The sequence below is a fragment of the Sphingobium phenoxybenzoativorans genome, assembly GCF_018286635.1.
Lineage (GTDB): Bacteria > Pseudomonadota > Alphaproteobacteria > Sphingomonadales > Sphingomonadaceae > Sphingobium > Sphingobium phenoxybenzoativorans.
In genome coordinates this window covers 1,068,515-1,299,200 of the sequence record NZ_CP073910.1, presented here as the reverse complement: position 1 = coordinate 1,299,200, position 230,686 = coordinate 1,068,515, and the positions used below count along the sequence as shown (strand labels likewise).

Genomic DNA, 230,686 nt, shown 5'->3' with positions numbered 1-230,686 from the left:
CGCCTCGATCAGCACGACATTGCGAATGGAAAGGTTGGTCAACATGACCTTAGCCCGCGAACGTCATCCCAGCGAAAGCTGGGGTCTCTTGCCGATACAGAAGGACTGAAGGCCTGAGGCCCCAGCCTTTGCTGGGGTGACGGGATTGGGCAATCACGCCGTCGGCGCATGGTCCCTGATCAGCTTGTATGACCGCTCATACCATTTGGAGCCGCGATAATTGGCGCCCAGCACAGCCGCCGCCTTGCGCGCTTCCTCCGGCACGCCAAGCGCCAGATAGCTTTCGACCAGCCGCTCCAGCGCCTCCGGCGTGTGGGTCGTGGTCTGATATTTGTCGATGACGGTGCGGAACCGCAGCGTCGCCGCCAGCCACTGGCCGCGCCGCTGATGGAAACGCCCAATCTCCATTTCCTTGCCCGCCAGGTGATCATTGACCAGATCGACCTTCAAACGCGCGTCGGACGCATAGCGGGTGTCGGGATAGCGGCGGATCAGTTCGCCCAGCGAATCGAGGGCCTGCTGCGTGATCTTCTGGTCGCGGGTCACGTCGGCGATCTGCTCATAATAGCAGAGCGAGATCAGATAATAAGCGTAGGGCGCATCCCTGTTGCCCGGATGGATCGACAGGAAGCGCTGCGCCGCCGCGATCGCCTGGTTGTAATCGCGGTTCATATAATAGCTGAACGCGGACATAAGCTGCGCCCGGCGCGCCCAGGGCGAATAGGGGTGCTGCCGCTCCACCTCGTCGAACAATGCCGCAGCCAGCTTATATTGACGCCGATCAAGCCGGTATTTGCCTGCATTATACAGCGTGCTGACATCGCGCGCGACATATTGCGTGTCCGCCTTGTTCTTGTTGGTGGCGCAGCCGGCAAGCAGGGCAAGGGCGGCGGCCGCGCAACCAAGGGAGACAAACGGTTTCATCGGAATCTTGTGCATCGGGGGGTCATAGCGGAGCCTGCACCCGCCGCCAAGCGGGATTGGACGTCATGACGGCATAGGGCGAAAACGGGGTCAGGCGGGGATTTCCAGCATCGCCCGCGCCCCTCCACGAGCGCCGGGCGTCATGGAAAAAGCACCGCCCAATTGCTGGGCCAGCGCCGTTGCGATGCGCAGGCCCAGATTGCCGCCGCGTTCCGGCTGGAAATCGGCTGGAAGTCCCTTCCCGTCGTCCGCGACCTCAAGGACCAGCTTGCCCGCATCGGACCTGTGAAGATCGACGGCGATGGTGCCGCGATCGCTGCCCGGAAAACCATGCTCGATCGCGTTGCTGATCGCCTCCGCCACGATCAATGCCAGCGGCACGGCCGTATCGGGATGGAAAGTGATTTCCTCATCGACGTTCAGATGAACGGCCAGATCACGGCGGCCGCTGGCCTCCAATATGTCCTCCGTCAACGTCTCCATGAAGCTTCTGACGCCCAGCCTCTGGCCGTTCGGGTCGTACAAGGCCCTGCCGATCTTTCCGATCAGGTTGAGGCGCGCATAAGCCTCATCCAACGCCTTGCGCGCCGCTTCGTCCGTGACATTGCGGCGCTGGAGGGAGATGAGCGCGGCGACCACCTGAATGTTGTTCGACACACGATGCTGCAACTCGCGGAACAGCATCTCCCGGTTTTCGGCCAGTGCGCGACTTTTTTCCCGCTCAACCGCCAGGCCGTAATTGGCGCGCTGCATCCAGTTGACCAGGGCGATATCCGTTGCACACACGACCGCGTAGAAAATCAGCGCAACGATGGTGTTGGCCTGCAGAGAGAATGTCATCGTTGGCGGAATGAAGAAGTACCAGGATATCAGACCGCATATGACCGACGCATAAATTCCCGGCCCGACGCCGAACAGAAATGAGGACAGGATGACGGCGGGAAAGAAGCTGACGAACGGGAAACCCGTCGGCAACACATTTTCCACCACAAGTCGCGCGAACAGCGCCGCCATGCACAATAGGGTCGTTACGGCATAAGCCAATCCCGGCCTTTCCGGAATCAGCGGCAGCCGCTCAACGAACCGCTCATTCTTCCTGTGCATGCCACCGCCTTGTTAGAGAGGCGGCTATACCACATCGTTACGCGCCCGCCATAAACATGGATCAAACCGCCATATTTTACGGCAAGGGGATGAAAGCGACGATCCGGGGCGCATGTTGTGGGGGTAACATGCGCCCCGAAAGGCCCTCAAGCAGAGAGTGCGACCCGCTGCAGGAACTGGTTCATCTGGGCCGCGCCGCGTGGCGTCAGCGCGACAGGGCTGTTGGGTTCGCCCTCCCGCCAGGCGACGAGTGAGAGGGCGTGAAGCGCCTTGACCGCCGCAGCGCCCATATCGGACGATAGCCGGTTGGCGACGCAGAGCGTCGCGAAAGGCGCGTCGAGCTTTTCCATCTGCGCTACATAGAGGGAGAGGAGAATGTCCCAGGCAGGATTGCGCAGGGCATCGGATTGAAACTGCGCATCGCGATCCAGGCTGAAACGATGCATCCGCAGGGCAAGCGCATGATTGTCCGCTGCCATGCCATCGCCGCGCGCCGCCGGGGAAGCGGGAGATTCCGGGGCGTCCTGACCGGGCAGGCGCACCACGTTATCGCTGGTCATTACATTCGTTCCATTGCGACCCGAAAAGCCCGTCATCCCTGACGAACACCGGCGAAAAACAACCGGCACGGCGGTCTTCGCCGCATGCCCCATCATTTTCCGTCGATTATCCGGATATGTGTTTTTATGCGGCCTCTTGGGGAAGGCCTTTTCATTACGGGACCGCCTAGAAGGTAATGACAACGATGACATGTCCCGCGATTGGGTGACATACGGCTGTCATACACTTTTTGTCAGGGTAGGTTGACCAGTCCATGGCCAAGGCCGGCCAGCGCCGCGGACACCCGGTCGGTCACATTCAGCTTCGCGTAAATCCGTCGCAGATGCGTATCCACGGTATTGCTGGAAACACCGATGATCTCTGCGATCACTGAATTGCTCTTGCCCCGCGCAACCCAGCCAAGCACCTCCAGTTCACGCGGTGAAAGCGGCTGGTGGACATCCAGGTCTGGCGCCACGATCTCGCAATAGCGCTGATGGGCATATTGGGCGACAAGCTTGCACAGTCTCATCATGTCCGGCGGCATCGCCTTCAGGCCCGCAGGCAGTGACAGGCCGATGAACCCGTTCCGCCCATAGGGTCCGAATACCGGGATGGCAACGCCGTCCCCCTTCTGCACTTTTCCGAAATCCCGAAGGAACTGGTCCTCCTCTGGCGTGATCGTGCGGAGGGACCGGATGTCCGACCAGCGGAACGCCACCGGGTGGATTTTCGCATGCGCCCTGACCGGATCGTGAAAATGACGGCCGGCTCTGTAATCCTCCATCCAGGCTTCGGGAAACCCGAAGGCGAGTATGCGGACCCTGTCCTGATCCGCGGAACCCACCGGCGGAAAGTGGACGGCGACTATGCGCGTTATTCCTTGCCGCTGGAAAAAGCCGACAAGCAAATCCCAGAGAGCGGGCACATCGGACACAGCATCGAGCGAGGAGAATATCTTCTCCATCCCGTCCTCCACCCTTATGGCCATCGGATCGTATCGCTCTGCCCGAAGGCCACCGCATAACTTATCATGTCGACGGTATCGGCGGAAGGAGTCCACAAAAAGAGAAAGGGGCCGGAAACCGGCCCCTTAACCTTGATCAAGAGATTGACGGCTATACGCCGGATCAATCTTCCTGCGTGATGAAGCTCGGCAGACCGGCGTCGCCACCGTCATCCTTGCCTTCGGAACGCTCGCGGCGGGGACCACGGTCGCGACCGCCGTCACGTCCACGGTCGCGGCGGGGGCCACGATCGCCACGGTCGCCACCCTCACGGCGCGGACCGCGATCACCACGGGGTTCGCGGGGTTCGCGCGGCGGACGGGTGTCCTCCAGCTCCTCGCCGGTTTCCTGATCGACAACGCGCATCGACAGACGCACCTTGCCGCGCGGATCGATCTCCAGCACCTTGACCTTCACTTCCTGGCCTTCCGACAAGACGTCGGTCGGCTTCTCGACGCGCTCGTTGCGCATCTCGGAAACGTGGACGAGGCCGTCCTTGCCGCCCATGAAGTTCACGAAGGCGCCGAAGTCGACGATGTTGACGACCTTGCCGTTGTAGATCTTGCCGACTTCCGCTTCCTCGACGATGCCGAGAATCCACTTCTTGGCGGCTTCGATCTGGTTGATGTCGGACGAGCTGATCTTGATCAGACCTTCATCGTCGATATCCACCTTCGCGCCGGTTTCCGCGACGATCTCCCGGATGACCTTGCCGCCGGTGCCGATGACTTCGCGGATCTTCGACTTGTCGATCTGCAGCGTCTCGATGCGCGGGGCATGGGCCGACAGTTCGGTGCGGGTGTGATCCAGCGCCTTGGCCATCTCGCCCAGAATATGCGCACGGCCTTCCTTCGCCTGGTTCAGGGCGACGCGCATGATCTCCTCGGTGATGCCGGCGACCTTGATGTCCATCTGCATCGTGGTGATGCCCTCGGACGTACCGGCGACCTTGAAGTCCATGTCGCCCAGATGATCTTCATCACCCAGAATATCGGACAGGATCGCGAATTCCTTGCCTTCCAGGATCAGGCCCATGGCGATGCCGGAGACCGGACGCTTCAGGGGCACACCGGCATCCATCATCGACAGCGAACCGCCGCAGACGGTCGCCATGGAGGAAGATCCGTTGGACTCCGTGATGTCGGACAGGACGCGGATCGTGTAAGGGAACTCGTCCTTGGTCGGCAGCACCGGATGCAGCGCGCGCCACGCCAGCTTGCCATGACCGACTTCGCGGCGGCCCGGCGCGCCGAAGCGGCCGACTTCACCGACCGAATAGGGCGGGAAGTTGTAGTGCAGCATGAAGTTTTCATAGTGCAGGCCCGTCAGGCCGTCGATCATCTGCTCGGCGTCCTTGGTGCCCAGCGTGGTGGTGCAGATCGACTGCGTCTCGCCACGGGTGAACAGCGCCGAACCATGGGTGCGCGGCAGGAAGCCAACCATCGCCTCGATCGGACGGATCTGCGTGGTCGTGCGGCCGTCGATGCGGCTGCCGTCCTTCAGGATCGCGCCACGGACAATTTCGGCTTCCAGCTTCTTGCCGAGCTTCTGCGCGGCCATCTGGTCCTGCGGCGTCGCATCGGCAAAGGCTTCCTTCGCCTTGGCGCGGGCGGCGTTCAGGGCGTTCGAACGGGCGGACTTGTCGGTCAGCTTGTAAGCGGCGGCAATGTCCTTGCCGATCAGCTTCTTCAGCTTGTCCTTGGCGGCCGACAGATCAGCCTGAGCGGCCATTTCCCAAGGCTCCTTGGCGGCCTTCTCAGCCAGCTTGATGATCGCCTCGACGACCTTCTTGCATGCGTCATGCGCGAAGCCGACAGCGCCCAGCATGACTTCCTCCGAAAGCTCCTTGGCTTCGGATTCAACCATCATCACGGCGTCATGGGTGGCTGCGACAACCAGGTCGAGTTCGCCTTCCTTCACCTCATCCAGCGACGGGTTCAGGCTATACTCGCCATCCTTGTAACCGATGCGCGCCGCGCCGATCGGACCCATGAAGGGCACGCCGGAGATGGTCAGCGCAGCGGAAGCGGCGATCATCGCAACGATGTCCGGCTCGGACTCGCCGTCGAACGACAGGACCTGCGCGATCACGTTGATCTCGTTGTAGAAGCCTTCCGGGAACAGCGGGCGAACCGGACGGTCGATCAGGCGGGAGACCAGCGTCTCCTTCTCGGTCGCGCCGCGCTCACGCTTGAAGAAGCCGCCCGGAATGCGTCCGGCGGCCGAATATTTTTCCTGATAGTGGACGGTCAGCGGGAAGAAGTCCTGCCCTTCCTTCACTGACTTGGCGGCGGTCACGGCGCACAGCACCACGGTCTCGCCATAGGTGGCCAGCACAGCACCGTCGGCCTGACGGGCAATACGACCGGTTTCGAGCGTGAGGGTCTTTCCGCCCAGCTCGATGGAGACTTTCTTTACATCAAACATATGGTTTCCTTACGCCCGCCGGGCCCTATTGCCGGGCGGGGCCTTTAGTGGACCAATGGCCCATGAATGGAGAGCGTCTAACTCTCCTCCGTTCGCCCTGAGCTTGTCGAAGGGCTCGTCTGAGCGAAGCGAAGACAGGGCCTCACTTCGTTCGGCCGCGGGCTTCGACTTCGCTCAGCCCGAACGGTGATGGGGAACATCCCCAGATCATGAACGCCGTGCCGGATTGCCCAGCGCCATGTTTCAGAATCAGAAACGGCCCCGCGCGGGGGCCGTCCCTTCGTCCGGGTCTTACTTGCGAAGTCCCAGCTTTGCGATCAGGTCGCTGTAGCGGCCCGCATCCTTCGCCTTCAGATAGTCCAGCAGGCTGCGGCGCTTGTTGACCAGCATCAGCAGGCCGCGACGGCTGTGGTTATCCTTGTGGTGGCCCTTGAAGTGCTCGGTCAGGTTGGAAATGCGCTCCGACAGGATCGCAACCTGGACTTCGGGGGAACCGGTGTCGCCCTCGGCGCGGGCATGTTCCTTGATCAGCGCTTCCTTGCGCTCAGCAGTAATCGACATCGTCATCCTTTCTGAAAACTAGAGATTAAAGCCCCGCACCACCCGGATTTCCGGGCCGGAAGCCTCGACCAGCGCGACCGGCGTTTCGCCTTCCGTCGCCAGCAGGAGGCCCTGCGTGCAGGGTTTCCCCACGAGAGTACGTCCCTGACGGAGCGCCTGTGCCTCTTGGGGAGTGACGGAGAGAGCCGGGATGTCGTCCAGCCCCGCCGTCAACGGCAGCATAAGCTGCGCGATGGCGCGCTCCCTAGCAGCATCGCGCAAATTGTCCAGAGAAATCGCCTGATCCAGCGTGAACGGCCCCGCCTTCACGCGGCGAAGCATGGTCACATGCCCGACGGTGCCGAGCGCCGATGCGATGTCGCGCGCAAGAGAGCGGATATAGGTTCCCTTGGACACATGGGCGGTCAGGGTGACCGACGACAGCGTTTCATCCTTGGCAGGCTCGAACCGAACGGGAGTGAGTGCGTGAATGGTCACGGCCCGCAATTTCATCTCCACATCCTGCCCGGCGCGCGCCAGATCATAGGCGCGCTGGCCATCGACCTTGATAGCGGAATAGGCGGGAGGAGCCTGCTCTATCGCGCCAGTAAAGCGAGGCAATATAGCCTCCACCTCCGCCAGCGTGGGCCGCACATCGCTCTCCGCAATCACGGCCCCTTCCAGGTCGAGCGTGTCCGTCTGCGTACCGAAGGCGATGGTGAAATCATATATCTTGTCGCTGTCCAGCATCCGCCCGGCGAGCTTCGTCGCCTCGCCGATCGCGACCGGCAGCACGCCTGTCGCCAGCGGGTCCAGCGTCCCGCCATGTCCGACCTTCGCCTTACCCGCGCCCGCCTCCCGCAAAGCGCGCTTCACCGCGCCGACGGCCTGTGTCGAACCAAGGCCATGGGGTTTGTCGAGGATGATCCAGCCGTGCATCGGCGCGCCCTAAAGCATTTTACGGCTGCTGGAAACGTGGGAGGATCGTAACTCTTAGACTTATGGTTGCCGGTCTGGCAGTGACCAGGAACTAGGTTTTGATGTGATCGATGATATTTTCCGTCATGAAGTTACCGTCCACAGGGCGCCTGATCGCATCGACTTCACGCGGCATGGGTACGCGCAATCTTGAGGAGCGGACATGATGGGTTTGAATGTCAGGAACGCGGCTCTGGGTCTGGCTTTAACGACGCTGACAATGGCGGGGTGCTTGGCCCCGGTAGAAGCATCAGCGGCGAACGAGGCCCCTACGCCCGTCATGGGACAGGCGTCGGCGGTAACGCAAGAAGCCAAGCCCGCTTCACCTTTGGTCCCTGAAGATTTCACCGTTCCCATTCTGGTGGAAACCAAAAAATTCAAGATCGTGCCGCTCGGCCCCGATTTGGCGAAGGTGGATTTCAAGGCCTACATGTCGTCGATCGAACATCTGCAAAAGACGTTCACGCGCAGCACCGATTGGCCGCACAAGGACATCTCCGATGCCGACGCCATGCGGGACATGGAAACCGAACAGGCGAGATTCAGGAACCGTACGTCCTTCGCCTATGCCATACTCACGCCGGATGGCAGCCGCGAGCGAGGTTGCGTTTATGTCTATCCCAGCACCGTTGAAGGCTATGACGCCGTGGTCAGACTGTGGGTGACCAAGGACGAATATGACGCGGGCTTCGATGCCGAGCTTTATCATTGGGTCGTCGGGTGGATGAGAAAAGATTGGCCCTTCGCAAAAGTCGCCTATCCCGGACGCGCAATCGATTGGGCCACATGGGATTCAGCCGTAACAGCCAACAAGGCCAGAAAGGACGCGTCAGAAAGGCAGAAAAACTGAATGCGTGATCGACTAGAGGGATAATTGCCCTCTTTCATGCATGTGCCGAGCGTGGCCGGTTGTTCTCAGAAGATGCCTCACCGGAAACGGCCATTTCTGGACGTCGAAAACCTTCTCCCGCAGGCGGGAGAAGGATACGGAGCCTTGGGAGCGCAGCGAACTAGGCGTAGTTGGATGAGGGCAAGCGAGCCGAAGGCTCGCGCCTCTTCTGGCGAATACGCAAAACCCTCACCCAACCCTCTCCCGTAAACGGGAGAGGGCTAAAAGCAGAAAGTCCCTTCTCCACCCCGCACCCCATGGACTCCTCGCCCTAATATCCGCCGCGCCAATCTTCTTTCAGCAGGCCGAATATCGCCGTGTCCCGCACATAGCCGGTCCAGGTCACGCGATTACGGCGTAGGGTGCCCTCATGCATCGCCCCCAGCTTCAGCACCGCCGCCATGGACCGCTTGTTGCGCGTGTCCACCCGTATCTCGATACGGGTAAAACCGCAGGCGAAGGCATGCTCGATCATCAGCCGCTTCATGACGCCGTTGAAACCGCTGCCCCGCACAGAAGGCTCTATATAGGTGCCGCCAATCTCCAGGGTCCTGCTGACGCTATCGGGATCGATATAGTTGGTCATGCCCACCACAACGCCCCGGTGCAGTACGGCGAAACGCACCCATCCCCGGCTGCCATGGAACCGTTCCGTCTGCGCCAGCGCGCCGTCGAAATGGTCGCCCGCCCACGACATTGGATAGATATGCCATATATCCGCGTCCCGCGCGCAGGCCGCCCGCAACGGTTCGACATGACGCTCCGCTAGCAGTTCGAGGCGAACGTCGCCCGCCTCCAGCGGCGCGGCAAGCGCCGCGAGATCAGCGATAGCCATCGACCCGCTCCATGAAATGCCGACGGCACAGGGCGATATAACGGTCATTGCCGCCAATCTCCGTCTGATCGCCGAAACGGATGGCCCGCCCCTCCCCATCCACGCGTAGGTTCATCGTCGCCTTGCGCCCGCAATCGCACACTGTCTTGATCTCGCTCAGCGTGTCGGCGATGCCCAGCAACTGCGCGCTCCCCTCAAACAGGTCGCCGCGGAAATCCGTGCGCAACCCATAGCAGAGCACGGGAATATTGAGCTGGTCGCAAATGGACGCAAGCTGCAGCACCTGCGCCCGCGTCAGGAACTGCGCTTCATCCACCAGCACGCAGGCGATCGGCATTCGCGCATGCTCGGCCTCCACCGCCGCCCGGATATCCGTATCGGCGCCAAAACTATTGGCTTGCGTGTCCAGGCCGATGCGGGAGGTGATATGTCCGGCCTGATAGCGGTGATCAATCTCGGCGGTCCACAGCATCGTGTGCATGCCCCGCTCCCGGTAATTGAAGCTGGACTGCAACAGGGTGGTCGATTTCCCCGCATTCATCGAGGAATAATAGAAATAGAGCTTGGCCATCAGGGGATTGGCGGCGCTACTTGGTCGAGCCAGCGGATCAGCAGATCGGCCAGCGCTATGCGCTTGTCGGAAAAGCTGTGATCGGTCGGCCAGATTGACAGTTGGGCCGCCGCGCCAGCGGACTGCGCTTCCCCAGCCACCGCCCGCGACATCGCGCCGATGCCACGCTCGGCGCCGACCAGTACCAGTGGCCGGTTGCCATAGGACAGCACGCGCCTACCCAAGTCAAAACGCTCCGCATTGCCGCTGATCTCGGCGGTCAGCGCATCATAGCTCGTTCCCACGAGCGGCGGCAGGTCGCCCGCGACTTCCTCCTTCCATGCCGCAACACCGGCGGGCGTCGAAAGCGCTTCGACCGTGGCGGAAGGGTCCCAGGCGTCGATGAGGAATAGGCCCGCCACCTGCGGATCATCCGCAGCCGCATCGGCCGCCATGAACCCGCCCATGCTATGGCCCGCCACGGCGATATATTTGGTGTCGATCCGATATTTCGAAACGGTCGCGGGGTCCCGCAGGAAAGCGAGCGCGCTATGCGCATCCTCCGCCGCTCCGCCGAAGCTGAAGCGTCCGGGGCTGCCCCAGGACCCCCGGTAATGCAGCGTCAGCACATTCCATCCGGCCCGCCGCGCAGCCTGCGCCAGATCCAGATTCTGCTCGTTCCCCGGAAAACCGTGCAGCAGGAGCAATGTCGGATGCGGCCCGCGCCCCGCCGCCGTATACATGACCGCATTCATCGCGCCGTCCTTCGCCGGAATGACGAATGCGCTCATGCCCGCCGGAATTGCCGCATCAACAGCGGGATCGGCGATGACGGCGCGGTGGACGGTTTCCTTGGCTTGCAGAGACGAATGGACTGGCGAGAGGGAAAGCAATGCAACCGCCGCAACCATTATCCTGCGCATGCCCGATACTCCCGTTATTCAGTCGCCGCCGTCCAGATCGCGCGCCACCTTCGGATCGCGCAGCAACTTGTCGATATGGCTTCCTTCATCGAAACTTTCGTCCGCGATGAACTTCAGCTTCGCCGCATATTTCAGCTTGATGCGTTTCGCCACCTCGCGCTGCAGATAGGCGGTATTGGTGCGCAGCGCCTTCAGCACCGCTTCCTCATCCTTGCCCAGCAGCGGCTTGATGAAGGCGGTCGCATGGCGCAGGTCCGGGGACATGCGCACCTCGGTAATGCTCACCACATGATTGGCAAGCACATCGTCATGCACGTCTCCGCGCATCAGGATTTCCGACAGCACGTGGCGCACCTGCTCGCCCACGCGCAGAACGCGGACGGACGGACCTTCGGATGAGGGAATTGCCATAACCAATCCTCGTCATCCCGGCGAGCGCCGGAATCTCAGGAGCAAGTAACCGCCAGCAGGCGCACCCCCCCGGTATTTGCCAGGGCGATGCGCCTCCCGTTACAGCGTGCGCTGGCGTTCCTCGACCTCGAACAGTTCGAGCGTATCGCCCACCTTGATGTCGTTCGTGTCCTGCAGCATCGCGCCGCATTCCATGCCCGCGCGGACTTCGGACACATCGTCCTTGAAACGGCGGAGGGATGCGATGGTCGTGCGCGAAACGATAACATCGTCGCGGGTGAGACGCGCGTTGAGGCCCTTGCGAATGATGCCGTCCATGACGAGCAGACCAGCCGCCTTGTCCTTCTTGCCAGCCGGGAAGACTTGCAGAACCTCGGCGCGGCCGACGATCGTCTCGATGCGTTCGGGCGCGAGCTGGCCAGCCATCTCGCCCTTCACTTCTTCGATCAGGTCGTAGATCACGTCATAATAGCGCAGCGACACCTTGTCCCGCTCCGCCAGGACGCGCGCCTTGGCGTTCGGGCGGACGTTGAAGCCGATCAGCGGCGCGCGCGACGCGGCGGCGAGCGTCACGTCGGACTCAGTGATCGCACCGACGCCCGAATGCAGGACACGCACCTTGATCTCGTCGGTGGACGCCCGGTTGAGCGCGCCGACAATCGCTTCGACCGAACCCTGCACATCCGCCTTCACCACGATCGGATATTCGATGACCGTCGCATTGAGGGCGGAGAACATATGCTCCACACTGGTCGGCGCAGCAGTGGTGCGCTTCTTGGTGGCGAGTTCCGAACGATAGGCGGCGACCTCGCGGGCGCGCGCCTCATTCTCGACGACGGAGAGCTGATCGCCCGCCATCGGCACGCCGGACAGACCAAGCACCTCGACCGGCGCTGACGGACCGGCGACCTTCACATTCTCGCCCTTGTCGTTGACCATGGCGCGCACCTTGCCGCTCTCCGCGCCGACGACGAAATTATCGCCGACCTTCAGCGTGCCGCGACGGACCAATACGGTCGCGACTGGGCCACGGCCCTTGTCCAGCTTCGCCTCGATCACATTGCCTTCGGCTGCGCGATCGGGATTGGCGGTCAGTTCAAGCAGTTCGGCCTGGAGCAGAATCTTCTCGATCAGTTCGTCGAGGCCGGTCTTCTTGAGCGCCGACACCTGCACATCCTGAACGTCGCCGCCCAGATCCTCGACGACGATCTCATGCTCCAGCAGACGCTCGCGAATGCGTTGTGGATTGGCTTCCGGCTTGTCGACCTTGTTGATCGCCACGATCATCGGCACGCCGGCCGCCTTGGTGTGGTTGATCGCCTCGATCGTCTGCGGCATCAGGCCGTCATCGGCCGCCACCACCAGGATGACGATATCCGTGACGTTCGCGCCGCGGGCGCGCATTTCCGTGAACGCCTCATGGCCCGGCGTATCGAGGAAAGTGATGATGTCGCCGCCCTTGGTCTTTACCTGATAGGCGCCGATATGCTGGGTGATGCCGCCGGCTTCGCCACGCACCACATCTGTACCGCGCAGGGCGTCCAGCAGCGACGTCTTGCCATGATCGACATGGCCCATGATCGTTACGACGGGCGCACGCGGCTTCAGCGTCTCAGGCGCATCCTGATCGCCTTCGATACCGATTTCGATGTCGGACTCCGACACGCGCTGGATGCGGTGGCCGAATTCCTCGACCAGCAGTTCCGCCGTATCCTGATCAATAACATCGTTGATCGTGACGGGCGTACCCATCTTGAACAGCGCCTTGACCAGATCGGCGCCCTTTTCCGCCATACGATTGGCGAGTTCCTGAATGGTGATCGCCTCTGGCACCACCACGTCGCGGCTCTGCTTCTCGCGCGGCTGCTGACGGCCGCCGGAATGGGCGCGGCGTTCCTTTTCACGGGCGCGCTTGAGCGCCGCAAGGCTGCGCGCGCGGGCGCTGTCGTCATCGGCGAGGGCGCGCGTGACGGTCAACTTGCCGGACTGACGGCGATCATGTTCGCTGCGCTTCGTGCGATCCGGCTTGACCGGTTCCGGGCGCTTGACCGGAGCAACGGGCGTAAAGCGGCGCGGCGGCGGATGATCGCCGGTGTGCGCGGTTTCCGCCGCCTCGGTCGCGGCGGGCGCTTCCACCTCGGCCACGGCTTCCACTGCTGAAGCGGCTTCCGGTTCGGGAGCGGCAACGGCTGGCGCTTCCGCTTCGGCCCGGCGGTTTTCTTCCGCGCGGCGCTTTTCTTCTTCGCTGGCGGCCTGACGCTGGGCGTCATCGCGGCGGCGCGCATCTTCCAGCGCAGCCATGCGGGCTTCTTCCGCCTCGCGCAGCAGCTTCGCCTGCATTTCCTGCCGCGAAAGCAGGCTCGGCTGCGGAGCAGGACGGGCGGGCGGCGGCGGAGGCGCAGCCGGGCGCGGAGCAGGCGCAGCGACAACCGGCTCAGGCGCAGGGGCGGGAGCCGCCTCCACGCCCGCTTCGCCGGGCTTGCCCAGGATACGGCGCCGCTTCACCTCGACCACGACCGTATTCTTGCGGCCATGGCTGAAGCTTTGCTGCACCTGGCCGGATTCCACGGTCCGCTTGATGCCCAGCGGCTTGCGGCCCAGAACCGGCTTGTCTTCCTTGCTGTCACTCATCGACTAAACTGAACCCTTCACTTCACATATGCAGGCGCGCGGCACATTGGCCACGGCCGATAGTTTCAAACCTGATCGGCTGCCACGCCCCCGCCGGCATCGACTCCGTCCATTCCGGTCGAAATCGCGCGCGAAGGCGCCCCATTAGCGCATCCGAGATAGCTTTGCCAGCGGCCAAGGACGGCCGCCAGGCGGTCGGCTGCCCGCTGATCGGTCACCGCGACATGGACGACATTCTCGCGGCCCATCGCCATAGATAGGGCGTCCCGCTCCAGAGGCAAGACGATGCCGGCCAGATCGCTGCCCTCGGCCTCCTGGCCGACGCGCAAAGCCTGGTCGAGTTTCCGGCTGCCGTCCGGGCGCGCATCGGCTGCATGGAGCAGCATGACGACCTGCCCCCGCCGCGCCGCGACGTCGATCTTTTCCGATCCCGTCACCAGCATCGAAGCCCGCGCCTCCAGCCCCAGCCGGTCCAGAACCGCCTGCCGCAATGCCGCGTCGATCCGCTCTGGCAGATCGGCATCCAGCGTGAAATCGCCGGTCTTGAACGCGCGGGCGAGCCCACCCTTAAGCTTGCCGTTCACCAGCGCCTTTTCCAGTTCGGCGCGGGACACGCCAATCCACGCCCCCCGCCCTGGCGCCTTGGCGCGGACGTCGGGCGCAACCTGTCCATCCGGGCCAAGCGCGAGGCGCACCAGCCCTTCGGGATCAGCGCGATCACCGGATAATATGCAGCGGCGCTCGGTCACAGGCCCCTCCCTGCATGGGGGAGGCGTGTGGTCGCGCCCTGGCCTTCGCTAAACCCTAGCGTGTCATTGGGAGGTTTCCGCAACATCGGCGTCCTCCCCTGCTTCCGCTTCCTCGTCCGCAAACCAGTGCGCGCGAGCGGCCATGATAATCTCATTGCCCTGCTCGTCGCTGAGGCCATATTCGGCGAGAACGCCGCCCTTGTCCTCTTGCGCCTCGCGGCGGCGGCGCTGGTCGACGCGCTTCTTCTGCACCAGTTCGTCGGTGGCGAGATCAGCGAGATCGTCGAGCGTCTTGATGCCCGCCTTGCCCAGCGTGACGAGCATCGCTTCGGTCAGGTGCGGCATGTCGGCCAGCGCATCCTCGACGCCCAGACCGCGGCGTTCCTCGCGGGCGGCGGCTTCGCGACGCTCCAGCGCTTCCTGCGCGCGACTCTGCAGTTCCTCGGCCAGCTCGTCGTCGAAACCTTCGATCGAGGCCAGTTCGTCCAGACCGACATAGGCGACTTCTTCCAGCTCGCCGAAGCCCTCGGCGACCAGAAGCTGCGACAGCGTCTCGTCGACATCCAGCTCGTTCTGGAACATTTCGGACCGCTGGACGAATTCCTTCTGGCGCTTCTCGCTGGCGTCGGCCTCGGTCATGATGTCGATGGCCGAACCGGTAAGCTGGCTGGCGAGACGGACATTCTGGCCACGACGGCCGATGGCGAGCGAGAGCTGATCGTCGGGAACGACGACTTCGATCCGGCTCTCATCCTCGTCGATGACGACGCGGCTGACGGTCGCGGGCTGGAGGGCGTTGACGACGAAGGTCGCCGTATCTTCCGACCAGGGGATGATGTCGATCTTCTCGCCCTGCATTTCCTGCACGACGGCCTGCACGCGGCTGCCCTTCATGCCGACGCACGCGCCGACCGGATCGATGCCGGAATCGCGGCTGATGACGCCGATCTTCGCGCGGCTGCCCGGATCGCGAGCCGCAGCCTTGATCTCGATGATGCCGTCGTAGATTTCCGGCACTTCCTGCGCGAACAGCTTCTTCATGAAGTCGGGATGCGCGCGGCTGAGGAAAATCTGCGGCCCACGGTTTTCGCGGCGGACGTTGAGGATGATCGACCGGATGCGGTCGCCGACGCGCACGACTTCGCGCGGGATCTGCTGATCGCGGCGGATGACGCCCTCGGCCCGGCCAAGATTGACGACGACATGGCCGAACTCGACCGACTTGACGACGCCGGTGATGATCTCACCCACGCGGTCCTTGAACTCCTCATGCTGGCGCTCGCGCTCGGCGTCGCGGACCTTCTGGAAAATCACCTGCTTGGCCGACTGGGCGTCGATGCGGCCAAGGTCGATCGGGGGCAGCGGATCGACGATGAAGTCGCCGATGGCGGCGCCTTTCTGCAGCTTCTGGCCCTGCTTCAGGTCCACCTGCTTGAAATAGTCCTCAACCAGCTCAACCACTTCGACCACGCGCCACAGGCGCAGGTCGCCGGTGTCCGGGTCCAGCTTCGCGCGGATGTCGTTCTCTGCGCCGTAGCGGGCGCGGGCCGCGCGCTGGATCGCGTCTTCCATCGCCTCGATGACGATGGACTTGTCGATCATCTTCTCGCTGGCGACGCTGTTTGCGATCGCGATCAGTTCGGCCCTGTTGGCGGAAATGGCGTTGGCCATCGTTGGAACCCTTATCCTTCCGTTTCGATTTCGTCCGCGCCCTGCGAGGAAAGCGGCATGGTAGCAGAAATGAGCGCGTCGGTCAGCACCAGCTTCGCGCTGTTGATATTGGCGAAGGCGATGACGACCTCGCCCACCTTGGCATCGTGCAGTTCGACGTCCTCACCCGTCAGTCCGACAAGCAATCCCTTGAACGTCTTGCGCCCCTCGACCGCGTCATGCGTGGTGATCCGCGCCTCATGCCCGGCCCAGTCGGCAAAGTCGTGCAGACGCGTCAGCGGCCGGTCGATGCCGGGCGAACTGACCTCCAGCCGGTAGGCTTCCTCGATGGGGTCCGTCTCATCCAGCAGGTCCGACAGGCGGCGCGAAATCGTCGCGCAATCCTCTATCACCAACTGCCGCGTATCCGGGCGCTCCGCCATGATCTGCAGCGTGCGCTCGTCGCCGGACCCAAACAGCTTCACGCGCACGAGATCGAAACCCAGGGCCTTCACCTCTGGTTCGATCATCTGCGTCAACGCGGCGATATCCGCCATCGGGTCTCCGTAAGACAGGTAGGTTCGTTGCCACCGGTCCCTTTCGGAGCCGGCCCTGACATGTTTAACGATGTAGGTAAGCAGGGGCGATATAGGCAGATATGCAATGTTACGCAACTGATTTGCGCGACAGTCATTATCTCCGTCACGGAATCCCCAACTCCGTTCGGGCTGAGCTTGTCGAAGCCCTGACTTTTCTTAAGAAGTACGGCCCTTCGACATGCTCAGGGCGAACGGAGTCGAGACAATGCGAAAAATATCGGCAACCGCCCTCCCCCTGATCCTTCTCGCCTGTTCGGCCGACAATGCGACCGGTCAGAATGCGCCCGCCGCCGACAAGCCGTTCAGGACATCTATCATAGCCGATTTCGACTCTCCCTGGGCGATGACCTTCATACCCGACGGCCGCATGCTGGTGACGGAAAAGGCTGGCGAGATGCTGCTGTTTGATCCCCGGAATGGTACGAAAATTCCCGTCTCCGGCATTCCGGAGGTCGACAGCGCCGGCCAAGGCGCACTTATGGACGTCGTCCTGTCGCCCCAGTTCGACAGCAATCACATGGTCTATTTCAGCTTCTCCGAGGCGGGCGAAGGCGGAAAAGGCGTGGCCCTCGCGACGGGCAGATTCGATCAAGCGAGCGACGGCGCGACGAAGCTGGACGGCGTGAAGGTCATTTTCCGCGGCGACCCCAAGGTGGAGGGCAACGGCCATTATTCCGGCCGCATCGCCTTTTCGCCCGACGGCCGCTACTTGTTCTTCACCAATGGAGACCGGCAGAAATTCGATCCCGCGCAAGACCCCAAATCGACACTGGGCAAGGTATTGCGCCTCAATCTTGACGGCACCGCCGCACGCGGCAATCCACTATCGTCGAAAGGGTTCAACCCGGCCATCTGGTCCTACGGCCACCGCAATCTGCTCGGCATCGCCTTCGACGGCGACGGACGGCTGTGGGAACAGGAGATGGGTCCGCAGGGCGGCGACGAGATCAACCTGATCAAGCCCGGCCTCAACTATGGCTGGCCCAGGGCGTCGAACGGCAGCCATTATGACGGCCGCGACATCCCCGACCACAAGGCCGGGGACGGTTTCGAAGCCCCGAAGGTCTGGTGGAACCCGGCCATCTCGCCCGGCGGCCTCCTCTATTATAGCGGCGCGATGTTCCCGCAGTGGAAGGGATCGCTATTCCTTGGCGGCCTGTCGAGCGAGGCGCTGATCCGCGTAAAGATAAACGGCGAAACCGCGTCGAAGGCCGACCAGTGGGACATGGGCGCCCGCATCCGTGAGGTAGAGCAGGGACCGGACGGTGCGCTATGGTTGTTGGAGGACGGCAATAGAGGATCGCAGGGGCGGCTGCTGAAACTGACGCCTGCGGAATAGGCGCGCGCCCTTCCCCGTTCGCCCTGAGCTTGTCGAAGGGCTGCACTGCCTTCAGGTAAGGGCAGGGCTTCGACAAGCTCAGCCCGAACGGTTTAGTTATCTAGAGTTGTTGCACCCATCCTTATGGCGCAACCCCTCCCAACCGGCTAAAGGCGGCCGCCATGCTCCGCCTTTCCGATATCAAACTGCCGCTCGGGCATCCGCCCGAAGCCCTGCGCGCCGCCGTGCTGGAGCGGCTTGGCATTGCCGACGAGGCGCTGATCGATCTCGCCGTCGCACGGCGCGCCAACGATGCGCGCAAGAAATCTGCGATCCTGATGGTCTATTCCATTGACGTGACCGTCGCGGACGAGGCGGCGATCCTGAAAAAATTCGCCAACGACCCGCATGTCAGGCAAACGCCGGACACGGCCTATCGCCCGGTCGCAAACTTCGACGGGATCGAACGCGACAAACGGCCTGTGGTGATCGGCGCTGGGCCGTGCGGCCTGTTTGCGGGCCTGATCCTCGCGCAGATGGGCCTTCGCCCGATCATTCTGGAACGCGGCAAGGTGGTGCGGGAGCGGACCAAGGATACATGGGGCCTGTGGCGGCGCAGCGAGCTGAATCCGGAATCCAACGTGCAGTTCGGCGAGGGCGGCGCGGGCACCTTCTCCGACGGCAAGCTCTACAGCCAGATCAAGGATCCCCGCTTCCTGGGCCGCAAGGTCCTGACTGAGTTCGTAAAGGCGGGCGCTCCGCCGGAAATCCTGACCGAAGCGCATCCGCACATCGGCACCTTCCGCCTCGTCACCATGGTGGAGAGCATGCGCCGGACGATCGAGGAACTGGGCGGCGAATACCGGTTCGAGCGGCGGGTCGAGGATTTCGATATCGAGACCGCTCCGGACGGGACCAGGAGGCTGCGCGGTCTGCATCTTCATACCGGCGACTATCTGGCGGCCGATCATGTCGTGCTCGCGGTCGGCCACAGCGCGCGCGAGACGTTCCGCACGCTGTATGATCGCGGTGTCGATATCGAGGCCAAGCCTTTCTCCATCGGCGTCCGCATCGAGCATCCGCAATCCTGGATCGACAAGGCGCGCTTTGGCCCCTGCGCCGGACACCCGGACCTCGGCGCAGCGGCGTACAGCCTGTCTCATCACTGCAGCAACGGCCGCACCGTCTACAGCTTCTGCATGTGTCCAGGTGGCCGTGTGGTGGCCGCGACATCGGAACCCGGCCGCGTCGTCACCAACGGCATGAGCCAATATTCCCGCAAGGAGTTCAACGCCAATTCCGGCATCGTCGTCGGCATCGACCCGCAGCGCGACTATCCCGGCCACCCGCTCGCAGGCATCGACCTGCAACGCCACTGGGAGTCCCTCGCTTTCGTCGCGGGCGGGTCCAATTATCAGGCGCCGGGGCAGAAGGTCGGCGACTTCCTCGCCCGGCGCCCGTCGAGCGAATTTGGCGAGGTGCTGCCATCCTACCGGCCGGGCGTACACCTGACCGACCTGCGCGAATGCCTGCCTGATTTCGTGACCGATGCGATCCGCGAAGCCCTGCCCGCCTTCGGCCGCCAAATCCCCCGCTACGACCATCCCGACGCAGTGATGACCGGGGTCGAGACCCGCACCTCCTCCCCCATACGCATCAACCGCGGCAAGGATTTGCAGAGCGTCAACACGGCCGGCCTCTTCCCGGCGGGCGAAGGCGCGGGCTTTGCGGGCGGCATCCTGTCCGCTGGCGTGGACGGCATCAAGGTAGCCGAGGCTGTCGCCGCGCGGATTTTGGCTGAGGGGTGAGGGCTGGAATCCAGCGTGTTCCTGCGAACGCAGGAACCCAGTTCAGACGGCGGGCCTCGACTCCTGCCTGCGCAAGAGCACGCTTACGGTAGGGAAAATCCTGCACTCCGTTCGCTTCGAGCGCAGTCGAGAAGCCTGCGCGCCTGTTCCTGGACAAGCTCGAAACGAACGGAAGCGAGAGAGAAACAGCCCTTATTCGTGCGGGCGGATCGTGCGGTTCAGGGTTTCGACGACCTCCGCAATCGGCTCCGTCACCGTTACGCTGCGCCCCTCGCCAAAGCGGATGCGGGTGCCGTCCGTAACGGATGAGATGAAAGTGACCTGTGAGGCATTCACTGCCGTTTCGACCCGATCGACGCCGACGAACATCACGATCATATCGCTCTCCTATTATATTGGGAGAGCATCCTAGGGCCTTGGACGGCAATTACAAACGGTTCGGGGAGGGTTTTACAGCTACCAAGAGGATCGTGCTCCTGCGCAGGCAGGAGTCCAGTTCGAACCGAGGGCCTGGGCTCCTGCTTTCGCAGGAGCACCCTACACGCCCCGTTCGCCCTGCTGATACGAGGCACGTGACTCGTGTCAGTGTCGAAGGGCACGCCCGAACGAAGTGAAGGCACGTCGCTGCGCGCAGTAGAAGGCTTCGACAGGCTCAGCCCGAACGGTTTTGCAAAGACTTTACTTCCCGGCCTTCTTCGCCGCCATCGTCGCCCGGAATTTCGCCGCCCAGCCAGCGATCACCGCCTGCTTCCCCCGCGCCACCGCGAGCGCGTCGCCCTCGACATCCTTGGTCAGCACCGATCCTGCGCCGACGATCGCCCCGTCACCCACCTTCACCGGCGCGACCAGCGCGCTGTTGGAGCCGATGAACGCTCCCGCGCCAATTTCCGTCCTATATTTCAGGAAGCCATCATAATTGCAGGTGATCGTGCCCGCGCCGATATTGGCGTTCGCGCCGACGCTGGCGTCGCCGATATAGGAGAGGTGATTGGCTTTCGCGCCTTCGCCCAGCACTGCCTTTTTGATCTCGACAAAATTGCCGACCTTTGCCTTTTGGCCGATGTCCGCGCCGGGCCGCAACCGCGCATAGGGGCCGATTTCCGCGCCGGTGCGCACTGTCGCCCCCTCGATATGGGAAAAGGCGTGGATGACGACATCATCCTCCACCGTCACGCCCGGACCGAAAACGACATTGGGCTCCACCACGACATCGCGGCCAAGCACCGTGTCATGGCTGAAGAAAACCGTATCGGGCGCGACCAGCGTCGCCCCGTCGCGCATCGCCGCCAGCCGCCGCTGCGCCTGCCACGCCGCCTCTACCCCCGCCAGTTCGATGCGGCTGTTGACGCCCGCAACCTCTATCGCGTCCGTCTCGATCACCGCGCTCTGTCCGCCCGGCAGCATGACGATATCGGGCAGATAATATTCGCCCGCCGCATTCTCATTGCCGATGCTGTCGAGCAGCACGAACAGATCGGTCGAGCGAACCGCCATCAGGCCCGAATTGCAGAGCGTCACGGTGCGCTCGGCCTCGCTCGCATCCTTAAATTCCACCATCTTCTGAATGACGCCCTGCCCGTCCGCGATGATCCGGCCATAGGCGGCCGCATCGGCGGGGCGGAAGCCCAGCACCACGGCGCGCGGTTCATCACCCCGGTTCAGGCGGTCGACCATCGCCTTCATCGTCGCGGCGCTGACCAGCGGCACGTCGCCATAGAGGATCAGCACATCGCCCGCGAACCCGGCCAAAGCGTCATGCGCCTGCGCGACGGCATGCCCGGTGCCGAGCTGCTGCTCCTGCACGGCCACAGCGACGCCCATCCCCGCAACGGCAGCCTCAACCTGCTCACGGCCCGCACCCACCACCACGACCTGCCGTTCCGGCGCAAGCTCCGCGGCGCTCGCCAACAGGTGCAACAGCATCGGTCGTCCGGCGACCGGGTGCAGCACTTTGTGCAGCGCCGATTTCATCCGCGTGCCCTGCCCGGCGGCAAGGATGACGATGGCAAGGGGACGATTGGGGGTAGAGGTCACTTATGCATTCCTGTTCTGCCCGCCTCTCGGATATAAGCCCCGAAGGCGGGAAAAAGATGCCGCCCCTCTGCCATGTTTGGCTTGCCTTTGCCACAGGGCTGAAGGCATGGGCGGCGGCATGGCGCAAATCCCTTTCGACCCGATCCCGTTCGATATTGTGGGCTTCGACCTGGATGGAACATTGTTCGACACCAGCGGAGACCTGGCGGCGGCCGTGAACTATGCCATCGGCAAGCTGGACCGGCCGCCCTTCCCCGTGACGGAGATCAAACCCTTTGTCGGCAAGGGCGCCAAGGTGATGCTGGAGCGCGCTTTGACGGCATCGGGCGGATGCACGGCCGAGATGCTGGCGGATTCGCTTCCGGTGCTGCTCGACTATTATGAGCAGAACCTCGCCATCCACACCCTCCCCTATCCTGGCCTGCTGGACGCGATGGACGCTCTGGAGTCGGCTGGAGTGAAGCTCGCCATCTGCACCAACAAGGCGGAGCGGTTCACCGTGCCGCTGATGAAGCAGATCGGCCTTGCCGACCGGTTCGCGTCGATCGTGGGCGGCGACACGGTGGGCGTGTCGAAGCCCGATCCCGCCCCCATCCACGCCATGATTGAACGGGCGGGCGGCGGACGTTGCATCTTCCTGGGCGACACGATCAACGACATTGCGGGCGCGCGCAACGCAGGCATTCCCAGCATCGCGGTCAGCTTCGGCTTCGTCGACGGCGCGATAGAGGATCTGGGCGCGGACGCAGTGATCGACCATTTCGATGAGTTGGTGCCCCTGCTCGAAAGCTGGCCCCGGCCGTGACGCTGCGGCTGGAGCGGGAGGGTGCGATCGCCCGGCTGCTGATCGACCGGCCGGAACGGCGCAACGCCATGAATCAGGCGATGTGGGAATTGCTGCCCGTTCTGGTGCGGGAGGCGATGGAGGACGATGCGGTGCGCGTTCTCATTCTCGCTTCGGCCACACCCCGCATGTTCTGCGCGGGCGCGGACATCGGGGAGTTTGCGGAAAAGAGCGGCGGGGAAGACTGGCGCGTCGCCAATCAGGCGGCGATCCGCGCCAGCCAATATGCCCTCGCCCATGCACCGAAACCGGTGATTGCTGCGATAGACGGCGATTGTGTGGGTGGCGGATGCGGCCTTGCCATCGCCTGCGACCTGCGGATCGCATCGCCAGACGCCCGGCTGGGCATCACGCCAGCGAAACTGGGCATCGTCTATTCGCTGTTCGATACCAAGCTGCTGGTCGATCTCGTCGGCCCGGCGCGCGCCAAGCGCATCCTGTTTACCGGGGCGCTGGCATCGGCGGAGGAAGCACTGACGATCGGGCTGGTGGATGAGCTGGCGGTCGATCCGATGACTGCGGCGATGGCGCTGGCAGAGACAATCGCCGGGAATGCGCAGCATGCAGTGCGCTCGTCCAAGGCAATCATCCGCCGCATCCTTGACGGGCAGACAGACGACGACGCCGAAACGCTGGCGATGTTCCGGGACGCCCTCACCAAGCCGGACTTCGCCGAGGGTGTCGCCGCCTTCCGGGAAAAGCGCCGTCCTTCATTCTGAAACAGCGCCTCAGTCGCGGCCCGCCAGCGGTTCGCTCAGGCATTGCTGCACCCTCTCGACCGGCAGATCGCTTTCCAGCGCCCCCCGGATGACGCCGGCCACCCGCCTATATCCCTCCGGGTTGAGGTGCACCCCGTCAGCCACATAGAAATTGCCGGGCCGGCCCCTTGTCAGCAGCATCGGGACGATATTGACGTAAGCCGCATCCTTGCGGGCGGTAATCAATGCGCGCGCGGCGCTATTATAGCGGGTCTGTTCCGCAAAACTCGCCCAGCGCGTCGGGCTGGGCTTGGTGGATATGAAGAAAAGCGGCGTATGGGGAAATTTCCGGTCCTTGACGGCCAGAAACGCTTTCAGATTGGCGATTTCCCTGTCCGCATTGCTGCCCTTGGCGATGTCGTTCTCGCCCGCATAGAGCATGATCGCCTCTGGCGGCTGCACCTTCTCATCCGCCTCGAAATGCCTGATGATCTGGGGGAATACTGCGCCGGCGATCCCGCGATTATGCGTCGTCCACGGGGCCATATCCTGCGCCAGCGAGGTCCAGTAATTGATGGTGGAGCTGCCCACAAACCATAGCACGCACCGGCCCTGCCGTCCGCCGCCATCCGGCAAAGGAGCCGAAGCGAGTTTCTGCATAGCGTAATAGCGATAGCCCGCCCAACCGCCGATGATGATCAGAAAGACGCATATCGCGGTCAATGCCTTCCCGGCCTGCGAATTTCCTTGCCGCACCCACGCTTCCCCGTCTCATCGGCTCGCGCCGGACATTCGGCGGCTCCCTTTCCGCTTTAGTGGCCGGAATAAGCTTACCGAACAATGAGAAGTGGCAGGTGAATGCGCGCTCTGCGCTATACTTTCGTCTATGCCGCGCAGGAATCAGGCCGGATTGTCCACCGTTCGGGGCGCGATCGGCGCCTGCGCCCGTTTCCATCGCGGCATGGTGAACAACCATCCGCACCGCATGCGCAACAGGCCGATATGAATAACGAGGCACAGGGCGACGGTTATGGCCGCAAGCGCCGGCGTGTATACAATCGCCAGCGGGTGGCCAGTGCTCAACGACCCTAGCGCGCGGACGGACGCCCCGCCCAGAATCGCAACGATCGGGAAATGCATCACATAGACGGGCAGCGTCCGCCGCCCCAGCCACCCGATCGCGGCGCTCAGGCGCGGGCTTATCTTTGCGGCCCACGCCGCGGTCATCAGGCCGATCACCAGCCCAAGCAGATCGCGGGCATAATCCGCCCAGATCGACGTGAAGTAGCGATGCAGCATGATATAGGCGAACAGCACGACGATGATCGCCCTGGACTTGCGGCGGCGGACGATCGTCAGGACCATCTCCGGGCAGCGAATGCCGATCATGTAGAAGGGCAGCAGCCTTCCCAGCGTGGGAAAGCGTCCACCCAGCACATGGTCATGCGTTTCCAGGAACACGCCCAGAAGGATCGACAGGACAAGCGCGACGGGAACGGGCAGCCGGCGCATAAGCCAGGCCAGCAGGAAGGACAGGACGATAGCCCAAAGATACCAGGCCAACGTGCTCCCCATCGCAATGTCGGCAATCGGCCGCCAGCCAATCGCCTGCCCAATTCCTTCATCGGGCCAGTTGGGCGCGATCTGCATCAGGATCAAAGACCAAAGGAGATAGGCGTAAGTCAGGGGCAGCGCGGAACGCAGCTTAAGCTGATCCTTTCCGCGCGATGCGATACCGGAAGCAAGAAATCCCGAAATCAGGAAGAATAGCGGCATTCTTATATTGTAGAATACAAGCTCAACCTTTGACCAAATGAGGTCATTCTCCATTCCCAGAGAAAATATCGATCTTTCATAAATGCTGGAATGGTGCATGACTACCAGAAATACAGCCATGCCTTTGGCAAGATCTACCCATGACAGGCGATCATACTTCTGCAACATTATCCGAACCCCGCCCGACTGTCCTTGCGAGATGCCAGTACGCGGTAAACGGAATATGAAAAAATACCCTCCAGATCAGTTACTTGACCCATAATGGGTTAAGTTCTTCGGAGGCTCCCCGTGCGCCAGGTCAGGCGGGGCGATGGCCCTTTCGCCATTTCGTCCAAAGATGCCGCGCAAGCATCATCGGCGGCATCCGCAGCCAGTGCGACCGCACGAAAAAGGCGAAACGCAGAAGTTTCCGGCTTTCCCGTCCCCATCCATCCCGCGCCAGCAAGCGTGCGATGAAAAACCGGTCGCTTCTGCGGAGGCTGTAGTCCACCGAAATGGGCGACCGGTAGGCCGTCACCGGCGTTGCGTAGAGGCGATGCGCAAGGCGCAGCGCGCGCCAGACCGGATCGGTCAGGCCGTGCGCAGCGGCCCTTTCAAAGAGCGACAGAAAGAAATCCGCATCCACGGCGGCGGCTTCCCCGCAAAGGCAATGAATATCCCAGAGATTGCGCAATCCTCCGGCCAGGTCGCCATCCGCGATCAAATGGGCGGCGGCGTGGCATATCCGGTCTTCGGACGAAAGTATGTGGAGGCCGTGACCGATGGCTATGGCATTGGCGATCATCGCCGCGGCGTCCGGCGTCTGCCGCGCGGTCAGCGGGAGGACGGTATGATGGATATCGATCATCCGGTCCCGCTCCTTGTGGATCATCGGCGGCAACTCATGCATCCAGCGGCGGTAATAATCATCGTCATACGGGTCCGGCTTCACCCATTCCCAACCCGCGCCCAGAATGGCGGCCTCCACATCCGCCAGCCGGTCGCGCGGCACCAGAATATCGAGATCGCCGATGAAGCGCCCTTCCCCCGCGCGCAGTCCGGCGGCGGCATAGGCCGTCCCCTTCAGCAAGATGACAGGCACGCCACATGACGCCATCGCTGCGGCGGCGCGATCGGCCTCCCAAAGCGCCTGCCGCTTCTCGCGCTCGACCTCGCCCCGCGCATCGGTCAGGATCGGCGAGACGGATGCGGGCACGGCGATATCTTGGAACAGCACCGCCAGGGTGCCGATCAGTCTTTCCGCCCGCGCGGCCGCGATCAGCGCATTCCACTCAGCCGGAACAAGATCGCCAGCCTCGGCAGGATTGCGGAGAACCGCGACCAGCAATGCGCCACTCATGCCAGTTCCGCCCAGAGCCGGTCGATCATGCCAATGGCCGTCTCACCGCTGTCGAAATCGATGGCGCGCGCGGGAACGCCGGTTACGAAACGGGTCAACGCCGAAAATCCAGCCTCGCCCAGCGTGACATAATTTGTGGAAGCCTGGGTAAGCCGCATGAAGGCTTCGCCCTGCCCGACCTCCCTTATGTCAGGCGCGAATCCGAACCGGGGAAACAGCAGCAGGGCCGGCATCGCGCCCTCATCCATGCGCGCTACCGCCTCTGCTCCGGGCGCCAGATGCCGGATATCCCCCTTCGGCGTGTCACGCATCAACGGGCCGAACCGGCCTTCCGGCGCCTCCCGCTGCATGACGCCGATGGCCTGATTCTTCAGGCTGACCAGCCGGGGAAAAGCGAACACGCCGCCGGTCTCCGGCTCCAGCAGCGCGAATTCGTCGCCCATCAACCGCCAGCCGCGTTCTCCGAGCTGGGCCGCCAATGTCGACTTACCCGACCCGGACTCGCCGGTCATCACCAGCGCCCTGCCGTCCTTTTCGACGCATGAGGCATGGAGCAGCACATGCCTGCGCCATCCGAGCGCCATTTGCATGTTCATGCCCATTTCCGCCGCCAGCAGGCCGTGCGCCAGCGCCATGGGGGCTGCATCCGTAAGCATATGATCGCCGCCGATAAAGACGGAAGGCCGGACGAACCGCCGCCATGGCCGGGTAGGCTCCAGCCGCACGGTAAAATCGGCGACGCCGTCCGCCGGCTGCGGATAGGCCGCATAGAGCCGGGCGAGATCGGCTATGGGCTGCCGCCATGCAGATCCTATGCGGAAGGACGCAGGGCCGATCCGCAGCATGATCCGGTGCTTCATATCCTCGTCACCAGACCGAGCGAAACAAGCTCGTCCAGATGCGCCGCTATCCCTGCGCGCGCTTCGCCCGGATCGTCCAGGTCATAGTCGCGCGCCAGACGGGTTAGAATGGCGGGTACATCCGCTTCGCCTTCCGCCAATGCCGCCAGTATCTCCGGCACGGGACTGACCACGATATGCGTCTGGCCGGACCGGCGATGGTAGATGAGGGTTACATCGTCGAGCGGTTGGACGATGATTTCGGCACCCTGTTCGGCGCGATACCGGCTTTCCGCCATCCCTGCCTGGCCCGCGACGATCCTCAGCGCGGCATCTGCAGGGATGCGTAGCAGGTGAAGCCGCTCGTCCCCGACTGCAACCGGCGGATATAGTTCAGATAGGCCTGATTTTGTTCATAGCTGGTGCCGGGAAGATGACGGCCGCGCAGCGCCGCCTTCACTTCCTCCCCCGTGAACGGACGTCCGGCGCCGGGCACGGCGCCCTGGGTTCCGGCGGGGACCAGCGATCCGTCAGGCGCGATATGCTGCCCGGAATGCGGCGGGTCGGGCACCGGGATGCGGCAATTAAGTACGGATGCGGCCGTGCTCGCAAGCGCCGGACGAATAGATATGACGGCCGACGCGGCCACCGCGCCACCCATCAACAGACGGCGGCGGGTCGGCGTGGCGAGGCTTTCACCCTCGGCGGAGGCGTTGTTCGCACCGCCTGACTTTCCGTCGATTTCGTCACTCATCCGATCACTATCCGCATATTCCCTTGCATGACGGTAAATTCACACAGGCCCTGCGCCATTGCCATCGCAGCAATAGCCTGAATAATCTACGACGATAACCATGAATCGCCTTTCCTCCACTCAGATCGCCGTCGCATTGGTCATCGTCCTGTCGGGCGCGGCCGCCACCATGCTGCTGGCTGGCGGCGGATGGGAGGGCGCGCTGGTGTCGGCCGCCGCCGGGCTGCTGGCGATGGTCGTGCTGGCGGACAAAGCGCCGCCGCCGACCGCCGCCGTGATAGGCGAACCTGCGCCGGTCCATGACGACATATTGCGCAACCCGGACTTTGACGGGCTGCTGGAAGCGGTGTCGGAACCGATGCTGGTGTCCTCAAGGGGCAAGGTGGTGCGCGCCAACCGCGCCGCCCTCCGCCTGCTCGGCGCGCATATCGTCGGGGAGGATGTGCGCATCGCCATCCGCCATCCCGCTGCGGCGGAACGGCTGGCCAGCACTGCGCCGATGGCCGAACCCGTGGCGATCAATCTGGTCGGGCTGGGCACCCGCGAGCAGCATTGGGAAATGCGTATAGCTCCCCTCGCCAGCGACCCTGGCGAGGCGCGCAGGCTTGTCCACCTGAGCGACCGGTCGGGCACGCATGCAGCGGAAAAAATGCGCGTCGATTTCGTCGCCAACGCCAGCCACGAACTGCGCACGCCCCTTGCCGCGATCCTGGGTTTCGTCGAAACGCTGTCCGATCCCGCAACCGGCGCGGACGAGGAAACGCGCGGGCGATTCCTGAAGATCATGGAGGGCGAGGCGCGGCGGATGCAGCGTCTCGTCGATGACCTAATGTCCCTGTCCCGCATCGAGGCGGAGAAATATCGCCCGCCTGATTCTGCGGTGGACCTTGGCGGGCTGATCGCCGAAGTCGCCGACGTCTATCGTCAGAGCCATGGCGAACGCGGGCAGGATGTCGTTGCCGTCATCGACCCCAATGTCCGCGCGATCCTTGGCGACCGGGCGCAGATTTCGCAGCTCCTGCACAATCTGGTGGGCAATGCCGTAAAATATGGCCGCCCCGGCACGCCGATCACGGTCGGACTGTCGCAGGGCAGCGCGCATATGGTGCGCCTGACTGTTGCGGATGAGGGGGAAGGCATCGCGCCCGATCATCTGCCGCGCCTTACCGAACGCTTCTATCGCGTCGATTCGGGCCGCAGCCGGGCGATGGGCGGCACCGGCCTTGGACTCGCCATCGTCAAACATGTCGTGGAGCGGCACCGCGGCCGCCTCGACATTGCCAGCGTCATGGGAAAAGGCACGACTGTGACGATCCTGCTGCCAGTCGCAGACAGCGAGGACTGAATTTTGTGATCGCAATGGCTTCCTTGGCCATTGTCATGAAAATGAAACCGAACTGTCACACTGGCGCGATGAAGCGCCGCTAGGGCCGCGCCAAGCCAGGCACCATATGGGCCAACGCAAGGAGAATTCCGGTGAAATATTCGCTTCTGATCGGCGTCGCCGCCCTTTCGCTTTCCGCCTGTGGAGATCAGGCCGGCGGCGGCGGTTCCGGCAGCGCCCGCGATCAGATTCGCGCGGTTGGATCGTCCACCGTCTATCCGTTCGCGACCGCCGTTGCGGAGCAGTTCGTGAACGCCAATCCGGGCATGAAGTCGCCGATCATCGAATCGACCGGCACGGGCGGCGGCATGAAGCTGTTCTGCGCTGGCGTCGGCGCGCAATATCCCGACATTGAGGACGCCTCGCGCCGCATCAAGAAAAGCGAGTTCGAGCTGTGCCAGAAGAATGGCGTCAAGGAGATCATCGAGATCCAGGTCGGCGTTGACGGCCTCGCTTTCGCCGAATCGAAAAAAGGCCCCGGCATGAAGCTGACGCCGGTGATGATCTACAAGGCGCTGGCCGCCAATCCGTTCGGCAAGGGCGCGAACAAGACCGAGACGTGGAAGGATGTTGATCCGTCGCTTCCTGCGATCCCCATCTCCGTATTCGGCCCGCCATCCACCAGCGGCACGCGCGATTCGCTTGCCGAGCTGGTCCTGACCAAGGGCTGCGAGAGCGACCCGGCGATGGAAGAACTGAAAAAGAAGAATGAGGATGAGTTCAAGGCGACCTGCACCCGCGTCCGCGAGGACGGCAAATATGTCGACTCCGGCGAGAATGACAATCTGATCGTGCAGAAGCTGGGCGCCAACCCCAATGCCGTCGGCATCTTCGGCTACAGCTTCCTTGAGGAAAACAAGGACACGCTGAACGACATTCCGCTGAACGGCGTGCAGGCGACGTACGAAACCGTATCAACCGGCCAGTATCCGGGTGCGCGTCCGCTCTACATCTATGTGAAGAAGGCGCATATCGCCGCCATTCCGGGCCTGAAAGCCTATCTCGAAGCCTTCGCGGCGGGATGGGAGCCGGGCGGTTACCTGACCAAGCGCGGCATGGTCGCCTCGCCGGACGATGTGCGCAAGGCGAGCGCCGAGGCCGTGAAGAACCTGACCGTGCTGGACGGCGCAAGCCTGAAATAAGCCGCGTGCCTACCGGAAAACAGAACAGGGTCGCCGCGTGACAGGTCCAGCCATTTTCATGCTCCTGCTGGGGTTAGCCGTCGTGGCGTGGGTCGTTGCCCGCGCACGGGCGACCCGCCTGCAGACGGCGGCCCCGAAGGGCGCGATGCACAGCCTGCCATCCTATCATGGCTGGTATGTCGCCCTGTGGGCGCTGCTCCCCGCCTGCCTGTTCCTGGCGGTATGGACCAATGTGATGCCGGGTCTGGTGACTGGCAGCGTCCTGGAAAATCCGGCGGCGAGCGCGCTGCCTGAAGACTCCTTCTCGCGCGGCGCGATCCTGGCCGAGGCGCGCGCCATCGCACAAGGCAAGCAGGCGGCTGCCTTCAATCCCCTCGCCCAGCCGTTGGTCCAGCCCTATCGTGACGCGCAGTCGCGTTTCGCCACCGGCGGCGTGATCCTCTCGCTGATCCTGGCCTTCGCCGGGGCCGCCTACGCCTTTACACGCATGCGGACGGACTTCCGCGCCCGCACCCGTGTCGAGCGGCTGGTCATGGGCACGCTGCTGCTCGCTTCGCTGATCGCCATCATTACCACGGTCGGTATCGTCGCTTCGCTGCTATGGGAATCGCTGCGCTTCTTCTCGATGGTGAACCCGATCGACTTCCTGTTCGGTACCAAATGGAGCCCGCAATCGGCGGCGCTCGGCTACGGCAATGACGATGCGTTCGGCGCGGTGCCGCTGTTCTGGGGCACGATCTTCATCGGCGCGATCATTGCCATGGCCGTTGCGATCCCGCTGGGCCTAATGAGCGCGATCTACCTCACCCAATATGCCAGTTCCACCACCCGCAAATGGATGAAGCCGATCCTTGAGGTGCTGGCCGGTGTCCCGACCGTGGTCTACGGCTATTTCGCCGCGCTCACCATTGCCCCGGCCCTGCGCGATCTGGCCGTCAGCGTCGGCATCCACGGCGCATCATCGGAGAGCGCGCTGGCGGCGGGCCTCGTCATGGGGGTGATGATCATTCCCTTCGTCTCTTCGATGGCGGATGACAGCATCGCCGCCGTGCCGCAGGCGATGCGCGACGGCAGCCTGGCGATGGGCGCGACCACCAGCGAGACGATCAAGCGCGTGCTGATCCCCGCCGCGCTCCCCGGCGTTGTCGGCGGCGTGCTGCTGGCCGTCAGCCGCGCGATCGGCGAAACCATGATCGTGGTGATGGCCGCGGGCCTTGCCGCCAACCTGACGCTCAACCCTTTCTCCAGCGTGACGACGGTTACGACCCAGATCGTCCAGCTCCTCACCGGCGATCAGGAGTTTGACAGCGCCAAGACGCTCGCCGCCTTCGCGCTTGGCCTGGTGCTTTTCATCGTCACCCTGCTGCTCAACATTGTCGCGCTGCGGGTCGTGAAGAAATATCGGGAGGCCTACGAATGACCGACACCGCCCCCCGCAACCCGACCGATTGGAAGTCGGACGTCATGCGCCGCCGCATTGCGCGCCGCTATGGCGCGGAACGGCGCTTCCGCCTGCTTGGCCTTGCCGCAGTGCTGGTGTCCGCCGGCTTCCTGGCTTTCCTGCTGATCAGCATGGTCGGCAACGGCATTCGCGGTTTCACCCGCACTGAAATCCTCGTGCCCATCGACTTCAGCACCGCGCCCATGGTTGTCGACCCGGCAACGCTGAAGGGCGCGAATGCGGACCAGGCGCTCGCCAATGCCGGTTTGCCCAACGTCACGAACCTTGCGGCCATCGCCGCATTCGGACCGAAGGGAGACGAGTTGCTTTCGCCCAACGCCTGGCTGACCGTGCGCGACGCGATCAAGGCGGACCCGTCGATCCTGGGCAAAAAGGAAACGCTTGCTCTCCCCTCCTCCACCGCCATCGACCTCGCCGCCAAGAGCAAGGGTTCGCCGGAGGCGGAGGCCGCTTATGCCAAACTCGCACAGGCAAACGCCGTATCGACCGGCTTCAACGCATCGTTCCTGACCGCCAGCGACGCCACCGACCCGACGCAGGTCGGCATTTGGGGCGCGTTCAAAGGATCGCTGCTCACCATGCTGGTGACATTGGCGCTCAGCTTCCCCGTGGGCGTCGCGACGGCGCTCTACCTTGAAGAATATGCCCCAAAGACCTGGTGGACCGACATTATCGAGGTGTCGATCAACAACCTGGCGGCGGTGCCTTCGATCATCTTCGGCCTGCTCGGCCTGTCCATCTTCCTCAATCTGCTCGACTTCCCCCGCTCGGCGGCCTTGGTCGGCGGCATGACGCTGGCGCTGATGACCATGCCGGTCATCGTTATCGCCGGGCGCAACGCCATCAAGGCGGTGCCACCCAGCATCCGCGACGCCGCGCTCGGCGTCGGCGCAAGCCCCGTGCAGGTGGTGTTCCACCATGTGCTGCCGCTCGCCCTGCCCGGTATCCTGACCGGCACGATCATCGGCATGGCCCGCGCGCTCGGCGAAACGGCGCCGCTGCTGATGATCGGCATGCGCGCCTTCATCGCGACGCCGCCGGGCGGCGTGACCGATCCCGCCACCGTGCTGCCGGTGCAGATCTTCCTCTGGTCCGATGAAGTCTCGAAGGGCTTTGTCGAAAAAACCTCGGCGGCGATCATCGTCCTTCTGGCTTTCCTGCTCGCGATGAACGGGTTGGCCATCTATCTTCGCAACAAATTCGAAAAGCGCTGGTGACACCCCTATGCTGACCCCGGAACAAGAGGCGCTCAAGCCAAACAACCCGAAGATGACGGCGCGCGACGTCAACGTCTTCTACGGGCAGAAGCAGGCGATCAAGCAGGTGTCGATCGATGTCGACATGGACAATGTGACTGCCTTCATCGGTCCGTCGGGCTGCGGCAAGTCCACTTTCCTGCGGACCATGAACCGCATGAACGACACGGTCGCCAGCGCCCGCGTAGAGGGTGAGATCACGCTGGACGGCGACAATATCTACTCGCCGTCGATGGACGTGGTGCAGCTTCGCGCCCGCGTCGGCATGGTGTTCCAGAAGCCGAATCCATTCCCGAAGTCGATCTACGAGAATATCGCCTACGGCCCGCGCATCCACGGCCTCGCCAGCGCCAAGGCCGATATGGACGTGATCGTCGAAAAATCGCTGCGTCGCGCAGGCCTGTGGGACGAGGTGAAGGACCGCCTGCATGACAGCGGCACCGCACTGTCCGGCGGCCAGCAGCAGCGCCTGTGCATCGGCCGCGCCATCGCGGTCGAGCCGGAGGTCATCCTGATGGACGAACCTTGCTCGGCGCTCGACCCCATCGCCACGGCCAAGATCGAGGAGCTGATCCACGAACTGCGCGGCCGCTACGCGATCGTCATCGTCACCCATAATATGCAGCAGGCCGCGCGCGTGTCGCAACGCACCGCCTTTTTCCACCTCGGCACTCTGGTCGAATATGGGGTGACTTCCGATATCTTCACCAATCCGCGTCAGGAACGGACGAAGGATTACATCACTGGACGTTACGGCTGACGCTGGCGCGCTCAGGCGAGAGGAACGATTATGGCTGAACATACCGTCAAGGCATTCGACGAGGATATTGACAAGCTCCGCGGCCTGATCGCCGAAATGGGCGGCCGCGCGGAGTCCGCGCTGGAGGATGCGATGACCGCGCTGGTGCGCGAGGACAAGAAGCTGGCGGCGCAGGTCGTCGCCGGTGATGCGCGCATCGACGAACTGGAATCCGAAGTCGAAAAGCTCGCTATCCAGACCATCGCTCTGCGCGCCCCGATGGCGAACGACCTGCGCGAAGTGATCGCCGCGCTGAAGATCGTCGGCGTAGTCGAGCGCATTGGCGACTATGCCAAGAACATCGCCAAGCGCGTGCCGCTCGTCGCCGTCAACAAGCGCACGCTGGAGCCGGTGTCCCTGCTTCCCTCCATGGCGCAGATCGCAGGGGAGATGGTGCATGACGCGCTCAACGCCTTTTCCGCGCGCGATGCTGATCTGGCGCTGGCCGTCGTCAACCGCGATACGGTGGTCGACGATTTCTACAACAGCATCTTCCGTACGCTGGTGACGTTCATGGTGGAAAATCCCAAGACGATCACTGAATGCGCGCACCTGCTGTTCATCGCCAAGAATATCGAACGTATCGGCGACCATGCGACCAATGTCGCGGAGATGGTCTACTATGCCGCCACGGGCCAGTATCTGCCCGATCGTGAGCGCGGCGAAACCACTGAGACAAGCTGAGGAATATCGCATGGCACGCGCCAAGATGTTGCTGGTGGAAGACGATGCTGCGCTCGCAGAGCTTCTGATCTGGCATTTCAAGCGGGAGGACTTCGATGTCGCCCATACCGTCGACGGTGAGGAAGCGCTGATCCTGGCGCAGGAGGATACGCCCGACATCGTCCTGCTCGACTGGATGGTCGAAAGCCTGTCCGGCATTGAGGTATGCCGCCGCCTGCGCCGCATGAACGGCACGGCGAACGTCCCCATCATCATGCTCACCGCGCGCGGCGAGGAGGAGGACCGGGTGCGTGGGCTGGAAACCGGCGCCGACGATTATGTGACGAAGCCCTTCTCACCCCGCGAACTGGTCGCCCGCGTCGGCGCGGTGCTGCGCCGCGTGCGTCCTGCGCTTGCCGGCGAAACCCTGTCCTTCGCCGATGTCGAGATGGATACGGTCGGCCACAAGGTGCGCCGCGCCGGTCAGACCATCTCGCTCGGCCCCACGGAATTCCGCCTGCTCAAGCATTTCCTGGAGCATCCCGGTTGGGTCTTTTCGCGCGAGCGGCTGCTCGACAGCGTATGGGGTCAGGACAGCGACATCGAACTGCGTACCGTCGACGTCCATATCCGCCGCCTGCGCAAGGCGATCAACGCGCAGGGCGGCCAGGACATCATCCGCACCGTCCGCTCGGCAGGCTATGCGCTGGACACCGACATCGCGGGCTGAGCGGGTCGGATTAAGGCCCGATATCACCGTTCGCCCTGAGCTTGTCGAAGGGCTGCGCTTCTCCCTAAGAAAAGGCAGTGCTTCGACAGGCTCAGCACGAACGGTTTGCAGATAAGCGGCCCCGCCCTACTTCAGCAAAATCCCGCTGACCGACCCGTTCCGCACCGAACATACAAAGGGCACATGCCCGTCACCCGTGTCGACATGGCCCTCGACTTCCCAGCCCGTCGCCATGGTGCGCGCAAGCGGCTTGCCGATCAGTTTCGATCCCCGGCCAGCCTCGCTCACCGCGTCCGCGCCGCAGGCGTCCGCCGCCTGCTTGGCCGTGCGGATGGAGCCATAGCCCGGCGAGGCATAGGGCGTGCGCTTGGCCTCCCGCTCCGCCTGTCGGTCGCTGGACACGTCGCTCAGGATCGCTGCGTTCACCGCGTCGCGCGTGCGAATGCCGCTGCCGCCATTGGGACCGGCCCCGCCATATTGCGCCATCGCCGGAGTGCCGGCGACCAGCACGGCCGCCACGGCGCCAAGGGCCTTCATCCGAATCGTGATCCGCATCGCATCATCCTCCCTGATTGCGGCCTAGATAGACCGATTTGCGCGATTGCGCCATCAGTCGCCGTTACCTGCCCAGCATCTCCAATTTCCTTTCGCTTCGAGCGCAGTCGAGAAGTGGATGCGCAAGGCTTCTCGACTACGCTCGAAGCGAACGGGGGAAGTATTCTGATAACCGAAAATCCTACCCCCGCTTCTGCTCCGCCGCGTAAAGCGTGAAGGTGCCGTGCAGGCCATTGGCCGACGACTGCCCCAGCCAGACGTCGAAATCGCCCGGCTCTGCAATCGTCTTGCTGCCCCGCCCCACAAATTCCAGATTCTTGCGGGACAGGGAGAAGCGCACCTCCGCGCTCTCGCCCGGCGCCAGCGTATAGCGGCGCACGCCCTTCAGCTCCCGGATCGGGCGGGTGCGGCTCGCCACCTTGTCGCGGATGTAGAGTTGCACCACTTCGCTGCCGGTCACGGACCCCTCGTTGGTCAAACGCGCGCGCACTTCGATGGCGCCATCCCAGCGCAGCGCCGTATCGCTCAGCTTCAGGTCGGAAAGCGTCATCTGTGCATAGCTGAGGCCATGACCGAAGGGAAAACGTGCGCTGTTGTCGGTAGTCCGGAAGCGCGCCTTATATTCGGCATTGCCGCCGCTCACCATCGGCCGGCCGGTGCTCTTGCGGTCGTAGAAGAAGGGTTCCTGTCCCGATTCCCAGGGGAAGCTGACCGGCAGCTTGGCCGATGGGTTGACCGCGCCGAACAGCACGTCGGCAATGCCGTTGCCCGTCTCGCTGCCCAGAAACCATGTCGCCAGGATCGCCGAGGCGTTGGCGACCGTGTCATGCAGAGCCAGCGCCCGTCCGTGGCGCAGCAGGACGATCGTCGGCTTGCCGGTGGCGGCGATCGCATCGGCCAGCGCCTGTTGCACTGGCGGAATCTCAATCGTCGTGCGCGACTGCGCTTCGCCGGACATGTCCTGTCCTTCGCCCAGCGTCAGGATGACGACATCGGCCGCCTTCGCCGCCTCCACCGCCTTGGCGACGCCGTCGGGCAGGATGGTCTCCACCTCGCACCCGCGCGCTATGGACAGGCGCGACGGGTCGGCCAACGCCGCGCGGATGCCCGAGGCGATATCCACCACCTGCTCCTTGTCGCCATAGAAGGCCCAGGGGCCGAGCAGATTGTCCTTATCCTCCGCAAACGGTCCGATCAGCGCGATCCGGCTCGCGCCATCGCGCGCCAGCGGCAGGATACCGTCATTCTGGAGCAGCACGATGGACCGCGCCGCCGCCTCCCGCGCCAGCGCCCTTTTGTCGCTGGTGCCGATGCGTGCGGCGGCGGCCTTCGGGTCGAGCGAGCGATAGGGATTCTCGAGCAGGCCGATCGCCGTCTTTACATAGAGGATGCGCCGCACGGCCACGTCCAGCGTCTCCACGGGCACCGCGCCGGACTGCACCAGTTCGGGCAGGTAGCGGATGTAGAGGCCGCTCTGCATGCTCATATCGACCCCGGCCAGCACGGCGAGGCGCGTCGCCTCCCGGTCGTCGGCGGCGTAGCCGTGCGCCACCAGTTCCTCGTCGGCGGTATAGTCGGAGAAAACGAAACCCCGGAAACCCATCTCCGTGCGCAGCATGTCGGTCAGCAACGTCCCGTCGGCCGTCGCGGGCACGCCGTTGATCTCGTTGAACGCCGCCATCACGGACATCACCCCGGCGTCGATGGACGCGGTAAAGGGCGGCAGATGCGTCTCGCGCAGGCTTTCGTCGGAAATATCGACATTGCCATATTCCAGCCCCGCAGCGACCGCGCCATAGGCCAGGAAATGCTTGGCGCAGGCGAGCAGGCTGTCGTCCCGCCGCAGATTCCGCCCCTGAAAGCCGCGCACCCGCGCCGCGGCGAACAACTGGCCCAGATACACGTCCTCGCCCGATCCCTCGACCACCCGTCCCCATCGCTGGTCGCGCGCGACATCGACCATCGGGGCGAAGGTCAGGTGAAGCCCGGCGGCGGTCGCTTCCTCGGCGGCGGCGCGCGCCGTCTTTTCCGCCAGAGAGGGATCGAAACTCGCCGCCTCGGCCAGCGGCACAGGAAATATGGTGCGCAGGCCATGGATCACATCGCCCGCGAACAGGATGGGTATGCCCATCCGGGTTTCCTTGACGGCGATGTCCTGCGCCCGGCGCGCGCCCTCCACGCCAATGCCGTTGAACAGACAGCCGACATGCCCCTTGCGGATTTCCGCCGCCAGCCGCCGCTCATCCTGAATGCCGACCTGCGGGTTGGGCTGGTTGAAGGGACGGAAACTGTCCGCGAAGCAGCTCATCTGCCCCGCCTTCTCCTCCACCGTCATGCGGGCGATCAGGGCGTCGACGCGCGCAACATCATCGGCCGCCAGCGCACGGCCGGCATGCCCCAACAAAAAGGCGCCGGAAGCGGCGCCGACCAGGATTTCGCGGCGATTGAAAGGCATGGGACGCGGATATAGGGCATCGGCCGATGAATGGAACCTGATCGGGGTATAAGATAGGGAGCAGCAAGGCAGGGGAAAGACCGGGCAACAGAGCGGACGCGAAAAGCGGATATGCGGCCCGCAATCCTGCCCAACCCCGGTAACAAATCGCCCGGGCGACAAAGCGATTGAGTTTCCCTTATCCTGCCTTTACTGCCCTGACCCCATCTATCCTTGGCGCAATGGCGCCTTCGCCCTACGGAGTTTCACGATGGCCAGTGCGCCCAGCAATTCGCTGCCGATTTTCTACAACGACCTGATTCCGCTCAACAGCCAGGATCATGCCGATTACCGCACCCGCGCCGCCGACAGCGCGCCCTTCCTGGCGTCCCAGCATGCCGTGCCGCTGACCGTCGATGAATTTGTTGTGGCGCAGCGCTTCCTGCCGATCATCTTTTCGTCCGGCCCGGACCCTGTGCCTCTGGCGCTGATGGGTCTGAACGAAGGCGTGAATATCTTCCTGGAGGATGACGGCCGTCTGCGCGGCCGCGCCTATGTTCCCGCCTATGTCCGCCGCTACCCCTGGCTGCTGGCGAAGCTGCGTCCGGACAGCGATGAAATGTCGCTCTGCTTCGATCCCACCAGCGAGCTGATCGGCGACTATCCCGATGGCGACAGGCTGATCGAGGACGGCCAGCCCTCCGAAGTCACCAAAAACATCCTCAGCTTCTGCGAGGAGTTCGAGCAGGCGGCCCAGCGCACCGGCCAGTTCGTCAAGGATCTGAAGGAACTGGACCTGCTGATGGAAGGCGAGGTCAGCATTCAGGCGCCTGACCGTGAACAGCCCTTCGTCTATCGCGGTTTCCAGATGGTCAACGAGGAAAAGCTGCGCGACATGCGCGGCGATCAGCTTCGCAAGATCATGCAGAATGGCATGCTGCCGCTGCTTCACGCCCACCTGTTTTCGCTGCAACTGATGCGCGAATTGTTCCAGCAGCAGATCGAACAGGGAAAAATGCCTGACGTTACGATCCTGTCACAACCGGTAGAAGCCTAGGCTTTCAGGGGGTTTGTGCGATTAATTCGCACAAACCCAACCGGAATAGTCCTTTCGGTGCTTGAAACCGGAGGGACTCTATCTTAAATCCTGAATTGCAACGCACCTGCCCCCCTTTCGGGTGTGTTGCATGGGCGTCTCCCCCTTTGGAGACGTCTCCTCCCTGAACCTTGGCCACCCCATGCTTGCATGGGGTGGTTTTTTATGGGTGGGGACCCGGCGGCTCTTTGCCTACCCCTTACTCCGCCGCCTGGGCAAAGGCGCCGGGCAACTCGATGCCCAGCGCCTCGGCAAGCTCCACCATTACGCCCTGCATGCGCGCAAGGCCATGTCCCGGCCGGTCAAGGGCGGTGTCCAGGTACAGGCTCCGGTCGACCTCCACCTGCAGGGCATGAAACCCGCTTTCCGGCCGCCCATGCCGCTCCAGCAGGTAATTTCCGGGATAGGGATGGTTCTGCGCGCTCGCCATCCCATGCCCTTCACAAAGGTCGGCGGCCAACGCCACCAGGCGAGTCGATGCGCTGCGCCCGAACCGGTCGCCCAGAACGATGCCCGGTGGCCTGACCCCGGCGGTGAGCGGCGGCATCGAATGGATATCCAGCAATATGGCGTGGCCATGCGCGTCGCGGGCGCGGCGCATCATACCCGCCAGCGCCTCATGATAGGGCCGGTGGAGAAACGCGATCCGCCCGGAAAGCTCCCCCCAATCGACAGGCAACGTCCACAGGTCACCAATACCCTGCAGCCGCCGGGGCACGAGGCCCAGCCCGCCACGCATCTTGGCGCTGGTCATCAGCGGCTGATTCCGGGGCAGGCCGCGCACCATCGCCGGGTCAATCTCCCGCTCGTCGCGGTTAAGGTCGATAACGGCGCGCGGCGTCCGGGCGATCATCACGCTATACCCCAGTGCGATCAACCGGTGGGCAAGCAGGTCCGCATAACGATCCTCCAGCCGCCGCAGGCCCGCGACGCCGCATCGCGCATTGGCCAGTAATGTCGGCGTATAGTTGCGCCCGGCATGGGGCACGGAGATGACCACCGGGCTGCGCGGCATATCGGGACCATAACGGTCATAGGCGGGCGTGCGCTCGACCGGCGGACTGGAAGGCTGCATGTCCGGTGTGGGCGCGGCGGGCATTTTTGTGCGGAAAGCCTTTCGAATGGCTGGAAAATATTAAAGCCTTGTCGCATAAGGTTGCCGGAATTGTCACCCCCATGCTTGGAGAGTCGTGGTGCGGTGGCATTTTTGGTGATTAAGGCGGCGCAAACTGGCGCCACAGGCCGGGATCATTTGGGAAGGTGGCAGCCGGCGGATTCTCGGAAATCCGCCATCATGGGCGTGAACAAGGGGTAGCGACGCGATGGTCCGGATTTTGCTGGCGGAAGACGATGACGCGATGCGCCAATATCTTTCGCGCGCTCTGGAAAAGTCCGGTTATGAGGTTGTCGCCGTGGATCGCGGCACCGCCGCTGTTCCGCTGATCGAATCGGACCGTTTCGACCTGCTGCTGACCGATATCGTCATGCCGGAGATGGACGGGATTGAGCTTGCCCAGCACGCCGCCAGCGTCGCGCCGGAAATGCGCGTCATGTTCATCACGGGATTCGCCGCCGTCACGCTGAAGGCCGGCAAGGCCGTTCCGCAGGCCAAGGTGCTGTCAAAGCCCTTCCATCTGCGCGACCTGGTGTTTGAGGTCGACCGGATGTTCGACACCACCGCCGCCAGCGAACTGAGCTGAGCTGAGCGGAAGCCCGCGCCCCAATACCTTCATTCCAGTTTGCCCTGAATAACCGACTCCGCGTGCTCCTGCGAAAGCAGGAGTCCAGTCCCACGGCCCAAACTGGGTTCCTGCTTTCGCAGGAACACGCCTCCAGAACAGAATGGCCTATCCTAGATCACCCGCTGCATATCCGGCGTAGCAGGCAGCGGTTTCCCGGCCATCGCGGCGTTCAACCGGTCTCGGTCCAGGCCGCCCTCCCATGCCGACACGACGACCGTGGCCACCGCATTGCCGATGAAGTTGGTCAGGCTGCGGCATTCGCTCATGAACCGGTCGACGCCCAATATCAGCGCCATGCCCGCGACCGGCACGGACGGCACGATGGACAGGGTCGCCGCCAGGGTGATGAAGCCTGCGCCTGTGACGCCCGCCGCGCCCTTCGAACTGATCATCGCCACCAGCAGCAGCAGCAATTGCTCCTCGAAGGACAGATGCACATTGGTCGCCTGCGCGATGAACAGCGCGGCCAGCGTCATATAGATATTGGTCCCGTCCAGGTTGAAGGAATAGCCCGTCGGCACCACCAGCCCGACGATCGACTTGCGGCACCCGGCCCGCTCCATCTTCTCGATCAGGCTGGGCAGCGCCGCCTCCGACGAGGACGTGCCAAGCACCAGCAGCAGCTCCGCCTTCAGATAGCGGATGAGTTTCAGGATATTGAAGCCCGCAAACCACGCCACCGCGCCCAGCACGACCAGTATGAAGATCAGGGAGGTCAGATAGAATGTCGCGACCAGCCCCGCCAGATTGGCCAGCGTCCCGACCCCATATTTGCCGATGGTGAAGGCCATCGCGCCAAAAGCGCCGATCGGCGCCGCTTTCATCAGGATGGAAACCAGCCGGAAGATCGCATGGCTGGCCGCCTGCAGCACGTCCATCAGCGGCTTGCCCCTGTCCCCGATCAGGGTCATCGCAATGCCGAACAGGATGGCGACGAACAGCGTCTGCAGGATATTATCCTCCGCCACCGCCGATACCAGCGTGTCGGGAATGATGTTCAGCAGGAAATCGATCAGCGTCCGGTCATGCGCCTTGGTCGCGAAATCGGCCACCTTGCTGCCATCGAGCGTGTTGGGATCGATGTTCAGCCCCTCCCCCGGCCGCACCACATTGGCGACGACCAGGCCGACGAACAGCGCCAGCGTGGAGAAGGTCAGGAAATAGGCGAAGGCTTTCGCCGCCACCCGGCCGATCGTCCCCAGCCCCTGCATCCCGGCAATGCCGGTCACGATCGTCAGGAAGATGACAGGCGCGATGATCATCTTCACCAGTTTGATAAAGGCGTCGCCCAGCGGCTTGAGCGCCGCCCCGGTTTCCGGCCAGAAATGCCCCACAGCCACGCCCAGAGCGATCGCCGTGAGCACCTGAACATAGAGATGCCGGTAGAATGGCGCAGGCGAAGGCGGCGGCTGGTCGGTCAGACTTGGCTGCATGAAAGATTTCCCCTTTGAAGAAGCAGCTTATGAGGGTTGGCGGCGCTGTCCAGCGTCTTGCGCCAAATTATCGCGATTCCCGCTTGCGCGCCCTGCGGACCCCCGCTAATGGCTCCCTTCCCGTGGGCGTGTAGCTCAGTGGTAGAGCACTGTGTTGACATCGCAGGGGTCGCAAGTTCAATCCTTGCCACGCCCACCATGAAAAGCCCGCTGAGCCGCATGGTTCAGCGGGCTTTTTGCTTGCCCGCGCGCCGCAAAATGGCATCCCGGCATATCTTTCCAATCATGTTGATCCACATCAAGGCCTGTCGTTTCGCATATGCTATAGTCGCGCTTTCCGCCTTCGACCGGAGCGAGAGTCATGAACAGGAACGATGACGCAGCATTTTACCGCAACCGGGAGATGCAGGAAATGCGCTCGTCCGAACTCGCGGCCGATCCGCATATATGCCGGCTGCATTGGGAGATGGCGCAGCGCTATGGGTTCCTGGCGCGGCAGGCGGAGGCCTTGGCGCAGGACTGACGCCTGGATTGGCCTAGAACGGAATGTCGATCAGCCCTACCCCCTGAACGCGGTTTCCAGCGCTTCATGGGTTACGGGATAGCCCATGCCTTCAGGAATGCAGAGGCTGGGGCGTCCGTCCCGATCCTCTATCCAGGGCGTTACTTTCTCCACCGGATAGCGGCTGGCGTGTGACACCGCCTGATCGAAGGACTGGAACGGAGCCAGCCGCTCCAGATTGCGCCGCGTGGGAAAAATGATCTTCACTTCGCCGCCTATATGGCGATCCAGCACATCCTGCGCGGTCGCCCAGAACAGATGGACATTCTCCGTGCTGTCCGGCGTCGGTTCCGGGCTGCCTTCCATCCAGCGGGCCAGGTAAAAACGGGTATCGAACACGCGCGGCGCGCCCTCTTTCACATTGGGATGCCATCGCGCGAACGGCACCAGCCTGTCCAGATCCAGCGCCAGCCCCGCCCCCGCAAGCAACGCGGCGAAGGGTTCGCCAGCCAGCATGGCCTCACGGATTTTCCCTGCGACGCCATGATCGGGCGCATCCCGGAACCCGATGGCCAGCCCGCTTTCCTCCAGCGTCTCGCGGATTGCGCCGATCCGGGCGGCGGCTTCGTCCACCGCCAGCGCCGTATCCATGGACGCTGCGAACGCAAAATCCTCCGCATCCACCGCACCGCCCGGAAAGACCAGCGCACCGGCGGCAAAGGCCATGCCGCTTGAGCGCTCCATGAACAGCAGCTCTGGAGCGGAGCCTGGCCTGTCGCGGAAAATGATCGTGGTTGCTGCCGGGCGTTCCTGGGGCGCGGGTTCGTTCATGGACAATCCTTAGAAGAAAAGAGGTCCGCTTGGAAATCCCCGAAACGGTCCCGCGAATCGGCGCATCGCGCGCGCCCGCCGGCCCCGGCAAAATCATCCTTCTGCGGCCCAGAGCAGCGCATTATGCGACATTAGTCTAAGTCCGCATGCTCCGGTTTCGGAGGGTAACCTTTTGTTAACCCGCCTGGCCGCCTTGTTCCCGGCAGCAACGGAAGGTCGAATTATGTTCGTCGAGAACGGGACATCGCTGGCGCTGCCAACCGGGTTTGAAGCGAATGATGCTGCGCGTCTGGATCAGGCCGGGCTTGATGATGCGCACGCCGTTCGCCCGACCCGCGTCACCATCTCCGAACCGGCGCGGGTACGCATCGCCACATCGCTGATCCGGGTCCGCACGATCGACATTTCCTCCGCCGGCGCCAAGCTTGACCTGTGCGCCGAAGTGGATTGCAGCAGCATTCTCAATCTGTTCACGCCCGGCACCATCATATTGCTGACCATCACCGGCATGGTCGAGCCTCGTCTCTGCCAGGTCCGCTGGCGCAGCGGGAGCAGGATCGGCGTGCAATTCGACACGCCCATTTTGCCCAAGGTGCTCGACTGCATCACCGACAATGCGGACAGCGACGACCGGACGAGCTGTATCCTGGAAGTCGGTTCGCCACAGGCTCCGCGCTGAACGCTTAGCCGCAAATCCGTCCATTATCGTTTCGCGCCGGGCTGGTCTTTTCTCCGGTTGCGCCAAAGCGGTGCGCCGTCACGAGCGCTTCACCTTATGGGGATTAACCACAAAGCGTTTTTCGCGTATCGTTGCGCAATGACAACGCCTACCTTGCGGCAACTTGAAATCTTCGCGCAGATGGTCGCATCGGGCAATATTGCCGACTGCGCGCTGGCGCTCGGTATGGCGGAAGCGGCGGTAAAGAGCGAGTTGCGCGCGCTCCAGCATCGGCTGGGCCACCAATTGTTCGTCATTGAGGGCACGGATTTCACGCTGACCCCGATCGGCCAGAAGACGGTCGACGCCATGGCGCTTCTCACTGCAGGCGCGTCTCCCCAGGAGGAGGCGGAAGCGTCCGCCCCCCAGGTGGAGGAGGCGGACAGCGACGAGGCTGGCGTCGAGGAGATCGCAGCCGAGGAGACGGAGACCGCAGAGGCTGCGGCCGAGGAGACTGGGGCCGAGGATATTCCTGATCCAGCGCCCACCGTGGCTGCGGAAGCCGAACAGGAAATCCCCTCACAAGACGAAACCGCCGCGCCGGAGGTCATCACGGAGGATGAGGCGGACATCCCATATGCCGCAGATTCCGCTCCAACGCCGGAGATAGTATCGGCGGAAAATGCCGACGCCCCTCAGGACCTTGAAGATGATCCGGCGGAGGAGGCGATATCCGCCCCTGTTCCCGACGAACAGCTTGAGACGGAACAGCCTGCGCTCCTGGATGAAGCATCGGACATTCTGGAGCTTGCCGGCTTTGCCGAACCGGAAGCTGCGCCCCTGCCGGCGCCAGCGGCGCTCGATGACATGCCCTCGCCTTCGACGCTGATCAAGGCCGCGCCGGCACTCGACGACATCGAATGGCCGCCGCCCGTAAAGCGCATGTCGTGGGTGACGGACGAGCCGCTCGAACTCACTGAACTTGCTCCGGAGCCAGTGCTAGAACTGTCGCCCGAACCGTTGGACGCCAGCGGCGGCATAGCGGAACCCATCGAGGAACCGGCATTGACGGAGGAGGCTCCGGTCCTTGCGGAAGATGCGCTGGACGATTCGTCTCCGGCGCAGGATTCGGAAAAGGTCGTCCCGCTTCCCATCGTCAACACGCTCGCCGTGCGCGTCGTCTTTGCCGCGCCCGCCCCGGCGACGGTGCCGCCGCCGACGGTCATCTCCCTGTTCGCTGCCGTGCCCCTGCCTGTCCCGGCGAACGATCCCGAACCGGCCCCGCCCCTCGCCCCGGCGCCCGTCGTCGAGCTGAAACATGCCCAGCAGCAAGTGACGCTTGCCGCACACCCCTCCGTATTCGGGCATTTTCAGGAAGCGCTGACCGCCTTCGAGCAGGCCAACCCGGATGTGGCGATCGCGCTGGAACTGGATGCCTTCACGGCCATGCGGGCTGAGCCACTGCTGGCGTCTGGAGAGGTCGATATCGTCTATTATTACGCGATGGGCGAACGCGAACGCTTCGAATCCCGCTATGTCTGGAGCGAGAGCCTTTCCATCTTCATCGGTGCAGCTCATCCCCTGGCGCAGCAGGAAACGATCACGGTGGAGGATCTGGTCGGGGTGCGGCCGGTGCTGCTCGGTTCGCGCAATCCCCTGCGGCCCATTCTCGACAACGCCATGATCCGTGGCGGCGTCGATCTGTGGCATCCCGCGCTGGAAACCGACAATCTCTACGACATCATGACGGCGGTGCGCGATGGCGCCGGCTATTTCGCCGCCTTCGGGCCGCTGGCGCGCGATTTCGGCAAAATGCCCGGCATCCGCCGTCTGCCGCTCGTCGATCCGCTCCCCCCGGTGGAAGTGCGCCAGGCGGTGCGGGAAGATATGCGCGACGATCCCGTCATATCGTCATTGGCGGAATATCTGTTCCGCTGATCGTCTGAGCGGGCAACGAAGCTTTCTCCGTTAGCTGCAGCGTGCTCCTGCGAAGGCGGAGACCAGACTTTCCGGGCCGTGCTCCTGCGAAAGCAGGAGCACACCATACCGCAAACCACCCAGACCACATATTCCCCCTTTCTGCCCCCTAACCACCCAAACCCACATCTCATCGCCAAATCATACCGCATCGCACAACAGGGATTGATATGTTGTATCATCCTATTTAGGAGAAGCCATCCCCACCGAATCAGGATGTTATCCCCTATGCTTCGTTCGACAGTTCTTGCCGGTTCCGCCCTCTTCGCGCTTGCACTGTCACAACCCGCCCTTGCCGACGATGATACGGGCCAGGGGCGTGACGCCCATCATGATCAGCAATCCACCGACATTGTGATCACCGGCGTCATCCCGCGCAGTCAGAACGACATCCTGTCCGGCACCTCGGTCGTCACCGGCGCGGAACTGGCCCGTGAGATGCGCCCGACCATCGGCGACACGCTCTCGCGGCAGGCCGGCGTTTCCTCCACCTCCTTCGGCCCCAATGCCTCACGTCCCATCCTGCGCGGCTTTCAGGGCGAGCGCGTCCGCATCCTGACGGACGGCATCGGCAGCTTTGACGTCTCCAACACCTCGGTCGACCATGCCGTCGCGATCAACCCGCTGACGGCAGAGCGGATCGAGGTGCTGCGCGGGCCTGCCGCCCTGCTCTACGGCTCCTCCGCCATCGGCGGCGTGGTCAACGTCATCGACAGCCGCATCCCCCGTCACATCCCAGATGAACCGATCCATATCGATGGCATGGCGACCTACGGCTCCGCCGCCAACGAGCGCACCGGCATGGGCAAGATCGAAGTGCCGATCGGCGACAAGATCGTCATCCATGCCGACGGGAGCTGGACCAGGACCGGCAATCTCGACACCGGCAGCTACATCCTCTCCCCCAGCGCCCGCGCGGAAGCGGCGGCGAATGGCGACCCGGAAATATCGGAACTGGCAAACCTGCGCGGCAAGCTGCCCAACAGCGCGGCCAAGAGCTGGGAAGTGGCGGGTGGCATGGCCCTTATCACCGACACCGGCAATCTTGGTTTCTCGGTCAATCATATCGACAATTTCTACGGCGTGCCGGGCCGCTGGGATCTGGAGGATCACAGCGATCATGATCATGGCGATGAGGAGGAAGGCGACAGCCACGGCCATGAGGATGTCCGCCTCCACATGAAGCAGACCCGCGCGGACCTGCGCGGGGAAATCCACACTGGCGGCGGCTTCCTTGACGCCATCCGCTTCCGCACCGGCTGGGCCGATTATCAGCATGAGGAAATCGAGAGCAGCGGCGAAGTCGGCACGACTTTCTACAACCAGTCCGTCGAATCCCGGCTGGAGCTGATCCAGTCGAAGGTCGGTGGCTGGGAGGGCGCGATTGGCGGCCAGTTCATGATCCGCGACTTCCACGTCATCGGCGAGGAGAAATTCCTGCCGAAGAATGAGACCCAGCAATTCGGCATCTTCACCCTGCAGTCGCTCGACCTTGGCGCGACCCGGCTGGAGGCTGGCGGCCGGTTCGAGCACAGCATCCTGTCGGCGGACGCCGATGAAGATCTGGGGAATGACGCCTTCCACCGCACGTTCAATACGGTGTCGCTGTCGGCGGGTGCCAGTCATGAGGTCGTCCCCGGCTGGCGCGTCGGCCTCAACCTCTCCCGCACGGAACGCGCGCCGTCCGCCGAGGAACTGTTCGCGCGGGGCAATCACGCCGGTACGCAGGCGTTCGAACTGGGCAATCCCGATTTCGACAAGGAACGCAGCCTTGGCATAGAAGCGACGCTGCGCGGCAAGGGCGAAGGCTATACCTTCTCGCTCTCCGCCTATCATAACCGGTTCAAAAACTATATTTACGAGACGATGGTCGACGATGCCGCCTGCGAGGCCGTCAACGGCGGCGAGCATCTGGAATTTCCCTGCTTCCAGAATTTCCAGGCCAAGGCGAAATATTACGGCTTTGAGGCGGAGGGCTCGGTCAAGCTCGCCCAGCTTGGCGAATTTGCGCTCAACGCGGACGGCCTTGCCGATTATGTCCGCGCGACCGTTACCGGCTCCGGCCCCGCCCCCCGCATCCCCCCGCTCCGCCTGCTTGGCGGCCTGGAACTGCAGGGCGACCGGCTGAGCGCCCGCGCCGAGGTGGAGCACACATTCAACCAGAACCGCATCAACGCCAGCGAAACCCCCACCGACGGCTTCACGCTGGTCAACGCCAGCCTGTCCGTGAAGCCCTTCGCGAACAACAGCCAGACCAGCATCATCCTGTCGGCCAACAACATCTTCGACGTGGAGGCCCGCCGCCACGCCAGCTTCCTGAAGGACTTCGCCCCCCTCGCCGGCCGCGACATCCGCATCACCGCGCGGTTCGGGATTTAGGGGGAGATTTCCCTCTCTGCCTAAGGAGAGCTTTGGCGGGCGTCGGGACAACTTGGCGCCCCATCTCGTCACCCCGGACTTGATCCGGGGTCCCGCTGTCCTTTCTGTTCGAGGCCAGAACATATCCGCCTACAGGATCGGGTCCTGTTCCACCCTTACGCCTGCCCCTAATCAATCTTAAAAGCGGGACCCCGGATCAAGTCCGGGGTGACGAAGGGCGGAACGGCAGCCGCTGGCTCGCCGCCGACTTCCTGTCCTACACGCCCCGGCCGCTGTTATGCCCGCGCGCTCATCATGTTCGCGGAAAGCCCGGACCATGCCCTCCCCATCCATCACTCCCGCGCAGGTCGAAGCAAGACACGTCACTCGCCGCGCTCCTGAGAAATCAGGAATCCATATCCAGGCTTTGAACTGGGTTCCTGCCTCCGCAGGAGCACGTCTGTCTCCGGCCAGAATGCAGCCACGATGCGACTTTATTGCGACCCAACCGCGACTCACACGCGACGCAGGTGAGACGTACCTGCGACGTGGGTGCGACGCATATGAGACTCAGATGAGACTCACCTGCGACCTGCATGGGACGCACATGAGACCAACATGCGACCTTTCTGCGACTTTACCCGCAAAAACACCTCACAACCCGCAACTTCCGCAACTTCGGCAGATCGGGCAGATCGGGCAGACCCGAAAACCCCGCTCAGCCGCCCCGGCCACGGTCGATCCGCACCAGCATGTCCATCACCGCGCGCGTCGCTTCCGCTATCGTCGCATCGGCCTTGGCGTCCGGCACAGTCGGGCGGTCGAGATAGATGGCCAGCACATAATCATTGCCGCGCGGCGACCGCAGCACGGCGACATCGTTGAACGCCGTGCCGCACGATCCCGTCTTGTCCCCCGCTTTCCATCCGGCGGGTAACCCCGCCCGGATGCGCTTGCCGCCGGTCGTGCTGCCCTCCAGCCAGCCGCGCAACTGGCCTGCCGCAGGCGCTGGCATGTCCTGGAACAGAAGGCGCGCCATCACCGTCGCCATCGCCGCCGGGCTGGTGGTGTCCCGCTCATCCCCCTGCGCATTTTCGTTGAGCGTCGGCTCATTGCGGTCGAGGCGTGTCACTTCGTCGCCATGCTTGCGGAAAAAGGCGGTCAGCCCCTGCGGCCCGCCGACCAGCGGCAGCAACAGGTTCGCGGCGCTGTTGTCGCTCACCTGCACCGCCGCCTTGGCAAGATCGGCGATCGGCATCCTGCCCTTCGCCAGATTGGCCTTCACCACCGGCGCATAGTCGAGCAGGTCCGATTGCTTGATGGGCAGGGTGCCCTCCATGCCATACCTGTTCTGCTCCGCGCCCATCAGCACGGCGGCGGCCAGCGGCGCCTTGAAGGTCGAACACATGGCGAACCGCTCCTCACGGTTGAAGCCCAGCAGCATCGCCCCCTTGCTGTCGACCAGCGCGATGCCCAGCCGCCCGCCCGACGCTTCCTCGATCGCCGCGGGATCGCCGCCGGGCGCGGGTTGGGCCGGTTCCGGCGCAGTCGTCGGCTCCGCCCCGGTGGACGGCTCTGCTTCAGTGGATGGCTCCGATCCAGGCTTCAACCCTTCCAGATATTCCAGCCTGAACGGCACATTTTGCGGTTCCGGGTCGGCGTGGACCGGCGCTGTCATCAGGACCAGCGATATCGAAAGAAGCGGACGAATATAACGCATCCCCGGCTTATGGCGGGACGGAGGGGGAAAAGTCCATCGCTCTTGCATGGCTTTTCCTGTCCCACCGTCCCTGCGCCGCGCTATGCCGTTGCCATGGACCTGACCCGAATCATCGAGACCATCGTTGGGCAGATGCGCGACGCCGATGATCGCGGCGTGGTCGCATCCTATATTCCCGAGCTGGCCAAGATAGATCCGGCGCGTTTCGGCATAGCCATCGCCACCGCCGACGGACGCATGGTGAAGGGCGGAGACGCGGACACCGGCTTTTCCATCCAGTCCATCTCGAAAGTGTTCGCCCTCACCCTGGCTCTCGGCAAGGTCGGCGATCAGCTATGGAAACGGGTCGGCCGCGAACCCTCCGGCAGCGCATTCAACTCGATCGTACAGCTCGAACGGGAGGCGGGCATTCCCCGTAACCCCTTCATAAATGCAGGGGCCATAGTTATTGCCGACATCAATCTGGCCGGTCATCGTCCGCGCGAGGCCATTGGCGAGCAGCTCCGTTTCCTCCACTATCTGACGGAAGATGACAGCATCGCGGTCGACAATGCCGTGGCCCGCTCGGAAACCGAAACCGGCTTCCGCAATATCGCCCTCGCCAATTATATGCGCGCCTTCGGCAATATCGCCCAGCCGGTCGACCTCGTGCTCGGCACCTATTTCCACCAGTGCGCGATTGAAATGAGCTGCAGCCAGCTCGCCCTCGCCGGCCGATTCCTGATGCTGGGCGGCGCGCATCCCGCCGGTGGCCGCGTTGTGTCGGAACGGCGGGCGCGGCGCATTTGCGCGCTGATGCTGACCTGCGGCCATTATGACGCATCGGGCGACTTCGCCTATCGCATCGGCATGCCCGGCAAGTCGGGCGTGGGCGGCGGCATCCTCGCCATCGTGCCCGGCGTCGCATCCATTGCCGTCTGGTCGCCGGGCCTCAACGAAACGGGCAATTCGCATCTGGGCACCGTCGCGCTGGAGCGCCTTGCCGACGCCACCGGCTGGTCGGTATTCAGCGCCCGCGCCTTTTCCTGATGCGTGAACGTCCAGAGGTAAGGCCAGAGGTCAGGAACGCCCCTCTCAGTCCGCGAACGGATCGGGCGGGATGGCGTCTGACAGGTCCACCACGACCGTCTTGGTCTCGGTGAAGGCGCGGATCGCATCAAAGCCGTTTTCCCGCCCGATCCCGCTCATCTTATACCCGCCATAGGGCAGCATGAAGTGCACGGGACGGAAGGTGTTGACGGAAACCAGCCCGCTCTCGATTTGCGCCGCGACACGGTGCGCCCGCGACACATCCTTGGTCCACAGCCCCCCTACGAGACCGTATCGCGTGTCATTGGCCAAGGCGATCGCTTCGTCCTCCGTGTCAAACGGCATGACCGAAGTGACCGGACCGAAAATCTCCTCCTGGGCAATTCTGGACCGGTTGTCGGCGTCTGCAAACACGGTCGGCTCGACAAAATAGCCCTTGGGAAGCCCCGCCGGTCTCCCGCCGCCCGCCAGCACCCTCGCCCCGCTTTCTCGCCCAAGCGCGATATAGCTTTCGGTCTTATCGCGCTGTTCGGCGGACGTCTGCGGCCCGATATGCGTCCGGGGGTCGAACGGCGCGCCGGGGCGTATCCGCGCCGCACGACCGGCCAGTTCCGCCGCGAAGCGCTCATAGAGCGGGCGCTGCACAAAGATGCGGGAGGCCATAGAGCAGGATTGCCCCGTCGACCGGAACGCGCTGTGCGTCGCAACCGACAAAGCCTTGTCGAAATCGGCATCCTCAAACACGATGAAGGGCGATTTCCCGCCGCATTCGAACGAACAGCGCTTCAGGTTGACGCTGCCGCTCTGCATGATGCGGATGGCCGTGTCATGCGACCCGGTAAAGCTGACCTTGGCCACGCCGGGATGCGCGGACAAGGCAGCGCCAACCGCGCCGTCGCCGGGCAGCACATTGATGACGCCCGCAGGAAAGCCCGCCTCCAGCGCAAGCGCGGCAAGCGCGACCATGCTCGCCGGGGTCTGCTCGGCCGGCTTCAGGATCATGGCGTTACCGGCTGCCAAACCCGGCCCCAGCTTCCACGAAGCCAGCGAGATGGGGGAATTCCACGGGAGGATCGCAACGACCACGCCCACCGGCTCCAGCCGGGTATAGGCCAGCGCATCGGGCCGATAGGGTATCTGGTCGCCATTCACCTTGTCGGCGGCCCCGGCGAAGAAGGTCAGCCAGTCGGCCGCGCGCTGAACCTCCCCCAGCGTGTCGCGCAGCGGCTTGCCATTGTCCCGGCTTTCAATCTCCGCCAGTCTGGCCGCATCCCGGCGCACCAGATCGGCGAATTTGGCGATCAGCGCGCCTCGTTGCGTCGGCGCGGTGCGGCCCCACGGTCCACGCATTGCGGCTCTGGCGGCGGCGACCGCATTCTCGACATCGGTCTCATCGGCCGAAGCAACCTCGGCCCAGACATCCTCTGTCGACGGGTCGATGGTGGCGATATGGGTGCCCGCATGCGGCGCAACCCATTCGCCGCCAATGAACAGGCGGTCGAAACGCTCGATGGCGCTCATGACGCCTGCCGCAGCGCCCCTGCCCGGCGGCTGTGACGCAACATGTCCAGGATCGATCCCGTCTCCGACGCCTCGCCCATCGCCTCGGCGACGGATACGGCCTCACCGCCGAAATACCAGCGCGTGTTGCGCTCGAACTTCGCCAGCACATCGGCGCGCGACAACGCCGCCTCCGGCGATCCGGGGTGATAGGGAACATGCTTGAAATAGGTCCGCCCAGCAGCTTCGACGGTAAGCCGCGCAGGGCAATGCGCCGGATAGTCGGACTCAGGATCAACCGACGCCTCGATCTTCTGGGCCAGCGCCACGATTCGGCTATCCTCCAGCCGTTCGGGCAGGAACGTCTCCAGCCCGACATCGCCATCGACCAGCGCCGCCGCAACGCCGAAGAACAGGCTGAACCGCCCCTCATGCGGCGTCTGCGGCGCTTTCTTCCGGTCGCGCGGCTCCGTCACCAATGTCAGGCCCGGCTCCGCAAGCTGGCAATGCACGCTGCTGATGTCGTTCACCGTCACACCGTCACGGGCGAAATCGGCCAGCACCTGCTTCGACGCCTCGATGAAGGCATGGAGAAGCTGACAGCAGGGATAGGGCTTGTAGGCCGTTTCCGGCAGATACCAGCGGCTGCCCAGCCCCTCCGCCGCGCGGGCGAAGTCAAGTTGGCCGGTGATCGGCGTCAGATGTGTTTCGAAAAAGCCGAACTTGCCCTCAAAAACCGTATCCGGTCCGGTAATCCCGGCCATCGCCAGATCGATGGCCAGCATTCCGGCATGCGCGCCCCAGCCGCCGTGCAGGATCTTGGAGGTCGATCCCGTACGGGTCGATTCCTGAATGCCGGAGGCGAAGGTGCCCGCAATGCCCATTGCATCGGCGATCTGTTCCGGCGTCGCTCCTCGCAGCCTGCCAATGGCCGCGGCAACGCCGAAGGACCCGATCAACGAACTGGTATGGTAGCCGCGCTCAAGGAAGCGGTCGCCCGCGACGAAACCAAGCCGGATCATCACTTCATAGCCGACCACGGCCGCATCGATCGCCGCCGAAAGGGACAGGCCGTCCGCCTCCGCCGCCGCCAGCACAGCCGGCACAACCGTCGAACCCGGCCGCGCCAGGGAGGAGCCATGCTTGTCGTCCATCTCCAGCGCCTGCGCCAGCGATCCGTTGACCAGCGCGGCCAGCTCGGCGCGCGCCTGCGTGTCCAGGCCGAACAGCGAAGCCCCCTTCGCCGCCCCCCAGTCCGCCGTAAGCTGCCCGAAGGCCTTGCCGCTTTCCTCCTTGGGATTGGCGCCCGCAATGGAAACCCCGATCGAATCGATCATGTGCCAGCGGGCCGCTTCCCGCACGGCGGCGGGCATATCGGCCGAAGGATAATGTGCGGCGAACGCGCCGAATGTCTGTGAAAGCGTCATGTCAGCGCACCTGCTGCAGCGCGGCGCCTAGAGCGGCGGCGGGCGCTTCCTCATTTTCGAGATTGTCGATGATGCGCTCGATCTCGGCGACCGCTTCTTTGGTCAACTGACGGCTGGCCAGGTCACGGAACTTCTCTTTCAGCACTTCCTCCGACATCGGGTTACGCCAATGGCCGCTGCGATAGGTCTGCTCGTGGAAATGTTCGGAACCGTCCTTCATGGTCACGGTGACGCGCACCGCGCGCATCTGATGCTTCTCGCGCGCGTCAAGCTCGGGGTCGACATAGACCTCGATGCGATTGGCGAGATCAATGATCGTCGGATCGGTAAGCTTGTCATCCGTATACTGGTCGATGAAGGCGTTGCCCTCCAGCAGGGTCACCGCGCCGGTGTAAGGCAGGTTCATCTGCGCGCTGATCGTCTCGCCATTGGGCACATAGGGCCAGCCGCAATGGACAAAGACCATCTCGGTCGTGCCGATGCGCACCTTGGCGACATCCTCGCCCTTGATCCCGGCCTTCTCGCGGATCGCGCGCAGGGCATCGACCGAGGTCTGGCTGCTGGCGAGCGAGGAATAGCGCTTGAAGCCGTTGCGCCGCATCTCCCAGTCGCTGCCGAGGCCGTTGGTGGCGAAGCTCAGATCATATTCGGATGAGTAGGTGGAACAGAAGCCGCCATAGGGAGCCTCCAGCACGTCGCGGACGCCAGTCAATCCTTCGCGGGCGCAAAGCGCGGCGATGATGCCGTTCTGCGATGCCTTACCGGAATGGAACCGCTTGGCCATCGCACCGAATTGCGCAGCCATCAGACCGGCCGCCTGACTGCCAGCGAGGCCAAGCGCGCTCACATATTGGTCAGTGTCCAGATCGAGAAGCTTGGCGATCGCCGCCGCCGAACCGAATGTGCTGGTCAGGCCGCAGGGATGGAAACCGCGATGGAAGGCGGAGGGGCTGACTGTGTTGCCGATGCGCGTACCAAGCTCATAGCCCGCCACGGTCGCGCGGATCATGTCCTTGCCGTCGAACGCGCCAAACGCGCCTTCGGAGCTGGCGATCACCGCCGGGACAACACCCGCGCCATAATGCGACATCGACTGATCGTGACAGTCGTCAAGCTCATAGCCCTGCGCGGCCGTGCCGTTGATGAAGGCGGCGCCAAGCGGATCAACCTTGACCTTCATGCCCCAGGCGCTGGCCGTCGGCTTCTGGCCGAGCAGGTTCACCGTGCGGACCACCGACTGCACCCACGGCGTCGGCGCGCCGAACACGCCGCAGCCAAGGCTGTCCCGGATGCACTGCTTGGCGTTAAGGATCAGATCGTCGGGAATATCCTGATATTGCAGGTTCGCGGCGAAGTCGGCGATGTCACGGGTGGCGCCCGGCACGACAAAGGTTGTTGGAGCGTTCATGGAAGGTCTTTCTTCGAAAAATGATCAGGCGACGGAAAGCGCGGGTTTCCGCGAAATGGTCTTGGCGTAGGCAGCGGCGCTGCCGCCCGCGAGGCGGCCGAACACCGCCCCGCTGGTAAGGCCGCTGGCGCCCGGATAGTTGAAGTAGAATATGCCGCCGACCATCTCGCCGGCCGCAAACAGGCCGGGGATCGCGCCGCCATTGGTGTCCAGCACCTCGCCCTCGGTCGAAATCTTCACGCCGCCGAAGGTGAAGGTCACGCCGCAGGTCACGGCATAAGCCTCGAACGGCCCGGTATCGATGGTGTTGGCCCAGTTGCTGCGGACAACGCCATTGCTGCTTGCACCGCGCCCGTCCTTGATATTGGGATCGAACGGGACATCGGTCTTTACCGACGCATTGAACTCGCTGACCGTCGCAAGGAACTGCTCCTTGTCGATCTCGCCGATCTGATCGGCCAGTTCCTCGATCGTCGGCGCGGCAACCTTGGTGACGTAGCGCGTGCGATATTCGTCGCGCAGCAGGTGATTCACTTTGGAATCATAAACTTGCCACGCGACCTGGCCGGGCTGTTGCAACACTGCCTGACCATATTTGGCGTAGGTGTAATTGCGGAAGTCAGCGCCCTCATCGACGAACCGCTTTCCGTCACGATTGACCATGATGCAGAGCGGATAGGAATGCCGCTGATATTGCGGCGTAAGCGCCAGATCGCCAAAATCCTGCGCATAGCGTTCCCACGACACGGCATGGCAGCCCGACCAGTGGCCATAGGGCTGCGCCCCGGCCGCCAGCGCCATCGAAAGTCCGTCGCCAGTGTTGAAACGGGATCCGCGAACCTTGGCCAGATCCCAACCCGGACCCAGATAGCGCGCGCGCCATTCGGCATTGGCTTCGAAGCCGCCACAGGCCAGCACGACCGCGCGTGCGCCGATGGTTTCGGTGTTTCCCTGCTCGTTGATGAGCGTCACGCCAGCGATACCGCTTTCGTCGCGCACCAGATCGCGCACCCATGCGTTATAGCGTATCTCGACGCCACGCTTCTCGGCCGCGTTGAACAAAGCCTCCACCAGACCGGGACCGCCGCTCGCCACCGCGATTGTCGCCCCGCCCCAGAATTTGAAGCGGCCATTCACGCGATAGGCCTGACGGCCGAAATTGGGGAAGAAGCGAACGCCCTGGTCGCGCATCCACAGGATCGTCTCGCGGCTGCCCTTGACCAGTATCTCGCACAGGTCGGGATCGGTGCGATATTGGGTGATCTCGCCCATATCGTCGAAGAATTTCTCCTCGGTATAGGTGCCGAAATCGCTGATCGCGACTTCCTCGTCGGTCAGATCGGGACAGAAAGCGCGGATGTCGTCTGCGCTGTCATAGACTGTGCGCATCAGGCCATCGGTATAGGCCGAGTTCCCTCCCCGCTCCTCGATCGGCGAACGCTCCAGTACGAGCACGCTGCAGCCGGCGTTTACCGCGCTGATGGCGGCGCAAAGCGCGGCGTTGCCGCCGCCGACCACCAGAACGTCATAGTCGGATTGTTGCTGTTCCGGCATTCCTACCCCTTTGATCCAGGAAAGCGCGATCGCTCTCTCTTGAAGACGGCCAGCGGCAGAGCCTGGGCAAGCCCGGTGGAACCGGTCATTTGCCTTTGCCTGCCTCTGGTACCGGGAACAGATTAGGGGATTGCTTTATACGCGCACGTAATATTATAGCATTCTGCCATACCGAAATCTTATGGTGAGGATTTCCGATTGAAACTCCAGCAGCTCCGTTATGTTGTTGAAATCGTGCGACAGAATAATCATCTGTCGGCTGCGGCAGACGCTCTTAATACGTCCCAACCCGGCGTGAGCCGCCAGATACAGTTGCTAGAGCAGGAACTGGGCTTCGAGATATTCCTGCGCACCCGCAACCGCATCATCGGCCTGACCGAACCGGGCAATGTCGTCTTTTCCATCGCACAACGGATCGCGACGGATGTCGCGGCGCTGAAATCGCTGAAGGAGGACATGCATTCCGGTAATCACGGCGTATTCACCATCGCGACGACGCATACCCAGGCCCGCTATGTGCTGCCAAAGGTGGTCGAGAAATTCGTGGCGCGCTATCCCGACGTCAAGCTGGTGCTGAAGCAGGGAGACCCGGAAGAAATCTGCGCATTGGTCGAGGCGGGCGACGCCGACCTGTCGATCGGCACCGAAACGACGCGTGACTTCCCCAATCTTGTGAAACTCGATTGCTTCGACCTGCATCGCTGCATCGTCGCTCCGGCCGATCACCCTATCCTCGCCGTCCCCGAACTGACGCTGGAGGAAATCGCGCGCTACCCGATCATCACCTATGACACGCGATATAGCGGCCGCTGGAAGGTGATGAAGGCCTTCTCAGACGCCAATCTGGAGCCGAAGATCGTGATGAGCGGTATCGATGCCGACGTGTGTAAGACGTATGTGGGCATGGGGCTTGGCATCGGCATCCTTGCGGCGATGACCTATGATCCCGAACGCGATGTGGGCATTCGCGCCCGCGACGCATCCCACCTGCTGCCATCAAGCACGATCAAGATCGTGCTACGCCGGAACACCTATCTGCGGTCCTTCCTGCTCGATTTCGTCCATTCGGTCGCCCCCAATCTGACGCCGCTCCGGGTTCGCCGGGCAGTGCATGAATTTTAGGGACCTGCCGGCCTTGCCGGCCTAGGCCGTCACATCAAGCTTCTGGAGCGTCATGCGTTCCAGCGCTGCTTCATCGACCGTCAGGCCAAGTCCGGGACCTGTCGGCACAGCTACGGCTCCGTCGACAATGCGCATGGCCCCGTCCGCGATGAGCGGATCATCACCCATGACGCCCACGCCAAAGACGAACTCCGCCGCGCCGAAAGTGCGCGCCGCCGGAACCGAAGCGCAGAAATGCGCGGCCGCGGCCGCCTCAAGCTGCGAAGCAACGGCCAGGCCGCCGCAATTGATGCCGATCCCATGGGCTTCACCAACAGCGGCGATCTTGCGGGCAGGCGTAAGACCGCCAACCTTGTAGAGCTTGATGCAAAAGACGTCGGCCGCTTCCGCATCGACGATGCGCGCCGCATCCTGCAGCGTGAACAGGCTCTCATCCGCCATGATCGGCACACCGCCCGCCTTCGCCCGGATCGCGGACATGGCCTTCAGGTTGGCGCGCTCGACCGGCTGTTCGCAATAGCCCACATCCATATCGCGCAGCGCATGCAGCGCCGAAACGGTATCCGCTGCGGTCCATCCTGTGTTGGGATCGACGCCGATCATGATGTCAGGCCCAATGGCCTTGCGGACCAGTTCAAAATTGGCGACGTCAGCGCGCCAGCCGCCCTTGCCCGCGGCCTTCAGGCACAGCACCCGAATGCCGAATTCCTCGACGGCGCGCCGCGCATCGGCAACCATCTGCGCCGGATCGTCATACAGGCTGACGGACCATTCCAGCGGGATCACCGCATTCGCCCGCCCACCGATCAGGTCATGGACGGGCACGCCCAGCGCCTTGCCCAACGCATCGTGCAAGGCAATGTCGATCAGCGCCCGCGCCGCCGGATTTCCGGCGAGGCGCGATGTCAGCAGCCCATCGATCGCCTCCAGATCGCAGATCCTGCGGCCGATTAGCAGCGGTCCATAAATATCCTTGATGGCGCCGATCACGCTATGCACGGTATCGGCGACGAAGTGCCCTGGACTGATCGGCCGGATCTGGGCGATCCCCGTCACGCCCTCGGCATGGATCTTGAGCACCACCGGTTTGCCCAGGAGCTGATCCGCCGGTCCCGTATCATAACTGCCGCTGGAAAAGGTGCGCTTCAGGCGCACGGGCAGTTCGGTGACGCGAAGCTCTATCCGCTCGATACGCATCAGGCGGCCGCCTTCCGGTCATTGCGCGACTGCGCGAGAACGATGTCTGCGCCCCGTTCCCCCAACGCTATGGTCGGCGCGTTGGTGTTGGACGAAGGGATGGTCGGGAAGATCGAGGAATCGATCACGCGGAGATTGCCGACGCCGCGCACCCGCAATTGCGGATCAACCACCGCCTCTGCATCGGTTCCCGCCTTGCAACTGCCGACAATATGCCAGGTCGTCTGCGTCGTTTCCCGGATATAGTCGATAATTTCCTCATCGGTGCTGGTGCTGGCGCCGGGGCGCGTTTCGCGGACAATCATCTCCTGCATGGCGGGGAAAGAGGCGACGTTCCTGACCGCCTTGATGCCCGCGAGCAGGACGCCGACATCATGCGGATCATCGCAATATTTCGGATCGATCTTGGGATATGCCACCGGATCAGGCGACTGGATATGGGTCCAGCCGCGCGAATGCGGATGCAGCCCCATGACCCCGATGGTGAAGCCGGAATGGGCGTCCAGCCCATCCTGCGGCCGCCGCGCATAGCGGTCCTTGCCGGAAAATGGCTGAAGCTGCAGCTTCAGGTCGGCGCGATGTTCGTCGGGCGAACTGCGCATGACGATATGCGCAACCGCGGAACAGATCGATAAAAGCCCCTTGCCGAACAGTGCGAATTTCAGCCCCTCCTTCACCTTGACGGTCGGGCGCTGCAGCGCATCGTTGATCGTGATCGGCTTGGTGCATTCGAACGTCAGGCGCGTATTGGGATGATCGAGCAGATTTTCGCCCACCGCTGGCATATCCCGCAGCACCTCTATGCCATATTCGCGCAACAGCGATGCGCGCCCGATCCCGGACAGTTCCAGCAGCTTGGGCGATTGCACCGGCCCCGCCGACAGGATCACTTCCTTCCGTGCATCGATGCGCGTCAGGTCGTTCCCGCGCCGCACCTCGACGCCCGTCGCCACCCCATTCTCGATGATCACGCGCGTCACCAGCGCATCAACCATCACGTCAAGGTTGGCGCGGCCGCGCGCGGGCTTCAGATATCCGACCGCCGAGGACGAGCGGAACCCGCGCTTCGTTGAATATTGCAGATAGGACGCGCCCTCATAATGGCCGTCATTATAATCCTCGACATAATCGAAGCCCGCCTGACATCCGGCCTCAACAAAGGCGTCGGCCAGCTTGTCGAAATGCTTGAGGCTGGTCACGCCGATCGGCCCATCATGGCCGCGAACCGCCGGATCGCCCTGCCGATAGCTTTCCATCCGCTTGAAATAGGGCAGCATGTCGGACCAGCCCCAGCCGGGCAGGCCCATCGCTTCCCAACTATCAAATTCCGCCGGATCGCCGCGAACATAGACATTGCCGTTGATCGAACTGGACCCGCCAAGCACCCGGCCGCGCGTCCACAACTGCGTGCGGTTCTTCAGCGCGGTCTGCGGTTCGGTGATGAACGGCCAGGTGTGATTGGGGTCCTTGAGCAGGTTCACCACCATCAACGGGATGTGGATGTTGATGCTGCTGTCTTTCCTGCCCGCCTCGATCAGCAGGACACGTTCACGGCCATCTTCCGACAGGCGGTTGGCGACCGCACATCCCGCGGAACCCGCGCCAACGACGATGAAATCATAAGGCCCTTCATGCTGGCCAGCCCGTGCTTCCACGCTGCATCCCTCTATTAATCTATAGTGATTATGCCGCACGTTAGGATCGGGTGGCATGCATTACAATGTAATCGACGGGCATTAGCATATCGAAATCTTATGCCAGCAAAGCGCCTTCCGTGGCTGCGCAAATCATGGCTGCGGCTTGACCGTGACAGGCACCCGCCAGATTTCGCCCTTGTCCGCCTCCGTCACATACAGATGGCCGTCATGGATGGTCAGGTTGGTGGTCCAGCGGCCAGCGCCCGCAGGCAATTTCAGATAGCCGAGCACGAAGCCGTCCGTGTCAGCGATGCCCACCGCTCCGGCGAAGAACTCCGCCCAGTATAGCCTGCCATCGCTGTCCATCGTCATGCCGTCGGGTCCGATCCCGCCATCGGTATGGGCAAGGACATAGGGACCGCGCTTGCTCTGCGCATTGGACACCGAAGGCATCGTCATGATCGTCTTGGCGCCATAAAGGCCGATGTTGACGAACTTGCCGTCCGGCGTGAGCGCCACGCCATTGGGATAGGGCAGATTGTCGGCAATGATCTGCGCCTTGTCGGAGCCGGGCGCGAAATAGGCGACCCGCCCGATCCGGTCGATGAAGTTGGAATTGTTGGCGAGAGTCACATAGATGCCGCCCGCCTCGTCGAAAACCAGGTCATTGGCGATGAACGCCTTGCCATCCACCTTGTCCGCGATCACGGTCATCGCCCCGGTGTCTGTGTTATATGCCAGAATGCCGCGCGCATTGTCGGTGATGAAAAGCCGCCCGTCCTTGTGAAAGCGTGCGCCATTGGGGTGGCCGCCGGTCTTGGCTTTGGTGACGCATTTGCCGTCGACCACCTTGATGATGTCACCGCTGAACAGGCTGACGGCCCATGCAGCGCCGTTCTTGTCGAAATTGATCCCTTCCAGGAACTGGCCGCAGGTCACGACCTTTTCGAAACGGCATTCGCCGCAAATATCGTTTAGCGTCGATGCAGTGGCAGCCTCTGCCCCCAGTCCGCAGATCGCAAGGGATGCGCACCCAAAGGCCCGCAGCGATTTCCAGATCGTCATTTTCCTCTCCCATGCTTCGACGGGTTTCCGGCGGCGGTCGCCACTCGGCCAAAGCCATCCGAAGTCCGGCGACCGAAAGCCAATATCCAATCGATATTCAGGAGAAGCTTTGCTTATGGCGAACGGCGCACCACCATAAGCATGCGTTATTCTCGTCAGACAGAAACATATTGGAGGGCATAGCTCCGACGCGTTACTCCTGAAAAAAAGGCGCGAGAGGATCACAGTGACGGTGCAGCAGGACTATAATCTTTATATCGGCGGCGCGTGGGTGCCGCCTGCATCGAACGAGCGCTTTCCAACCCTCAACCCCTTCACTCAGCAGAGCTGGGCAACCATTGCCCAGGCCGATCAGACCGACGTCGCCGCCGCGGTTGCCGCGGCCCGCGAGGCGTTCGAAAAGCGCTGGCGCGGCGTACCCGGCGTCGAGCGCGCCCGGCTGATGCACCGTCTGGCCGACCTGATCGATCGGGACGCGGACCGGCTCGGCACGCTGGAATCGACGGACAATGGCAAGGTGGTTCGCGAAACCCGCGCCCAGATGCGCTTTTGCGCCCGCGTATTCCGTTTCTTCGCCGGCTATGCGGACAAGATTTTCGGCAAGGTCATCCCGGTCGATCGGACCGATATATTCGACTATGCTACAATGGAGCCGCTGGGGGCGATCGGAGTGATCACCGCCTGGAACTCCCCGATCGCGCTACTTGCCAACAAGGTGCCCGCGGCGCTGGCGGCGGGCAACACCGTGGTCGTGAAACCTTCCGAGCACGCCTCCGTCACCACACTGGAATTTGCCAAGCTGTTCGAGGAAGCCGGTTTTCCGAAAGGCGTTTTCAACGTCGTCACCGGCGACGTCCGCACCGGCAAGGCGCTCGTGGAGGGCGGCGGTCTCGACAAGATCAGCTTCACCGGCAGCAGTCATGGCGGCCGGGAAATAGCGGCTGCGGCGGGCCGCAATCTCACGCCCGTCATCCTGGAACTTGGGGGCAAATCCCCGAACATCATTTTCGATGACGCCGATCTGCCAAAGGCTATCGTCGGCGCCTTGGCGGGCATCTTCGCAGCAACCGGCCAGACTTGCATCGCCGGATCGCGCCTGCTGGTGCAACGTCCCGTCTATGCCACAGTGGTTGAGGAGCTTGCCCGGCGCGCCGAGAATATCCGCCTGGGCGATCCGCTCGACCTGGCGACGGAAATGGGCACCGCCGCCAACCAGCCGCAGTTCGACCGCATCCTGTCCTTCATCGAGTCCGCTAAACAGGATGGCGCGCGCCTGATAACCGGCGGCGAAGCGGCGCGGGAGGGTATCCTGCGCGACGGCCTGTTCGTGAAGCCCACCATCTTCGCAGACGTCGATAATCAGATGCGGGTCGCCCGCGAGGAAATCTTCGGACCGGTGCTGTCCATCATCCCCTTCGATACCGAGGATGAAGCCATCGCAATCGGCAACGATCAAAGCTTCGGCCTCGCATCGGGCATCTGGACCCAGGGCCTGAACCGCATGCATCGCGTATCCGCCGCGCTTCGCGCCGGGATGGTCTGGGTCAACACCTATCGCGCTGTCGCCGTGCAGACCCCCTTTGGCGGGGTCAAGGACAGCGGCTTCGGGCGGGAGCGCGGCGAAGAAGGCATGCGCGAATTCCTGACCACCAAAAATGTGATGATCAACCTGTCCGAAAATGACCGCGACCCCTTCCAGGTGCAAACCTGATCCCAAAAGAAATGCGCAAAGCGTGAGAGGATTTGGCCGATGTGCGAACAATGCCCAAAGGCGCCCAGTGGCTGGCTTGGCTGGCTGGACCTGCCCGAAAACAGGCCGGTAACGCCGACCGGACCATGGATCGACCTGACGCATGATGTGGGACCGGACATGCCCTGCGCGTCGATCTTCCCCAAACCGCATTTCGGCAAGCTGCGTTCACTGCCCGGCGATCCGTTCAACGTCACTGACATCCACATGGTCGCGCACGCGGGAACCCATGTGGACGCGCCGCTACATTATTTCGAACATTCCCCCGACATGGCGTCGATCCCGCCCGGCCGGCTGAGCGGCGAAGGCGTGGTCTGGCGCATAGAGAAGGACTGTGACGAGATCATCTCGGTCGCCGATCTGGAACAATGCCGGCCCCTGATCCGGGAAGGCGACATTCTGGCCGTGGACACAGGCTGGGCCGCGCGCTTCGGCACACCGGAATATGAACTGCACCCCAGTTTCAGCCCGGAAGCCGCGGTCTGGTTGCTGGAGCGGCGCATCAAGATGCTGGCCTGCGATTTCGCCACGCCCGATCTTGTCTACCATCTGCGGCAACCCGGTTTCGACTGGCCAGTGCATCGCACTCTTCTCGCAAACGGCATTCTGATCTGCGAACATCTGACTGGCCATGCGGCGCTGGCGGGTGAAAGGGTCGAGTTCATGTTCGGCGCCCTCCCCATCGCGGGCGGCGACGGATCGCCCGCCCGCGTTGTCGCCCGCCGCATCGGCTGAATCATGTATAGCGGCGATCAGTATCTGGCGGATGCCTTCGCGGCGTGCGGCGTCAGCCATTTCTTCCATGTCCCGCTTGTCCTGCCGAAAGCGGTCAAGGCGATGCAGGCGGCCAAGGTCAACCCGATCGTCGTCCATAGCGAAAAAGCCGCCGCCTATATGGCCGACGGCTATGCGCGCGCCTCCGGCAGGATCGGCATATGCGGCGCGCAGCAGATCGGCGCAGCCAATCTCGCCGCCGGACTGCTCGACGCCTATATGGCCCGGTCGCCCGTCCTGGCGCTGACAGGCGGAAGCAGCGCGACAACACGGGACCGCAACCAGTATCAGGAGGTGGATCAGCAGCCGATCTATGCGGGTCTGACCAAGATGACCTCGCGGATAGACATGGCCTCCCGCCTGCCCGACATGCTGGGTCAGGCGATGCGCGTCGCCACGACGGGCGCACCGGGGCCGGTTCATCTCGAACTGGCCGGCTTCACCGGATTCGTGCTTAGCGAACCGATGGATGCCGCGCCGCTTCCCGATCCCGCTTTCGCCCTCTGCCCAGCCGTCCGCCACGCCGCGCCGCTCGCCGATATTCAGCGCGCTCTAGACCTGCTTCATAAAGCCGAGCGGCCTGTCATCATTGCCGGGTCGGGCATCCGCTCGAGCGGCGCGCAGGATGCGCTCAAGAAATTCGTGCGACGCCACAATCTGCCGCTCGCGACCTCCCTCGACGCCAAGGCGACGCTTGCGGAAAGCGATCCGTTGTCCATCGGCATATGCGGCATCTATTCGCGTGAGATCGCCAATCAGGCCGTGAGCGAGGCCGATCTCGTCATCTTTGCAGGCACCACGACGGGCAGCATGACGACCACCGGCTGGAAAGTCCCCGCGCCAGGCGTCGCCGCGATCCAGATCGACGTCGATCCACGTGAGCTGGGGCGCAACTATCCCTTACAGGCGAGCCTCTGCGGCGATCCGGCGACAATATTCGAACAATTGTCCGAGGCGGCCGGTGAACAGCCGGACCGGTCGGGCTGGCTCGACCATATCAGCACGCTGCGCAAGGATTGGCGGCGCGCCATCGAAGCGGTCGAAACATCAAACGCCCTTCCCGTCCGGCCGGAAAGGCTGTGCAGGATATTATCCGAAGAACTGCCCGAACGCGCGCTGCTGGTGGTCGATACCGGCCATGCCGCCGCATGGGCCGCCCGCAACATCTATCTCGACAGGGCTGGGCAGGGATTGCTGCGCGCGGCGGGATCGCTTGGCTGGTCCTATCCGGCCGCTCTGGGTGCAAAATGCGCGCAGCCCAATCGGCCTGTGGTGTGCCTCACCGGCGATGGCGCTTTCCTCTATCATATGAGTGAGATGGAAACGGCCCGGCGCTATGGCATCAACACGGTGACCATCGTCAGCAACAATAACGGGTTCAGCCAGGAAAAACCGATCTGGATCGATAACCCGGACTATGACCATCATTGGCGTTTCTCCCCCGTCAACTATGCGGAAGCGGCGCAGGCATTCGGCTGCAAGGCCTATCGGGTCGAGCGGCCGGAGGATCTGGCGCCCATTCTTCGCTCGGTATTCAGGGACGATGCGCCGGTTATTATCGAGGTGATGACCGACGAACTGGTGCTTCATCCCCCCGCATGGACGCCATCGGAACAGGCGCGCTTCTACTGATCGTCGGGCGGGATATGCCCGCTCATTGCGGACCCTGCATCCGGCGCAAAGCTGCGGTTGACGAAGAACGCCAGGGCCGAAATGAGGGCAACCACGGCCAGCGCCGCTGAAAAGTCCCGCGCGGCCGGGGCAAGGGAGCCACGCCAGACCATGCTTGCCTGAACCACCATGGCGCCAGTGCATATGCCCAGCGACAGCAGCAATTGCTGGAAGGTGGAATAGAGGCTCGACGCGCGGCTCATCCGCTCCGCCTCGATATGTTCATAGGCGACCGTATTATATACGGTGAACTGGAAGGACATGAAGAATCCCGCCAGCACAAGCACCGCCATCATCGCTGGCATGGGCCATTCCGCCCGGAACGCGCCCGACAATCCGTAGAATAGTGACGACAGCAGGCCATTCACGATCAGGCTGCGCCGGAACCCGAACCTGCGCATGACCGGCGAAACAATGGTCTTGGCCATCAGCGACCCGACTGCGGTGGCCAGCAAAATCATCCCGCTCATCGCCGGGCTGAAGCCGAAGCCCACCTGAAACATCAACGGCAGCAGGAAGGGCTGCGCGCCCTGCGTGATCCGCGTCAGCGATCCTCCCATGAGGGACAAGCGGAAAGACCGATCCCGCAACATCCCCAGATCGAGCAGAGGGTCCAGCCGCCTGCGGGCGTGAAACGCATACACGCCGCCCATCAAGGCCGCGACGATCAGAAAGGCGAGCGCATGGTGCGCTTCGCCCGGCCGGCTGACGCTTTCGCACCCCATCAACAAGGAGCCAAGCCCGACGGCGCAAATGGCGAACCCGACAAAGTCGGGCCGTCCCCGCGTTCCAGCCCGGATATTGTCGATATAGGCCGACACAGCGGCTATTCCGGCGATCCCTATGGGCAGGTTGATGTAGAATATCCAGCGCCAATCCAGATGGGTGACGATCAATCCCCCGATTGGCGGCCCCAATATCGGACCCAGCAGGGCGGGCGTCACAAGCCACGCTGTTGCGGAAACCAGTTCGTCCTTACGCGCGGCGCGCAACAGGGCGAGCCGTCCCACCGGGATCATCATCGCTCCGGCCGCACCCTGTAAGAACCGCGCCGCACCCATTTCGGTTACCGAGGTCGAGAATGCGCAAAGCAGCGAACTGCCCATGAAGATCAGGATCGCGGCGCGCAGCACTGACCGCGAACCGAAGCGATCCGCCATCCGCCCGCTCACAGGTATGAATATCGCAAGCGCCAGCAGATAGGCCGTCAGCAATATGCTGAGAGTGTTGGCTGGTTCGCCGAATTCGCGCGCAATCGTGGGCAATGCCGTCGCCAATATGGTGGCGTCGATCTGCTCCATCAGCATGGTCGATGCGACGATCAGGGCGACAATGCGATAATTGCCCGGCTTGGGTCGATCGGCGGTCAGGACATCCGGGCGTTCGCCCCTCATGCCTCCTGGGAAGCCATCTCGCGACTTGCCGCGAGACCAAGCGGCTCACGCATGATGGCGTCCGGCTGATGCACCGGCGTATCCAGCCCCTCCATCCTCGCCTTGAGCTGCAGCGCCAGATGCAGGGAATGGAAGCGCGACTGGACGAGATTGCCGCCATGGAACCAGAGCGCCTCTTGCCTGGTCGGTTTCCACATGTTGCGAAGCTCGCCCTCCCACGGTCCGGGGTCCATCGCGGTGTCGGAGCCAAGCCCCCAGCAGCGGCCGACCTTCTCTGCGACTTCGCGGGATATCAGCATCTCCGCCCAGCCATCCATGGGGCCATAGCCGGTCGCATAGATGATCGCATCGGCGGGCAGTTCACTGCCATCGGTCAGGACCACGCCCTGCGCCGTGATCGATGCCACGCCCACGCCGCTGCGCACCTTAATCTCTCCGTCGCAGATCAGGTCCGATCCGCCGACGTCGATATAATAGCCTGAGGCGCGGCGCATATATTTCCCGCCGATGGCCGTGCCGTCTTCCCCGAAATCGAACTGGAATCCCGAGGCGGCAAGCCGCTCGTAAAAGGCGGCGTCCTCTTTGCGAATTTGCTCACAATTCCGCCGGTCGATCGGCTCCTTCAAACGGAATGGCAAAGACGCCATCATTAGGTCCGCACGATCCGTATCGATGCCCGCTTCCACCCCCGCCTCGGAATATGGTCCGGCTTCGGCGATCCGCCGCAACGCGCTCGCCTTGATCACGGTCGTCGGCGACCGCTGGATCATCGTCACATCGGCATCGTTCGACCAGAGATCGACACAGATATCATGCGCGGAATTGTTGGAGCCGACGACAACGCAGGTCTTGCCGGCGAACGATGCTCCATCCTCATATTGGCTGGAATGGCATTGCACCCCATGGAAGCTTTCAGCGCCGGGAAATACGGGGATATTGGATATGCCCGACAGGCCTGTCGCAAGTATCATCTGAGCCGGGCGCAAGACCATTTCCTGTCCGGCCCGGTTGACGGTCACGGTCCAGCGCTTCGCCGCCTCGTCATAATTGGCTTTGACACACCGCGTGGAACCCCAGAAATCCAGTTCCATCACCTTGGCGTACATTTCCAGCCAGTCGCCCATCTTGTCCTTGGCGGTATAGACGGGCCAGTGGTCCGGGAACGGGATATAGGGCAGGTGATCGATCCAGACCGGATCATGCAGGTAGAGCGATTTATACCGGCTGCGCCACGCATCGCCCGGCTTTTCCAGGGCGTCTATGATAAGCGTGGGCACTCCAAGCCGTTTTAGCCGCGCTCCGAGCGCGAGGCCGCCCTGGCTTCCCCCGACGATCAGGCAATAGGGCTGCTCCTCGACACCCAGAGTCCGCGCCGTTTCGGCCCGCGCTTCGGTCCAGGTTTCGCGATCCTTGATTGCGCGATGCACCACGCCCTCCGGCCGCCTCCGGCCGCCCGGCTCCTCAAAGCCCTTCAACTCCTGAAGCGCCGTCAGCAAAGTGTAGCAGCGGCCATCCTTCAGACGGACATGCCCCTTGCCGCGCCCGGTCGACGTTTCGAAATCAAACCAGCCCTCAACCATGCCGTCCGCTTCGCGCGCAACTCCCTCGACGACGGCATTGAACGGAAGCACCCCCTCGATCTGCGTTGCCAGCATCTTGGAAATCGCCTCGCGCCCCTCCATCGTCGCGATATTCCAGGTAAAGGAAACAAGGTCGCGCCAATAGCATTCGTCGGCGGCGAAAAGCGCGCGGACGCCTTCAATATCGCGGGCATTGAGTGCGGCCTGAAAGGCTTCGAGCCACATTCCAAGCTCATTGTCACGCTGCCCACCAGTCACCCTATGCTCCTCTGCCACACGAAAATGCCGCCTGCTTATGTTGTCGATTGAGGAAAGGCCCGCCCCGGCAATCCGGGAACGCCGGTGATGAGGGCGCGCGCGTCGGCAGCCTGTCCTGAACCGAATTGCTTAAATGGCAAAACCGCCTGTCCTGCAGAAATAAGTGTTTCCGTACCAGTATAAGGAAACGCGATCAGACATGGGCGTACAATACATTATCCTATGGCATCCAAGAGTAGCGCAGGCCCGGCGGGCGCTGGGCCAGTGTTGCTCGGCATAATGGCAAGTCCGCCGCCAGCGGGCGGGAGAGGTAAAAAGTTCAGCGATGACGCCTGAAGACAAGATCATGCTCACCCAAATCCTCCTCTCCAACGCGACCGACTATTGGTATGAGGTGGACGTCAATGGCGGCCTCAATACGCGCGATTTCTATCTGGAGGACGCCACCTTCTTCAATCTGCGCGGACGCGAGGCGATCCACCAATTTTATGTGTGGCGGCAAAGCCGGGGGCCGCGCGTCAACCGCCATGTCATCACCAATTTCCGGGCGGAGCTGATCGAACCCGGCATTGCCCGGACCAACAATGTCATGCTGCTGTTCGCGGGCGATGGCGCGCCGGTGCTCCCGTCGCATGCTCCCATCCAGATCGCCGAACAGATCGACCATCTTGTCCTGTGCGATGATGGCCGCTGGCGGTTCCGCGCGAGGGAGTTTGTCAATCTGTTCAAGAGCGACACGCCGACCACCGTGCCGCCTCGCGAATGGTATGAAAAATGGAGCCCCGCCAGCCTGAAGGATTGACCCGGACTGTGGGCCGCCAGCCAAAAAAATGTCGTCGGCAAGGGAAATGATGTGAAGCGCGAGCAATGTTTCATCGCGGGCAATTGGGTGAGCAACGGGGAATGGGTTTCGGTGGACAACCCGGCCACCGGGGCGATCATCGGGCGCATCCCCTCATTGGGCCGGCCGGAAACCCGAAAGGCGATCGAGGCGTCCGCTCAGGCGATGCAGGACTGGGCGGCGCGTCCCGCCAATGCCCGCGCAGTCATTCTCCAGCGGATCGCATCGCTCATGGAGCAGCGCTCGGACGCTCTCGCCGCCCTGTTGACGGAAGAACAGGGCAAGCCCCTTGCCGAAGCGCGTGGAGAGATCGCCTATGCCGCTTCCTTTTTCCAATGGTTCGGAGAAGAAGCCAAACGCGCCTATGGGGAGGTCATTCCCGGCCACATGGCGGACAAGCGCCTCTTTGTCCTCAAACAGCCGGTCGGGGTTGTGGCGGCGATAACGCCGTGGAATTTCCCCGCCGCGATGATCACGCGCAAGCTTGCCCCCGCCCTAGCTGCGGGCTGCGGCATGGTGCTCAAGCCTTCCGAACTGACCCCCTTCACCGCGCTCGCCATTGCCGGGATCGCCGACGAGGCAGGCGTGCCGAAAGGACTGTTCAACGTCGTAACCGGCGATGCGGCGGAAATAGGCGCGGAGTTCCTCGAAAACCCGGCCGTCCGCAAGATCAGCTTCACCGGATCGACCGCTGTCGGTCGCCTGCTGATGCAGGGGGCTGCGTCCAGCATCAAGAAGCTCAGCCTCGAACTGGGCGGCAATGCCCCTTTCATCGTGTTCGACGACGCTGATCTGGATGCGGCGGTGGAAGGCGCCATACAGTCCAAATACCGCAACGCCGGCCAGACATGCGTCTGCGCCAATCGCTTCTATATTCAGTCGGGCATTTACGATGCCTTTGTGGAGAAAATGGCCGCCGCCGTCTCCAGGCTGCGGGTCGGCAACGGCGCGGACCCCGGTACGGACATCGGCCCGCTGATCGACGAACGCGCCGTCGCGAAGGTCAAGCGCCACATAGACGACGCTGCAGGCAAGGGCGCAAGGATAGTGCTGGGCGGGACCGGCGCACCGCAAGGCCCCCGCTTCTTCACGCCGACCCTGCTGCGCGATGTGAAGCCCGGCATGGATGTATTGCGGGAGGAAACCTTCGGTCCGCTCGCGCCGCTTGTGAAGTTCGATGCCGATGCCGACGCCATTGCAATGGCGAATGACAGCGAGTTCGGCCTCGCCGCCTATTTCTACGCCAGGGACATAAACCGGATATGGCGCGCCGCCGAAGGCATTGAGTCCGGCATAATCGGCATAAACACCGGGCTTATCTCGACCGAGGTCGCGCCATTTGGAGGCGTAAAGCAATCCGGCATTGGCCGCGAAGGATCGCGCCACGGCCTCGATGAATATCTCGAACTCAAATATCTTTGTCTTTCGGTCGCTTGAATCCGCGCGGCATTTGTGACAAAGATTTATGGGACCGGTAACAAGATGATTTTGCCTTGAGCCAGGCTTTGCAGGAGAAGACAGTGTCCGTTCGTTCAGCCACGATAGACAATGGCGAATTGCTGAAATGCACGCCGCTTCACCCCCATTTCGCCGCCCGTGCGGAGGGCATCGACCTTCGCAAACCGTTGACCGAAGCGCAAAAGAAAGCGGTCAAGGCGGCGATGGACGAATATGCCGTGGTGGTGTTCCCCGGCCAGATGATGAGCGACGAGGAACAGGCCGCCTTCGCTGAGCAGTTTGGCGAGATTGAGGAAACCCCGACACTGGTGGATCAGTCCCGCCGCCGCATCGCCAATATGAAGATCAACGATATTTCCAATCTGGGACCGGACGGCCAGATCTGGGGCGCGGACGACCGGCGGCGGATGTATAATCTGGGCAATCTGCTCTGGCACAGCGACAGCAGCTTCAAGCCGACCCCGGCCTACTGGTCGATGCTTCAGGCGCGCGTCATTCCCCCCATTGGCGGCGAAACGGAATTTATCGATACGCGCGTCGCCTGGGACCATCTGCCCGAAGAATTGAAGGATGAAGTCCGCGACCTGACCGTCTACCACTCGCTGATCTATTCACGCGAGCAGATGGGCTTCGACGCTTTCAGCCCGGAGGAAATCGAGCGCTGCAAACCCGTGGCGCAGCGCATGGTGCGGCTGCATCAGGAATCGGGACGCCTCGCTCTGTATCTTTCAGCCCATATCGGCGCGATCGAGGGATGGCCGCGGCCGGAGGCCATGGCGCTGATCCGTCATCTGACCGAATTCGCGACGCAGCGGCAATTCGTCTACCAACATCATTGGGCCGTGGGCGACCTTGTGATCTGGGACAATCGCTGCACCATGCATCGCGGCACGCGCTTTGACGACAAGAAACATCCACGCGACATGCGCCGGGTCACGCTGGAAGACAGCGCCCCGACGCTGGAACAGGCGATCTGAAACAGACCGGACGGCTTTCGGGAAAGAGGTACTGACAATGACCGTTGAAACGGTAAGCGAGGCCATCGTCGCACGCCTCGCCGACGAGGGCGTGCGCTTCATTTTCGGCGTGCCGGGGGGCGAGTGCAATCTCGATGTCATTGCCGCCGCTGAAAAGCAGGGACTTCGTTTCATCCTGACCCGCACCGAAACCTCCGCCGCCATAATGGCATGCGTGGCGTCGGAGATCAGCGGCGCGCCCGGCGTCGCCATGACCACGCGCGGCCCCGGCCTTGCGGCGGCCAGCAATGGCGTCGCCTATGCCGACCTTGATCGCGCGGCCATGCTGCTGATTGCCGATGGCTATGAGGATGATCAGGGCTACATCAGTCATCAGCGGATCGATCAGACGGCGATCCTGGCGCCCATGCTCCGCGCCTCCTCCAATCTGCGGGGGGCCGACCCGATCGAGGAAGTCGACAGGCTTCTGAATGCCGCAACCGGCAATCCCCCCGGCCCCGCCTATCTGGAGGTCGCCGGCTCCTTTATCCGGCGCCCCGGAAAGGCTGCTCCGGGCGGCCGCGTGAGCTCCGCCATTGCCAAGCCCGATCAAGCCGCGCTTGCGGAGGCGCGGTCGCTGATCGCTTCGGCGCGCCGCCCCATCCTGCTTGCCGGATTGCAGGCCCGGTCCCCGGATGCCGCGGCCGCGCTGCGCGCCTTCGTCGATGCGACCGGCTGCCCCGTCCTCGCCACGTACAAGGCGAAAGGCGTTATATCGGAAAATACCCCGCCGGGTCTTGGCCTCTACGCAAATGGCGTTCCCGAACAGCCGCTGATCGGATCGGCCGACCTTATCATCCTCTATGGCTTCGATCCGGTCGAGGGTCCTCCCCAGGTCTGGCGCTACGGCGCTATTCCATCCGTCGAACTCACCAACCATGCGTTTGACGACCCCCTGTTCAGGCCGACCGTTTCGGTCATAGGCGACATCACGGCGTCCATCGGCGCCCTTGGTGATGCCGCCGATGCAAGCGGATGGCCGGCGGCTGAGCTGGCGCAGCGCAAGGATCAGCTTTGGGCGGCCGCGCAAATCTTCACGGGCGATGGAATCTCTCCGGCCGCACTCGTCCGCGCCGCGCAGAAAGCATTGCCGGGCGATAGCCGCATCACGATCGATGCAGGCGCGCATATGCTGCCCGTGCTGCATAGCTGGCGTTGCGACGCGCCGAACCTGTCGCTCATCTCGCGCGGCCTTTCGACCATGGGATTCGCCATCCCTGCGGCCATTGCGGCAAGCCTTGTCGACCCGGACAGAACCACGGTGGCCTTCACCGGCGATGGCGGCGCGATGATGTGCCTGGGCGAACTCGGCACCGCGATCCAGAACGGGGCCACGCCACTGGTCGTCGTATTCAACGATTCCTCGCTGACCCTGATCGGTTCCAAGCAGCGCCGCCGGCAACTGGCGCCAGCGGGCGTCGACTTCTCCCATACGGATTTCGCCCAGGTCGCAAGCGGCTTCGGCTGGCATGCGCGCCGCGTCACTGAGGAGGGAGAGCTTGCCGCCGCCTTTGCCGAAGCATTGGCCAGCGGCCGCCCCGCCCTCATCGATGTCGAGATCAACCCCGAAAGCTACGACGCTCTCATCCTCGCCATCCGGGGCTGACCGCCTTTACCCGGCCAGATAAGCGCCATCGACGGGAATGATCGTCCCGGAAACATAGCGCGCGGCGTCCGAAGCCAAATAGACGGCGGTTCCTGCAATCTCGTCCGGCTGCCCCTGCCGGCGCAACGGCGTCCGCGCGATGATCGCGGCTTCCCGCTCCGGCGTCTTTTGATCGTCGGGCACCAGGGTCGATTCGATAAAGCCCGGCGCAATCGCATTCACTCGTATGCCGTCAGCGCCCCATTCCACTGCAAGCGCGCGCGTCAATTGCATCACTGCCCCCTTGGACGCGGCATAGGCGGCCGCATTGGGGGCCGCCACGAACGAGCGGATCGACGCGAGGTTGATCACCGATCCGCGGGTTTCGCGCAAATGGGGATAGAAAGCCCGACACATATTGAACGGGCCGCCGACATTGATCGCGAGGGTGCGATTCCAGTTCTCGACGGCCTCCTCCTCATGGATGCGTCCGGGAAAGATGACGCCCGCATTGTTCACCAGAATAGAGATCGCCCCCATCTCCCGCCGCACCTGCTCCGCCAGCGCGTCGCAAGCCGCCGCGTCGGATACATCGAGCCTGAAAGACCGGGCTTCCCCACCCGCATCCGCTATGCCCCTGACGGCATCGGCGGCCTCATTTTCGTGAACGTCCGTCAGCACGACGCGCGCGCCGGCCTCCGCCAGTCCCCGCGCAATCGCCCGGCCTATCCCGCGCGCGGCCCCCGTCACGACGGCGAGTTGCCCATCAAGCTGCATCAATGATCCTTCCATAATAATTTTTACATCTAAGCTCTGATTTTTGCTGTTGTTACCGGTATCGCATCCGGGTAGGCATTCGGCAATCCCAAACCGGCGGCCGGCCTGCCGCCTTTATGGATCAATGGAGGATGCAGCATGTCGAGTGAAGAATATGATCGCGGTCTGGCGTTGCGCAAGGAAGTGCTGGGCGCGGATTATGTCGCCAAATCCTTCGCCAATGCCGATGATTTCAGCCGACCGATGCAGGAGCTGTCGACCGAATATTGCTGGGGCAAGATCTGGTGCCGCGAGGGTCTGTCCCGCCGCGACCGCAGCCTGCTGAACATCGGGATGATCAGCGCGCTCAACCGGCCGCATGAATTGAAGCTGCATGTGAAGGCGGCGCTGACCAACGGCCTGTCGCGCGATGAAATTCGCGAAGCCTTGCTCCAGGTCGCCATATATTGCGGCGTGCCCGCGGGTCTCGATTCCACCCGGATCGCGCGGGAAGCGTTCGCGGAGGTCGATCAGGCCGGCGCGTAGGCCGTCAGGAACTGGCGCGCTGGACGATCTCGAAACCCAGATCGACTGTAGTCACCGGCATGGTGCGCTCCTCGATCCTGTCCAGGATCATTTGCGCACTGCGCCGGCCGATCTCGTAACGCGGCAGGCGCAGGGACGTCAGCGCCGGGCTGACATGTCGCATCAGGTCCAGATCGTCGAAGCTGGCGATCGCCAGCCTGTCAGGAACCGCCCATCCGCGCCGGTCGCACTCAAACAGCGCGCCTACGGCCAGCACGTCCCCTGCGCAAAACAGGGCGTCAGCGTCGGGAATGTTCGCGTCGATGAAGGAGATGGCTTCCGTACCCCCTCCAAAGCCGCGCGATACAGCAACCGACAGCTTGGTGTCCTGCTTCTGGCCAATCTCGGCCAGCGCGTCCAGGAAACCCAATTGGCGCTGCGACGCCCTGGGATTTGCGGCCAGCCCGGCAAAGACGATACGCTTATACCCAAGGCGCGCCAGATGCAGCGTCATCGCCTTCGCCGCAGCCCGGTTGGAATAGCTCACCACCATATCGACCGGATCCACCGGAAAGTCGCCATTCTCCACGACCGGCGTGTCGGACGCCTTCAGCATCCTGACGGCATTGGCGGAATGGTTGGTCGAATGCAGGATAAGCCCGCCGACGCGCTGCGCGAGGAAAGCCGCGATGACGCGCTCCTCATCTTCGGGATCGTCGGAACTTTCGGCAACCATGAGGTGGTAGCCAAGCGGCCGCAGCACGTCGGAAATGCCCTTGACCGTCTGGGAGAAAATCGAGTTTTCCAGGCTTGGCAGAACCAGCCCGATGACATTTGACCGCCGCGACGACAGGCTGCGCGCCAGATGATTGTGGACGTAGCCCAGGTCCTGAACCGCTTCCAGCACCCGATTGCGCAGCACTTCGTTCACGGTCTCCGGCCGGTTCAGGGCGCGGGAAACCGTCATGCGCGAAACCTGCGCACGTTCGGCAACGTCCCGCATTCGGATCGTACCGTTGGGCTTCTTGGATACCGGCAAATCGCTCCCCCGTCTCTGCACTGACACATGCCATCGCGGAGGCGAACAGGCTCCGGCTGATCGAAGCGTGCTACCGTAACTTGACTGGGCGTTCCATTACAATGTGACCGCGCGCACGCGCCCGGCCCACCGATCGGCCGATTATATCAGTCGTCCAGGCCGAGCAATTGCAGCGCATTGGTCGAGATCATCTTGCGGATGTCCTCATCGGAATAGCCCAGGGCTATGCAGTTGCGGATAACGCCGCGGAATCCCGGCACCGGCCGGTCATTGCCGACCTGGCCCAGATCGGACGCAAGGATGGTGCGATCCACCGTTCCGGCCTTGATCAGCGCGTCCAGATCTTCCGGCGGGAACATCGCTTTCTCGCGGCCGATCATCTGGATGAACATGCACAGCGAATGTTCGATATAGGCGCCCATCGTCACGAGCTGGCGGATTTCGTCCAGCGACGCGCCGATGATGAAGGTCGGATGATTGACCAGAAGCCGCTTCACGCCCCGCTTCTTCGCCTCCTCGAACACGGGGAAGATTTCGGAAATGTGGAGATGCCCGCCCGACAGGATCACATCATGCTCGGCAATGATGTCGAGTATTTCCTTCACTTCGTCCTTCAGATTGCCGTTGGCGTCCAGCGGCGTCAGCGGATCGGGCGGCAGCAGCGGCTTGATCGTATGCGGGAAACCCTTCTTCCGCTTCTGATCCGCCTCGACATGGTTCTTTGACGCGAAAGTCGGCATCCAGACGAGCTTCGCGCCAAGGGCAATGCCATGATCGACGGCATATTTGTTGAATCCGCCGGTCGTATTGTTCAGCGGCACGCCGGAAAATAGCTGGACCTTCAGATGCCCGTGCGACCGGTTCAGCAATTCGGTGATCGGCGTCGCGGAATAATAATGATCCTTGATGAGCATGGCGCGGAAACCGGCGTCGGCGGCATCCTTCAACGCCTCGATATGATCGAGCGAGCGCGGCATGACGGAGGGGCCGCTATGACAATGCATGTCGACCGCGCCGACCAGCAGGCGCGACACCCGCTCCTCCAACGCCTCATCTGCGGTGTCATGATCCAATGTAACAGCCATAATCGCCTCTCGCTTTCCGGTGGCCTTCGCCGCCGCTTACAGTCCCAGCGCGCTCCGGGTATCCGTCATCAATTTGCGCGCCGCATGCGCGAACAAGGTTGTGTCCGCGCTGATCATCACGAAGGAATAGCCCGCTTCCCGGCATCGAACGGCCTCATCGGGCGTCTGCACCGCCGTCCCGCAGGGTACGCCCTTCGCTTTCGCCGCCGCCAGCACCTTGGCCTCCAGAGTGCGCAGGGTTGGATGTGAACCGGGTAACCCGGAACTCAGCGCCAGATCGCCGAAGCCGATGAAGACGGCATTGAGCGCGGGCGCTTCCAATATCCCGTCAATCTGCTCCAGCGCGGCCATATCCTCGATCTGCACGCCCCGCATGGTGTGGTTTCTACCCCGCTCCAGATATTCCGCGGCGGTGTCGAGGCCCCAACGGGCGGCGCGGGAGGTATAGCCCATGCCGCGCGACCCTAGCGGCGGGAACGCCATCGCGGCGGTCGCCTCCGCAGCGATAGCCGGGGTTTCCACGCGCGGGACGAGCAGACCGTCAATCCCGCCGTCGAGCAGCCGCTGAACCGCGCTTCCGCTCCTGTCGGGCAGCCGGGCCAGCGTATACATGCCAACCGACTGCGCCGTCGCGATCGCCTGATAGGCGGTCTGGAAGCTGTGCGGCGCATGCTCCATATCGACCACGGCAAAGTCGAAACCGACATGTCCCAGAAGCTCCACCGTTTCCAGCGAAGCTATCTTCGCCCAGGTGCCGACCAGAAACGCATCCTTTTCGCCAAGGCGCTCGATAAAACTGGGTTTGCGATCCAAACTATCCTCCTGATGCGATCCGCCGCGCGTGGTTATTGACCGCTATTGCGGCGGCATCGGATATTCGCTGTCATTGAGCACCCAACCCGGCTTCAGCGAGAAGTCGACACGCGGCGGCGCAAAAATATCCACCAACTGGCTTTCGTCCGGCGAGTGCCAGGTCGAGGTATGGATGACCTGCGCCGGGATGACGGTAACCGACGGCGATTGAACCTCGGTATGCTCGTCATCATGCCACTTGTTCATGTCGACGGCCCAGGGCCAGCGCATATGGTGCTGCCATATGCCCTCAAGCGCCAGCGAGCATTGCTCGAAATCGTCATGATGATGGGGCGACACCTTGGTCAGGTCGCGCGGCCCCTTCTGCTTGTTCGGGATGTTGACCATGATCGTGGTGCAGCGCCAGATCCTGCCGAACCGCCCCGGTTCCGCTGGCACATCAAGCGAATAATGCCGGATCTTATAGCCTCCCGGCGGCTGCGGCCACGGCTGGAACGCCGGGATATTGGCATGCTGCGCGGCATAGGCTTCGGCATTGGGGCATTTGGCGACGAGATCGGGCGACTGCGCCGAAAATATCCGCACGATCCGTCCACCCTTTTCCAGAGTCAGGCGGCCATCCCCCGGCGGCATGATGAACAGCGCATAGCCGTCGCTTTGCGCCTCCTGGCCGCCAGCGCTGGCGTTTGCGGGCGTATCGGCGTCGGGCAGCAGGGCCATATATTCATCGGCCTGCCCCAACCGCTCAAATGTCGCGCCGGGCAGGGCCTCGCTATAGGCGATGATGAAATTCTGACCGCGGACATACCAGGTCTTGCCATTGGCGTCGTCCTCGACGGGCGGATCGCGATAGAACAACCCATATTCCGCATCATAAAGCTGATCGACCGGCGCGGCCGAGGCTGCCTTGCCAGCAAGCGTCGAACGAAGATCTGCCTTGTCGTACATTCATCCACTCCCATGCGGCGCCGGGCGCCGTCACATGCCATCGGGAGTGACGATGTTCGCCACTCCCCACAGCATCTCACACCGGTCGGCTTACCACCGCGTTCGCACGCCAACCTTGAAGAACCGGCCGATCGGATCGAAGTGCAGCGGGTTTCCGATCAGGCGCAACTGGCCGGGCGGGTCCTTATCGAACACATTGTTGATCGTACCGAACATCTCAAAGGACTCGTTGACTTTAATAGTGCCTGTGATGTCGAGATAGAACCGCGCGGCGATATGATTTTCGCTTATGCTGTTCGGATCATTGATATCATATCCATCCTGCTCCGGCCCGATCTTTGTGGGGTCCAGCAGCGCGCGCGGGATATAGCGGCCGTGGAAGGTCATCGACCAGCTTGGCCGGGCATAGGTGACGACACCGTCCAGCTTCCAGCGCGGCACGCCCTGGATATTGGTGACTGAACCTGCGTTGCCGGTCCAGTTATCCAGTTGCGTGACGACGCCGGTTGCGTCGGTCGTCGACAGGTCGAGGACATAATTTCCGTTCACCTGGAAATTCAGATCCCCGCCCAGCGCCGGGATGCGGAAATCCGACACCAGCTCAAACCCTTCGGCATGCAGTTTGCTCAGATTCTGGAAGTTCGAGAAAACCGTATTGATCGATCCGTTGGGATTGAACTGGATCAGGTTGCACAACAGGTTTTTCTGCTTGCAGGCGTTGGCGATCGCAGTGCCCGTCAGGGAGTCGATCGCGCCGTCGACCTTGATGTCATAATAGTCGATCGACATGTTGAAGTTGCGCAGGAAGGATGGCCGGAACACGACACCCGCCGTGAACGTGTCGCCCTTTTCCAGATTCAGTCCGGGATTGCCGCCGGTGACGACGAACTGGCTGGACGTGCCGCCGACAAAGGGATCGGGCAGCGGCAACTGGATCGTTGTCGCATTGGGGCTGGATTCCCTGGCCGAAGGCGCACGGATGTCGCGCGACCGCGTTACGCGGAAGGTGATGTCCTCAACCGGCGTATAGACAGCGCCCAGCTTCCATGTGGTTGCGTTCCCGAAGGGATTATAATGGGTCTGCCGGACAGCGCCGTCGACGTCGAGCGACCGGCCGATCGGGGAGTCCTTCAACAGGGGGACAGCCACTTCGACATAGCCTTCGACCACGGAGGTTTTGGTGAACGGCAGGGCGGAACCATTGGCGGCGATGAAGCGGCCGGCCAATGTGTTGGCGTCGGCGTCTCCGACCGCCGTGTCGCGACGCCATTCCGCGCCTACCGCCATCTTCACTTCGCCCGCCCAGGTCGAGAAGGGCGATCCGCGCAGGTTGACGGCCGCGGCGTGCTGCTCGAACTTCCGGGTCTGCCATTCGGGCACGATATACCGGTCTATCGCCGCCTGGCTGATATTCCCGAACCCAAACAGGTTGATCGGGATACAGCCATTGGTCGGATTGGTCAGGGTCGTGCGGCAGATCGGGGTGCCGGGCGCAATACCTGCGAGACCGGCGGGCGCAGACACCACATCCAAGGCGCTATTCCATTCCGCCAGCCGGTTATTGTCGTCGCTCACCCGGCTCGTCACGCGGCCATAGGTATAATAGGCGTCCCAGTCCCATGTATCGAACAGGTCGCCCTTAAGCGCGAAAGCGCCGCGATAGGTGTTGACCGTGCTCTTGGCCTTGGCGAGGCTGCCAAGCGCCCAGCTTGACGAATTGACGATCAAATGCGTGATCGCCGGGTCCGACGCTAGCACCGAGGCGCGGGTAGCGTCGGAAACATAAGGATTGTTGATGTTGATCGCGACGTTGGCGTCCAGCGGGGCCGAACGCGCTGTGGGACCACCGACCACCTTGGAATACATGAATTCCACCGACGCAGTAATCGCATCCGTCAGTTCATAGTCGGCATGCGCCATACTGGAAAAATGCTTGGTCGGCACCATTAGCGGCAGCGGGCTGAGGCCGAGCGCGTAAGGCTGCGTCGGATCAGCGCCCTGCTGAAGAATGCCGCTCAAATAATTGCCGAACTGATAGGGCACAAGATTGCCCGCTGAATCAAACTGCTTTCCGCGCAGCGCGTTGGGCAGTGAGGTGGCGCCGGTGTTCAGGACCTGCTGGCCCAGGGTGATCGTTCCCCCTGTACCGTTGGGTTTCCGGGCACCAACTACAATGCCGTTTTCATTGTAGACAAAAGAGGTGCCGTCCAGGACCAGCGTCGCGGGAAGGCCGTTCGTGCTCCTGCGGGTGGTCGTATTATATCCCGGATTGGGGACATAATTCACATATCTCTTACACCATCCGCGCTCCTCGCACGGTCCGATGCCGCCTTCTTCGGCATATTCGACGCCGGCGATGATATGGCCCCGCCCGCCTGCAAAATCGGTGCCGCCCGCCAGGCCCAGGAAAAGGCTGGTCGCGTCGCCGCGCTGGCTGATGCCATAGCTGGCATTCCCCTTGATGCCGTTGAGCTTGGTATCGAGGATCAGGTTGACCACGCCGGACACGGCGTTCGCGCCATAGGCGGCGGATGCGCCGCCCGTCACCACTTCGGTCCGCTGGACCATCATGGACGGCACGCCGTTGATGTCGATCGTGCCGTCATCGCTGCTGGGGACAAAGCGGCGGCCGTCGACCAGCGTCAGGGTGCGCGTCGCGCCAAGACCGCGAAGATCGAGCGTACGTGCGCCGATATTGCCGGAAATGCGGAAAAAGGTCGACGCGGGCGTATTGATCGGCCGGAATGACGGGATCTGGTTCAGGGCATCCGCCACATTGTCGATGGCGAGTTGCTTGAGACGCTCGTCGCCCACCACATTGACCGGCGTCGGCGCGTCATACCCCTTGCGGCCGACGCGGGAGCCGGTGACGACGATATCGCCCCCTTCATCGGCCGCGCCAGCCGACGCCTGCGCGGCAGCGGGCGCCGAAGCCCCCGGATTTTCCTGGGCCGACGCCGGAGACTGCGCCACGATGGCGGCCAATGTCAGCGCGAAGGCCGAGCTGCGGCTTAGCAATGCACCCTGCAAATTCATTTCACCCCTCCTCATTCTTTTCTCCTGCCAAACCGTTTCATCAACAGTGGCAGATTTTGTGGTACCGGTAACTCAGAGTGCAGCAACTGTCAAACGGGCCTTGGATCTGGTCTCTCATATGGAATGACAATCTCAGCATCGCGACATGCAATATGCGATGCTACGCACATATCGGGCCGTTCCAGACCGCGATGTTGCTATATTCACTATGCAAAGGGGGATTGGAACCTGCGCAGATCATATCAAATTGACATAAGCTAGAACCAGATCGTTTGCTGAAATGCCCGTGCTGGCAGCGTTTTTGGCAAGCGCCTTTCGACATCGGGCAATTCCGCTCTCCGCGAAACAGACCGAAAAGCGTGATAGTTTAAAGGAAGCCTGGCCGCTGCCATGCCTCGCACCAGCCGTCAACATCCTTCCTCCGCCAACCCGCCGCGATGTCGCCGTCATGCCATGGATCGCCCCTCTCCTTCCCTCGGTCGCACAATCGAAAGAATTTGAGACCGGTATCATTGCGCCGCTGCATGCAGGCAGCTAAGAAATTCCGACATGCCGGATCGGAAGCATGGTTTCGCGCCCTGCGACGGTACCGGCCAAAAGGAGAGGATCGCATAGATGGACAGCGTCACCGCTCGAAATGATGGGGCGGCTGCAAGCCCGCTGGAACTGCGGGTGGGCGACACGCTCGACACTCTCCGCACTTTCCGGGTCAGCATATTGGCGCCCTTGCTCATGGGCCTGATCATGCTGTTCGATTCTTGGGACAGCATAGCCATCGCCTATGTGATGCCGTCCCTGTCAAAGGAATGGGGCCTGCATCCCGCGATGATGGGCGCGCTGATCTCGTCGGGCTATATCGGCCAGTTCATGGGGGCGGTTCTGCTTGGCTCCCTGGCCGAACGCTATGGCCGCATGCCTGTCTTTATCAGCTCCGTGGTGGTCATGGCCGTGCTGGCGCTCGCCTGCACCGTCGCGCCGGGACCGGAAGCGCTGCTCGTGATACGCTTCATTCAGGGGCTGGCGATCGGCGGCGCGCTTCCAGTATCCATCACCTATATCAACGAACTTGCGCCGACGCTCACCCGTGGCCGTTATTTCATGATATTCCAATGGCTGTGCATGAGCGGATATGCCGCGGCGTCGCTGTCCAGCACGGTCATCATACCGACATTGGGGTGGCGCTGGCTGATCGGCCTGGGCGGCATCCCGCTGCTGCTGCTTCCTATCGTCATGCTCACTCTGCCGGAATCGCCGCGCTGGCTGGCCCGCACCGGCCGCTCGGCGCGCGTACCGGGCGCGCTCGCCAAGCTGGGCGGAAAGCTGCCGCCTGAAGATGCCGCGCATGCCAACGCACAGCCCCAGAATATCGCCGCGCCGCAGGCGCAGGAGCCTGCCCGCATTCCGATCTCGGCCCTGTTCGCGTCCAGGCAGCGCCGGTCGACGATCATCCTGATGAGCATCTGGTTCACAGTGGCTTTCACCAATTTCGGACTGACGACCTGGGCGCCGTCCATCTTCGTCACGGTCTATAACATCCCGCTCGCGGATGCCCTGCGTTACGCGGCGCTCACGCCCATCCTGTTCCTGATCGCGACCCCGTTCATCGGCGCGACGATGGACAAATTCGGCAGGCGTCCCTACGCCATCACGGGTTGCCTGGCCGCTGGTTCTGCGCTGGTGCTGCTGGCGCTATTCCGTTTCGACACGCCTGTCCTCGTCGCGCTGGTCGTGATCGGCACGCTGGGAAGCTCGCTCAGCTCCTTCATCCAGTGGCCTTATACGGCGGAGAGCTATCCCACCCATTTGCGCGCTGTTGGCATGGGTGTCTGCAGCTCCATGGCGCGGGCGGCGTCCATGCTGACGCCATTGTTCGTCGGCGTGATCCTCAACACCGGCGCGGCGATCGCACTCGTCTACAGCGCCTTTGCCGCCTTTGCGTTCGGCGCTGCGTCCCTGTGGATTTTCGCCACGCAGGAAACCGCCCGGCGCAAGCTGGAGACAATCTGAAACGACAAAAAAGGGGCCGCGCCGATATCGGCGCGGCCCCTTTTTTGCGTCTGTCCGCCTTTTCAAAGGTTGATATTATCCCGCCCCTTCAGTCCCAGCATCTGCCGCGCTTCGGCGGGCGTGGCGACTTCCAGGCCCAGTTCATCGAGTATCCGCCGAATCTTCAGCACCTGATCGGCATTGCTCTGCGCAAGCTGCCCCTTGGAGATGAACAGGCTGTCCTCCAGGCCGACGCGCACGCTCGATCCCATCAATGCGCCCATCGTGCATACATTCATCTGGTGCCGCCCCGCGCCGAACAGCGACCAGATATAATCCTTGCCGAACAGCCGGTCGGCGGTCTGGCGCATGAAATATACGCTGTCCGCATCCGCGCTCATGCCGCCGGTGACGCCAAGCACTGACTGGATCAGGAAAGGCGGCTTCAACAGCCCCTTGTCCGCAAAGAAGGCGATATTGTGGAGGTGGCCGATCTCATAACATTCCATCTCGAACCGGGTCCCGCCCGGTCCCAATGTCCTGATGATATGCCCGATATCCTTGAACGTATTCTTAGCGATCAGGTCCTCCGTCGCCTCCAGGAAGGGCTTTTCCCAATCATATTTGAAGTCGTACCGGCTCGCGAGTTCGGACAGGTTGATGTTCATGCAGCCCATGTTGAGCGAGCATAGCTCAGGACTGACCTGAACCGCCGCCCGCAGCCTTTCCTCCAGCGTCATGCCGGGACCGCCGCCAGTGCTGATATTGATCACGGCATCGGTTTCCGCATGAAGCTGCGGCAGGAATTGCATGAACACGTCAGCGGAAGGCGTCGGGCGGCCATTTTCGGGGTCGCGCGCATGCAAATGCAGGATCGCCGCGCCAGCCTTATAAGCCGCAATGCCTTCTTCCGCGATCTTGGCCGGCTCCACGGGCAGGAACGCCGACATGGTTGGCGTGTGCATGCTTCCCGTCAGCGCACAACTGATGATCACCTTGCCCTTCATCATTATATTTGCCTTTCCATCATCCTATCTGTAGCGTTTGAGTTACCGGTATCATCATGCCGCAGCAAGCGATAATAGAGGATTTCCTTGGACATTTTCCCTCAATCGGACGCCGATAAAGGCTCGGATTCCAACGGCCTTGCCCCTGCCGGCTGGCGCGTCAAGGAAGGGGCGGACATCGACCCGTTCCAGCGGCTCAACGGCCCCTTCTATATCGCCGATCCGTTCACGCCCGACGCGATGGAAGCGATGCGCCTGGGCTTTCGCGTCGGACCGCAGAATTGCAGTTATTCCGGCTATGCGCATGGCGGCTGGCTGTCCTCCATCCTTGACGTCTCGCTCGGCCAGAATGTGCAGGCCGGTTGCGGCGTGTCCCATGCGCCGACCATTTCCCTCACCGTCGACTTCATGCGCGCGGCTCAGCCCGGCGACTGGCTGGAATCGCGGGTTCGCCTGCTTCGGGTGACGCGATCCATGGCCTTTTGCGACGGCGTTCTGGTCGGCCCGGACGGCAATGTCGCCCGCGCCAACGGCGTTTTCAAATTGCCGTCCCAACGTCCCGCACCCGATCAGCCGAAATAGAAATCATAGGCGTTGAGATGAATGGCGGCGCGTATCTCCGCGTCGGGCAGCCAATAGGATAGCTGGTCCAGCGTCTCCTTGTGCGTCACTGTCCCTTCCGCGCCCACGAACGGCGCGTCGCTGCCCCAGAACAGCCTTTCCGCACCCAGCCGTTCGACATAGGCCTGCGCAAACATCCGGGGAATATTCTGGTCCGGCCGCCGGAAACCGCCCGACAATTTGATCCACGCCGCGCCATCCTGACCGGCCGCCACCGCCGCAAGGAAGCCGGGACATTCAAGCCCCTTTTCCGGGTCCGGCCAGCCGAAATGGTCGATGACGATCTTCACGCCGCTCGGCCGCAATGCGTCCAGCACGGGCGCAAGCCGGAACGGCTCGATATTGACATGAACATGCATGTCCAGATCGCGCAGGCGGTAAAATAGCCGCGTATAGCCGTCCGAACTGAAGTCCGGCAGATCGGTGTGGAACAGTTGCAGCCTGATCCCCACCACCCCGTCGCGGCGCATGGCTTCCAGCTCATACATGCCGATGTCGGGATCGACGATCACGGTGCCGCGCAACCGCTTATGCTCGCGCAGGGCGCGGATCACATAATCATTATAGGTGCCGAACAGGCTGGCGGCGGCGATCACGGCAAAGCCCACCCCGCTCGCATCCAGCGTCTCCAGATAGGTTTCCACGGCGTAGCCATAGTCCGGCCGCTTCCACGCCTTGCTCCAGAAGGGCATGGACTCGCCCCAGATATGGGCGTGGGTATCGACCTGCAGCATGTCCGTCATACGCATCCTCTATTCATCTGGCCCTGTTCATCCAGCGCTGTTTATCGGGCATAGAGCCTGTCCGCCGTGCCGTAGAGAAAGGCCCTGCGTTCGTCGGCATTCAGTTCCGCGGCCGCCTGGCGCGCCAACTGCGCCTTGTCCGCATAGGGCCATTCGCTCTGCCCCAGATCGGACCCCCACATCAGCCGGTCCGCGCCGAACGCATCGGCCAGCCGCCGGATGAACCGAGACGGCTCGGCCCTCTGGTCGGCGAGGCGCTCCATGTTGATCTCTGTGAACTTGAAGCTGACATTGGGCAGCTTCTCGAACATGGCGATCGTCTCGGCTATGCCGAAATCGGGCGGCGGCGGCATGCTGCTGTCCAGCCCCGCCGCATCGTAACGCGCCTTTTCGGGATTTGAGAGGGTGTGCGGCGTCCCGATATGATCGACGATGATCGGCAGCGACGGCAGATATTCCGCAATGAATTTCAGCGCCGGAAGCGCCCAGGACAAATGCCGGCGAAAGAAGATGATTGCGACCGGCGTGCCCAGGTCCGCCGCCGTCCGCCAGCATTCCATCGCCTCCGGCGAATTCATCCAGGCCGTATCGAAAAATTCGAAATGCGTCTGGGCCAGGCGCAGTCCGCGCACGCCGTGGTTCAGCGCCATGTCGCGATATTTGGCGGGCGTTTCCGGGTCCTGCGCGTCCAGGATGACCACAGGTACGAAGCGATCCGGATATTTCTTCCCGGAATCGATGATATAGCTGTTGTCATAGCCATAGACGTGACCGCGCTGGACAATGCAGGCCTTGCCCACGCCATTCGCGTCCATCTGATCGATCAGCCATTCGGCCGTCGCGCTGTACGTCATCTGCGTCACATGCGTCGTGCCGCGCAGCGGGGAAGCCGGATAGGCGGTATAGTCATCTGCGATCAGATGGGCGTGGGTATCGAAAATCACATCATCAGCCATAATCACCATCTTTCCAGCGCTTCAGGCGAACAGCCTGTGGCGCAATTCTCCTACAATCTGCGCCAATGCCTGCTCCGCGGCGCCGACCTTCTCCGCCCACATCAGGAAGCCGTGGATCTGGTCGCGATACTGGATGTGAAGGACCGGCACGCCCGCCCGCGCCAGCCGCTCGGCATAGGCATTGCCTTCCGCATAGAGCGGATCGAACCCGCAGGTCAGGACCAGCGCGGGCGCGAGGGCATCCATCCTTTCGGCGCGCAGCGGGGAGACTCGCCAATCGGCCGCGTCGGCTCCGTTCCGGTAGGCGCTTTTGAACCAGCGCATCACGTCAGCGGTCAGGCCGAATCCTTCGGCGTTGCGCGCGTAGGATTCCCCTTCTTCCAGCAAGTCCGTGACTGGGTAGATCAATATTTGCGCTTTTAGCGAGATGCCTTCGTCGCGCGCCATAAGCGCACAGGCCGCGGCCAGATTCCCGCCCGCTGAATCCCCTGCAATCGCGATACGCCCGCCATTGATAGCAAGCATATCCGCATGGCCGTGAAGGTGGCGAAGCACCGCCATGCAATCGTCCAGGCCCGCTGGATAGGGATGCTCCGGGGCCAGCCTGAAGTCCACCGAAACGACGGCGATCCCAAGCAACTGCGCCAAGGATGCGCAAAACCATGCCCCATAGGCGAAGTCGCCCAACATCCAGCCGCCGCCATGTATGTAAAGCAGGGCTGGCAGGGCGGCTTCCCCGGCCTCTCCCAGAGGACGGTAGATACGCACGGGAACGCTCCCGCCCGGCCCGGCAATATCGCAATCATGCTCCCGCACAGGCGGCGGCGCTTTCCCCAGGACCGCCAGCGAAGCGCACACCGCCTCACGCGCCTGCGCAACGCTCAACTGATTGAGCGGCGGCCTGCCGCTCGCTTCGATCAGGTCGAGTACGGCCCGCGCATCGCTATCCAGCTTGTCCTGGAGGGACGCTTTCATCAGATCGCATCCAGCCGCATGCGGGCCGTCTCACGGGTGGAGGTGGCCCAGAGGATAAACGCGCCCGCAGCGCACAGTCCGAAAATCCCGAACACGATGCCCACCGATGCCCCACTGCCCAGGATCGCGCCGACCACAACCGGCGTCAGCGTGGACGCCCCCCGCGCCAACGAGCTGCTGAGGCCGAGCGCGATGGCGCGGACATGGGTGGGATAGGTCTCCGCCGTATAGGGCCACAGCACGATCGACCCGGTGAAGATCGAAAGCTGACCCGCGATCACCAGAGGCACCAGGATCGTTGCATCCTTGGGCAAGGTGAAGCCCAGCGTCAGCAGGGCGATGGCGGCGATCAGCGACCCGCCAATGCCGAGCGGACGGCGGCCGACCACATCAAGGACCAGCGCAATCGTCGGTGCCAGGATCAGGAACAGCATGCTTGCCGTCGCCGAATAGCGCAGCGCCGTGGCGACCGGGATGTGAAAGACCGACACATAGATGGACGGCAGCCAGGTCGTCAGCCCGAAGCTGGCGAAGGAGGTGAAGAACCACAGGAGCATGACGATGGTCGTGCGCCGGCGGAACTCCGGCGCGAACAGTGTGGTCGCGGGCAATTGGGGCGGGCGTTTTACCGCTGGCCCCTGCACATGGAACTCCGCCGGATCGGCCGCAGCATGTCCGAACTTGCGGAGCGCCTTGGCCGTATCCTCCGCGCGGCCGCTCCGCGCCAGCCAGCGCGGCGATTCCGGCAGGAGCATCACCACCACCGGCAGGAACAGCAATGGCGCCGCGCCTATGGCGAACAGCCAGCGCCATCCGAAATTCGGGATGATGAACATGCTGGAGAAGGATGCGGCGGCATAGCCCGCCATGGTGATGAACTGGAATATGCCGAAATAGCGGCCCCGCGTCGCGGAAGGAGCGATCTCGTTGATATAGGTGATCGACACCGGCAACGCGCCGCCAATCGCCACGCCCTGCACGACGCGCAGGACAAAGAGCGTGTTGTAGCTGGGCGCGATGGCGCAAAGAATGGCCAGCAGCCCCATCCATATAACGGCCGCCAGAAACACCGGCATGCGCCCGAAGCGCTCGGCCAGTGAGCCAAGGAAGATCGCGCCTACAAATTGCCCGGCATATCCTGCCGAAATCAGGCTGCCTGCGGCGACCGGGGCCAAATTCCATTCCTTGGCCAGCGACGGCATGACATAGGCGATGGCGATGCTGTCCCAGGAATCGAACAGCATGATGAAGCCCAGCAACAGCGGCGGCACAATCTTCAGGCGCGCCGATGTGATGCTGTCCAGCGCCGCGCCGACCGCCACTTCCGCGCTTGAACTGGCCGTTGCCGGACCGCTTGGAGCACCACCGCTCATCTCTTTTCCTCCGGCGTCATCGCCCTGTCTGTTCGACCCGCCATGTCATGGCGCGCCATCATCTTGCCGCCCGCCCGGCGATCCCGTCCGCCTGCCTGTGGATCACGCCGCAATCACGCCTCCATCGATCGAAATGATCGCCCCGGTGACATAGGAGGACGCCTGAGACGCCAGCCATACGACCGCGCCCGCCATTTCCTCAGGCTGGGCCGCCCGGCCCATGGGCACCGTTGACGGCGGTATGTCGGCCGCCTGCTTCCGCCGCGCGCGCATCGTGTCCAGCAAGGGAGTCTGGACCGGGCCTGGGGCGATTGCATTGACGCGGATATTGTGCGGCGCGAGTTCGATCGCAGCGGATTTGGTAAGGCCCGCCACCGCATGCTTGCTGGCCGAATAGGCGCCGACAAAGGCAAGCCCCGAAATCGCGGCCGTGGACGCCAGGTTGATGATGGAGCCGCCCTCCCCCCCTTTGAGCATCACGGGTATCTGATATTTCATGCCCAGCCACGCGCCGCGCACATTGATCGCGAACAGATTGTCGAAATCGCTGGCGTTCAGGTCCTGAATGGCGCTCGCCGGTCCCGGAATCCCCGCATTGTTCATGGCGATGTCGATCCCGCCCATCACCGTCTCCGCTGTGGCGACCAGCGCGGCGACGCTGCCCTCATCCCGCACGTCCACGGCGACATAATGGACCGCCTGCCCGGTGGATGCCGCAATTTCCGAGGCCAGCGCTTCGCCCTTTGCCTGATCAAGCCCGGACATGACGAGACTTGCGCCAGCCGCGGCGATGGACCGGGCGCAGGCCAGCCCGATGCCGCTGTCGCAACCCACGATCAGGGCCTTGCGGCCGTGAAGGGAAAAAGAACCGTCGGACATCGCCTATACCTCGCGCGTGGACGGCGCGTCAGGACGGCGCGTCCGCATTTTTCCGAAGGATGAAGGCTGCTTCCCGGCGCGCATGGCTTGCCGCGCGCCTGCGCTATCCCGCCATCCGGCGGGATTGGCCATCGGAAAGCCGACGGCGCCTGATTGCAGACCTGCTTCCATCATCCTCTCTATATCGGCCTTTTTGATACCGGTATCACACCGTAATGCTTCAAAGCCGGAACCTACCTACCGGAGCCATCAGCAGTTTCAGCATAACAATTTCCAATAGCACGTACGCAGCTTTGCTGGTGCTTCAATGCCCGTGAGGGCGCTAAAGGCGGGTTTCAGCCGACTGCACCAACATCGTCGGCGCGCAGAGAAACCGTGGACCCATGGCAACAGCCAGAGAGACACACAGGAGATGATGTGCCACGCATTCCATATCCCGCCCCCGAAACCCTGTCGGATCTGAAACGCGAAATCCTGTCAGGCGCTTTCGGCAGGGTGCTGAATATCTCGCGGATGGTCATGCACACGCCTGACCCGTTCTGGGCGCCGCAACGCGCTCTCGGCCGGGCCGCGATTTTCGATGTCACGATTGAACCCCGCCTACGGGAATTGATCATCCTTCGCGTCGCCTACCTGTCGCAGTCCGACTATGAGATTTATCATCATGAGAGCATCGCCGCAGGTCTCGGCGTTACGGAAGAAGAACAGAATGCGCTGAAAACCGGCGATTTCTCGGTCTTTCCGGATGACGAGAAAAGCCTTTGCACCTTCGTCAGCGAACTGGTCGTCCATGTTTCGCCATCGGACGAAACGCTGGAGGCGATGCGGCAGCGCTTCAGCCTGCCGACCATCTTCGAAATGATGATCATCGCCTGCATCTACATGATGCTGGCGCGCGTCGCCGCCGTCAGCGGCGTGGAAATTGAGGATGAGGCGGTAACATCCTGGAACCTGCCAAGTTGATCGCCGCCGGCCCTTGCGGACGCCCGGCGCTGCCCATGCAGGCCCAACGCTTCACAAACTAAGCACTTGTGCGGGACGGAAACGCATCGTATTCATTTCTTGATACCGGTAACTAAAATATGATCTGGAGGGGCCTGAAGATTGACTGGGGCATCGCAAAAACTGTCTGATTGGGTAAGGAATCTACGCTTTGACGATCTGCCCGAAGATGTTGTGACCGCGACCAGATTGCGGGTTCTCGATGTTATCGGCCTGTCGATCGCGGGCGGGCAGCGTCCATTCGGCCGTTCCGTGCGTCAATCCGCCTCCAGCCTGTATCCCGGAAACGACGCCCGCCTGTGGGGCACGAACGGCGCGGCGAGCATGCTCGGCGCTGCGTTCGTCAACGGCGCGCTGTCACAGGCGCTGGAATTTGACGACACCCACAATGAATCCATCGTGCATATGAGCAGTCCGGCCGTCGCGGCGGCGCTTGCGCTGGGCGATCGCCTGGACGCCAGCGGCAGGGATGCAATCCTGGCCGTCGCCATCGGCAATGAGATTAGCTGCCGGGTGGGCAGCCTCGCCCCCGGCCAGTTCCACAAGCGGGGCTTTCACCCATCGGGCCTGTTCGCGCCCTTCGGCGTCAGTTGGCTGGCATCGAAGATGCTGGGCCTCGACGAACGGCAGATGATCTGCGCGGCGGGCATCACCGGCAGCTTCGCCGCCGGGCTTATCCAGTGCTGGGTCGATGGCACCCACTCCAAATTTCTCCACCCCGGCTGGGCGGCGCAAAGCGGCATAGCCGCCGCGACGATGGCGGGATCGGGCGTCACCGGGCCTTTGGAAGTGCTGGAGGGCCGCTTCGGCCTCTACGCCTCTCATCTGCAGGACAGCAATGTCACGCCCGACTGGAACCGGCTGACCGACGGCCTGGGCGATACATGGGAAAGCCGGAACGCATCGTTCAAGCCCTTTCCCGCCGCGCACGTCATCCATCCCTATATCAGCGCCCTGCTCCGGCTGCGCGAGCGCCACGGCCTGCTGCCCGAACATATCCGCAAGATCCGCTGCGATGTCGCGCCCTATATCGTCGGCATCGTCTGCGAACCGCAGAGCGAGAAGTTGCGCCCGCTGACCGACTCCCACGGCCGGGTCAGCCTGCAATATACGCTGGCCGAAGCGCTGGTCCGCGGCAAACTTGGCAAGCAAGGCTATCAGGCGGACGCCCTGCGCGATGAGACCATCCTCGGCCTGGCGCAGCGCGTCGAATATCGCGTGGACCCGTCGCTGCCCGGCCCGGAGCAATTCAAGGGAGTGGTCGCGGTGGAACTGACCGATGGCACGATAGTGGAGGAAATAGAGGAGCATAATCGGGGTTCATTCCAAAACCCGATGACCACGCAGGAAATCGTCGCCAAATTCACGGAGAATGTTGACGGAACGCTTTCCGGTGAACAGGCGGCAAGCATCGTCGACGCCGCTCTCTCCCTTGACCGGCTCGATAGCATCGCGCATCTGACCGGCCTGACGGTGACGGATCATGACTGACGTCCGGAGCCTTGCCGGCCGCAACGCGCTCATTACCGGATCTGTCGGCGGATTGGGGCTGGCCATGGCGCGGAAGCTGGCGTCGGCCGGGGCAAACATCGTCCTCCACGGCCTGGACGACCCCGAAATGATCAAACCTCTTGGCCAGGCGATTGAGGATGAGTTCGGCGTGCGCGCCGCCTATTGCCGCGCAGACCTGCGGGAGCCGTCCGCCGTCCGCGCCATGGTGCAATATAGCGGCGAAACCATTGGCCCCGTCCACATCCTGATAAACAACGCCGTCGTCCGCCATTTCGCCTGCATTGAGGATTTCCCGATCGAAAGATGGAATGAGGCGCTGGCGGTCAACGTCACTGCCGCCTTTCTCGCCACGCAAATGGTCCTGCCGGGCATGCGGGACGCCCAATATGGCCGCATATTCAACATGACGTCCGTCTATGGCTATCGCGGGACGGTCAACCGCGTGGATTATGTCACTACGAAAACCGCGATTCAGGGGCTGACCAGGGCCATTGCGCTGGAAACGGCGGGCGGGCCGGTCACATGCCACGCCCTGATGCCCGGCTCGGTCCTGACCCCCTTATGGTCCGACCGGCTCGACCAGATGATGACGGAGGAGGGCCTGACCCGGCCGGAGGCGGAGGTCCGCTTTCTCGACGGCAAGCAACCCAGCGGCCGCTTCGTCGATACGGACAGCGTGGCGGATGTGCTGATGCTGCTGTGCGGCCCGGCCGGCACGGATATGAACGGAGCCATTCTGCCTATAGAAGGCGGATGGCTGGCGCGCTGAAAAAGCGAACTTTCAAATGGAGCATTTGATGGAAGAAAGCCGGAAATTGGGATTCATCGGCCTGGGCAGCATGGGAAGCGCCATGGCGCCGCATCTGGTCAAGGCGGGCCATGCCGTGGTCGCCTGCGACATCAATGAAGCGGCGCGCGCGGATTTCGCGGCGGCGGGCGGATCGGCCGTGGAAAGCGTGATAGAGGTCGGCAACCGGTCCGACATCATCTTCACCAGCCTCCCCTCCCCGCAGATCGTCCGCGATGTCGCCGCGCAGCTTGCCGATACGCAGGCGCGGATCGTCGTTGACCTGTCCACCATCGGATCGCGCGCCTCGATCGATGCGGGCAACCTGCTCGCCGCTGGCGGCAAGGCGTTTGCCGATGCGCCCGTCAGTGGCGGCCGGGCCGGGGCGCTGAACGCGAAGCTGACGCTCATGCTCGCCGCCGCCCCGGAAATCCGCGACGAGGTTGCGCCTCTGCTGGCGCTGTTCGGCAAGGTCATCACCGTTGGCGACAAGCCGGGCCAGGCGCAGACGATGAAGCTCGTCAACAACATCATGTCCGTCGTTGCGCTCGCCGCCACTTCGGAGGGCATGGCCATGGGCGTGAAGGCGGGCCTCGATCCGAAAGTGATGCTGGACGTGCTCAACGCCTCCAGCGGCCAGAATAGCGCCACCAAGGATAAATTCCCGCGCGCCGTGGTCACACGCACCTTCGACTTCGGCTTTGCGACCGGCCTTTCGCTCAAGGACGTCCGGCTCTGCCTTGAGGAGGCCGAGGCTCTGGGCGTGCCGATGATGCTGGGCAACCTGTCCAAGACGATGCTCAACATCACCGCCGCCCAGTTCGGCCCCGAAGCCGACTTCACCATGATGGCGCGGGTTGTGGAACAATGGGCCGGCGTTGAAATAGGCTGAACAGGCGCAGGGCGGCCATGGGAGTTGCACCGTTGGAAGATTGCTACGAAGTTTACGCCGTCCAGTACGGCCATCATGACCGGAACGCTTCGGCCAATTTCGTCGGCGGCGATCCGCACGACCGCCCCATGCCGCTCGATTATTTCGTCTGGGCCATTGTCGGGCCTGACCGGACCTATGTGCTCGACACCGGGTTCGATGCCGCTATGGGCGCGAAACGGAACCGGCAGTTGGTGCGCCCGGTCAACGAGGGTCTAAAAACCATCGGCATCGACGCCGCCACCGTCAGCGACGTCATCATCTCCCACATGCATTTCGATCATGCGGGCAATCACGCCATGTTCCCGCAGGCCCGCTACCATCTGCAGGACGCGGAAATGGGTTACTGCACTGGCCGCTGCATGTGCCACCCCAGCCTCAGCCACGCCTATGAACTGGGCGACGTCCAGGCGATGGTCGGCCGCCTGTTCGACGGCAGGCTCCAGTTTCACGATGGCGACAGCCAACTTGCGCCAGGGCTGACGCTGCATCGGGTCGGCGGCCACACACGCGGGCTTCAGGTGGTGCGCGTCAAGACCAGGCGGGGCTGGGTCGTGCTCGGTTCCGACGCGGCCCACCTCTACGCCAATTTTGAGGAGGCGCGCCCCTTCCCGTCCTTCGACAGCATGACCGACATGCTGTTCGGCTTTGACAGGATGCGGGAACTCGCCAGTTCAGAAAATCACATCATTCCGGGCCATGACCCGCTGGTGCTCACGCGCTACCCGCTCGTCCGCGCCGATGCGGCGGGCGTGGTGAGACTGGATGTCGATCCGGTCCTCTGAAGCACCCCATTTCTAGCGATCCTGCATCGCTTCCTTCAGGATGCTGTCATCGATCAGCGGCGCCAGCGCACTGCGCTCACGGGGCGTGCGCCCCTGCGCGGCGGCAAGCCATTTCTCCTCCTCGACCATGACGTCGAGCAGGTCGCCGGGCAGGCTGCAGGGGAAGCGGTGATGGACCCATGAGGCGCGGATCAGGTCGAGGTCATGGCCGCTCCTTTCGGCCAGCATCGCCTGCATCTCTCCCGGCGTTTCCCGCGCGGCGCGGCAGCCGGAGATCAGTTCGCGGACAAAGGCGACGACCCGCTTGCGCTTCACCGGGTCGGCGAGCGTCGAAGCGCGGGCGTTGAGATTATAGATTTCCCGGTAGACGGGCGGATGGAAGCTGACGCCATTGTCGCCAAGCGCGATGGCCGCCCGTTCCGATTCCGGCTCCCATGTCGCCAGCGCATCGACCTCACCCGCAATCACCGCATTGGCTCCCGCGCTGGCGGTCAGCGGGACGATGGTCACATCGGCTTCGGTCAGGCCCGCCTTCTGCAATATCTTGTGCAGATAGAAGGCGGCGGAGGTGTTTGCGAACACCGCGATCCGCTTGCCTTTCAGATCCTCAAAAGATGCAATGCCGGACGAACGGCGAGCGATAACGCGATATAACCCCTCCGTCACGGTCAGGATGATGCGGACATCGGGGTAGCGCAGCGACATGCGCAGGACCTGGGTCTCTGCATTGCCCGCCAGATCGGCAAGGCCGTTATTGGCCGGGGGCGGGCTTCCCGCCGCATGCCCCCGCACCGATCCGCCCAGTTGCGGGTCCGGCGCATTCCAAAGATTTGGGACACCGCCGCTCGCCGTGACGACGGCGCCGGGGCCGGCTTGTTTGGCCGCCCATAGCAGCGGGCCAAATTCAAGGACCGAACTATGCCCAAACACCGCCAGAGGGGATGGCGGTGGCGGCGGTGTATCGGCAGGCGATGTCCCAGGCGCGCACCCGAAAAGCCCCAGGGCGGCAATGCCCGTTAGTGCAGCCGCCCTGATACCCATCATCTTTCTCCTGAAACGCTGCGTCTTTTACAACTTAGTACCGGACCCGGATGCCGCCGCGATAGGCTCTGCCGACCAGATCATAATAGGTGCCGTCGAAGGAGGGGAAAGGCGGATCGGTGTTGAGCACATTGTCCACCGTCGCGAACAATTCGATCTTCCGGTCCTTCTCCTGGTCGCTGAACAGAGAGACCTTGCCGCCCAGGTTGAAATATACCCGGCTGGGAATGTGGTTGATGTTCACGCTGGTCGCGGTTCCGGGCACCGCGTCGGCCGCCACCTTGCCGCCGTTGATATAGCGGGCCTGCAGGTTGACACCGTAATTGTCGGTTTCATAGGCCAGCGTCGCATTGACCGTCAGGTCGACGACGCCCGTCGGCGCACTGTTGATCGGCGTCGGATTCTCGCCCGACCGGTCGACCGCCCCGGTGGCGTCGGTCAGCGTGAAGTCCCACACATAGGTCGCCAGAACGCGGGCGCTCAGATTTCCGGTCCACAGCGGCATGCGATAGGACAGCTCGAAGTCGATACCGCTGGTCTGGAACCGGTTCAGGTTCAGATAGGGCGTGGACATTTCCGTGATGACGCCCGCCGGGTTCGGCCGGGTGATCAGGGCGCAGCGGTCGGCATTGCCCGCGATACAGGCGTCGAGGATGACCTGCGCTTGCGACGTGCTGATCACGCCATCAATGTCGATGTCGTAATAGTCGGCGGAAAATTGCAGGCCGGGCGCCCAGGCTGGCTGATAGACCAGACCCGCGGTCAGCGAATTGGCGACCTCCGGCCGCAGGTTGAGGTTCCCGGCGGAGACTGTGCGCACGGTATAGGCGGAGCTGGTCACTGGATCGAGCACGCGGGCGTTGGTGTTACGGCTTGGTTCGAACAGTTCGGTCAGGTTGGGCGCGCGCACATCCCTTGAGCGTGTGGCCCGCAGTCGCAACTCATCGTTCAGCGACCAGTTCACGCCCGCCTTCCATGTCCATACGCTGCCCGACAGGCCATATTTTGCGTAGCGCGCCGCCGCATTGACATCCAGATGCTGGAATATGCCGGCATCGCGGGCCAACGGCGCAAGCACCTCGACATAGCCTTCCGTGACGTCGAAAGCGCCGTCGACGAAGGATGAGTTGACGCTGGAGAAGGCGCGTGCTGCCTCTAATGGGCTGGGCACCGACCGCAGCGTTTCCCGGCGATATTCAGCGCCGGTCGCGATCGAAACCGGTCCTGCCCAGGTGGAGAATGGCTCGGCCTGAAGGTTTCCGGCCAGCACCCTCTGGGTCGTTTTCTGCCTCTGGAGGGACAGGCCGGTGATATAGGCTTTCGCGGCGTCGGTCGGATTGTCCGTGCCGAAGATATTATAGGGCACGCACCCCGCGGCGGCCTGCCGCACCTGCGCATTGGTGCTTAGCAGATCGCGGCACACCGGCACGGAAATGCCGTTCTGGGTGATTGTCGTCACGTCGATGGCCCGCCGCCAATTCGCCTCCAGCCGCTGGCCGACAACGCCGCGGACATAGCGGTTTTGCCCATATTGGGCATAGACGTCCCACTTGATGTCGCCGAATTTCCCTTCAGCGCCCACCACGCCGCGCAGCGTCTCATTCATCTTGCTGACGAGCTGTTGCAGATTGTCCGTGCCGAAATGGCCGAACTGGAAGGATGTCAGTGCGGGCGTGCCCGCCGGGCGGGTGGCGTTGTAATTGGCGATCGCGGCCCGCGTTTCGGCCGGGATGAAGGGGTTGTCCGTCCGCACGACAATGGATGTGAAGGCGCTGGTGCTCGGCGCGGCGGACCCGAAATTGCGGGTGCCGACATTCCGTATCGTCCAGTCGACTTTCGAATAATTGCCTTCCGCGAACAGGGTCGTGTCGCCCGTTTCATAGCGGACCCGGCCCATCGTCACGATGCGCTCATGCGGCTGCTTGATGTTGACGCCGGTCCAGGAACTGATGCCGTAATTGTCGCCGCCAATCTGGTCGTCGCCCCATACCTGCCCGAAATTGAACTGATAGGGCGTCCCGCTTGGCGTATAGGCCGTGCCGCGCAGTGGACCGGTGGTGATCAGGCCATCGGGCGTCAGCGAGGAATAATGGACATTCTTCGACCAAATTCTGGCCGGGAGCCCGTTTGTGGCGAAGTTCGGGTTGGAGACAAACCACCATTCCTCACGGCCCCAGTCGCGATTATAATTGTCGCCGACGCCCTTATCCTTGGAATATTCGCCGCCCAGCAGGATGTGGCCCGCGCCATCGGCGAATTTCAGCCCCCCGCCCAGGGACAGCTTCATGTTGAAGCCATCGCCTTCTTCGGAAATACCGGCCTGCGCCTGGCCATCTATACCCTCGAAATCCCGTTTCAGGATGACGTTGACCACACCGGCCACAGCGTCCGAACCCCAGGCGGCGGATGCGCCGCCGGTCACGACCTCGCTCCGCTCGACCATGAATGTCGGGATCATGTTCAGATCGACCGTCCCGACGTTCGACGTCGGCACGAAGCGGCGTCCGTCCACCAGGACAAGCGTCCGGTTCGCGCCCAGGCCGCGAAGATCGGCGAAATAGCCGCTATTAGGGTCCGGACTCACAACCACCAGATGACGGCGGCGGCGAGGGCGATGGCACTCATGAAGTTTTTGACGTTTCGGTCGAAGCGGGTGGCGATGCGCCGCCAGTCCTTCAGGCGGCAGAACATGCGCTCGATGACATTGCGCTGCTTGTAGATGGCCTTGTCGTAGTCGTACTGGATTTTGCGGTTCTTGCGGGGTGGGATGACGGCCTCGGTGCCGCGCTCGTCGAGCCACTCGCGCAGGGCCTGGCTGTCATAGCCCTTGTCGGCGACGAGTTTGGCCGAAGGCGGCATCGCCTCGATGCAGCGCTTGGCGACCTTGCAATCGTGGACGTTCCCGGGCGTCAGGATCAGGACGACGGGACGGCCTTTCGCGTCGCAGACGGCATGGAGCTTGGTGTTGCGCCCGCCTTTGGTGAAGCCGATACCATGAGCCAAGGCCCCCCTTTTCCGCCGCCCGCGCAGCGGTGGACTTTGATGCAACTGCTGTCGATGAACAGCCGGTCCGGCGCATCTTCGGCCCCTGCGAGCGCGCTGAAGATGCCTTCCCAAATGCCGCGCTCGGACCAGCGGACGAAACGGTTGTAGAGTGTTTTCTTCGGCCCGTAGACATCGGCGCAGTCCGCCCAGCGACCGCCACAGCGCAGCGCATGGACGATCCCGCTCAGCACCCGGCGATCATCGACACGCTTCTTGCCTCGCACATCCGTCGGCAAAAGCGGCGCAATCCGCTCCCATTGCGCGTCGGAAAACCAAAAGAAATCGGACATCTCACCGCCTCCTCACAGAGGCAATGAATCACGGTGTTGCGTCCAAGGAAACCAATTTATTGGGTCCGGACCCTAGTGAAGGTGCGCGCTGCGGACGGGTTTTGCGACGGCCGGAAGGACGGGGTTTCCTGCAGCACCGCGCCGACGCTGAGCGCCGCGCGATTTTCAATCTGGTCCTTGCCGATGACGGAGATCGGCGTCGGCGCGTTGAACCCGTCGCGAACGATGCGGGAGCCGGTGACCACGATGTCCTGCGTCTGCGCCTCATCCGCATCCGCCTGCTGCGGCAGCACGGCCTGAGCGGCGGCGGAACCCGAAGTGGCCTTCTCCTGCGCCCAAGCGGCAGGCGCGGCGATGGCGCTCGCTGCAACGCTGCAGGCTAGAAATAGTCTGGTTGACGAAATGCGCAGCATCTACCCCTCCAATTTTGTTCCCGTCTTTCGCGGTCGAATGATGGGATAGTGCGAGGCAGGTGGGGAAGTCGCTGAATTCCTCGTTATTCTGGATAAGGTACAGGCATGGAATGGGTACCCGCTATGCTTTTTACCTTATACGTCCTAATTTTCCGCCCCCGGCGCACGGAACGTCTTCTCTGTCAAACGACCGGAGAAGACCCCAGCGCATGGTCTGAATCAAAGTCGCGGATCGCGCGCCGCACGACGTCCGGCGTCAGATGCGGAGCCACCGATCCCAGGAAATCCAGCAGATAGGGGTGCAGGTAAGTGCCGGGCCGCAGCGCAACGCCGATCTCGCTCGTCGGCAGCACCATGCTGGCGTCGCGCGCCTCAATCCCCTGGTCGCGCTCCGCATCGAAACTGAGGCCCGCCAATATGCCTATGCCCAGGCCCATCCGCACATAGGTCTTGCACAGATCCGCATCCATGCCGCTCATGGCGATATTGGGTTCCAGCCCGGCGGCGGCGAAGGCCTTCCACACCTTCAGCCCCTTGTTGTGGCCGTCATAGGCGATCAGCGGATAGCGGACGATTTCCTCCAATGTCAGTTCCGGCACCGACAATATCGGATGGGTTGGCGGCGCGACCACGCAGAAGGTGAGATCGCGGCACCGCAGGCGCAGGAGATTGGGAAAGCTGCCGCCCGCCTGCGTGCTCACCGCCAGATCGGCCTCTCCCGCCTCCACTTGCGCGCAGACCTGCTCCGTATTTCCTTGCCGCAGGATCAGGCGCACATCGGGATAGCGCGCCAGAAAGCGGCGGACGACATGCGGCAACAGGTAGCGCGCGGGCGTGTGCGTGGTCGCGATCGTCAGCGTGCCGCGATCGCCGCCCGCAATATGGTCCTTCAGGGTTTTCAATTCCCCCAGATTGACGGCGATGCGCTGCGCGATCGAATGGACGATCGTCCCCGCCTCGGTAAGCCCGTTGATCCGGTTGCGCGTGCGGGAGAATATTTCCAGACCCAGCTCCTGCTCCAGCAACTGTATCTGCTGGCTGACGCCCGGCTGCGACATGCTGAGCGCCGCCGCCGCCGCGGACAGGTGATTCCCGTGCCTGACGATCTCGACCACATAATGCAGTTGCTGCAGATTCACGCACGCTTCCCATCGACCGGACCCACGCCATGTCTAGCGGGTCAAACGGCATGGCGCGATGGCAATTTACTTATAGCGGCCGCACGGATGAGAAGGCATCGGGCGGATTGCGATGGCGCCGGACGGAGAAGTGGTGGACAGGGCTGGATTCGAACTGCAGTTATAACATCTTGTTTAAAAAACGGAATATTTCTAACGGGTTACCCAGAACCTCGCCGAATACCTCGCTCTAAATTTTCTTTATTTTTTTGAGCCAGATTGAACATTTTGTCCGAGTGTCGGCAGCAGTGCTGCCGCGGCTTGCTTATTCGAAATGGTAGCAAGCATTTGCAGTTGAATGAAGCAAAAATTGAAGAGAAAAGGGGCGCAGACAATAATTGCCGCGCCCCATATATTTCTACTCAGGTGTTCTGCTTTGGAGTAATTAGTGGTGCCGCCGCTGGCTTCACACCTTCCTCAGCTTGCCTTCAAAGCCATGCTTCACATCGGAAATCCACTTAGAGATTTCGGCCTCACTCCAACGAGCTGCGAATGGCGATAGTTTATATTGTTGAGGAAATGTTCCTTCCGCGATCTTCCGGTAGATCATAGTTTTGCCGAGGCCAACCCGACGACTTACCTCTTTGATCGTAATGAGCCTGTCCGGTGTTTCGTCAAATGCTGGCATTGCTTTTACCCTTCGTGCGTTTGAGGAAACTCGGATCGCTCGCGAGAAAAGCGGTCAGCATTGCGGGAACGAGATCAGTAATCGGCTCTTCGCGGCCATAGGCTTCCGCATAATACTGCGCATAATCTAAAAGGGATCGTTGAAGCTCCGGCAGAATATGGATTGTCACCTTCACCGGCGTCCGATCGGGCAGACGTCCGAGCTTTATATCGGGCATTTCAGCTCCTTTCCTTCCATGGTGTGAGCACAAGATCACGGTGAACAAGCAGCCGGACCGGCGCGCCCGGCCGGATCGTGATCGTCGGCTGGATCCCTAGATTACGCGAGGTGATCTGGTCGCCTGCTCGCGACACATTCTGCTGCGTCGATTCGCGGATCGCCTGGACGAGATCGCTCTCACCCGAGAAAGTAAGGTTCGCCCCCACGCCGAGCATCGTGGAGATGGCGACCCCCTTGAGCAGCGACCAGGTATGAAAATCAACCTTATCAGCAAGACCGGCGTAGCCCGAGGGATCGGTGGCCGGAACATTGTCGAGCTGCAGCGAACGCCCGTCAGGAAAGATGATCCGCTGCCAGACGAGAAGCGCGCGGCTCTGCCCAAACGCGATGACGCTGTCATAGCTGCCGATGAGGCGAGCGCCCTGCGGCACCAGCAGGATGCTCCCTGTGGCGCTGTCATAGACCCGCTCGGTCACCTGCGCCGTTACTAGGCCCGGCAGATCGGACCGCAGTCCGGTGATGAGGCTTGCGGAGATCACGCTGCCAGCGGACAGAATGTTTGGCGACGATGGGGATTTGATCTGGTGTGGATTGATATCCCCACCTTTGTCGGTCTTCGCCATGAAGTCGGCCTTGCGCTGCTGCGCGTTGGGATCGCGGTCCGCATCGAGCGCGGGCGGCGTTCCATCGCCTATTGATAGGGCAGCCTGTACCGGCTCGCTATATACGGGTGACGAGGTGCTCGATCCTGTCTGAGCCATCAATCCAGATTCGCGAGCAGCCTTGCGCTCGGCCGCTCGACGATCCCGCTCGGTCATCGCCGCTTGGGCTTCTCGGGTCTCCTGAGCCTCCGGCATCGCGCCATCTTGCCCCTCTCGCGCCATGGCCCGCTGGTGCTCCAGTATCGGCCGCCCAAGATCGCCTGGCAGCGGCGGACCAAGCCTTGGCGCATCGCCATAAGTAGAGGGTAAACCGCTTATGGCATCAGCTGGCGCCTTGGCGGCGGCGGATAAATTCTCGGCCTGATCGCCGCGATGATGGGACGATGGCCACAAAGCCATATAGGCTATCCCTGCCAAACCGACGGATCCAAAGGCCGCAAAACCAATGATCGCCTTCCGATTGAATCGAATGGCGCGTGCCGGTTGCGCACGCAGTGCCAGCGTTTCCGGATCGGCCTTCTTCGGCGGCGCTTCTGGTTCCTGCGCCGACGGGGTTTCAGGCCCAGAGGTCATAAGCCCCGCCCTCCCCCTGTCCGGCTAATCCGCACAACTTGCTGGCGCTTGGTACCAAGCCGCAGTTCAGCGACATCGAAGATACGATCGACGATGTAGAAGCGGCCTTTGATGCGATAATTGACGAGTTGGGCCTCACCCTTGCTGTCGAGCAGGAAAATGGGGGGCGCCTCACCGACTGCTAGCGTCGCCGGAAACTCGACAAAGGTCTGCCGCCCGTCGTCAAAGGCGCGCAATGGTCGCCAAGCAGGGCGGTCACCGGTAAGCGCATAATTGAAATGCAGTTCCTCGACCGAGATGCCTGCCGCGATTGGCTGCGCCGCCGCGGTCTCAGCGGCGGCTCGTTTTACTGCCAGCAAAGCGTCCTGCGGATAGGTCCAAGACAACACGGCCATCGCCGTTTTCTCGGTGCTGCTGAGCGTCAGATGATAGGTTCGACGATCCGTCGCGATGACAAGATTGGTCGCCAATCCACTGGAAAAGGGCTTTACAACGATATGCGTCCGCTTCGCTGCCCCCGTACCGCTTGTCGTGTCGCCGATGATCCATCGGGCAGTGTCACCACTGGCGACCGACACGAGGTTCTCCCCTACCTGCAACGCAATGTCGGTCACCCGCTCTGGCGCAGTGATGACATGGTAGAGCGCGCCGTCAGCGTAGGGGAAAACCTGCATAGCGTTGACGAAGCCCTGCGCCACCGGCTCGACGGTGGCGCTGCGATTGGCGGTCGTGACTGCATTCGCCCGTTCCTGCGCCATTGCAGGCATGGAAACGCCGCCGGCAATGATCGACGGCACTGACGCAGCAGCCGTTGCCGAGAGTATAAGCTGCAATCTGGTCATCATTTCGGCTCCGCTGAGATATTGGAAAGGTTCTGACTATCTGCCGCTGGGCCCTCGATGGGCTCTGGCGCCTCACGGGCCTCGGACAGCGCCGGCGTCGCCTGCGGCTCCAGCTCCCGGCTCCAGTCAATCGCATCGACATAAATGCCGAGCGGATTACGCCGCAGCATGTCTGCCGAAGTCGGCGGCGTGGTGACTATGGTGAGGATTGCGGTCCATCGCGACGTGCCCGCGGCCGTGCCGCGCTCGAAGATGGTCTCGATCCATTTCACCTGGAACGACCGATCCGAAGCCCGCACCACACTGATGACCTGCACCATGACCGTGCGCTCGCCAATTCGTGCGAATGGCTTGGCCTGCCTGGCATAGTCGCCAAGGGTTCGTGCGCCGCGCTCTGTCGAGAAATCATAGGCTGATAGCCAGGCCCGGCGCATCAGCACGGGATCGAGCGAGGTCGAACGACGAACATTCTCGATAAATTTGCCAAGCTGCCAGGCAATCTGCGGATCGGTTGGCTGATAGTTGGCGTCGGCCTCCGAGACGGCTCGCGCTTCGCCCAGATTATCGACCTCGACGACATAGGGTGTGACCCGGCTCTGCAGCGACTGCCAGACCAAAGCTGCCGACAGAAGGGTTGTTAACCCCAGCGTTCCGAACGCCATTAACCGCCAGTTGTGCGCCTGGATGCGGGCCGAACCGATCCGCTCGTCCCAGATCTGCCCCGCCCGCTGGTAGGGTGTTTCCGGTTCGGGGGTATGTCCATATCGCTGGACAGCGCGTTTCAAGATCATAGTCAGTCTTCCTTTTCCTTGATGTCAGGGGTGGCGGAGGCACCGCCGCGATCGCCCTCTTTGAGGGTTTGCAAAGCGACATGACGGTGATGACGATTGTCCTGGGTCCGACGCAGCGATTGTGCCCAGGCAGGCGGACCAGCATCGGCGTCTCCGGATGACGATGCAGAAGGTTTTGCGCCATTCAGCGCAAACCAGGCTGCATCACGTCCACGCTCGGCAGCGGCCGATAGCCCGAGCGCATCGGACGTGCGCTGGCGCATGCTGTTGCCTGCCGCCTGCGCCATGCCGCTTACGCCCGCGCCAATGCTGGACGATCCGGCAGCGCTTTGGCCGAGTTGATAAGATGCTTGCGCCGCCGCGCCCATGGTCGTGCCGGCGCGGATCGCGCCCAGCGCTGCGCCGCCAACGGCCCGCGTCGCGCCAATCGCCGCACCCCCGCTCAAGGCGACGATGCCGGCAGCGCCGACGGACGTGCCGAGCACCGCGCCAGCACCCAGCTGGGGAGCGCCAGCAACGAGGCCGGACGCGATGCCAGGACCAAAGATGCCGAGCCCAAACAGCGACAGGGCTGCCAGCACCAGGCTCATGGCCTGGCTGATATCGGGCTCCTGTCCCTGAAGCGCACTCACAAATTCTGAGAAGAAGTTGGATCCGATGCCGACAATGACGGCAAGCACCATCACCTTGATGCCGGAGCTCACAACATTTCCGAGCACGCGTTCGGCAAGGAAGCTGGTCCGATTCCAGAGCGCAAAGGGGACAAGGATGAATCCGGCGAGGCTCGTCAGCTTGAACTCGATGATCGTGACGAACATCTGCACGGCGAGGACGAAGAAGGCGATGATGACGAGCGCCCAGGCGAAAAGCAGTATGGCGATGGTCAGAAAATTATCGAAGAAGCTGGTGAACCCCATCATCTCCGACGCCTGTTCGAGCAGTGGCCAGGCCGCCTCGAAGCCGATGCCGGCCAGACGGCCGGGCTTCAGCAGGTCAGCAGCCGAGAGCGCCCCGCCGCCCGCCGTCAGACCGGCGGCTGCAAAGGAGCGGAAAATAATATCGGCAAGCGTCGAGAAGCTGTTCAATATGAAAGCGAAAGCGCCGATGTAGAGGATCTTGCGGACGAAGCGGCCGATGACATCCTGCTCGCCGCCCATCGCCCAGAAGAGACCGGCAAGCGTGATATCGATGCCGATGAGCGTCGAGGTCAGATAGCCTACATCGGGACCCAGCAGCCCGAAGCCGCTGTCGATATATGCGATGAAAGTCGCCAAAAACCGATCGATGACGCTCAAATCGTTCACGAAAGAGACTTTCCAAGAGATTGAAAAAAGGGATGTCGCGGAGCCTTTGGAGGCGCACCTGAAGACGCGGAAAGGGAACACATCTTCGCGCCGCCTTCGACAAAGGCTCCGCGACGAGGCAGCGTCCGGCCGTGGGGGAGCGGCGGGACCGGCGCTGCCTCAGCTTATTCCGGGGTGTAGGCTTTGCCGGATCCGAGGAACTGTTTGGTAGCCGCGCGCGCATCGACTTCGGCCTGCACCCGGCGCGCCTGTTCGAACGCATCGGCGCGATATTGCGCGGCCATCATATTCTGGATCTGGAACTGCTGCTTGGTGCTGAGCGCCAGAAGCTGGTTGGTCGCCTGCTGTGCTTGCAGGCTGCCCTCGGCACCCTGGCTCTTTGCAACGATCTTTGAGAGCGCCTGCGCGTCATCGGTAACATTGCCAACGACCTTGGACTGGACACGCATGGTCTGCTGGAACGCCGCCATCGCAGTGTCGAGCCGGGATCGCGCACCAGCGACCCGCTGGTCTGAGCGTAGAATCTGGTCAAAATCCTTGGGAAACATCCCACGGAACTGATCGTCGAGGCTGTCGATCTTGAACCCGATCCCCTGCGCCTGCCCCATCAGCTGGTCGATCTGGCCCAAGGTCTGGGTCAGAGCCTTAAGCTCGGGGAAGTCGATCTTCGTCAGATTCTTTGCCATGTTGGTCAGCATGGAGGCTTCGTTCTGGAGCGACTGTATATGTTGGTTGATCTGCTGCAGCGTCCGAGCGGCTGTCAGGAGATTCTGGGCGTAGTTTGCGCCGTCGAACACCGGGATGGCCTGGGCCGGCGTAGTCGGCACCGTCAGGACAACGGTGAATACTCCAGCGGTGCCAAGGACCAGAGCGGCGGAAAGCAAATAATGGCGACGGAAGGATCGAGGGGTCATGTCAGATCTCCAAGGTCGAGAGTGAGGGGGCGGTCGAAACCGATAAGTGAGTCCAAACCGAGCGGTGGCTGATTATCCGGGCCGAGCAGCGGTGCCGCCCAGCCAAAGCCAGTCTGCCCAAGGAAATGCCCTGCGAAATTGTCAGGGCCATGCTCGGCGAGGATCGCATCAATCCGCGTTTGGGCCGCAGGATCGGATGCGCCGCAAAGCGCCAGTGCGATCGGGCCGAGACCAAGCTCAAACAGCCGGTTGCCGCGCGTGGACTGCAGATAATAGTGCCGCTTGGGCGTCGCGCGGGCGACCAGCTCGATCTGCCGGTCATTGAGACCGAACCGCTCATAGGCGGCGCGGGACTGCGGCTCGATCGCCCGGTCGTTGGGCAGCATTATCCGCTGCGGGCAGCTTTCTATGATCGCCGGGGCGATACTGCTGTCGGCGATATCGGCCAGGCTCTGGGTCGCGAACAGCACCGCGACATTCTTCTTGCGCAGGGTCTTGAGCCATTCGCGGATGCGGGCCGCGAACAGCGGATGGTCGAGGAAGAGCCAGGCCTCATCCAGGATCAGCAAGGTCGGACGGCCATCGAACCGCTCCTCCAGCCGATGGAAGATATAGGTAAGCACCGGCGCGACAGCGCCCGTCTGCCCCATAAGCGTCTCAGTCTCGAAACATTGGATGTCGCTGAACGCCAACCCTTGCTCGGATGCATCGAGCATTCCGCCATAGGGTCCATCCAGCGTGTAGGGGCCAAGCGCCGTGCGCAGCTTGTTCGACTGGAGCAGCATGGCTAGCCCGGTGAGCGTCCGCTCCTCGGCTGGCGCCGTCGCAAGACTGTTGAGCGCCGACCAGATCGCATCCTTGATTTCTGGGATGATCGTCACCTTCTCGGCAGCGAGCAGCGCCGCGATCCATTCGGCGGCCCAGCTGCGTTCGGTGATCCGGTCGATATTGCGCAGCGGCTGAAACGCCATTCCGCCATCCTGGCCGAGCGCATGATAGGCGCCGCCCATGGCGAGCACGGCGGCGCGGGCGGAATTGCCCTTGTCGAAGATGTAGATCTGGGCACCTTCATATCGGCGGAACTGCAGCGCGATCAGCGAGAGCAGCACGGATTTGCCGGCGCCGGTCGGTCCAACCATCAACATATGGCCTACGTCGCCGACATGGGTGGAAAGGCGGAACGGTGTCGATCCGCCCGTTTGCGCATAGAATAGGGGCGGCGCCTTCAAATGCGCATTCTCGTCTGGACCAGCCCAGACCGAGGAAAGCGGCATCAGATGCGCGAGGTTGAGGGTATGGACCAACGGCCGACGCACATTGGCATAGACTTGCCCGGGCAGCGAGGAAAGCCAGGCCTCAACGGCATTCACGCTCTCGCGGATACAGGTGAAGCCAAGACCATTGATGATCCGCTCGACCGCCCGGACCTTGTCGTCAACCGCAGCCCGGCTCTTGTCCATCACCGTGATGGTCGTCGTCAGATAGCCAAAGCCGACATGATCGGCGCCGAGCGCCTGGAGGGCGATATCGGCATCAATCACCTTATTGTCAGCGTCGCTGTCGAGGAGCTGCGCCGGCTGGCTATACATAACCTCGCGCAACAGTGCGGTAATCGACTTACGCTTATTGAACCATTGGCGGCGGATCTTCGTGAGCGCCTTGGTCGCCTCGCCTTTGTCGAGGGCGATGAAGCGCGTCACCCAGCGATAGCCAAAGTCCGATGAATTCAGCGCATCGAGGATGCCGGGCCGGCTGAGGTTGGGAAAGCCAAGGATGGTGAGCGTGCGGACATGGCTGTCGCCAAGCATGGGTTCAAGGCCACCGACAAGCGGCGCGTCGACCAGCAGCGCGTCGAGATAGATGGGTGTCTCTGGCGCTGCGACGGGATGATGGCGCGTCGAGATGCTACCATGGAGATAAGTCAGCGTCTCACTGTCATCGAGGCCGCGAACCAGCGGCATGAAACCGCCCAGCAGATCGAGGACACGATCGGTTTCGGCGGAAAACTGCGCCAGCGCGCCGCGCCAGTCCCTGCCCTTTTGCTCGTCCGGTCGATTGACCAGAGAACGGCCGACGGCATCACTGCTGTCAGCGGGCGGGAGCCAGAGGAGCGTACCATGAAAGATACTTTCAAAATGCCGCCCCTCCGCCTCGAACCCGGCGCGGCGCTCCTCGTCGACCAGCCGGGAAGCGGCGTCCGGAAAGACGCTGTCGGGATAGCCAAGAGCGGGTCGCCGTTCCGCCTCAAAGAAGACAGCCCACCCTGAACCCAGACGCTTCAAGACATTATTGGCCCGCGCACAGGCGGAGACGAGTTCCGCCTCGGTAGCGCTTTCAAGATCAGGTCCACGGAAGCGGAAGCTGCGCTGGAAGCTTCCATCCTTGTTGAGGATTATCCCCGGCGCGATCAGCGCCGCCCAAGGCAGATGGTCGGCAAGGCGGTCGGCCTTGGGCCGATATTCGGCGAGGTTCAGCATGAAAAATGCCCTTTCTGACGAAGGTGCCGCAGCAGAACCGGCCCAAAATCCGGGTCGCGCTTGGCGGCAAAGACAGCGATGCTGTGGCCGACCGCCCAGAGCGCCATGCCGGCGAGCCATTGCTGCAGGCCAAGCCCGATGGCGGCAGCGATGGTGCCGTTGACGATCGCGATCCCGCGCGGCGCGCCGCCCAATAATAGGGGCGAGCCGAGACTGGCATGGATCGGCACTTCAAAGCCCTCAATAGGGCTCATGCGACGAGCGCTCCCCCGCCGAAGCTGAAGAAGGAGAGGAAGAAGGAGGATGCGGCAAAGGCGATGGAGAGACCGAACACGATCTGGATGAGCTTGCGAAAACCGCCTGACGTCTCTCCGAACGCCAGAGCGAGGCCGGTCGAGATGATGATCAGAACGGCGACGATCTTGGCAACCGGACCCTGGACCGATTCCAGCACCTGCTGAAGCGGTTCTTCCCAGGGCATGCCCGACCCTGCGGCATACGCCATGCTCGCAGGCATCAGGACGAAACCAAGACCGGCGGCGATGCCGCGCCGGAGGAGCATGGGCAAACGGGAGTGATACGTCATGGTCATTCTCCTGCTGAGGCTGAGGGGATAAGAAGTTCGGTGAGGCGATAGTCGCCCTGGGGTTCGAGACCCTGGACCTGGGATATGCTGGCGATCCGGCGCTGCGTGCCGCGTCCGGCGATAAACACGACCATGTCGATCGCCTCGGCGATCAGCAGGCGGGGCACGGTCACGACCGCTTCCTGGATGAGACTTTCAAGCCTGTAGAGGACCGCGCGGGCATTATTGGCGTGGATCGTTGCGATCCCGCCGGGATGGCCGGTATTCCAGGCCTTCAGCATATCCAGCGCTTCAGGCCCGCGCACTTCGCCAACGATGATGCGATCGGGGCGCAGGCGCATGGTCGAGCGAACGAGATCGGTCATGGAAATCGAGCCGGCCCGGGTGCGCAGCGCGACCGTATCGGCGGCGGGACTTTGCAGCTCGCGCGTGTCTTCGATGAGGATGACGCGCTCGTTGGTCGCCGCCATTTCGGCGAGGAGCGCATTGGCGAGCGTGGTTTTGCCCGAACTCGTGCTGCCCGCGACGAGAATGTTGCACCGGCTGTCGACCGCCCAGCGCAACTGGTTCGCCGCGCCAGCGCTCATGATCCCGTCGCTCACATAATCGTCGAGCCGATAGAGGCGAAAGGCCGGTTTGCGGATAGAGAAGCACGGTCCTGTCGAGACCGGCGGGAGGACGCCTTCAAACCGCTCCCCTGCCCTGTCTTCGCTATGCGAGGGCAGTTCGGCCGAGATGATCGGCGCGTCGCCATGGACTTCCGCCCGCGCATAGGATGCGACCAAGCGGATGATCCGCTCCACATCCGTGCCATCGATTTTCACATCGGTGTCGACCCGGCCTTCGCCCAATATGTCGACCCGGAGCGCTCCGTCGGGATTGACCATGATCTCGATGACGCGCGGGTCTGCAAGCGCTGCTGAGATGGCCGGTCCCATGGCGGTGGCGAGCATCGCGCGCCTGCGATCGGCGGACAGATTATGGGATGCTCCGAGCCTCACAGCCCGTCTCCTTTCGGCTCACCGGGCGCGAGAGTTCTGACATTGGAGGCGATCTGCCGGCCGACCTGTGTGATGAAAGCCTCAAACCGGTCACGGCCAACAGCGCGCCCGGCAGCATCGGCCTCAGCCAAGGGCGCAGTGACGTTCAACTGGTAGCGGACAAAGACGGCGAGGCTTTCAAGAAGAATGTCGATATCCCGCCGCGTGGCCGAAATTTCTCGCGACATGCGATCGAGCCGGATTTTCAGAAGGTCATCAATTTCTTTCGATCCGCGACGGGCAAGCCATCCGCGCAAGGCGTCGTTGACAAGCCGGCTCTTGTTGCCGCGATGGCCGGCAGCCAGCGCCTCAAGCGCATCGCTGATCTCGCGGTCGATATAGAGGTTCTGGCGTACTTTCATGGCCGGCCTCAGAAACCCAGGGCGGGGTTTTCACCCCTGCCCTCGTCCACTGCGAATGCGCGCGCCGCTGGCGTCAGTTGCTGCGCCTGATCCATGGCGCGCTTGTCAGCGACGACATTGTCATCATCGCCTGCCCCCTGGTCGGGCTGGATCGCAGCCTCCTCCGGCTTGCGAACATCCTGGTCGTGAAGTCCTGGATGGCGCTGCTGCTCAAGGCCGCCATCATGTTCAGCCACGGAGACATCGTCCGGCATCTGCAGGCGCACATCGCGGCCACGGGTCTCAAAGCCCCAATCATCGTCTCGCGCCCTGGGACGATCGCGGTAGCGGACCGCTCCCAATATCGGCGCTGGGCAGACGCGCTTTGAGAAATTGGCGTCGGTATAATAGCGTAATTTCCGCGCCTTGACCGGCGGCGCTCCCGAAACCAGCACCAGTTCCTCATCCGGCGCAAGCTGCATGACTTCGCCGGGCGTCAGGAGCTGGCGGGCCGTTTCCTGCCGGCTGACCATGACATGGCTCAGCCATGGCGCCAGCCGATGGCCTGCATAATTGCGCATAGCCCGCTGTTCGGTGGCGGTTCCCAGAGCGTCGGAAATCCGCTTGGCCGTGCGTTCGTCATTGGTCGCGAACGCAACACGCACATGACAATTATCAAGGATGGCGTTGTGCTCGCCATAGGCCTTTTCGATCTGATTGAGGCTCTGCGCGATCAGGAAGGCGCGGATGCCGTATCCCGCCATGAAGGCCAGGCTGGTCTCGAAGAAGTCGAGGCGGCCCAGCGCCGGAAATTCATCGAGCATCATCAAGAGCTGATGGCGGCGGGTAGCGCCGCCCGGTTGATCAAGCCGCTCGGTAAGGCGGCGGCCAATCTGATTGAGGACCAGACGGATCAGCGGCTTGGTGCGACTGATGTCCGACGGGGGAATGACGAGATAGAGGGAGAGCGGCCGCTCAGCATCGATTAGGTCGGCAATCCGCCAATCACAGCGCGAGGTAACCTTCGCTACGGTGGGATCGCGGTAAAGGCCAAGGAACGACATGGCGGTCGATAGGACGCCCGAACGCTCATTCTCGGACTTGTTGAGCAATTCGCGAGCGGCCGAGGCGACCACGGGGTGCGCCTTGGGCGCTTCATCGTCGCCCAGATGGTTGGTCGACATCATGTGCCGCAATGTCGCGACGAAGCTGCGCTGGGGATCGGAAAGGAAGGTCGCGACACGGGCGAGCGTCTTTTCCTGCTCGGCATAGAGTATGTGGAGGATTGCGCCGACCAACAGGGCGTGGCTGGTCTTTTCCCAGTGGTTACGCCGTTCGAGCGCCCCTTCCGGATCGACCAATATGTCGGCGATATTCTGCGCGTCGCGAACCTCATCAACGCCGCGCCGCACTTCGAGCAGCGGATTGTAATGCGCGGAATTGGCGTCGGTCGGATTGAAAAGGAGGCAATGAGAAAAGTGCGACCGCCAGCCAGCAGTCAGCGTCCAGTTCTCGCCCTTGATGTCATGCACCACGGCTGAGCCAGTCCAGGACAATAGCGTCGGGACAACAAGGCCGACACCTTTACCCGAACGGGTCGGCGCGAAAGCCATGATATGCTCCGGACCATCATGACGCAAATAGCGCCCGCCATGGTTCCCAAGCATGACGCCGGCTTCGCGATGTAGGCCCGCGCGTGTAACGTCCCGGCGCGTCGCCCATCGGGCCGAACCATAAGTGGTGACATTGCTCGATTGGCGCGCACGCCATAGCGACCCGAAAATCGCCGCCGCGCAGCCTAGAAAGCCGCTGGCGCCGGCGAGCATCCCGGCCTTGTCAAAAACGACCGGGGCATAAGCCTCAAAGCTGTACCACCACCAGAATAGCGCCCAGGGATGATAAACCGGCGTCGAGCCAAGCCAGAACCATGGGGCGCCCAGTTCAGGCTGATAGGCAAGCATCGCGGCCGTCCACTGCGTTGCCGCCCACACGCCCGCGATCACAAGCGCGAAGACGACAAGGATTTGTCCGATGAGAAGTTTGGTGGGTGTCACGATGCTGCTCCCGCCCGCCGAACGAGATCGGTCCGGGCAGGATCAGAATCAGCGAATTCGCGCTAAATCAGAATGGTGGTGATGGGCGGTGTTGGGCGGTCTTTGGGTGGCTTTGGAGGCGGAAATGCGAGATTAGAGGCACGAGCCCCCCGCGAACCAGCGGTTTACATGCCTGCTGCGGCCTTAAGCGCGTCGATTCGTTCACAGGAAACTTCATCGACAATCTCGCGTAGCGAGCGAACTGATTGCGTCAGCGCAGCCAGATCATCGGTGCCCACTTCGAAATTGGATGAATAGCGGGCTTCAACATAAGCGCGCTTGAGAAGTTCGAAGCGGCGCCTATCAGTTCGAGCCGCCCGTGGCCAAGCAGTAACCAGCCTCGGTTCGCTGTCTTCAGCGAGCGATCGCAAAAATTTTATGTTGTGGGAGCGCGGGAAATATAAGGTACGAACAAGAAGCCAGCAAATATAAGCGCGCTCGGTTGCTTGGTGTAAGGAGAAAGCCGCTTCTTTCCGCCAACCTAGGTCATCATTGCCCTTTGATAGCTGCTCGATCGCGGTTTCAATGGCTCTATCGGTACTTGGCAGCCAATCTCGGAAATAACGACTAGCCATTTCAAATGCGTCCGCCGCCGTTAGCGGCTTCGGCACAGCAAACGAGCTGCCCGGCGCATCATAAAGCACGATCCCATCTCGGACGATATCGACCCAGAAATACTCCCCCCTGCTCAGAGCTTGATTCACCTCATCTAGCGTGTGGACGATGATATTGACGGGCCGCGCAACCTCATTATCCCGTAGGATGAGATCCTCCGCCACATACCAATAGTCTGCAATATCGGTCAGGTCGGAATGGCTCACGATAATCAAGAGATCGAAATCGGATTGATAGCCATTTTCGGGTTCGTCGACCCAATCGGTGCGAGCATAGCTGCCGAAAAGCACCACTTTGAGGATGCGGCCATTTTTCTTCCATGGCTGCGTTGCCCGCGATGTTGCTGCCGCGAATTGATCCATCAGGGTTCGGGTTATGCGCCGCAACTCCGTTTGTTGGATCAGCGGCAAATGATCGATATCGGCCTTCATAGCTCGGATTCTTGCGCTTCCTGGCTTCAAGGGCAAGCCTGATCTCGCGTTTGTCGGACCAGATGCGGGTTGAGGGTATGATCGCCCGGCGCGTGGACCTCGAAAGCGGCCCTCATGTTCTGGTCGACCGCTCGCGGGACTTTACCCTGGTACCGTGGCGCGATGACCTTGAGCGCCACATCGGCAAAACTGCGTCGGGCCACATGCGCGCAGACGGAATTCGCTGGCAGCTCCGGCGAGCGAGATCAGGACCGGTAGTCTCCTAAGGTCGGTCGCCATCGGAACGAGTTTGTCGGCAACGCACTTCAGCTAATGTGAAGATCGCGACGTACAATGTGAACGGCGTCAACGGGCGTTTGGCAGTGCTGCTACGTTGGTTGGAGCTGGCGGAGCCGGATGTGGTCTGCTTGCAGGAATTAAAGACGCCCGACGCGAGCTTTCCCGAGACGGCAATCCGGGACCTCGGCTATGACGCTATCTGGCACGGACAGAAGAGCTGGAACGGTGTTGCGATCCTCAGCCGAGTCGGCGAAATTCACGAGACCCGACGTGGCCTTCCCGGTGATCCGGGCGACACCCATAGCCGCTATATCGAGGCGGCGGTGAATGGGGTTCTGATCGCCGGGCTTTACCTCCCCAATGGCAATCCGCGGCCTGGCCCCAAGTTTGACTATAAGATGCGGTGGTTCGAACGTCTCCATGACCATCTCGCAGGGCTCGTCGCGCTCGATGCGCCGGTGGTCGTCGCTGGCGACTTCAACGTCATGCCGACCGACCTCGACGTCTATGTTCCTGAGCGATGGCGGGTCGACGCATTGTTCGCGCCGGAGGTGAAGGCTGCCTATATGTCCCTTCTCGATCAAGGCTGGCTTGACGCCGTGAGACATCTCCACCCCGATGAGCGCATTTATACCTTCTGGAAATATTGGCGGAACTCTTTCGAGCGCGACGCCGGCCTGCGCATCGACCATGTATTGCTCAACCCGGTCGCGGCGAAGCGTCTCGCAGCGGCGGAGGTCGATCGCCGCCCGCGCGGCTGGGAAAAAACCAGCGATCACGCGCCGGTCTGGATCAAGCTGGCAGACAAGCCGAAGCGGCGGAAGCGCTAGCGCTGTTTCTTCGACAGGCCAGCGTACCAATCTGCATAGGGACCAGTGCGGGCAAGATGGCGGTTGAGATCTTAGCACGACTGACGTCCTCATGCGCCTCGGCCTCGGCTTCAGCGTCGCCCTTCCGCTTGTCTACACCGGCGGCGCGGCGGGCCGCCATCAGTTCCTTCACGACGCGTTCGCACTCATCCGGAGGAAGGGCCGGATTACTGGTCCGCCAGAGCCGTCCACGCACTACAAAGTAGCGGCCATCGGGAGTCGTCGGATATTTCCGATCGCTCACGCCCTGCGGCCTTTTTCGGACAGGCTGCGAAAGGTGATCGACCAGCGCGGTTGGTCCATCGGCGCGATGCTGTGCTCCCAGTCATGCCGCACTTCGCTAGAGAGGCGATAGACCGACCGGGGCGCAAGACCGGCGCTGGCGCGCTCAAATCCGCGCTCGCATCGCCGCCTCAGGCGCAGGGTCGCGTCGTTGCCCAGCGAAATGCCGACCACATGCTCGAAGACCAACCGATCCTTGTGCCAGCCAATCCCCGCGCCAGGATCGTATCGGATCAGTAGAGCCTGGACGAGATCATCGGGCGCAAAACCGGCGAACATGGCAGCCCGCGCCTTCACCTCGGCAAGCCAGTCGGGTATCGGTTCGGTCGGGGCGAAAATGCCGCGCTCGAAGTCATAGCTCCAGCCATAAGAGTAGGTGAGCCGCTTGCCTGTCCATTGCTGGAAGCGGAACGGGCTGAGGCTGGTGTCGTCGATGCGCGCGATCAACGCAGCCTCTTCCTCCGCCGTGATGATATCGGTGCGCATCGCCAAGCCTGGCACAACCGGCCTATCGAACAGATCGAGCATGGTGTTCATTTCGGCCTCCCCCGGCCACCCTCTCGGCCGCCAGCCGCGCGCAGCATGTTTCCGAGTAAGCGTCCTCCGATCGTGCACGACGCGACCACGCGATCATAGCTGCGGCGTCCGGCGCGGCAGACCAGCGTCCGCCCCATGGCGAGCCGTTCGAGGCGGCGCTTGGCTTCAATGCCTCCGGCTTCGTGCAGCTCCGGCGCGTAGAAGTCAGCGAGCCTGATCTCGATCCAGCGGTCAGGCCGACCGGCAGGGCCGACGCACAGGCCATTGGACTTGTAACGGTTTTGTGCCGGTCACCTATCTCATTATGCCACCTTGGCTTCGAACGCGAGCGGGCTGATGCCGCCTAGATATGAATGGCGGCGACGGGTGTTGTAGAAGCCATTGATGTACTGAAAGATGGCGGCTTCTGCCTGACGCCGCGTCGGCCAGCTCTGCCGCCAGATGAGTTCCGCCTTCAGGGATTTGAAGAAGGTCTCGACGGACGCATTGTCGTAGCAATTTCCCTTGCCGCTCATTGATGGACGCAGGCCATAGGCCTGCAGCTTTTTCTGATAGTCGTAGGAGCAATATTGGCTACCGCGATCCGAATGGAAAAGGCAGCCCTCGGGAGGCTGGCGCAGGCGCACCGCCATATCCAGCGCCCTGATCGCCAGGTCTTTCTTCATCCTGTCGCTGACTGCCCAGCCTACGACGCGACGGCTATGCAGATCGAGAATGACGGCAAGGTAGAGCCAGCCTTCGGACGTCCAGATATAGGTGATGTCGCCGGCCCATTTACGGTTGGGCGCATCTGCGGCAAAATCGCCGTCCAGCCAGTTCGCTGCGACACCCAGGCGATGGTGGCTGTCAGTCGTAACCTTGTGCTTGCGCGTGCGGACTGGCTTGATCCCGTTGATCTTCATCAGCCGCCCGACCCGGCGCTCGCCAACATCGAGCCCTACCTCCTTCAACTCCATCGTCATGCGAGGACGGCCGTAGCTGCCAAGGCTCAGCCTGTACTGTTCCCGGATATGGGCCAGCACTTTCATATCTGTCCGCTCCCGCCTGCTGATCGGGCGCGAGCGCCAGGAACGATAGCCGCGTTCACTGACATCCATGACACGGCAGAGCAGTTCAACGGGCCACCGGTGCCGCCAGCTATGCACAAATGCGAACTTCACGGCCTTTGGCTCGCGAAGAACTGCGTGGCCTTTTTTAGCACTTCCCTCTCCTCCCGCAGCACACGGTTCTCAAGGCGAAGGCGTTCATTCTCACGCGCCAGATCTGCCTGCGGCGCTGAAACCAGATCACTGGGCCGATACTGCGATACCCACTTGCCCAGCGTCGACTTCCCTATCCCCAAATCCGATGCAACCCGATCGCGCGGCAACCCGCTGGTCAGCGCGATCCGTACCGCCTCTTGCTTGAACTCTTCTGTATGCTTGATCATCTCGTCGGTCTCCTGTTGCGAGCTCTAATCGCTCAGGTGACCGGCGCAAAACCGTTACAAGTCCACGTCCTTGCGGTGGGACCGGATAGCATGGCACGGCGGCAAGGACCGCGGCCGCGGTCGGGTCGTCAGCCAGCACGGTCATTGGTTCGCTCCTCTCGCAATGAGTTTCCCCAGAGTCATCGGGTCGGTCCGGATCATTCGCCGGGAAGCCTGACGTGTCCGACCGGGATCGAACGGCCTGAGACGCCTGACAGGAAAGCGCTTCGCCTTGCGCGCGGCGAGGTCATCCCAGAGCCGAACCAGACCGCCTTTGCCGGTGATGGTCAGTTCCTGTCCGGGATTTGGGTGAGTGGACCAGCTATCGAACACCGCGCGCTCGAATTCCGGGATGGAGGCTGTCGTCAGCGCTTTTGGCCTTGGAATGTTGCCCCAGCAAAGTTGCCCATCGAGGTAAACATTGAGCACCGGCGAGTGCAGCACTGGAGTATCGATCCCGGGCCGCTCGTTTGCCGACAAGGCATAAACACCGAACCCTGATCGGGTCGCGATGAACAGATGCGGCGGATAAGGGACCGGCATGGTAGTTCGCGCTGCGAGCACCTGCAGGCCGGCGGGTGGAGTCGTAAGCGCGAAATATGCTGGGCGAACCTGGGCCGGGATCCACCATGCGAGCATGTCGGGATGCGCGACCAGCACATTGTCAGGCAGGAATTCGGGAAGAACGGTCCGCCCCAGGGCCTCGGTCCATTGACGTAGATGCGCGCGCGACAGCGATGTGCCCGCGCCGATAGTCGGTCGTCCCTCGTCGTCATGCTCGATCGCATGGATGCTGGCAAATGCCGCGGCACCCTCGCGAGTGGTGGCGTAGGGACTGGCGTTGCGGATCGGCTGGCTGCGGTAGAGGAGAATGGCGTTGGTCAGCGCCAGACCGCCGGCGGTGGCTTCGAACTGGGTGCTGTGGTCAGACATATAAAGGAACCTCAGAGGTTGGCTGGGTCGAGCTGGATCAGGTCCTGGGCGGCAAGCAGGAAGCGCGCGCCGACACGCAAGGACGCCAACCAGTCATCGACTGGGACCGAATCCGGCAGAGGGCAGAAGCCGGCGATGTCCATGAAGCCGTATTCCATCCCGTGGCGCCCGACGTCATCGACCTCGCGCGCGAATTGCTCGACCGGAACGAGGGTCAGCGGGGGCAATGTCGAGCATTCCTCGATGCCGGGGAGATACTCGTAGGCAATCTGGAGATCGAAGCGCCAGGCGTTGCGCTCCGGCCGAAGCTTCCCAAGGGCCGCATGCGCCTTGCGAAGTTCCTCCAGTTTCCGGCGCAAACCGTTCGGAAGTTCCGCCGATGCCCCCGCGTTTTTCGCGATCATCCATTCGGGCCGACGAGACTCCATATTGGATGGCAGAGTGAGTTCGTCGAGATACTCAGGATCCACGCCCTGATATTCGGTGATCCACTGCCGCGCGGTTTCATCGTCGGTCGCGCCGTCCCAATAATACATGGAGATTTCATCGAAGAGATCATCGTAGCCGAAGATCGGAAGGGCGCGCGCCAGCATATCGTCCAGGGCTTTGTAGGCCGCGGCGCGCCAGGGAATGGGTGCATCGCTGTCTTCGATCCACCCGAGCTCCAGTTGCCCCATGCTGTCGCAGATCACCGCGATCGCCGGCGGATAGTCTTCCTCGCCGTGAAGAACCACGACCCTGAAGTCAGCGAATTCGACGGAGCCGAGAATGTCGAGCACCGCCTTGTCGAACACCCGTTCGATGCGCTGGCGCGCCTCGGCGCGGGTATAGCGTTTGGCCGTCGTTTCCCGAGACGCAGCCCAACGGCCTATCAGCTTATGATGAGGCGCCAGCGGAGCATCGAAGTGGGCGGGAATGTCGCCGGACAGCGCGACGACGCGTCCCGCGAGGTCAGCCGAGGGGTGGAAGGCGCAGGCCCGGCGGCGGCGGGAGCGGCCTGGGAGCGTTGCTCCTGCTGTCCCCGGAGGCGAGGAGGATGCGCGCGTGGAGCGCCTGAGTCTGCTCGCTGCAGATTGGTTGGGTGAAGTCGGATGTGACGCCATTGCCGGGTTCAATCCATTCGATGAGCGTTTTGCGAACGGCGGACGGGATCGCGGCGCTGCTGCTGCTGCGCGCCACGGTCAGCCCTTCGTGCCGACGGCGCGCCGGTATTCGGTGACGTGGGCGCCGCCCGACACGCCGGCATCGACCATCTCGGCGTTGAGAACCGCAGGGTAGAGGGTCGCGTGGTAGGCGCGCAGACTGTCGGGATCGTTGGCGAGATGCGGCGGAACCGGAAGGTCGATGCCGTCATAACGGTACGCGCGGGTGAGATGATTGATCTGCATGAGGGAAAACTCCCGGCTTGGGTCGTGGCGAGATTTGGGCGGAGTTCGGTCAGAACAGGGTGGCGGGTTGGTCCGGTTTGGCATCGACCGGCGGAGTGACCGAGTGCTGGAGCTTCGGGGGACTGGCGGGCGGCGTCGACTTTGCCGTCGCGGCCTTCGTCGCAGCCTTGGCCTTCGCAGCTTCCGCAGCGGCGACCCTTGCGTCCTCGGCCGCCTGGCGCTGATCGGCGATCTGGTCGGCGAGGGTCTTGCGCGTGGCGATGAGCTGGCCGAGCGCGCCGTCCGCGCCGCGGCCAAGTTCCGCATCGATCTCCGCGGCAGTTGCCGTGATCGATATCGGGCGGGTCTCGCCGGATTCGAGACTGTGTTTCGCGCCCACCGCCTTGCGGGGGATCACGGTCAGCGTGACGGTATCGTCAGGGCTGGCGACAAGATCGAAACCGAGCGAATAGTTGGCGAGAAGCGGGAGCAGGTTGGAAATCAACATGGGCGTGAATCCTTGTCTGGAAGGGCGAGGATGCCGGTCAGGCGGCGATTTGCGGGATGGGAGCTTCGATCGGCTGGGCAGCGCGATCCGGGGGCGGTCCATAGGCGCCATCGAGCGTCATCGCGCTCGGTAGGCGTCCCGCCCAATCGAACCCGATGCGATTGAGCATGCCGGTAACAAGCTCGGTCTTTTTCGATGCGAGCAGCTTGGCGAACCGTTTCTCGCCGACATGCGCGATCAGGCCGCATTCCTGGGCGATGAACTTGAGCTCTTCCTTGGTGTAGCGTTCGAGAAAGGCCTGATCGACTTGCCACGTCTCGCGCAGGTCGACCTCGAACACTCTCGCAAGGTCCGCGACATGATCGAAGCTGAGCACATCCTTGGCGTAAGCGCCGCCAATGACGGCCAGCACGTTGGCGGCTCGTGCATCGGCAAGCGCCCGGATTTCCGCTATCTTGCCCTTGAAGTCGAGGTCCGGGAACGAGGCGCCGACGAGGATGCCGGCACGGGACGTCAGCGTGCCGGGCTTGATCTGCGAAAGCGTGCCCGACATCGCCGCGACAAGGATCGTGGTCCGCGCGTGGACAGCATTGCCGGCGAGCGCACGGGCAAGCGCGGTTCGCCATGTCGCCTCGCGAAGCTCGACGGTTCGGGCCGCGATCGACCTGGCCGTGACAGTCGGTTTATGCGCCGACGACGCGGCCCGCACGATGTCGGCTGTGCGCGCCGGAGGAAGCTCGCGGCTTTCGACAGGAATGGATGATAGCGCGCCGTTTTCTGGTTGCGGCTGGATATCCATCGACTGTGCGGGTTTGTCCGTGACATCGTCCTGTTCCTCACCATCTGCATCATCGACGACAGTGGGCATCGCGTTCCTTGCCGCTTTCGCGGCGCGTTCCTCCTCCTCGAAACGGATCACTTCGGCGGCTTCGGTCTTGAGCTTGAAGCAACCCGGATTGGTGCAATGGCCATCGTCGACATGGGTTTCGAAAAGGACCTGCTGCGCGGCCGAGTTGAACGGACAGGTGGCACATTCGGTCTTATCGAAGCACGCGCTGGCGAGACTATGCGTGATGCGCATGAGTTCCTTGCGCGTATCGTTCACGTCGAGGTTCAGACGCAGGATCGTTTCGAGCGCCGTGTCCTGCTTGTCCTTGGGGATGACGGCGAGCAGTTCGGCGTGCCCGACCTTGATCCGGCGCTCATCAAGCGCGGTTTTGGCGGCCTCGGTGAGTTCAGCGAGCGCCAGGCGGCGATCGAGCTTGGTGCGGGACCAGGCCAATCGCCATGCGGCCTCGGCGCGGTCGCCCTTGCACGCCGCGAGAACACGGACGGCAGCATCGGCCTGCTCCGTCTCCGAGGTATCGTCGCGCACCTCATTTTCATCGATCGCGGCTTCAAGCGCCTCCTGGTCTGTCATCTCGTGGATGATGACCGGCACTTCTCCATCGGGCCCGAACACCTCGAGGGCAGCCCTATACCTACGGCCGCCGCAAATAATGACATATTTGCCCTCGGCATCCTGAGCCGGTCGCAGCAGCATGGGTTGCAGCATTCGTCCGCGCAGACGGAACGATTCTACGAGTTCCTCGTGCTTTTTCCGATCGAAATAGCGTCGGGGATTATATCCCGGCTCGATCCTGGAGAGCGGCAGCGTGGAGGGATAGCTCGGTTGTGGCGAGGTCAAGGCTCGTCTCCTGTGTGGATTGTAGCAGGTTCGCGTTCAGGACTGGCTGGGTGCCCATGCCGCTGCGCGTGTCCGAATGCGCGGGACGCGGCCGATCATCAGCCTGCATTCCGCAACCATCTCCCTCCCCCCCTCCCTTCGCCCGGTACAGATCGTTCCAGTCATTGAAGCCCGGCGGTGGTGGCAGCGCCTCGATCGATCGGCCGTCTCGCGCATGGGCATGTTTTGCCCGCGCCGCGCCGCGCCGTCCGGAAAGGTCGTTGTCATGGAGGAGGAAGAGGCGCTCCACCCGCTCCGGAACAGTGACCAAGGGGAAGCGGTCGGCGCCAAGCGCGGCCCAGACGGGGATGCCCAGCAGCAAATGGGCGGACCAGGCGGTCTCCCAGCCTTCAGCCAGCCCCAGCACATCGGTGGCGGCTCCGAAGCGGACCGTGCCGCCATAGGGGCGGCCGAGCATCAATTTGGGCGGATCGAGATCAGTCGCCGGTAATCCGGTGCGGGGATCAAGGAACAGGCGTTCGAGCGCTATAACGCCGGTGTCGGCTTCGATGGCGGCCAGTAGCGCGGGACGAAAACGGACGTCGACGCCGCGGCCAAGCGGCACATGATCATGGTAGCGCAAAACCGGATGCGTTCCGTTGAAGCCGCGCGTCGCCATATAGACGCTCACCGCGATGTCGGTGACAGGGCGCGCCTCCTCCCAGAGCGAACGAATTCGGCCGGCCAACCGTCGCTCACTGCCATCTGCGCGTGTGAATTCCGTTTCAGCATCGGCTGTCGGGATAGGCCGCCTGTCGCTGCGCAGCGCGCGGATGACATCAATCGTGGAACAGCCGGCAAAGCATTTGAACAATATGCTATGCTCGCCGACCCGGACCGACAGGCTCGGACGATGGTCGTCATGGGCAGGACAACGGCACATCGCGCCCGATGGCTTCCATGCTCCACCAAGTGATTTGACAATATTGGCGGCAGCGGCATGCAGGCGCGGATCGGCGCTCGTGCGCGACAGGGCCATGGGAGAAACTCCAGCATAGGAAAACTCCCTCGCCCCACCCCTCCTTCTCTTCAGGCCGCGGCCGATACTTGCTGACAGCGTGATCTCAGCTCGGATCAACGGGCAGCGCGTCCCGGTTTTACCGGCGCAGCGCTTCGCGCTACGCCGACCTATTTACCGACCAATGATACCGACGCTGAACTTCTACCGCCGGAAGCGCCGGACGCCGTCTATCGCAATGCAGAACGGGACTGCCTGCCGGGCCCCGTCTGGAGCGTCGCCGCATTTGCGGGCACAGTCGTGACAGGTTTGCGCATATCCGGACAGCAAGGTCTGGAAACACGCATCCATCTTATCCTGCCCGGCAGCGGTCAGCCGGACATATATCCGGCGTTTATCGAAGGGATCAGGGAAGCGCTCGACTATGCCTTGCGCCTCCATCTCGGCAAGGCATCGCCGGCCGGTCATCTCAGATGCTTTTGACGCGAGGCAGAAGCTGGTGAGTGAAGTCTTCAATCCCTGGCTGTCGCGCCAATAGAGATCGAGCAGCATTTCGCATCCTGGGTCGGCGCATAGAGAGCCGAACATGGTGGCCGACGCCGCTCTTGCGCTGATGATCGACCTGCATAGTGGCGCGAAGACAGCCGGACGGCCTGTCTCCTCCAGCATGGGTTCAATTCGGGCTTCGTGTCGCATGGGCATTCGCTCTCCATCCCATTCGGGGGCATCGGGCAAACCGCGCCGATGCCCTATGTCTGCTTGCCCCCCGCTAACCGAACAAAACGCTCCAACAGGCTATCATCATGGAATTTCACCATTCGGCAATGTGACTTTTGGAGGGGAATTTCATCGCGGAAATGGTTAACATCAAAGGACATTCCCACGCCCCTGCCATCACTGCGCGAGAAAACCTGTGTGGCACCGCGAAGTCATGACAAAATATCTGGCAGCAATGCCGTCTGTTTCATGGTGGGATGGCCCATCTTCCGCAGCTGGTTTTTCTGACGGAGCCTCGTAGCTGAACCTTGTTCACCTGCGGCGACCATGCGACTATACTGATATGCCCAAAGCAAATGAGCCGGAATGATCCATGTCTGACGAGGAGATGAAGCTCACACCGGAAATGCGCCAGACGATGGCGGAGCCCGATCCCACGGTTCTTGCCATAGAAAAGCTCATCCATGCCGCCAAAGGGGACGATAAAAAGATCGAAAAAATCGTGCGCGGATATTTGCGCAATGCGATTTTCGTTTTCCAAGGCCACATGGTGAGACGCGCGTTGCGTGATCTCGATCTCAAACAAGATGAACTGAGCGATGAACTGCTGGCACAGATCGCCGCCGATACAGGCGGATATATGGGCAAGTTTCGAGATTGGCTTCTCATCGAACTGAACCGCGCCAACGTGAAGCCAAAGTCGACAAATTAGCGTGCGCTCTGAGCCCGAAAGGCAAGAAGCGTACGGAACCCATCCGGCAGCATTTCCGTAGGATATTTAGGGTAACGGAGGGCAAATTGGCGCACCGCAAATCAAGAACTTGCTTCCCCTGCTTACCCCGAAGGTTCGGTTTTACACCAACAAGGAAGCAGCTAGAATCGATAGCTCGCAGAAACCCCGTAGGTGGCAGGCATCGCTGTATATCGCACGATCACATCCTGGGTGACGAACTGGTTGGTCCAGTAATAGGTGTCCGTCACGTTCCGTCCCCAGACTGATAACGTCCACTTATCATCCGGACCGGAAATCCCGGCGCGCAGATCGAGTGTCGCGAAAGCCTTGATGCGCGAGCTTGCCGGAGCGCCAAGCGTCGAATTGGTCTTGCTGTTGTAGAGGACATTGGCACCGACGAACGCGTTGAGGTCGCTGCTCAGAGCCCAACGATATTCCGCATCGCCGACCAACTGCCATTTGGGAGAGAAGGGCAGCTCCGATCCGCGATAGTCACCCAGGACCCGGTCATTGTTGATCCCGACAAAATCCAGAACCTTCGAGTCGATCCAGGTACCCGCCGCCCGCAGCGTGAGCCCGGACAATGGACGAGCAGTGATATCGATCTCCGCCCCGTTGATCCGGGATTTGGGAACATTCACCAGTTTTTCGAGCTGGTTGAAGATCGGATCAATCACAAGACCACGAATCTGCTTGTCGTCATAGGTATAGTGGAAAAGAGCTGCGTTGATCTGCAGTTTCCTATCCAGAGCGGTCGCTTTGATCCCGACCTCATAGGCGGTGACCGATTCCTGCTTAACCGGCGCGAACTGTTGCGTTGTCGAAGCCGGAACAGTCGGGAAATTTCCTGACTTATAACCGCGCGACACCAGCCCATAGAGCAGCACATCGCGTGTCGGCTTGTAGTTGACGCCCACTCGCCACGAGACGTTGTCCTCGTGGAGCGTGCTCTCAAAGGGAGTCCTGATCAACAGGAACGTTGTTTCATCCATATTGACGCAGGTGTTTGCGTCGGGTGCCGGTTGAGCAACACCGCTGATCGCCTGAGAGAGCTGCCAAAACACAAATTGCTGGCCGGGACCACCGCGCATACAAGCGGTATAGTCATTTTTGGTATCGGTATAGCGCGCACCCGCGAGGACGGTCAGCTGGTCCGTGAGCTTATATTCGACGTTTCCGAAAGCGGCCAGATCGCGGATATTCTCCGTAATCGTGGTATCTCCGTTGTCGACGCCAAAGCCAGGCAAGATGGCCGTATTGGTCGAATCATTCACCAGAAAATTGTCGGAACTACGAATCTTGTTTTTCGCGTAATTGCCGCCCAGCGTCCAGTTCAGCCTGTCGCTTTCTCCGGAAAGCCGCAACTCCTGAGTGAAGGTTTTGACATTGCCACGCGATTCGACGCCTGCGTTTTGCAGGGTCGTGCCATCGCGGTCCAGTTCGTAGTCCTGGCGGAAGCGGGTGTAAGAGGTTAGCGACGTCAATGTGATGCCGCTGCCCAGCTCCAGATCGCCCCGAAGGGAAAGCTGCCACAGGCTGTCATCGCGCTTCAGGTTCCTGCCCATATCCCAATCGGCGGCACGTGCGTTGCCCGGTGCGAGAGAAAGGGCCCGGAATGCGGCGACACGCCGGAGAGTTTCCACCGGATCATATTGACCGGGCGCGGAAGCGTCCTGCTGGAGCTTGAGTCCGACAAGCTGCGCCGCCTGGGTATCGGACTTGTTGCGCCAACCGTTAGCGCTGAACAGGAAGGACAGCGTATCGGTCGGCTTCCAATCCAGAAGCAGGCGACCGCGCAGGATGTCCTGCTTACCGAGCTTGTCATCGCGGGTGTAGCTATACTGCCAGCTACCCGATTGCGTTGTACTGCCGGCCAGCCTGAAGCCCAGGGTGTCGGTGATCGGCCCGCTGACGAACGCCTCACCGTCAAACGTGTCGAAGCGGCCATAGGAGGCTTTCACGCCAGCCTGGAAGTCTGACGTCGGTTTGGCGGCGATATAGTTGATCGCACCACCCGTCGAATTCTGGCCGAAGAGAATGCCCTGGGGCCCCTTCAGCACCTCGACACGCTCCAGATCGAGCGTGGCGCCCTGCGTGTAGGCGCTGTAAACGAGGGGAACCTGGTCGACATAGACGCTGACAGCAGGGCTCGCGCCCAATGTATAGTCGTTGAAGCCGACACCCCGGATCGTGAAGAGCGGCGTGCCGTCCTGGCTCTTGGTGAAGGTCAGTCCGGGCGAGATCTTGACGAGATCGCCGGTTTCACGAATGCCCAGATTGGTGAGCTGCTCGCCATCCGCGGCCGTGATCGAAAGACCGACATTGTTGAGCGACTGCGAACGCTTTTGGGCCGTGACGATGATCTCGCCCAGTTGGTCGCCGGATGACTGAGCGGAAGCCTGCGGCGCAGACGAAGGTTCGGTTTGCGCGAGCGCAGGCGACGCAAACTGGTGCGCCAGCACGACCATGCCGAGTGACTGAAACAGAACCCGAGCCTTCAAGGGCGCCTTTATCATGAACATCCTCCTTCTGCGGCCATCATGACCGTCGAAACCTCGTCGGGCTCACGTCGATGATATCGACTCCCCGATCGCTGCCCCAGCCATTACAACATTCTGGGGATAGTGCAATATATAAACGATGCAGATAGTGCATGGTTGAAATCTGGCACGATTCTGAGAAGCCGTCCAAACGGAAGCGATCGGCGATCCCGCTGTGAAATTCAGCCAGCAAGCACCTGTCGGCGTTGCCGGCTCACCGCATGGCGCGAAACGCCTGTCTTACTTCGCGGGCGAAGATGTGGGGTTGCTCGAAGGCCGCAAAATGCCCTCCCCTGGCCAACTCGTTCCAATAGACGAGATTGTGCATGCATTTCTCTGCCCAGCTTCTCGGTGCCCTGTAGATGTCCCCAGGGAAGATGCTGCATGCCACCGGAAGGTGAAGCTCCCTTGCGCCAAAGGCACCGTGGAAGCTTTCCCAATATAATCGGGCTGAGCTGGCCCCGCTGTTTGTCAGCCAGTAGAGCATGATGTTGTCGAGCAACTCATCGGCCGTGAAGATATTTGCCGGATCGCCGTCGCAGTCCGACCACTCGTAGAATTTCTCGTATATCCAGGCGGCCTGGCCGACGGGGGAGTCGGCAAGCAGATAACCGAGCGTTTGGGGACGACTCGCCTGCAGTGTCGAATAGCCCGATTGCCAGCGGTTGTAATAGACGAGCGCTTCCAGCATCGCCGCCTCCTCGTCGCTCGGTTCAGCGGGAAGCGGATCGGGGATTACGAATGGAAGATTGAGGTGGATACCGAGCAGCCCAGCGGGGCGCAGCACGCCCATCTCGGTCGTGACGACGGCGCCCCAGTCTCCGCCTTGAGCGCCGTAGCGTTCATAGCCCAGGGCCTGCATCAGGATGTCCCAGGTGCCGGCGATACGCTGCACGTTCCAACCCGGTTCGACCGGCTTGCTGGAGAAACCAAAGCCCGGCAGCGATGGGATCACGAGATGGAATGCATCCTCGGCCTTGCCGCCATGACGTGTGGGATCGGTAAGCGGCTCGATGCACTTGAGAAACTCGATCACCGAACCCGGCCAACCGTGGGTGAGGATCAGCGGCATCGCCCCTTCATGAGGCGAACGGATATGAAGAAAATGGATGTCAATGCCATCAATCCGCACCCGGGACTGCCCGAGGTCGTTGAGGCGGCGCTCGCAGCGCCGCCAGTCATAGCCAGACTTCCAATAGTCGACCAGTTCCTTCATCCGCGAGAGCGGTACACCCTGCGACCAATCGGCAACCGGCTCGCAGTCGGGCCATCGAACGTCATCAAGGCGCTGGCGGAGCCGGTCCAACACCTGGTCCTCGACGCGCAGGGTGAAGGACTCAATGGCTCCTGCAAGGGATAGTTCGACCACGATCCTTGCTCCTATCCTTGGCCGAGTGAGCGGGCCGCATTCCTGCTTGCTTGCGCCTGCTCTATCATCACGGCTCCAGCCATCCGCAGGACGATGAATACCAAACCGATGCTCAAGAGCGTGCCAAACGTCACGAATGCCGTAGACGTGGCTGGCGCGTCGAGATGCAGCGCGATGATGACCGGACCGCCGATGCCAAAGTTCGCGGCGTAAAAGGTCATCGGGAAAATGGCGAAGAGGCCAAGAAGGTGCGCAGGATGCGTTGCCCGTTGGCGAAGCTCGATAGCAGCAAGCGAGAAACAAATGACCTGCGTTGCTTCGAGGATGCCGATGATGATGGGGTAGTTGAACAAGCGAAAGACGTGCGGCCCCCAATATTCATAGGCACCGCCGTTTATGCCGTTGATCCCGAACATCTCGAACACGCAGGACATGACCACTTCCAGCGCGAAAAAAATATACACGCTGTTTTTAGAAATCGCGCCGTCGTGAATGGACTTGGTGATGATCATGGCCGCGCTGCCATAGAGGATGGCATATCCGCTATGGGTCCAATTGGGTTGAGCCACGCCAAAGGCCGTAAAATGGGACCAGATGCCGGGTTCATAGAACCAGAGCATCAGACCTTCATCATAGAGCGGTTCAGCAAAGGCGCCGAACATGGCGGCCAGAATCAGGAGAACGTAGAACGGCGTTCTCTCTCGGACGCCGAGCCTAGCCGCGATGAGCAGCGCCACGGCGGTCAATCCCCAACTCCCCCATGTCAATATCGCCTGCGTGGTGAGATTGAGCGGATGATCGATCGGCGGGGTCATATCCTTCTCCTCGTGTTCAATGCGCCCGGCTGCCGCCAAGGTTCTTTGCGATGAATTTCCTCAGCTTCGCACCATAGGGCGGGCGAAAGCCGGCGATGCGGGCGACATCGAAGCGCGACTGGCGGAAAATGCCTCGCGCATTGCTGAACTCGCGAAAGCCCTCGATGCCATGATAGACGCCGAAGCCGGATTCCCCGATGCCGCCGAAGGGCAAGTCTTCGACAGTCACATGGAAGACGACATCATTGAGCGTGACGCCGCCGGAGACGGTCCGCGACAGCACTTCCCGTTCTTCAGTCTTGTCGCGACCGAAGAAATACAGGCCGAGCGGGCGCGGTCGCGCGTTGACGAACGCGATCGCTTCGTCAAGCGAGCCATAGGACAGGATCGGAAGAATCGGCCCGAAAATCTCGTCCTTCATGACCGCGGCGTCGAGCGGGCAATCTTGAAGGATCGTGAAAGGCAGCCGCCCGTCGTTTGCGCGCGCACCGATCTCGGTCACGCGCGCGCCGTGCGCCCGGGCCTCCTCGACATAGCGCGAAAGCCGCTCGCGGTTGCGGTCGCCGAGCACGGAGGCATATTCCGGGTTGGCGGTCAGATTGGGATAGATGGCTTCCGCCGCCGCAGCGATCCCCTTGGCTACCGCGGCCTCTTCGCTGGCGGGCACCAGCATATAGTCCGGTGCGAGACAGATCTGGCCGGCGTTCAGAAGTTTGCCGGTGACGATTCGATCGCACATCAGCGCCGTGTCGGCGTTCGAGCCGACAATGACCGGCGACTTGCCTCCCAGTTCGAGCGTGAGAGGCACCAGATTATCCGCCGCCGCGCGCATGACATGGCGCCCCACGGCCGTCGACCCGGTGAAGATCATGTGGTCGAACGGCAGGGCGGAGAAGGCGGCCGCCACGTCCGCGCCGCCCGTTACCACCGCGATTTCGTCCTGATCGAAGGCCGACGAAATGGCATCCGACAATACGCTCGATGTCGCCGGGCTATGCTCGGACGGCTTGATCATCGCACGATTGCCAGCGGCAAGGACTCCGGCGAGCGGGCCGAAGGTCAGATAGAGCGGGAAGTTCCAGGGCGACAATATGCCGACAACCCCCTTGGGCTGATATTCAATCCAGGCAGAGGCGCCGAACAGGCGGAGCGCCATGTCCACAGGCCGCCGTTCGGGCCGCATCCAGCGATCGACATGCTTGAGCGTATGCCGCAAGGTCTGGAGCGACGCGACAATGTCGTAGAGCTGGGACTGCTCGCGCGCGCGGACACCGAAATCCTCAGCCAGCGCGTGGCAGAACCGGGACTCATGACTCGACAGAGCCTCAATGGCGCGCCGCAGGCGGTCCTTGCGCAGCGCAGCCGATACGGGCGATGGATCGCGCGATTGCGCGCGCTGGCTTTCAAGGATCGCGCCCGGATCGTCGGTCATGATTGAAGTACCTCTCCTGTTGTCGCGAGCAGCCGTTGCGCGGCTACAAGATGCGGACGGTCCAGCATCCGGCCGCCAAGTCCCACGACGCCGCTTCCAGGCGACGCGGCGAAGGCCGCGACGACTGCCCTGGCGTCCTCGATCTCCGTCTCGCTCGGCGCGAAGACCTCGTTGATGACGGAAACCTGATCGGGATGGATCGCAATCTTGCCCGCAAAGCCGGCGTGCCGTGCAGCAAGACCGGCTGCCCGCAATCCTTCGCCGTCACGAAAATCGGCATGAAGCGTATCGATCGCAGGCACGTCGCACGCCGCCGCGGCCAGAAGGGCAAGCGCGCGCGCCAGGCGAAAGCTGTCGTCCCATTCGCCGGACGGACGCTTGTTCCCGCGGGCGCCAAGCACTGTCGCCAGATCCTCGCCGCCCCAGGTCAAGGCATGAAGCCGCCCGATCGGCGCGGTGAGTTCCGGCAATCTGAGCACCGCCGCAGCCGTCTCGGTAACGACGGGGAGAATGCCGATGGCACCGGGAGCGATGCCCTTCGCGCTCTCCGCCATATCCAGGTAATGCCCGCAACGATCGATGTCGTGACGGCCGCAAGCCTTGGGGAGAACGATGCCGGCGACGGCCGCGTGAGTCGCCGCGAGTAGGTCTTCGAGTACATGGGGGCTGTCGAGCGGATTGATCCGCACATAGAGCTTGGGCACAGTGCTGCCATCGAGATCGGCGAGTTGGCCGGCGAGCAGCTTCCGGGCCTCCGCCTTGCGGTCGGGCGCCACGGAATCCTCCAGATCGAGGATCAAGGCGTCGGCTTCCGATTGCAGCCCTCGGGCGATCTTCCGCTCATTGTCCGCGGGGACAAAGAGGAAGGAGCGCAGCATCATACCGATCGCCGCAGCATCAGTGCGGCGCGCAGGCATCGGGCGACAAGTTGGTCCTTCTGGTTGAAGGCCTGATGCTCGAAGGTGACGATGCCGGCATCATCCCGCGATTTGCTGATGCGGGCCTCCTTGACCGTGGTTCGAGCCTTTATGGTGTCGCCCACGAATACGGGAGCCGGAAAGCCGACATCTGTCATGCCGAGATTGGCGATGGTCGTGCCCAGCGTGGTGTCGCCAACCGAAAGACCGATCATAAGGCCAAGGGTGAAGATGCTGTTGACGAGCGGCTGCCCAAATTCCGTCCGCGCGCAATAGTCCGCGTCGAGATGGATCTGCGCGGGATTCATCGTCATCGTCGTGAACAGGACGTTGTCCGTTTCAGTAACGGTGCGCCTGGTTGCATGATCCAGGATCAGGCCCGGCGCCAATTCCTCGAAATATAATCCGGCCATGTCGATTCTTGATGTCCTTGTTGGTTCAGCCTTGAAAAACCGGCTGCTTACGGGTTGCGATGGCGTCGATCGCGCAGGGCACCTGATCGCCCGATGCAAGGGCGACAATTTCGGTGGCTTCGCGATCGAGATGGTCTGCCAGTCCCGATGTCCTGGCCGCCTCGGTGAGGCGCTTGATGGCCGCATAGGCCGCTGTCGGCCCCGAAGCCAATTGATCGGCGAAGGCCACCGCTTTGCCCTGAAGGTCCGCTTCGGGCACGACCTCATCCACGACTCCGATGCTTCGCGCCTCTTGCGCCGACAGGAAACGTGAACTGATCAGAAGCGCCGTCGCGCGCCTGGCCCCCAACGCGCGGGTCAGGAAGTAGCTGACGCCCGCGTCGGCGCTCAGGCCCAGGCGGGAATAGCCGGTCGAAAACCGAGCCGTGTCGGCGCACAGAATGAAATCGGCCGAAAGCGCGAGTCCGAAGCCGCCGCCAATCGCATTGCCCTGGACGGCGGAAACAATGGGCAGGGGCAGTTCGCACAACTTGAGCTGGGCTTCATGGAAGCGGGCGGCCATATCGCGCAGGACATCCGCCACGCCATTTCCTGAAGCGGCGAGATGACGAACATCACCGCCAAGACTGAAATTCGCGCCGCGCGCGTCAATCAGGATCGCGCGGCCCGGATCGGCGCAGGCGGCCTCAATCGCTTTTGCGAGATCGGCAATGAACTCAGGGTCGACGGCGTTTCCTGCTTCCGGGCGGTTGAGGGTCAACCGCCCTACCGCGCCTTCACGCGCATATTCGACAAGGGCCATAGGACGCTATCCTCTCATTGCCGAGCTTGTGATGTGCATTGACCCAAGCTCGCCCAAACCCTATCTTCCCTAAATAGTGTCGTCAATGCACAGTTTTAAGAATGACGGGAGAGCGCCGTGGCAGGGATCATCCTCCATCAACTGGAAATTTCACCGTTTTGCGACAAGGTGCGGCGTGTTCTCACCTATAAAGGCCTCGACTATGCGGTGCATAATGTGCCCATGGCGGACCTCGGCAAACTCAAGCGGCTGTCGCCGGTCGGAAAGGTTCCGATCCTTGAACTGGATGGGCGCGTCCTGCACGATTCGAGCGACATCTGCCGCGCGCTCGACCTCCACGCCCCCCAGCCCGCCCTTTTTCCGCAGGAGCCGAAGGCCCGCGCGCTGGTCGACCTGCTGGAAGACTGGGCAGACGAGAGCCTCTATTTCTTCGAGATGACGATGCGGTTCACCTGGCCTTATGACCGCGAACGCTGGGTGAGCGAAATCCTCAAATATGACAATGCGTTGATGCGGCGCATCGCCCGGCCGCTGGTTCCCTATCTCACGCGAAAGCAAGGAACCGGACAGGGCCTCGCGCGCCGGAGCGAAGCCGACATTCTGGAAGAACTGAAACGCCACGCGCGGGCGCTTGGCGCCCTGCTGGATGGTCGGGACTTCCTCGTTGGCGAGAGCCTCACGCTGGCGGACATTGCGGTGGTGTCCCAACTGGAATGTGTCGCCGGTTCCGGGCGCGGCCTGGACGTGCTGCGCAGCGAGCCTGCCATATTGCCGTGGATGGAGCGCGTAGAGGCCCTGACGGGAGGCCCCGCCATCCGGTGAGACAGCGCATCGCAAGCGCCATTTTGTTCATTCAATAAACACTTGCCAAAATGCAGTGTTTGGCTAGATAGAACCCCAAGTGCTGATCGGGAACATGCCGTGATCGAGGCCGAACCGCTTACATTTCCGCCCGGAAACAGGTTGGATTTCAAGCGATCGAGTCCCTGCCCTGGTGCGACCGATCGGCGCGTAGCCAGTCGCAAGATCGCCCATTTTCGCGATCTCTGCAGATGCGAAGGAGAGGCCCATGGGCAAGCATAGTATCGAAATCACACCGGCCGAACGTGACGATCTCGTGGCGCGTGCGCGCAAGCTCGCCGAGAGCTTTTCGGCGGTAGGCGCCAAGGCCGACGAAGAAAACCAACTGCCGCTCGAACTCGTCCCCCTCTACAAGGAAAGCGGTCTCGCGAAGCTCATCGTTCCCAAGAAATATGGTGGCTTCGGCGCCGACCTGTGGACCGTGGCGCTGGTCGAGAAGGAACTGGCTTCCTGGGGCGATCCGGCGATCACCCTGTCCTTCAACATGCACCATGTGATGGTGGGCATCTTTCGCGATCTCTTGCAGGAGGAAGCGCGAACCAGGCTGTTCAGGCAGGTGGTCGAGGACAATGCCCTGATCTCCGGTCCGTTCAGCGAGGAACGCGCCGGCTTTTCCACCATCGCGGATACGGTTGCCGTCCCCGACGGCAATGGTGGATGGCATGTTTCGGGCAAGAAGAACTGGGCAACCTTCATCGAGGGGGCGGACATCGTCACCTTCAACGCCACCATTACCGACGCCGATGGAAAGGTTCCGGAGGACTATGAAGAGCACAAGGCACGCGAGTCGGTCTTCATTGTTCCGGTGAACACGCCGGGGATCAGCATCCAGCGTACCTGGGATACGTTCAGCATGCGGGCTTCGGGCACGCAGACCTGCGTGTTCGACAAGGTGCCGGTGCCCGCCGACGGTTATGGCGGCCCGTTCCGCACCGGCCTGATCGGCGAAATGGAATGGGTAAGCTTCCCGTTCGCCGGCGTCTATCTGGGCGTTGCGGACCGGGCCTTGCGCCTGGTTCGGGATTCGCTCGCGAAGAAGTCGCTCGGCCATACCGTGTCGGGCGCGAACGTGATGGTCCGGGACGTGGGGCATATCCAGCACCAGCTCGGCCAGGCGATCGTGGAACTGGAACTGGCTGAACGCGCAGTGCGCGGAACCGCCGACCTTCTGGCGGCAGGCGAAGATGCGAACTGGAGCGCGGCTGAGCGCCCTGCACGGATTTCGATCGCGAAGATCGCCGCGACCGAGGCCGCCGTGCGGGTTTCCGATATCGCCATGCGCCTGACCGGCGGCGGAGCGATCCGGCGCGGTGGACCGCTGGAGCGCGCGTTCCGCGACGCGCGCGCCGGCATCTACCACCCACTTTCCGGAGATGCCGTTTACGAATTGCTTGGGAAATCGCAACTCGGCGTACTTGGCTAAGGTCGCTGTCCGGCACCGGCACGTAAGCGCCGGTGCCGGCCCCTGGGCTCGCCCTCTTCCCGGCGAAGGTAATTATTTCATGACTGCTGCATCGCCCTTCATTCTCGGCATAGGCGGAACGGTCTCTCCTGGGGGATCAACCGAGCAGGCCCTTGCCATGGCTCTCGCAACGGCCGAACAACTGGGTGCGCGGACGCTGTTGTTCGGCGGCGCGGACCTGGGCCGACTACCACACTACCTCAGCCCTCGCGCCATGGATGTTCCGGAGGCGAGAACGCTGGTTGACGCGGTGCGGCGCGCCGACGGCGTGATCATCGCCAGTCCGGGATATCACGGGTCGATTTCCGGCCTGGTCAAGAACGCGATCGATTATGTCGAAGAAACCGCGAAAGATCCCCGTGCCTATCTGGACGGTGTTCCGGTCGGTTTGATCGCTACCGCCTATGGCTGGCAGGCAACAGGGTCTACCCTCGCTGCGCTTCGCTCGATCACCCACGCCCTGCGGGGATGGCCGACGCCGCTTGGCGCGGCTGTCAACAGTTCCGGAGGCCTGTTCAGGGATGGCAGATGCACGGACGCGGCCGTTTGCGATCAACTCGCTTTGGTCGGGCGCCAAGTATATGATTTCGCGCGGCTCCGCACGGCTAGCGGCGGCGGGGAACCCGCACCATAGCCTGATTGTAGCACATTTATCGGCTGGTCGGAGAGGCGCTTTGAGAGATTTGCTCTTTCATGGAGACGCCCCCAAATCGCACGCATACGCCACATCAGATCGCACAATAATACACTTTCGTCATTGTCCTTTGATTGTAATGTTTTCAAGCGCCACTGAATATTCTATGAAGGGCGCAGGCAGATATCGAGGACGTAGATGACGGCGCAAACGGCCACCCGGCAGAAGAGGAAGGATGATGCGGTAGCCGAGCCGGCATATGGCCCGCCGCTCCCGTTGGTCGGCGAGTTGCTGAACTTCTTCTATCCGATCCACTATCGGATCGGCATGGACCTCGAAACGGTGATGTGTCAGGGGCGCATCTCTCGCAAGCAGGCGGCGATCCTGTGGCTCATTCATTCGCGCGCGGATGCAGCCGGTTGGGTGCGGCGCAAGGATATCGAAACTCGCCTCGCCACTTGGTTCGAGATGAGCAATTCAAACGTATCGAAGCTGTTGCGCGAATTGTCCAAGCCGCCCCTCTCTCTCGTTTCGCAAATCGAGAATCCTGATTCGGGGCGTGAGAAAGTCGTCAGACTGACAAAGGCCGGCGAGAAGTTCGTCGACGGAATGGTCAAGGCGTCGGTCGACTATCTGGCGGGCCAGTTATCGCATCTAACCACGGATGAATTGCGCTGGGGCGTCGATTTCTTTGCCTTATCGTTCCGCAATTCAGCCCGTGAAGCGCGCCTCAACGGCGCAATCCCGCACCTTGCGCCCCCGCCCGGTGAGATCGAAGGGGCCAACGAGCGGTCGCATCCGCCAACACGCTAAATTCAGCGTCATTCTCTTTTCATCGCGGCCTTCGCATGAGGGCCGCGTTTGCATGCCCATTTGCCGCAGTTCTGAATAGTGTCGTAATAGAATACTTGCCATAATGCACATTCCTGCTAGGAGACGATTCACAGCCTGATCAATGGCGGAAGAGGATGCATGCGGCATGGCGGAAAGCGATCAATCCGAGGCGTGGACATATCGGCTCAATACCGAGCGTCAGGAGATTCTCGACCAGGCCGACCGTTACGCGCGCGCCGAACTCTATCCGCTTGCCGAGCGGATGGATGGCGAGGAATGGTGGCCGGTCGATATTATGAGGCGGCTTGGCCATGCCGGCTATCTCGGCATTACGACTCCGGCGCAGTTCGGCGGGCTTGAGTCGGACATTTTCACCGCTGGACTTGTCGCGCAAGCCTTCGCACGATGGAACCATGCCCTCGCGCTCAGCTGGGTCGTTCACGAAAATCTTTGCCTCAACAACATCTATGCCAATGCTGACGACGAGCAGCGTACGCGCTTCCTGCCAAGGCTGTGCTCGGGCGAATGGACCGGTGCGCTTGGGCTGACGGAACCCGGTGCCGGTTCGGACGCGCTCGGTTCGATGCGCGCCACCGCGCGCCGGGATGGCGACGACTATGTGCTCAACGGCACCAAGATCTTCATCACCAACGGCCCGGTCGCTGACGTGGTGCTGGTCTATGCCAAGACCGATCCGGCGGCGGGAGCCAAGGGAATCTCGGCCTTCGTCGTCGAAACGGATCGGCCGGGTTTCCATGTTGCCCAGAAGCTCGAGAAAATGGGCTGGCGTGGCAGCCAGACCGGTGAGCTGGTATTCGACGAATGCCGCGTACCGGCCGCCAATCTGCTGCGAGAGGAGAATAGCGGCGTCCGGGTCGTCATGAGCGGCCTCGATCTCGAACGCGCGATGATCTCGCCCCTGTGCCTGGGCATTTGCGAACGGGCGCTCGAATTGTCGGTCGATTATGCCAAGACCCGCGTACAGTTCGGCAAGGCCATTGGCGAGTTTCAGATGGTGCAGTCGCGCCTCGCCGATATGTATGTCGCCGTCCAGACGCTGCGCGGCTTCTGCTATCAGGTTCTCTCGCGCTGCTCCGAACTGGGGCATGGCGAGGGCGGACGCGGCGAGATTCACGCCCTGACGGCCGCCTCGGTCCTCTACGCCGCCAACACCATGAACCAGGTGCTGGACAATGCGGTCCAAGTGCATGGCGGCACCGGCTATATCTGGGAGTCGGAGATCAACCGGCTCTTCCGCGCCACCAAGCTCATGGAGATCGGCGCGGGAACCACAGAGGTCCGCAAGCTCATCATCGCCGGCGAACTGCTCAAATGAGCGCGCGTACTGTCGATGATCTTCGGCTGGACGATGCTCCGCTGGCGCTTGCGTCCGGCCTGCTCGACGGGCGCACGGCCATCGTGTCGGGCGGGGGCAGCGGGATCGGCAAAGCGGCGGCATGGGTGCTGGCGCGTCTCGGTGCAAGGGTTGCGATTTGCGGGCGCAACCCCGAACGGCTCGAAGCGGTGCAATCCGCCTTCGACGCGCGTGGTTGGCCCATCCTCGCCCACCCCTGCGATATTCGCGACGAGGCCGGGATAGAACGGCTGCTGGACGCCGTAGCGGCGCGTTTCGGCTTGCCGGATATCCTCATCAACAATGCCGGCGGCCAGTTCGCGCAAGGCGCGTCGCAGATCGCGCCCAAGGGCTGGCGGGCCGTCATAGAAACCAATCTGACGGGGTGCTGGCTGATGATGCAGGCCGTGGCCCGGCGATGGATCGACGGAGGCAGGGGCGGTGTCATCGTCAATGTCACGGCCGCCAACGGCCGCGGCATGCCGGGCATCGCGCACAGCGCCGCCGCGCGCGCCGGCGTCGAGAATGTGACCCGCACCGCCGCGGTCGAATGGGCGCCCCATGGCATCCGCATCAACTGCCTCGCGCCCGGTCTTGTCGATAGCGGCGGCCTCTCTGTCTATCCGGAAGCCGCACGCGCCGCCTTCGCCCGCGCCAATCCCCAGCGCGCGACCGGCGATCCCTGGGACATCGCCCAGATCATCGCGTTTCTCGCCAGCGACACCACGCGATTCCTCACCGGCACGACCATCACGGCCGATGGCGGCGGCGCCCTGTGGGGCGACCTCTGGACGATCGAGCGTCCGGTCTATTTCTCCGACTCCTTTCAGAAAGCAGAAATCCATGTCGCTTGACCCGCAATGTCTCTCGGGCCGCAATGCCATCGTCGTCGGGGCGTCGAGCGGTATCAACCTGGGCGTCGCCCATCGGCTGGGTTCGTTGGGCGCGCGCCTGGCGATCGTCAGCCGCTCCGAGGATCGCATCGCCGCAGCGGCCGACACGCTGCGCGCCGATGGCGTGGACGTCACGCATCATGCCGGTGATGTCCGCGAGCCTGCCGCCCTGCAGGCGATCATGGAAGAGGTGGCGAATGCCAAGGGGCCGATCGATATCGTTCTCTCGGGCGCGGCGGGCAACTTCTTCGTGCCGGCGGCCAAGATGTCGCCCAACGCTTTCAAGACGATCGTCGACATCGACCTGATCGGCACATTCAACGTGCTTTCGGCCGCCTATCCGCATCTCAGGCGTCCCGGCGCCGTCCTCGTTAACATCACGGCGCCCCAGGCCCAGCGCGCCATGCCCATGCAGGCCCATGCCTGCGCGGCCAAGGCGGGCATCGACATGCTGACCCGTTGCCTGGCGCTCGAATGGGGCGCGGAAGGGATCAGGGTCAACGCTGTCTCCCCCGGCCCGATCGCGGACACCGAGGGGCTGGCGCGGCTCGCGACCGATGCGGACCTCGCCGAACGCATTCGCGGCGCGCTCGCGCTCCCCCGGTTCGGCCAACGTATCGACATCGGCAATGCGGTGGCCTGGCTGTGCAGCGAGGCGGCCAGCTTCGTGACCGGAACCACCATCGACTGTGACGGCGGCATGCGCCTCGGCAACCTCTACGCGCCTGAATGAAGCGCGCAAACCATCAAGGAGCAAACCCATGGATATCGGCAACAAGGTAGCGATCGTCACCGGCGGCGGCTCGGGCCTCGGCGAAGCGACGGCGATCAGGCTTGCGGAGGGCGGCGCCAGGGTCGCGGTCGTGGATCTCAACGCCGATGCGGCGAACGCGGTCGCGGAGAAGATCGGCGGCAAGGCGTTCGCCATCGACATTGCGGATGCACAGGCAGGCGAGAAGGCGGTCGCGCAGATCGTTGCCGAACTCGGCACGCCGCGTATCCTCGTCAACTGCGCGGGCGTCGGCACGCCGATGAAGATTCTTGGCAAGGACGGTCCGCTGGCGCTTTCGGCCTTCGAGAAGGTCGTACGCATCAACCTGATCGGCACCTTCAACATGCTGCGCCTCGTCGCCGACGCGATCGCGCGTGATCAGGAGCCGGGTGACGGCAAGCAGACCCAGGGCGTCATCATCAACACCGCCTCGGTCGCCGCCTTCGATGGACAGATCGGCCAGCCCGCTTATTCTTCCTCCAAGGCCGGTGTCGTCGGCCTGGCGCTTCCCGCCGCGCGCGAACTTGCGCGTTACGGCATCCGGGTGCTGACCATCGCGCCGGGCATTTTCCTGACGCCGATGCTCAAGATCCTGCCCGATGAGGCGCTGGAATCGCTCGGCCGCTCGGTTCCCTTCCCGCCGCGCCTCGGCGAGCCGGAGGAGTTCGCCAAGCTCGCGCTCCACATGATCGACAATGACATGCTGAACGGCGAGGTCGTCCGTATCGACGGATCGATCCGCATGGCCGCGAAGTAAGTTCCATGTCCAAGGTCATCATCAGTTGCGCGATCACGGGGTCGATCCACACACCTTCGATGTCGCCCCATCTGCCGGTGACGGCCGCCGAGATCGCGCAAAGCGCGCTGGAGGCGGCCGAAGCGGGTGCCGCGATCGTCCATCTGCACGCCCGCGATCCCGAAACCGGCAAACCCGTTCACACGCCGGAGGATTTCGAGCCGTTCCTCAAGGTCATCAAGCAGGGCAGCGATGTCGTGGTGAATATCACCACGGGAGCCTCGCCCTATATGCCGGTGGACTATCGGGTGAAGCCGGCGGAAGTGTGGAAGCCCGAAGTCGCCAGCCTCAACATGGGGTCGATGAACTTCGGTCTGTTCCCGATGCTCAAGAAGGATCGGACATGGAAGCACGCCTGGGAGCCGGAAATGCTCGAGGCCAGCCATGACCTCGTCTTCCGCAACAGCTTCCAGGACATTCGCTACGCGCTCGACACGCTGAACGCCACTGGCACGCGCTACGAATTCGAGTGCTACGACACCAGCCATCTGCATAATCTCCACTATTTCTGGACCGAGGGGCTGGTTCAGGCGCCTCTGTTCATCCAGACCTGCTTCGGCCTCCTGGGCGGCATCGGCGCGCACCCGGAAGAAGTGCTGCACATGAAGCGCACCGCCGACCGCCTGTTCGGCGACAACTACCGCTGGTCGGTGCTGGGCGCCGGGCGCAGCCAGATGCAGGTCGCGGCGCAGGCCGCCGCCATGGGCGGTCATGTCCGCGTCGGGCTGGAGGATAATCTCTGGCTCGACAGGGGCGTCCTCGCGCCCTCCAACGCCGCGCAGGTCATCCGCGTCCGACAGATCCTCGAAGGGCTTGGCCTCGAAATCGCCACCCCCGACGAAGCGCGCGACATCCTCAAACTCAAGGGCGGCGACAAGGTCGGGTTCTGACCCCGGCGCCGCTTCGACTTTCGGAGACACAAGATGAGCCAGTTTCAGACGATCATCGTGGAGCAGCACGGAGCGGTCACTCTCATCCGCCTCAACCGTCCCGATGCCCTCAATGCCCTCAACAGCCAGGTGCTGGCCGACCTGATCGAAGCCTTCGCGGCCTATGAGGCGGACGCCAGCCAGGGCTGCGCGGTGCTCACGGGTAGTGAGAAAGCCTTCGCCGCCGGTGCCGACATCAAGGAAATGTCCAACCGCGGCTTTTCCGAGATGTTCGGCGAAAATTATTTCGGCGGCTTCGACCGGGTCGTGGCGACGCGCAAGCCCTGGATCGCGGCGGTCGCGGGCTTCGCGCTGGGCGGGGGCTGCGAGCTTGCCATGATGGCCGATTTCATCATCGCCGCCGACACGGCGAAATTCGGCCAGCCCGAAGTCAAGCTGGGCGTTGCGCCCGGCATGGGCGGATCGCAGCGCCTGACCCGCGCGGTCGGCAAGGCGAAGGCGATGGACATGTGCATTTCCGGCCGGATGATGGACGTGCATGAAGCCGAACGCGCCGGTCTTGTGTCTCGCATCGTGCCCGCTGCGACCCTTGTGGAGGACGCCATCAAGGCCGCGGCGGAGATCGCCGCCTACCCTCCGCTCGCCACCATCGCCAACAAGGAAATGGTCAACGCCGCTTTCGAGACGGGTCTTTCGGCGGGCCTCCTGTTCGAGCGCCGCCTGTTCAATGGCCTGTGCGCGACCGCCGACAAGCGCGAGGGCATGGTCGCCTTCGTCGAAAAGCGCAAAGGCGCGTGGAGCGGAAAATGACCACGCTTTGCTCCCCCTTCAGCATCACCGGAGATTTCAGCCATGAGTGAAGCCTATATCGTATCGGCGGCGCGCACCGCCGGAGGACGCAGGAAGGGCGCGCTGGCCGGTTGGCATCCCGTCGAGCTGGCCGCCGAAGTTCTCAACGCCACCCTCGACCGCACCGGCATCGATCCCGCCGCGATCGACGATGTCATCATGGGCTGCGTCAGCCAGGTGGGCGAACAGAGCTTCCATGTCGGTCGCCATGCCGTGCTGGCGTCCCGCCTGCCGGAGACCGTGCCGGCCGTCACCATCGACCGCCAGTGCGGCTCGTCGCAGCAGGCGATCCATTTCGCGGCGCAGGCGGTCATGTCGGGCACGCAGGATGTGGTCCTTGCCGCCGGCGTCGAAAGCATGACCCGCGTACCTATGTTCACCGCGACGAAGCTCCCCGCCGAGGCGGGCCTGGGCACGCCGTTCGCGGACCGTATCCGCGAGCGGTTCGGGGTCGCCGAGTTCAGCCAGTTCACCGGCGCGCAGATGATGGCCGACAAATATGGGTTCGACCGGGATGCGCTCGACCGCTTCGCGCTGGAAAGCCATCGGCGGGCGGTCGCCGCGATCGATGCCGGCGCGTTCGACGATGAAATCGTCCCCGTCGCAATCACTGATGCACAGGGCAATTCGCAGTTACATGTCCACGATGAGGGCGTTCGCCGTGACGCTTCCCTGGAAGGGATCGGCTCGGTGAAGACGCTGCAGGAGGGCGGTGTCGTCACCGCCGCCAACTCCAGCCAGATTTGCGACGGGTCCGCCGCCGTTCTGGTGGTGAGCGAGGCGGCGCTTAAAGTCCATGGACTGACGCCGCTCGCCCGCATCGTCAATCTGACCGTGACCGCCGGCGATCCGATCATCATGCTCGACGAGCCAATCCGTGCAACACGGCGCGCGCTCGATCGCGCGGGCCTCACCATCGACGATATCGACCTTTATGAAGTCAATGAGGCGTTCGCGTCGGTCAATCTCGCCTGGCTGAAGGAAACCGGGGCCGATCCAGCCCGTCTCAACGTCAACGGCGGCGCGATCGCGCTGGGGCATCCGCTCGGCGCATCCGGCGCCAAGCTGATGGCGACCCTGGTTCACGGCTTGCGCAAGCGCGGCAAGCGTTATGGCCTCCAGACGATGTGCGAAGGCGGCGGCATCGCCAATGTGACGATCATCGAAGCTCTCTGACAGCGAGGCTCTTCATGCGTTGGCAGCACATATATTTCGGCATCACGGACGGCGTCGCGAGAGTGACGCTGGCCCGGCCGGAAAAGCGCAATGTGCTGAGTCGTGCCCTGCTCGCGGAGATCGGCGAGGCGCTGGGTGAGGTAGAGCGGACCAGCGCGCATCTTCTCATCCTCGATGCGGAGGGAAAAGCCTTTTCTAGCGGCGGCGACCTTGCCGATCCCATGACGCATGCGGGCGAACTGGGAACCCTGCTGGACGACCACTATCACCCATTGCTCAGACGCCTTGCCGGCCTTCCCTGCCCCACGGTCTGCATGGTCGACGGCCTGGTCGTCGGCGGCGCCTGCGGGCTGGTGCTCGCCTTCGACATGGTGGTGGCCACCGAGAAGGCGCGCTTTGCCTTCCCCTTCACCCGGATCGGCCTCATCCCCGATTGCGGGTTGAATTGGCTGCTTTCCCGAACTGTCGGCCCGATTCAGGCAAGGCGCCTGCTTCTCTTCGGCGAGACGATCGACGGCGAAGAGGCTGTCCGCATCGGCATGGTTTCCCGCCTTGTCGAGTCCGGCGCCGTAGCTTCCCTTCTGTCGTCGCTCATCGAGAATGCAACGACGCTCGATCCCCTGGCCGTCGCCGGGACCAAGCGCGCCGCCGCTCTCGCCGAAACCCAGACTTTTGAGCAATCGCTCGCGACCGAACGGGAACTTCAGCACCAGGCGGGACGGTCGGCGCGCTTTGCAGCGACCCTCGCCAGTCTATCGAACCGCTAGGATCGGAGAGGCACCAGCGATGGCCAGGATCATCCATGCGACAACATTGCATAAATTGAACATTTCATCTAATGCACAGTCAAAGAATCGGAGAGGATGGATTAGCCATGCGCGGTGACTTCTCATGAACCCGTTCCTGGTCGCAAAGGAAAAACCCGACGCCCTCGCCACGATCATCGCGGAAAGCGGCGTCACGATGACCTATGGCGAACTGGCCGACACGGCGGGGAAGATCGCTTCGGCCTTCCGCGCGCTGGGCCTTCAACCCGGCGATCATATCGCCCTCATGCTCCCCAACGGCATCTGGTATCATCCCATAGGCTGGGGCGCATGGCTCGCGGGCCTCTACTGGACGCCGATCAGCACTCGCCTTCAGCATGCGGAAGTGGCGCATATCCTCACCGACAGCGACGCCCGCCTTGTCGTCACGGCGCCGGAATATGAGCCGCTGATGGCGGAGTTGCAGGGCTGGGAAACGCCGGTCAGCCACTGGTTCACCACCGGCGAGGCGAATGATCGCTTCCTGTCCGTCACGGCGCTGATCGAAGGCCAGACGCCGCTTGAAACCAGTTCCGACACCCCAGCGGGCGCCGACATGCTCTATTCGTCAGGCACCACCGGGCGGCCCAAGGGCATCCTGCCCAAGCTCGGCCGCACGCGCGACGAAGCCGATCCGCTTTCGGTGCTGCTCGCCAAACTCTATAGCTTCACGCCCGACAGCGTCTATCTGTGCCCCGCGCCGCTCTACCACGGCTCCCCGCTCAAATATACGCTCGCCATCCACCGCATCGGCGGCACCAACGTCATCATGACCAAGTTCGATGCCGAACAGGCGCTGGCCGCCATCGACCGCTATCATGTGACGCACAGCCAATGGGTGCCGACCATGCTGAGCCGCATGGTCCGTCTGCCGGACGAGGTGAAGGCCCAATATGACCTTTCCAGTCACCGGGTCGCGGTTCACGCAGCAGCCCCTTGCCCCCCGGAATTGAAGCGCCAGCTCATCGACTGGTGGGGACCGATCGTCCACGAGTTCTACGCCGGATCGGAAGCGATCGGCTATACCGCGATCGACACCGAACAGTGGCTGGCGCATCCTGGGTCCGTGGGACGTCCGGTGCTGGGCGAAATCCATATCGTCGGCGATGATGGCGAGGAACTGGCCCAGGGCGAAATCGGCCAGATCTATTTCGGCAACGGACCGCAGATCGCCTACCACAACGACCCGGAAAAGACCGCCTCGGTCTATCATCGCGAAGGCTGGATCACCATGGGCGACATGGGCCGGCTCGATGAGGAAGGCTATCTCTATCTCTCCGACCGCAAGGATTTCATGATCATCACAGGCGGGGTGAACGTCTATCCCAAGGAGATCGAGGACCTGCTTTCAGTGCATCCGGCGATCGCGGATGTTGCCGTGTTCGGCGTTCCCAACGAGGAGTTCGGCGAGGAAGTGAAAGCGGTTGTCCAACCGACCGAGTGGCCGGAGAACGAAACCGCCTTTGTCGAGATGCTCACCGCGCATTGCCGCGCTCATCTATCGCCGATCAAGGTACCCCGTTCCTTCGACCTCGCCCGAGAACTGCCGCGCCAGGAGAACGGGAAACTCTACAAGAAGGCGCTACGCGCCGCGTATCTCGCAAAGGCGGGCGCATGACGAAGATCACAAAAGTCCTGATCGCCAATCGCGGCGAAATCGCCGTTCGCATCCTCCGCTCCGTCCACAAGGCCGGTCTTAAGGGCGTCGCCGTGCATCATGCCGTCGACGCGCAGACGCCGGCGGTGAAGCAGGCCGACACCGCAGTGGAAATCACCGGCGCAACGCCAGTGGCGGCCTATCTCGACGGCGCGCAGATTATCGCGGCGGCCAAGGAATCCGGCGCGGATGCGATCCATCCGGGCTACGGTTTCCTGTCGGAGAATGCAGGGTTCGCGAGGGCCTGCGAGGAAGCGGGCATCGCCTTCATCGGCCCCCGGCCCGAAACCATCGATTTGATGGGCGACAAGGTGCGCGCGCGCAATTTCGTGGAAAGCCGGGGCTTCCCGGTCGCGCCGTCCGCGATCGAGGACGATGACCCCGCGACCTTCGTGGAACGCGCTCGCGCGGTCGGCGCCCCGTTGCTCATCAAGCCCTCGGCCGGCGGCGGCGGCAAGGGCATGCGCATCGTGCGCGATCTTGCCCTTCTCGAAGAGGAGATCGAGCGCGGTCGCAACGAGGGACAACGCTATTTCGGCGATGGCCGGCTGTTCGCCGAACGCTATGTCGAGCGTCCCCGCCACATCGAGGTTCAGGTGTTGGGTGATACGCACGGCAATGTCGTGCATCTCTTCGAGCGCGAATGCTCGCTCCAGCGCCGTTTCCAGAAGGTGGTGGAAGAAGCCCCTTCCCCCACGCTGAGCGCCGATGAGCGGGAGCGCATCTGCGAGGTGGCCGCCGGTATCGCGCGGGCGGCGGGCTATGTCGGCGCGGGGACGGTCGAGTTCATCTACGGCAGGGGCGAGTTCTACTTCCTCGAAATGAACACCCGCATCCAGGTCGAGCATCCCGTCACCGAGGAGATTACCGGCACCGATCTCATCGCCGAACAGCTCCGCGTAGCCGCGGGCGAACCGCTGGGCTACGGCCAGGACGCACTTGCTATCAACGGCCATGCCATTGAGGTCCGCGTTTATGCGGAGGACGCCGCGCGCGACTTCGCACCCACGACCGGCCCTTTGCTGACGATGATTCCGCCCGGCGGCGCCGGCGTGCGGATCGATTCCGGCGTGGAACAGGGTGGCGCCGTGACGGCGGCCTTCGACCCGATGATCGCCAAGCTCATCGTCCATGCGGCGAACCGCGAAGCGGCGCTCGACAAGGCCGATGCCGCGCTCGCCGATTTCGTCATTCTGGGGTGCCGCACCAATATCGCCTATCTGCGACGCTTGCTCGCCGATCCCGATGTGCGCGCCGGCGCCATACATACGGGCCTGATCGGTGAGAAACCCGAACTGGCGGCCGACCCGGCTGTGGATGGCGCCACGGTCCGCGCCCTGCTGGCGGCGGCGGCGCTTTCGGCCCGCCCTGTCCTCGATGCCGCGAACGCGGTTCCCCCGCTTCACGCCGCCATCGGCGGATGGAGGAACTGATGCGGCATTGTATCGAACTGGATGGCCATGACCATCTGATCTGGCTGTCGAGAACGGCTGACGGCTACATCCTGCGCTTCGACGGCGGCGATGTCGCGATTTCCCTCGACAACGGCTTGCTGCGCGCAGGCGACAGCCAGGGCCCCGTCCACATCGCCGGGCAAGGTGACAGGCTTTTCATCCACTGGAACGGCGAGTCCCATGAGCTGCTCTTCAAGGATGCCGTCCTGCGCCATGCGGCCGGAGCGGCAAGTGGATCGGAAGATACGGTGCGCGCGCCCATGCCCGGCGCTGTCGTTGGCGTGTCGAGCGAAGCCGGGCAGACCGTCATGGAAGGCGACATATTGCTGGTGATCGAAAGCATGAAACTTGAAACGGCCATCCGCGCATCGCGCGACGGCGTTGTCGAAGCGGTCCACGTCACACTCTCGCAGTCGTTCGAGCGCGACGCGCCGCTCGTCACGCTCGCTCCGCTGGGAGAGGACGCATGATGCGCCGCATTCACAGCCGGATCGATCCCCGCGACGCCGCCTTTCTCGCCAATGTCGAGCATAATCGCGCGCTTGCGGCGGAACTGGAGAGGCGCCAGCACGCGGTCCGCACCATTCGTCCCGAACGCGACCTTCAGCGGCTCGAACGCCAAGGCAAGATGACGGTCCGCGCCAGGCTCGAGCAACTGCTCGACCCCGGCACGCCCTTTCTCGAACTGTCCACGCTGGCGGCAGGCGAAACACCCTATGCCGAGGATGCGCCGGGCGCCGGCCAGCTTGTCGGAATCGGCATCGTCTCAGGCAAGGAAGTGGTGATCCGCGCCGACGACAGCAGCGTCAAGGGCGGCGCCTGGTATCCCATGTCGGTCAAGAAGATCGTCCGCGCCCTCGACATCGCGATCGAGAACCGTCTACCGGTCGTGCATATGTGCGACAGCGCCGGCGGCTTCCTCCCGCTCCAGGCCCAATTCTTCGCCGATCGCTACGGCGCGGGGCGCATCTTCCGCAACCAGTCCACCCTCTCGAAGATGGGTGTGCCCCAGGTGGCGCTTGTCCTTGGCAACTGCACGGCGGGCGGGGCCTATATCCCCGCGCTCAGCGACTATTCCGTGATCGTGCGCGGCACGGGCGCGATCTTCCTCGGCGGTCCGCCGCTGGTGAAGGCGGCGACCGGGGAAGATGTCACCGTCGACGAGCTGGGCGGCGCGGACATGCACACGTCGGTTTCCGGGGTTGCCGACTATCCGGCCGACAACGAGCTGCACGGCATCGCGATCACGCGAGAGATCGTCGCGCAATGGCGCAGGCAACCCAAGGCTGGCGAGCCGGCGATCGATCCCGAACCGCCCGCCTATGACCCGGCGGAGCTTTACGGCATCCTGCCCGCCGATGGCCGCGTCCAGTTCGACATGCGCGAGGTGATCGCCCGCATCGTCGACGGCAGCCGCTTCCACGAATATCAGCCGGGCTACGGCACCACCCTCATCTGCGGCTATGCCCGCATCTGGGGCCAGCAGGTCGGCATCCTCGCCAACAACGGCGTGCTGTTCAGCGACAGTGCGCTGAAGGGTGCGCACTTCATCGAGCTGTGCGATCAGAACCGCACGCCGCTCCTGTTCCTGCAGAACATCACCGGCTTCATGGTCGGCCGCGAATATGAGCGGCGAGGGATCACCAAGGACGGCGCCAAGATGATCATGGCGGTGTCCGGCGCCTCGGTCCCGAAGATCTCGATCAATTGCGGCGCCTCCTTCGGGGCCGGAACCTACGGCATGAACGGCCGTGCCTTCGATCCGCGCTTCATGTTCTCCTGGCCGCGCTCGCAGGTGGCCGTGATGGGTGCCGAGCAGGCCGCTGGCGTGCTGACCACGGTCAAGATCAGGCAGATGGAACGAGAAGGCGGCGCGCTTACCGATGAGCAGATCGCGGCCATCCGCGAGCCCGTGATCGCGGAATATCAGCGTTCGTCCAGTGCCTGGTATGCCACCTCCGAACTGTGGGACGATGGCGTCATCGATCCGCTCGCCACCCGAGAAACCATTGCGATCGCGCTCAGCGCCGCGCTCAACACCCCCATCCCCGAACCGCGATACGGGGTCTTCAGGATGTAATGCCGACACATCGGATTATCGAGCGCAACGCTCGTCGCACGGAAGGAGCAGGACGATGCATTATTCATTTTGCGTGAAATGGCTGAAAGCCTTCAGGCACAGCCCGGAAGCGATCTGCAGCCTATATGGGCCAGGCGACGACTTCGTCTTCGAGGATGTGATGCTCGACCAGCACAACATCGACAACCAGGCGGACCTTCACCGGCTGTTCGTCCCCTACGCCAACAAGGATCGCACCAATGGCGTCGGCATCCACAATTTCAGGATGCGCTCCTATATCGGCGATGAGAATTTCGGGCTCCTGCGTTGGGAATGGGGACCCGAGGATGCGGCCATGTTCATCGGCCTCGACGTCAAGGACAAGCCCTTCACGACCCAGGGGCATACATTCCACATCTACAAGGACGGCTTCATCAAGCGGGAATCCTCCTGGTGGGATGCCGCTGCGGTCCTGCGCGCCGTAGGCCCCGTCAGCCCGACCAAGATCCTCACCGGCAAACCGCACGAAGGGCCTGCCCGTTCGGCGGATGTCAAACTGAGCGGGGCTCCCGCCGGAACGCTCGAATTCGCGCAGGACTGGTGCAATGCGCTCGGCGGCGACATCCATGTGCTGCGTGCGCTTTACGCCGACTTCTTTTCGTCGGACTGGTCGAAAATTGACGATCATGAAAACGACACGTTCACCGATACCGAAATGCTGGTCCGCAATCTGGGCGGCATCGCGGCCGGCGAGAATGGTCGCTATCGTTTCACGGCGACCGAATATCTCGGTAACGAACGCAGGGGCCTCATCCACTGGAACGTCCAGATCGAGGGCGCCGAAAGCTATCGTGGCATTGCGACGGGCGGGAAAACGATCAGCACGCTCGGTTCCACCTTCCTCGAGTTCGATAATAGCGGGAAGATCGTGCTGGAATCGACCTATTGGGAGGACAATCGCGCCTTCGCGGCACTCGGCCTTCCCATTGTCCGTCCACACTATTGGGAGGAAGGGTTCGACCCGGCAATCTTGGCTTCGTGACGTTGAAGGCAGGGGAAACGCTAATGCACATCCCGCATGACGTCTGCGCTCGTTGCAAAGCTTCCCGACAGCACTCCCCATGATCGCAGACAAATGAAAGCCTATCTGCTTCTTGCCCTGGCCATAGGCGCGGAAGTCATCGCGACTTCCGCGTTGAAGGCAAGCGATGGCTTCTCCCGCCCCGTGTGGGCGTTAGTGTCGATCCTGGGTTACATCGTCGCCTTCAGCGCGCTGGCGATGTCTTTGAAGACTATCCCGCTGGGTATCGCTTATGCGATCTGGAGCGGCGTCGGGATTGCCCTGCTCACCCTGATTGGCTGGATCGTATATCAGCAGCGCCTGAGTCTCACGGCTATGTTTGGGATCAGTCTCATCATAGCCGGCGTGCTGGTTCTTCAATTATCCATCAAGCGCACTTGAAGTCGAAGGCAGCATCGGAAGCGGTGACGGTCAGGGGACGTATCCGGCTCAGCCAGTTCGATGCGAGGGCTCTGCCGTGCGTCGTGGACAAAGAGCGGGGTTGCTCAAACTGGCGGACATTTATGAGCCAGCGGCCGCCCGCCTGAGTTGAATCTCACCAGCAGCGCTGAGGCCGGCAGTCTCGATGTGACGTTTCAATCCGACTGATTGGACGGCCGTCATGACAAATGCTCCAGCGCTGAGCCGCAAGCCTTCCACCTTCCGTTCATGCGGCACCCCGCATCATCCGAATGACGGTATGTGCCGCTGCAGGAAATCGATCACGATATCGTTGAAGACATCGTTTCGATCGCCGGCGACCATATGTCCGGCCTTCGGCACATCCCGAACCTCCGTCTGCGGCACGAGCCTGCACATGCTGACCACACCTTCATCGTCGACAATATCGCTCTGCCCTCCGCGGACCAGCAGCGTAGGCAGCGTGACATTGCCGCTGACCCGTTCCATATCGTCTGCGAAGGACGGCGGTTCCGAGTTGGGGAGGCTTTCGAGAAAGCGCGGATCCCAGTGCCAGTAAAGACGTCCGTCGTCGCGCAGACGGAGATTCTTCATCAAGCCGCTCGGGTCCGAAGGGCGCCTTCTCTGCGGATTATAGGCGGACACGGCGTTGGCCGCCTCATCGAGATCGCTGAACCCATGTGGGTGAGCCTTCATGAACCGCCGGATTTTCTCCGTACCTTCCGCTGCCGGCCGCGGAACGATGTCAACCATGACGAGCAAATCCGCGACAGATCGAGACGCCCTACCAATGGCATAGAAGCTCGTCATTCCACCCATGGAAGCGCCGACCAGCGCTACAGGCCGGGAAACTGTCGACAGGACCGCGCCCAGATCTGAAGCAAGCGCGGGAAGCGAATAGTCCCCATCGGGAGACCAGTCGCTGTCCCCATGTCCGCGAGCGTCGTAGTTCACGACGAAATAGCCTCGATCGGCAAGCTGGTTCGTCGCACCGGCCCAGCTGTGTCGCGTCTGGCCGCCGCCGTGCAGCAGAATGACAGTCGGCGCATCGGGCGGTCCGCCGACATCTCCGATCAGCGTCAAACCATCGGGTGTGAGGAAACGCCGCTGTTCCATCATATGTGCCATAGCCGTCCCGTTGTTGGCGATGCTGACATTGCCTAACGCAGCGAACCATCGAAAAGCCCGACAAGCTCTCGCCAGTGCCTTTCCGCGGCCGCTACATCGAACACGGGAAAGTCAGCCATGGTGAACCCGTGCAGCGCTCCGCTGTAAATCTCGCATCGATGGTCCACGCCAGCATCCGTCAGCGCCTTTTCCAAACGCTCGGCCATTTCGGGCGGGTACAAATCATCCTTGTCGGCGCCGGCGACATAGACCCGCGCACTGATCGAAGGCGCCAGCAGGTGCGGGCTGGTATCCGCGTCCGTTGCGAGATTGCCGCCGTGAAAGCTCGCCGCAGCGGCAATGTATTTCGGCCAGCTTCCGGCGATCGACAGCGCGATGCCGCCCCCCATGCAATAGCCGGTTACGCCATATCGAGGGCCGACAACATCAGGTCGTTCGTCAAGCAACGTGATGAACGCCTCCGCGTCCCGTGCCGCCCGATGGTTGTCGGTGGAAGCCAGCAAGTGACCGATGGCGCCCATGAGGTCACCACTCGCGAAAACCTCCGCGGGCACAAGCGGTCCATATGGACCTGCGCGATAATAGAAGTCGGGCAGCAAGACGGCGTAGCCGCTGTCGGCGAGCCGTTGCGCCATCGAGAACAGCGTTGGGCGGATGCCGAACCCGTCCATGCAGAAGATCACGCCCGGCCAGGGGCCCGCCCCGTCCGGCGTGAAAAAATAGGCGGGGCAGTTGCCCTCGCCGGTCTCGATTTGAAGCTGCTCCTGGCTCATGGCCAATCCTCCTTCAACATGAGCGTAGATAGGCGTTCATAGCCAAATATGTTGCAAAGGCAACCGTTGCCTATTGAATATATAGACACGTCGGTCTACAGGGACGTCCATGCCAACCCACCGATCCGTAGTCAGCGCGGCGACGCTTTTTGAATTCACCAACGCGTTGCAGCCAGTGCGGCGCATCTGGGTTCAGGCGGTCAACATGGCCTTGGCTGACTTCGGGCTTCCGGCATCGCTGACGTCGGCTCTGATCCTGGCTGCGCGCCGTGGAGAGGAAGGCATCAGGCAGAACGCGCTGGCCGAGGAAGTCGGGGTAAACCCGGGCGCCATGGTCCGCATCCTCGACCAGGCGGAAGCGGCCGATCTGCTCGAGCGCCGCGATTCTCCGGACGACCGCCGCGCCAAAATCATCCAGGCCTTGCCCAAGGGCCGCGAAATAGCCCGCAAGATGGAGAAGGCAGTCGACGAGCTGCGGGCCGGGATCCTCGGGGATTTGCCGTCTCAGGACATTGAGACGACGACCCGGACGCTCCGTCTGTTCGAGGCGCGCATCGGTCAATACCTGCAGCAGGAGCGTTCGGGCCGATGAAGGTCAGCGCCGACCAACTGATCTTTTCCGCCAAGCTGTTCGTTGCCGGCATGATCGCCTTCGCGCTTGCCGTGCGGATTGGCCTGCCCAACCCCTATTGGGCGCTTGTCACCTGCTGCGTGTGCATGAACCCGATGTCGGGCGCGATCCGGTCAAAGGCCGTCTATCGCTTCGCAGGAACATTCTGCGCAGGCATAGTCACTCTCGGGCTGGTGGCAATGTTTGCGAGCACGCCGCTGCTGCTCGTGGCGGCCGCAGGGATCGTCGCGACCATGGGCTTTGGCCTATCGTTTCTCGATCGCACGCCCCGCAGCTATGGTTTCCAGCTTTTCTCGATCACACTCATGCTGGTCGCTGTCGCCGGCGTGGACCATCCGGAGACGAGCTTCGACACGGTGGTGGCGCGGGTCAGCGAAATCGCGCTTGGGATTCTTTCGACCACGATCGTCGATGCCATCGTCATGCCGCGGTCGCTCGGCGGGACCCTGCGCGCGAGCATCCATCGCTGGCTGCCGGACATGGAGAATTGGGCCAGGGACATCTTCGACGGACATGAGGCGGATGCAAAGGGCGAACATGATCGGCTGAAGACGCTGGCCGACATCACCTCGCTCTCGCAGCTCATCAGTACGTTGCGCTACGATCCAACGATCAGCCGCTCGGAATTGCGCCATGCGCTTGCGATCCAGCAGCGTCTGCTCCGCATGATCCCTTTGCTCTCGGCGATCGGCAGCCGGATCGCCGGGCTCAGCGAGGCGGAGCGTGAAGCGCTCCGGCCCAGTCTGGCGGCTGCGAGCGCCTGCCTTGCAACTGGTGCCGAACCGCCGGCGGGACTTGCGGACGATGTGCGGGCGGTTCCGCTCGATGCCGGGCCCGGCAGGCGCTGGCAGCAACTCGTGCACGATTCGCTGGCTGGGATGCTCACTGAAGGGCTCACGCTCTGGAGCGAGGTGCGCCGGATCGAGGCGGTGCTCGACGGGAAAGCGGTGCTGACGCCGGCGCTCGCCGGACAGGTCAGGGAAACCCGCGCCTTCCCGCTGATCCCAGACTTCGATCACGCCAGCAGGTTGGCGGGGGGCATTCTCGTTTCCTATGCGCTGCTTTGCGGTCTCTGGTACATGACGGGCTGGCATCAGGGCGCGAATGCCGTGCTGCTCAGCACCGTCGCGCTGGCCTTCTTTGGAGGCGGCGACGAGCCAGGCAAGGCGATCGCGATGTTCGGCCGCTTCGCGGTGCTCGCGCTGACGCTTGCCGGGCTGCTCTGCTATGGCCTTCTGCCGCTCGCCAATGATTTTGCGGCATTTGCGCTCGTCATGGGTCTGTTCATGCTGCCGCTCGGAGCATGGGCGGCAGTCAATCCGATGGCGACCCTCGTGCTGGCCTACGGCCTCAGCAACATCAACCTCCAGGGCCATTATTCTCCGTTCGATTTCGGGGCCTTCCTCGAGACCGGCCTTGCCAGCCTTTTGGGTGTCTATGTCGCCTTTCTGGGCGCGGGGCTGTTCAGAAGCTGGGGCGTCCAGCATCAGCTTCAGCGTTTCCTGCGCAAGGAAGCGCGAGACATCGCCCGGCTCAGCCGCTCGGCAAACCAGAGAATACGGGACAGCTATGTCCAGAGGGCGCTCGATCGCATCGCCGTCATGACCGCCCGGCTTGCCGCGACGGGACAGATCGAACGCAGCGCGAGCCTGCTCTCCCGCCTTCGTGTCGGCGTGAACGTCGCCGACCTGCGTATGATCGGGAAAGCGCTTCCGCCCGCAGCCCGCGCGGCGACCGATAGCGTGCTCGACCAGTTCCGCGCCGAGTTCGATGCGCCGCAGCCGTCGTCGCGGCTGCTCACGATGATCGATGATGCCCTGGACCGGCTATGGTTCGAGCACAGGGTTCCAGGAGACCGGCCGGACCGCGTTATCCATGCCCTTGCGGGATTGCGTATCGCCCTGTTCGAACGCGCACCGGCGTGGGAGCCCTCCCGATGATCGGAGAGATCGATATTGCCGGCATCTTCCTCTCGCCGCTGCTCCTCTGCGTCGGCATCGGCTTTGCCGCCCGCCTGCTCGTCTCGCTATTGCTCGAAGCCGCGGGTTTCTATCGCCTCGTCTGGCAGCGACCGCTGTTCGATACTTCCCTCTTCCTCATCCTGACCGGCGCCGCGTTTCTCGCGTTGCGCCTGGTCACCTCATCCTGAAGCACACGCCATGACCATTGACCGCGATACGATCCTGCGCCTGCTCAAGCCGCTCCTTACCCTGCTCGTGCTGGGCGTCGCGGTGCTCGTCTTCTGGCAGCTCTATAATTACTATACTTACGCCCCCCAGACGCGAGATGGAAAGATCCGGGCCGATGTGGTTCCACTGGCCGCCGACGTATCCGGCCGGGTCGAACAGGTGCATGTCCGTGACAATCAGGTCGTGAGGCGCGGCGAGATATTGTTCACGATCGATCATGTCCGCTTGCGCAACGCCCTCCAGCAGACGGAAGCGGCGGTCGCCACCGCCCGCGCCACATTGAATGCGGCCGAGCGTGAGAACCGGCGCTATCAGGGCCTTGCCGACATCGTCTCGGGTCAGCAGCGCGACGACCGCCGCTCCGCCGCAGAGGAGGCCCGCGCCCGCTATGCGCAGGCGATCGCCGATCGCGATCTTGCCCGTATCAATCTCGAACGCGCTGAGGTGCGTGCGCCCGTCAACGGTATCGTCACCAACTTCTCGCTTCGTCCCGGTGCCTATGCCACCGCCGGCCAGCCAGTGATGGCGCTGGTCGATTCGGACAGTTACTATGTGGCGGGCTATTTCGAGGAAACCAAGCTTTCGCATATCCATCCGGGCGCGCGGGTGACCATCCGCGTTATGGGTGAGGACCGCCCCCTCTCCGGTCATGTCGAGGGTCGGTCAGCCGGCATTGACGATCGCGAGCGAACGACTGCCTCGGGCACACTGCTCGCCAACGTCAACCCGACCTTCAGCTGGGTCAGGCTTGCCCAGCGCGTCCCGGTGCGGATCGCCATCGACAAGGTTCCTCCCGGCATCGACCTGATCGCGGGACGAACGGTCACGGTGTCGCTTGATAGCGCGGGGGATGCACGCACGGTCGGTCTGGGCGCATGACAATGAAGCGTCTCGGCACGAGGGGATCATGGGCCTTCGCGGGCGCGCTGATGTTGGCGGGTTGCGCCACTGTCGGCCCGGACTATCACGCGCCGCCTCCGCCGGCAGGGATAGCAGAGAAACCGACCGCCTTCGCCGAGGGGAATTCGCCGGCCTTTGCCGCTGAGCCGTTGCCGGACCGTTGGTGGCGGCTCTATGCCATTCCCCAACTCGACGCGCTCGTCGAGGAAGCCATTCGAGCCAATACCGATCTGCGGATTGCCGCGGCCAATCTCGAACGCGCGCAGGCGATCGTCCAGGAGATACGGGCAAGCGCCCATGTCCAGACGTCGGTAAATGGTGGCGCCTCCGCGGGAGAGACCTCCAATCTCGGTCTCGGATCACCAGCGGGAACTCATGCAACATTCGATGCAGGCGTCGGGATCTCCTACGAACTGGACGTGGTGGGTCGGATCCGGCGCACCATCGAAGCGGCGGATGCCGATGCCCAGGCGCAGGCGGCTGCCTATGATCTTGCGCGTACCACAGTCGTTGCGGGCGTGGTCGGAGCCTATTCCGACGCTTGTGCCGCCGGTGCGCGGCTGGTCGTCGCACGCCGCTCGATGGAGTTGCAGCGGCAAAGTCTTGCGCTCACCGACCGTGGCGTGCGCGCAGGCCTCTACACCCCGCTTGATGCTATGCGCTCCCGTGCGCTCCTGGCGCAGCTGGAAGCGGCGTTGCCGCCGCTGGAAGCGGACCGCAAGGCGGCCCTCTACAGTCTCGCCGTGCTGCTCGGCAGGGCACCCGAAGACTATCCTCCCGGCCTCGCGAGCTGCCAGATAATCCCGACCATCGACCAGCCGCTGCCGATAGGCAACGGAATGGCACTAATCCGGCGGCGACCTGATATCCGCCAGGCCGAGCGCCAACTCGCGGCGGCGACCGCGCGCATGGGCGTGGCCACGGCCGAACTCTATCCGAGCGTCAGCTTCGGCGCATCGCTGGGCACGACGTCGCGCGGCGTCGGCAATCTGTTCGATAGTTCGGCGTTCAGGTTCAGCCTGGGACCGCTGATCTCCTGGACATTCCCTAACCGGGGGGTGGCACGGGCGCGAATCGTGGAGGCCGACGCCGCCTCTCGCGGGGCGCTGGCGGCATTTGACGGCAGCGTCCTGTCTGCTTTGCGCGAAGTGGAAACCGCGCTTAGCACCTATGCGCGCGACCTCGAGCAGAACGCAAAACTCAAGATTGCGCGCGATGAGAACCGCAAAGCCTTCGGCCTGCAGACGCGAATGACTCGCGGCGGCTTGGGAACGGGCCTCGACCTGCTCGATGCCGAAAGAAGCCTCGCTGCCGCCGAATCGGCGCTAGCAGCGTCAAGCGCTACGATTGCGAACGATAGAGTCCGGGTATTTTTAGCCTTGGGCGGGGGATGGGAACAATAGACAAAGAGACAAGCTATGCGGTTTCTTGGATTTTTGGTTCGCAGCGCGGTTCATCGTTTCCGATGATCGATCACCATAGAGCTGATTGCATCGGCTGCTTCGTGGTCAAGGCCGTGCATCCAGACTCAATGCCGTCGGCGTGAGAAGCGTCAGACTCGAGCGATCAGTATTGCGGTAGAAGCACGCAGTTTGCTCGGAGACAAACAGCGATCGCATTCTGTCATCAGCCCCTGGAATCACCGAGGATTGAACGGACCCTCCGCCGTGGCACATTTCGTGGCACATTTAGGGTAATGGAGGGCAATCCAGGGTAAGTCGGTTGTTGAAAAATAGAGGTTTATTTCCCCTCTGATCCCCTGTAGCGCCCTGAAAATCCGGTTCGAGTCCCGTAGGGGTCACCAAAATACTCTCCCAGAGAGTATCAGAAGGTGCCGGGAACGGCGGATTTCTGCGGTTTTTCATGGTATAGGTATCCCATACGGAGCGGTCTCGGACCACCGGATACCAGCAACTTGATGGTATGTCTGATGGTAGCGCGGCCCTCCTCGAAAAGGAGATACCATCATGGCGCTCACCGCCGCTGCGATCAAAAACGCCAAGGGCAAAGCCAAGCCCTATAAACTCACCGATAGCGATGGCCTTTTCCTCTATGTGGCACCCAATGGTGGGCGCTACTGGCGGATGAACTATCGCCACCTTGGCAAACAGAAGACGTTGGCGTTCGGGATCTATCCCGACATCGGCCTTGCCGACGCCCGCGAGCAGCGCGACGCCGCCCGCAAGGTGCTGGCGAAGGGGGACGATCCCGCCGAAAGGATCAGGCTAGATCGGATTGCCGCTATCGTGGCCGCATCTAACAGCTTCAAGGCGGTTGCCGACGAATGGCTGGTGAAGGTCGAGCGTGAAGGCCGCTCCTCCGTCACGATGAAGAAGCTGCGCTGGCTGCTGGCCTTCATCAATGCGTCGCTTGGCAAGCGCCCTGTCACCGCCATAACCGCGCAGGAGGTCTTGACCATGCTGCGTAAGATGGAGGGCAAAGGCCGCTACGAGACGGCCAAGCGCCTGCGCAGCACATGCAGCCAGATATTCCGCTACGCCATCGCAACGGCGCGCGCTGAGCGTGACGTGGCAGCGGACCTGCGCGGGGCGCTGATCGCGCCCAAGCCCGTCCACCGCGCCGCGATCACCAACGCGGACAATGCAGGCGGACTGTTGCGCGCCATTGAGGCGTTCGAGGGCTTTGCAAATACCAAAGCAGCGCTGCAACTGCTCCCGCACGTGTTCGTGCGCCCAGGCGAGCTACGCCATGCCGAATGGGCCGACTTCGATTTCGACAAGGCGCTGTGGACCATCCCGGCGCATAAAACCAAGATGCGGCGGGCGCATACCATCCCTCTCTCGCGGCAGGCATTGGCGATCCTCGAAACCATTGAGCATGACGCGGACTATAGCCGCCTCCTGTTCCCGTCGCTCCGCGCGGCAGAGCGGCCCATGTCGGAGGACACCATCAACGCCGCCTTGCGGCGCATGGGCTTCGCACAGGATGAAATGACCGGCCACGGCTTCCGGGCGATGGCGGCGACACTGCTCAACGAAATGGGACTATGGCATCCCGACGCGATCGAGCGGCAGCTTGCCCATTGCGACAACAACGCCGTGCGTCGCGCATACACGCGGGGCGAATACTGGGACGAACGGGTCCGCATGATGCAGCACTGGTCCGACCACCTCGACTTCCTGCGCGACGGGCAGAAAGTCGTAACCGGCAAGTTCGGTAAGGCGAAGAGCCAAGCCGCCTGATCGCAAACCGTCGATGTTGCCGTGCCCACGCCTGCAAAAGGTGGGGCACGGCAACATGATCAAACGCCCAACTCCTCCCGGTAGCTTACCGGATCGGCAATCCAGCGATTGATGGCGGACTCGCGCCAGCCAGCGCCGTGGACGCTGATCTTCACTTGGCGCGGGAAAGTGCCTTCGCCCATCTTGCGATAAAGCGTCGTGCGGGAAAGCCCTGTGCGGGCGAGGACGGTATTCAAGCGAATGATACGATCACTATTGGTCATGGGGCAGTCTCTTCAAATCAGGATGTTGCACGCGCCCCCGACCACGAGCATTGGATGCCTTGCCGTCCCGGACAAGAGTGTTACGGGCGCGCAGGCAGCTACGCTTTCATGGGTCGGTGAACGCTGGCGGCAGTTGGCGGTCAGCGGCGGAAGATGGCGGAATTTGGCGTAGGCTTCTCACTGATAGCGATCAGCGAAGATTTTTTCCCAGCCTGTACCAAAGTTTCATGCCAAGCCTTCGCATCCGCCCCGTCTCAGGGGACAGCCAGCAGGCGTTAGGTCGAGTCGTTCATTGGAGGCTCCTTTGAAAGGGCCACCGTCGGAAGCGTCGTGAAGCAAACTCATGCTCACCCGCAGCTTATGCGCTGTCAAGAAGGCCGACACCGTGTCGTTCCTTCCCATCCATGTTGAAATATAACGCTAAGTGTTATATAGAGCCACAGAGAGCAGGAGAACCGCCATCGCGCGCATCTTCAAAAATGGTTGGTTCGAGCGCTTCGCGCGAAAAGAGCGGATTGCCGATGCCTCGCTTCTTCAAGCCGTGGAGCGCGCAGAAAGCGGTCTGGTGGATGCCGATCTTGGCGGCGGTGTCATCAAGCAGCGGGTCGCGCGCACCGGGCAAGGCAAGTCAGGCGGCTACCGGACGCTGATCCTGTTCCGACAGGGTGACAAGGCGATATTCGCTTTTGGGTTCGCCAAGAGTGCGCAGACGAACATATCAAAGGCGGACCTGGCGTTGCTCCGCAACGCGGCGAGCGAGGCGCTGGAATGGAGCGCCGGGGAACTGGACCGGCTGGTAGCGTTGGGAACGCTGGTGGAGATAGGCGATGGGAACGGTGATGAAGAATAAAGGCTATCGCAGTGAGATTGCAGGCGCGATCCATGAAATGATGAGCGATGCCCATGACGCGGGCGTGGTGTCGCGCGCGACGCTGCGTACATTCGATGAAGCGTGCCTTGCCCCCGCCCCCGCGCTGGCAGGCGATGAAATCCGGGCGATCCGCGAGCGTGAGCATGTCTCGCAGCCGGTGTTCGCCGCCTATCTCAACGTCTCGCGCAATCTCGTGTCGGATTGGGAACGAGGCGTTAAGCGACCCGGCGGCCCTGCCCTGCGCCTTCTGTCCATTATCCAACGCAAGGGATTGCAGGCGGTCGCGTAGCTGTCGCTGTCGCTGTCGCTGTCGCTGTCGGCAAAACCCGTTTATCGCACATTGGCCGGTAGCGGAATGTCAGGTTTGGGGTTCGCAGAGGCAGTTAGCTGCCACTTGCGATTATGGCGGACGTAGGTTCCGCCATCACTGGGAAAAGGCGTTGAACGTTACATCGCCGCCATAAACATCGCCGGTATAGCCGGGCACTTCTACGACGACCTTTTTGAACCATCCCGCCGCAACGTAATCCACATTCGGATGAGCCGCCTTCAAGCCCCGATATACAGGATCGGTCATCAAGATTGGCTTCGTAGCAGCGCGAGTTTCGACGTATTCCGTGGTCATGAAGTGACTACGATAGTTGGGATTGGAATGCGTCATCCCGCCCAAAAAGCTGTGCGAAACTTCCTTTGCAAATTGGCTTGGCCATACGTTGACCCACGCTAAATCCTGCGAAAAAATGGAATTATAGCCGACGCGAACCATGTCGCACTCGATACCCTCGGACGACTTATTGGCAATGTCCGTTAACTTCGACGCAACGTTCGCCGGACGCCCCAACCACACTAGTCATCTGGAACTGAAGTAAGCCTCATTGTATGCTGTGCTCTCGGATGGGGAGCGCAGCATGGCAAACGCGGGTGGTCGACCGACGGCGCCTCTGGTTTTGGAGGCCGAGGAACGAGAATATCTGGAGCGTCAGGTCCGTCGGCGGCGGATAGCGCGCTCGATGTCAGAGCGATGTCGCATCATCCTGCGCTGCGCCGACGGGATCCGAAGCAAGGTCGTTGCTGCCGAGCTTGGCGTGCACGAACACACGGTTGGAAAATGGCGTCGGCGCTTCCTCAAGGACCGTATTGAAGGGCTGCTGGACGAGGCCCGACCCGGCAGGCCACGGACGATCGACGACGATCAAGTCGCCGCCGTGATCGAGCGCACGCTGCGCTCAACGCCAGCCGATGCAACCCACTGGTCGATCCGCACGATGGCTGGTGAGACCGGCTTCTCCCACACCACGATCCGGCGCATCTGGACGGCCTTCGGGCTGCAGCCGCACCGCTCGGAGACCTTTAAGCTGTCGAGCGATCCGCTGTTCGTCGACAAGGTCCGTGACATTGTCGGCCTCTATTTGTCGCCACCCAACCGTGCGCTCGTTCTCAGCGTCGACGAGAAGTCCCAGATCCAGGCGCTTGACCGCGAGCAGCCGGTCCTGCCGATGATGCCCGGCGTGCCTGAGCGCCGCACCCACAGCTACGTCCGGCACGGCACGACGTCATTGTTCGCCGCGCTCGACATCGCCTCAGGCTTCGTGATCGGCAAATGCTACAAGCGCCACCGGGCGACCGAATTCCTCGACTTCCTCAAGCAGATCGACGCGCGGGTGCCTCCCGACCTCGACATCCATATCGTCATGGACAATTACGCGACCCACAAAACCGCGCTGGTCCGAGCATGGCTCGCTCGTCGGCCGCACTACCACGTTCATTTCACGCCAACGTCGGCCTCGTGGATAAACCAGGTCGAGCGCTGGTTCGCCGAGCTGACACGAAAGCAGCTGCGCCGCGGCGTGCACACTTCGACCAGTCAGCTGGAGCAAGACATCCGCTCCTTCATCGACCGTCACAACGAGAACCCGAGGCCCTACCGCTGGACCAAATCCGCCGACGAAATCCTCGCCTCGGTCAAGCGCTTCTGCCAAGCTTCAGAGCGGACCTTATGTGGCGAACTTTAGATTCACATGACTAGTCATCTGGAACTGAAGTAAGCCTCATTGTATGCTGTGCTCTCGGATGGGGAGCGCAGCATGGCAAACGCGGGTGGTCGACCGACGGCGCCTCTGGTTTTGGAGGCCGAGGAACGAGAATATCTGGAGCGTCAGGTCCGTCGGCGGCGGATAGCGCGCTCGATGTCAGAGCGATGTCGCATCATCCTGCGCTGCGCCGACGGGATCCGAAGCAAGGTCGTTGCTGCCGAGCTTGGCGTGCACGAACACACGGTTGGAAAATGGCGTCGGCGCTTCCTCAAGGACCGTATTGAAGGGCTGCTGGACGAGGCCCGACCCGGCAGGCCACGGACGATCGACGACGATCAAGTCGCCGCCGTGATCGAGCGCACGCTGCGCTCAACGCCAGCCGATGCAACCCACTGGTCGATCCGCACGATGGCTGGTGAGACCGGCTTCTCCCACACCACGATCCGGCGCATCTGGACGGCCTTCGGGCTGCAGCCGCACCGCTCGGAGACCTTTAAGCTGTCGAGCGATCCGCTGTTCGTCGACAAGGTCCGTGACATTGTCGGCCTCTATTTGTCGCCACCCAACCGTGCGCTCGTTCTCAGCGTCGACGAGAAGTCCCAGATCCAGGCGCTTGACCGCGAGCAGCCGGTCCTGCCGATGATGCCCGGCGTGCCTGAGCGCCGCACCCACAGCTACGTCCGGCACGGCACGACGTCATTGTTCGCCGCGCTCGACATCGCCTCAGGCTTCGTGATCGGCAAATGCTACAAGCGCCACCGGGCGACCGAATTCCTCGACTTCCTCAAGCAGATCGACGCGCGGGTGCCTCCCGACCTCGACATCCATATCGTCATGGACAATTACGCGACCCACAAAACCGCGCTGGTCCGAGCATGGCTCGCTCGTCGGCCGCACTACCACGTTCATTTCACGCCAACGTCGGCCTCGTGGATAAACCAGGTCGAGCGCTGGTTCGCCGAGCTGACACGAAAGCAGCTGCGCCGCGGCGTGCACACTTCGACCAGTCAGCTGGAGCAAGACATCCGCTCCTTCATCGACCGTCACAACGAGAACCCGAGGCCCTACCGCTGGACCAAATCCGCCGACGAAATCCTCGCCTCGGTCAAGCGCTTCTGCCAAGCTTCAGAGCGGACCTTATGTGGCGAACTTTAGATTCACATGACTAGTCATCTGGAACTGAAGTAAGCCTCATTGTATGCTGTGCTCTCGGATGGGGAGCGCAGCATGGCAAACGCGGGTGGTCGACCGACGGCGCCCTGGTTTTGGAGGCCGAGGAACGAGAATATCTGGAGCGTCAGGTCCGTCGGCGGCGGATAGCGCGCTCGATGTCAGAGCGATGTCGCATCATCCTGCGCTGCGCCGACGGGATCCGAAGCAAGGTCGTTGCTGCCGAGCTTGGCGTGCACGAACACACGGTTGGAAAATGGCGTCGGCGCTTCCTCAAGGACCGTATTGAAGGGCTGCTGGACGAGGCCCGACCCGGCAGGCCACGGACGATCGACGACGATCAAGTCGCCGCCGTGATCGAGCGCACGCTGCGCTCAACGCCAGCCGATGCAACCCACTGGTCGATCCGCACGATGGCTGGTGAGACCGGCTTCTCCCACACCACGATCCGGCGCATCTGGACGGCCTTCGGGCTGCAGCCGCACCGCTCGGAGACCTTTAAGCTGTCGAGCGATCCGCTGTTCGTCGACAAGGTCCGTGACATTGTCGGCCTCTATTTGTCGCCACCCAACCGTGCGCTCGTTCTCAGCGTCGACGAGAAGTCCCAGATCCAGGCGCTTGACCGCGAGCAGCCGGTCCTGCCGATGATGCCCGGCGTGCCTGAGCGCCGCACCCACAGCTACGTCCGGCACGGCACGACGTCATTGTTCGCCGCGCTCGACATCGCCTCAGGCTTCGTGATCGGCAAATGCTACAAGCGCCACCGGGCGACCGAATTCCTCGACTTCCTCAAGCAGATCGACGCGCGGGTGCCTCCCGACCTCGACATCCATATCGTCATGGACAATTACGCGACCCACAAAACCGCGCTGGTCCGAGCATGGCTCGCTCGTCGGCCGCACTACCACGTTCATTTCACGCCAACGTCGGCCTCGTGGATAAACCAGGTCGAGCGCTGGTTCGCCGAGCTGACACGAAAGCAGCTGCGCCGCGGCGTGCACACTTCGACCAGTCAGCTGGAGCAAGACATCCGCTCCTTCATCGACCGTCACAACGAGAACCCGAGGCCCTACCGCTGGACCAAATCCGCCGACGAAATCCTCGCCTCGGTCAAGCGCTTCTGCCAAGCTTCAGAGCGGACCTTATGTGGCGAACTTTAGATTCACATGACTAGGGTCGGGACTCATAACCACCAGGTGACTGCTGCCACGAGGTAGATCGCGCCGAGGAAGTTAGTGGCAAGTTTGTCGTATCGGGTGGCGATGCGGCGATAATCCTTGAGGCGGCAGAACATTCGTTCGACTGCGTTTCGGCCTTTGTAGAGCGCGCGCGAGAAGCAGCTTTTCCAGCGCCGGTTCGCTTTGGAGGGGATGTTGGGCACGGCACCTTGGCGCTCGATCAGGTCGCGGATCGCGTTGCTGTCATAGGCCTTGTCGGCCAGCACGATGGTGCGCGGCGCAAGATCGTCGAGCAGGACATCAGCAGCACGGCAGTCCGCGACGTTGCCACCGGTCAGCAGGAAACGGAGCGGGCGGCCTTCGCCGTCAGTGAGCGCGTGGAGCTTGCTGTTGCGACCGCCTCGACTGATCCCGATCGCCTGGACGAGCGCCCCCCTTTTCCGCCGCCCGCCGAGCGGTGCGCCTTCATATGCGTGCTGTCGATCAGGACTTCAGCGGGCGGTCCACCCGCTGCCGCCAGCGTGACGAACATCTCTTGCCAGATGCCTTTCGCTGCCCACCGCACGAACCGGTTGTAGAGCGTCTTCCTCGGGCCGTAGCAGGCGGGTGCATCGACCCAGCGACCGCCCGATTTGACCACATGGATGATGCCGCTGATCACCCGCCGGTCATCGACCCGCGCAACGCCGCGCACCTTGTCCGGCAACAATGGTCGAAGCCGCTCGAACTGCTCCTCGCTCAACCAAAACTCGCTCAAATCCATGCTCCTGCTGTCGCCGAGCCTGAATCACATTCCCGCCGCCAAGGGAATCTGGAGGTTTCTGTGAGGTCGCGCAGGCGCAACGCTGGCGTCGTGAAGCGGCGCGACCTCATTGAAGCCGGATTGAGCTAACCCGCTGACGCGCGCGCAACCTATGGGATTAGTGGAAGAGCACTGAACGCTGCGGTCTTGGTTTGGATGGTCCAAAGCCCTGGCGCCAGTGGTTGCAGCGCCTAATTCTCGGCAAAGGTTGCGGTGATCGTCGCTCAGATCTGCAGTATAAGCTGGCCTCAGCTCGACGCATATGCCCGGCGGATTGGCTTGTGAGATACCGGACAAAGGAGATCATGGCGTTTGTCGGCACCGCTGCCGCAACGCTGCTGTGTTTGATGTTCTGTCGATCTCTTGTGATCATGATGTATCGGGCCAGGGCTGCGGGTCACCGATACGCAAGCGCGGTAACGTGGCAGCAATGCGCAAATTGCCGCCACAACAAGGGCACCGGGTTGGGTCAAAGTGTGGCAGTCGCGCTGTGGTGTTGCTGACCTCGCCCGCGATCGGCACGGTCGGTTCGGTAAGGATCAAGAGCTTCCGGATCGTGGCGAGACGCACGCGGCGGCAGCCATTGGCGAGAAAGCCATAGTGTCGGATGCGATGGAATCCATCCGGCAAGCTGTGGATGAGGAAGCGGCGGATGAACTCGTATGGACTGAGCGACATTAGCCTGGATGCGTTGCCATGACGGTAATCGCGCCAACGGAAGGTTACGCTCGTGTCGTCGACGCTGACTAGGCGGCTGTTGGCAATCGCGACTCGGTGCGTGTAACGACCGAGATAGGCGAGGACATGTTCGGGCGATCCGAATGGAGGCTTGGCATAGACGATCCAGTTCTTGCGCCACAGCCTGCGGACTGCGGTGGCGAAGGTCTTGGCATCGTCAAACCCATCCAGCTTGCCGGAGAAGCGCAACCGCCCGGCCATATACGCCGCTTTAAGCCGTTCGAGGAACAGTCGGCGGAACAGGCGTGAGAGAACATGGATGGGCAGGAAGAAGTTGGGCTTGCAACCGAGCCACCGTCCATCCGAAGCAAGCGCGCCGCCAGGGACAAGGCAATGAATATGCGGATGATGGGTAAGCGCCTGACCCCAAGTGTGCAGAATTGCCAGGAACCCAATCTCGCCGCCAAGGTGCCGGGGATCGGCAGAGATGGTCTTGAGCGTTGCCGCGACGGCATCGAACAGGATCGCATAAACCACAGCCTTGTTATGGAACGCGATCTCGGCGACTTCGCCCGGCACCGTGAACACGACATGGAAATATGGCACCGGCAGTAGATCGGCCTGGCGGTCGGCAAGCCACCGTTCGCGCGTTGCACTCTGGCACTTGGGGCAGTGCCGATTACGGCAGGAGTTATAAGCGACGCGGGTATGTGAGCAGTCCTCGCAAGTCTCGACATGACCACCGAGTGCAGCAGTTCGGCACAGTTCGATCGCCGACATGACACGGCGTTCCACGCGGCCGATATGACCATCATGAGCTTCGCGATAAGCGTGGCCATGGCGGCGGAAAATATCCGCCACCTCCAGATTGGAGCGCACCGTGCAGCTCAGGCCGGTGGTACCACCTCAAGGGTCAAGCGATCGAACGGGCTCTGCGTACCTGCGATCGTGCTTGTCGCCACATGGGTGTAGCGAGCCGTCGTCGACAGGTTGCCGTGCCCCAGCAAAACCTGGATAATCCGGATATCCGTACCGCTCTCGAGTAGATGAGTTGCAAAGCTGTGGCGCAGCGTATGCACGCTGACTCGCTTGATCAGGCCTGCGGCCTTGGTCGCCGATCGGCAAGCTGCATGAAGGACCTGTACATCAATCGGCTTGTCGCCCCGTCCGGGAAACAGCCATTCTTCGGGACGGGCCAGTCGCCAGTAAGTCCGCAAAACCCCCAGCAACTGCGGCGACAGCATGACCGCGCGATCCTTGGCACCCTTGCCATGGCGGACCTGGATCAACATCCGGTCGCTGTCGATATCCGCGACCTTCAGACTCACCGCCTCCGAGGCACGAAGGCCTGCGGCATAGGCCGTCGTCAGCGCAGCGCGCGCCTTCAGCGATGATACCGCTTCGAGAAAGCGAACCACCTCATCGGCACTCAGGATCGCCGGCAGCTTACGCGGTGTGCGCGCATAAGCGATCCGCTCTGGGATCTCCGCTCGGTCTAACGTCACGCCATAAAAGAAACGAAGCGCGCAGACCGTCTGGTTGAGCGCGCCCCATGAAACGCCTTGCGACACCAGATAGACTTGAAATGCACGGACATCCTCCAGCCCAAGCCGATCCGGCGAACGACCGTGATACTGGCTGAACCGTTTGACCGCGTGAATGTAGGATCGCTGCGTTGCAGGCGACAGGTTGCGCAGGCTCATATCGTCGATCATACGACGACGCAGCGGGCTTACCGCTGCTGTGGCGTCAGTCATGGGATGGTCTCCTGGTTGAAGGTTGGTCAAGCAACCAAACCATCTCATCAGGAGGCCATTCCAGCCAAGACCCGCACTTCTCCCGCGTCAGCGGGTTAGTTCAATCTGGAGGTTTCTGTGAGGTCGCGCAGGCGCAACGCTGGCGTCGTGAAGCGGCGCGACCTCATTGAAGCCGGATTGAGCTAACCCGCTGACGCGCGCGCAACCTATGGGATTAGTGGAAGAGCACTGAACGCTGCGGTCTTGGTTTGGATGGTCCAAAGCCCTGGCGCCAGTGGTTGCAGCGCCTAATTCTCGGCAAAGGTTGCGGTGATCGTCGCTCAGATCTGCAGTATAAGCTGGCCTCAGCTCGACGCATATGCCCGGCGGATTGGCTTGTGAGATACCGGACAAAGGAGATCATGGCGTTTGTCGGCACCGCTGCCGCAACGCTGCTGTGTTTGATGTTCTGTCGATCTCTTGTGATCATGATGTATCGGGCCAGGGCTGCGGGTCACCGATACGCAAGCGCGGTAACGTGGCAGCAATGCGCAAATTGCCGCCACAACAAGGGCACCGGGTTGGGTCAAAGTGTGGCAGTCGCGCTGTGGTGTTGCTGACCTCGCCCGCGATCGGCACGGTCGGTTCGGTAAGGATCAAGAGCTTCCGGATCGTGGCGAGACGCACGCGGCGGCAGCCATTGGCGAGAAAGCCATAGTGTCGGATGCGATGGAATCCATCCGGCAAGCTGTGGATGAGGAAGCGGCGGATGAACTCGTATGGACTGAGCGACATTAGCCTGGATGCGTTGCCATGACGGTAATCGCGCCAACGGAAGGTTACGCTCGTGTCGTCGACGCTGACTAGGCGGCTGTTGGCAATCGCGACTCGGTGCGTGTAACGACCGAGATAGGCGAGGACATGTTCGGGCGATCCGAATGGAGGCTTGGCATAGACGATCCAGTTCTTGCGCCACAGCCTGCGGACTGCGGTGGCGAAGGTCTTGGCATCGTCAAACCCATCCAGCTTGCCGGAGAAGCGCAACCGCCCGGCCATATACGCCGCTTTAAGCCGTTCGAGGAACAGTCGGCGGAACAGGCGTGAGAGAACATGGATGGGCAGGAAGAAGTTGGGCTTGCAACCGAGCCACCGTCCATCCGAAGCAAGCGCGCCGCCAGGGACAAGGCAATGAATATGCGGATGATGGGTAAGCGCCTGACCCCAAGTGTGCAGAATTGCCAGGAACCCAATCTCGCCGCCAAGGTGCCGGGGATCGGCAGAGATGGTCTTGAGCGTTGCCGCGACGGCATCGAACAGGATCGCATAAACCACAGCCTTGTTATGGAACGCGATCTCGGCGACTTCGCCCGGCACCGTGAACACGACATGGAAATATGGCACCGGCAGTAGATCGGCCTGGCGGTCGGCAAGCCACCGTTCGCGCGTTGCACTCTGGCACTTGGGGCAGTGCCGATTACGGCAGGAGTTATAAGCGACGCGGGTATGTGAGCAGTCCTCGCAAGTCTCGACATGACCACCGAGTGCAGCAGTTCGGCACAGTTCGATCGCCGACATGACACGGCGTTCCACGCGGCCGATATGACCATCATGAGCTTCGCGATAAGCGTGGCCATGGCGGCGGAAAATATCCGCCACCTCCAGATTGGAGCGCACCGTGCAGCTCAGGCCGGTGGTACCACCTCAAGGGTCAAGCGATCGAACGGGCTCTGCGTACCTGCGATCGTGCTTGTCGCCACATGGGTGTAGCGAGCCGTCGTCGACAGGTTGCCGTGCCCCAGCAAAACCTGGATAATCCGGATATCCGTACCGCTCTCGAGTAGATGAGTTGCAAAGCTGTGGCGCAGCGTATGCACGCTGACTCGCTTGATCAGGCCTGCGGCCTTGGTCGCCGATCGGCAAGCTGCATGAAGGACCTGTACATCAATCGGCTTGTCGCCCCGTCCGGGAAACAGCCATTCTTCGGGACGGGCCAGTCGCCAGTAAGTCCGCAAAACCCCCAGCAACTGCGGCGACAGCATGACCGCGCGATCCTTGGCACCCTTGCCATGGCGGACCTGGATCAACATCCGGTCGCTGTCGATATCCGCGACCTTCAGACTCACCGCCTCCGAGGCACGAAGGCCTGCGGCATAGGCCGTCGTCAGCGCAGCGCGCGCCTTCAGCGATGATACCGCTTCGAGAAAGCGAACCACCTCATCGGCACTCAGGATCGCCGGCAGCTTACGCGGTGTGCGCGCATAAGCGATCCGCTCTGGGATCTCCGCTCGGTCTAACGTCACGCCATAAAAGAAACGAAGCGCGCAGACCGTCTGGTTGAGCGCGCCCCATGAAACGCCTTGCGACACCAGATAGACTTGAAATGCACGGACATCCTCCAGCCCAAGCCGATCCGGCGAACGACCGTGATACTGGCTGAACCGTTTGACCGCGTGAATGTAGGATCGCTGCGTTGCAGGCGACAGGTTGCGCAGGCTCATATCGTCGATCATACGACGACGCAGCGGGCTTACCGCTGCTGTGGCGTCAGTCATGGGATGGTCTCCTGGTTGAAGGTTGGTCAAGCAACCAAACCATCTCATCAGGAGGCCATTCCAGCCAAGACCCGCACTTCTCCCGCGTCAGCGGGTTAGTTCAATCCAATTTATGGGTCCTGACCCTAGGTTCTTGTAATTGTGCTGTTCGACACCGCGCCGCCGGAAGCCGGTCTTCGTCACAAGCATCTTTCCGGTGTCGATGCCGATGCCGCATTTAACTTCGTTGCGGGTGAAGTGCTTGTTGATGACGTATTGCGCCGTCGAGTTCATCAGAATGGCGCAATCGACGGCCTTACGGAAACAGTCGTTGCAATCGAAAATCACCATCACTCGGTCGCCGATGATGCCGCGCACATGTCCGCCGTAGTGCCGCGCGCACTTAGTCATGGCGCGAACGAAGGCCGAATATAGCTTCGCGACCGTTTGCGGCTTGTGCGTGATGCTAAGTTCGGTCGAACGCCGTATGTCGATGTAGAGAACGCATGTGTCGATCAGCTTACAGGCTTGGGTTTTCGCGTCGAGATTGGGGAACGTGATAGCCCCGTCGTTGGAATGCGGAACGGTGTTGGTCTTAGTCGCCGTGACGCCGAAGTCCTGCGCTAGAATGGTCCCCACTTCGTCGGAAAGTTCGACGCGCAAATCTGGCAATGTCGTCATCGGCTAATCCAGCACCCTATGGTATTCAGCACCGCCCCCACTGTGGGCACAGCGAACAGCGCAATGGCGATTAGCGCGGCGACCGCGCCGAAGTTGAACATACGATGTTTACGCCGCGTGATTTTGCTGTTGATCGCGATTTGCGCTTCAAGGTCGCTCAAATAGGCGGCGGTCGGGTTGTCGTCGTCGGTGGGACGATACGCCGCGCGAACGTCGGCCTTGAACCCGTCAACCGTCATGTCGGCAATGTCGCCGAAGAACAGCAAGTTCTGGAAATGGCCCTTGGGATCGCCCGTGAACGTCGAAGTCTGAAGCTTGGGCAGCAGCGACGCTATCGCGACCGTCGCCGCGATTATGAACAGCGGCAACGCTGTGAGGGTGACGTGGTGATAGCCCGGCGGGATCGGCTTGCCCGACGAAAGAAGGTTCACAATCCCGACGATCCACGCGGACGCGAAAGCCAACAATGCGGCGTTCTTCGCTTCGGCGAAACGTAGCATGTCCAGCACACGCCCCAAGAGCGCGATAAGAAGCTTGTCGTAGGCTTCATCATGATTCGGCGTTGCCATAATGTTCGCAACGTAATGGTTGAACGAGACCGAAACAATGATCGGAGACAGCGGCGCGTTTCAGCTATGGGAGATACCCACAGGAAGGCGGGACTATGATGGCCACTATGTTGGCCGGATCGTGGACACATGGTCAATAATTGCCGGTTTTCGCCATTCTATAGCGGACTGCCGCTCCGTCATCTAACTTCAACTATGTCCGTTTCGCGAGCGAGTTTATGCCATCACCTACGTCTGAAAAGGGCGCAAAGCGGCCTGACGCAAATCACATCGATTTCGGTCACGAGCCCTGCATTCTTGCGCTAATGCCGTGAATATCGGCACCGCCTGGCCACGTCACCGCAGGCAGCGTCCGAGAGTCACTGTCGCATTGGCTAGCTGTCCGACAACGGTAGCCGAAGGGTTTTCCGTCACCGTTCGATTGTCGCTGGGCGAAGCTGAATGGCCGCGCGCTACCCAAGAAGCGCCGAAGCGGCCAGTCGGCTTCTCGAAGGTAGCCCCAAGGCGACCGCTCAAGATTGCGATATCCTTACTCTGACCGTACAACTTACCGGTTTCCCAGCCTTAGCTGCTGCCTTCTGACAAGCGAAAAGGCTGTCGCGGTTCTCCCGCGCCAGGTCGGCGGCTTCCACGATCATCTGCCAGCCTTCTGGGTTTCCGACGCGCATGAGGCGTATACCGGCATCCCACAGGGTAGGCTCGCCTAGTGTGCGACGGGCCGCCCGTTCCGGCCAGAGCCAGCTTTGCGGACCGATGCTGGCCGCCCAGCCGGGATAGATCAGCCACAGGAGCGACATCGCCAAGGCCGCGCCGCCGCCGCAACAAAGCATGTGCCAGCGCTGCTCCTGTTTAGTGCGAACAGCGCCGACCGCGCGCATCTGGTCTGTATGGACTTGATGATGCAATTCCTGCGATTTCTTGATGGTCGCCTTGTCCATCGCTCGTGCGGCATCCGCCGCCACGTCAATCCGCTCCGCCATGCCCTCCGGCGTCAACTGCATGGCGGGCGCATCCAAGATTTTCTTCGTCTGCCCCGCGAGCGTGGCGAGATAGCCGTTCATCTTGGCGAGTGTGGGCCCATAGTCGGGGAATTCGAGGCTCTGCTTCTCGACCGCGATATGCTCAAGGGCGCGGGCCATCACGGCCATGCGCCCGTCCAATCGCTCCTCCATAGCGGCGACGCGCGCCGAGAGGTGCGCAAATGCTTCGGCGGCGGCATTCGGCCGGGGTTCCGGCTCCGGTTCGTTCAAAAGGCTTTGTTCGTCGTCCATGTCGTGTCTCCATGGGGTTAGCGGCTCATGCCGCGACTGATGTCGCGTCCGTGATCGAAAGGGATGGAGGATGCGAGGTCGTGGGACACGCTGCGGCCCGCCTGCTGGCCGATCTCAAGCCCAAGCTCGCGGCTGCGCAGGCCCAGCACCGATTCAAGCTGGGCGTCGCGCTCCAGACTTTTCGCCATGCCCGCCATCTGCTGCGCGGCGCTCTTCGCGCCCCGGAAATTGCCGTCGCGCACAAGCTCGGCATGATCGCGCTGCAATTGCTGCCACCCGTCCACGAACCGGTCGGCACGCTGGAAGGGGTCCATGCGGATTTCGGTCTCCAACTGCATCGCCCGCACGGCGGCCTGGCCGCGCCCCTCGGCAGCCTCGCGGATAAGCTCCGGGCTGTTGCGGAACGCGCTGTTCAGGTCGGATGAACCTTCGGGTCGGATCACCTCCAGAGCATCCCGCGCCCTGTCGAACGCCTCGCGCTGGTGCGGCATGGCGTCCAGTCCTTGAGCGCGCGTTTGCTGGATGGCGTCGAACGCTTTGGCGTAGCGCTCCACCGCACCGCGCACGCCGCCTGCGCGCATCGGCAGCGCGTCGTGGTCGTTCTGGCGCTGAACGGCCCGCTCCTGCGCGGGCGGCTCGGCCTTTGGCTGGAAGCCCGCAAATATGTCGCGTTCCTGCTGCGGCGGGATATTGGGCCGGAAGCTGTCGAACATCCCCCGCGCTTTCTCGACGATGGGCCTGACGATTTCTGCGATCCGGTCGCCAAAGGTGATGCCGCGCCGCTCAGCATATTCCCGTGCTGGATCGGCCTTTCCGTAATCGTTGGCCATATCCTTGCGGCGCTCGCGCGAAAGCGTGCGGACAAGCCGGGACTGATCGCGAAAATCGTCGCGGCCATAATGGAGGGCCAAGCCATCGCGATGGCGGGACATGGCGACATAAGCCCCATGTCGATCCATTCCCGGCGTCGCCAGCACATGCGCCCTGGCTACCGTCATGCCCTGCGCCTTGTGGATGGTTGCGGCATAGCCATGGTCGAAATCGCGATAGTCTTTGATGTCGAACGATACGGAACGCCCGCCATCGGTGCGGACGGACATATGCTCCGAGCTGACCTTCTCGATGGTGCCCAGCGTGCCGTTCTTCACCTCCAGGCTGCGCTCGTTGCGCAGGAACATGATGCGGTCGCCTGACGCGAATAGGCGGTCCCCACGCTCGGTCTTCACCTGACGCTCGTCGCCCAATTCACCCGCGTTGCGCATCGCCGCGCGCGCAGCTTCGTTGAGGTCGCGCACCTCGGCATTGGTATGGGTCAGGATGATGCGGCTGGCATCCGGATCAGCCTGCCGTTCGCGGTCCCAGCGCTCGATAAGATCGCTGCGCGCGTCCGCGCGTGTTTCCGCCTGATGCATCATGCCCTTGTCAGCATAAGCGGCAATGGCCTCGCCGGTTCTGCCGGTGGCAAGATGCCGGGTAGCGTCTTGCTGCCACCCTTCATGCTGGCGGCGAACCTGCGTGATCTCGACGCCACCATGGCGCTCATGAATCGCGCGGAACGCCGCGCCCGCCTCGATCGACTGCAATTGCTGTGGATCGCCGACAAGAACGACCTTCGCGCCAGCCTCTGCGGCATGGGACAGCACGCGCTCCATCTGGCGCGTGCCGACCATGCCCGCCTCGTCAATCACCAGCACGTCGCGGGCGGTCAGAAGATCGCGGCCCTGCGCCCAGCCATGTTCCATGCTGGCGATGGTGCGTGAAGTTATGCCGGAGCCATTCTCCAACCCCTCGGCAGCGATGCCCGCAAGCGCTGCGCCGCGAACGTTTAGCCCTGCGCTTTCCCAAACGTCACGGGCCACGCCCAACGTGGCGCTTTTGCCGGTCCCGGCATAACCCAGCACCAGTGACAATCCGCGCCCGTCCGTTATATGCCGCAACGCGGCTTCCTGCTCTGCTCCCAGGGCAAGGCCACCACTCTCGGCGGCGCGACTGGCGTAGGTCGTCGCCGCCGAGAGACCATCGCTCCGGTCCATCGCAAGCCAGTCAGCGGCGCGGCCCATCCGCTGTTCGGTCTCGATCATTTCGCGCGACGTGAACCGCTCGTCGCCGCGCCCATCCTTGCCCAGCGCAATCAGGTCTGGCGATCCCCTAACCGCGCGCATGGCGGCGTTGAACTGGTCTTGGCCGTCGCTATGCCGGTGAATGAACATCGCCATGTCGCGCTTGGTGAATGTCGCCTGTTGATGGGTGATGGCGTTGAGCGCAATGCCGGGATCGGCGATGATGCGTTCGCCATTTTCCCGCGCGATCTCGCGATGCAGTTCGGCGCGGTCGGCTTCCAGCCCCTGGGCGTCCATCCGGTGCGCGGGGCCACCGATCTTGCTCTGCGGTTCAAGGTCGATGCCCTGATCGGCAAGGCTGCGGTGATCGATGCGCGCGTCGATGTCGAGTTCGGCCAGCCGCGTGTTGACGTGGGTCTCCCAGCGTTCGCGCCAGCGCTCGACATTCTCAGGGTCGTTCCACTCGCGCACCTTCTGGCCGAACCCATCCGGACCAACCTCGCGCATGGTGAGCATGACATGGGCGTGCGGCTTGGGGTGGCCGTCCGCGCCTATGTCCCAATGCACGTTGAGGTCGGCGATCATGCCGCGATCGACAAACTCGGCGGACACGAAATCACGGGCCAGTTCTATGCCCTGCGCCTTGGTCATTTCGCGCGGAATGGCGAACTCGACCTCGCGGGCAAGCTGGGCGTCCTTGCGCTTCTCGAATGCCTCGACATCGTTCCAGAGGCGTTCGCGGTCGCGCCATTGTTCGGGCGCACCTTCGGGCAACATGAATTCGCTATGCTCGACGCCGGAGCGGGCGCGGAAATCATGGTCGCGATCAAGGCGCTCGTCGTGCAGGCGTTCGCCCGCACGATAGGCGGCAGCGGAGACGGCGGAACGCCCCGCTGCGCGACTGATGACCTGAACGGAGAAATGGAAGATCGCCATGACGATCGTCCATCTACTACGCTCAAGCGCACGTCGGAACGACGTATAAGCGCGCCCTTCTCGAAAATTTCTCGGACGGGACTAGGCGGTGTCAGGCTGTCCCGGCGACTCTACTGCGCGGCGGGCGAAATCATCTTATCATAGCGCCATCGTCACTCAATGGAGTCTTTGCGATGCGCAAACCCCGCGATTTTGATTCGGAACTCAAAGTCCTGGCTGACAAGGCCAAGGCGCTCAGGGAACGGCGCGTGCGCCAGCTTGGCGAACTGGTGACGGCGACCGGGGCAGATGCGCTCGACGCCGATATGCTGGCCGGGGCACTGCTCCATGCCGCCACGGTGAAAGACGCCGTGACAAAGGAGGGATGGCGCAAGGCGGGCGCGGCGTTCTTTCTCGGCAAGGGCAGCAAGCCTGCGGGCGGACCTTCTGGCCAGCAAAGCGGCACACTCCCGCTCGACGGCGGCGCGGCATCGGCTTGAAGCACGAAAGGCGCGAACCGACATGCGCGAATGGCAGGTCAAGCGGCGGGAAAGAACGCGGCATCTGATCGATCTGGGCGGCCTCGTCATCAAGGCGAGGCTGGTCGATCTTACCGACGATGATCGCGCCACGCTTTACGGCGCGTTCCTCACGGTCGCCGACAGATTACGCGGGGAGGAATGCGCCAACGCGCTCGCCCTCTGGAAGCGCAAGGGCAAGCGGGCGTTTGAGGCAGAACAGGAGGGCGGTTAGCGCGAAACCGACAAGCGCACAATGCCGTCCGGTTGCGTATGATATTCCACCATCGCCGCCATTGGTGGGCTGCTCTTGTCGCAATAGCGTACGGTGATGACGCTCTCCCGGATCGCGGGACACAGGCCGGAGCCATAAAGAATCTCCGCCAGCGCGTCGAAGGTCGTCGCCTTGGCGCGATAAGCTCCGGTCCATCGCACCGTCCAAATGTCCTCGTTGGCCTTGACCCGGTAGCCCGCCCTCTGCGCAACATCCGTGACCGCGCCCAGCACCGTATCCGCGCGCACGTCGAAGTCTAGCACGGCGGACAGGTCGGCGGGTTTGGAGCGGACGGCTTGCGCGGACTTCACCCGCCATAGCATTGCCTCCGCGCCGGCCATGAACAGGCATAGGCCGATCATCGCCAAGGGCAGATGGTCTTCCCAGCCCACGAACCTGTTCGAGCGCCAGAACCGGCGAACGCGAACGAGCGGGTTCCACCGGCCCGGTAACGGGGCGGCACGTCGCACGATCCGCCATGTCCGTTGCAGCATGTTTGCGCGGCGAGCAGGCTCGAAAAGGGCTCTCGCCGTCGTCGGCTCTGGTGGTGGCGGAGTCACCGGTGCTGGCAGGCTTTCGGCAAGCGAAGCCTGATGATCTGCGCAGGCGGACGCTGCCCGTTGCTGCAATATCTCCACCCGCGCGAACGCCCATGACAGTTCCTCCTCCGAGATGCGGTAGGATTGCCCATAGCGTGCTTCGACATAGGCGCGGCGGATGCAGCCAAACGCGCGGCGCTCAAACCGGCTGTCTCTTGGCCATGCCGAAGACAGGCGCGGGTCCAGCGCTTCCGCCGCCTCGCGCAGTTCATCCAGCGCATGGGTGCGGGGAGCGTGCAGGCTGATGGATCGCAAAACGCACAAATAGAAATGTTCGCACGCCTGATGCAGCATCAACGCTGCCATCGGCGCATCGCCCCGGTCCCGATAGAAAGCCGCGCCTGATAAAAAGCCCGTTCCGCGCTCATGCGACCGGATGAACTCCGCCACGCCCCGGATAGCCCGTTCCCGCACCGGCAAGTGGCACGGCTCTTTCAGCCGCAATCCCTCCATCTGGTAGAGCGCGATACCCTGCTCGGCGATGGTGACGAAATGCGGAACGCCTTCGACAAGCGCGCCGTTGAGCCGCGCAAGGCTTTCGACCGCCAACCGAACCGGGCGGGTAATTTCGCCATGCGCCCACGCGCGGCGGAGCCGGTCACGCACCAAACGCCAGTCGCGTTCGCTGCGGGCGAGTCGTGGGTAGTTGACGATCGCCAGCAGGCGGACCGCTTCCCCCGGTGCGACCTCTTCCCAATCCTTTTCGGCATGGGGACCGTGCAGGATCAGGGTGAGAATTCGGCCCGCCCGGAAATGTTCGGAGCACCGGCCCTTGGTTGTTTCCTCGAACGCCTCGAACAGGATTGTGGCGACATGAAGAAGCTCCTCGCGGATCGGCGCGGGCAGATGGTCGGCGTCGGTGCGCAGTATCATGACCGCACCTCCTGTGGGCGGCGCTGGCAACCTTTCGGGCGCGGGTGGCCGGTCACGTCATGCACGCGGTCCACCAAGGCACGCACAAGGGGTGTGATCGTGGCGGGAATAAAGCCGCCTGTTCGTGGCCGGTCTTCCTCCCAATCATGATAATGATAGCCCCATTTCCAGTAGGGCGAGAGGACCGCCGCCAGCCGCGCCATATCGGGGCAGTCATGACCCAAGCCACAGGCCTTGGCGTAAGCAAGCGCCTTGCCGATGTCCTGCTTGATGTGGCGGGCGTTCCACGCATCGGCAAAGCCCATGTCCAGCAGATAGGCGCACAGCGCCTGCTGGGTCACGAAACCGACCTGATGCAGCGCTTCCTTTGTATGTCGCGGCTCGGTGAGGAAATCCGTCTCCAACTTGGTCATCCACCGTTCCGCATTGTGATAGCGAAAGCGGCTTATGCTCCGGCCATCTTTCGTTCGCTCCAGTGTCGCGGGTTCGTCTTCGTAGCGTTGGTGAAGCACCGCCATTGCGCCACCGAAGGGCAAGGCAGCCGCAGATGCGGCCATCGGCGCGATAGCCAATCCGCGCAGCAGCGCGCGCCGGGATTTGGAGACAAGCATATGCACCTCCGTTCCGCATCCATCGCAAGGAAGTGAGATGTGACGGGCGGATACGGAACGGTCCCGGCACTCCCACCTGATTCGCGATGCCGGTCGCGCATTAGCTCTTCGAGAGAGGCCGTTGCGGTATATACGCCATCGTTTAACCAGTAAACGATGGCGTATATTCAGATAAACGGTGGCGTCAATAGGTTTGATTTGGAAATTGAGATTCTACCCGATAGCGACAAGTCCATGGGACGCCCGCCACTTGGAATGAAGCCGACGACGATTAGGCTAACTACCGACACGATCCGTCGTATCGAGGCGCTTGTCGGCAACCGCAGGCTCGCCTTGTTCATCCGCGAGGCGGTGGAGAACGAATTGCAGCGCCGCGAAATTCCGGAAGCGTCCACGGGTCAGGGCAACCCCTGAACGAAAACACTTCGGCGGCGGTTTTCGGAAGTCCTTGCCGATCCGACAGTGATTGATTGTTGAGCACGGCCTGCGGTGGCGTATCCACACGGTGCCGATTTTCATGGCATCAGCGCCAGAGTGTGCGGCTATCGACCGAAATTAATGTTTTTCGATTGTCGAGTTGTGCGCCACAGTCAGTCGTTCCGCTCAGATTATTTTTCGTTCCAAACCTGCCGTTGCCGTGACAAACGCTAACCGCGTCCTTGGTAAGGCTGAGGTCGTGAGTTCAATCCTCACCGGCAGCACCATTTTTCAATGACTTAGCATCCCTTTGTGGGATGCGCCTTGGGACTGGCAAGCCCCTGGCAAGCACCGCGTCCGGTGTGTATAGCTTCCTTCGAGGCGATGAATTGCCTTGGTTTCGGGATGGGTGCCCGCAGCGGGGAACCCAGTCGCATTAATATGGACGATCCCCCTGGGGATTTGAGAGCCGGTAGGGCGATGTCGGAGAAGTCTTGGAGAGCGCTGCACTTGGCGCTTTTCAATCGGCTCGCACCGGTCGACCGCCTCATTCCTACCAAGTCAAAGGAGGCCGGTGCGGGGCCGCCGGCTCTCCAGCAAGCGCAATCTGGAATTTCCCCCCGATGCCATCTCACCGGTAGGGCGCGTAGAGATCAGATTACGAGGGGCAGTTCGACGATGCCGACCCCGAACCCGGGCTCGTCGCCTTTGTCGCGTTTAGCCAGCTTTACAAGAGTGTCCGCAGCCCTGATCATGCCAGCGCCGAGTGACGGGGCGGGTCGGCCTTCGCGACGTTCGAGGCCGGCCTCGCCGATCGCGAAATGACCGTTCGCGATGGCACCACGCGGCAAGAGGACCGCGCGCTTAACCGTTCGCGAGAACTTGCCGGCGTCGGCATCGACAATGCCCTCCTCCATGATCTGCCGCGCGGCGCTCGCGAAACGCCTGAGATCGGTCGGCTTTCCATGCACCATTTCCGTCTCCTTCTATTTTCCGGCGCCGTAGGCTTTTCCTTACACCTGCAGGGTCCACTTGGATGATTTGAATTGTGGAAAATCGCGCTGACGCGGGCGTGCAGCCCCAAGCCGCCCGCACGCGGCACTGCTCAGACGGCTGCCGTCGCAGCCGCCGAGCGGTGGCGGGAGCGAGGGGGCCGCTCCCGCAGCCTCAGGCCGCCTTCCGCTGCTTGTCCGACTGCGCCATATCGTCAAAGACATGCGCCAAGACGGTGGGTCCCTGCAGCCAGCCGACCCGGGCAAGCGCCCAGGACATGGCGCAATAGTCCTTCTTGTGAAGCCGATTGACGAAGCGGCGACGGGCAGCCGCGGTCTCGAAGCGGTGCCGATGGATGGGCAACTTGCGCAGGCCGTTCAGCAATCCGCCAAACTCCAGTTCGCGCTCGTCATCGCACTGCTGCATTATGATGCCCTGAATGTATTCCAGCGGCTCCGCCTTCGTAAGGGCGATGAGGTGTGCGTCAAACGCGGAGAATCCGATCACCTCACGGAGCTCTTCGGAAAGGAGGAGGCGGTGCATGCGCGCGGCGGCGCGTCGCACGCCAGCGTTGAAGTCGCCGGGTAGAGAAGCGCCTGCCGACTGGGCGGTTACAACGTTCGATCCGGCAAAGCCTGATGGTTTTGATGCGTTCATCGTGAGCCACCGCAGCTGGATGATGAGCATGCTGACGCGCGAACTTGGCCGACCGGTGGAACTCCTGAAAGCCAGACGTACGTCATGGCTAGAAGCTCGGCGGTGAAGTTGCAGCCGGCGCCGTGGACCTGACGGCCGTGGCCCGCGTCCACCGTCTTGGGCGGCCCACGCCGGCGCGGCGGTAAGCATGAAGCTCGCCACGAGCAGCGCTGCCCCGATGCACGGCTCGAATGACAGTAAAAGCGAGAGAGGAAGCGGAAGGTGCCCGTCGCTCCTTGGACGCGACCTTGTTGCCGACGATCGTGTGGAGGTCGCGAGTGACGGTGGACCACAGTTTCTTCGGGTCGATTTCCATCGTCTAAATCGTAAAAAACTTCAAGATCGACGAGCCGCGTTGTTAATTCACGATCTTCATCAGGTCGGCCCGGATTTTCCCCTGCGAACGCTCAGACGCGGCGGCACGCCCAAGTAACCTTGTCCTGCCTTAATGACATGAATGGTGCGGGCTTGGTCGGTGAGTTGATTCGCGGTGTTCCGCACGGTGCCTATAGGTTTCAGCCTGGAATGGCCGAGGCTCTGGCCCGGACACCGGAAGACTGGCTTGCCGACGATCAGGCGGCGGCAGTCACCATCGTTCGGATTGGGGGCACTGGCAGCACGCGACACAACCTTGCGACAGGCTCTGTATTGCGCACTGCGGAACACGCGGAATTGACCATCCTGCCGGTTTGGTCCGCAATGCCACCTATGATGATGCGCAATCCTGGTAATTCAGTCGATGTCCAACATTTTCACGAACGGTCGGTTCATCAAAAACCCATCATTCACGTTCATGAACGGCAACGGCGGCTTTGTCGAAAGGTTTCGGGCGCCAGCAGGCGTACGAAAGTCTCATATGTACGACCCGCGGGGCCTCAGGCGATAGGCTAGGGGATTTCGGATCGGTGCCGGTCCGCGGACTGGCACAATCGCCGGTGGGGTGCGATGGACGCGAACCAGGCGGTCGGCATTTTGTCTGGAGCAAGCAGCATAATCGGTGCGTGCTGCCATCATTCTGGTTGTGAGCGGCGGCATAAATCGCTTCCAGCGCAAGCGCCGTGGTTTCTTGCCACGACGCATTGACAGGATGGATATGGAGCAGTTCATGCCGGTTCATGACGTAATCTCCGGGATCGGCATCAGGATGTCCGGCGGTGCTCGCGGTTGTCGCCAGCGTTCGAAGGTCTCGATGATGATCATATGCCCGCCGCAGCAAGGGCATGGTGGTCGCAGATCGACGGGCTCGTCGAGGATAGCCTCGTCAGGCGGCGCAGCTACCTCGAGCAATGCGCGAGCAGGCGCGAGGTTGGCTTTGCGCGATGAGCTGGCCAGCAGACCGTAATGCCGGATACGATGGAAGCCACGAGGCAGGACGTGCGACATGAGCCGCCGGCTAAACTCGTCGGTCGCGAGCGTCATGACGCTTTGGCGTTCGGGTCCATCGCGACGGTAATCTTTGTAGCGCAGCGTGACGCCCTTCTCGTCGAAGCTGATCAACCGGCGGTTCGAGATGGCGATCCGGTGGGTATAGCGGGACATCTGGACCGACGGAACCGAATTTGAATGGGGTAAGAAGAATGCGATGATGCCTGCTTAACCCGCCCAAAATCACGGCGTGTAGGCACAACGCCAGTGGTGCCGTCGTCAGGACGGTGGTGAAGTGACCTCGGTCAATCGGCTGTTGTGGCGCAAGCCAACATTGTTGCACACATAGAGGCACCCGCCCCGAAAACCATCATGAGGCACTGACCTCGAAAAGGACCATGACCCTGACGAAGCGGTATCATTAAGGTTGACAGCTACCCGCAATTAGAGGGCCGATTGACAGCGAAGGCGTTCCACATGCGGCGGCGTAGCATGCGAAAGCCCGTCTGAGCCGCCATCGATCGGATCGACCAGTGCGTGGCATCTGTAGGCGTCGTGAGCAGTGTCCGCTCGATCACAGCAGCGACCTGATCGTCATCGATCGTGCGCGGTGCTAGGGGGCGCTTGGTCCAGCAGCCCGTCAATACGGTCGGCCAAAAAGCGCCGACGCCACTTGCCCACCGCATACTCGTAAACGCCAAGCTCAGTCGCCACGACCTTGCTTTGTAGCCCGCCGGCGCAGCGCAATATGATCCGGCACTGTTCTGACAATGAACGCGATTCCGGTGCCGCCGCACCTGTCGCTCAAGATACGCGCGCTCCCGCTGCCGTCACCACCAACGGCTCTATACGCCCCTTCGCAGATGCGTTCGCCATAAATGCCTTCCTTCGAACAAGATATACAATGTAACTCGCTTCAGTTCCAAATGACCCTAGAGAAATGCCTGTAAATCATGTAAAAAACTGTCAAACCTGTCATGATGAACCCAATGACCCGCCGCTTCGCAACTCGTGACGAGGACATGTTTGAAGTGGTCAGCCTTTCCATCTCGCTCGGGATGAATAGCCCAACTGTCAGCACCGTGTACTAACCAGACCGGGCACTGTATATTTCTCCAGAGTTCCTCGGGATTTTCAGAGAGGTCGATCGGGATGAGTGCCCTGATATAATTATCGAATTTCCAGTTGCAGCTGCCATCCTCATTGCGTTTCAATCCGTGGATTGTCAGATGCTGCGCGTGGTCAATTGTGAGGTGGGGATTAGCCTCCCGCATGCGCGTACAGGCATTTTCCAGAGTGGCATACCGGTGGGGCGATCGAGCGCTTAGGGCGCGGCGCTGCTCGATCCATGTCCTCCAGCTTTCGATAATCGGCAAATCTGGCTTGTGATCTATCGGCAAGATTTCCAGGCCTTCGATAACAGCTAGTTTGCGAACTAGCTCAGGATAAAGTCCGGCGTAGCGTAATGCGATTCCACCGCCGAGAGAGTGAGCCACAATCGAAACCGGCGACTCGTCTAAATGATCGACCAGTTGAGCCAAGTCCGCCACAAAAAGGGGCAACGAATAGCTGCCGTCCCGCGACCAGCTGCTGTCGCCATGTCCACGCAGGTCTGGGCAGACCACATGCCACTCATCGCGCAAGGAGCGCGCCACCCAATCCCAGCTGCGTGCATGATCCTGACCGCCATGTATAAGCAATAGCAAGGGTGCAGTGGGATTGCCCCAGTCCAAGTAGTTGAGTGACAGTCGTTGCGAGACGAATCGGTGTTGAGTAGGTCCACAGTCGGTCAAACCATTCTCCGTTCAGCTTAAGATGTCATTCGAACGCCAGCGCCAGATTTGGTGGTCGTTCGCCAGTGCGGATATGAGCGTTGGGCGCGGGAATGCGGCCGCGCATTCGGTTCGGGCGAAGCATTTTTTTCGGCGTGAATAAGAAAGCCAGTCAGACACCATCTGCGCCGCCTATGATTAGTGGACGCCAAGTCTTCTCTGGAGAAAGGGGCGCAAAAAAAGAGTCGATATAAAGGTCGGTCTCATGACCGCTGCCTGATTCACCCCAGCGCGGGCTTCTTTTTTCGATAATGAGGGCGCGAACGCCCTCGATGAATTCGGCGGAGCGTACAACCCTGCTGGCGACGGCAAATTCCATGGCCATCTCCTCGGCGAAATCCTTGATTCCCGCGCCTCTTGCCAGAAGTTGCAGGGTGATGCGACAACCCTGGGGCGACAATTTCTCGAGCAGCGCATATTGCGAAGCCGCCCATTCTCCTCTGTCTTCTGCCAACGCGATCAGGAGGTCCTCATAGCGATCGGACGCGAAGAGCCGATCTATCATCGGCTGAAGGGTCAGCACTGGCGAAGGCGGTGGCAAAGCTTCGAACCGCGCCAGCACTTCGGCTGAACCTGCGGTTGTCGTCAACAACGCCGCTTTCAAGTCATCCACCCTGTCGAATGGAACGAAATGGGTGGCAATGCCGAGCGCGACACAGTCTTCACCGCTCAGCCGCGCGCCCGTCAAACCGACATATTGGCCTATCCGCCCGGGCAAACGGGACAGATAGCGCCCTGAGCCCGCATCGGGGAACGATCCGATCTTCGTTTCCGGCATGGCGTAAAGCGTGCGCTCGGTCGCCACTCTGTAGCGGCAAGGCTGGGCGATACCGACGCCACCGCCCATGACGATGCCGTCCATGAATGCAACAATCGGTTTCGCGTAGGTGAACAGGAGATGGTCAAGTTGATATTTCGATCGGAGATAGATTTCGGCCTGCCCATCCTGCCGCATCACGCTGTCGATCAGAGTCACCAGGTCACCGCCAGCGCAAAAACCTCTCCCCTCCGCATGATCCAAAAGAACCACATTGATGTCGGAACGATTTGCCCACTCCAGCAGCGCTACGATCATGGAACCGCACATCCTTGCGTTCAGAGCGTGGATGACGCTAGGCCGGTTAAACCGGAGGCGACCACCATTCCCTTCGTCATAAATCAGGACTTCGCCCGAGCCGATGTCTGGAGTGGTGGCCGCACCCATGTTTTGAACCGAATATGTCCTTTTGGCGGATCAGGCGGCAGAGGCCTTCGCTCGCGGCTTGGCAAGGAAATCTCCGACACGTTTCGCAGCCGTCGGGGTGCGTAGCGTGTTGAAGAAATACCGGCTTTCGATGCGAAGCGCCGCGTCGATCGGCACCTGAGACCCTTCGTAAAGGGCCTTGAGGATGTTGGCGTCCGCATCGCGTGCCGCGCCGCGCCGCGCCGCTATCGCAGGTCCGAAGACGGCATAGCCGGCCTGCGTGTGAGGCCCGCCATTGGGTAGACGATAGCCCTTTTCATCCCAGGGGGCGGTTGCGGATACGCCGTCCATGATCCACTTGCGTGCAATAGCTATCGCCTGTTCCGGAGCGGCGAGTTCATGGAGGATTCCCGTCGCCATCGCATCCTCTGCGGTGATTGGCTTGCCGTCGAGAATATAGGCGAGCGCGGCGTTGAGACCGATGATCCGGGGCAGGCGCTGCGTGCCTCCCGCTCCGGGCATCAACCCTAGCGTCGCTTCCGGTAATCCGAGCCGCAAATTATCACCGAGCACGCCGATCCTTCGATGGCAACCGAGCGCCAGTTCCAATCCCCCTCCCAGCGCCACGCCCTCAATGACGGCAATGATGGGCTTTCCGACAGTTTCGAGTGCGCGGATTCGGCGGCTGAAGTCACTCGCCTCGCTCAGTGCGGCCCGCAGTTCCTCCTGCGATTTCGCCGGCGCCCAACGTTCGATATCGGCGCTCAACTCGTTAAGGTCGGCGCCCGCGCAAAAGCCGGTCGGCTGGCCAGAGCGGAGGATCGCACCGATGATCCGATCGTCTTCACGGATCGTTTCAGTGAATTCGCCGATTTCGCACTGGACGGCGTGCGTAATGGTATTCATCGATCGCCCGGCCAGGTCGAAGGTGATGAGAGCGACGCCGTCGTCGCCCACATCTAGCGTGAAATTGTTCATGTCAGTTCCCCTCAGACGCGCGCTATGATGATCGCGGTGCCCATGCCGGCACCCACGCAGAGATTGATCAGCGCGGTCTCTTTGCCCGAGCGCTCCAGTTCATCGACCATGGTGCCCAGTATCATACCGCCCGTCGCACCCAGCGGGTGGCCCATGGCGATTGCGCCCCCATTCACGTTTACCTTGCCGGGATCCAGTTCGAGCGCCTGCATATAGCGCAGCACGACCGCTGCGAAGGCTTCGTTGAGTTCAAAAAGGTCGATGTCCGCTGTCGTCATGCCAAGTCGATCCAGCAGCTTGCGCGTCACGGCTTCGGGGCCGGTCAGCATGATCGTCGGTTCCGAGCCAACGGACGCGGTGCCCAATATGCGTGCACGGGGCTTTAAACCCGCGGCCTCGCCCGCTGCTTTCGACCCGATCAGGACGGCCGACGCGCCATCCACGATACCAGAAGAATTGCCGCCATGGTGCACATGGTTGATCGGCCCCATGTCGGGGTAGCGCGCGCGGGCAGCCGCGTCATAGCCCGCTTCGCCCATCTTGACGAACGCCGGCTTGAGCGCGCCCAGAGACTGCATGTCGGTTTGCGGCCGCATATGCTCGTCACGATCGAGGATGACGATCCCGGCCTGGTCCAATACGGGCACAACGGAGCGGGCGAAGCGCCCTTCCTGCCAGGAGCGCTCAGAACGGCGCTGGCTTTCAACGGCGTAAGCGTCGACATCATTGCGGCTAAAGCCGTGGATCGTCGCAATCATGTCGGCGCCAATACCTTGAGGCGTATAATAATGGTCGAAGGCGAAGGTCGGGTCGACCATCATTGCGCCGCCATCGGCTCCTAGCGCGACGCGCGACATGGACTCGACGCCGCCCGCGACGACGAAGCGAGCTTCGCCGAGCGCCACCTTGGCAGCGGCCATGTTGCACGCTTCGAGCCCGGAGGCGCAAAACCGGTTGATCTGTACCCCTGGCACGGTCTCGTCATAGCCAGCGACCAGCGCGGCGATCCTCGCGATGTCGCTGCCTTGTTCGCCGACCGGCATGACACAGCCCAGGATGACGTCGTCCACCAGCGCCGTGTCCAGGCCGTTGCGGTCCCTGATCGCTTCCAGAGCCTGCGCCGCCAACGAAAGTGCGGTAATTTCGTGCAGTGCGCCATCCGGGCGACCCTTGCCTCTGGGGGTCCGGACGGCGTCGAAAATATATGCTTCGGTCATGATCTCACCTAATCAGCGGGGAGCGAGACGGATCGCCCCGTCCAGGCGAACGGATTCGCCGTTAATATAGCCATTCGTGATCATATGCAGTGCGAGCGCAGCATATTCGGCCGGGTTACCCAGCCTTTTTGGAAACGGCACCGACGCGCCGAGCGACACCTGCACATTTTCAGGCAGGCCTTTCATCATCGGCGTTATGAAAAGGCCGGGCAAAATCGTGTTGACGCGAATGCCGTCACCCATCAGATCGCGCGCGATCGGCAACGTCATGCCAAGCACGCCCGCCTTCGACGCGGAATAGGCGGCCTGTCCTACCTGGCCATCCTGCGCCGCCACACTGGCCGTGCAAATGATGGCGCCGCGTTCCCCGTCGTCCAGCGGCTCCAGGTCCAGCATCCCTTGCGCCGATGCCGCGATACAGCGGAAGGTGCCCAGCAGATTGATCTGCACCGCCCGTTCGAACTCCTTCATCGGGAAGCGTGCGGTTCGGCCATCGGCCTTGTTGCGGGAGGCAGTCTTGAAGCCGTTCGCGATCCCGGCGCAATTGACCAGGATCCGTTCCTGCCCATGCCCCTCGCGCGCCTTCACGAAAGCGGCGTCGACTTCCTCATCGGATGTCACATCGACTTTGCAGAACAGCCCGCCGATCTCCTTCGCCAGTGCCTGTCCGCGATCTTCGCTGAGATCGAATATCGCGACTTTTGCGCCTTGACTGGCGAGCAGGCGCGTGGTTGCCTCGCCCAGACCCGATGCGCCGCCAGTAACTACGGCGGCAACGCCTTCAATAATCTTCATCTCATCCTCTCCCTATGTCGGTCCGCAAGCAGCTTTCAGTCGGCATTTCCTGTCAGGTCCCTGGCTCCGTCTGGTCGCGCGCAATGGCGGTTCTGTCGGCGGGCCACAGCCCACTAGCGCTGTCCAAAATGGCCCTGATTCTTGCCGCCTCTACCGCGATGATTCCGGTGACCTGCTTAGACGGGCCATTAAGGTCGAGGAGCAAAGCCTCGATTGGCTCAAGCGCGACGCCGCGGACGAAACCGGCCAGATAGGTTAGCACCCCGCGAAGCACGGTTGGCACGAAAGCGTCGTCGGGGATGTAGCCCGCTAACCATTCCTGATTCATCGCATACTGGAGACTGGCAATATGGCTGACCGACTGCGCGATATCGGTCCCGCGGCGCAGTTGCCGACGGGCCTCTGCTACTTCGAGCCAGGGCACTATGAAACCGGCCGCGATGCGGCGTAATTCCACGCGAATGGCGTCGTCGGCGGAGGTCGCGAAATACTGACCGACCAGTACCGACAGGTAATCGCGGAGCTGCTGATTGCGAAGATTGGTTGCGACGATCCCGCTGAGCACCCAGTCGAAGGTGTAGACGTCGCGATCATCGGACAAGGCGCGCAGGAATTTGTCATAGTATTGGCGGACGGCAGCGGCGATCAAGGCCTCCTTGCTTCCGAATGCGTTGTACAAAGTTCGTGATGAAACGCCGGAGCGGATGGCCAATTCTCGCATCGCCATGCCTTCGACGCCCGCTTCGACCATCAGGCGCCGTGCTTCATGCAAAATGCGACGGCGGCGCGCGAACATGGCGGGGCTGCCACGCGTCATCACGCCCATCGACGCGATAAGCACGTCGTCCGCTGGCCCTAACTCCGGAAGGGGATTTTTATCCATAATTGCACCCGTTGTAATTATTTGTGGCGTATCATGCTATATGAGCCTAAGGCAACAGGCATGATGGGTAGAGAATAAATTTCACTGTTGCAGTTTGGAGAGGCGTATGGAGAGTGTGCTTGGGCTTCTGCAGCCGGATTTCATGGCCGCAGATGAAATCACGATGTTCGCTGATTCGGTAGCCCGGTTCGTCGCGGATCGGCTTCCGCCCGCGCGTATGGCCCGTTTCCGGGAGCAGGGTATCGTTGATCGCCAAATTTGGACGGAAGCTGCGGAAGCGGGCCTGATGGGCATCTCGATCCCCGAAGAATTTGGCGGAGCGGGCGGCGATTTCCGGCACGAAGTGGTGTTGGCCGAGCAGCTCGGGCGGGCCGGCATCGAAGGCTGGGATCTGACGCTCCACAATGCCGTGGTCGCGCCTTACGTAATCGCATATGGGACACAGGAGCAGAAGGAGCGCTGGTTGCCCGGCATCTGTTCTGGCGAAATCATATTGGCGATTGCCATGACCGAGCCGGGCACGGGGTCCGATCTGCAGGCCATTCGCACATCCGCAGTGGATGATGGCGACAGCTACGTCATCAATGGCAGCAAGACCTTCATCACGAACGGACAACATGCCGACCTCGTCCTGGTGATCGCACGCACCGGCGATGGCAAGGGGTCGCGATCTCTGTCGATGATCGGGGTCGAGACCCGCGATGCTCCCGGCTTCAGCCGTGGCGCCAACCTGGAAAAAATCGGCCGTGAATGTGCCGACACCTCGGAACTGTTCTTCAACGATCTGCGCGTGCCCAAGGCCAATCGCATTGGCGAGGAAGGCGCTGGATTTTCGATGCTGATGGAGAAGCTTCCACAGGAACGGCTCGTCATCGCAGTTCAAGCCTTGGCGGGGATCGAGCATGTGCTTGCGCTGACGATCGACTATGTCAAACAGCGAAAGGCCTTCGGACAGGCCATCATCGATTTTCAGAATACCCAATTCGTGCTGGCCGATTGCAAGACAGAGGCGGTCATGGCCCGCGCGTTCGTCGAGCGGTGCATTCAGTTGTTGCTCGAAGGAAGGCTCGATAGCGCGACCGCATCCATGGCCAAGGCTGCGGTGTCGGAGATGCAGGGACGCATCGTCGATCGCTGCCTGCAATTGTTTGGCGGCTATGGCTACATGGCCGAATATCCCATCGCTCAGGCGTATAAGGATGCGCGCGTGACGCGTATATATGGGGGCACCACCGAGATCATGAAACTGCTGATCGCGCGGACGCTCTGATGAGCACCGCTGAGTACGTCAAATCGGGTCCGCTAGTCGGTGTCCGTGTGATCGAGTTCGCCGCGCTCGGTCCAGCGCCATTCTGCACAATGCTCCTGGCCGACTTGGGCGCAGACGTTCTCCGGATCGATCGGCCGGGCGAGAGCCCACATCCTTCCGACGTCACCTGGCGGGGCCGGCGATCGCTGGAGCTCGACCTGAAAAATCCCGAACATGTTGCGCTTGGCCTCGATGTAATCGGCAAGGCCGATGTGCTGATCGAGGGCTTTCGTCCGGGGGTGATGGAGAAGCTGGGCCTTGGACCGGATGTTGCTTTGTCCCGCAATCCTCGCCTCGTGTACGGACGCATGACCGGATGGGGTCAAAACGGCCCGCTCGCGCAGGCGGCGGGGCACGACATCAACTATATCGCACTGACCGGTGCGCTCGCCGCGGTCGGCCCCAGGGAAGGCCCGCCCTCACCCCCTCTAAACCTGGTTGGCGATTTCGGTGGCGGCGCGCTGTATCTCGCCCTCGGCATTGTTTCCGCTCTCCTGGAAAGGACCGTCTCAGGGCATGGACAGGTGATCGACGCGGCGATCGTCGACGGCACGGCGTCGCTGATGTCCTTTTTCCAAGGCATCGTAGCAACCGGCCTTACCGGCATGGGACGGGATATAAATCTCCTGGCTGGCCAAGCGTCCTTTTATGGCTGCTATGCCTGTGCGGATGGAAAATACGTCTCGGTAGGGCCGCTGGAGCCGAAATTTTTTGCAAGGCTGATCGAATTGCTGGAACTGGATCCGGGCGCATTTCCGCGGCGCAACGATCCCGTCAATTGGCCGGAGCAGCGCCGCCTGATCGCCGAGGCGTTTTCGCTGCGGTCGCGCGACGCCTGGTGTGCTATGATGGAAGGGAGCGACGCCTGCTTCGCCCCGGTGCTAGAATTGCACGAAGCGCCGAACCATCCTCATATGATCGCGCGCGGTGTCTATATCAAACAAGCAGGGGTAGTTCAGGCGGGCCCCGCACCGCGCTTTTCGCGCACTCCGGGCCGGGCCGGAGCGCCGCCATGTCCTGCCGGCGCAGGTGGGACGCAGTTGCTGGCGGAGTGGGCAGTACTAACCTGATAGATGACAAATCAGAGCGTCTCCAATCGTAACAGATAGGCTGCGCTCTGATCATATTTGGAAACGAACGCAGATTGTACCTAAACGCGCGAAATGGCCCTTGCCATCTGCAAAGACGACTTACTACGATCAAAGGTTCGAGGGTTTGGATTGTCCCATACGGACATCCTACTGTTTTCCGTTCGGCCGGTGATCGGAAAGGTTCGGCTCTCTCTTCTCCAGGAAAGCGGAAACGCCTTCAAGTCCTTCCGGTCCGCCTGAAGCCGCAGCAATGGACTGCGCCTTGCGCTCAAGCTGATCTCAAGTTCAGTTTTAAACTGGATAGCAACAGTCCCACGTACGCGTGACAGTCCTCGCGACCGTTTCGCTCATTAGCACTGCTAGCTTGCTTGCTGCTTAGCAAGAACATCGTCGTGAAACACTGCTAAACAAGTCCTAAGCGCAAGGCCCCTCCACATCGACCCGCGCGCCTCCGATCGCGGTGCGTTGAGCCTCGTGAGTTCGCCGAGGCGGGAAGCAGCCAAGTGGTACCAGCGTCGAGCGAGAACCCAAGATCGTTATATACCGTCAGGAAGGGGCCGCCCGACCGGCCAGCACGACATCGCCGATGATGGCGAGGCCGAAAACTGCCCCCGCGTCGACTGACACGATCAGGGCCTTTTCCCTACGTAACAACCAGGAAATCGCCGCATCGCGGCCCTGAACAATTTTGGACGCCTCCTCATGACGGGAGGTGACAGGATGGCGGGCATCCGTGCCCGAATATATTCTGCATACCGATTCGACAGCCTGGGTGCGACTCCGAGGCCGGCCGCAGGCATGTCGGCAACGCCTGGATTTTCCTATGCATTTGCCCTGCGAGCGGACGCAGGCCCTACCTAGTCCGCTCGCAGGCTCCCCATCTCAGAATTTTGCGCTGAGTTCGAAGCCATACATGCGTGGTGCGCCTGGGGTAGTGGAGTTTGATCCGGTTACCTGGCCCAGGGCGATACCACCGGTGTAGTATTTTTCTTTGGTAAGGTTGTTGACGTAGAAAGCTGCGCTCACTTTCGACCCGAACATTTCGTTCCATTCTGCGCGAACGTTGATCAGCTTGTAGCCGCCGATCCGGGTACCGGGCAGAACCGTGTTGTTGAGGTTGCTGTAGAAGAAGTGGCTTTGGGCGTAGACTTCGCCACGCAAAGCCACTTCGCCGGCATCGCCGAACTCTGTCGATGCCCGTGCAAACGCCGACCCGGTATATTTCGGCGCGTCGGCATAGGGCCCGAAGAAGAAGCCCTGCCCGCCAACGAGCGCCCGGTTATCGGTATAGCGTGCGTCCGTATAGCTGAACGCCCCGCCTACATCGAACCCGTCCGCCAGGGTGAAATTGCCGTCCAGTTCAGCGCCCGACACCCGCGCCTTGTTGGCGTTGCCGGCAAGCGCGGCATTGTTGAGATAGATCGTGCGCTGCACATTCTTGATATATTGGTCATAGACCGCAAGATTGACGCGCGCCGGGATCGAACCCAGAAGGCCGGCATATTTCGCACCCACTTCAAAGTCATAGGTGGTTTCCGGCTTGAAGAAATCCGGATTCGGGAAACTTGCTCCGGAGGTGCCGTTAAAGCCGCCAGTTCGCCAGCTGCCGCGCTGGTTGAAGTAGAGGAGCAGATCGTCCGTAACCTTATAGTCGAGGCTGACCAGCCAGCTTGGCTTGGAATCCTTGACCTTAGTGGAATTGAGGGCGCCAAGCAGCTTGGGGTCGCTCGCGCTTCCCGGATTGAACCGGATGCCGACATTCTCCCAGGTATATCGCAGACCGCCGGTCAGGTTGAGGCGATCGGTCAGCGCATAGGTCAGCTGGGCATAGAGCGCCTTGGACTTGTCGTTGCTGGTGCTGTCATAGGAACCCAGATACGGCAGTCCAAGATCTGGCGCGATCGTCACGGGAATATACGACCAGGTCTTCTCCTGGGAGATGAACCCGCCGACGATATATTTGAGAGCGCCTATTTCGCCAGAAAGCTGCAGTTCGTTCGACCACTGCTTGGTGCCGAAGATATAGCCGTTGCCCGAATAGGTCTTTCCCCATTTTTCCTGATCCGGCCCACCTTGCGCTCCGAAAAACTCGTAGGGGCTACCATCGACATCCAGATTATCCTCCGAGACGACCTTGTTATAGCCAAAGATATTCTTGATCGTCGCTGTGTCGCTCAGTTCATAGCTGGTCGTGTTCGACAAAAACACCTGGTCCGCGCGGTGGCGCTGGTCACGGTTGATCGACACGTCGTAGAAGCCGTCGGCCAGTCCGGCCTGACGCTTGGTCAGATAATCTCCGATACCGTTATACAGGGCATTCACCCGGGGATCCGTCGAACTCCCCTGCCCGGCACCCAGCGCATCGGGGCCGTGCAGATCACGCATGGCCGTGACGAGAGGCTTGGTAAGGCCGTCCGAAGGATCAACATAGGTCGCAGGGGCGCCATTTACGCCGTTGGCATTCTGGACGCTCAGGCCGCCATTGGAGCCGCCATATTGTCCACGCTGAAAGACGGTGACATTGCTGAATCCCGAACCGGATGGCGCGATCAGCAGGCTGACACGACCGATCTGGGCGTCGATCGAATTGATGTCATTGCCATCGATCAGATTATGCTGAAACCCATCACGGGTCTGCGAGCGGCCCGAGAAGCGGACCGCAATGCCGTCCGTCAGCGGGATATTGATCGCGCCCTCGACCTCGACATTGTTGAAATTGCCGTAGCCGCCTTTGACATAGCCGCCAAATTCTTCATCCGGCCTCTTCGCCGCGTAAAGCACCGCACCGCCGGTCGCATTGCGCCCGAACAACGTGCCCTGCGGCCCCTTCAAAACCTGAATCGATTCCAGGTCGAACAGCGACGTTGCCGATGTACCGCCGGTCGGCACCTCGTTGAAATAGGCCGTGACCGCAGGAGACGAAAAGGAAAAGCCGTCTACCGACTGGCCGCGAATGGCATAGTTGATCTGGTTCGATGATACCGCCGACCGCACCGTCAATCCAGGCGTCGCTATCTGCAAATCGCTTTCCGTGCTGATCCGCCGCTCAGCCAGAGCCTCACTGCCAAACGCCGTCACCGCTACAGGAACATCCTGAAGCCGCTCGTCCGAACGACGCGCCGTCACAACAATGTCAGATGTCGTCGCAGCTTGGGCATCAGTGGGTGTCGATTGCCTAGCAGTTAGCACCGGGCTAGCGCCCGCAACATCTTGAGCCATTACTGCCGATGTCGGAATCAGCATTCCAATCAACGACAAACTCGCTAGCAAGCTCCCATTACTTGCCTCTATAGACTTCTTGTCTCTCATGTTCTCTCTCCCTGATAGTACGATTGTCTTGATCGTACTGTTGATTAAATGGCGCATATTACACAAGCTGGCACGATCTAGTAAAATCCACATCATCTCTGAATTCGTTATTGATTGATTTATCTATTTCATCAAAATAGCCAGAGGCTCCTCCGAAGTAATGCAGTGGCGCATGTGCCTTGCCCGGTATATTTGCGCCCATGAACCAAGACTTGAGTTCTACGGCTTGACCGAGAAGGGTCTGGTCGAGCAAGTCTTGCATAAGCTGAACCCAGGCGTCGACCGCTTCGGCCTTCGCCTCGATCACATCCGCCTGGGTGGCATCGGCTTTGGCAATCGCTTTCCCGATCCAATTTACGGTCGCATCGACCACCGGCGGAACGTTGGAAAAAGGCGATTGCGGCCCGGTGATTACGAACATGTTCGGGTATCCGTCCATCACGATCCCAAGGTGCGTGCGCGGGCCAGCGGCCCATTTGTCACGCACGAGTTGCCCATTGCGGCCCCGCACTTCCATGCTCGTAAGCGGACCGGTGACGGCATCGAATCCGATTGCAAAGATGATAATATCGAATTCGAATTCCGACGTGGCTGTCTTCAGCCCGCTTTCGGTAGCCTCAACCAAAGGGTCTTCGCTGACATCGACCAGTTGGACGTTGTCGCGGTTGAAGGTTTCGTAGAAAAAATTGCCTAACGGCGGCCGCTTGAGCGCAATCGGATATTTCGGAACGAGCGCTTCCGCCGTCTTTGGATCCCGCACAATCGAGCGAATTTTTCGCCGAACGAAATTGGCAGCTGCTTCATTGGTCCGCTTGTCCGTCAGCATGTCGGCGAAGGTTTCAAAGATAAATCGAAAACCTCCCTGTTCCCACCCATATTCGAAGATACGCTCACGCTCTTCATCGTCGACGGAGTCATAGGTCAACGTCGAGGTCCGCATCGGGAAGGCGAACGGTTGGTTTCGAACCTGCTGCCAGATATTTTCGTAATCCGCCTTGATGGCGCCGCGATCAACGGAGTCGAGCGGATAGTTCCGGCCAGGCAGGACATAGTTGGGCGTGCGCTGAAACACCGTGAGCTGTGACGCTTCTTTTGCAATAACCGGGATGAGCTGAACCGCAGTCGAGCCGCTGCCGACAATGCCGACCCGTTTCCCGCGAAAATCGACATTCTGCTTGGGCCATTTGGACGACATGTACCACTCGCCATTGAAGTGGCTCATATCGAACGGCGGCTGCACTGCAACGGCAAACCAGCCGACGGCCGAGATAAAATAGTGGCTACGAACAGTCTTGCCGTCTGCGGTGGTGATCACCCACTGGTTGGCATCCTCATCATAGATGCACGATTGTACGCGCGTGTTGAATTCGATGTCCTTTCGCATGTCGAACCGATCCGCAACATGAGACAGGTAAGCTTGGACCTGGTTCCAGGTCGGCATACGCTCGGCCCAATCCCAGTCGTCCTGCAATTCCTTAGAGAAGGAATAGCAATAGGCCCACGCCTCGCTGTCCGTGCGCGCGCCCGGATAGCGGTTCCAGTACCAAGTTCCGCCGACGTCACTGCCAGCGTCAAAGAGCAGAACCGATTTACCCTGCTTCTTCAGTTCATAGAGCGCGCGCAATCCGCCGAAGCCCGCCCCAATCACGATCGCGTCATAGTCCTGGGTGGGGAGCGCCTGACTGGTCATGTCCGTTAATAATCCTCTCTCGGGTCGCCGTCGTTCAAGCTAGTGCCTGACCATTTAAGCGAGCGTTTGCTCGCGTCTTATAGCTGATCTAGTTAGCGGTCAACTGGCAACGGCGAACATGCCGCAATCTCGATTATGCTGCAGACGCTAAGGCGTTATCACGTTCCCTATATCACGGCTTGACGGGCTACCAGCCTGCATTTATCAGCGAAACATGGAGCAATGGCTCGCAATGATGATTTGACCGGCGTAAAAGGAGGCGCATTCCGTCCCTCCGGCGCGCCCAGCTTGGGAGGGTGGCCTATGACAGACATTCGCGGGTGCCGATTCGCATGACATATCCGGAATATGAGAGCCTCAAGCTGGCGTGGCCGGCTGAGCGCGTGCTGAGCATTACTTTAGCGCGGGGCAAGATGAATGCGATGGACTTTCAGCTTCATCACGACCTTGCGCACATTTGGTCGCTGATCGACAAAGATCCGGGCGTCAACGCAGTAATCGTGACGGGTGAGGGCCGGGCATTTTCTGCTGGCGGCGACTTCGACATGATCGAGGACATCATCACCGACCATGATTTCCGCTGCAAGATGTGGAAGGATGCACGGACCATGATCGACTCCATGCTTAACTGCAGCAAGCCGATCATCTCAGCGATCAACGGCGCAGCGGCCGGCGGAGGTCTTGCGGTTGCGCTGCTGGCCGATATCAGCGTCGCGGCACAATCAGCTAAGCTGGTCGATGGCCACACAGTCCTTGGTGTCGCCGCAGATGACCATGCTGTCGCGATCTGGCCGCTTCTCACAAGCATGGCGAAGGCAAAATATTATCTGATGACGAGCGAGCCAATCAGTGGCTCGGAAGCCGAGCGCATCGGCTTGGTCAGCTTCTGCGTCCCCGACGAGGAATGCTATCCGCGCGCACTTGGTATTGCAGAGCGTTTGGCGAAGGGACCGCCTGCTGCGGTGCGGTGGACTAAGCTGTCGCTCAACAACTGGATGAAGGCGGCGTGGCCCGCTTTCGAAGCTTCGCTTGCCTTCGGCATTCTTGGGTTCACCAGCCCAGAAGCACGCGAAGGGCTTGACGCGCTGAAGGAACGGCGCGCTCCCAACTTCAATCCTCAATCTTTTGTTTGAGAGCGATATGAGCAACGAAATCAGAACATATATCGTCACAGGCGCCGCAGGCGGCATCGGCGGAGCTACGGCGCGGCGCCTTCTGCGCACTGGCGCAAACGTGCTGGCAGTGGACATCAGCCAGAGGCGGCTTGACGCGTTCGTCAAGGGATGCAGCGACCTTCCGGGTGAAGTCGCCACGTACCGCGCCGATTTATCCAAGGAAGATGAGGTGAAAGGCGTGATCGCTTTCTGCCTTGAACAGTTCGGTGATCTGACAGGTATCGCCAATGTCGCGGGCGGTATGGTTGGTATCGAATCGGCATCGATGGACCGCCCATTGGCGCAGATCGATCTCGATTACTTCCACCGGACCTTTCAGATCAACGTCGATAGCGCTTTTCTGATGTGCAAGCATGCCGAGCCGCATTTCGTGAAGAAGGGCTATGGCAAGATATGCAATGTTGCCTCTCTCGCCGCTTTCGCGAACCGGCCGGACCTTGGCGACACGGCCTATAACTCCGCAAAGGCGGCTGTCGTCGCCCTGACCCAGACCCTTAGCATCCTGTTGGGACGCAGCGGAATCCGCGTGAATGCCGTCGCTCCGGGCCTGGTGTTCAGCCCGAAGGTTACCGAAACTTTCGGCGGCGCATATGTAGAGCGGCACATGGGCTATACGGCACTAGGCAAGTTCGCCACGGTCGACGACGAGGCGGAGGGTATTGCCTTTTTCCTCGAACCTCAGTCAGATGGCGTCAGCGGCGAAGTGCTTCGGGTTTCGGCTGGGACGCGATGACACAACCTTCGCCTGAAGAACAGCGGATGCAGACAGCCCTGAGCGGCCTTCTAAGTGCTGGCGGGCAGACCGCAGAGTTGTCGAACTGGAAGCGCGTATTTGGCGGCAATGCTCGCAGGGCTTATAGTTTCGACGCATTGCGCAACGACCGTTCGCTTCCGTGCATCATGCTGAGCCAGGTGGCTGCCAAGCATATCGATTCCGACAGTGCGCGTGAATTTGCTGTACTCAAAGCGCTCAATGGCTCGGGTGTTCGCTCGCCGGAAGCTATCGCGGTCGATCTGGACGGCGCGGCGACTGGCTCGCCAGCCATCGTGCTCGAGCGCGTAGAGGGTGAAGCAAGCGCCGTTGGGTTTTTGAAGATGCAGCAGGCGGAAGGGCAGACCTTAAGCGCAGATCTGGCGCGCGCGACCGGCGATCTGCATCGTTTCGATTGGCTGGCGACGGAACTCGACCCTGAATCGGCTGATCCGATTCAGGGACAAATCGACCATTGGGAGGCCGCGTTCCAAAGAAATCGTTTGGAGCCGCTCCCGGTGCTTGCTTGGCTGTTCCGCTGGCTGAGAGAAAACGCCCCCGCACCGTCCCGCCTTTCGCTCGTCCACGGGGACCTGCGACCAGGTAACTTCCTGTATCAGGGCGATCGCCTGACTGCTCTGCTTGATTGGGAAATGGCGCACATTGGCGATCCTGCCGAAGACATCGCGTGGATATACCGCGCGCTTTGGAGCCCGGAGCGATTTATGCCGCTCGACGAATTCCTCGCAATCCATGCCGAGCAGGCGCGCTTCATTGTGCCTCGCACCAGCGTCATGTTCTATCGCATCTTCAGCGAGGTCAAATTCGCCACAATCTCGGTCGCCGCCGCGAACAGCTTCGCATCGGGAGGCACTAGTAACCTGCGACACATCGGCCGAGCGGCCATCGTGCCGCAATGCTTGACGTTAGCGATGGATTGGATCCGCTCGCGTGAATGGAGCGAACGTCATGCAGCGGCCTAATCCGGGAGATTTGCTGCGCGGGCTGAGGCGTGGCCTGGAAGAGCAAGTGTTGCCAGCCGTGCCCAAAGGCGTGCCGTACCAGCAATTGAAGGCCGCGCTCCATCTAATCGGCCGACTTGAACGTTGCTGGGATACGGCGGCCTCTCATCTGGCTTCGGATAATGCTGACATCCAAGCCGTCTTGTCGGGCCTGCTGCCTCAATCTGGCGCGCAGTCGCTCCAGGCCCAGCTTCTGGATGTTCCGGCCAGCGTAGTCACCGGCTTTAACGATCCCGATTTAGCGGCCGCCGCCAAGCGGAATCTGGAACTGCATCATGTTTTAGCGAAGCAGGATACATCGGCCGAAATTCAAAGCCTTTACGAACGAATGGTTGCCCGCGACGCAATTTACGTGGGCGACACGCAGAACGAGAATAGGAAAGGGCAATGACCCAAGAGAATGGATTCTTGGCCCGCATCAAGGAAATCCGTCTGGAATCGACCGGGGTCAAATCCTTTGTGATCGAAGCCGCCGATGGGGCGGACCTGCCTTCATGGTCGCCCGGCGCTCATGTTGATCTTGCGCTTGCACCAGGTATGAACCGGCAATATTCGCTATGCGGCAATCCTGCTGATCGTCGGACGGCGCGCTTTGCCGTATTGAAAGAACTGCAGAGCCGCGGCGGCTCGATCATGCTGCACGATCGGGTGGAGCTTGGGGACGATCTAGACGTCATCGCAGTTCGCAATCATTTTCCGCTGGTCACGGCCGAGCGCTTTCGCTTGGTTGCGGGAGGTATCGGTATCACGCCTCTCCTCGCCATGGCCCGTGAACTCGACCAGCGAGGGCTGGACTGGCAGCTATTATATGGCGGGCGAACTCGTGCCCATATGGCGTTCCAGGACGAATTGGAGGCATTCGGGGATAAGGTTCTCATCCGTCCGCAGGACGAGTGCGGTCTGCTGCCACTCGGTAAGTTCCTGGGTACAGAAGAGCCCGGCAAGGTCGTATATTGCTGCGGGCCAGAGCCCCTTATCAAGGCCGTCGAGGCATATTGTGCCGGCTGGGATGAGAGCGCCCTTCAGATCGAGCGTTTTCATCCCAAGGAACAGGCGCCTCATGCCCCCGACTCCGCTTTCGATGTGGAACTGAGGCGCTCTGATAAAATGGTTACCGTCCACGCCGGGCAATCTATTGCGGACGCCCTGGAAGAGGTCGGCGTGGTCATTCCCCGGTCGTGCAACGAGGGAACTTGCGGCACCTGCATTACCAAGATTCTCGAGGGCATTGCGGACCACAGAGATTCGTTCCTGCGGCCCAAGCAGCGCGATAAGAACAATGTTATCATGGTATGTTGTTCGCGATCACGCACACCCCGACTGGTGCTTGACGTCTGAAGGATCGCAAAATGCCTATCGATCGTCTGGGATTGCATCTTTCCTCGCCGCAGGCAGAACCGGGATGGACGACTAAAACGCTTGTGGGGCCCGCAGCCCTATCTGGCGCCAATGGGATGCGGTGGGGTGCGGACGGCAAGCTGTATGTCGCCCAGGCCTTTGGTTCGCAAATCAGCGCCGTCGATGTAGCCACCGGAATTGCGGACATCGTTTCTGCTACAGACGGAGCAATAGTTGCGCCGGACGACCTTGCTTTCGACAGCCAGGGCAACCTGTTCGTTACTGAGGTGATGAGCGCTCGTGTGAGCGCCATTCGTACCAATGGCGCGGTCGATATCATCGCATCGAACCTCCCCGTGGCCAATGGCGTCACCGTGCACGGTGACCGCATCTATATGAGCGAATTCAATCCCGAGGGGCGCCTCTGGGAATTGTTCGCGGACGGATCGACGCCGCGACTCATCTCTTCTGGATTGATGATGCCGAACGCGCTTTCGCTGGGGCCGGACGGCATGCTGTACTTCCCGCTGGTCCCCTTAGGCGAAATCTGGCGTGTCGCACTGGATGGCAGCGGGTTGGAGAGAGTCGCTGGCGAACTCGATATTCCAACTGCCGTCAAATTTGACGCTCAAGGGCGTCTTTTCACGGTCGAATCCGGAAGCGGCGCGATTACGATCATCGATCCCGCGCGAGGCACAAAAAGCGAGTTCGCGCGTCTCGCTTATGGTCTCGACAATCTCGCTTTCGCGCCGGACGGTCGGATGTTCGTGTCCCACTTCACCGACGGGGAGCTGATCGAACTAGCCCCGGATGGTAGGCAACGTGTCGCCGTTGCCGGTGCGATGGCGGGCCCGTTCGGTCTGTCGGAAGCGGCGGATGGTTCGCTATTGGTCGCAGATGGGATGAGCCTAGCTGCGGTCGATCGGTCAGGTGCGGTCACACGGCCGGGCATGCTGTTGCAGCATGGCTTCCCCGGCTATGTTCGCGGCGTAGCTGCAGGCACCGATGGTAGTATCGTCGTCACGAATAGCGCCGGCCAATGTTCACGCTATCAGCCCGGCATACCGGCCGAAATGCTGATGGATGGGCTAGAGTCGGCCATGGCTGTCATTGTCGCCAGCAACGGGGACATCGTCCTGTGCGATGCAGACGCAGGACGGGTGATCGCCATCAGCGCAAACGGACAAGTCAGCACTCTGGCGGACGCGCTTCAACAGCCCGTCGGGATTGCCGAGGCGCCCGATGGCGGGTTCTTCGTCAGTGAAGCAAAGGCAGGCAGGCTGGTCCATCTTGGCAGTGGCGGCGCGACGACGCTCGCTGGCGGTTTTATCGAGCCTCACGGCGTAACCGTATTGAATGACAAGATTTTCGTTCTTGATCGCGGCGACGGGACCCTCTATCAATCCTTCACCGAGCGCTCGGAGGTTCGTCCCGTCGTCCGCAACCTGCCCTGTGGCACCGCCGGCAAGATGAGCCCGAATATACTGCCAGGAATAAAGGATCTTATGCCTGGGCCGCTTCTCCCCTTTGCCGACATCGCGGCCTGGCAGGGCAAATATGTTGCGGTTTGCGGGGATAGAAGCGGCAGCATCCTGCTGGTCTCTGGCGACGACTAGGCCGGCGCTTAACCCATGTCGCTCATGCCAAGCCGGTCGTGACCACCTTGGCGCGAACGCATAGGAGAAGAGCGAAGGGACTCCAATCGCAAATCACGCTTCCAGATCGTGATATTCTTCGCGCAACTTATCTTTTTTGATCTTTCCGTAAGTCGCGCGAGGGAAGTCATCGCGAACAAGAACATGGGACAGGCGCTGGAATTTAGCCAGACGCTGGTTGGTCCAGTCCCGAATCTCCTCGCCACTGGCCGAATGACCGGGCCGGAGCACCACAACGCCTATCGGGGTTTCCGTCCACCGCGCATGGGGCACGCCGACGACAGCCAGTTCGCCAACAGCCGGATGCTCTGCCAAGATCTCTTCCAGGTCGGCCGCGTAGATATTGATGCCGCCCGATTTGATCATGTCCTTCTTCCGGCCGGAAACATAGAGGAAGCCGTCTTCGTCCAGATGCCCCAAGTCTCCGCTGCGCAAGAAAGTACGGCCCTGCGGGCTTAGCCAGATCGTCTCGGCGGTAAGATCGGGGCGCGCCGCATACCCCTTCATCATGCCTGGGCCGTAAGCGACGATTTCTCCGGTCTCCCCGCGGGCCAGTTCGATCCCGTCGTCATCGATGACCCTTATGTCTTCGAGGAAGCCAGGCTTGCCGACGGTGTTCCGCTTCCCCAGCGCGAAGTCCTCGGGGACGGCGATAGTGAAAAACCCCTCGGTCATGCCATAGACTTCGTAAATCCCGGCCGCTGGAACGCGCTCGGCAAGCTGGTCGCGGGTGATCATCGGCATTGTTTGCCCAGCGCTGACCAGAGCCTTGAGCGACGACAAGTCGGCAGACTGATCCTCATACTGCAATAGCGAGACATACATGGCCGGGACCATGAAACTGTGCGTTCCGCGTTCCTGCTTAACAACCTCGCAAAAGCTTTCCGGGCTGAACTTAGGCAAAAGTACAATCTTGCCACCGTAATAGATCGTAGGCAGCATGGTGATCAGCGTGCCGGAAGCATATATAGGCGTGCAGCAAACCGCGACCGAATATCGATTGATCCCGAGCCCCGGGCCGAACCCGTAACAATAGTTCAGCCGGCTGAAATGGCTATGTTCAACCCCCTTGGGCGTTCCGGTCGTACCCGAACTGTAGAATATCGTCATTGAATCCTGCGGAGTTACGTCCACGTCCGGGTCAGAATCATCTGCCAAAGTTAGAAAAGTCTCTGCACGTTCCCAACCTTCTCGCTCATCGCCAAAGATAAAGTAGCTGCCGGCGCTGACATGCGAGAGGCTATTTCGAATTCGATCCACCTGCTTAGCGGAGTTTGTATCGGCAAAGAAAACGGTACCCCCGGACGCGCTGGCTAACCTAGCCAAGGACGCGTCGTCCAGCATCATATTCAAAGGGACGATGACAGAACCGGCTCGTACGGTAGCCCAGAAAATCAGGAAGGAAGGAATGCCGTTGGGCAGCAACATGCACACCCGACTTCCCTTCGTGCAGCCATGAGCGATCAGTGCATTAGCGAGTTGATTTATCCGGCAATTGAGTTCTTTCCAACTCAGACGCTCGGCTTCACAAACCAGCGCTATTCGATCACCATTCAAGCGGGCATGATGCGCAATCGCGTCCGCGCAGAGGTGATCATTCCGGTACTCAGGAACCATATCGCCAATCTCTCTCCACCCGTCGCACATTATTTCGCCAACGAGATTGTTGCGAGCAATCGCTCACCAATCACGACTGTTATCCGCCTTCGTGATTGCGGTCAACCGCATAGATTAGCGCCTTTTCCCTTCGGAATGTCGTTATTTGACAGAAGTGTGAGCTTCTGATTGACGGCAACCGGCTCTTTGGGATAGTAATGTGACACGCGAGTATTCGCTCGTTTATATTCTAATCAGCGGCGAGAGCGATGCCATCGAAATTGAAGATCGTAGAAGGCGGCAGGCAGGCAGGAAAACCAGGCGGTGTTCGGCAGGAGCGGGCTCTCAAAAGGCGGCGTCATCTTACCGATGTCGTTATGCAGCTTGTGCAGGAACGTGGGTTCGACGCGATCTCTGTAAACGAAGTCGCTGAGCGTGCCTCGTTGAGCGTCGGCGGCTTGTATCGCCATATCGCCACGAAGAACGATCTTCTGGAAATGGTGTGTGACGAGATCAACCTCGAACTGCTTGATAATATGAAGGAGGCAGCAGCGATCCAGCGTGGCGCGCGCGCCAAGCTTGAAGCCGCGATTCGAACCTACTGGTTTCGACACTGGGATTGTTCCGCCGCGGTCCTCCTTGCCTATCGCGAATATCAGTCGTTCTCCGAGGAGGCGAAGGCGCGATATAGAGCCGAGGAATTACGGATATCGGAATTTCTCAGCGACCTGATCCGCGCGGGTACGATCATTGAGGAGTTCCGGGAGGTCGATGATCGCCTTCTAGCTCATGAAATCATCTTCCTCTCTCACATGCGGGCGCTGAAGGGCTATGCCTTCAAAAATCGATCGTGCGAGGCGGGTCTGAACGAGATGTTGGATATGGTATTTGCTCGGCTGAAATCAGACGGCAGCGAGGGACCGTAAAACAATGGCTGTTGATGAACTTACATATGATCCGTCCGATCCTGCGATCCGGCGCAATCCTCACCCGATTTTTAGCTGGCTCCGCCGGGAGGACCCGGTGCATTGGAGCGATCCGATGTCGGGCTGGATAGTCACGGGTTACGACGATATTCTTGAGGGCCTGACGGATAGCAGCACATTCTCCGCCGAACGCCTGACGAACGTTCGTAAGCATCTTCCAGCAAACGCCCAATCCGCTGCCGGGGAGGTATTGCGATATCTCAACAGCTGGATGGTGTTCCGCGATCCGCCCGACCACACACGTCTTCGGCGCCATATGGCGTCGGTCCTGAATCTTCCGAGCTTCGAGACCTTGCGTGGCACGATTTCCGAACTTACCAATGATCTGCTCGACAAATTGCCGGACGGCGACGTGGTCGACATGTTTTCCACTTTTTCCATCCTGCTGCCAGGAATGGTGATAATGGAATTGATGGGGGTGGAGCGCGGCCGGTTGCTTGAGGTCAAGAGCTGGTCGGATGACATGATGCTCTTCATTGGAAGCGCCCGTGGGGTTCCGGATAAATATGAGCGCGCAAAGCGAGGCGCTGTTGCTATGGCGACGCTGTTCAAAGAGGCCATCGGCAAGCGGCGGGCCGATCCCAAGGATGACGTACTTTCCCAACTCATCGCATCCGAAGTCGATGGCCGGAGCTTGAATGACGACGAACTCGTCGGTTGCCTGATGATGGTGCTTAACGGCGGCCATGAAACGACCGCAAACCTCATCAATAACTCTCTTCTTGCGCTAGCTCATAATCCGGACACGACTTCCTATCTTCGCGGCAATCTCGACAAGATGGAGCCAGCGGTCGAAGAGTTCCTCCGCTATGACAGCCCGATCCTGTCGATCGGTCGCGTCGTTAAGGAAGATATTGAGATGGGGGGCAAGCAACTGTCCGCAGGAGAGCGAGTCTTTTTCATGCTCTTGTCCGCGAACCGAGATGAAGAAGTCTTCGAGGACCCGACACGCCTTGATGTCACGCGGTCTCCGAACCCCCATATGGCCTTCGGAAAAGGCCCGCACTTCTGCCTGGGCACGCCACTTGCACGGATCGAGGGGCAGATCGTTTTGGGAGAGATCTTGCGCCGCTACTCCTCCATAGAATTGGCGGAGCCGGTGGACAGCATTCCCTGGATCAACTCTCTGGTGACCCGTGGGCCATCCCGGCTCCCGCTCCGTCTCAGGAAATGAGCAACGACTGGGCATTGGAAGCCGACGACTACTTCACCGAGCAATATCCACTTTCTCCGCTCGACGATCACCTGATCCACCAAACGCCCGATCCGATACGGATCGCCGCGACGACGGATCTACGCTTTTTCGAGCGGCATTGGAACGTGTTTCACGACCAGAAGGGGGAACTGCTGGTCGTGACCGGAGGAAGCTTCTACCCTAATCTCGACACGGCCGAGGCCTTTGCCATCGTTACGCACAAAGGTGTTCAACGGTCGGTGCGCGCCTTCCGCCGCATCGGCGCCAATCGCGGCAATATCCATGTTGGTCCTATCCAGCCGACAATCGTTGCAGGTATGCGGGAGTGGCGTCACGTCCTGGCCGACAACGACTTTGGTATTCGCTATGATCTGACCTGGCAAGACACACATCGTCAGATGTATCGATCGGCTTATGGCTCGATCGAGAGCAGTAAGCCGAGCGGCGGACAGCGGCACGTGACGGCCGGGTTTGAGAGCTTCGGGCGGGTCGGCGGCTGGGTGGACGTCGAAGGCAAACGTATCGAATTATCGATGGCGGACGCGCGCGGTACACGCGACCGGCACTGGGGCATAGGTCGGGGGGTCGGAGGGCCCCGCCTCCAGCACGATGGCAGCGTTCCGAAAGCGGGGTGGATTGGCGGCGTATGGATTGCCTTTAGCAGCTTTGCAATCTGGGGACCAATCATCCTTTATCCCTATGGCGACGGACACAAACGCTATGGAAAGGTGCGCAAGGTGGATCGCCGCCTGCGCTTCGAGGAGGATACACAAATCTTTCTCGAAGGCGAAATCGACTTCACTTTGGATAATGGCGAGATCAAGCATGTCCATTTTGAACGGATGGGCCAGCAAACAGCATACATGACATGTGCTCTCTATGGCGGATCGCCGGACAAAAGCATCTGGCAAGGCGAATTTGTTGGAGACAACGTCGTTCAGGGCGACTGGTACGACCTCAATGATAGCGAGGTCCGCAAAGCGCTCCGGGGCTTGGACGAACATCACTGCCGAATAAGCTGCGACGGAGAGATTACGACAGGAATTTTACAGCCGCTGGAGCCAGATGCGTATTTTGCCTGTCAGCGCAAGGAGGCGGGCTGGAGTTTCCTCTAGCATCGCGACGTGCCGTTCTGCAGTACGACCGATTTGAAGTGACTATCGTGGCACGATGCCGTGCATAATCTGGCGAAAGATTGAGAGGATTCAAAAATGGCTCAAAGGCTGGAAGGCAAAGTCGCAGTGGTCACCGGTGGCGCATCGGGTATTGGTTTCGCCATAGCGGAGGCGTTCCTGCGCGAGGGATCAAGGGTTGTCATCGGTGACATCACCCCGCGCGTGCATGACGTGGTGAAAGGCCTTGGCCCGAGCGCTTCGGGCTTCCTCGTCGATGTTACCAAATCGGTCCAGGTCGCCGACCTTCTGCAACATGCTGTCTCAACCTTTGGCGGCCTCGACATTCTCTGCAACAACGCGGGGCTCGACGGCGTACAGACCTCGCTCGTCGACTATAACGAACTGGAATTCGACCATGTTGTCGCCGTCAATCTCAAAGGTCCGTTCCTGGGAATGAAGCATGCCATCCCTTTGCTGCGTCAACGAGGAGGAGGAGCGATCGTCAACACCGCCTCAATCGCCGGCTCGGTAGTGATGCCGAACATGCCCGCCTATTGCGCGGCGAAGGCCGGCGTAATGCAATTGACGAAAGTGGCCGCCGTGGAAAGTGCCCGTGACAACATCCGGGTAAACAGCATCTGCCCTGGCGTCATCCGCACGCAAATGGTCGAGGGGCTTCCCCCGGAGTTTATCGCCGGATTGGAGAAATCGACACCGGCCGGCCGTATCGCGGACCCCAAGGAAGTGGCAAATCTCGCTGTTTTTCTTGCCAGCGCCGAATCCCCTTTCCTGACGGGCGTTTCCATTAACATAGACGGCGGTTTCACCTTACTGTGAGCGGTTGACCGCCCATCAGCGGGTTCTGGATTTCAGGCTCTTTCCGAGTGCAGCGGCAGTTGCGTGCGGACTCGTCGCAGCGGGTATGATTTGGCGCAACCGACTTTCAAGTGCGGATGCTATCTGCCTGTCCGTGTGATGTGGCTTGTTCATGCTCCTGCCTCTTGTGCCTAGGCGTCTCAAAGCCGTACCGCTTTGCAAACCTGAGGAAAACAGGCGGGTGATAATCCCACAATTCCCCCACGGGCGCTAGGCCTGTGACCGTCGACCCACTGCATGGACAAGTATATTCTTCTTACCTACAGTCGGAATTTGTTACGATCTAGCGGAAGTGCCTGGCGCCGGGAATTGAGCCATTCCGGCCTGAACCGGGCCCAGCTTCCCGATCAACGAATGTGCCGATAGGATATGCTTGATGAAACAGAAGATTCGCGATTTTAAGAAGAACCAGATTATTGACGAAGCAATTGATCTAATCTCGAATCACGGTTTCCATCTGACTACGATGGATAAGCTTTGCGAAAATCTGCAGGTCTCCAAACCGTTCTTATACTCATATTTTGATAATAAGCATGCCTTACTTATCGAAATATACGACCGGATGGTTGCAATTTCGTCAAAGGGCATTGAAGAAATACTTAAAGATCGTGATCTTCCAGAAAACAAAATTCGCCGGATAGTTGGGTATTTGGCGACGATAAATATTGAAGTTCAAGCTATTAGCGCTATTTATATGCAGGAAGAAAAGAATCTGCCTGAAGATAAGCGTCAGCAACTCAGACAGATCGAACGCCATCTGGATGACGAATTTACCAAACTTATCGAAGCGGGCGTACACGAAGGCATTTTCGAGGTAGAAAATCCCCGCATAGCCACGCTATCCATCTTCAGCATGGCTCGGTGGGTGCACAGATGGTATCGGCCCGACCATCTGCCGGCAGAAATCGTCGCTTCGCAGATCGCGACCTACGCGCTGAACCTGCTGCGTTACCGACAGCGCCCAAGCTGATCGTTGATCGACCGATATATCGCTAGCGGTATCAAACGGCCAAAACCTCGTCATTATGCTCGCCAAGGGTTGGCGGCCGGCGCCGGTAGCGGGCAGGGGTCGACTTCAATTTGATCGGCGCGCCGACCCCCTGATAGTCGTCGATAGAGACCAGCATCTCGCGATGCGTGGTATGTGGATGCTGGGTAATCTCATGTAGATCGAGGATTGGCGCGCATGGAACCCCGGCCTTTATGAGTTCGGCCGCGAGGGCGGAGCCGTCTACCTTGCCCAACAGCATTTCAAGTTCCTCGCGTAACGCATCCCGATTTTCGTTCCTCTCGCGGTTGGTGCGATAGCGGGGGTCGTCGCGAAGATCCTGTCGGTTCATCAGTTCGCAGAATTTGGCGAATTGCCGATCATTGCCAACGGCCAGAAAGATCGATTCGGTCTGTGTTGCGAACTGGTCGTAAGGGGTAATATTCGGATGAGCGTTGCCGCTACGGACAGGCAGCTTCCCCGAATGAAGGAAGTTGATCATGTACGGATGGAGGATCGACAACCCGCAATCGAAAAGGGTGGTCTCGACCAATTGCCCCCTCCCGGTCCTCCCACGCGCCTGCAAGGCCAGCATGATGCCCAGCGCGGCGTTGAACCCGGTAACCATATCGACGATCGGAACACCGACGCGTAACGGGTCCCCGTCCTTCTCGCCGTTGACGCTCATCAGCCCCGACATCGCCTGAAGAGCAGCATCGTAGCCGGGGAGCCCGCCCAGGGGGCCATCATCGCCAAAGCCCGATATCTTGCAATATATCAGCCTGGGAAATCTGTCGGACAGGGCTTCATATCCCAAGCCCCATCGCTCCATCGTACCCGTTTTGAAATTCTCGACCAGGATGTCCGCATCGGCAATCAGGTGAAGCAGCAGTTCGCGCTGTTCGCTTTTGGTAAGATCCAGGACGATGCCGCGCTTGTTCCGGTTGACCCCCATATAATAGGCAGCGGTGTCGCCTTCGAACGGGGGACCCCATGTGCGCGTTTCGTCGCCGACCGGTGGTTCGACCTTGATGATGTCAGCGCCATGATCACCCAGTATCTGCGTACAGAAAGGGCCGGCAAGCACCCTCGACAGATCGATGATCCGAATGCCGCTCAACGCCGGTGCGTCATCGGGTATCGCCGTGGGCGCTGCGTCGGATTGATCGTGCACTAGCATATTCCCTCAATAGGACTTGGGCAGATCAAGGACTTTCTCCGCAATGAAATTCATGATCATTTGCGGACTGACAGGAGCGATGCGTGGAATGAAGCATTCGCGCATGTAGCGTTCAACATGATATTCCGCCGCATAGCCCATGCCACCGAGGGTCTGCACAGCGGTTTCGCAAGCCGAAAAAGCGGCCTCCGCTGCAAGATATTTTGCGGCGTTGGCATCAACGCCACTATCGAGCTTGCCGTCGAAGCGGGCCGCCGCCTTCATCACCATGAGATTTGCCGCCTCGAGATTCATCCAGCATCGCGCGAGGGGATGCTGAATGCCTTGATTCTGACCGATCGGCCGCCCGAAGACCACGCGTTCGCGCGCATAGTCCGAGGCACGCCGGAGCGCAGCCCGGCCGATGCCCACTGCCTCGGCCGCGATCAGAATGCGTTCAGGGTTGAGGCCGTGCAGGATCATTTTGAATCCGTTGCCCTCCTCCCCTATCCGGTCCTCAGCGGGCACTTCCATCCTGTCGAAGAAAACCGTGTTTGAGTCGACGCCATGCCGGCCCATTTTCTCGATGACCCGGATGTCGGCCTTCGATCGATCGAGCTTCGCATAGAAAAGACTCAGCCCGTCCGTCTTGCGAACCCGCTGCTCCAAGGGCGTTGTGCGTGCGAGGATCAGTGCGCGATCGGCGACCTGAGCCGTCGAGATCCAGATCTTCTGACCCGAGATCAGATAGACGTCTCCTTCCCGCTCCGCTTTGACCTTGAGCTCGGTGGTGTTGAGGCCGGCATCCGGTTCCGTTACGGCGAAGCACGCCTTTTCTTCTCCCCGAATAAGGGGGGGCAACATCCGCGCCTGTTGCTCAGGCGTCCCGAAAGCGACCACGGGTTGCAGACCGAAAATATTCATGTGAACCGAGGAGGCCCCGGCCATTCCCGCTCCGGACTCGGCAATCGTGCGCATTAAGGTCGCCGCGGCGGCGATCCCAAGGTCAGAGCCCCCAAACGCCTCGGGCATCGCTATTCCCAAGAGGCCTGCATCGGCAATCGCTGCATAGAAATCGTGCGGAAATAACGCCTTCCGATCGCAGTCAAGCCAATAGCCATCATCGAACCGGCTACAAACCCGTTCGGCGAGATCCTGGATGCTTTCCTGTTCGGATGTCGGATCAAAATTCACGTCATTCTCCATTGAACGCGCCTAGCGACGTGACCTGATTCAGGCGGCATCGACCAGCTCACCGTCCTGCTGATTTCAGGTTGAGAGGCCGCCGTCGACCATGAGCAACTGGCCGGTAATAAAGCTTGCACGTTCCGATGCCAAAAAGGCCACGGCTTCCGCGATCTCGTTTGCCAGCCCGAGCCGTTGGAGCGGAACCCGTTCGTAAGTCGCCTGCATATATTTTTCATCGATGTCACCGTTTGCCGTCAACGTCTCAAACAGACCGGCGTCGCCGACCAAACCAATTCCGACGGAGTTCGCGCGTATGCCAAATCGCCCTTCCTCGACCGCAATGCCCCTTACGACGGAGTGAATGGCCGCCTTGGGCGCGATCGAAAGAATGTCCTTCTTGGTATAACGAACAATTGCAGGCGTCGATAAAGCGACCAAGGCCCCGCGCTCCTGACGCAGCAACGGCAAACTCGCGCTCGCGAGATTGTAAAATCCATATATATCCTGATCCATCGTCGCCTTGAAGATCGCTGGATCGAGTTGGCTGATATATTTAAAATATAGTTGGGGCCCTGCCGCATATATTACCGTGCTTGGAGTGCTCCACTCAGTATTTACCCGCTGTAACAAGCGATCCACCTGCGCCGTGTCAGTGAGGTCTGTCTGAATTGCCAAGGCCCGAGAGCCATGTTCTTCGATAAGCTTGGCGACAGCCCGCGCACGATCGGCATTCCGGTTGTAAGTAAAAGCGACATCCACGCCCTCGGCCGCCAGTCGCTGGCAGATGGCACTACCTAAGCCCCCGCTGCCTCCCGCAACGATGGCAATACCGTTTCGAAATCCCGATTGCTTGACGCGCAACTCATTCATCCCCTCAACCTTTCGCATTATTATCGTCGACGTTTTTCAACGGAGGTCAGGCATTTATGTGGATAGGTGATCGAACCGGCGTCGTGAAGCGAGGCGCGATCTCACGCGCGAAACGGTCCAGCATGCTGTGTCGAACGTCGCGAGGCACACGATATATTGCGTTGGTGATGATGATGTCGTTGAAGCCAATATCCGTTAGTTCACGGATGCGGCGCTCCACGGTATCCGGCGATCCGACGAGATTCATCGACATATAGTCATCGAGATTGCTCTTTGTCGGATCCGACAGCCGCTTGAGGTTCGTGAACAACCTGCTCCACTGCTCATAGCCGGTCACCCAGCGAAGCGGGTCCTCGTCACTCTGATAGTGCTGAACCTGGATTTTGAAGAAATCGGGTAGATATTGCCGAGCCTGACGGCGCGCTTCTTCGTCGGTGTCGGCTATCCAGCATTGGGTGAAGATCGGTAACTTTTGCTCGGTCGATAGTCCAACGCCGGCAGCCGCCTCTTTCCATGTGCTGAGAATCTTCCGCAAGATCGCATCGGGAAACTGAGCGATCGCCATGGGTGGCAGTCCCAACCCGCCAATGACGCTGGCGCTGCCTTGGCTGCCAATCGCGCCATAGAAATTGGGAACCTTGGCGCCGAGGCGAGGCCTGAGTTCAATCGGATTAGGTATCTTGACGAACTGCCCGTTATAGGTCGCCTTGCCGCCAGCAAGCAGATGTCTGATGATATCCCAATATTCGGCGAAGGATTCGCGCGCGGTGCCCATATCTACCTGGAAAGCTTCATATTCCGCCTTCGCCGTGCCCCGCCCGATGCCAATATGCAGGTCGGCTTGGGACAGGGTCTGAAGCATCGCGATATCTTCGGCAAAGCGCAGCGGATTATACCACGGCAATACCATGACCGATGTTCCCAACCCTAAGCCGGGACATGCCGCCGCGACGTTCGATAGATACATCAGCGGATTGGGGGTAGGATAATATTCGGAGAAATGATGCTCGATCATCCATCCTGTCTCATAGCCAAGCGAATGACCGTAAACAGCGTCCGCAACGCCCTCGTGATACAGGGCCTCGTCCGACATTCCGGCCGGTCCTACGGGCCCGAACTGAAACGAGAATGTAACGGGCGTCGTGTTCACGATTATATTTCCTCATATTGGATAAATTCTACCGGATAGTACATTTTGTAGCAATGGTGTCAACAATCCTCGTGTGCAGACTCGATCGGCAGCGCGCGCTCAAGCTTTACCAACCAGATAATTTCGGCACCGTCGGTCGGCTTTCCCCGGCAGTCATGCGGCTATGCTGACGGCAGATGCTTCCTGAAGAAGGCAATGATCGCGTGATTGAAAACATCATTGCGATCGCCCGCCACCATATGGCCGGCATCGGGAATTTCATCGACGTGCAAGGTTGGAAAGAGGCGGCGGAGTTCGGCAACCCCGTGATCGTCGACCACATCGCTTTTCATACCTCGCACCAGTTGCACTGCGACGTCGGCCGCAGCAACTACGGTCGTTAGAACCTCCTCAAGTTCGGTCAAATCCTGCAACGGATCGAAGGAAAGGATTTCCGGATCCCAGTGCCAATAATAGCGGCCGTCCGATCGAAGCCGTAAATTGCGTGCGAGTCCCAACGGACTGCGAGGTCGCCGGCGGTGCACATTAAATGTCGCTACAGCGTCGGCGGCATCTTCCAGTGACCCAAAACCGTCAGGGTTCGCCTTCATAAAGCGACGGATACGAAGAACGCCCTCCATATCAGGCTTGGGCACGATGTCGATGAGGGACACGGTCTTGGGGCGCATACCATCAGATAGCGCCTTGAGCGCCGTAGCACCGCCCAGCGAAGCGCCGATCAGGCCAAAAGGGCCTTCGATGTCTTGGACGATTGTCGCCAGGTCGCGGGCGCGTGTGGCCAGCGTATAATCCGCGGTCGATGACCATCCGCTGTCGCCATGCCCCCGGGCGTCATAGGCTATCACACGATAACCTGCCTCGATCAGGGCGCTCGCCCCTCCGGACCAACTATGCAATGTCTGGCCGCCACCGTGCATTAAGATGACGGCGGGCGCCGTGGGGACCCCGCCGACCTCGCCTCTCAATTGAACGCCGTCGCCGGTGACCCAAGCGGCTCGATCCCGACTTATATTTCGCGTTTGCTGACGCTCGAGCAAGGGAATGTCCATTCTATCTCCGCGATCGGTGATCGTGCGCTTCTAACCTGCGTGGGTATAGGCCGTTTTGACGGTGGTATAGAATTCGATTGCATAGCGGCCCTGCTCTCGTGGACCATAAGAAGACCGCTTGGTGCCGCCGAACGGCACATGAAAATCTGCGCCAGCGGTGGGAAGGTTGACGGCGACCACACCCGCTTGAGAATTGCGCTTGAAATGCGTCGCCTGCTTAATACTGGTCGTACAAATGCCGGATGAAAGGCCGAATTCGGTATCGTTCGCCAAAGCGAGCGCTTCGTCGTAATCCTTGACGCGGATAACCGATGCGACAGGTCCAAATATCTCCTCGCGACTCGTCCGCATCTGGTTTGTCGCTTCCACGAAGAGCGCCGGAGCCATGTAAAATCCAGGCGTGCCCCGGTCGAGAGGATCGCCACCGCACAGCAAAACAGCGCCTTCCTGTTTCCCAATGTCCATATAGGAGAGGTTCTGCTCCAGTTGAGCCTGACTGGCGACGGGGCCGATTTCCGTTCCGTCGGCCAGGGCATGGCCAACGACGAGGGACCCCATCCGTTCGGAGACCGCCGCTACGAATTTATCGTGGATCGCGTCCTCGACGATCAGCCGCTCCGAAGCCGTACACCGCTGCCCTGTCGCGAAGAAAGCCCCATTGACGGCGCATTCAACGGCGGTTTCGAGATGGCAATCCGCCAACACGACGAGTGGATTCTTACCGCCCATTTCAAGCTGCACCTTTTTCATGCGCGCAACGCAGCCGGCCGCGATAGTCCGCCCGGTCCTCGTCGATCCGGTAAAGCTGACCGCATCTATATCGTCACTTTCCACGATCGTTTGACCGACCGTAGCGCCGCTGCCCATAACCAGATTGAGCACGCCGCCGGGAAGCCCGGCGCGCTTCAGGACATCGACAAGTACCCAGGCCGTGGCCGACACGATCTCCGCAGGTTTGAAGACAACGCTGTTGCCATAGGCCAGTGCGGGCGCGATTTTCCAGGCAGGAATGGCGAGCGGAATGTTCCACGGTGTGATGATACCGACAACACCGACAGGCTCTCGGGTGATTTCCACGCTGACGCTAGGTCGCGTGCTAGCCATCATCTCACCCTGCAGGCGAAGGCATTCCCCTGCGAAGAAATCGAATATCTGCGCTGCTCTCACGACCTCCGCAACGCCCTCCGCCAACGGCTTGCCCTCCTCCCGCGACAGGAGACGGCCAAGCTCCGCTTTCCTAACCAGCAACTCGTCGGAGGTGGCGCGGAGAATTTCCTGCCGAAGCTGGATCGGGCTACGGGCCCAGGACGCCGCGGCATGTTTTGCAGCGGCAGCGGCCTGACGGACATCCTCGACAGTCGCTGCAGCGCAATGTGCCACGACATCGTCGGTGTCAGAAGGATTGATGGTCTCAAACGACGCTGTCGTGTCCGACCAGCAGCCATCGATCAGATTTTTATGTACTTCGATCATGGCCGACTTTCGCTATAACTATGAGGAAGATATCACGAGACGCCCGAATAACGTTTTCGTGAAAACGGCACGCTATGAAATCAATGCTCAACTCTCTTCACAACCGATATCCGAAATTTATCGAAGCCCGGCCCATTGACCAGAGTCTCCTCAAGAAGATCGACATGCGTAATGCCAAGATCGGTCAGGATTTGAGCGCAAATTTCATGCCTAAGAAAATGACAGCTCTCGTCATTTTGGCTGTTGGCTGCAACATAGTCCGCGGAAGAGGACTCTTCCTCGGAGATTTTTCGATCAAGCAGTATGACGACGCTTCCAGATCGCTTCAGCCCGCCCAACATAAATGATCGCGCCATATCGTCAGTTCCTACCGACGTCATCATCCCCTCATAGGATGTCCGATAGCCTATAAAGAGGGGGGTGACTGCATCACATGGACCATTTTTGCGAAGGGCCAGAGCCTCAGCACCACTGACAAGATGCCGATAAACTCTGGTATCCCAATGGCCTCCAAGGCCATCGACACGCAATTTCGATCTTACCTGAACGACATTCCGATCATGTTGTAAACGAAAACCGACAAGATCATCAATGCTGCCAACCTTCAGCCCATGGTCTTTGGAGAGCGATTCCAGGTCGCACAGGCGCGCAGTGCCGCCGTCCGCTTTCAAGATCACGCAGAAGACGCCAGAGGGATTGAGGCCGGCCAACCGCGAGAGGTCCACGACAGCCTCGGCGTATCCGCGTTGAGACAGTACGCCTCCCGATTGCGCAACGAGAGGAAAGACGTGGCCAGGAGAAACCAGATCATTATTTGCATCGGCAGTGCCGATAGCAACCGCAACCGTTCTGGCCCGATCGAACGCGGAAATGCCTGTGGTGACGCCGGTGCGAGCCTCGATTGAAACGGTGAAGTCCCGATCGCGGCGACTATATCGGCTTTGCCGCTGAAGCCCAAGTGCTTCCACGCGCTCAGGCGTGAGGGCAAGACAAATGAGACCACGGCCCTGGCAGGCCATGAAGGTGATCGCATCAGGAGTCGCCATTTGGGCAGGCACGAACAGAATTGCGCCGCTCTCCGGACCCTGATTATCGATCAGGACACACATGCGCCCATTTTTAATGTCTCTTAGAACGGTAGCGGTATCGCTTAGCCAGGTCGGGCAGGGCGGCCCCATCGCTCGGTCCGCACTTGAAGATGCCAGGCCGCCATCCAAAAGTTTCAAAGCGGTATGCGTCATGCCGGGACTTTCAATAGTGAAAAAAATCATATGCGGTGGACCGCCGAGTCTCGACTGCCCCGACCTTTACTATAGATATCAATATATACTTTCCAGTATATATTGATATCTCTTTTCGTTTAGCCGGTGAATAATGGAGCATCTCAGAATTTTGCGCTGAGTTCGAAGCCATACATGCGTGGTGCGCCTGGGGTAGTGGAGTTTGATCCGGTTACCTGGCCCAGGGCGATACCACCGGTGTAGTATTTTTCTTTGGTAAGGTTGTTGACGTAGAAAGCTGCGCTCACTTTCGACCCGAACATTTCGTTCCATTCTGCGCGAACGTTGATCAGCTTGTAGCCGCCGATCCGGGTACCGGGCAGAACCGTGTTGTTGAGGTTGCTGTAGAAGAAGTGGCTTTGGGCGTAGACTTCGCCACGCAAAGCCACTTCGCCGGCATCGCCGAACTCTGTCGATGCCCGTGCAAACGCCGACCCGGTATATTTCGGCGCGTCGGCATAGGGCCCGAAGAAGAAGCCCTGCCCGCCAACGAGCGCCCGGTTATCGGTATAGCGTGCGTCCGTATAGCTGAACGCCCCGCCTACATCGAACCCGTCCGCCAGGGTGAAATTGCCGTCCAGTTCAGCGCCCGACACCCGCGCCTTGTTGGCGTTGCCGGCAAGCGCGGCATTGTTGAGATAGATCGTGCGCTGCACATTCTTGATATATTGGTCATAGACCGCAAGATTGACGCGCGCCGGGATCGAACCCAGAAGGCCGGCATATTTCGCACCCACTTCAAAGTCATAGGTGGTTTCCGGCTTGAAGAAATCCGGATTCGGGAAACTTGCTCCGGAGGTGCCGTTAAAGCCGCCAGTTCGCCAGCTGCCGCGCTGGTTGAAGTAGAGGAGCAGATCGTCCGTAACCTTATAGTCGAGGCTGACCAGCCAGCTTGGCTTGGAATCCTTGACCTTAGTGGAATTGAGGGCGCCAAGCAGCTTGGGGTCGCTCGCGCTTCCCGGATTGAACCGGATGCCGACATTCTCCCAGGTATATCGCAGACCGCCGGTCAGGTTGAGGCGATCGGTCAGCGCATAGGTCAGCTGGGCATAGAGCGCCTTGGACTTGTCGTTGCTGGTGCTGTCATAGGAACCCAGATACGGCAGTCCAAGATCTGGCGCGATCGTCACGGGAATATACGACCAGGTCTTCTCCTGGGAGATGAACCCGCCGACGATATATTTGAGAGCGCCTATTTCGCCAGAAAGCTGCAGTTCGTTCGACCACTGCTTGGTGCCGAAGATATAGCCGTTGCCCGAATAGGTCTTTCCCCATTTTTCCTGATCCGGCCCACCTTGCGCTCCGAAAAACTCGTAGGGGCTACCATCGACATCCAGATTATCCTCCGAGACGACCTTGTTATAGCCAAAGATATTCTTGATCGTCGCTGTGTCGCTCAGTTCATAGCTGGTCGTGTTCGACAAAAACACCTGGTCCGCGCGGTGGCGCTGGTCACGGTTGATCGACACGTCGTAGAAGCCGTCGGCCAGTCCGGCCTGACGCTTGGTCAGATAATCTCCGATACCGTTATACAGGGCATTCACCCGGGGATCCGTCGAACTCCCCTGCCCGGCACCCAGCGCATCGGGGCCGTGCAGATCACGCATGGCCGTGACGAGAGGCTTGGTAAGGCCGTCCGAAGGATCAACATAGGTCGCAGGGGCGCCATTTACGCCGTTGGCATTCTGGACGCTCAGGCCGCCATTGGAGCCGCCATATTGTCCACGCTGAAAGACGGTGACATTGCTGAATCCCGAACCGGATGGCGCGATCAGCAGGCTGACACGACCGATCTGGGCGTCGATCGAATTGATGTCATTGCCATCGATCAGATTATGCTGAAACCCATCACGGGTCTGCGAGCGGCCCGAGAAGCGGACCGCAATGCCGTCCGTCAGCGGGATATTGATCGCGCCCTCGACCTCGACATTGTTGAAATTGCCGTAGCCGCCTTTGACATAGCCGCCAAATTCTTCATCCGGCCTCTTCGCCGCGTAAAGCACCGCACCGCCGGTCGCATTGCGCCCGAACAACGTGCCCTGCGGCCCCTTCAAAACCTGAATCGATTCCAGGTCGAACAGCGACGTTGCCGATGTACCGCCGGTCGGCACCTCGTTGAAATAGGCCGTGACCGCAGGAGACGAAAAGGAAAAGCCGTCTACCGACTGGCCGCGAATGGCATAGTTGATCTGGTTCGATGATACCGCCGACCGCACCGTCAATCCAGGCGTCGCTATCTGCAAATCGCTTTCCGTGCTGATCCGCCGCTCAGCCAGAGCCTCACTGCCAAACGCCGTCACCGCTACAGGAACATCCTGAAGCCGCTCGTCCGAACGACGCGCCGTCACAACAATGTCTCCACTCGATACCGCCTGCCCATCTGACGACTGCGATTCCGCTCCAGTCGCTTGCGCGTAAACGGCACCGCCGGCGTTCAAAAACGCCAACACGACGCCTGCCTGCGCTCCTGCGAGAAGCGCCCTGCGCGAAACACGGTTATTTTCAAACATCCCATTCTCCCATTTGCCAATTCGACATTATTATTTTGCTTGCAAATCACAGAAGGCACCTCTGCCTCCCGATCCGATCACAACGCGGATCGACCAGATCAGTTATGGTATAAGGTCCGCTAACCGGCCCAAGCCCACCCGACCCTTTACCTCGGCGGCAAGACGCTTCCGTCGTATAAATACTTACGTCTACTATCGTCAATATACCAAATGGTATTTTTTTCTTGTCATGAGTGTGTCGGCCGCGCGTTGATCCCCGAGAATATAACCTGCAGTAAATCGCAGCCACGATGTTAGGTATCTAGATACCGCACCCCGGTTTTGCGGTAGCTTTCCGCATCTGTGCCGACGCGCAAGGCTGCGTAACGGGCCGTTGCCGGGTAACTAAGTTGCCGTCTAGGTCGAGCAGAACACACTTCAGCGCTCCCTTGGAAAATGAGACTTCAAGGGTTCACTGCCGGGCCACCTTACGCTGTTCTCGCAAGTCAGCGATGTGCCGATATCTTCCCATCGCCCGACATGAACAGTGAGCAACTCGCGACGCGCAAATCGCCAACGCCCTTCTTCCCGGACATAGTCGTCATAGTAGCGAAAAGCCCCAAACAAAGTGCGGCCGCCCATGGAAAGCTCAATATGCGCTCCGACAACGCCAGTTGCCCTGTCGGCATCCAAAAATTCGACCGTCACAGAATTCAGCGCATGCACCGTTTGCCCGACATTGGCGCGAAAGGCGCGGACGAACTCCATCACTTCCGCCCTGTTCGATCCTCCCGAGAATCCCGGTCCGGTAAAGATGCCGTCCTTGGCGAAACTATCTTCGAGCACCTCGAAGTCATTATCGTCCGATGCCACGAAATAGCGGGAAACCAGATCCTCAATCGCAAATCTGTCCTCTATCTTTTGAATGCGCTCTTCAAGATTCGACATACCAATCTCCTATACCGGCGCGGCGCCGTTCTGGCTGGATCACGCCTCAGGCAGTCCAGTGCAACCGCAGTCCTTTTCTTTTGGATTTCCCGAAAGCAATCCTTCCGGTCGAGGACAACGTGATAAAAATGGTGTCCCGCTGCACTGCGCCAAAACAGATATTGGTCGTCAATTCGTCACCCGTCGCAATCTGCTCAACGAGCACGCCTTGCGGCGACACGACACTCAAGCCGCCATAGGGAATATCGGCTACATAGATGAAACCTTCATCGTCAACCGCGAGCGAATCGAACATCGCATAATATCCCGGCGTCCATAGGAGATTTCCGCGCTTCCAAGGCGGCATGCCGGCATAGTTCTTCAGCTTGCCGGGGGCTTCCACACCGAACGCCCACAATCGCCCGGTGTTGGATTCCGCAACATATAGACCTGTGCCGTCAGGCGAAAGCCCCACGCCATTGGGGCCGTCGAGGGGAAATATCGCCTGGCTGATCGAAGAACCGTCGGCCGCCGCATAATACAATGCGCCGGGATCACTTCGCCGGTCGCGGCCATGCGTTGTACCGAGATCTGTAAACCAGAAGCCGCCCGTAGCGTCGAATACGATGTCATTGGGCGCCACGAGGCGATGTCCATCGCAGGTGTCATACAGACGCTCCGCTTTACCGGTCGTCAGGTCGACCGCCTCGATCCACCCTCCCGCATGATCCGGCGCCGGACCGACTGGAATATATCTGCCCTTGCCCTGCTGGAAAGCCACACCGCCATTATTGCAGAGATAGCATCTGCCATCGGGCCCAAGCGCCGCGCCATTGGGGCCACCGCCAAGCTGAGCGATAATCTGTATGGCGCCACCCGGGGTGATCCGGCTCAACGTGCCCCGGGCAATCTCAACAACAAGAAGACTCCCGTCGTCGAGCGCAATCGGGCCTTCGGGAAATTGTAGCCCGCTCGCAAATTCAGTAAGCTCGCCCGCGGTCACCATTGTCCCGCTCCCGCTTCGGGATCGCCTTTCCCGACACGAACGAAGCGCGGCAGAAACATGCCGTCTGCTGCCGGTTCCCAGATCAATTCGACGATCATACCGATGTGGACCATTGAGGGATCGGCTAGGAGGTTCGATACCAGTTTCACCGGCCCGTAATCGGGGAACTCCGCAACTATGACCACATAGGGAAGGGAGTCCCGGATGCGGTCATCGGCCGCATGGTGCACGATCGTAAAGCTGAAGACGACTGCACGCGTCGGCGCGAGTCTCCACTCGACCGCAGTTGAATGGCAGTTCCAACACACAGGCGTCGGCGGATGGCGCAACGCGCCGCATGCGGCACACGCCTGGAACCGCAATTCCTGCTTCGCGCAATATGCCCAAAAATCGCGATCTTCGAAAATGGGAATGGGATGGAAGGCGTCTCCTGGCAAATATGTCATCATGCTTTCCCCAGGATAAGGCCGGTGGTCGGCGCGACGCCAAGGCCGCCCGTCACCAGACAGAGTTTCGCATCAGCCACCTGGCTCGTGGACTCACCGCGCAACTGCCTGACACCCTCCGCAATATGGTTGAACCCATGAATATAGGCTTCGGAGTGATTGCCGCCTGCCGTGTTGATGGGGAGGCTTCCACCCTCCCAGCGAATATTGCCGTCCGCGACAAAATCGCCGCCGGAACCGCGAGGACAGAAGCCATAATCTTCGAGCGCTATAATCACCATGCCGGAGAAATGGTCGTAAATCTGCGCGACGTCGATATCGGCCGGCGTTACGCCGGCATGCTCAAACAGTTCCTTCGCGAGTGCGACACTGTTGGTAGTCGCATAATCTTCGTTCGGCATGTTGTGACTGCCCAGTGGACCACTGCCCCACCCCGGTCCGCTGCCCTGCCCGGCCGCGAGCACGGTCACGGGCTGCTTGCGAAGATCCCGCGCATGATCGCCCGACGTCAGCACAACCGCGCAGGCGCCATCGCTTTCAAGGCAGCAGTCGTAGAGACGCAGCGGATCGGAAATCATCCTCGATGCGAAATAATCTTCAATCGTCAACAGGCGGTCATGCATCACCGCACGCGGATTGCGATTGGCGTTGAGCCGGGTCGAGATCGCTACTTCGGCGAGATGCTCGCTCGTCGTCCCGTAAAGGTGCATGTGGCGCTGGACTATCAACGCCAGCATCTGTGGCGGAGCAAGCAGGCCAAAGGGCATAGTGAAATTATTATGGACCCTTGCCGCATTTGCCTTTCCAAAACGACGGGTCTGTCCCTGGGCAAGCCCGCGATAGGCAACGACCGTGCGCGCCTGTCCGGATCGGATTGCCGAGACACCCAATGAAACAGCGCCGCACGAGCCGCCGCCGCCGCCGCCCCACACCATCCCGGTGTATCGCATGAGCGGGATACCGAGAGCCACCTGCATCAAATTGGCTTCGTTGGCATCGTTGGAATAAGATGCGAAGCCATCGACATCCTTCGGGCTTAACCCGGCATCGGCCAGCGCGTTCAATATTGCCTCGCAGGCAAGTTCGAACTGGCTCTTGTCGGTAATGCCGCCCCACTTGGTATAGCGTGTCTCGCCGACGCCGACGATGGCGACGGGTGCGGCTCCATTGCTGCCCATTACCCTACGCCTCGATCGACGCGGATAGCGCTTCGCGATCCATACAATCGCCCAATATGCCCTGCTCTCTTATCTGATATTTGAGTACCTTCTGATTTGGCGTTTTGGGAAGGCCGTCCCGGAATTCAATATATCTGGGTATCCAGAAGCGCGGCATATTATCCTCGAAGAAGGCCCACAGTTCCAGATGGGAGATAGTCTCCCCAGGCTTTACGATGACAACGGCCTTCAGATCATCCTCGCCAAAGGGGCTGGGCACGGCGACCACCGCGCATTCGAGCACGGCCTCGTGCCGATTGATCACGCTCTCAATTTCGTAAGACGAGATATTCTCACCCCGCCGCCGCATCGCGTCCTTCTTGCGATCGACGAAATACATATATCCGTCTTCATCCATTTTGCCCCTGTCGCCAGTGTGGAACCAGAGGTTACGGAATGCGGCATTGGTCTCTGCGGGCATGTTGTAATATTCGGACATCATCACGTAGGGCAGCTTGGGCCGCACGGTGATCTCGCCTGGCGTACCGATCGGACACTCGTTGTCGTGATCATCGACGATCCTCACCTCGAATGTTTCTTCGTTGACCCGCCCGCACGATCCGGGCCTCGGCGGTTCGCCGTACGGGGTTAGCGTGACGCAGCCTGTTTCGGTCTGCCCATAGGTATTGAGCAATCGGCAGCCATTATAGCGCCGCTCAAAATCCTCATTATGCTGCGTGACAATGAAACGCCTCAGCATTACGCGCCCATCGTCTCCGCGTGGCGGCTGCTTCATCAGGATGGGCGGCAGCGTGAAAACGCCCAGTGCGACGGTAGCGCCGAACGAATGGACTTCAGGCCAGAAGCGCGACGCGGAGAATTTCTCCAGCAACATATATTCGGAGCATGTGATGAGCGCAGGCAAAAGCCCCATCCACGATGCGAGCGAATGAAAGAGCGGCATGCCGCTATTGTAGATTTTCTCGCCTTCCTGAAGGCTCATCGTGCGAGCCGTATCCAGCGCGAAAGTGACGGCGTGGCAGTGCGGCGCCAGCGCTCCCTTTGAAGGCCCGGTCGTGCCCGACGTGAACGCTATCGCATGCGGGTCATAATGCGCCACCGGCACCACGACATCGGTATCAGGGCTCGCATCCATGTCGGCGAAAGCCACCCGAACGAGATCGCCGCCGTCAAGGCCCTGCCCCTCGTCATCGACCTCGATCAATGTCCGCAACGTTGGCAATCGGTCGCGGACGTGAAGAATTCTTCCGACAAATTCTCCGGCAACGACGATCGCCGCAACCTCCGCCTTACCAAGCTGGTGCGCCAATATATCCCCGTTATACTCCGTATTGATCGGGACATAGATAACGTTGGCTTTGGCGCAGCCCAGCCAGGCGAATATCCATTCCGGGGCGTTTGGCAGGAAAATGGCTACCTTGTCGCCCGCTCTGACATTCAGCGTACCCAGAAAATGCGCAAACTGGCTGGCCTTCCGGTCCACTTCCCCAAAAGTCCAGCTTGCGCCCCGAAAATGCAGGAAAGGCGCATCCGGCCTGCGAAGGGCTGCCGCTCGGAGCAAGTTTGGAACGGTTCTCGCCTCAAGGCTCAAATGTTGGGGCATCCACATAAGCTCCAGATTCTTATCACGTCAAAAAGGGCCAGAACGGCGTCAGGGGATCGACGGATCGATGACGACCTTGACGGCTTCTCCGCTCTGTACCGCGCGATAGGCGTCCGCGGCCTGACCGATTCCGAATCGATGGGTGATCAACTCCGCGAGCGGCAGCTTGTCGGCCATTCGGGCAGCGAGGTGGAGCGCGTGATAGTAATATTTGGGTCTCGGCGCCATCGAACCGCGAACGGTAAAATTCTTAAGGACCAGCTCACGCGGCGTAGTAGGAATCTCACCGGCAGCGCCCCACAGACCAGCGACGCAGTAGCGCCCATTGTGGCCGCCGAGGAAAATGCCTTCAGGAAAGGCGGGCAACGATCCTGCAGCTTCCACGACCATATTGGGACCCGTACGTCCGCAAACATCCATGACGGCCGCCTTGCGTTCATCAGGCGACAAAGCATCCAGCGATAGCGTGGCGGTAGCGCCGAGTTGCTTGGCGCGTTCAAGCCGCATGTCATTGTTATCGATCACGATGATCTCGCGCGCCCCCGATACATGCGCAACCAGCGTTGCCGCAAGTCCGACCGGGCCTGCCCCCTGAACTACGACTGTTTCCCCGAACTTGATCGCGCCCGCGACGTCGATACTGCCCACCGCTGTAGGCAAGGCGCAGCCCAGCGCCATGATGGCGTCGATCGATGCGCCTTCGGGAACCTTGAAAAACGACATGCCCCGGGGCAACCATGCATAATCGGCGTGAGAGCACCAGCTTGGCTGGTCGGCTTCGGCAAAGTGTGCCGCCTCCGTACAAGGGCTGCTCTCGAGTATCGTGCATGTGTAGCACTGATTACACGCGACCATTGGCGACCAATAAACGAGATCTCCGACCTTGACCGGTTCACCGGCCGAATCCCTGTCCATGCGGTCGCCGAGCTTCTCGATCTGGCCAACGCCCTCATGACCAAGAATGATCGGCAACGGAAACTCGTTCGCCAGGCGGTGGATCATATGAAGGTCGGTTCCGCAGACGCCGCCCAGCACCACCCTGAGCAACAAACCGCCCGCCTCGGGCTCGAAAATCGGCACTTCTCGTGCCTCCACGACGCCCTCGGCGATCAGTACGGCGGCTCTAGCCATTGTAGCTCTCCTTGACTTTTTTAGGTTCTGAACGCTGGGCCATGATAGGATGAGAGCTGTGCGAATTACCAGGTCTTCAGTTCCGGCATGACCTTGGTCGACAAGAGAGCCAGGCTGTCCTCGACCATGTCATAAGGCATCCCGCCGAAGCTGCCGATGCTGATCCATTCGAATTCGCCGATGATGTCCCGGCGCTTATCGAGCTTGTCAAGTATCTGCTGTGGCGTACCGCAAGCCTGATGCGAAATATAGTCGGCAACTGCCCCTTCAAGGCCAAGGTCGTTTAGAAAACGTGCCGATTCGCCATACGCTTCATAGCCTTTCAGCTCTTTGTGATAATCGGCCATAAATTCGTAGTGCTGAAGAATCGAGATATATTTAGCCGACAAATACTGCCTTACAACCTCTTCGGCGCGTCCTTCATCTTCATTGCAATAGCAATCATCGACAAGCAGCGGTGGCGGAGCGTTCCGGTTGTGGTTCTTCTGAAATTCCGTGCGGAATATTTCGATATTCGGCAGCAATTTCTCCATCTTGAACTGAACGAAGCTCATCATCCGCGTGTCCAGAGCGGCAATGGCCTTGGCCGAATCCGGGGACATGGCGACGCAATAGAATCTATCCTTGAGCCCCTTTTCCATGCGCGGACGGATTTCAGTACGGATCTGCGGGAAATAGGGGCCATCCCCTTCGATGAAGCCTGTCTCCAAGGCATTGATCAGCATGGGCGCCATCTCATCGAAGCGACCGCGCGACTCGTCGATCGGCACGCCGAAAGCCTCAAATTCCCGCCGCGCAAGGCCACGTCCGAAGCCGCATATGTAACGGCCATTGCACATCGCGTCGAGCATGGCAATTCGCTCTGCGATCCGGACAGGTTGCGACCACCAAGGCAAGATGAGCGCTCCGCTTCCCAACTGGATAGTACTGGTGCGGGCAGCAAGCCACGTCAGGATCTGAAGATTGTCGACCGACATGGAATAATCTTCAAAATGGTGCTCAGGGCACCAGATCGCGTCATATCCCCAGGCTTCGGCCTTCTCAGCAACGCGCATCTCTTCACGGACCATTTCCGCATCGGACATGCCTTCGTGCTGATTGGCGAGCATCAACATATAACCAACCCGCATCATACTCTCCACTTGCGCGTGCCGCTTGGGGCAGCTGTTAAACCCTATCGTTTTGGGTAGCCGACATGAGGGCGCCCACGACCTGTATCGCAAGTTAGAAGAAGATTACTGTTGACGTCAAGATAATACTGTCTAGTAGAAAAAATTCCATAAAGCGGTCGAGAGATGTAGGAAAAGATGGCATTTCCGTGCCCATACAGCGCGCTGCACACAGGGCCGTAGCTGCGAAAATATGGGCTCGACCCGCTATAACACATAGGAGAGGTGCAATGGCTCGGCTGACCAACAAAATCGCGCTCGTGACTGGCGCGGCGGGCGGCATCGGACAGGGCATAGCTCGGGCCATGGCAGCCGAAGGGGCAACGCTCATTCTAGCCGACATTAAGCTGGAGGGACTACAATCGGTTGCGCAGGAGATCGGTGGCGAGGCCGTTCCGCTTGATGTGACGAGCGAACAGGCCTGGTCCGATGTCGCAAGGCAGATCGAAGAGCGCCATAGGCGCCTAGATATCCTCATCAACAACGCGGGTCTGGTGGTCGTAAAGCCACTCGAAAAAATGTCGGCGCAGGAGATTCGGCTGCAGTTCGCCGTCAACCTCGAAGGCCCCCTGCTGGGATGCAAGGCGTTGCTTCCTC

212 protein-coding genes, 2 tRNA genes and 2 pseudogenes (2 of these 216 cut by a window edge) are annotated in these 230,686 nt (G+C 61.6%); 87 read left to right on the top strand and 129 right to left on the bottom strand.

Features of this window, described 5'->3' with window-relative positions:
- The 8 genes from recN to truB form a co-directional block, all read right to left on the bottom strand.
- On the bottom strand, positions 1-45 hold the beginning of the coding sequence (gene recN / locus KFK14_RS06305; RefSeq protein ID WP_212610272.1) for a DNA repair protein RecN. The gene continues 1,620 nt to the left of window position 1, outside the view; only the first 45 of its 1,665 coding nucleotides appear in the window; it begins with the start codon at positions 43-45; the stop codon falls past the left edge of the window.
- 108 nt (positions 46-153) lie between these two features.
- Positions 154-939 (bottom strand): outer membrane protein assembly factor BamD, encoded by a 786-nt coding sequence (locus KFK14_RS06300; protein WP_212610271.1) that lies wholly within the window; start codon positions 937-939, stop codon positions 154-156.
- Between the two features lie 75 nt (positions 940-1,014).
- Positions 1,015-2,028 carry a sensor histidine kinase gene (locus KFK14_RS06295; protein WP_212610270.1) on the bottom strand — a complete coding sequence of 338 codons (1,014 nt, stop codon included), beginning with the start codon at positions 2,026-2,028 and terminating at the stop codon, positions 1,015-1,017.
- 146 nt (positions 2,029-2,174) lie between these two features.
- Positions 2,175-2,588, bottom strand: coding sequence for a hypothetical protein (locus KFK14_RS06290; RefSeq protein ID WP_212610269.1), 414 nt, complete (start codon positions 2,586-2,588; stop codon positions 2,175-2,177).
- A 233-nt stretch (positions 2,589-2,821) separates the two neighbouring features.
- Complete coding sequence (locus tag KFK14_RS06285) at positions 2,822-3,535, bottom strand: helix-turn-helix transcriptional regulator (RefSeq protein ID WP_212610268.1); 714 nt, start codon at positions 3,533-3,535, stop codon at positions 2,822-2,824.
- A 163-nt stretch (positions 3,536-3,698) separates the two neighbouring features.
- Positions 3,699-6,002, bottom strand: a complete 2,304-nt coding sequence (gene pnp, locus KFK14_RS06280) for a polyribonucleotide nucleotidyltransferase (RefSeq protein WP_212610267.1) — start codon at positions 6,000-6,002, stop codon at positions 3,699-3,701.
- 291 nt (positions 6,003-6,293) lie between these two features.
- A complete protein-coding gene (gene rpsO / locus KFK14_RS06275; RefSeq protein ID WP_070151803.1) occupies positions 6,294-6,563 on the bottom strand; it encodes a 30S ribosomal protein S15 in 270 nt (89 codons plus the stop codon).
- Positions 6,564-6,581: 18 nt separating this feature from the next.
- A complete protein-coding gene (gene truB, locus KFK14_RS06270) occupies positions 6,582-7,481 on the bottom strand; it encodes a tRNA pseudouridine(55) synthase TruB (RefSeq protein ID WP_212610266.1) in 900 nt (299 codons plus the stop codon).
- Positions 7,482-7,683: 202 nt separating this feature from the next.
- Between truB and KFK14_RS06265 the strand changes: the two genes are divergently transcribed.
- Positions 7,684-8,370, top strand: a complete 687-nt coding sequence (locus KFK14_RS06265) for a twin-arginine translocation pathway signal protein (protein WP_425516658.1) — start codon at positions 7,684-7,686, stop codon at positions 8,368-8,370.
- 310 nt (positions 8,371-8,680) lie between these two features.
- Here KFK14_RS06265 and KFK14_RS06260 read toward each other — a convergent pair whose 3' ends face one another.
- The 8 genes from KFK14_RS06260 to rimP all read right to left on the bottom strand — a co-directional run bounded on the left by KFK14_RS06260 (position 8,681) and on the right by rimP (position 16,715).
- Entirely contained in the window at positions 8,681-9,244 is a 564-nt protein-coding gene (locus KFK14_RS06260) for a GNAT family N-acetyltransferase (protein WP_212610265.1), read from the bottom strand.
- Positions 9,231-9,815 (bottom strand): thymidine kinase, encoded by a 585-nt coding sequence (locus KFK14_RS06255; protein ID WP_212610264.1) that lies wholly within the window; start codon positions 9,813-9,815, stop codon positions 9,231-9,233. The genes KFK14_RS06260 and KFK14_RS06255 overlap by 14 nt, the downstream gene beginning before the upstream one ends.
- Entirely contained in the window at positions 9,815-10,717 is a 903-nt protein-coding gene (locus KFK14_RS06250; protein WP_212610263.1) for an alpha/beta hydrolase, read from the bottom strand. The genes KFK14_RS06255 and KFK14_RS06250 overlap by 1 nt, the downstream gene beginning before the upstream one ends.
- A gap of 18 nt (positions 10,718-10,735) precedes the next feature.
- Positions 10,736-11,128 (bottom strand): 30S ribosome-binding factor RbfA, encoded by a 393-nt coding sequence (rbfA, locus tag KFK14_RS06245; RefSeq protein WP_212610262.1) that lies wholly within the window; start codon positions 11,126-11,128, stop codon positions 10,736-10,738.
- Positions 11,129-11,227: 99 nt separating this feature from the next.
- On the bottom strand, positions 11,228-13,759 hold the full coding sequence (infB, locus tag KFK14_RS06240) for a translation initiation factor IF-2 (RefSeq protein ID WP_212610261.1): 2,532 nt from the start codon (positions 13,757-13,759) through the stop codon (positions 11,228-11,230).
- 65 nt (positions 13,760-13,824) lie between these two features.
- The gene (locus KFK14_RS06235) at positions 13,825-14,508 is read right to left on the bottom strand and encodes a DUF448 domain-containing protein (protein WP_212610260.1); all 684 of its coding nucleotides are present in this window, start codon (positions 14,506-14,508) and stop codon (positions 13,825-13,827) included.
- Between the two features lie 63 nt (positions 14,509-14,571).
- Entirely contained in the window at positions 14,572-16,179 is a 1,608-nt protein-coding gene (nusA, locus tag KFK14_RS06230; protein WP_212610259.1) for a transcription termination factor NusA, read from the bottom strand.
- Between the two features lie 11 nt (positions 16,180-16,190).
- The gene (rimP, locus tag KFK14_RS06225) at positions 16,191-16,715 is read right to left on the bottom strand and encodes a ribosome maturation protein RimP (RefSeq protein WP_070151552.1); all 525 of its coding nucleotides are present in this window, start codon (positions 16,713-16,715) and stop codon (positions 16,191-16,193) included.
- Positions 16,716-16,962: 247 nt separating this feature from the next.
- On the opposite strand from rimP, the gene KFK14_RS06220 reads away from it, so the two are divergent.
- Positions 16,963-18,096 (top strand): PQQ-dependent sugar dehydrogenase, encoded by a 1,134-nt coding sequence (locus tag KFK14_RS06220; RefSeq protein WP_212610258.1) that lies wholly within the window; start codon positions 16,963-16,965, stop codon positions 18,094-18,096.
- A gap of 161 nt (positions 18,097-18,257) precedes the next feature.
- Positions 18,258-19,883 (top strand): NAD(P)/FAD-dependent oxidoreductase, encoded by a 1,626-nt coding sequence (locus KFK14_RS06215; protein WP_212610257.1) that lies wholly within the window; start codon positions 18,258-18,260, stop codon positions 19,881-19,883.
- Between the two features lie 192 nt (positions 19,884-20,075).
- Here KFK14_RS06215 and KFK14_RS06210 read toward each other — a convergent pair whose 3' ends face one another.
- Both KFK14_RS06210 and glmU read right to left on the bottom strand, forming a co-directional pair.
- Positions 20,076-20,261 carry a hypothetical protein gene (locus KFK14_RS06210; RefSeq protein WP_070151546.1) on the bottom strand — a complete coding sequence of 62 codons (186 nt, stop codon included), beginning with the start codon at positions 20,259-20,261 and terminating at the stop codon, positions 20,076-20,078.
- Between the two features lie 300 nt (positions 20,262-20,561).
- Positions 20,562-21,917: a bifunctional UDP-N-acetylglucosamine diphosphorylase/glucosamine-1-phosphate N-acetyltransferase GlmU gene (gene glmU, locus KFK14_RS06205; protein WP_212610256.1), complete on the bottom strand. Its 1,356-nt coding sequence runs from the start codon at positions 21,915-21,917 to the stop codon at positions 20,562-20,564.
- A gap of 118 nt (positions 21,918-22,035) precedes the next feature.
- Here glmU and KFK14_RS06200 point away from each other — a divergent pair, with 118 nt between their 5' ends.
- Positions 22,036-22,722, top strand: coding sequence for an HAD family hydrolase (locus KFK14_RS06200; protein WP_212610255.1), 687 nt, complete (start codon positions 22,036-22,038; stop codon positions 22,720-22,722).
- The gene (locus KFK14_RS06195) at positions 22,719-23,480 is read left to right on the top strand and encodes an enoyl-CoA hydratase/isomerase family protein (protein ID WP_212610254.1); all 762 of its coding nucleotides are present in this window, start codon (positions 22,719-22,721) and stop codon (positions 23,478-23,480) included. Before KFK14_RS06200 ends, KFK14_RS06195 begins: the two co-directional genes overlap by 4 nt.
- A gap of 9 nt (positions 23,481-23,489) precedes the next feature.
- On the opposite strand, the gene KFK14_RS06190 is transcribed toward KFK14_RS06195, so the two are convergent.
- The 6 genes from KFK14_RS06190 to KFK14_RS06165 form a co-directional block, all read right to left on the bottom strand.
- On the bottom strand, positions 23,490-24,182 hold the full coding sequence (locus KFK14_RS06190; protein ID WP_212610253.1) for a GDSL-type esterase/lipase family protein: 693 nt from the start codon (positions 24,180-24,182) through the stop codon (positions 23,490-23,492).
- Positions 24,183-24,359: 177 nt separating this feature from the next.
- Positions 24,360-25,403, bottom strand: coding sequence for an acyltransferase family protein (locus KFK14_RS06185; RefSeq protein WP_212610252.1), 1,044 nt, complete (start codon positions 25,401-25,403; stop codon positions 24,360-24,362).
- 130 nt (positions 25,404-25,533) lie between these two features.
- Positions 25,534-26,574 (bottom strand): nucleotidyltransferase domain-containing protein, encoded by a 1,041-nt coding sequence (locus KFK14_RS06180; protein ID WP_212610251.1) that lies wholly within the window; start codon positions 26,572-26,574, stop codon positions 25,534-25,536.
- Positions 26,571-27,434 carry an HprK-related kinase A gene (locus tag KFK14_RS06175; protein WP_212610250.1) on the bottom strand — a complete coding sequence of 288 codons (864 nt, stop codon included), beginning with the start codon at positions 27,432-27,434 and terminating at the stop codon, positions 26,571-26,573. The genes KFK14_RS06180 and KFK14_RS06175 overlap by 4 nt, the downstream gene beginning before the upstream one ends.
- On the bottom strand, positions 27,431-27,712 hold the full coding sequence (locus KFK14_RS06170) for an HPr-rel-A system PqqD family peptide chaperone (RefSeq protein ID WP_212610249.1): 282 nt from the start codon (positions 27,710-27,712) through the stop codon (positions 27,431-27,433). Before KFK14_RS06170 ends, KFK14_RS06175 begins: the two co-directional genes overlap by 4 nt.
- 23 nt (positions 27,713-27,735) lie before the next feature.
- Positions 27,736-28,074, bottom strand: coding sequence for a hypothetical protein (locus tag KFK14_RS06165; RefSeq protein WP_246525025.1), 339 nt, complete (start codon positions 28,072-28,074; stop codon positions 27,736-27,738).
- A gap of 193 nt (positions 28,075-28,267) precedes the next feature.
- Here KFK14_RS06165 and KFK14_RS06160 point away from each other — a divergent pair, with 193 nt between their 5' ends.
- From KFK14_RS06160 to phoB, 7 genes are all read left to right on the top strand, one after another.
- Complete coding sequence (locus tag KFK14_RS06160; RefSeq protein WP_212610248.1) at positions 28,268-29,512, top strand: ATP-binding protein; 1,245 nt, start codon at positions 28,268-28,270, stop codon at positions 29,510-29,512.
- Between the two features lie 131 nt (positions 29,513-29,643).
- The gene (locus KFK14_RS06155; RefSeq protein WP_212610247.1) at positions 29,644-30,693 is read left to right on the top strand and encodes a substrate-binding domain-containing protein; all 1,050 of its coding nucleotides are present in this window, start codon (positions 29,644-29,646) and stop codon (positions 30,691-30,693) included.
- Positions 30,694-30,730: 37 nt separating this feature from the next.
- Positions 30,731-32,113 carry a phosphate ABC transporter permease subunit PstC gene (gene pstC / locus KFK14_RS06150; RefSeq protein WP_212610246.1) on the top strand — a complete coding sequence of 461 codons (1,383 nt, stop codon included), beginning with the start codon at positions 30,731-30,733 and terminating at the stop codon, positions 32,111-32,113.
- The gene (gene pstA / locus KFK14_RS06145) at positions 32,110-33,372 is read left to right on the top strand and encodes a phosphate ABC transporter permease PstA (RefSeq protein WP_246524921.1); all 1,263 of its coding nucleotides are present in this window, start codon (positions 32,110-32,112) and stop codon (positions 33,370-33,372) included. Before pstC ends, pstA begins: the two co-directional genes overlap by 4 nt.
- A gap of 7 nt (positions 33,373-33,379) precedes the next feature.
- The gene (gene pstB / locus KFK14_RS06140; RefSeq protein WP_070151520.1) at positions 33,380-34,171 is read left to right on the top strand and encodes a phosphate ABC transporter ATP-binding protein PstB; all 792 of its coding nucleotides are present in this window, start codon (positions 33,380-33,382) and stop codon (positions 34,169-34,171) included.
- A 30-nt stretch (positions 34,172-34,201) separates the two neighbouring features.
- On the top strand, positions 34,202-34,894 hold the full coding sequence (phoU, locus tag KFK14_RS06135; protein WP_212610245.1) for a phosphate signaling complex protein PhoU: 693 nt from the start codon (positions 34,202-34,204) through the stop codon (positions 34,892-34,894).
- A 10-nt stretch (positions 34,895-34,904) separates the two neighbouring features.
- Positions 34,905-35,603 carry a phosphate regulon transcriptional regulator PhoB gene (gene phoB, locus KFK14_RS06130; RefSeq protein ID WP_212610244.1) on the top strand — a complete coding sequence of 233 codons (699 nt, stop codon included), beginning with the start codon at positions 34,905-34,907 and terminating at the stop codon, positions 35,601-35,603.
- A 126-nt stretch (positions 35,604-35,729) separates the two neighbouring features.
- On the opposite strand, the gene KFK14_RS06125 is transcribed toward phoB, so the two are convergent.
- On the bottom strand, positions 35,730-36,158 hold the full coding sequence (locus tag KFK14_RS06125) for a hypothetical protein (protein WP_212610243.1): 429 nt from the start codon (positions 36,156-36,158) through the stop codon (positions 35,730-35,732).
- A 181-nt stretch (positions 36,159-36,339) separates the two neighbouring features.
- Positions 36,340-38,613, bottom strand: coding sequence for a glycoside hydrolase family 3 N-terminal domain-containing protein (locus tag KFK14_RS06120; RefSeq protein ID WP_212610242.1), 2,274 nt, complete (start codon positions 38,611-38,613; stop codon positions 36,340-36,342).
- A 250-nt stretch (positions 38,614-38,863) separates the two neighbouring features.
- Between KFK14_RS06120 and KFK14_RS06115 the strand changes: the two genes are divergently transcribed.
- Positions 38,864-39,649 carry a SapC family protein gene (locus KFK14_RS06115; protein WP_212610241.1) on the top strand — a complete coding sequence of 262 codons (786 nt, stop codon included), beginning with the start codon at positions 38,864-38,866 and terminating at the stop codon, positions 39,647-39,649.
- Between the two features lie 238 nt (positions 39,650-39,887).
- On the opposite strand, the gene KFK14_RS06110 is transcribed toward KFK14_RS06115, so the two are convergent.
- Positions 39,888-40,787, bottom strand: a complete 900-nt coding sequence (locus KFK14_RS06110) for an N-formylglutamate amidohydrolase (RefSeq protein WP_425516657.1) — start codon at positions 40,785-40,787, stop codon at positions 39,888-39,890.
- A gap of 223 nt (positions 40,788-41,010) precedes the next feature.
- Here KFK14_RS06110 and cpdR point away from each other — a divergent pair, with 223 nt between their 5' ends.
- Positions 41,011-41,388, top strand: a complete 378-nt coding sequence (cpdR, locus tag KFK14_RS06105; RefSeq protein WP_212610240.1) for a cell cycle two-component system response regulator CpdR — start codon at positions 41,011-41,013, stop codon at positions 41,386-41,388.
- Between the two features lie 152 nt (positions 41,389-41,540).
- On the opposite strand, the gene KFK14_RS06100 is transcribed toward cpdR, so the two are convergent.
- Positions 41,541-42,863 carry a dicarboxylate/amino acid:cation symporter gene (locus tag KFK14_RS06100; protein ID WP_212610239.1) on the bottom strand — a complete coding sequence of 441 codons (1,323 nt, stop codon included), beginning with the start codon at positions 42,861-42,863 and terminating at the stop codon, positions 41,541-41,543.
- A gap of 124 nt (positions 42,864-42,987) precedes the next feature.
- On the opposite strand from KFK14_RS06100, the gene KFK14_RS06095 reads away from it, so the two are divergent.
- A tRNA-Val gene (locus KFK14_RS06095) sits at positions 42,988-43,062 on the top strand.
- A 162-nt stretch (positions 43,063-43,224) separates the two neighbouring features.
- Positions 43,225-43,386, top strand: coding sequence for a hypothetical protein (locus KFK14_RS06090; RefSeq protein WP_212610238.1), 162 nt, complete (start codon positions 43,225-43,227; stop codon positions 43,384-43,386).
- Between the two features lie 36 nt (positions 43,387-43,422).
- Here KFK14_RS06090 and KFK14_RS06085 read toward each other — a convergent pair whose 3' ends face one another.
- On the bottom strand, positions 43,423-44,196 hold the full coding sequence (locus KFK14_RS06085) for an NUDIX hydrolase (RefSeq protein ID WP_212610237.1): 774 nt from the start codon (positions 44,194-44,196) through the stop codon (positions 43,423-43,425).
- Between the two features lie 223 nt (positions 44,197-44,419).
- Here KFK14_RS06085 and KFK14_RS06080 point away from each other — a divergent pair, with 223 nt between their 5' ends.
- The 3 genes from KFK14_RS06080 (at position 44,420) to KFK14_RS06070 (ending at position 49,210) form a co-directional block, all read left to right on the top strand.
- Positions 44,420-44,875 (top strand): PilZ domain-containing protein, encoded by a 456-nt coding sequence (locus tag KFK14_RS06080; protein ID WP_070151502.1) that lies wholly within the window; start codon positions 44,420-44,422, stop codon positions 44,873-44,875.
- A 138-nt stretch (positions 44,876-45,013) separates the two neighbouring features.
- Entirely contained in the window at positions 45,014-46,792 is a 1,779-nt protein-coding gene (locus KFK14_RS06075) for a LysR family transcriptional regulator (RefSeq protein WP_212610236.1), read from the top strand.
- Between the two features lie 267 nt (positions 46,793-47,059).
- The gene (locus KFK14_RS06070; RefSeq protein WP_212610235.1) at positions 47,060-49,210 is read left to right on the top strand and encodes a TonB-dependent receptor; all 2,151 of its coding nucleotides are present in this window, start codon (positions 47,060-47,062) and stop codon (positions 49,208-49,210) included.
- Positions 49,211-49,907: 697 nt separating this feature from the next.
- Here the strand turns inward: KFK14_RS06070 and bla are convergent.
- The gene (bla, locus tag KFK14_RS06065) at positions 49,908-50,909 is read right to left on the bottom strand and encodes a class A beta-lactamase (RefSeq protein WP_425516656.1); all 1,002 of its coding nucleotides are present in this window, start codon (positions 50,907-50,909) and stop codon (positions 49,908-49,910) included.
- 93 nt (positions 50,910-51,002) lie between these two features.
- Here bla and KFK14_RS06060 point away from each other — a divergent pair, with 93 nt between their 5' ends.
- Positions 51,003-51,938 carry a glutaminase gene (locus KFK14_RS06060; RefSeq protein ID WP_212610234.1) on the top strand — a complete coding sequence of 312 codons (936 nt, stop codon included), beginning with the start codon at positions 51,003-51,005 and terminating at the stop codon, positions 51,936-51,938.
- A gap of 45 nt (positions 51,939-51,983) precedes the next feature.
- On the opposite strand, the gene KFK14_RS06055 is transcribed toward KFK14_RS06060, so the two are convergent.
- The 4 genes from KFK14_RS06055 to tcuA are packed head-to-tail and all read right to left on the bottom strand — an operon-like array spanning position 51,984 to position 57,827.
- Complete coding sequence (locus KFK14_RS06055; RefSeq protein WP_212610233.1) at positions 51,984-53,459, bottom strand: aldehyde dehydrogenase family protein; 1,476 nt, start codon at positions 53,457-53,459, stop codon at positions 51,984-51,986.
- The gene (locus KFK14_RS06050) at positions 53,456-54,865 is read right to left on the bottom strand and encodes an MmgE/PrpD family protein (RefSeq protein ID WP_212610232.1); all 1,410 of its coding nucleotides are present in this window, start codon (positions 54,863-54,865) and stop codon (positions 53,456-53,458) included. The genes KFK14_RS06055 and KFK14_RS06050 overlap by 4 nt, the downstream gene beginning before the upstream one ends.
- 1 nt (position 54,866) lies before the next feature.
- On the bottom strand, positions 54,867-56,273 hold the full coding sequence (locus KFK14_RS06045) for an MmgE/PrpD family protein (RefSeq protein ID WP_212610231.1): 1,407 nt from the start codon (positions 56,271-56,273) through the stop codon (positions 54,867-54,869).
- Positions 56,274-56,297: 24 nt separating this feature from the next.
- Complete coding sequence (tcuA, locus tag KFK14_RS06040; protein ID WP_212610230.1) at positions 56,298-57,827, bottom strand: FAD-dependent tricarballylate dehydrogenase TcuA; 1,530 nt, start codon at positions 57,825-57,827, stop codon at positions 56,298-56,300.
- Between the two features lie 198 nt (positions 57,828-58,025).
- On the opposite strand from tcuA, the gene KFK14_RS06035 reads away from it, so the two are divergent.
- The gene (locus KFK14_RS06035; protein WP_212610229.1) at positions 58,026-58,949 is read left to right on the top strand and encodes a LysR substrate-binding domain-containing protein; all 924 of its coding nucleotides are present in this window, start codon (positions 58,026-58,028) and stop codon (positions 58,947-58,949) included.
- Positions 58,950-58,970: 21 nt separating this feature from the next.
- On the opposite strand, the gene KFK14_RS06030 is transcribed toward KFK14_RS06035, so the two are convergent.
- The 3 genes from KFK14_RS06030 to KFK14_RS06020 all read right to left on the bottom strand — a co-directional run bounded on the left by KFK14_RS06030 (position 58,971) and on the right by KFK14_RS06020 (position 62,848).
- Positions 58,971-60,146, bottom strand: a complete 1,176-nt coding sequence (locus KFK14_RS06030; protein WP_212610228.1) for a mandelate racemase/muconate lactonizing enzyme family protein — start codon at positions 60,144-60,146, stop codon at positions 58,971-58,973.
- On the bottom strand, positions 60,146-61,801 hold the full coding sequence (locus KFK14_RS06025; RefSeq protein WP_212610227.1) for a GMC family oxidoreductase: 1,656 nt from the start codon (positions 61,799-61,801) through the stop codon (positions 60,146-60,148). The genes KFK14_RS06030 and KFK14_RS06025 overlap by 1 nt, the downstream gene beginning before the upstream one ends.
- Before the next feature lie 132 nt (positions 61,802-61,933).
- Positions 61,934-62,848 (bottom strand): SMP-30/gluconolactonase/LRE family protein, encoded by a 915-nt coding sequence (locus KFK14_RS06020; protein WP_212610226.1) that lies wholly within the window; start codon positions 62,846-62,848, stop codon positions 61,934-61,936.
- A gap of 226 nt (positions 62,849-63,074) precedes the next feature.
- Here KFK14_RS06020 and KFK14_RS06015 point away from each other — a divergent pair, with 226 nt between their 5' ends.
- Genes KFK14_RS06015 through KFK14_RS06005 form a run of 3 tightly spaced genes read left to right on the top strand, consistent with a single transcriptional unit; the run spans position 63,075 to position 67,004 of the window.
- Positions 63,075-64,559 (top strand): aldehyde dehydrogenase, encoded by a 1,485-nt coding sequence (locus tag KFK14_RS06015; protein ID WP_246524919.1) that lies wholly within the window; start codon positions 63,075-63,077, stop codon positions 64,557-64,559.
- Positions 64,560-64,598: 39 nt separating this feature from the next.
- Complete coding sequence (locus KFK14_RS06010; RefSeq protein ID WP_212610225.1) at positions 64,599-65,333, top strand: cyclase family protein; 735 nt, start codon at positions 64,599-64,601, stop codon at positions 65,331-65,333.
- Positions 65,334-65,336: 3 nt separating this feature from the next.
- A complete protein-coding gene (locus KFK14_RS06005; RefSeq protein ID WP_212610224.1) occupies positions 65,337-67,004 on the top strand; it encodes a thiamine pyrophosphate-binding protein in 1,668 nt (555 codons plus the stop codon).
- Here the strand turns inward: KFK14_RS06005 and KFK14_RS06000 are convergent.
- Positions 66,998-68,437 (bottom strand): MFS transporter, encoded by a 1,440-nt coding sequence (locus tag KFK14_RS06000; RefSeq protein ID WP_212610223.1) that lies wholly within the window; start codon positions 68,435-68,437, stop codon positions 66,998-67,000. The two genes, KFK14_RS06005 and KFK14_RS06000, sit on opposite strands and share 7 nt — an antisense overlap.
- Positions 68,434-70,275, bottom strand: coding sequence for an NAD(P)/FAD-dependent oxidoreductase (locus KFK14_RS05995; RefSeq protein WP_246524917.1), 1,842 nt, complete (start codon positions 70,273-70,275; stop codon positions 68,434-68,436). The genes KFK14_RS06000 and KFK14_RS05995 overlap by 4 nt, the downstream gene beginning before the upstream one ends.
- Positions 70,276-70,600: 325 nt before the next feature.
- Between KFK14_RS05995 and KFK14_RS05990 the strand changes: the two genes are divergently transcribed.
- The 4 genes from KFK14_RS05990 to KFK14_RS05975 all read left to right on the top strand — a co-directional run bounded on the left by KFK14_RS05990 (position 70,601) and on the right by KFK14_RS05975 (position 75,196).
- Positions 70,601-71,077, top strand: coding sequence for a nuclear transport factor 2 family protein (locus KFK14_RS05990; RefSeq protein WP_070151468.1), 477 nt, complete (start codon positions 70,601-70,603; stop codon positions 71,075-71,077).
- Positions 71,078-71,128: 51 nt separating this feature from the next.
- Positions 71,129-72,553: an NAD-dependent succinate-semialdehyde dehydrogenase gene (locus KFK14_RS05985; RefSeq protein ID WP_246524915.1), complete on the top strand. Its 1,425-nt coding sequence runs from the start codon at positions 71,129-71,131 to the stop codon at positions 72,551-72,553.
- An 83-nt stretch (positions 72,554-72,636) separates the two neighbouring features.
- On the top strand, positions 72,637-73,551 hold the full coding sequence (locus KFK14_RS05980; protein WP_212610222.1) for a TauD/TfdA dioxygenase family protein: 915 nt from the start codon (positions 72,637-72,639) through the stop codon (positions 73,549-73,551).
- Positions 73,552-73,588: 37 nt separating this feature from the next.
- Positions 73,589-75,196, top strand: coding sequence for a thiamine pyrophosphate-binding protein (locus KFK14_RS05975; protein WP_212610221.1), 1,608 nt, complete (start codon positions 73,589-73,591; stop codon positions 75,194-75,196).
- Positions 75,197-75,202: 6 nt separating this feature from the next.
- Here KFK14_RS05975 and KFK14_RS05970 read toward each other — a convergent pair whose 3' ends face one another.
- Positions 75,203-75,952 (bottom strand): SDR family NAD(P)-dependent oxidoreductase, encoded by a 750-nt coding sequence (locus KFK14_RS05970; RefSeq protein WP_212610220.1) that lies wholly within the window; start codon positions 75,950-75,952, stop codon positions 75,203-75,205.
- A 138-nt stretch (positions 75,953-76,090) separates the two neighbouring features.
- Between KFK14_RS05970 and KFK14_RS05965 the strand changes: the two genes are divergently transcribed.
- The gene (locus KFK14_RS05965) at positions 76,091-76,477 is read left to right on the top strand and encodes a carboxymuconolactone decarboxylase family protein (protein WP_070151460.1); all 387 of its coding nucleotides are present in this window, start codon (positions 76,091-76,093) and stop codon (positions 76,475-76,477) included.
- A 4-nt stretch (positions 76,478-76,481) separates the two neighbouring features.
- Here the strand turns inward: KFK14_RS05965 and KFK14_RS05960 are convergent, their stop codons facing one another.
- The 5 genes from KFK14_RS05960 to KFK14_RS05940 all read right to left on the bottom strand — a co-directional run bounded on the left by KFK14_RS05960 (position 76,482) and on the right by KFK14_RS05940 (position 83,377).
- Positions 76,482-77,495, bottom strand: a complete 1,014-nt coding sequence (locus KFK14_RS05960) for a LacI family DNA-binding transcriptional regulator (protein WP_212610219.1) — start codon at positions 77,493-77,495, stop codon at positions 76,482-76,484.
- A 146-nt stretch (positions 77,496-77,641) separates the two neighbouring features.
- Entirely contained in the window at positions 77,642-78,580 is a 939-nt protein-coding gene (locus KFK14_RS05955) for a DUF6282 family protein (protein WP_212610218.1), read from the bottom strand.
- 36 nt (positions 78,581-78,616) lie between these two features.
- Positions 78,617-79,393, bottom strand: a complete 777-nt coding sequence (locus KFK14_RS05950; protein ID WP_212610217.1) for an HpcH/HpaI aldolase family protein — start codon at positions 79,391-79,393, stop codon at positions 78,617-78,619.
- Between the two features lie 42 nt (positions 79,394-79,435).
- Entirely contained in the window at positions 79,436-80,341 is a 906-nt protein-coding gene (locus tag KFK14_RS05945) for a cupin domain-containing protein (RefSeq protein WP_212610216.1), read from the bottom strand.
- 90 nt (positions 80,342-80,431) lie between these two features.
- Positions 80,432-83,377: a TonB-dependent receptor plug domain-containing protein gene (locus KFK14_RS05940; RefSeq protein WP_212610215.1), complete on the bottom strand. Its 2,946-nt coding sequence runs from the start codon at positions 83,375-83,377 to the stop codon at positions 80,432-80,434.
- 615 nt (positions 83,378-83,992) lie between these two features.
- Between KFK14_RS05940 and KFK14_RS05935 the strand changes: the two genes are divergently transcribed.
- Positions 83,993-85,384 (top strand): MFS transporter, encoded by a 1,392-nt coding sequence (locus tag KFK14_RS05935; protein ID WP_212610214.1) that lies wholly within the window; start codon positions 83,993-83,995, stop codon positions 85,382-85,384.
- Positions 85,385-85,446: 62 nt separating this feature from the next.
- Here KFK14_RS05935 and kce (KFK14_RS05930) read toward each other — a convergent pair whose 3' ends face one another.
- Positions 85,447-86,373, bottom strand: coding sequence for a 3,5-dioxohexanoate:acetyl-CoA acetone transferase (gene kce, locus KFK14_RS05930; protein ID WP_070157137.1), 927 nt, complete (start codon positions 86,371-86,373; stop codon positions 85,447-85,449).
- Between the two features lie 84 nt (positions 86,374-86,457).
- Here kce (KFK14_RS05930) and KFK14_RS05925 point away from each other — a divergent pair, with 84 nt between their 5' ends.
- Positions 86,458-86,952 carry a PaaI family thioesterase gene (locus tag KFK14_RS05925; protein WP_212610213.1) on the top strand — a complete coding sequence of 165 codons (495 nt, stop codon included), beginning with the start codon at positions 86,458-86,460 and terminating at the stop codon, positions 86,950-86,952.
- Here KFK14_RS05925 and KFK14_RS05920 read toward each other — a convergent pair.
- From KFK14_RS05920 to KFK14_RS05900, 5 genes are all read right to left on the bottom strand, one after another.
- Positions 86,940-87,740 (bottom strand): amidohydrolase family protein, encoded by an 801-nt coding sequence (locus KFK14_RS05920; protein WP_212610212.1) that lies wholly within the window; start codon positions 87,738-87,740, stop codon positions 86,940-86,942. The two genes, KFK14_RS05925 and KFK14_RS05920, sit on opposite strands and share 13 nt — an antisense overlap.
- Positions 87,741-87,775: 35 nt before the next feature.
- Positions 87,776-88,690 (bottom strand): amidohydrolase family protein, encoded by a 915-nt coding sequence (locus KFK14_RS05915; RefSeq protein ID WP_212610211.1) that lies wholly within the window; start codon positions 88,688-88,690, stop codon positions 87,776-87,778.
- 21 nt (positions 88,691-88,711) lie between these two features.
- On the bottom strand, positions 88,712-89,665 hold the full coding sequence (locus tag KFK14_RS05910; protein WP_212610210.1) for an alpha/beta hydrolase: 954 nt from the start codon (positions 89,663-89,665) through the stop codon (positions 88,712-88,714).
- Positions 89,665-91,038: an MFS transporter gene (locus KFK14_RS05905; RefSeq protein WP_212610209.1), complete on the bottom strand. Its 1,374-nt coding sequence runs from the start codon at positions 91,036-91,038 to the stop codon at positions 89,665-89,667. Before KFK14_RS05905 ends, KFK14_RS05910 begins: the two co-directional genes overlap by 1 nt.
- Positions 91,039-91,140: 102 nt before the next feature.
- Positions 91,141-91,917, bottom strand: a complete 777-nt coding sequence (locus KFK14_RS05900; protein ID WP_212610208.1) for an SDR family NAD(P)-dependent oxidoreductase — start codon at positions 91,915-91,917, stop codon at positions 91,141-91,143.
- Between the two features lie 417 nt (positions 91,918-92,334).
- On the opposite strand from KFK14_RS05900, the gene KFK14_RS05895 reads away from it, so the two are divergent.
- The 5 genes from KFK14_RS05895 to KFK14_RS05875 all read left to right on the top strand — a co-directional run bounded on the left by KFK14_RS05895 (position 92,335) and on the right by KFK14_RS05875 (position 96,934).
- A complete protein-coding gene (locus KFK14_RS05895) occupies positions 92,335-92,880 on the top strand; it encodes a carboxymuconolactone decarboxylase family protein (RefSeq protein ID WP_212610207.1) in 546 nt (181 codons plus the stop codon).
- 141 nt (positions 92,881-93,021) lie between these two features.
- The gene (locus KFK14_RS05890; RefSeq protein WP_212610206.1) at positions 93,022-94,410 is read left to right on the top strand and encodes an MmgE/PrpD family protein; all 1,389 of its coding nucleotides are present in this window, start codon (positions 93,022-93,024) and stop codon (positions 94,408-94,410) included.
- Complete coding sequence (locus KFK14_RS05885; RefSeq protein ID WP_212610205.1) at positions 94,403-95,200, top strand: SDR family NAD(P)-dependent oxidoreductase; 798 nt, start codon at positions 94,403-94,405, stop codon at positions 95,198-95,200. The genes KFK14_RS05890 and KFK14_RS05885 overlap by 8 nt, the downstream gene beginning before the upstream one ends.
- A gap of 16 nt (positions 95,201-95,216) precedes the next feature.
- A complete protein-coding gene (locus KFK14_RS05880; RefSeq protein WP_343227793.1) occupies positions 95,217-96,110 on the top strand; it encodes an NAD(P)-dependent oxidoreductase in 894 nt (297 codons plus the stop codon).
- 17 nt (positions 96,111-96,127) lie between these two features.
- Positions 96,128-96,934, top strand: coding sequence for an N-acyl homoserine lactonase family protein (locus KFK14_RS05875; RefSeq protein WP_246524910.1), 807 nt, complete (start codon positions 96,128-96,130; stop codon positions 96,932-96,934).
- 12 nt (positions 96,935-96,946) lie between these two features.
- Here KFK14_RS05875 and KFK14_RS05870 read toward each other — a convergent pair whose 3' ends face one another.
- The 19 genes from KFK14_RS05870 to KFK14_RS05780 all read right to left on the bottom strand — a co-directional run bounded on the left by KFK14_RS05870 (position 96,947) and on the right by KFK14_RS05780 (position 116,417).
- On the bottom strand, positions 96,947-97,978 hold the full coding sequence (locus KFK14_RS05870; protein ID WP_212610203.1) for an ABC transporter substrate-binding protein: 1,032 nt from the start codon (positions 97,976-97,978) through the stop codon (positions 96,947-96,949).
- A 31-nt stretch (positions 97,979-98,009) separates the two neighbouring features.
- Complete coding sequence (locus KFK14_RS05865) at positions 98,010-100,565, bottom strand: TonB-dependent receptor domain-containing protein (RefSeq protein WP_212610202.1); 2,556 nt, start codon at positions 100,563-100,565, stop codon at positions 98,010-98,012.
- Positions 100,556-101,310 (bottom strand): IS5 family transposase gene (locus KFK14_RS05860; protein WP_425516635.1). Its coding sequence is split into 2 segments (ribosomal slippage): positions 100,556-100,966 and positions 100,969-101,310, totalling 753 coding nucleotides; the frame shifts between segments, so codons are not numbered across the junction. The genes KFK14_RS05865 and KFK14_RS05860 overlap by 10 nt, the downstream gene beginning before the upstream one ends.
- A 56-nt stretch (positions 101,311-101,366) precedes the next feature.
- A complete protein-coding gene (locus KFK14_RS05855; RefSeq protein ID WP_212610201.1) occupies positions 101,367-101,723 on the bottom strand; it encodes a hypothetical protein in 357 nt (118 codons plus the stop codon).
- Between the two features lie 182 nt (positions 101,724-101,905).
- Positions 101,906-102,862 carry a LysR substrate-binding domain-containing protein gene (locus KFK14_RS05850; RefSeq protein ID WP_212610200.1) on the bottom strand — a complete coding sequence of 319 codons (957 nt, stop codon included), beginning with the start codon at positions 102,860-102,862 and terminating at the stop codon, positions 101,906-101,908.
- Between the two features lie 445 nt (positions 102,863-103,307).
- Positions 103,308-103,529, bottom strand: coding sequence for a helix-turn-helix transcriptional regulator (locus KFK14_RS05845; RefSeq protein ID WP_212610199.1), 222 nt, complete (start codon positions 103,527-103,529; stop codon positions 103,308-103,310).
- Positions 103,516-103,746 carry a DUF2274 domain-containing protein gene (locus KFK14_RS05840; protein WP_212610198.1) on the bottom strand — a complete coding sequence of 77 codons (231 nt, stop codon included), beginning with the start codon at positions 103,744-103,746 and terminating at the stop codon, positions 103,516-103,518. Before KFK14_RS05840 ends, KFK14_RS05845 begins: the two co-directional genes overlap by 14 nt.
- A 1-nt stretch (position 103,747) precedes the next feature.
- A complete protein-coding gene (locus KFK14_RS05835) occupies positions 103,748-104,605 on the bottom strand; it encodes a TraB/TrbI/VirB10 family type IV secretion system protein (RefSeq protein WP_343227792.1) in 858 nt (285 codons plus the stop codon).
- 374 nt (positions 104,606-104,979) lie between these two features.
- Positions 104,980-105,750 (bottom strand): P-type conjugative transfer protein TrbG, encoded by a 771-nt coding sequence (trbG, locus tag KFK14_RS05830; protein ID WP_246525024.1) that lies wholly within the window; start codon positions 105,748-105,750, stop codon positions 104,980-104,982.
- Between the two features lie 74 nt (positions 105,751-105,824).
- Positions 105,825-106,616, bottom strand: coding sequence for a conjugal transfer protein TrbF (gene trbF, locus KFK14_RS05825; RefSeq protein ID WP_212610196.1), 792 nt, complete (start codon positions 106,614-106,616; stop codon positions 105,825-105,827).
- Positions 106,617-106,618: 2 nt separating this feature from the next.
- Positions 106,619-107,920, bottom strand: coding sequence for a P-type conjugative transfer protein TrbL (trbL, locus tag KFK14_RS05820; RefSeq protein WP_212610195.1), 1,302 nt, complete (start codon positions 107,918-107,920; stop codon positions 106,619-106,621).
- Between the two features lie 164 nt (positions 107,921-108,084).
- The gene (gene trbJ, locus KFK14_RS05815) at positions 108,085-108,834 is read right to left on the bottom strand and encodes a P-type conjugative transfer protein TrbJ (protein WP_212610194.1); all 750 of its coding nucleotides are present in this window, start codon (positions 108,832-108,834) and stop codon (positions 108,085-108,087) included.
- Complete coding sequence (gene trbE / locus KFK14_RS05810) at positions 108,831-111,311, bottom strand: conjugal transfer protein TrbE (protein WP_212610193.1); 2,481 nt, start codon at positions 111,309-111,311, stop codon at positions 108,831-108,833. The genes trbJ and trbE overlap by 4 nt, the downstream gene beginning before the upstream one ends.
- The gene (locus KFK14_RS05805; protein ID WP_212610192.1) at positions 111,305-111,565 is read right to left on the bottom strand and encodes a VirB3 family type IV secretion system protein; all 261 of its coding nucleotides are present in this window, start codon (positions 111,563-111,565) and stop codon (positions 111,305-111,307) included. Before KFK14_RS05805 ends, trbE begins: the two co-directional genes overlap by 7 nt.
- Complete coding sequence (locus KFK14_RS05800; RefSeq protein ID WP_246525023.1) at positions 111,562-111,873, bottom strand: TrbC/VirB2 family type IV secretion system protein; 312 nt, start codon at positions 111,871-111,873, stop codon at positions 111,562-111,564. The genes KFK14_RS05805 and KFK14_RS05800 overlap by 4 nt, the downstream gene beginning before the upstream one ends.
- Before the next feature lie 26 nt (positions 111,874-111,899).
- On the bottom strand, positions 111,900-112,850 hold the full coding sequence (gene trbB, locus KFK14_RS05795) for a P-type conjugative transfer ATPase TrbB (RefSeq protein WP_212611055.1): 951 nt from the start codon (positions 112,848-112,850) through the stop codon (positions 111,900-111,902).
- Between the two features lie 44 nt (positions 112,851-112,894).
- Entirely contained in the window at positions 112,895-113,299 is a 405-nt protein-coding gene (locus KFK14_RS05790; protein WP_212610190.1) for a CopG family transcriptional regulator, read from the bottom strand.
- 8 nt (positions 113,300-113,307) lie between these two features.
- The gene (locus tag KFK14_RS05785; RefSeq protein ID WP_212610189.1) at positions 113,308-115,332 is read right to left on the bottom strand and encodes a conjugal transfer protein TraG; all 2,025 of its coding nucleotides are present in this window, start codon (positions 115,330-115,332) and stop codon (positions 113,308-113,310) included.
- 164 nt (positions 115,333-115,496) lie between these two features.
- Positions 115,497-116,417: a HEPN domain-containing protein gene (locus KFK14_RS05780; protein ID WP_212610188.1), complete on the bottom strand. Its 921-nt coding sequence runs from the start codon at positions 116,415-116,417 to the stop codon at positions 115,497-115,499.
- A gap of 62 nt (positions 116,418-116,479) precedes the next feature.
- Here KFK14_RS05780 and KFK14_RS05775 point away from each other — a divergent pair, with 62 nt between their 5' ends.
- Together KFK14_RS05775 and xth are read left to right on the top strand one after the other, a co-directional pair.
- A complete protein-coding gene (locus tag KFK14_RS05775) occupies positions 116,480-116,683 on the top strand; it encodes a DUF3363 domain-containing protein (RefSeq protein ID WP_212611054.1) in 204 nt (67 codons plus the stop codon).
- A 48-nt stretch (positions 116,684-116,731) separates the two neighbouring features.
- Positions 116,732-117,526, top strand: a complete 795-nt coding sequence (gene xth, locus KFK14_RS05770) for an exodeoxyribonuclease III (protein ID WP_212610187.1) — start codon at positions 116,732-116,734, stop codon at positions 117,524-117,526.
- Positions 117,527-117,805: 279 nt separating this feature from the next.
- Here the strand turns inward: xth and KFK14_RS05765 are convergent, their stop codons facing one another.
- From KFK14_RS05765 to KFK14_RS05725, 9 genes are all read right to left on the bottom strand, one after another.
- Positions 117,806-118,384: an alpha-ketoglutarate-dependent dioxygenase AlkB gene (locus KFK14_RS05765; protein ID WP_212610186.1), complete on the bottom strand. Its 579-nt coding sequence runs from the start codon at positions 118,382-118,384 to the stop codon at positions 117,806-117,808.
- 302 nt (positions 118,385-118,686) lie between these two features.
- A protein-coding gene (locus KFK14_RS05760; RefSeq protein WP_115288562.1) for an IS3 family transposase occupies positions 118,687-119,813 on the bottom strand; the annotation gives its coding sequence in 2 pieces (ribosomal slippage) (positions 118,687-119,582 and positions 119,582-119,813; 1,128 coding nt in all).
- A 141-nt stretch (positions 119,814-119,954) separates the two neighbouring features.
- The gene (locus tag KFK14_RS05755) at positions 119,955-120,785 is read right to left on the bottom strand and encodes a PRTRC system protein B (RefSeq protein WP_021244070.1); all 831 of its coding nucleotides are present in this window, start codon (positions 120,783-120,785) and stop codon (positions 119,955-119,957) included.
- Between the two features lie 11 nt (positions 120,786-120,796).
- Positions 120,797-121,579, bottom strand: coding sequence for a hypothetical protein (locus KFK14_RS05750; RefSeq protein WP_021244069.1), 783 nt, complete (start codon positions 121,577-121,579; stop codon positions 120,797-120,799).
- Between the two features lie 387 nt (positions 121,580-121,966).
- Complete coding sequence (locus KFK14_RS05745) at positions 121,967-122,173, bottom strand: PRTRC system protein C (protein ID WP_021244067.1); 207 nt, start codon at positions 122,171-122,173, stop codon at positions 121,967-121,969.
- 49 nt (positions 122,174-122,222) lie between these two features.
- A complete protein-coding gene (locus KFK14_RS05740) occupies positions 122,223-122,660 on the bottom strand; it encodes a PRTRC system protein E (protein WP_021244066.1) in 438 nt (145 codons plus the stop codon).
- Between the two features lie 37 nt (positions 122,661-122,697).
- A complete protein-coding gene (locus KFK14_RS05735; RefSeq protein WP_031290708.1) occupies positions 122,698-124,347 on the bottom strand; it encodes a PRTRC system ParB family protein in 1,650 nt (549 codons plus the stop codon).
- Complete coding sequence (locus KFK14_RS05730; RefSeq protein WP_021244064.1) at positions 124,283-125,365, bottom strand: DUF7146 domain-containing protein; 1,083 nt, start codon at positions 125,363-125,365, stop codon at positions 124,283-124,285. Before KFK14_RS05730 ends, KFK14_RS05735 begins: the two co-directional genes overlap by 65 nt.
- A 183-nt stretch (positions 125,366-125,548) precedes the next feature.
- On the bottom strand, positions 125,549-125,896 hold the full coding sequence (locus KFK14_RS05725) for a MarR family transcriptional regulator (protein ID WP_021244063.1): 348 nt from the start codon (positions 125,894-125,896) through the stop codon (positions 125,549-125,551).
- 538 nt (positions 125,897-126,434) lie between these two features.
- On the opposite strand from KFK14_RS05725, the gene KFK14_RS05720 reads away from it, so the two are divergent.
- Positions 126,435-126,773 carry a hypothetical protein gene (locus KFK14_RS05720; RefSeq protein ID WP_021244062.1) on the top strand — a complete coding sequence of 113 codons (339 nt, stop codon included), beginning with the start codon at positions 126,435-126,437 and terminating at the stop codon, positions 126,771-126,773.
- Between the two features lie 161 nt (positions 126,774-126,934).
- On the opposite strand, the gene KFK14_RS05715 is transcribed toward KFK14_RS05720, so the two are convergent.
- From KFK14_RS05715 to KFK14_RS05685, 7 genes are all read right to left on the bottom strand, one after another.
- Positions 126,935-129,310, bottom strand: a complete 2,376-nt coding sequence (locus KFK14_RS05715) for a TonB-dependent receptor (RefSeq protein ID WP_161626263.1) — start codon at positions 129,308-129,310, stop codon at positions 126,935-126,937.
- A gap of 238 nt (positions 129,311-129,548) precedes the next feature.
- A complete protein-coding gene (locus KFK14_RS05710) occupies positions 129,549-130,703 on the bottom strand; it encodes an epoxide hydrolase family protein (protein ID WP_021244060.1) in 1,155 nt (384 codons plus the stop codon).
- A gap of 11 nt (positions 130,704-130,714) precedes the next feature.
- The gene (locus KFK14_RS05705) at positions 130,715-131,518 is read right to left on the bottom strand and encodes a hypothetical protein (protein WP_081659663.1); all 804 of its coding nucleotides are present in this window, start codon (positions 131,516-131,518) and stop codon (positions 130,715-130,717) included.
- A gap of 16 nt (positions 131,519-131,534) precedes the next feature.
- Positions 131,535-132,950, bottom strand: a complete 1,416-nt coding sequence (locus KFK14_RS05700) for a coniferyl aldehyde dehydrogenase (protein WP_021244058.1) — start codon at positions 132,948-132,950, stop codon at positions 131,535-131,537.
- Positions 132,947-133,831: an HpcH/HpaI aldolase/citrate lyase family protein gene (locus tag KFK14_RS05695; protein WP_021244057.1), complete on the bottom strand. Its 885-nt coding sequence runs from the start codon at positions 133,829-133,831 to the stop codon at positions 132,947-132,949. Before KFK14_RS05695 ends, KFK14_RS05700 begins: the two co-directional genes overlap by 4 nt.
- A complete protein-coding gene (locus KFK14_RS05690; RefSeq protein WP_021244056.1) occupies positions 133,828-134,280 on the bottom strand; it encodes a MaoC family dehydratase in 453 nt (150 codons plus the stop codon). Before KFK14_RS05690 ends, KFK14_RS05695 begins: the two co-directional genes overlap by 4 nt.
- 25 nt (positions 134,281-134,305) lie before the next feature.
- Positions 134,306-135,082 carry an enoyl-CoA hydratase/isomerase family protein gene (locus tag KFK14_RS05685; RefSeq protein WP_021244055.1) on the bottom strand — a complete coding sequence of 259 codons (777 nt, stop codon included), beginning with the start codon at positions 135,080-135,082 and terminating at the stop codon, positions 134,306-134,308.
- 117 nt (positions 135,083-135,199) lie between these two features.
- Here KFK14_RS05685 and KFK14_RS05680 point away from each other — a divergent pair, with 117 nt between their 5' ends.
- The 18 genes from KFK14_RS05680 to KFK14_RS05595 all read left to right on the top strand — a co-directional run bounded on the left by KFK14_RS05680 (position 135,200) and on the right by KFK14_RS05595 (position 153,041).
- On the top strand, positions 135,200-135,904 hold the full coding sequence (locus KFK14_RS05680) for a glutathione S-transferase family protein (RefSeq protein WP_021244054.1): 705 nt from the start codon (positions 135,200-135,202) through the stop codon (positions 135,902-135,904).
- A gap of 247 nt (positions 135,905-136,151) precedes the next feature.
- The gene (locus KFK14_RS05675) at positions 136,152-137,366 is read left to right on the top strand and encodes an acyl-CoA dehydrogenase family protein (protein WP_021244053.1); all 1,215 of its coding nucleotides are present in this window, start codon (positions 136,152-136,154) and stop codon (positions 137,364-137,366) included.
- A gap of 79 nt (positions 137,367-137,445) precedes the next feature.
- Positions 137,446-138,039, top strand: a complete 594-nt coding sequence (locus tag KFK14_RS05670; RefSeq protein WP_031290697.1) for an NADPH-dependent FMN reductase — start codon at positions 137,446-137,448, stop codon at positions 138,037-138,039.
- Between the two features lie 198 nt (positions 138,040-138,237).
- A complete protein-coding gene (locus tag KFK14_RS05665; RefSeq protein WP_021244051.1) occupies positions 138,238-138,852 on the top strand; it encodes a winged helix DNA-binding protein in 615 nt (204 codons plus the stop codon).
- 166 nt (positions 138,853-139,018) lie between these two features.
- Positions 139,019-140,209, top strand: a complete 1,191-nt coding sequence (locus tag KFK14_RS05660; protein WP_021244050.1) for an acyl-CoA dehydrogenase family protein — start codon at positions 139,019-139,021, stop codon at positions 140,207-140,209.
- Positions 140,206-141,081, top strand: a complete 876-nt coding sequence (locus KFK14_RS05655; RefSeq protein ID WP_021244049.1) for an SDR family oxidoreductase — start codon at positions 140,206-140,208, stop codon at positions 141,079-141,081. Before KFK14_RS05660 ends, KFK14_RS05655 begins: the two co-directional genes overlap by 4 nt.
- Positions 141,071-141,853, top strand: a complete 783-nt coding sequence (locus KFK14_RS05650) for an SDR family oxidoreductase (protein WP_021244048.1) — start codon at positions 141,071-141,073, stop codon at positions 141,851-141,853. The genes KFK14_RS05655 and KFK14_RS05650 overlap by 11 nt, the downstream gene beginning before the upstream one ends.
- 28 nt (positions 141,854-141,881) lie before the next feature.
- The gene (locus KFK14_RS05645; protein WP_062066107.1) at positions 141,882-142,649 is read left to right on the top strand and encodes an SDR family NAD(P)-dependent oxidoreductase; all 768 of its coding nucleotides are present in this window, start codon (positions 141,882-141,884) and stop codon (positions 142,647-142,649) included.
- A 5-nt stretch (positions 142,650-142,654) separates the two neighbouring features.
- Complete coding sequence (gene kce, locus KFK14_RS05640) at positions 142,655-143,578, top strand: 3,5-dioxohexanoate:acetyl-CoA acetone transferase (protein WP_021244046.1); 924 nt, start codon at positions 142,655-142,657, stop codon at positions 143,576-143,578.
- A 33-nt stretch (positions 143,579-143,611) separates the two neighbouring features.
- The gene (locus KFK14_RS05635; RefSeq protein ID WP_021244045.1) at positions 143,612-144,388 is read left to right on the top strand and encodes an enoyl-CoA hydratase-related protein; all 777 of its coding nucleotides are present in this window, start codon (positions 143,612-143,614) and stop codon (positions 144,386-144,388) included.
- Positions 144,389-144,430: 42 nt separating this feature from the next.
- Positions 144,431-145,603, top strand: a complete 1,173-nt coding sequence (locus KFK14_RS05630; RefSeq protein WP_021244044.1) for an acetyl-CoA C-acetyltransferase — start codon at positions 144,431-144,433, stop codon at positions 145,601-145,603.
- 14 nt (positions 145,604-145,617) lie between these two features.
- Entirely contained in the window at positions 145,618-146,370 is a 753-nt protein-coding gene (locus KFK14_RS05625) for an enoyl-CoA hydratase/isomerase family protein (RefSeq protein WP_021244043.1), read from the top strand.
- A 124-nt stretch (positions 146,371-146,494) separates the two neighbouring features.
- Positions 146,495-148,027, top strand: coding sequence for an AMP-binding protein (locus KFK14_RS05620; protein WP_021244042.1), 1,533 nt, complete (start codon positions 146,495-146,497; stop codon positions 148,025-148,027).
- Entirely contained in the window at positions 148,024-149,499 is a 1,476-nt protein-coding gene (locus tag KFK14_RS05615) for an acetyl-CoA carboxylase biotin carboxylase subunit (protein ID WP_021244041.1), read from the top strand. The genes KFK14_RS05620 and KFK14_RS05615 overlap by 4 nt, the downstream gene beginning before the upstream one ends.
- Entirely contained in the window at positions 149,499-149,990 is a 492-nt protein-coding gene (locus KFK14_RS05610) for an acyl-CoA carboxylase biotin carboxyl carrier protein subunit (RefSeq protein ID WP_021244040.1), read from the top strand. The genes KFK14_RS05615 and KFK14_RS05610 overlap by 1 nt, the downstream gene beginning before the upstream one ends.
- The gene (locus KFK14_RS05605) at positions 149,990-151,600 is read left to right on the top strand and encodes an acyl-CoA carboxylase subunit beta (RefSeq protein WP_021244039.1); all 1,611 of its coding nucleotides are present in this window, start codon (positions 149,990-149,992) and stop codon (positions 151,598-151,600) included. Before KFK14_RS05610 ends, KFK14_RS05605 begins: the two co-directional genes overlap by 1 nt.
- Positions 151,601-151,655: 55 nt before the next feature.
- Positions 151,656-152,621 (top strand): nuclear transport factor 2 family protein, encoded by a 966-nt coding sequence (locus KFK14_RS05600; protein ID WP_021244038.1) that lies wholly within the window; start codon positions 151,656-151,658, stop codon positions 152,619-152,621.
- A gap of 93 nt (positions 152,622-152,714) precedes the next feature.
- Positions 152,715-153,041, top strand: coding sequence for a DMT family transporter (locus KFK14_RS05595; protein WP_021244037.1), 327 nt, complete (start codon positions 152,715-152,717; stop codon positions 153,039-153,041).
- Positions 153,042-153,323: 282 nt separating this feature from the next.
- Here KFK14_RS05595 and KFK14_RS05590 read toward each other — a convergent pair whose 3' ends face one another.
- Both KFK14_RS05590 and KFK14_RS05585 read right to left on the bottom strand, forming a co-directional pair.
- Positions 153,324-154,187: an alpha/beta fold hydrolase gene (locus KFK14_RS05590; RefSeq protein WP_021244036.1), complete on the bottom strand. Its 864-nt coding sequence runs from the start codon at positions 154,185-154,187 to the stop codon at positions 153,324-153,326.
- Positions 154,188-154,219: 32 nt separating this feature from the next.
- Positions 154,220-154,960, bottom strand: coding sequence for a dienelactone hydrolase family protein (locus KFK14_RS05585; protein ID WP_021244035.1), 741 nt, complete (start codon positions 154,958-154,960; stop codon positions 154,220-154,222).
- A 109-nt stretch (positions 154,961-155,069) separates the two neighbouring features.
- Here KFK14_RS05585 and KFK14_RS05580 point away from each other — a divergent pair, with 109 nt between their 5' ends.
- The 6 genes from KFK14_RS05580 to KFK14_RS05555 all read left to right on the top strand — a co-directional run bounded on the left by KFK14_RS05580 (position 155,070) and on the right by KFK14_RS05555 (position 161,883).
- Positions 155,070-155,552 carry a MarR family winged helix-turn-helix transcriptional regulator gene (locus KFK14_RS05580; RefSeq protein ID WP_021244034.1) on the top strand — a complete coding sequence of 161 codons (483 nt, stop codon included), beginning with the start codon at positions 155,070-155,072 and terminating at the stop codon, positions 155,550-155,552.
- Complete coding sequence (locus KFK14_RS05575) at positions 155,549-157,531, top strand: FUSC family protein (RefSeq protein WP_021244033.1); 1,983 nt, start codon at positions 155,549-155,551, stop codon at positions 157,529-157,531. Before KFK14_RS05580 ends, KFK14_RS05575 begins: the two co-directional genes overlap by 4 nt.
- Complete coding sequence (locus KFK14_RS05570) at positions 157,528-157,740, top strand: DUF1656 domain-containing protein (RefSeq protein ID WP_021244032.1); 213 nt, start codon at positions 157,528-157,530, stop codon at positions 157,738-157,740. Before KFK14_RS05575 ends, KFK14_RS05570 begins: the two co-directional genes overlap by 4 nt.
- Before the next feature lie 10 nt (positions 157,741-157,750).
- The gene (locus KFK14_RS05565) at positions 157,751-158,659 is read left to right on the top strand and encodes an efflux RND transporter periplasmic adaptor subunit (protein WP_062066109.1); all 909 of its coding nucleotides are present in this window, start codon (positions 157,751-157,753) and stop codon (positions 158,657-158,659) included.
- Positions 158,660-158,661: 2 nt separating this feature from the next.
- A complete protein-coding gene (locus tag KFK14_RS05560; RefSeq protein ID WP_021244030.1) occupies positions 158,662-160,083 on the top strand; it encodes an efflux transporter outer membrane subunit in 1,422 nt (473 codons plus the stop codon).
- 564 nt (positions 160,084-160,647) lie between these two features.
- Complete coding sequence (locus KFK14_RS05555; RefSeq protein ID WP_212610185.1) at positions 160,648-161,883, top strand: tyrosine-type recombinase/integrase; 1,236 nt, start codon at positions 160,648-160,650, stop codon at positions 161,881-161,883.
- 59 nt (positions 161,884-161,942) lie between these two features.
- Here KFK14_RS05555 and KFK14_RS05550 read toward each other — a convergent pair whose 3' ends face one another.
- Positions 161,943-162,146: a helix-turn-helix transcriptional regulator gene (locus tag KFK14_RS05550; protein WP_212610184.1), complete on the bottom strand. Its 204-nt coding sequence runs from the start codon at positions 162,144-162,146 to the stop codon at positions 161,943-161,945.
- A gap of 424 nt (positions 162,147-162,570) precedes the next feature.
- On the opposite strand from KFK14_RS05550, the gene KFK14_RS05545 reads away from it, so the two are divergent.
- Together KFK14_RS05545 and KFK14_RS05540 are read left to right on the top strand one after the other, a co-directional pair.
- On the top strand, positions 162,571-162,996 hold the full coding sequence (locus KFK14_RS05545) for a type II toxin-antitoxin system RelE/ParE family toxin (protein WP_246524906.1): 426 nt from the start codon (positions 162,571-162,573) through the stop codon (positions 162,994-162,996).
- On the top strand, positions 162,986-163,306 hold the full coding sequence (locus KFK14_RS05540; RefSeq protein WP_212611052.1) for a helix-turn-helix domain-containing protein: 321 nt from the start codon (positions 162,986-162,988) through the stop codon (positions 163,304-163,306). Before KFK14_RS05545 ends, KFK14_RS05540 begins: the two co-directional genes overlap by 11 nt.
- A 135-nt stretch (positions 163,307-163,441) precedes the next feature.
- Here the strand turns inward: KFK14_RS05540 and KFK14_RS05535 are convergent, their stop codons facing one another.
- Entirely contained in the window at positions 163,442-163,783 is a 342-nt protein-coding gene (locus tag KFK14_RS05535) for a hypothetical protein (protein WP_212610183.1), read from the bottom strand.
- Positions 163,784-163,925: 142 nt separating this feature from the next.
- Here KFK14_RS05535 and KFK14_RS05530 point away from each other — a divergent pair, with 142 nt between their 5' ends.
- From KFK14_RS05530 to KFK14_RS05520, 3 genes are all read left to right on the top strand, one after another.
- Positions 163,926-165,029 (top strand): IS630 family transposase, encoded by a 1,104-nt coding sequence (locus KFK14_RS05530; protein WP_212610182.1) that lies wholly within the window; start codon positions 163,926-163,928, stop codon positions 165,027-165,029.
- A gap of 72 nt (positions 165,030-165,101) precedes the next feature.
- The gene (locus KFK14_RS05525; protein WP_212610182.1) at positions 165,102-166,205 is read left to right on the top strand and encodes an IS630 family transposase; all 1,104 of its coding nucleotides are present in this window, start codon (positions 165,102-165,104) and stop codon (positions 166,203-166,205) included.
- Between the two features lie 104 nt (positions 166,206-166,309).
- Complete coding sequence (locus tag KFK14_RS05520) at positions 166,310-167,380, top strand: IS630 family transposase (RefSeq protein WP_212611051.1); 1,071 nt, start codon at positions 166,310-166,312, stop codon at positions 167,378-167,380.
- 23 nt (positions 167,381-167,403) lie between these two features.
- Here KFK14_RS05520 and KFK14_RS05515 read toward each other — a convergent pair.
- The 9 genes from KFK14_RS05515 to traA form a co-directional block, all read right to left on the bottom strand.
- Positions 167,404-168,161 (bottom strand): IS5 family transposase gene (locus tag KFK14_RS05515; RefSeq protein ID WP_152523481.1). Its coding sequence is split into 2 segments (ribosomal slippage): positions 167,404-167,825 and positions 167,825-168,161, totalling 759 coding nucleotides; the frame shifts between segments, so codons are not numbered across the junction.
- Positions 168,162-168,569: 408 nt separating this feature from the next.
- The gene (locus tag KFK14_RS05510; protein WP_212608986.1) at positions 168,570-169,757 is read right to left on the bottom strand and encodes an IS91 family transposase; all 1,188 of its coding nucleotides are present in this window, start codon (positions 169,755-169,757) and stop codon (positions 168,570-168,572) included.
- Between the two features lie 8 nt (positions 169,758-169,765).
- Positions 169,766-170,635, bottom strand: a complete 870-nt coding sequence (locus KFK14_RS05505; RefSeq protein ID WP_073978021.1) for a tyrosine-type recombinase/integrase — start codon at positions 170,633-170,635, stop codon at positions 169,766-169,768.
- Positions 170,636-171,100: 465 nt separating this feature from the next.
- The gene (locus tag KFK14_RS05500; RefSeq protein WP_212608986.1) at positions 171,101-172,288 is read right to left on the bottom strand and encodes an IS91 family transposase; all 1,188 of its coding nucleotides are present in this window, start codon (positions 172,286-172,288) and stop codon (positions 171,101-171,103) included.
- Between the two features lie 8 nt (positions 172,289-172,296).
- Positions 172,297-173,166: a tyrosine-type recombinase/integrase gene (locus KFK14_RS05495; protein WP_073978021.1), complete on the bottom strand. Its 870-nt coding sequence runs from the start codon at positions 173,164-173,166 to the stop codon at positions 172,297-172,299.
- A gap of 87 nt (positions 173,167-173,253) precedes the next feature.
- The gene (locus KFK14_RS05490) at positions 173,254-173,826 is read right to left on the bottom strand and encodes an adenylate/guanylate cyclase domain-containing protein (protein WP_212610181.1); all 573 of its coding nucleotides are present in this window, start codon (positions 173,824-173,826) and stop codon (positions 173,254-173,256) included.
- Positions 173,823-174,395 (bottom strand): Pycsar system effector family protein, encoded by a 573-nt coding sequence (locus KFK14_RS05485; protein ID WP_212610180.1) that lies wholly within the window; start codon positions 174,393-174,395, stop codon positions 173,823-173,825. The genes KFK14_RS05490 and KFK14_RS05485 overlap by 4 nt, the downstream gene beginning before the upstream one ends.
- Positions 174,396-174,907: 512 nt before the next feature.
- Complete coding sequence (locus tag KFK14_RS05480; protein ID WP_212610179.1) at positions 174,908-175,666, bottom strand: DUF6118 family protein; 759 nt, start codon at positions 175,664-175,666, stop codon at positions 174,908-174,910.
- A gap of 17 nt (positions 175,667-175,683) precedes the next feature.
- Positions 175,684-178,662, bottom strand: coding sequence for a Ti-type conjugative transfer relaxase TraA (gene traA, locus KFK14_RS05475; RefSeq protein WP_212610178.1), 2,979 nt, complete (start codon positions 178,660-178,662; stop codon positions 175,684-175,686).
- 173 nt (positions 178,663-178,835) lie between these two features.
- On the opposite strand from traA, the gene KFK14_RS05470 reads away from it, so the two are divergent.
- Together KFK14_RS05470 and KFK14_RS05465 are read left to right on the top strand one after the other, a co-directional pair.
- Entirely contained in the window at positions 178,836-179,141 is a 306-nt protein-coding gene (locus tag KFK14_RS05470) for a conjugal transfer protein TraD (protein WP_212610177.1), read from the top strand.
- Between the two features lie 22 nt (positions 179,142-179,163).
- Positions 179,164-179,394 (top strand): conjugal transfer protein TraD, encoded by a 231-nt coding sequence (locus tag KFK14_RS05465; RefSeq protein WP_212610176.1) that lies wholly within the window; start codon positions 179,164-179,166, stop codon positions 179,392-179,394.
- On the opposite strand, the gene KFK14_RS05460 is transcribed toward KFK14_RS05465, so the two are convergent.
- Positions 179,391-180,905 carry a HEPN domain-containing protein gene (locus KFK14_RS05460; protein WP_212610175.1) on the bottom strand — a complete coding sequence of 505 codons (1,515 nt, stop codon included), beginning with the start codon at positions 180,903-180,905 and terminating at the stop codon, positions 179,391-179,393. The two genes, KFK14_RS05465 and KFK14_RS05460, sit on opposite strands and share 4 nt — an antisense overlap.
- A complete protein-coding gene (locus tag KFK14_RS05455; RefSeq protein ID WP_212610174.1) occupies positions 180,902-181,516 on the bottom strand; it encodes a hypothetical protein in 615 nt (204 codons plus the stop codon). The genes KFK14_RS05460 and KFK14_RS05455 overlap by 4 nt, the downstream gene beginning before the upstream one ends.
- Before the next feature lie 156 nt (positions 181,517-181,672).
- On the opposite strand from KFK14_RS05455, the gene KFK14_RS05450 reads away from it, so the two are divergent.
- Together KFK14_RS05450 and KFK14_RS05445 are read left to right on the top strand one after the other, a co-directional pair.
- Positions 181,673-181,930, top strand: a complete 258-nt coding sequence (locus KFK14_RS05450) for a hypothetical protein (protein WP_212610173.1) — start codon at positions 181,673-181,675, stop codon at positions 181,928-181,930.
- Positions 181,931-182,147: 217 nt separating this feature from the next.
- Positions 182,148-182,220: transfer RNA gene (locus KFK14_RS05445), tRNA-OTHER, on the top strand.
- Positions 182,221-182,586: 366 nt separating this feature from the next.
- Here KFK14_RS05445 and KFK14_RS05440 read toward each other — a convergent pair.
- The 10 genes and pseudogenes from KFK14_RS05440 to KFK14_RS05395 all read right to left on the bottom strand — a co-directional run bounded on the left by KFK14_RS05440 (position 182,587) and on the right by KFK14_RS05395 (position 191,875).
- Complete coding sequence (locus KFK14_RS05440) at positions 182,587-182,907, bottom strand: hypothetical protein (RefSeq protein WP_212610172.1); 321 nt, start codon at positions 182,905-182,907, stop codon at positions 182,587-182,589.
- A 193-nt stretch (positions 182,908-183,100) separates the two neighbouring features.
- Positions 183,101-183,583, bottom strand: a complete 483-nt coding sequence (locus KFK14_RS05435; protein ID WP_212610171.1) for a hypothetical protein — start codon at positions 183,581-183,583, stop codon at positions 183,101-183,103.
- A 1,152-nt stretch (positions 183,584-184,735) separates the two neighbouring features.
- Positions 184,736-185,161, bottom strand: a pseudogene (locus tag KFK14_RS05430) (transposase); the annotation flags it as partial.
- 284 nt (positions 185,162-185,445) lie between these two features.
- Positions 185,446-185,863: pseudogene (locus KFK14_RS05425) on the bottom strand (helix-turn-helix domain-containing protein); the annotation flags it as partial.
- A gap of 56 nt (positions 185,864-185,919) precedes the next feature.
- Positions 185,920-186,780 carry an alpha/beta fold hydrolase gene (locus KFK14_RS05420; protein ID WP_212610170.1) on the bottom strand — a complete coding sequence of 287 codons (861 nt, stop codon included), beginning with the start codon at positions 186,778-186,780 and terminating at the stop codon, positions 185,920-185,922.
- 151 nt (positions 186,781-186,931) lie between these two features.
- On the bottom strand, positions 186,932-188,023 hold the full coding sequence (locus KFK14_RS05415) for an enoyl-CoA hydratase/isomerase family protein (protein WP_212610169.1): 1,092 nt from the start codon (positions 188,021-188,023) through the stop codon (positions 186,932-186,934).
- 30 nt (positions 188,024-188,053) lie between these two features.
- Positions 188,054-188,980: an enoyl-CoA hydratase-related protein gene (locus KFK14_RS05410; protein WP_212610168.1), complete on the bottom strand. Its 927-nt coding sequence runs from the start codon at positions 188,978-188,980 to the stop codon at positions 188,054-188,056.
- Between the two features lie 11 nt (positions 188,981-188,991).
- Positions 188,992-190,197 carry an acetyl-CoA C-acetyltransferase gene (locus KFK14_RS05405; protein ID WP_212610167.1) on the bottom strand — a complete coding sequence of 402 codons (1,206 nt, stop codon included), beginning with the start codon at positions 190,195-190,197 and terminating at the stop codon, positions 188,992-188,994.
- Positions 190,198-190,209: 12 nt separating this feature from the next.
- A complete protein-coding gene (locus KFK14_RS05400; RefSeq protein WP_212610166.1) occupies positions 190,210-190,992 on the bottom strand; it encodes an SDR family NAD(P)-dependent oxidoreductase in 783 nt (260 codons plus the stop codon).
- Between the two features lie 52 nt (positions 190,993-191,044).
- Positions 191,045-191,875, bottom strand: coding sequence for a TetR/AcrR family transcriptional regulator (locus KFK14_RS05395; protein WP_212610165.1), 831 nt, complete (start codon positions 191,873-191,875; stop codon positions 191,045-191,047).
- A 106-nt stretch (positions 191,876-191,981) separates the two neighbouring features.
- On the opposite strand from KFK14_RS05395, the gene KFK14_RS05390 reads away from it, so the two are divergent.
- A complete protein-coding gene (locus KFK14_RS05390; RefSeq protein ID WP_212610164.1) occupies positions 191,982-193,145 on the top strand; it encodes an acyl-CoA dehydrogenase family protein in 1,164 nt (387 codons plus the stop codon).
- Entirely contained in the window at positions 193,145-194,254 is a 1,110-nt protein-coding gene (locus KFK14_RS05385; RefSeq protein ID WP_212610163.1) for a CaiB/BaiF CoA transferase family protein, read from the top strand. The genes KFK14_RS05390 and KFK14_RS05385 overlap by 1 nt, the downstream gene beginning before the upstream one ends.
- Positions 194,255-195,157: 903 nt before the next feature.
- Here KFK14_RS05385 and KFK14_RS05380 read toward each other — a convergent pair.
- The gene (locus KFK14_RS05380) at positions 195,158-197,401 is read right to left on the bottom strand and encodes a TonB-dependent receptor (protein ID WP_212610162.1); all 2,244 of its coding nucleotides are present in this window, start codon (positions 197,399-197,401) and stop codon (positions 195,158-195,160) included.
- 241 nt (positions 197,402-197,642) lie between these two features.
- The gene (locus tag KFK14_RS05375) at positions 197,643-199,274 is read right to left on the bottom strand and encodes a flavin-containing monooxygenase (RefSeq protein ID WP_212610161.1); all 1,632 of its coding nucleotides are present in this window, start codon (positions 199,272-199,274) and stop codon (positions 197,643-197,645) included.
- A 296-nt stretch (positions 199,275-199,570) separates the two neighbouring features.
- On the opposite strand from KFK14_RS05375, the gene KFK14_RS05370 reads away from it, so the two are divergent.
- The 6 genes from KFK14_RS05370 to KFK14_RS05345 all read left to right on the top strand — a co-directional run bounded on the left by KFK14_RS05370 (position 199,571) and on the right by KFK14_RS05345 (position 205,176).
- Positions 199,571-200,407: an enoyl-CoA hydratase/isomerase family protein gene (locus tag KFK14_RS05370; protein ID WP_246524904.1), complete on the top strand. Its 837-nt coding sequence runs from the start codon at positions 199,571-199,573 to the stop codon at positions 200,405-200,407.
- A gap of 7 nt (positions 200,408-200,414) precedes the next feature.
- The gene (locus KFK14_RS05365; RefSeq protein ID WP_212610160.1) at positions 200,415-201,182 is read left to right on the top strand and encodes an SDR family NAD(P)-dependent oxidoreductase; all 768 of its coding nucleotides are present in this window, start codon (positions 200,415-200,417) and stop codon (positions 201,180-201,182) included.
- Between the two features lie 26 nt (positions 201,183-201,208).
- On the top strand, positions 201,209-202,183 hold the full coding sequence (locus KFK14_RS05360; RefSeq protein WP_212610159.1) for a phosphotransferase family protein: 975 nt from the start codon (positions 201,209-201,211) through the stop codon (positions 202,181-202,183).
- Positions 202,170-202,613, top strand: a complete 444-nt coding sequence (locus KFK14_RS05355; RefSeq protein ID WP_212610158.1) for a hypothetical protein — start codon at positions 202,170-202,172, stop codon at positions 202,611-202,613. The genes KFK14_RS05360 and KFK14_RS05355 overlap by 14 nt, the downstream gene beginning before the upstream one ends.
- Positions 202,610-203,560 (top strand): PDR/VanB family oxidoreductase, encoded by a 951-nt coding sequence (locus KFK14_RS05350; RefSeq protein WP_212610157.1) that lies wholly within the window; start codon positions 202,610-202,612, stop codon positions 203,558-203,560. Before KFK14_RS05355 ends, KFK14_RS05350 begins: the two co-directional genes overlap by 4 nt.
- A 116-nt stretch (positions 203,561-203,676) precedes the next feature.
- Positions 203,677-205,176, top strand: a complete 1,500-nt coding sequence (locus KFK14_RS05345; RefSeq protein ID WP_212610156.1) for a Vgb family protein — start codon at positions 203,677-203,679, stop codon at positions 205,174-205,176.
- Between the two features lie 93 nt (positions 205,177-205,269).
- Here KFK14_RS05345 and KFK14_RS05340 read toward each other — a convergent pair whose 3' ends face one another.
- Complete coding sequence (locus KFK14_RS05340) at positions 205,270-206,772, bottom strand: class I adenylate-forming enzyme family protein (protein ID WP_246525021.1); 1,503 nt, start codon at positions 206,770-206,772, stop codon at positions 205,270-205,272.
- Here KFK14_RS05340 and KFK14_RS23980 point away from each other — a divergent pair.
- From KFK14_RS23980 to KFK14_RS05315, 6 genes are all read left to right on the top strand, one after another.
- Complete coding sequence (locus KFK14_RS23980; RefSeq protein WP_246525095.1) at positions 206,671-207,000, top strand: hypothetical protein; 330 nt, start codon at positions 206,671-206,673, stop codon at positions 206,998-207,000. The genes KFK14_RS05340 and KFK14_RS23980 overlap by 102 nt on opposite strands.
- An 80-nt stretch (positions 207,001-207,080) precedes the next feature.
- Positions 207,081-207,737 carry a TetR/AcrR family transcriptional regulator gene (locus tag KFK14_RS05335; protein WP_212610154.1) on the top strand — a complete coding sequence of 219 codons (657 nt, stop codon included), beginning with the start codon at positions 207,081-207,083 and terminating at the stop codon, positions 207,735-207,737.
- A 4-nt stretch (positions 207,738-207,741) separates the two neighbouring features.
- Positions 207,742-208,971: a cytochrome P450 gene (locus KFK14_RS05330; RefSeq protein ID WP_212610153.1), complete on the top strand. Its 1,230-nt coding sequence runs from the start codon at positions 207,742-207,744 to the stop codon at positions 208,969-208,971.
- Positions 208,968-210,107: an Rv3169 family protein gene (locus tag KFK14_RS05325; protein ID WP_212610152.1), complete on the top strand. Its 1,140-nt coding sequence runs from the start codon at positions 208,968-208,970 to the stop codon at positions 210,105-210,107. The genes KFK14_RS05330 and KFK14_RS05325 overlap by 4 nt, the downstream gene beginning before the upstream one ends.
- Before the next feature lie 96 nt (positions 210,108-210,203).
- Complete coding sequence (locus KFK14_RS05320) at positions 210,204-210,944, top strand: SDR family NAD(P)-dependent oxidoreductase (RefSeq protein ID WP_212610151.1); 741 nt, start codon at positions 210,204-210,206, stop codon at positions 210,942-210,944.
- A 415-nt stretch (positions 210,945-211,359) separates the two neighbouring features.
- Positions 211,360-211,953 (top strand): TetR/AcrR family transcriptional regulator, encoded by a 594-nt coding sequence (locus tag KFK14_RS05315; protein ID WP_212610150.1) that lies wholly within the window; start codon positions 211,360-211,362, stop codon positions 211,951-211,953.
- A gap of 31 nt (positions 211,954-211,984) precedes the next feature.
- Here KFK14_RS05315 and KFK14_RS05310 read toward each other — a convergent pair whose 3' ends face one another.
- The 15 genes from KFK14_RS05310 to KFK14_RS05240 form a co-directional block, all read right to left on the bottom strand.
- Positions 211,985-213,145: a CaiB/BaiF CoA transferase family protein gene (locus KFK14_RS05310; protein ID WP_212610149.1), complete on the bottom strand. Its 1,161-nt coding sequence runs from the start codon at positions 213,143-213,145 to the stop codon at positions 211,985-211,987.
- A 12-nt stretch (positions 213,146-213,157) separates the two neighbouring features.
- Entirely contained in the window at positions 213,158-214,336 is a 1,179-nt protein-coding gene (locus tag KFK14_RS05305) for an acyl-CoA dehydrogenase family protein (RefSeq protein WP_246524902.1), read from the bottom strand.
- Between the two features lie 63 nt (positions 214,337-214,399).
- Complete coding sequence (locus tag KFK14_RS05300) at positions 214,400-215,188, bottom strand: SDR family NAD(P)-dependent oxidoreductase (RefSeq protein ID WP_212610148.1); 789 nt, start codon at positions 215,186-215,188, stop codon at positions 214,400-214,402.
- Between the two features lie 46 nt (positions 215,189-215,234).
- Positions 215,235-216,338, bottom strand: coding sequence for an LLM class flavin-dependent oxidoreductase (locus tag KFK14_RS05295; RefSeq protein ID WP_212610147.1), 1,104 nt, complete (start codon positions 216,336-216,338; stop codon positions 215,235-215,237).
- A gap of 161 nt (positions 216,339-216,499) precedes the next feature.
- Positions 216,500-217,387 (bottom strand): alpha/beta fold hydrolase, encoded by an 888-nt coding sequence (locus tag KFK14_RS05290; protein ID WP_212610146.1) that lies wholly within the window; start codon positions 217,385-217,387, stop codon positions 216,500-216,502.
- Positions 217,388-217,417: 30 nt separating this feature from the next.
- Positions 217,418-218,860: an aldehyde dehydrogenase family protein gene (locus KFK14_RS05285; RefSeq protein ID WP_212610145.1), complete on the bottom strand. Its 1,443-nt coding sequence runs from the start codon at positions 218,858-218,860 to the stop codon at positions 217,418-217,420.
- Between the two features lie 80 nt (positions 218,861-218,940).
- Complete coding sequence (locus tag KFK14_RS05280; protein ID WP_212610144.1) at positions 218,941-220,131, bottom strand: 3,4-dihydroxy-2-butanone-4-phosphate synthase; 1,191 nt, start codon at positions 220,129-220,131, stop codon at positions 218,941-218,943.
- 113 nt (positions 220,132-220,244) lie between these two features.
- Complete coding sequence (locus tag KFK14_RS05275; protein ID WP_212610143.1) at positions 220,245-222,650, bottom strand: TonB-dependent receptor; 2,406 nt, start codon at positions 222,648-222,650, stop codon at positions 220,245-220,247.
- A 417-nt stretch (positions 222,651-223,067) separates the two neighbouring features.
- Positions 223,068-223,577, bottom strand: a complete 510-nt coding sequence (locus KFK14_RS05270; protein WP_212610142.1) for a nuclear transport factor 2 family protein — start codon at positions 223,575-223,577, stop codon at positions 223,068-223,070.
- A gap of 46 nt (positions 223,578-223,623) precedes the next feature.
- Positions 223,624-224,562: an SMP-30/gluconolactonase/LRE family protein gene (locus tag KFK14_RS05265; RefSeq protein WP_212610141.1), complete on the bottom strand. Its 939-nt coding sequence runs from the start codon at positions 224,560-224,562 to the stop codon at positions 223,624-223,626.
- A complete protein-coding gene (locus KFK14_RS05260) occupies positions 224,556-225,011 on the bottom strand; it encodes a Zn-ribbon domain-containing OB-fold protein (protein ID WP_212610140.1) in 456 nt (151 codons plus the stop codon). Before KFK14_RS05260 ends, KFK14_RS05265 begins: the two co-directional genes overlap by 7 nt.
- Positions 225,008-226,186 (bottom strand): thiolase C-terminal domain-containing protein, encoded by a 1,179-nt coding sequence (locus tag KFK14_RS05255; RefSeq protein WP_212610139.1) that lies wholly within the window; start codon positions 226,184-226,186, stop codon positions 225,008-225,010. The genes KFK14_RS05260 and KFK14_RS05255 overlap by 4 nt, the downstream gene beginning before the upstream one ends.
- A gap of 4 nt (positions 226,187-226,190) precedes the next feature.
- Complete coding sequence (locus KFK14_RS05250; RefSeq protein ID WP_246524900.1) at positions 226,191-227,789, bottom strand: AMP-binding protein; 1,599 nt, start codon at positions 227,787-227,789, stop codon at positions 226,191-226,193.
- A 48-nt stretch (positions 227,790-227,837) separates the two neighbouring features.
- Positions 227,838-228,920, bottom strand: a complete 1,083-nt coding sequence (locus KFK14_RS05245; protein WP_212610137.1) for a zinc-binding dehydrogenase — start codon at positions 228,918-228,920, stop codon at positions 227,838-227,840.
- Positions 228,921-228,985: 65 nt separating this feature from the next.
- Positions 228,986-230,053: an LLM class flavin-dependent oxidoreductase gene (locus tag KFK14_RS05240; protein ID WP_212610136.1), complete on the bottom strand. Its 1,068-nt coding sequence runs from the start codon at positions 230,051-230,053 to the stop codon at positions 228,986-228,988.
- 266 nt (positions 230,054-230,319) lie between these two features.
- On the opposite strand from KFK14_RS05240, the gene KFK14_RS05235 reads away from it, so the two are divergent.
- Positions 230,320-230,686, top strand: partial view of an SDR family NAD(P)-dependent oxidoreductase gene (locus tag KFK14_RS05235; protein ID WP_212610135.1) — the 5' portion only. 416 nt of this gene lie beyond the right edge of the window; only the first 367 of its 783 coding nucleotides appear in the window; its start codon is at positions 230,320-230,322; its stop codon lies off the right edge, out of view.

Excerpts from the sequence above, each read along its gene's own strand:
- KFK14_RS05800 (WP_246525023.1), bottom strand. The coding sequence starts at position 111,873 with ATGCTCCTCCGGCGCGGCATCGCCGCCGGTCTTGGTTTCGTCCTGATG.
- KFK14_RS05705 (WP_081659663.1), bottom strand. The coding sequence starts at position 131,518 with ATGACCCCGCCGATCGATCATCCGCTCAATCTCACCACGCAGGCGATA.
- trbF (WP_212610196.1), bottom strand. The coding sequence starts at position 106,616 with ATGATCTTGAAACGCGCTGTCCAGCGATATGGACATACCCCCGAACCG.
- KFK14_RS05440 (WP_212610172.1), bottom strand. The coding sequence starts at position 182,907 with ATGGTGCATGGAAAGCCGACCGATCTCAGGCGTTTCGCGAGCGCCGCG.
- KFK14_RS05570 (WP_021244032.1), top strand. The coding sequence starts at position 157,528 with ATGATCGGAGAGATCGATATTGCCGGCATCTTCCTCTCGCCGCTGCTC.
- KFK14_RS06090 (WP_212610238.1), top strand. The coding sequence starts at position 43,225 with ATGAACAGGAACGATGACGCAGCATTTTACCGCAACCGGGAGATGCAG.
- KFK14_RS05450 (WP_212610173.1), top strand. The coding sequence starts at position 181,673 with ATGGCGTATATTCAGATAAACGGTGGCGTCAATAGGTTTGATTTGGAA.
- KFK14_RS05530 (WP_212610182.1), top strand. The coding sequence starts at position 163,926 with ATGGCAAACGCGGGTGGTCGACCGACGGCGCCTCTGGTTTTGGAGGCC.
- KFK14_RS05240 (WP_212610136.1), bottom strand. The coding sequence starts at position 230,053 with ATGATGCGGGTTGGTTATATGTTGATGCTCGCCAATCAGCACGAAGGC.
- traA (WP_212610178.1), bottom strand. The coding sequence starts at position 178,662 with ATGGCGATCTTCCATTTCTCCGTTCAGGTCATCAGTCGCGCAGCGGGG.
- KFK14_RS06300 (WP_212610271.1), bottom strand. The coding sequence starts at position 939 with ATGCACAAGATTCCGATGAAACCGTTTGTCTCCCTTGGTTGCGCGGCC.
- KFK14_RS05900 (WP_212610208.1), bottom strand. The coding sequence starts at position 91,917 with ATGTCCGACGGTTCTTTTTCCCTTCACGGCCGCAAGGCCCTGATCGTG.
- KFK14_RS05635 (WP_021244045.1), top strand. The coding sequence starts at position 143,612 with ATGAGCCAGTTTCAGACGATCATCGTGGAGCAGCACGGAGCGGTCACT.
- KFK14_RS05600 (WP_021244038.1), top strand. The coding sequence starts at position 151,656 with ATGCATTATTCATTTTGCGTGAAATGGCTGAAAGCCTTCAGGCACAGC.
- KFK14_RS06170 (WP_212610249.1), bottom strand. The coding sequence starts at position 27,712 with ATGGCGGAAAGCCGGTATCGCGCCGAACAGGGTGCCGAAATCATCGTC.
- KFK14_RS06125 (WP_212610243.1), bottom strand. The coding sequence starts at position 36,158 with ATGCGGATCACGATTCGGATGAAGGCCCTTGGCGCCGTGGCGGCCGTG.
- KFK14_RS05275 (WP_212610143.1), bottom strand. The coding sequence starts at position 222,650 with ATGTTTGAAAATAACCGTGTTTCGCGCAGGGCGCTTCTCGCAGGAGCG.
- cpdR (WP_212610240.1), top strand. The coding sequence starts at position 41,011 with ATGGTCCGGATTTTGCTGGCGGAAGACGATGACGCGATGCGCCAATAT.
- KFK14_RS05910 (WP_212610210.1), bottom strand. The coding sequence starts at position 89,665 with ATGAAAGCGTCCCTCCAGGACAAGCTGGATAGCGATGCGCGGGCCGTA.
- KFK14_RS05365 (WP_212610160.1), top strand. The coding sequence starts at position 200,415 with ATGAGCAACGAAATCAGAACATATATCGTCACAGGCGCCGCAGGCGGC.
- KFK14_RS05690 (WP_021244056.1), bottom strand. The coding sequence starts at position 134,280 with ATGGCCGGATTATATTTCGAGGAATTGGCGCCGGGCCTGATCCTGGAT.
- KFK14_RS05730 (WP_021244064.1), bottom strand. The coding sequence starts at position 125,365 with ATGGCCCTGTCGCGCACGAGCGCCGATCCGCGCCTGCATGCCGCTGCC.
- KFK14_RS05490 (WP_212610181.1), bottom strand. The coding sequence starts at position 173,826 with ATGACGACATTGCCAGATTTGCGCGTCGAACTTTCCGACGAAGTGGGG.
- KFK14_RS06010 (WP_212610225.1), top strand. The coding sequence starts at position 64,599 with ATGTGCGAACAATGCCCAAAGGCGCCCAGTGGCTGGCTTGGCTGGCTG.
- phoU (WP_212610245.1), top strand. The coding sequence starts at position 34,202 with ATGGCTGAACATACCGTCAAGGCATTCGACGAGGATATTGACAAGCTC.
- KFK14_RS05285 (WP_212610145.1), bottom strand. The coding sequence starts at position 218,860 with ATGATCGAAGTACATAAAAATCTGATCGATGGCTGCTGGTCGGACACG.
- KFK14_RS06070 (WP_212610235.1), top strand. The coding sequence starts at position 47,060 with ATGCTTCGTTCGACAGTTCTTGCCGGTTCCGCCCTCTTCGCGCTTGCA.
- KFK14_RS05575 (WP_021244033.1), top strand. The coding sequence starts at position 155,549 with ATGAAGGTCAGCGCCGACCAACTGATCTTTTCCGCCAAGCTGTTCGTT.
- KFK14_RS05410 (WP_212610168.1), bottom strand. The coding sequence starts at position 188,980 with ATGAACAATTTCACGCTAGATGTGGGCGACGACGGCGTCGCTCTCATC.
- KFK14_RS05975 (WP_212610221.1), top strand. The coding sequence starts at position 73,589 with ATGACCGTTGAAACGGTAAGCGAGGCCATCGTCGCACGCCTCGCCGAC.
- KFK14_RS06080 (WP_070151502.1), top strand. The coding sequence starts at position 44,420 with ATGTTCGTCGAGAACGGGACATCGCTGGCGCTGCCAACCGGGTTTGAA.
- KFK14_RS05885 (WP_212610205.1), top strand. The coding sequence starts at position 94,403 with ATGACTGACGTCCGGAGCCTTGCCGGCCGCAACGCGCTCATTACCGGA.
- KFK14_RS06165 (WP_246525025.1), bottom strand. The coding sequence starts at position 28,074 with ATGGGTGGCGCGGTGGCCGCGTCGGCCGTCATATCTATTCGTCCGGCG.
- KFK14_RS06045 (WP_212610231.1), bottom strand. The coding sequence starts at position 56,273 with ATGAACGCTCCAACAACCTTTGTCGTGCCGGGCGCCACCCGTGACATC.
- KFK14_RS05355 (WP_212610158.1), top strand. The coding sequence starts at position 202,170 with ATGCAGCGGCCTAATCCGGGAGATTTGCTGCGCGGGCTGAGGCGTGGC.
- rbfA (WP_212610262.1), bottom strand. The coding sequence starts at position 11,128 with ATGGCAATTCCCTCATCCGAAGGTCCGTCCGTCCGCGTTCTGCGCGTG.
- KFK14_RS06215 (WP_212610257.1), top strand. The coding sequence starts at position 18,258 with ATGCTCCGCCTTTCCGATATCAAACTGCCGCTCGGGCATCCGCCCGAA.
- trbE (WP_212610193.1), bottom strand. The coding sequence starts at position 111,311 with ATGCTGAACCTCGCCGAATATCGGCCCAAGGCCGACCGCCTTGCCGAC.
- KFK14_RS05435 (WP_212610171.1), bottom strand. The coding sequence starts at position 183,583 with ATGAACGCATCAAAACCATCAGGCTTTGCCGGATCGAACGTTGTAACC.
- KFK14_RS05415 (WP_212610169.1), bottom strand. The coding sequence starts at position 188,023 with ATGGGTGCGGCCACCACTCCAGACATCGGCTCGGGCGAAGTCCTGATT.
- KFK14_RS05620 (WP_021244042.1), top strand. The coding sequence starts at position 146,495 with ATGAACCCGTTCCTGGTCGCAAAGGAAAAACCCGACGCCCTCGCCACG.
- KFK14_RS05405 (WP_212610167.1), bottom strand. The coding sequence starts at position 190,197 with ATGACCGAAGCATATATTTTCGACGCCGTCCGGACCCCCAGAGGCAAG.
- KFK14_RS05875 (WP_246524910.1), top strand. The coding sequence starts at position 96,128 with ATGGGAGTTGCACCGTTGGAAGATTGCTACGAAGTTTACGCCGTCCAG.
- KFK14_RS05290 (WP_212610146.1), bottom strand. The coding sequence starts at position 217,387 with ATGGACATTCCCTTGCTCGAGCGTCAGCAAACGCGAAATATAAGTCGG.
- pstB (WP_070151520.1), top strand. The coding sequence starts at position 33,380 with ATGCTGACCCCGGAACAAGAGGCGCTCAAGCCAAACAACCCGAAGATG.
- KFK14_RS05625 (WP_021244043.1), top strand. The coding sequence starts at position 145,618 with ATGCGTTGGCAGCACATATATTTCGGCATCACGGACGGCGTCGCGAGA.
- KFK14_RS05920 (WP_212610212.1), bottom strand. The coding sequence starts at position 87,740 with ATGCGTATGACGGACATGCTGCAGGTCGATACCCACGCCCATATCTGG.
- KFK14_RS05660 (WP_021244050.1), top strand. The coding sequence starts at position 139,019 with ATGGCGGAAAGCGATCAATCCGAGGCGTGGACATATCGGCTCAATACC.
- KFK14_RS05350 (WP_212610157.1), top strand. The coding sequence starts at position 202,610 with ATGACCCAAGAGAATGGATTCTTGGCCCGCATCAAGGAAATCCGTCTG.
- KFK14_RS05595 (WP_021244037.1), top strand. The coding sequence starts at position 152,715 with ATGAAAGCCTATCTGCTTCTTGCCCTGGCCATAGGCGCGGAAGTCATC.
- KFK14_RS05245 (WP_212610137.1), bottom strand. The coding sequence starts at position 228,920 with ATGGCTAGAGCCGCCGTACTGATCGCCGAGGGCGTCGTGGAGGCACGA.
- KFK14_RS05940 (WP_212610215.1), bottom strand. The coding sequence starts at position 83,377 with ATGAATTTGCAGGGTGCATTGCTAAGCCGCAGCTCGGCCTTCGCGCTG.
- KFK14_RS05715 (WP_161626263.1), bottom strand. The coding sequence starts at position 129,310 with ATGATAAAGGCGCCCTTGAAGGCTCGGGTTCTGTTTCAGTCACTCGGC.
- KFK14_RS05675 (WP_021244053.1), top strand. The coding sequence starts at position 136,152 with ATGGGCAAGCATAGTATCGAAATCACACCGGCCGAACGTGACGATCTC.
- KFK14_RS05655 (WP_021244049.1), top strand. The coding sequence starts at position 140,206 with ATGAGCGCGCGTACTGTCGATGATCTTCGGCTGGACGATGCTCCGCTG.
- phoB (WP_212610244.1), top strand. The coding sequence starts at position 34,905 with ATGGCACGCGCCAAGATGTTGCTGGTGGAAGACGATGCTGCGCTCGCA.
- KFK14_RS05790 (WP_212610190.1), bottom strand. The coding sequence starts at position 113,299 with ATGAAAGTACGCCAGAACCTCTATATCGACCGCGAGATCAGCGATGCG.
- KFK14_RS05270 (WP_212610142.1), bottom strand. The coding sequence starts at position 223,577 with ATGTCGAATCTTGAAGAGCGCATTCAAAAGATAGAGGACAGATTTGCG.
- pnp (WP_212610267.1), bottom strand. The coding sequence starts at position 6,002 with ATGTTTGATGTAAAGAAAGTCTCCATCGAGCTGGGCGGAAAGACCCTC.
- KFK14_RS05970 (WP_212610220.1), bottom strand. The coding sequence starts at position 75,952 with ATGCAGCTTGATGGGCAACTCGCCGTCGTGACGGGGGCCGCGCGCGGG.
- KFK14_RS06295 (WP_212610270.1), bottom strand. The coding sequence starts at position 2,028 with ATGCACAGGAAGAATGAGCGGTTCGTTGAGCGGCTGCCGCTGATTCCG.
- KFK14_RS05955 (WP_212610218.1), bottom strand. The coding sequence starts at position 78,580 with ATGGCTGTTACATTGGATCATGACACCGCAGATGAGGCGTTGGAGGAG.
- KFK14_RS05740 (WP_021244066.1), bottom strand. The coding sequence starts at position 122,660 with ATGTTGATTTCCAACCTGCTCCCGCTTCTCGCCAACTATTCGCTCGGT.
- KFK14_RS06020 (WP_212610226.1), bottom strand. The coding sequence starts at position 62,848 with ATGACGATCTGGAAATCGCTGCGGGCCTTTGGGTGCGCATCCCTTGCG.
- KFK14_RS05385 (WP_212610163.1), top strand. The coding sequence starts at position 193,145 with ATGAGCACCGCTGAGTACGTCAAATCGGGTCCGCTAGTCGGTGTCCGT.
- KFK14_RS05560 (WP_021244030.1), top strand. The coding sequence starts at position 158,662 with ATGAAGCGTCTCGGCACGAGGGGATCATGGGCCTTCGCGGGCGCGCTG.
- KFK14_RS23980 (WP_246525095.1), top strand. The coding sequence starts at position 206,671 with ATGAGCGATCAGTGCATTAGCGAGTTGATTTATCCGGCAATTGAGTTC.
- KFK14_RS05855 (WP_212610201.1), bottom strand. The coding sequence starts at position 101,723 with ATGCTGCGCATTTCGTCAACCAGACTATTTCTAGCCTGCAGCGTTGCA.
- KFK14_RS05465 (WP_212610176.1), top strand. The coding sequence starts at position 179,164 with ATGCGCGAATGGCAGGTCAAGCGGCGGGAAAGAACGCGGCATCTGATC.
- KFK14_RS05390 (WP_212610164.1), top strand. The coding sequence starts at position 191,982 with ATGGAGAGTGTGCTTGGGCTTCTGCAGCCGGATTTCATGGCCGCAGAT.
- KFK14_RS05990 (WP_070151468.1), top strand. The coding sequence starts at position 70,601 with ATGACGCCTGAAGACAAGATCATGCTCACCCAAATCCTCCTCTCCAAC.
- KFK14_RS06055 (WP_212610233.1), bottom strand. The coding sequence starts at position 53,459 with ATGAGCGCCATCGAGCGTTTCGACCGCCTGTTCATTGGCGGCGAATGG.
- KFK14_RS05935 (WP_212610214.1), top strand. The coding sequence starts at position 83,993 with ATGGACAGCGTCACCGCTCGAAATGATGGGGCGGCTGCAAGCCCGCTG.
- KFK14_RS05300 (WP_212610148.1), bottom strand. The coding sequence starts at position 215,188 with ATGAATGAGTTGCGCGTCAAGCAATCGGGATTTCGAAACGGTATTGCC.
- trbJ (WP_212610194.1), bottom strand. The coding sequence starts at position 108,834 with ATGACCCCTCGATCCTTCCGTCGCCATTATTTGCTTTCCGCCGCTCTG.
- KFK14_RS05280 (WP_212610144.1), bottom strand. The coding sequence starts at position 220,131 with ATGATTTTTTTCACTATTGAAAGTCCCGGCATGACGCATACCGCTTTG.
- KFK14_RS05945 (WP_212610216.1), bottom strand. The coding sequence starts at position 80,341 with ATGTACGACAAGGCAGATCTTCGTTCGACGCTTGCTGGCAAGGCAGCC.
- KFK14_RS05615 (WP_021244041.1), top strand. The coding sequence starts at position 148,024 with ATGACGAAGATCACAAAAGTCCTGATCGCCAATCGCGGCGAAATCGCC.
- KFK14_RS06120 (WP_212610242.1), bottom strand. The coding sequence starts at position 38,613 with ATGCCTTTCAATCGCCGCGAAATCCTGGTCGGCGCCGCTTCCGGCGCC.
- KFK14_RS05605 (WP_021244039.1), top strand. The coding sequence starts at position 149,990 with ATGCGCCGCATTCACAGCCGGATCGATCCCCGCGACGCCGCCTTTCTC.
- KFK14_RS05565 (WP_062066109.1), top strand. The coding sequence starts at position 157,751 with ATGACCATTGACCGCGATACGATCCTGCGCCTGCTCAAGCCGCTCCTT.
- pstA (WP_246524921.1), top strand. The coding sequence starts at position 32,110 with ATGACCGACACCGCCCCCCGCAACCCGACCGATTGGAAGTCGGACGTC.
- KFK14_RS05870 (WP_212610203.1), bottom strand. The coding sequence starts at position 97,978 with ATGATGGGTATCAGGGCGGCTGCACTAACGGGCATTGCCGCCCTGGGG.
- KFK14_RS06030 (WP_212610228.1), bottom strand. The coding sequence starts at position 60,146 with ATGCGTATCGAGCGGATAGAGCTTCGCGTCACCGAACTGCCCGTGCGC.
- KFK14_RS05360 (WP_212610159.1), top strand. The coding sequence starts at position 201,209 with ATGCAGACAGCCCTGAGCGGCCTTCTAAGTGCTGGCGGGCAGACCGCA.
- KFK14_RS06175 (WP_212610250.1), bottom strand. The coding sequence starts at position 27,434 with ATGAAGCACCGGATCATGCTGCGGATCGGCCCTGCGTCCTTCCGCATA.
- KFK14_RS05700 (WP_021244058.1), bottom strand. The coding sequence starts at position 132,950 with ATGACCGACGATCCGGGCGCGATCCTTGAAAGCCAGCGCGCGCAATCG.
- KFK14_RS05375 (WP_212610161.1), bottom strand. The coding sequence starts at position 199,274 with ATGACCAGTCAGGCGCTCCCCACCCAGGACTATGACGCGATCGTGATT.
- KFK14_RS05455 (WP_212610174.1), bottom strand. The coding sequence starts at position 181,516 with ATGCTTGTCTCCAAATCCCGGCGCGCGCTGCTGCGCGGATTGGCTATC.
- KFK14_RS05330 (WP_212610153.1), top strand. The coding sequence starts at position 207,742 with ATGGCTGTTGATGAACTTACATATGATCCGTCCGATCCTGCGATCCGG.
- KFK14_RS05485 (WP_212610180.1), bottom strand. The coding sequence starts at position 174,395 with ATGGCAACGCCGAATCATGATGAAGCCTACGACAAGCTTCTTATCGCG.
- KFK14_RS06115 (WP_212610241.1), top strand. The coding sequence starts at position 38,864 with ATGGCCAGTGCGCCCAGCAATTCGCTGCCGATTTTCTACAACGACCTG.
- kce (WP_070157137.1), bottom strand. The coding sequence starts at position 86,373 with ATGATGAAGGGCAAGGTGATCATCAGTTGTGCGCTGACGGGAAGCATG.
- KFK14_RS05540 (WP_212611052.1), top strand. The coding sequence starts at position 162,986 with ATGAAGAATAAAGGCTATCGCAGTGAGATTGCAGGCGCGATCCATGAA.
- KFK14_RS06100 (WP_212610239.1), bottom strand. The coding sequence starts at position 42,863 with ATGCAGCCAAGTCTGACCGACCAGCCGCCGCCTTCGCCTGCGCCATTC.
- nusA (WP_212610259.1), bottom strand. The coding sequence starts at position 16,179 with ATGGCCAACGCCATTTCCGCCAACAGGGCCGAACTGATCGCGATCGCA.
- KFK14_RS05805 (WP_212610192.1), bottom strand. The coding sequence starts at position 111,565 with ATGAGCCCTATTGAGGGCTTTGAAGTGCCGATCCATGCCAGTCTCGGC.
- KFK14_RS05780 (WP_212610188.1), bottom strand. The coding sequence starts at position 116,417 with ATGAAGGCCGATATCGATCATTTGCCGCTGATCCAACAAACGGAGTTG.
- rimP (WP_070151552.1), bottom strand. The coding sequence starts at position 16,715 with ATGGCGGATATCGCCGCGTTGACGCAGATGATCGAACCAGAGGTGAAG.
- KFK14_RS06265 (WP_425516658.1), top strand. The coding sequence starts at position 7,684 with ATGATGGGTTTGAATGTCAGGAACGCGGCTCTGGGTCTGGCTTTAACG.
- KFK14_RS05590 (WP_021244036.1), bottom strand. The coding sequence starts at position 154,187 with ATGGCACATATGATGGAACAGCGGCGTTTCCTCACACCCGATGGTTTG.
- KFK14_RS05345 (WP_212610156.1), top strand. The coding sequence starts at position 203,677 with ATGCGGTGGGGTGCGGACGGCAAGCTGTATGTCGCCCAGGCCTTTGGT.
- KFK14_RS05325 (WP_212610152.1), top strand. The coding sequence starts at position 208,968 with ATGAGCAACGACTGGGCATTGGAAGCCGACGACTACTTCACCGAGCAA.
- KFK14_RS05460 (WP_212610175.1), bottom strand. The coding sequence starts at position 180,905 with ATGATACTGCGCACCGACGCCGACCATCTGCCCGCGCCGATCCGCGAG.
- KFK14_RS05665 (WP_021244051.1), top strand. The coding sequence starts at position 138,238 with ATGACGGCGCAAACGGCCACCCGGCAGAAGAGGAAGGATGATGCGGTA.
- KFK14_RS06060 (WP_212610234.1), top strand. The coding sequence starts at position 51,003 with ATGGACCTGACCCGAATCATCGAGACCATCGTTGGGCAGATGCGCGAC.
- KFK14_RS06290 (WP_212610269.1), bottom strand. The coding sequence starts at position 2,588 with ATGACCAGCGATAACGTGGTGCGCCTGCCCGGTCAGGACGCCCCGGAA.
- KFK14_RS06220 (WP_212610258.1), top strand. The coding sequence starts at position 16,963 with ATGCGAAAAATATCGGCAACCGCCCTCCCCCTGATCCTTCTCGCCTGT.
- KFK14_RS06260 (WP_212610265.1), bottom strand. The coding sequence starts at position 9,244 with ATGGCTATCGCTGATCTCGCGGCGCTTGCCGCGCCGCTGGAGGCGGGC.
- KFK14_RS05320 (WP_212610151.1), top strand. The coding sequence starts at position 210,204 with ATGGCTCAAAGGCTGGAAGGCAAAGTCGCAGTGGTCACCGGTGGCGCA.
- infB (WP_212610261.1), bottom strand. The coding sequence starts at position 13,759 with ATGAGTGACAGCAAGGAAGACAAGCCGGTTCTGGGCCGCAAGCCGCTG.
- KFK14_RS06210 (WP_070151546.1), bottom strand. The coding sequence starts at position 20,261 with ATGATCGTGATGTTCGTCGGCGTCGATCGGGTCGAAACGGCAGTGAAT.
- KFK14_RS05610 (WP_021244040.1), top strand. The coding sequence starts at position 149,499 with ATGCGGCATTGTATCGAACTGGATGGCCATGACCATCTGATCTGGCTG.
- KFK14_RS05260 (WP_212610140.1), bottom strand. The coding sequence starts at position 225,011 with ATGATGACATATTTGCCAGGAGACGCCTTCCATCCCATTCCCATTTTC.
- KFK14_RS06200 (WP_212610255.1), top strand. The coding sequence starts at position 22,036 with ATGGCGCAAATCCCTTTCGACCCGATCCCGTTCGATATTGTGGGCTTC.
- KFK14_RS06005 (WP_212610224.1), top strand. The coding sequence starts at position 65,337 with ATGTATAGCGGCGATCAGTATCTGGCGGATGCCTTCGCGGCGTGCGGC.
- KFK14_RS05965 (WP_070151460.1), top strand. The coding sequence starts at position 76,091 with ATGTCGAGTGAAGAATATGATCGCGGTCTGGCGTTGCGCAAGGAAGTG.
- trbB (WP_212611055.1), bottom strand. The coding sequence starts at position 112,850 with ATGCTCGCCACCGCCATGGGACCGGCCATCTCAGCAGCGCTTGCAGAC.
- KFK14_RS05255 (WP_212610139.1), bottom strand. The coding sequence starts at position 226,186 with ATGGGCAGCAATGGAGCCGCACCCGTCGCCATCGTCGGCGTCGGCGAG.
- KFK14_RS05630 (WP_021244044.1), top strand. The coding sequence starts at position 144,431 with ATGAGTGAAGCCTATATCGTATCGGCGGCGCGCACCGCCGGAGGACGC.
- KFK14_RS05905 (WP_212610209.1), bottom strand. The coding sequence starts at position 91,038 with ATGAGCGGTGGTGCTCCAAGCGGTCCGGCAACGGCCAGTTCAAGCGCG.
- KFK14_RS05725 (WP_021244063.1), bottom strand. The coding sequence starts at position 125,896 with ATGCTGCTCGATCTCTATTGGCGCGACAGCCAGGGATTGAAGACTTCA.
- KFK14_RS05580 (WP_021244034.1), top strand. The coding sequence starts at position 155,070 with ATGCCAACCCACCGATCCGTAGTCAGCGCGGCGACGCTTTTTGAATTC.
- KFK14_RS05685 (WP_021244055.1), bottom strand. The coding sequence starts at position 135,082 with ATGGCCCTTGTCGAATATGCGCGTGAAGGCGCGGTAGGGCGGTTGACC.
- KFK14_RS05775 (WP_212611054.1), top strand. The coding sequence starts at position 116,480 with ATGCGGGTTGAGGGTATGATCGCCCGGCGCGTGGACCTCGAAAGCGGC.
- KFK14_RS06110 (WP_425516657.1), bottom strand. The coding sequence starts at position 40,787 with ATGCCCGCCGCGCCCACACCGGACATGCAGCCTTCCAGTCCGCCGGTC.
- KFK14_RS05495 (WP_073978021.1), bottom strand. The coding sequence starts at position 173,166 with ATGACTGACGCCACAGCAGCGGTAAGCCCGCTGCGTCGTCGTATGATC.
- KFK14_RS05315 (WP_212610150.1), top strand. The coding sequence starts at position 211,360 with ATGAAACAGAAGATTCGCGATTTTAAGAAGAACCAGATTATTGACGAA.
- KFK14_RS05745 (WP_021244067.1), bottom strand. The coding sequence starts at position 122,173 with ATGCAGATCAATCATCTCACCCGCGCGTACCGTTATGACGGCATCGAC.
- KFK14_RS05265 (WP_212610141.1), bottom strand. The coding sequence starts at position 224,562 with ATGGTGACCGCGGGCGAGCTTACTGAATTTGCGAGCGGGCTACAATTT.
- KFK14_RS06255 (WP_212610264.1), bottom strand. The coding sequence starts at position 9,815 with ATGGCCAAGCTCTATTTCTATTATTCCTCGATGAATGCGGGGAAATCG.
- KFK14_RS06050 (WP_212610232.1), bottom strand. The coding sequence starts at position 54,865 with ATGACGCTTTCACAGACATTCGGCGCGTTCGCCGCACATTATCCTTCG.
- KFK14_RS05395 (WP_212610165.1), bottom strand. The coding sequence starts at position 191,875 with ATGGATAAAAATCCCCTTCCGGAGTTAGGGCCAGCGGACGACGTGCTT.
- KFK14_RS05555 (WP_212610185.1), top strand. The coding sequence starts at position 160,648 with ATGGCGCTCACCGCCGCTGCGATCAAAAACGCCAAGGGCAAAGCCAAG.
- KFK14_RS05335 (WP_212610154.1), top strand. The coding sequence starts at position 207,081 with ATGCCATCGAAATTGAAGATCGTAGAAGGCGGCAGGCAGGCAGGAAAA.
- kce (WP_021244046.1), top strand. The coding sequence starts at position 142,655 with ATGTCCAAGGTCATCATCAGTTGCGCGATCACGGGGTCGATCCACACA.
- KFK14_RS05755 (WP_021244070.1), bottom strand. The coding sequence starts at position 120,785 with ATGTCTGACCACAGCACCCAGTTCGAAGCCACCGCCGGCGGTCTGGCG.
- KFK14_RS05480 (WP_212610179.1), bottom strand. The coding sequence starts at position 175,666 with ATGGACGACGAACAAAGCCTTTTGAACGAACCGGAGCCGGAACCCCGG.
- KFK14_RS05550 (WP_212610184.1), bottom strand. The coding sequence starts at position 162,146 with ATGACCAATAGTGATCGTATCATTCGCTTGAATACCGTCCTCGCCCGC.
- KFK14_RS06160 (WP_212610248.1), top strand. The coding sequence starts at position 28,268 with ATGAATCGCCTTTCCTCCACTCAGATCGCCGTCGCATTGGTCATCGTC.
- KFK14_RS05765 (WP_212610186.1), bottom strand. The coding sequence starts at position 118,384 with ATGAACACCATGCTCGATCTGTTCGATAGGCCGGTTGTGCCAGGCTTG.
- rpsO (WP_070151803.1), bottom strand. The coding sequence starts at position 6,563 with ATGTCGATTACTGCTGAGCGCAAGGAAGCGCTGATCAAGGAACATGCC.
- KFK14_RS05840 (WP_212610198.1), bottom strand. The coding sequence starts at position 103,746 with ATGCCCGATATAAAGCTCGGACGTCTGCCCGATCGGACGCCGGTGAAG.
- KFK14_RS05650 (WP_021244048.1), top strand. The coding sequence starts at position 141,071 with ATGTCGCTTGACCCGCAATGTCTCTCGGGCCGCAATGCCATCGTCGTC.
- KFK14_RS05835 (WP_343227792.1), bottom strand. The coding sequence starts at position 104,605 with ATGCCGGAGGCTCAGGAGACCCGAGAAGCCCAAGCGGCGATGACCGAG.
- KFK14_RS06285 (WP_212610268.1), bottom strand. The coding sequence starts at position 3,535 with ATGGAGAAGATATTCTCCTCGCTCGATGCTGTGTCCGATGTGCCCGCT.
- tcuA (WP_212610230.1), bottom strand. The coding sequence starts at position 57,827 with ATGCCGGAACAGCAACAATCCGACTATGACGTTCTGGTGGTCGGCGGC.
- KFK14_RS05400 (WP_212610166.1), bottom strand. The coding sequence starts at position 190,992 with ATGAAGATTATTGAAGGCGTTGCCGCCGTAGTTACTGGCGGCGCATCG.
- KFK14_RS06075 (WP_212610236.1), top strand. The coding sequence starts at position 45,014 with ATGACAACGCCTACCTTGCGGCAACTTGAAATCTTCGCGCAGATGGTC.
- KFK14_RS05670 (WP_031290697.1), top strand. The coding sequence starts at position 137,446 with ATGACTGCTGCATCGCCCTTCATTCTCGGCATAGGCGGAACGGTCTCT.
- KFK14_RS06000 (WP_212610223.1), bottom strand. The coding sequence starts at position 68,437 with ATGAGGGGCGAACGCCCGGATGTCCTGACCGCCGATCGACCCAAGCCG.
- KFK14_RS05305 (WP_246524902.1), bottom strand. The coding sequence starts at position 214,336 with ATGGAGAATGACGTGAATTTTGATCCGACATCCGAACAGGAAAGCATC.
- truB (WP_212610266.1), bottom strand. The coding sequence starts at position 7,481 with ATGCACGGCTGGATCATCCTCGACAAACCCCATGGCCTTGGTTCGACA.
- KFK14_RS05585 (WP_021244035.1), bottom strand. The coding sequence starts at position 154,960 with ATGAGCCAGGAGCAGCTTCAAATCGAGACCGGCGAGGGCAACTGCCCC.
- KFK14_RS05695 (WP_021244057.1), bottom strand. The coding sequence starts at position 133,831 with ATGATGCTGCGCTCCTTCCTCTTTGTCCCCGCGGACAATGAGCGGAAG.
- KFK14_RS06085 (WP_212610237.1), bottom strand. The coding sequence starts at position 44,196 with ATGAACGAACCCGCGCCCCAGGAACGCCCGGCAGCAACCACGATCATT.
- trbG (WP_246525024.1), bottom strand. The coding sequence starts at position 105,750 with ATGCCTGCAATGGCGCAGGAACGGGCGAATGCAGTCACGACCGCCAAT.
- bla (WP_425516656.1), bottom strand. The coding sequence starts at position 50,909 with ATGCGTTATATTCGTCCGCTTCTTTCGATATCGCTGGTCCTGATGACA.
- KFK14_RS05880 (WP_343227793.1), top strand. The coding sequence starts at position 95,217 with ATGGAGCATTTGATGGAAGAAAGCCGGAAATTGGGATTCATCGGCCTG.
- KFK14_RS05470 (WP_212610177.1), top strand. The coding sequence starts at position 178,836 with ATGCGCAAACCCCGCGATTTTGATTCGGAACTCAAAGTCCTGGCTGAC.
- KFK14_RS05505 (WP_073978021.1), bottom strand. The coding sequence starts at position 170,635 with ATGACTGACGCCACAGCAGCGGTAAGCCCGCTGCGTCGTCGTATGATC.
- KFK14_RS05720 (WP_021244062.1), top strand. The coding sequence starts at position 126,435 with ATGTCTGACGAGGAGATGAAGCTCACACCGGAAATGCGCCAGACGATG.
- KFK14_RS06180 (WP_212610251.1), bottom strand. The coding sequence starts at position 26,574 with ATGAGTGGCGCATTGCTGGTCGCGGTTCTCCGCAATCCTGCCGAGGCT.
- KFK14_RS06250 (WP_212610263.1), bottom strand. The coding sequence starts at position 10,717 with ATGCGCAGGATAATGGTTGCGGCGGTTGCATTGCTTTCCCTCTCGCCA.
- KFK14_RS05250 (WP_246524900.1), bottom strand. The coding sequence starts at position 227,789 with ATGCCCCAACATTTGAGCCTTGAGGCGAGAACCGTTCCAAACTTGCTC.
- KFK14_RS05845 (WP_212610199.1), bottom strand. The coding sequence starts at position 103,529 with ATGCCAGCATTTGACGAAACACCGGACAGGCTCATTACGATCAAAGAG.
- KFK14_RS06185 (WP_212610252.1), bottom strand. The coding sequence starts at position 25,403 with ATGTTGCAGAAGTATGATCGCCTGTCATGGGTAGATCTTGCCAAAGGC.
- KFK14_RS05525 (WP_212610182.1), top strand. The coding sequence starts at position 165,102 with ATGGCAAACGCGGGTGGTCGACCGACGGCGCCTCTGGTTTTGGAGGCC.
- KFK14_RS05645 (WP_062066107.1), top strand. The coding sequence starts at position 141,882 with ATGGATATCGGCAACAAGGTAGCGATCGTCACCGGCGGCGGCTCGGGC.
- KFK14_RS05915 (WP_212610211.1), bottom strand. The coding sequence starts at position 88,690 with ATGGCTGATGATGTGATTTTCGATACCCACGCCCATCTGATCGCAGAT.
- KFK14_RS05535 (WP_212610183.1), bottom strand. The coding sequence starts at position 163,783 with ATGGTTCGCGTCGGCTATAATTCCATTTTTTCGCAGGATTTAGCGTGG.